The following is a 218,110-nucleotide window of genomic DNA, read 5'->3' as shown; positions in this document are numbered from 1 at the left end:
CCGTCGACGGTGGCCGCGAGCGATCCGGTCAGCTGGGGCACGCGGTTGCGCAGGCGGTGCAGTTCGTCCAGGACGTCGCTCTCGACGGCCATGATGAGCAGTCTCCTTTCGGCACGCTGGCGACGCGCGCGGATCACAGGGCCTCCAGGGCGTCTCGAAGCCGTCGCAGCAGTGCCGTGTCCGGGTCGTCCCAGGCGGCCGGGTACGCCTCCTGGCCCGTCGCGGCCGGCCGGGGCGTGCTCGGGGCGGCGGTGACGAGTCCGTCGGCGGCCAGGCGGCGCAGTTCGACGAGGGTGTGGTAGGTGCGGCAGGCGAGGGACGCAGCGATGTCGGCGGCGGTGCGCACGCCGTCGACCTGGGTCAGGGTCCGGCCGCGCCGGGCCGGGAGGTCGCCGGTGCCGGCGCCGGGGACACGGGCGAGCGGCACGACGTCGATGTCGGGATCCGGCCAGATGCGTTCCAGCAGGTCGCGGCGGCGTCGCGACTCCCGCACGACGGTGTCCACGGGCACGGACCGCACCGCGCCGAGCCAGTGCAGGGCACCCGGCCGGAAGCGGTGCGCGCGCGTGTCGTGGGCGAGCACGAAGTACGCGGCGTCGAAGAGCGCGCCCAGGTGGCAGACCTCCAGGGCGCCGGCGGCGAGCCGGCCGCTGTCCACCAGCCGGTGTCCGACCCGGTGGTGGGCGCCGCCCCGGTCGACCGCCTCCCACCAGCCGTCCGACGGGACGGCGCCGCTGCGGGTGAGCAGCGCGCCGAGGTCCGGGGTGAGGGCCGACTCCACGTGTACGACGCGGCCCGCGGAGAGGTAGACGATGCCGCGCTCGCCCGACAGGGCGCCGGTCGCTCCTTCGGCCGCCAGGGTGCCGAGCGCCTCGGACGTCGTCCCGTGCTCGGTCCACGCCGTCGCCGCCGCGGTCATCCGAGCACCAGCCGGTCCGCCATCTCGGCCAGCCGGATGCGGGCCAGGGCGAGGTTTCCGTCGTTGCGGTCCAGCCAGAGGTGGAGGAAGACGGTGCTGTCGAAGGGGGTGCTGACGAACCTGAGCAGGTGGTAGGAGTCCCCCGTCGTGACGATCATGTCCTCGACCGGCGGATCCTGCTCCGGCACGGCGGACTCGCCGGCCGGTGCCAGGGAGCCGCTCTCCGCGACGTGCCGGGCGAGTTCGGCCGTCTCCGCGGCCGTCGCCTCCGGGTCGCCGCCGGGCGCTTCACCCACCGCGCCGAGGGCGAGTCCGCTGATCCAGTCGACCAGCGAAGCGCCCCGGGCGCCGGGCAGTCGCATGGCTTCCAGCAGACTCTCGTCGATTCCGGGCACGCCGGATCCCCTCCCCCTGCACGGCTGTACCGCGAACGTGACGCCGAGACTACGGAAGGTGCACGCATCCGGTGAGGGCTTTGGCATTTTCCAGAGGAACGTGCCCCCGGTGCGGCATACTGCGACGTTTCGGCCCGGGAAGGAGGGGCGCGGGCAGGCCCGCGCCCCGGTGCGGATGGTGGGCGGGACCTGTCCGCGCGGACCATGGTGCGGGCGGCCCGGAGCCCTCCGCCACGAGTGAGCGGCGCCACCTCGGGTGCGCGCCGCACACCCGGTGCGGGCACCGGCGCACCGGCGCGAACGCGGGCGCACAGGCGTGGACACGCCGGGACTGGCAACCCGGCGGACATGGCAGAACAGCCCTCTCCCCACGACGGGAAGCACACACCGGAGCAGGACCGCACGGCTGACGGCAAGGCGCCCGAGGACTACGGTCCGGGCGCCTCCACCGAGCAGGCCGCTCCCGACTCCCCCACCCAGCTGCCGAGGCGCTCGTGGTCGGCGCTGCTGCGGCGCGTCCTGTCCGAGTTCAAGGACGACGAGCTCACCGACCGCGCCGCCGCCCTGACCTACTACGGGATCCTCTCGCTGTTCCCCGCTCTGCTGGTGCTGGTCTCGCTGCTCGGGATCGCCGGGCAGTCCGCCACCCAGGAGGTCCTGGACAACATCCAGAAACTCGCCCCCGGGTCCGCGCGGGACGTCATTACCAACGCCGTGAAGCAGCTGCAGTCCAAGGCCGGCCTGGGTTCCGTACTGGCGGTGGTCGGTCTGCTCGGTGCCGTCTGGTCGGCGTCCGGCTACGTGGCCGCGTTCATCCGCGCGGCCAACGCGGTCTACGACGTGCCGGAGGGACGGCCGGTGTGGAAGGTGCTGCCGCTGCGGGTGGCCCTGACCGTGGTGCTGCTGGTGCTCGCCGTGGTCAGCGCGCTCATCGTGGTGTTCACCGGCAGTCTGGCCCGGCAGGCGGGCACCGCGCTCGGCGTCGGCGACACCGCGCTGACCGTGTGGTCCATCGCCAAGTGGCCCGTCCTGGTGCTGCTCGTCACGATCATGATCGCGATCCTGTACTGGGCCACCCCGAACGCCCGCCCGCAGGGCTTCAAGTGGATCACGCCGGGCAGCGTCATCGCCCTGCTGGTCTGGCTGGTGGCATCCGCCGGGTTCGCCTTCTACGTGGCGAACTTCGGCTCGTACAACAAGACGTACGGCACGCTGGCGGGCGTCATCGTCTTCCTGATCTGGCTGTGGGTGACGAACCTGGCGATCCTCCTCGGCCTGGAGTTCGACGCCGAACTGGCCCGGCAGCGCGTCATCGACGGCGGCCATCCGCCCGAGGACGAGCCGTACGTCGAGCCCCGCGACACGCGGGCCTGGGACGCCGGGGACCGGCGGCGCGCGGCGTCACCGGACGAGTGACGCCACATGGCCCCGTGCCTCAGGGGTACGCGGACGCCATGACTGACGGCAGGACTCCAGAACCCCAGGAACGCCGAGAACCGCAGGACACGGGCCGGGCCGAGCGGACCGAGGAGGAGCGCGCCGCGGCCCGGCCCTTCGCGTATCCGTATCCGGAGCGGCACGCCAATGTGCGGGCCACCCGGCGCATCAGCCGTGAGCAGGCCGACGCCGACAGCGTGCCCGGCGTGCCGGGCGGCTACGGCGCCACGGGCGGCGGGCAGCCCGGCGGCCGGAGCACGCCGCGCCCCGGTGACGACACGGCCGAGGAGGCCGGCGTCACGGACGTGGTCGGCGGACGCGAGACCCGGGCGCCCCGGAGGAACGAGAGGCGGTGACCAGGTCGGCCCCCGGGGCGCCGCCTACGGGAGGATCGAGTCGACGTATCCCCCGTCGACGCGCACCGCCGCGCCGGTCGTGGCGGACGCCTGCTCCGAGCTGAGGTAGACCACGAGGTTGGCGATCTCCTCCGGCTCGATCAGCCGCTGGAGCAGCGACTGCGGACGGTGTTCGCGCATGAAGACGCGCTGCGCCTCCTCCCAGGGCAGGTCGCGGTCGACCAGCTGGTACACGAAGTCCTCGACGCCTTCGGTACGGGTGGGTCCGGCGATGACGGAGTTCACCGTGACACCGCTGCCGGCCGCCTCCTTGGCGAAGCCGCGGCCCACCGCCAGCAGGGCCGTCTTGGAGACCCCGTAGTGGATCATCTCGGCCGGGATGACCACGGCCGAGTCACTCGCGATGTACAGCACCCGGCCCCAGCCCCGTTCCCTCATTCGGGGGAGATGGGCGCGCGTCAGCCTGACGCCCGCGAGGACGTTGATCTCGAAGTAGCGGCGCCACTCGTCGTCGCTGATATCCAGCGCGGGTACGGCGCCGAAGATGCCGAGGTTGTTGACCAGGATGTCTACGTCGGGCAGCGTCCGGACGGCCCGGTCCGCGCCCTCCTCGGTGCCGAGGTCGGCGTCGACGGGGACGAACTCGCCGTCGGGCACGGCGGCCCTCAGCTCGCCGACGCTCTCCGCCAGTCGGGCGGCGTCGCGTCCGTTGACGCCCACCGTGGCGCCGGCCCGGGCCAGCTGGGCGGCGATCGCCGCTCCGATGCCCTGCGAAGAGCCGGTCACCAGCGCGGTCCGCCCGCCGAGGTCGATGTTCATCGGGTCGCTCCCTGTCGTGTCGTGAGGTCTTCCGCCGTCTCGCCCAGCCTCGCCCACGACCCGCCTCCTGCCCCGGCGGACCGGGCCGGGCGCGAGGCGCGGCACGCCCGGTCGGCGGACCCCGGGTGATCTCCGGCGGCCTGCGGCGAGATACTGGCCTTTCGCCCGTATCCCCGCCACACAGATGGACTCATGCCGACCTCTCCCAGCGCCCGCCCCACGACTCCCCCCACGGTGTGGCCGGCTCGCGGCCGCCACGTCGGATCCGCCGCGGAGGACACCGTCCGGCGCACCCTGCGACGGCTCAAGGACAGCCACGTCCTCGACGACTTCCAGGAGCTGCCCGACGACCCGGCCGAGGACGGCGCGCCCGGCGTGCACGTCTTCGAAGCGCGCTGGAAGGCCGGCGGCACCGTCACCGTGCGTGCCCGGCTGACGCTGGAGCCCGGCTCGGCGGGCGGGCAGGAGTGGACCCTGCTCGCGGAGGCGGAGGAGGCCTGGGACCCCGCATGGCCGTCGCCCGCCGCCATGTTCTGGCCCGACGACCCGGATGTCACCTGGGACCGCGACATCGCCACCGGTCTGCGGCTGCGGGGGATCAACACCCTGCCGGACGACGACAAGGCCGTACGGCGGCTGATCAAGGAGGCCGGGCGCGGGGCGTGGAACATCCACGTCGTCGTGCACGAGGCGATGACGCCCGATCACCGCGGCCGGGTGCCGCTGGCGGAGCGGCTGCCCGCGAGTCTGCGCCACCGCGTGGTCGAGCACCGCGCGGCGCCGCAGCAGCTGCGGGTCGTCAACTGGGCGCTGGAGGACTTCGGCGTCCAGGTGCCGCGCGGAGGCGCGGTGATCCTGCCCGGCACACCGGCCCCGGCCGGCTACGACGCCCAGGACTTCTCCGTCCGCAGCGTCTTCCTCGACGGCACCGAGCCCGTCGACCTCATCGCGGCGGTGACGGCCTTCGCGGCGCTGCCCCGGCCGCTCGTGGACGGCGCCGAGGAGGCACTCAGGGCGCTGCGGGAGGACTGGCGGCTGCTGACCCTGGAGGAGGAACTGGCCCGCGAGCGCAAGCTGGTGGCCATGTACGCCGAGGCGCTGGAGGCCATGACGCAGTCCCGCGACCTGTACCGGGAGGCGGCCGAACGCGCCGCCGAGGCGCTGGCCGCGTACCGGGAGACCGCCGGTCCGGCCCCGGCCGTGGCTCTGCCGTCCGAGGCGCCGGCGCCCTCCCCGCTGCGCGGGCTGACCCGCACGCTGGAACGGTTCAGGAGCGCGGGCCGGGCATCGCGCTCCGAGGCCGGTGGCCGGGAGACCCCGCCGTCGGCCGGGAGCGGCGCCTGACGACCGCCGGTGGCCGGCGCGGCTCAGCTGAACAGCGGGAAGCGCTTCGCGTCGGCTCCCAGGGCCTGCCGTTCGTCCTCGGTGAGTCCGGCGCGTCCGGTGGCGGCGCGGGCGTAGTGTTCGTCGCTCCAGTCCAGCGGGACCGGGCGGCCCAGGAGACCGTCGAGGGTGGCGCGGACCGCGGTCAGCCCCGCCGGTGACGGCCCGGGCGCGGCGGCCAGTGCGACGGTCAGGTCGAGGTGGTGGACGGTCGCCTCGACGCCGAGGGTCGTCAGCAGGTCTCCGGCGGTCAGCACGTGCCCCTGGGTGCGCACCCGGCGGTCGGGCTCGGCCGTCGCCGCGGCCGTCACGGTGGCCGCCGCCGTCTCCAGGTACGACTCCTTCATCTGCCCGAAGCCGAGGAACATGCTCGCCGCGACCCGGTTCCAGCGCCGTCCGTGGGCCGCGCCGACGGGGTCGGGCGCCCAGTCCCGCCAGTAGGTGACGGCGTCCCGGTCGGGCTGTTCCCCGGCGGGGGTGTGCAGCGCCACCAGGGCCCGCTGGGCGTCCCCGAGCAGGTGGAACACCAGATCGCGTACCGCCCATCCGGCACAGTCGGTCGGCAGCCACGACTCCTCGTCCCCGAGGGGGCGGACGACCTCCGCCAACGCCCCGTACGCCTCGCGCACGACGCGGGCCGGGTCCGGTTCCGTACGGTCCTCGTGTTCCGTGGTCATGGCGCCACCCTAGGCCGTGTCCGGCGGCGGGCCGCCACCGACTGAGGAGACCCTCACGTGTCAGTCGGCGTGACGTGGATACGCGGTCTGCACAGCAGCACGGCCCGTCCCGGAAGGTCAGCGACGCCATGGACAGCCAGCACCGGAGCGCCTCCCCCGCTTCCCGCACGTCCGGGTCATCCCACTCGGACACCACCCTGCGGGTCAACGGCAAACCCCACACCCTCACCGTCGACCACCGTCGCGTCCTGCTGGACCTCCTGCGGGAGGACCTCGGGCTCGCGGGCGCCAAGAAGGGCTGCGACCACGGGCAGTGCGGCGCCTGCACGGTCCTGGTGGACGGCCGGCGCGTCAACAGCTGCCTGCAGCTGGCCGTCGCCCTGGACGGCTGTGAGGTCACCACCGTCGAGGGCCTCGCCGGGGACGGCGAGGAGCTGCACCCGCTGCAGCGCGCGTTCCTGGAGCGCGACGCCTTCCAGTGCGGTTACTGCACCCCGGGCCAGATCTGCTCCGCGGTCGGCGCGCTCGCCGAGGCCGAGGCGGGTCACCCCTCCCACGTCACGGACCCGGCGACGCCCTCCGGCGAGCCCGTGCCGCTGGACCGGGACGAGATCCGGGAGCGGCTCAGCGGCAACCTGTGCCGGTGCGGGGCGTATCCGCGCATCGCCGACGCGGTCGAGGACGTGATCCCGTGAAGCCCTTCGCCTACGTACGGGCGGGCAGCGTCGAGGAGGCCACCGACGCGTTCGCCACCCACCCCGGCGCCCGCTACCTCGGCGGGGGCACCAACCTGGTCGACCTGATGAAGCTCGGCGTCGAGACGCCCGCCGCGCTCGTCGACGTCACCCGGCTGCCGCTGGACGCGGTGGAGGAGCTGCCCGACGGTTCGCTGCGCGTCGGCGCGATGGTGCGCAACAGCGACCTCGCCGCCCATCCGGCCGTCCGCGACCGCTACCCCGCGCTGTCCCAGGCCCTGCTGGCGGGTGCCTCGGGGCAGCTGCGCAACGCGGCGACGACCGGCGGCAACCTGCTGCAACGCACCCGCTGCCCCTACTTCCAGGACCTGTCCAAGCCCTGCAACAAGCGCGAACCCGGCACCGGCTGCGGCGCGCTGGAGGGGGTGCACCGCGACCACGCGGTGCTCGGGCAGTCCGCGCTGTGCATCGCCACCCATCCCTCGGACATGGCGGTGGCGCTGGCCGCCCTCGACGCCCGCGTGGAGCTGTACGGCACGGAGGGCGCCCGGAGCGTGCCCGCCGCCGAGTTCCACCGGCTGCCCGGCGAGCACCCCGAGCGGGACACCGAGATCCGCCCCGGCGAGCTGATCACCGGTGTGGTCCTGCCGGCCGCCACGGCCGGGCTGCCGTCGGCGTACCGCAAGGCCCGGGACCGGGCGTCGTACGCCTTCGCGCTGGCCTCCGTCGCCGTCGTGCTGCACCTGGCGGACGGCGTGGTGGACCGGGCCGGCATCGCCTTCGGCGCGCTCGCGCACCGTCCCTGGCGGGCCCGGCGGGCCGAGGAGGCGCTGCTCGGCGCGGCGCCCACGACGGCCGCGTTCGAGCACGCCGTCGACCTGGAGCTGGAGGCGGCCGAGCCGCTGCGGGACAACGCCTACAAGGTGCCGCTGACCCGCCGGCTCGCCCTGGACGTACTGGGCCGGCTGGCGCCGCCGGCCACCACCTGACACCGGCGTCGACGAGGAGGACTCCATGACCGGCACCGAGACCGTCCTGGGCGCTCCCGCCGAGCGCCGGGAGGGGCGGGAGAAGGTCACCGGCACCGCCCGGTACGCCGCCGAGTACGACTTCCCCGGCCGCGTCCAGGCGTGGCCCGTGCCGGCGGCGGTCGCGCGCGGCCGGGTGACCGGTGTGGACGTCGCGCCCGCGCTCGCGCTGCCCGGCGTGCTCGCGGTGCTCACGCACGAGAACGCACCCCGGCTGGGAGAGCCCGACGACCCGACGCTAGCCCTGCTGCAGAGCCCGCGCGTGCCGCACCGGGGCTGGTTCGTGGGCCTGGTGGTGGGCGAGACGCTGGAGGCGGCCCGGGCGGGTGCCGCCGCCGTCCGCGTCACCTACGAGGCGGAGAGCCATGACGTGACGCTCACCGCGGACCACCCCGATGCCTACGTCCCCGAGACGGCCAACGGAGGCTTCCCGGCCGTCACCGAGCACGGCGACGCCGAGGGCGCCTTCGCGTCCTCGCCGGTCCGGGTCGACGTCGCGTACGAGGTACCGCCGCTGCACAACCACCCCATGGAGCCGCACAGCAGCACCGCGGTGTGGGACGGCGAGCGGCTGACCGTGCACTCCTCCAGCCAGGGCAGCACCGCCGTGCGGAAGGAACTCGCCCGGCTGTTCGGGCTGACCGAGGACCGGGTCACGGTCCTCGCCGAGCACGTGGGCGGAGGTTTCGGGTCCAAGGGCACCCCGCGCCCCGACGTGGTCCTGGCCGTGATGGCGGCGATGCACACCGGCCGGCCGGTCACCGTCGCGCTGCCGCGCCGCTACCTGCCCGCCGTCGTAGGCCACCGCGCGCCGACCCTGCACCGGCTGCGCCTCGGCGCCGAGGCCGACGGGCGGCTGACGTCGCTCTCCCACGAGGTGACCACGCACACCTCGCGGGTGAAGGAGTTCGTGGAGCAGGCGGCGGTCCCCGCGCGCGTCATGTACGGCACTCCCGCCCTGCACACGCTCCACCGCGTGGTGCCCCTGGACGTGCCCACGCCGTCCTGGATGCGCGCCCCGGGCGAGTGCCCCGGCATGTACGCGCTGGAGTCCGCGATGGACGAGCTCGCCGTCCGGATCGGCGTCGACCCGGTGGAGCTGCGGATCCGCAACGAGCCGGAGACCGAGCCCGACAGCGGCAGGCCCTTCAGCAGCCGGCACCTCGTGGAGTGTCTGCGCGAGGGCGCGCGCCGGTTCGGCTGGGCGGAGCGTGATCCGCGACCGGGATCGCGTGCCGAGGGGCCTCTGCTGGTGGGCAGCGGGGTGGCCGCCGCCACGTATCCGGTGATGGCCTCGCCCTGCCGCGCGTCGGCCCGGGCGCTGCCCGACGGCGGCTTCCTGGTGCGGGTCAACGCCACGGACATCGGCACCGGAGCCCGGACGGTGTGCGCGCAGATCGCGGCCGACGCGCTCGGTGTGCCCCTGGAGCGGATCCGCATCGAGGTGGCGAACAGCGACTTCGGCTTCGCGCCGATGGCGGGCGGCTCGTCCGGAACCGCCTCCTGGGGCTGGGCCGTGCACGAGGCGTGCGCACGGCTGGCCGAACGTCTGGCCGGTCCCGTCGGTCCGCTGCCCGACGAGGGCATCGTGGCCGAGGCCGACACCACCGGCACCGCCGACGCCGAGACCCCGTACGCGCGGCACGCGTTCGGGGCGCACTTCGCCGAGGTCACCGTCGACACGGTCACCGGGGAGGTGCGGGTGCGGCGGATGCTGGGCGTCTTCGCCGCCGGGCACATCCTCAACGCCCGTACGGCGCGGTCGCAGTTCATCGGCGGGATGACGATGGGCCTGGGCATGGCGCTCACCGAGGACAGCACGGTGGACCCGGCGTTCGGCGACTTCACCGAGTCCGACCTCGCGTCGTACCACGTGCCCGCGCACGCCGACGTCGCGTCCCTGGAGGCGTACTGGGTGGACGAGGACGACGCCCACCTCAACCCGATGGGCAGCAAGGGGATCGGCGAGATCGGCATCGTCGGTTCGGCCGCGGCGGTCGGCAACGCGGTCCACCACGCCACCGGCATCCGCTTCCGCGAACTCCCGCTCACCCCGGACCGGGTGCTCTCCGGACTGCTCGAGCACGAGCACCCCGCGGGCATGCTGGGGGTATGACGGCGGCCCACCGTGGTCCCGCCGGGCGTCCGGCGGGACCACGGTGGGCCGGGTCGGCGATCAGTCCGCGACGCGGCGTGCCCGGGCGACCGGGCGGGCCGGCCTGCTCCTGGCGGGTGCCTGCGAGGCGACCCGTGCGCACAGTGCCGTCAGTGCGACCAGTGACGCCAGTACGGCGACCCCCACGGCGACCCAGACGGGCGCGAGGGTGAGGTCGACGGTGCGGGACATCTCCACCGAGGGGGCGGTGGTGCCGTACAGCTTGGCCGCGGCGAGCGCCGCGGGCAGCACGACCGCCACGGCGAGCACCGGCACGGCCGCGCGCACGGTCAGGACCAGCGCGACGACCAGGCAGAGCGCCGAGAAGCCGAGGGCGAAGGCGTAGCCGCGGACGGTCGCGTCGTTCTGGTGCAGCGGGAAGTAGGCCACGCCGCAGCCGGCGAGTGCGAGGACGGTGAGCCACGTCGGCCACAGCGCCCGCCGGGCGGCCCGCCGTGCCGCGGGACCGCGGTCTCGGCCGCGGTCACGCGGCGCGTGGTCCCGGGTCCGGGTCCGGTCCCGCCGGGCCGGGCGCAGCCCGCGGCGTCGTTCGCGGCCGCGGGGACCGGCTCCTGCGGGCGCCGGCGCTTCGGCGGGCGCCGCCGCCTCATGCGCGTACGGGTCCTCCTGGACGGGCTGCGCGAGCCGGGGGTCCGGCCGGTCGGCGTGCACCCGCTGTTCCTCGGCGAGCCGGCCGATCAGTTCGACCAGTTCCTCCACCGGACGGCCGGTGGCGGCGGCCCGTACGGCCTCCTGACCGCAGTGCGGCTCCAGGGGGGTGCGGTGCAGCAGGGCCATCAGCCGGGTCACGTCCTCCACCGAGCGGTGCGCCGCCGCGGCGCGGATCGCCTCGTCCGCGCTGTCCGGACGGCGGGGCGGCCGGGTCAGCAGGCCCGCCAGCCGGGTGACGTCCTCCACGGACCGGTTGACGCCCACCGCGCGGAGCGCGTCGCCCGTGGCCTGCGCGTACTGGGGGGACTGCTCCAGCATCGCGATCAGGTCGACGACCTCTTCCAGCGGCCGGTCGGCAACGGCGGCGCGCACCAGGTCCCCGACGGGGTCGCCGTACGACCGCGACGCGTCGTCGGGGGCGACGGGTTCACGGGCGAAGGGTTCACCGGCGAACGGTTCGTGGACGGCGGGCTCGTGTTCACGGCGGGCGGGTTCGTCGCCGACCGGTTCGTCGCCGAAGAGGTCCTCGTCCGTGAAGAGGTCCTCGTCGTCCGGTTCGGGGACCGGTTCGTAGGGGGCCGCCCGGTGGGCGTCGGCCGCCTGGAACGTCCGCTCCCGCGGGGTGGGTTCCCTCGGGACGGGTCCCCGTGGGACGGGCGAGCGGGCGGCCGAGGGCCGGACGGTGGCGGCCTCCGCGGCGGCCTGCGCGATTCCGGGCCGGATCGTGTGCGTGCCCGTGGCCGTGGTCGTCTCCGCGGCCGGCAGGTCCACGGCGGATATGGCGTATTCGGTCGTACGGGATGATGAGGAGCCGGTGGTCATGATCTTCTCCGTGGGATGGGGGGTGCGGCCGCCCTGCGTCCCCGACGTGCGACACGCGATGTGGTGCCCATTACTAAGCGCCTCCACCGCACGGTGCCACTCGGGCGGGCCACGGGGATGAGAGACCCGGCGCACAGACTTATCGCCGCCCCGAGCGGGAATCCGACAGGCAAGGCATGTGCCGCGCACCAGGAGGAGGGGCGGGGTGGATACGACCACAGTGGTGATCGTCGCGGCGGTGTCGCTCGCGGCGGTCGCCCTCTGCGTGGCCGTCGGGGTCCTGGTACGGCTGGTCCGTACCCGACGGGACCTCAGAAGGGCCGGGCTGCCCAGCGGGCCCCGGTGGGTCTTCTGGGGCGCCGTCCTCTATTTCGTGCTGCCGGCGGACCTCGTGCCCGATCCGGTGTATCTGGACGACATCGGCGTACTGCTCCTCGCCCTGCGCTCCGTGCGCGGCTCCCTCGGCGAGCGGGGACGGGGCACGCGCCCGCCCCGTGACTACGCTGCGTAAGGAAACCAATCACCCGTTCGATTCGTATAAGTCTCTGGAAGCCGAAGGAAGTCGGCGGACCAGGCGACGGCGCACAGGGACCATCGCTTGATCGGCGCAGCACCGACTAGGGAGAGACGATGCAACCGTTCGCGCTCAACTACGCACGGCCCGCAGTGGAGTTGGAAGCCACGACTCCGTACGTCTACGACTCCGGGCTGCAGTTGAACGTGCTCCTCGACGGGCGTGTGGCCGCCTGCGACCACGCGCTGCTGAGAGAACTGGGGACCACGACCTCCACGGCGGGGTCGAAGACTCACTTCGACGACTGAACACGGGCCGCCGAGAATGACCGTGCTGATCCTGACCTGTGAAGAGGACGTCACCGCGGACATGGTGGTCGTGCACCTGAACGCGTCGGGAGTGCCGGTGGTCCGTCTGGACCCCGCCGATCTGACCCATTCCGTCGCGCTCTCCGGCGAGTTCGTGCACGGCTCCTTCCGCGGTCATCTGTCCTCGGGGGGCCGCCTGGTGAGCATCGGGGGGCTGCGGTCCGTCTGGGTGCGCAGGCCGGGCGGTGCGGCCGCGCGGGCCGCCGAGCCCTCGGCGTGGCTGACCGAGGAGTCCTCGCAGGCGCTCTACGGCATGCTCCGCGGCTGCGGGGCGCGGTGGATGAACCAGCCCGACGCGGCCCACCGGGCCCGGTACAAGCCCTGGCAGCTGCGTCACGCCCAGGAGTGCGGGCTGCCCGTGCCGGCCACGCTGATCACGACGTTCCCGCGGGCGGCACGCGAGTTCGCCGAGCGGTACCCGGATCTCGTGGTCAAGCCCGTCTCCGGCGCGCACCCGCAGGATCCGCCGCTGGCGGTGCCGACCAGCCGGGTCCCGCCCGAGGCGGACTTCTCCGCCGTCGCCCACGGCCCGACGCTGCTGCAACGCCGGGTCGCCAAGCGTGCCGACGTCCGTCTCACCGTGGTCGGCGACCGGCTGCTCGCCGCCCGCAGGGCGACCCTCGCCGGCCGGGACCCGGAGGTGGACGTCCGTTTCTCCTCTTCCGGTGAGCCGTGGCGGCCGGCCGAGGTGCCGCAGCGCGTCGCCGAGGCCGTCCTCGCCTACATGCGCGGGGCGCACCTGGCGTACGGGGCCTTCGACTTCGCCGAGGACGGGGACGGCACCTGGTGGTTCCTGGAGTGCAACCAGTCGGGGCAGTTCGGTTTTGTCGAGGTGGACACGGGTCAGCCGATCGCCCGCACCATCGCCGAGTGGCTGGCCCGTCCCGGCGGCGCGGAGCCGACGGCGGCGGACGGCGCGGACCCGGCGATCGTCGGGTGAGCCTCGTCAGTGCGGGCGCGGTCCGGGCAGCAGCGCGGTGCGCTGCCAGCCGGCTCCGGGCGACGGGGTGCGCTCGGCGCCGGGCAGGTGGCCGGGCGAATGCAGGGGACGCATGACGACCTCCAGTTCCCTGCTCACTCGCTCGGCCTCCCGGCGCACCTGCGTGGGGACGTCACCGCATTCGGCGACGAGTCGGTCGTAGATGGGGGAATCCTGGAACACCCGTCAACGCGCCTTTCCTGTCGTCCGCCCCCGTACGGAGGCGCGACTGAGCAGTCTAGGCGTCCGGCCGTCCGGTGGTGCCCTTTCCCCCGAGTAGGTGACGGGGACTCAGCACGGTCCGGTCGTGCGCGGGGCCCGTTCCGCGGGCCGGGCCGGACGGTCCCGGCCGGATCCGCAGGACGGGCCCCGGGTACGGCGGTGTCACACGGCCAGGGACAGGCCGCTCTCCCCGTCCGGGTCCGCCGCCCGGGCGGCGTCCGGTGTCCGCCCCTTGGCCAGCAGCAGCGCGTCAGCCTTGGCCACCGCGTCATGGATGCTGGTCGTCGCCGTCATCACGCACAGCGTGTAGCTGACGTCCGCCAGCTCGCGCGCCGCCGCCGGCCGCTCCCTCTCCGCCTGAGCGATCCGCAGTGACGCGTACCGTGTCAGCAACTCCCTGACGACCTTCGGGTCCGGTTCGAGCACGAAGCGCCCCTCTCTCGATTTTCGCTGCGTATGCCCGAACCCTGACGAAACATTCACCCCATGAGCGCCCTCGCTCGCAATTGACGGAATTCCTTCGTTTTGTGTCCGACCGACGCCTTGATGGGTCGACAACAAGGGAGAAAAGGGACGGAACGCCGAGATGGCGGTCAGGCGACCTGACCGCTGTGCAGGGCCGTGTACGCCCCTTGCCTGCGCAGGAGTTCCTCGTGCGTGCCGGTCTCCAGGACGCGGCCCTCCCCCATCACCACGATCCGGTCCGCGCCGCGCACGGTGGACAGCCGGTGCGCCACGACGAAGGTGGTGCGTCCGCGCAGCAGCCGGGCGAGGGCCTGCTGGACGAGCGCCTCCGACCGGGTGTCCAGGGCCGAGGTGGCCTCGTCCAGGATGAGCACCTTGGGGTCGCGGATCAGGGCCCGGGCGATGGCCAGGCGCTGTCGCTGCCCGCCGGACAGCCGGGCGCCGTGCTCCCCGACCAGGGTGTCCAGTCCCTGCGGCAACCGCTCGACGAACTCCAGCGCATTGGCGTCGCGCAGCGCCGCGCGCACCGCCTCCTCGTCGGCGTCGTCCATGCCGTAGGCGACGTTCTCCCGGATCGTGCCGTCGAAGAGGATCGACTCCTGCGGCACCACCGAGACGAAGCGCCGGTAGGTGCGCAGGTCGAGGGTGTTCATGTCGATCCCGTCGAGCAGCAGCCGGCCACTGGTGGGACGCAGGAAGCCGATCACCAGGTTGAGCACGGTGGACTTGCCCGCGCCGGAGGCGCCGACCAGCGCGACGGTCTCGCCGGGGTCGACCGCGAGGGTGAAGTCGCTCACGGCGGGCCGCCCGTCGCTCTCGTAGACGTGTCCGACGTTCTCGAAGGTGACGGCCCCGCGCAGGGAGCCGAGCTCCGCCTTGCCCTCGTTGTCCTCCAGTTCGGGCGCCTGGAGCACCTCGCCGACCGAACGGACGGACTCCAGGCCCTTGGTGATGACCGGGGCCAGGCCCGCCAGCGTTGTCGTGGAGTTGGTCAGCGTGGTCAGGAAGGCGCTGAGCATGACGACGTCGCCGGCGCTGACGCCCCACACGTCGTAGTACGAGACGAGCGCCGCGCCCGCGAGGACCGCGACGCCGACGACGTTGAGCACGACCCAGGACAGCGAGCCGAAGCGGCCGTTGACCAGGTCGAGGCGCATCCCGGAGGTGAGCAGCCGGTCCAGGGTTCCGTCCATGCGACGCAGCGCCTTGCCCTCCAGCCCGTGGGCGCGGGTGACCGGGATGAGCCGGGTCATCTCGGTGACGCGGGAGGAGAGGGTCTCCACCTCGTGCCGGAAGTGTTCGTTGTGGGCGCGCAGCCGGGCGCGCAGGCGGGCGACGAGGAGGGAGGCGGCGGGCACGACGACGAGGAAGACGGGCAGGAACTCCGGTGTGCGGACGGCGATGATGACGAGGCCGCCGGTGAGGACGGTGAGCGCGCCGAGGCCGGTCTCGGCGGTCTGCTGCACCATCTGTTCCACGGTTTCCACGTCCCGCACGACCTTGGCCTGCAGGACGCCGGCGCTGACCCGCGAGTGGTAGCCGATGGAGAGCTGCTGCATGCGCGTGCACAGGGCGGACCGCAGGGCGGTGCCCATGCGGCGGACGCTGCCGTACAGGAGGCGGACGTACAGCAGGTGCAGCGGGTAGTTGACCACCAGGATGAACATGATGATCCCGGTGCTGGTCCACAGCGTGCCGATCGGCCGGTGCTGGACGACGGTGTCGATGATGGACGCGGTGATGAGGGGCAGCAGCCAGACCGGGCTGTGCTTGACGGTGAACACCGCGACCGCTCCGGCCAGCCGGCGACGGTCGGCGCGGAGCAGGTAGACGAGCGTGCGTATCGGGTGCTCGCCCCGGTAGCGGTGGTCGAGCGGCTTTTCCAACGACGACGCCATCGGCGTGGTCCTCCTGATGACCGAGGGGCAGGGCAAGCGCTTTCTCGCCTCGCGCCTTCCTACCTCTTCGGCCAGGACCGCGCCACACCGTCCCGCGGGCCGGGAACGTGTGCCGGGGCTTGCGTACGTCGGGATTGCGTACGTCGGGGAGTGCGTACGGGGGAATCGCGTACGTCGGGAGGGAGACCCGCGCCTTCTCCCCCGTGGAGGGCGCGGGCCTCAGTCTCCGAGTGTGCGGGCCAGTTCGGTCGTGGCCCGCTTGATCTCGCTGTCGCCCTCGGCCAGCAGCCGCTTCAGCTCGCCCCGCCGGGCGCGGACGGCCTGACGGGCGGCGCGCTCCCACACCACCGGGTTCTCCCGGTGGTTGAGGAGCTTGGGGTAGGCGGTGGCGGTGGTCTCCCACTGCCGGGCGTCGGCGATGTTCTTGAGCAACTGGATGATCTGCGCCCGGCAGTTCACCTGGGGCCGCTGGGCCAGCTCCCAGAGGAAGGGCACGGTCGCGGCGGTGGCCTGTTCCACGACGAAGCCGAACTGGCAGATCCGTTTCCGCAGATCGCCGAGGGCGGCCCGGGCCGTCTCGGCGTCGCCCCGGGCGACCTTGTCGAGGAGCCGGGGGATGGCCGCGGCGGAGCCACTGGAGTCCTGGATCTCGTCCCAGGGCACCCGGTCCAGACCTGCGAGGGGCGCGGTACGGAGCGAACCGGCAGACGACGCATGACGGTCGGTGCGCCCGGTGCTCGGCTGTGGTGTCGGAGCGCTGCGCATGGTGTGGGGCCCTTCCGCGGCAGTCGGGTCAGGTGAGGGGGCGGGTCGACAACGTGGCCCAGACGGTCTTGCCCGCCGGCGGTCTCGGGGTCCAGCCCCACTCCTCCGCCAGGGCGTCGACGATGGACAGACCGCGCCCGTGCTCACGCAGGTCGCGGTCGTCGGACGAGGTGCGCACGGGCGCGTTGTCCCCCGGGTCGCAGACGCTCAGCATCAGACGGCCGGGGTGGAGGCTGAGTGCCAGCCGGATCTCCGGCTGGTCCGCCGCGGCCGAGGGCACCGCGTGCGCCACGGCGTTGGCGGCGAGTTCGGTGATCACGAGGACCGCGTCGTCACCGCAGTGGTCCAGGGACCACCGGCGCAGCGTGTCCCGGGTGAACAACCGGGCCCGGGCGAAGCCCTCCCCGCTGCAGACGATGCGCAGCACCGCGGGCGCGGGAGGAGCGGGCGGTGTGCACGGTGTCGCGTGGGTGTCGAGGAACGGCCACTCTGCGGGGCGGGCGGCCGCTCGTGCCGTGCGCGGGAGCTCCTCGAACCGGCTCACCGCGTCCGTCTCCGGCACGGGCTCGCCGGGCGACCGGAGCATTGGATGCGCAGGTGACGGCACGGCATCTCCCTGATGCGACGTCAGTACGGGGCGCGAACCGAGGGGTTGACGCCACGGCTATTATCCACGCAGACAGCGCTCGCGTGCAATTGCACGAGAAATTGCGCAGAAAAAATCGGGCGGGAGCGCGTGAGGGCCGACGTGACGCGGTCCGCTCCCCCGGACAGCAAGGAGACTGCGGTGCCACCAGTGCGGAACGGAGTGCAGGCCAGTTCCCTGGACGCCTGCTGGAAGAAGAGCCGGCACAGCAACGCCGAGGGCAACTGCGTCGAGGTCGCCCTCGTGGACGGGGGCATAGCGATGCGCAATTCCCGCGATCCGGACGGCCCCGCGCTCGTCTACACCTCCTCGGAGGTCGCCGCCTTCCTGGCCGGCGCCAAGGACGGCGAGTTCGACCACTTGCTGTGACCGGAGCGGGAGTGGCCGCCGTAGCGCACGCCGACAGCGAAGCGGAGGCCAACTACCCGATTTCCACCGGCCTATGCGGTGGAGACCGGCAGGGTGAGATAGTGTATTCATCAAGTCTGCCGGTCTGCTGGGAGCCAGGATGTCCGCCGCGTCGCCCCGCATCTCCCGTCTCGAACCCTATCTGGACCGGACCGAGCCGGCTCCCACCCTGCTGAAGATGCTCGTCGGCGTGCAGCTGGCGGGTTTCCGCGAGGACGCCGGCCTGTCCCAGGACCAGGCGGCGCGGGAGCTGGGGTTCAGCCCGGCGAAGCTGTCGCGCATAGAGTCGGGCAAGGGCCGCAGGCCCCCGACGGAGAACGACGTCCGTGCGCTGCTGAAGCTCTACGGCACCGACGACTACGAGGCCTCGGTGCTGCTGAAGCTGTTGCAGCGCGCCGGCGAGCCGGGCTGGTGGCAGCGGTACGACAAGCGCCTGATGCCCGAGTGGTTCGACCGCCTGGTCGGCCTCCAGGAGGCCGCGTCGACCATCCGGACCTTCGAGATCCAGTACGTTCCCGGCCTGCTCCAGACGGCGGCCTACACCCGTGCCGTGGTCGAGCGCGGCCTGCCGAACGCGCCGGCCGCGGAGGTCGAGCGGCGGATCGAGCTGCGCATGCGCCGGGCCGAGCTGCTGCTCCGCGCGGACGCGCCGCAGCTGTGGGCGATCATCGACGAGTCGGTGCTGCTGCGCGTGCTGGGCAGCCGAGAGGTCATGCGGGAACAGCTCGAGCACCTCGTCGAGATGGCACGGCTCCCCCACGTCACGTTGCAGATCGTGCCGCTCGACGTGACCAACGCGTCGGCGCCCGCGATCCCGGTGACCTATCTGCGCTTCGGCGGCAGCCACCTGCCCGACGTGGTCTACCTGGAGCACATCAAGAGCGCCAACTTCCTCGAGGACCTCGACGAGACCGAGGAGTACCGGGTCGCCCTGGACCGGCTGGCCGACGAGGCGCTGACGCCGCGCGAGACGCTGAAGATGCTGTCCGAGACGGTGTCGGGGCGGTACGCCGCGAAGTGAGCGGGCGAGAGCGCGTGGAGTGAAGGAGCACGGAGGGCCCGGCAGCGGGCGGGCCGTGCGCCGCGTCTCCGACGTCGCGCACGGCCCGTTGTTCTGTGCCGGCTAGCGGATGCGGCCCAGGCCGCCGAACTCGATCCACTCGTCGGTGAGCTGACGGGGAGCCACCTCGTTGTCCGGCCGCCAGGTGGAGACCTCCACCAGGCCCGGCTCCAGGATGTCCATGCCCTCGAAGAACGACTCGACGTCCTTGGGCTCGCGGACGCGGCCCCAGTGCCCCTGCGTCGCCTGGTTCATGAAGTCGGTGACGAACTTCCGCACCTCGGCGTCCTCGCTGACCAGTTGGCAGATCACGGCGTAGCTGCCGGGCACGAGCCGCTCGGTCACGCGCCGGATCACGGCCTTCGGCCCGTCGGTCTCGCTGTCCGGGATGCAGTGGAAGACCGAGTTGAACAGCACCGCCACCGGCTGCGAGAAGTCGATCAGGCGCTGCGTCTCCGGGTGGGAGAAGATCTCCTCGGTCGAGCGCATGTCGGCGTGTATGACGGCGGTCCGGTCGTTCTGGTCGAGCAGCGCACGGCCGTGGACCAGCACCATCGGGTCGTTGTCGACGTAGACGACGCGGGACTCCGGGTCGACGCGCTGGGCGACGGTGTGCACGTTGTCCTGCGTGGGCAGGCCGGACCCGTGGTCGAGGAACTGGCGGATGCCGTAGTCCTCGGCGAGGGTCCTGACGACGCGCTGCAGGAAGCGCCGGTTGTTCAGGGCCAGCCGACGGGTGCTGGGGACGACCTTGTCGAGCTCCCCGACCGCCGCCCGGTCGGCCGCGTAGTTGTCCTTGCCGCCCAGGTAGTAGTCGTACATACGTGCGGCCGTTGGCACGTTGGCGTCGATCTCCGTGGACAGCTGCTTGTCGGCTTGCATCTTTCCCCCAGCTCCGTACCGCGCCAACTGCACTGGCATGACAGAGAGTACATCCTAGGGACCCGGTGGTCAGGCGAACCAGGGGTCGGAGCGAGGGACCGCCAAGGAGACTTCGTGCAGGCCTACTTGACGGTCCCTCACCTCTGTCAGCCGCGTTCGGCCAGGTACGCGTCGACCCCGGGTGCCTGGTGGGCCTCCTCGACGCCGACCAGGCCGCCGGCGGCCTTGGCGTCGGGCTTCAGCACATAGGTGGAGCGGCTCGCGGGCGCGGAGACGTCGGTGAAGTTCTGCGGTGTGCCGAGGCCGGTGTCGGCGTTGTGCTGCGAACGGTGCGCCTTGACCACGTCCTCGCGGGTGAGGCTGCCACCCTCGCAGGCCTTCTTCAGGTCGGCCCCGATCAGCTGGGCGGCGTTGTACCCGGAGAGCACGCCCGAGTCCACCGGTGAGCCGGGGTACTTCTTGCCGTAGGAGGCGACCATCTTCTGGACGCCCGGCAGGTCCGAACTGACGGCCGGTGCCGCGCTGACCACGTGCACCATGGCCTCCAGTGCCTTCGCCGCGGGCGTCTTCATCAGCTGCGGGGCGTAACCCGGCGCACTGCTGACGATCGGCACGGTCAGGCCCTTGGAGGCGGCCACGCCGGCGAGGGAGGCGGTCTGGGCGGGGCCGGCGCTGATCAGGACGGCCTTCACACCGGCCTTGCTCAGCGCCGACACCTGCGCGGAGAGATCGGTGTCGGTGGCCTTGATCTTCTGGCCGACCACCTTCATCCCAGCCTTCTCGGCGGCCCACGTCGAGCCCTCCAGCGCGTTGGCGCCGTAGTCGCCCTCGAAGTAGACGTGGCCGATGGTGTCGCCCTTGGCGACCTTCTTGGTGCGGGTCAGGAAGTCGACGGCGGCGATCATGTCGATGTCGTAGGTGGTGCCGAGGACCTGGACGGAGTCCTTGCCGAGCAGGGAGGCCGCCCAGGCCTGCGGGAAGGTCAGCACGTGGTCGCGTTCGATGTCGTCGAGCAGGGCGGCGACCACCGGTGAGCCGATGACCTGGGGCAGGGCGACGACGTCCGGGGAGATGTCGGCGTACGCGGTCACCGCCTTCTGCACGTCGTAGCCGTGGTCCTTGACGACGATCTCCACCTTGCGTCCGCAGATGCCGCCCGCGGCGTTGGTCTCGTCGGCCCACATCTGCTGGGCCTGCACGATGCTCTTGCCGAGGGTGGCGTAGGGGCCGGTGAGGTCGGTCAGGGCGCCCAGCTTGATGGCCTTGTCGCTGACTCCGGGGCCGGCCTTGACGCCGTCGGCGCCGTCGTCGGTGCTCCCGCCGTCCGCCTTGGAGCTGCAGGCGGTGCCCGCGAGCAGCACGGCGGCCAGGGCCGCGGCCAGGGCGGCGGTCCGGGTGGTGCGGGGCCTGGGGTGCGTGACGTTCACGGGGTGTGCTCCTTGGCTCGTGCGGTGGTGGCAGGGGTGGTCCGGGGCGTGGGCCCGGCGTCGGGAGGGTCGGTGACCGGGGGCCGGCGGCGCAGCCGGGCGCGGGTGCGGCGGGCCAGGCCGTGGAGGCCGTCGGGGGCGTAGAGGAGGATCACGACGATCGCCGCGCCGTAGAGGTAGCGGGCGGCCTCGGTGGGGCCGATCGAACCGTCGCCGGAGCCGGGGGTCGCGACCAGGGGCAACTGGTCGGCGTAGCGCGTCATCAGCAGGGGCAGCGCGGTGACGAAGACGGCCCCGGCGGTGGCCCCGGCGACGGAGCCCAGGCCGCCGATGACGATCATGGCGAGGTAGTCGACGGAGAGGGCGAGAGAGAAGTAGTCGGGCACGACGCGGCGGAAGGAGAGCGCCAGCAGCACGCCGGCGAGGCCCGCGTACATCGAGGAGACGACGAACGCCGCCGAGCGGTACTTCGCCACGTGGACGCCCATCACGGACGCCGCCGTCTCGCTGTCGCGCAGGGCCACCAGGGCGCGCCCGGGGCGTCCGCGCAGCAGCCCGCGCGCGGTGTACCAGGTGGCGGCGAACAGGACGAGGCCCAGGTACCAGAGCCGTTCCTCCGCGCCGAACGGCACGCCCAGGACCGTCAGTTCGGGGTCGGACCCGGCGAACGTGAACCCGCCGAGCTCCAGCGGCGGCACCGAGCGGCCGTTGAAGCCGCCGGTGACGGAGTCCGCGGTGAGCAGGACGTGGTGGCCGAGGAAGACGAGGGCGAGGGTGGCCACGCCCAGGTAGATGCCCTTCACCCGGGCGGCGACGGGGCTGAACAGTCCGCCCGCGGCCCCGGCCAGCAGGACCGCGAGGACCGCGGCGAACGCCGGCGGCAGCCCCGGTCCCGGCTCCCCCGCCAGCCATACGTAGCCGTAGGCGCCGACGGCGAGGAAGAAGGCGTGGCCGAGCGAGAGCTGTCCCGCGGTGCCGCTGAGCAGGCCGAGGCCCACGGCGCCGATGGCCGCGGCGATCGAGAACAGGCCGATGCGCAGCCAGAACGCGTCCAGGTAGAAGGGCAGGGCGCACAGGAGGAGGGCGGTCAGGAGCATGGGACCGCGCTTGAGGAGACCGTTCGCCTTGAGGAGGTCAGACACGGGCCGCTCCCTTCGCCGCGAACAGTCCGGCGGGGCGGACCAGGAGGACCAGCACCATCACGGCGTACGGGGCGACGTCGCCGAAACCCTCGCCGAGGACGTGCAGATCGGACTGGTAGCCGGCGACGAACGCCTCGGTGAGGCCGATCAGCATGCTGCCGACCAGGGCGCCGACCGGGGAGGCCATGCCGCCGAGGATGGCGGCCGGGAATGCCTTGAGGGCGATCTGCCCGGTGGTGCGCTCCAGGCCCGGCGCCGGGAAGGCGACGAGGAAGACGGCGGCGAGCGCGGCGAGGCCGCCGGCCAGGCACCAGGCGACGGTGCGTATCCGGGTCAGCCGTACGCCCATGAGGGCGGCGGCCTCGGCGTCCTCGGCCGCCGCGCGCAGGGACAGGCCCCAGGGGGTGAACCGGAAGAGGGCGAAGGCGCCTGCGATGGCCACGCCGGACACCAGGATCGCGGCGACGCGGCTGTCGGCGACGGTCACCGGTCCCAGGTCGGTCACCGCGTCGCCCCAGGGGTCGCCGAGGGGCAGCAGGTCGCCGCCGATGCGCCGGGCCAGGTCGGTGACCAGGACGATGTCGATGCCGATGGTCACGATGGTCTGCACATGGGCGCCGTGGGCGTCCTGCTCCCCGCGCTGGAGGAGCAGGCGGTCGAGCGCGCCGGCCACGGCGGCCGTGACGACGACGGCGAGGGCCAGCGCGCCGGCGAAGCCGAGGTCGTCGTGGAGGACGGCGACGAGGTAGCCGCCGAGCAGCAGCAGGGAGCCGTGGGCGAAGTTGAGGACGCCGGAGGCCTTGAAGATGGTGACGAAGCCGAGCGCGATCAGGGCGTAGACCGAGCCGAGGGCGAGGCCGTTCAGGAGGTTGTCGAGGAAGCCGCTCATGCCGCGTCCTCCCCGGTGGTGCCGGTACCCAGGTAGGCGCGGAGCACCTCGGGGTCGCGCCGGACCTCGTCCGGGGTGCCGTGGGCGATGGCCTTGCCGAAGTCGAGGACGGTGACGTCGTCGGCGAGGCGCATGACCAGGCCCATGTCGTGCTCCACCAGGACGACGGACAGGCCGAGTTCGGCGCGGACCTCCCGGACGACCTCGGTCATGCGGACGCGTTCGGCGGCGTTCATGCCGGCCACGGGTTCGTCGAGCAGCAGCACACGGGGCTCCAGGCAGAGGGCGCGGGCGAGTTCGACCCGCTTGCGGTCGCCGTAGGAGAGCAGGGCGACGGGTGAGTCGAAGTGGGCTCCGAGCCCGGTGAGTTCGGCGATCTCCCGGGCCTTCGCGAGGTGTTCGCGCTGCTCGCGCACGGCGCGCGGCAGACGCAGGGCGCTGGCGGCGAAGCCGGCGCGGGACAGGGCGTGCCGGCCGAGCATCAGGTTGTCGGCGACGGTGCCCTGGGTGGTGACGATGTTCTGGAAGGTGCGGGCCACGCCGAGGGCGGCGATCCGGTGCGGGGCGAGCCGGGTCAGCTCGGCGTCGCCGAGCCGCACGGTGCCGGTGGCGGGCCGGTACAGGCCCGACAGGACGTTGAAGCAGGTGGACTTGCCGGCGCCGTTGGGTCCGATGACGGCGTGCACGGTGCCGGGGACGACCGTGAACGAGACGTCGTCGAGAGCGGTGAGACCGGCGAAGCGCACGGTCACGTCGCGGACCTCGAGCGCGGGGGGTGCGGTGGTACCGGTGGTCACGCCGCCCCCTGGTCGTCGGCGGTCTCGCCCAGGTAGAGGCGGCGTACGGCGTCGGTCCGCGCGAGTTCGCCGGCGGGGCCGGACAGGCGGATCTCGCCGACCTCCAGCACGTGGGCGCGGCCGGCCAGGGAGAGCGCCATGCCGGCGTTCTGCTCGACCAGGAGGACGGCGGTGCCCTGGGTGTTGATCTCGCGGACCACCTCGGCGATCCGGTCCACCATGAGCGGGGCGAGCCCGAGGGAGGGTTCGTCGAGGAGGAGCAGGCGGGGCGCCGCCATCAGGGCGCGTCCGATGGCCAGCATCTGCTGCTCGCCGCCGGACAGCAGGCCCGCGGCCTGGCGGGTGCGTTCGGCGAGCCGGGGGAAGAGGGCGAAGACCCGGTCCCGGGCCTCGCGGACCTGGGCCGGGGCGCGCCGGGAGAGACCGAGGCCGCCGGCCCGCAGGTTCTCGTCGACGGTGAGCCCGGCGAACACCCGCCTGCCCTCGGGCACCTGAACGACTCCGGCGCGTACGGCGGCGACCGGGTCGCGGCCGTCGAGGGCCGTGTCGCCGTAGCGGACCCGGCCGGCCGTGATCGCGCCGCGGTGCAGGCGCAGTGTGCCCGACACCGCGCGCAGCAGGGTCGTCTTGCCGGCGCCGTTGGCACCGAGCAGCGCGACGACGCCGCCGTGCGGGACGGTCAGGGACACGGAACGGAGAGCGGACAGTGCGCGCCCGTACGTCACGTCGAGGCTCTCGACGTGCAGTGCGGGCTCACCGTCCGGTGGTGCTGCGGGCATCGCGGCTCCTGAGGACCGTGCCGGGAGGGGCACGGTGACGGGGGAAGGGGCGCTCACCACAGCACGGGGGGCGGGGTGCGTACAGGGGGTTCGGGGTGGGTCGCTGCGGTGTCCCAGTCCGGGGGCGGGGAGTCTGTGCGGATGCCCACTCTCCGCCGAGGGGGCGGGGTGGGGGTGGGTGCGCTGTCCGGCGGTGCGGGGTGACCGGCGTCGGTGCGGGGCGGGGGTGCTGCCCGGGGATATGGGGTGACCGGCGTGGGTGCGGGCCGGGGCGGGTTCGCGCGCCCGGCGCTACGGGGTGCCGCTGCGCCCACCCGTGCCGCCCCCGGGGGTACCCCCAGGCCGTTCAGGCACCGGGGGAGGCACGACTGCCCGCAGCTGAGCGCGGCCGACGGCAGCTGGGGCCACAGGACGGGACGACCGCCCGCAGCCGGGGCGGCAGAACGGCGCGGCCGACCGCAGCTGAGCAGGACAGAGGGCGCGGCCAACGGTAGCTGGGGCGATCAGGCACGGCGGCGCGGCCGCTCGCGGCTATGGCGGCATGGCGGGTCAGCCGCCCGCGGCAGGGGCGGCTCGGGCTCGCGGTCGGTCAGGAGGGGAGGACTCGGTGGGCGGTCAGGGACAGGGTGATTTCCACGAGGTCGGCCGGGCGGGCCAGGGAGCGGCCGGTCAGCTGTTCGCAGCGGCGCAGCCGGTTGAGGACGGTGTTGCGGTGGCAGTAGAGACGTTCGCCGGCCCGCTGCGCCGAGCCGTCGCAGTCGAGCCACGTCGTCAGGGTGTCCAGCAGGACGTCCCGGTCGGCGGGCTCCAGCCGCAGCAGCGGACCGAGCACCCGGTCGGCGAGGGCCCGGCCGAGTTCGGGGCCGGCCACGATCAGGGCGGCGGGGAGGTGGTCGGCCAGCCGGACGGTGCCGCCGGCCTCGGGGCAGATGCCGAGGGCCGTGTCGGCGAGCCCGCGCGCTTCGCCGACGGCGGCCAGTCCCTCGACTGGGCTGCCCACGCCGATCCGCAGGCCGGGGACGCCGTCGGCCGGCACCGGCAGCTCGTCGTCCCCGGGACCGAGCAGGACGATGCCGTAGTCCACCTCCGCCCCGGCGTGCCAGTGGACGCGCGTCCCGTCCGGCACGACGGCGGCGCGGGCGACGGCGGAACGCGCGGGGTTCACCCCGGACACGGCGACGACGACGTACCGGCCCTGCTCCGGCAGCTCCAGCGCCTGCGCGGCCTCGGGCAGGTCGGCGATGCGGCTGGTGCCGTCGAGCAGACCGGCCGCCAGCATCCGGGCCCGGTTCTCCCGGCGCCGGCTCAGCTGCCACTCGGTCTGCCGGTAGGCGTCCGCGACGAGCGTGCAGTGCTCGTCGACGAAGTTCCACACGTCGGCCGCCACGTGCACCAGCAGCCGGACGTCCTCGGGTGCGGTGCGGGAGGTCTCCTCGATCAGCCGCTGCCACACCAGGGAGCCGCCGAGGCGGAAGGCGTGCAGCAGGGCGTCCAGCGGCAGCCCCTGTTCGGCGCGGGTGGTACCGATCCGCCAGGAGCAGCGGCGGGCCGCGTCCCGGGCGCCCCGCGGATCGAGCAGCGAGGTCACGCTGTGCCGCAGCGAGCGGTGCGCCTCCTGCCAGGTCGCGGTGGGGTCCTTCGCCAGGGCGGCGCGGTACGCCGGTTCCTGCTCCCGCAGCAGCGCCACCAGCCGGTCGGTCAGCCCCGGCAGGTCGTCGAGCAGCCCGCGGGCCGCCCGGTGCAGGACGCGCAGGGCGTCGGCGTCCATGAGCGAGGCGACGCTCGGTGTCCGCGGGCGCGGAACGGGCGTCAGTCCGGCGGTGCGGATCGCTGCTCGTGACCGTACGGCGTGTTGCATCGCGGTCCTCCCCAGGCCAGGGCTTACGGAGGAGACCCGCCGCGGGCCGTCCGCCCGCGCCCGGCCTGCCCCCTGACTCGTCCTGCCCCGAAGGATGGCATACCGTCTGGTCGGTCCCTAGGGTTGTGCACCGGTCTTTTCGGCCCGTTCCCCCTGTTCCGCCTGTTCGACCACGCGCGCCAGCTCCAGCCGGGACCGCACGCCGAGGGCCGCGAAGACCTTGCGGAGGTGGTAGTCGACGGTGCGGGTGCTCACCGCGAGCGTCAGCGCGACCTCCCGGTTGGTCGCGCCCTCGGCGACGTGCCGGGCGATGCGCAGTTGCTGCGGGGTCAGCCGGGTGAGGGTGCCGGCGGGCGCGGAGCCGCGCGAGGCGGCTCCGAGCGCCCGCAGCTCGCCGCGCGCCTGCTCGGCCCAGACACCGGCGCCGCACCGTTCGAATGCGGCCAGCGCGGTGCCGAGACGGTCGCGGGCCACGCGCGGCCGGCGCCGCCGGCGCAGCCACTTCCCGTACAGCAGGGCGGTGCGGGCCCGTTCGAAGTCGCCGCCCGCCTCGTCGTGCCGGGCGAGCGCGCGCACGTACAGCTCGTCGGCGTCCTCCGGCAGAGCCAGCAGGGCGTGACAGCGGGCCAGTTGGGCCGCGGCCTGCGGATCGGCACCGAAGGCCGCCCAGCCGGCGAAGTCCGTCAGGAGCGTCCGGGCCTCCTCGTGCCGGCCGGCGAGGACGGCGGCTTCCACGAAGCAGGGCACCGCGAGCCGCCACACCGCGAAGTGCCCGCGCCGGGGCCCGGGCAGGACCAGGAGGCCGAGCCGGTCGGCGGCGTCGAAGGGACGGCCGCGCCCGAGGTCGGCGCGGGCCGTCGCCCACTCCGCCAGGGTGGCCGCCTGGGCCAGTCCGTGCCGGCGGGCGGTGGCCAGGGCGGCTGCTACATGCCGGGCGACGACGTCCGGCTCGTCCTCGATCGACGCGGCGAGGGCCAGTACCGCCCGGTGGTGGGCCGCCGTGTTGCGCTGCCCGGCCCGCAGCGCGGTGCGCAGGCCCTCCTCGGCGTGGGCACGGGCCTGCGGGTGCCGGCCGGCCCGCAGCTCGGCGTAGGCGAGGTACTCCAGTGCCTGCGGAACCAGCGTGTCCGAACCGAGGTGCCGGGCGGCGGCGAGGGCCCGTGCCCCGGCCCGGCGGGCGGCGTCCACCTCGCCCAGGAGCAGCGCTGCCGCGGCCGCCCGCAGCAGGACCTCGGGACGCTCCTCGGTCCCGGCGCGTTCCACGACGTGGCCGAGCGGAACGGCCGCGCGGTCCAGTCGTCCTTCGAGCAGCGCCCGCATGCCGACGCGGTGGTCGCGCACCGGGTCGGGGGGCGGGGCCGGCTGTCCGGGGCGCCGGTCGGGCAGGGGTGGTTCCGGGCCGAGGGTCGCCAGGCAGGACGGCAGGTCGCCGGCCGCCCAGGCGGCGTCGGCGGCGGCAAGGGCGGCGGCCGCGGCCCGGTCGGGGGCCTCGGCGGCGAGCAGGGACGCGGCCAGCAGCAGGGACTGGTGCGCGTCGCCGACGGGGCCGTCCCGGAGTTCCGTCAGCCCGCGCACCAGCTCGGCCCGCCCCCGCACCACGGCGGGGGCGGCACAGCCCCCGGCAGTGGTGAGCAGTGGACGCGCGCGGTCCGGCCGGCCGGCGAGCAGCTCCTGCTCGGCCGCGGCCGTGTACCGCTCCGCCCGGGCCGGGCCGTCGGCCGACAGCTCGGCGGCGCGGGCGTACGCGGTCGCGCGCAGCCGGTGCGGCGCGCTGGTCCCGTCGGCCGCCCGGGCCGCGAGCCGGTCGGCGAGCGCGGGCGCGGGACCGGCGCCGGTAAGGGACCAAGCGTGGTGCAGCAGCGCGGGGAGCCGCTGCCCGGCGGCCTCCAGGACGTCGGCCAGCGCGCGGTGGGCCGCGCGCCGGCGGTCCGGCGCGGCCGTGGCGTGGACGGTGCGGCCGACCAGCGGGCTGCGGAAACGGAGCCGGCCCTCGGCGAGCTCGAGGAGCGCGGGCACCGGCTCCAGGCACGGCGCGGGCGCGGGCCCGGTGGCGGGCGCGGCGGCGGGCCGCAGGTGCCGTACGGCGTCCAGGACGAGGTCCGCGTCGACGTCCGGGGCGTCCGACGCCCGGGCGGCCGCCGCCACCGTCAGCAGCAGGTCCCGTGCCTCCGGCGGCAGCCCGGACAGGGCCCCGCCCGCCACGCCCTCCAGGGTGGCGGCGTCGGCCAGGGGTCTGGGCGGTGTCCGGTGTCCGCGCAGTTCGGCCGGCGACAGGCGGCGGACCAGGGCGAGCAGCAGGGCCGGGTTGCCCTCCGCCTCGGCCAGCAGGTGGGCGCGGACGGCCGGGTCGGCGGTGCCGTCGGTCGCCTCGTCCAGCAGGGCGTCGGCCTGCGGCGGCGTCAGCGGGTCCAGGCGTACGGCGGGCAGGTGGGCGAACTCCGGGTCCACTGCCCGGTGTCCGGCCACGGAGAGGAGCAGGCCGATCCGGCTCGCCGGGTGCAGGCGCCCGGCGGCGCGGCCCAGGGCGGCCCGGTCCGGCGGGTCCCACAGGTGTGCGTCGTCCACGCACACGAGCAGCGGGCCGTCGCCGGCCGCCGTTCGCACAGTGGCGAGCAGTTCCTCGGCCGGCCGCGGTGCGCACCGGTCCGTCCGGGCGCCGAGGCGCAGTACGGGACCGGCCGTGAAGGAGTGGGCGGCCCACTGGAGGAGGGTGGTGCGGCCGAGCCCGGGTTCCCCGGTCACCACCAGGTGGCCGGCGCGGGTGCGCAGTCCGTCCAGCAGCGCCTCCACCGCGCGCCGTTGCGCGCCGCGGCCGTGGATCCGCACGGCCGTACGTACGGTCGTCTCTCCGGTCATTCACGGGAGGTTACGCGCGCGTAACCTGAGGCGGAAGCCATCGGTCCACGCCCGCTGCGCACCGGTCCGGCCGGGTGTCGGCCGTCCCACCAGCGGTTCTCTCGCGGGGCGGGTGGGACAGGGCTGTGCGGTCGCCCAGTGCGCGCGGCCCGCGGCCGTGCGGGGGCACAGCGCGCCGGCGGCGGTCGCGCCGTGCGCGCGACCGCCGCCGGACCGTGCGGTGGAGGGTCAGGAGGTGTGCGGGCAGTTGCCCCGGTACTCCTCGATGGTCAGGCTGGGCCGCGGCAGCGGGCACAGGAACTGCTCGTAGCGGGTGTCGTTGTCGATGAACCGCTTTAGCCAGGAAATGCTGTACTTCGCGATCGTCGTGTTCGACGTGTTCGGCGAGAAGTGGGTCGCGCCGTTCAGCTCCAGGTAGGCGCGGTCCGTGGTGGCGGGCAGGCCGGAGTAGAAGGGCTCGGAGTGGGAGGCGACCGGGGCGACGGTGTCGCCGTCGGCCCCCACGATCAGGGTCGGGGTGCTGACCTCGGGCCAGGTCTTGTCGAGGTTCCAGGGGGTGAGGGGGATGGCGGCCTGGAGCGAGGGCCGGGATTTGGCGGCCTCGAGCGTGCCGCCGCCGCCCATCGAGTGGCCCATCACGCCGAGCCGGCTGCTGTCGATCCGGCCGCGCACGGAGCTGCGCTCGGTGAGGTAGTCCAGCGCGGCGAGCAGCTGCCGTCCCCGGGAGTCGGGCTGGTCGAGGGTGGTCAGGGTGTCGATGGTGAAGACGACGAAGCCCTGCGAGGCCAGACGCGGACCGAGCCAGGCGATGGACGACTCGTACGCGGTGAAGCCGGGCGCGATCACGACGGCGCCGAACGTGCCGTCGCTGGTGCTGGTCGGGTAGTAGATCGTGCCGCCACCGAAGCCGGTGACGGCGAGTGAGGAGACGCTCGTGTCCGACACGGCGTAGGGGCCGCGCAGTGCCTCGATGCTGGAGGTGGTGGGCGCCGGGCCGCGCTCGTACGGGTTGTCGGCGGCGTGGGCGCCCGGGCCGGTGAGGGTGCTGAGCGCGACGACGGCGGCGAGTGCCGCCGTGAGACCGGCCAGCCGCCGCCGGGTGGCGCGGGGGGCGGCGGGGGTGTGGGGGTTCTGCTGCACGACGAGTCGTCCTCTCTGTCGTGGCGAGTCGCCCGGCCGGTGGTCGCACACGGCCCGGGACACGTGGGGTCGCGTCCCGGGACATCCGCCGGAGGGGCTTCGCCGATGAGCTGGCGGTGCCACTGTCGACGGGCGGGGCGGCGGAGGGGATCGGCAGAATCACCGGTCTCGTGAGGCTTCTTGCCGGTCGGAGGGTTGGCCTGCTGGTTCTCTCGCAGGTAAGTGACCCAGGTTGATCGTGGGTGACCCCGGTTGACCCTGGTGGGCAAGATCTGTCTCCCATGCGTCTCCCATGGGAAATGACGAGCGGCCCCCGGCGACTGCTACGCCGGGGGCCGCTCCTTGCTGACCAGAGTGGGGCCTGCCACCCGGGGAGGCGACTGATACCCCACCCTGGCCACCCTGTTCTAACGCGTGCATCATGCAATAGTCACGCGTTATTCGTTCACTCGTTCGAGTGAGATTGCTTTCCCTTTACCCGGGGACCGGGGTGGACCGCCCGCTCGCCGACGAGGGGGTACTCACGACGAGCGGACGGCCACGTCGACGCGGACCGGCTCAGGGCCCGCGTCGAGCTGTGTGCGAGGGGGTCTGCCACCCTCGCCAGATTCGGATCCCGAGGCAACCGTGTGCAGGCGGCACGCGCCTGCTGACACTTCACACGGGGTGCGGGATGTTCACGCTCTGTTCAGCTATGGCGAGGGGTTGCCCCTCTGACCTGCGGGTCGAGTGCCCACCGTAGATCACAAAATGTACGGTCGGCTATACAGACTCAAGATCGATTCGGCGGAAACGTTGCCCGAGTGCCTCCTGCTCCGCCGCCCGACTGGGTCCTCGACCACCGTCGGCTCGTCGGTGCCCGAATCCGGGCAGCACGCTTACACGCCAGCCTCACCCAGGAGAAACTCGCCGAGCTCGCGGGCCTCGACCGGCAGGCCATCAACCGCATCGAGAACGGGCACGCATCACCCCTCCTCGACAACCTGCTCCGCATCGCCCGGGCCATCGGCGAAGACCCGGGCGACATCATCAGATGGCCCGCCACCGGCACGACGGGGAACGACCAGTGACGGACCACGTCCCGCTACCGGCTCGGCCGGCGGGATGCGAGCCGGGAACGGAACGTCTCGGGGCCGCTGCCGTAGGGCGTTGAGTGCTCGCCCCCGTGCCCGGGCGGACGGCAGCAGTGCAGCTTGCGCGGACCGAACTGGACCCAGCAGTATCCGGCCGCGCGGCCAGCCTCCAGTCCCATCAGCGGTCCGCCTTCGTGAGGCGGTACAGGGCACGGCCCGTCTCGCAGAGCTCGCGGTCATCGATGCACTGCTCACAGCATGAGCCGTGGACGATGACGGCGGAGCGGGCGCGCGCGGCGAGGTGCTGGCGGCAGGTGCGCGCGAACCAGCGGCCGGCCGGTCCGACCGGCTCGCCGAGGTCGACGACCGTCTCCGTCTTCAGCTGATCGGTGCCCCAGACGCAGACGGCGCCGCGGACCTGGTCCGAGGTCAGCGCGTCGAAGTCGGGCACCGCGAGGCTCTCAAGGACGTCGGACACTGTGAGGAGGCTGTCCAGTACGTCGGGCGGTATGGCGTGCGCGCTGGTTGCTGCGTCACTCGTCATGGCGAGGGCCTCCACAGTCACGGTGTTCCGTCTCACACACGGAAGGTAGGACGCGGTACAACAGAGGTGGGCACGCAAAGTGCGTGCCTTCGCTCGGGGGCTCGTAATGGACACTGGCATCGGCCGCCGCATCGCCTACTGGCGGGACCGGCGCGGCTTCACTCAGACCGACTTCGGCCAGCTCATGGGGCAGACGAAGCGCTGGGTGCAGGACATCGAGGGCGGGAAGCGGCAGCAAGACCCGCGGCTGTCGGTGCTGGTGCGCGCGGCTGAAGTCCTACGCATCCCCTTGGAGCAGCTCTTGACGGACAGTCCGCCCACACCCCCCGTGGGCAGCGGGCCCCCCGCCGAGGCGCTCGGCGTCATCGACGCCCTGTACCACCCTGCCGCCGACACCGACCCTCCCCCGCTACCTGCGCTGCAGCGGCGGCTCGTCTACTGCTGCGAAGCGTTCCAGGCATGCCACTACAAGACGCTCGCCCGAGAGCTGCCAGCCCTGATCGTCGGCGCCGGCCAGGCAGCCCACGCCGCCCCGGTCGGCGCGCAGTCCGAAGCGCAGGCGGTGCTGTCCCGGGTGTACCAGCTCGTGACGTCGTACCTCCACAAGTACGGGGAGGGCGCCGCCATTCAGGCTGCGCTCGCCGCGGACCGGGCGCTCGTCGCCGCCGAACGGTCCGGGAACCCCGTGCAGATAGGGGCCGCCGCCCGCCGCGTCGCGAAGTCCCTCGTCTACCAGCAGCGGCCCGAGACCGCGGTGGAGTTCGCGACCGCCGCCGCTCGCCGGCTCGAAGGCGGCCTCGTCGAGCAGGGCCCGCTCGGCCTGTCCACGCTCGGCATGCTGTACCTGTCCGCCGCGCTGGCCGCGTCCTCGCAGGACCGCACCAGCTCCCGGGTCCGTGCGGCCACCGACTACGTCGACGAGGCAGGCGAAGTCGCGGACCGGCAGGGCGGGGACCGGGACGAGGACTACACGATGTTCGGGCCGACGAACGTCGGGCTGCACCGGGTGGACATGCTGATCCGGTTCGAAGATGGCTGGTCAGCGCTCGAAGCCGCCGACGACCTGGACGCGGAGGCGCTGGCCGGGCTGAGCCGGGAGCGGCAGGCCGGGCACCAGGTTGCGATGGCACGCGCTTCGCTCTTGACACGGCGGAAGGACGCCGCCGCGAGCGCGCTGCTGAAGGCCGACAAGCTGGCGCCCGAGGAGGTACGCGGTACGCCGGCCACGGTGAACTTGGTGAAGGACGTGGTCGGTGCGACCGCGGCCCCGTCAGGGGAGTTGCGTGCGCTGGCCGAGCGTTGTGGACTGCGCGCATGACTCGTGTGCTCTACCTCATCGCCTGCGCTGCCGGGCCCGCCCAGTACGTCGACGACGGTGTCCGTGCCGCCCAGGCCGACGGCTGGGACGTCTGCCTGATCCTCACGCCGTCCGCCGCGGCGTGGTGGGAGCCGCGGATGCAGGAACTCGTTGATCTGACCGGGCATCCGGTGCGGTCGCGGTACAAGCTGCCGTGGGAGAGGGACGCGTTGCCGAAGGCGGACGCGATGCTGGTCGCGCCGATGTCGTGCACCACGCTGAACAAGTGGGGTGCTGGGATCAGTGACACGCTGGCGATCGGGTTGCCGTCGGAGGGCGTGCATATGGGTGTGCCGGTGGTGGCGATGCCGTACTTCAACCGGGCTCAGGGCGCGCAGCCTGCGGTCGCGCGGTCTGTTGCGGCGCTGCGGGAGCAGGGCGTTCTGGTGCTGGACGGGCCGGACGGGTACGAGTCGCATCCGCCGAAGCAGGGTGATCCGAAGGGGTTCCCGTGGGAGAGGGCGCTCGCTGGGGTGCGGCGGCTGGTCGGTCAGCCGTAGGCTTGGATCATGTCCCCCTCCCCCGCTGCCGCTGGCGTGCGCTCGGCCGATGAGCTGAACGCGGCGATCCGTGCGTTGTGGTCGCATCCGCAGGTGCCGCTCACGCGGGAGCAGCGGGAGGAGTACGCGCGGCTGTGCGCCGAGCTCGCTGCGGTTCAGCGCGGGGACGTCGTCGAGGCAGCATGAGGAAGGGCCCCGTCCGCTGCTGCGGTACGGGGCCCTCACGTGCGTCCGGTCAGTTCAGGATGTGGTCGAGGTACCAGATCCCGAACCCGGTCCACGCCACGGCGAACACGACCGCGCCCGCCTTCGTCTGGACGCGGAACCAGCGGCGGGTCGCCGCCGAGAATGTGGCCTCCTGCCGGGCCGTGCGCAGCGCGTAAGTCTCCACCGCCGCGCCCGCCAGGATCAGGCCGCCCCAGACCGCGTCGCCGGTGTTCACCGGCCCGCCGCCTGCCACAGCGCCATCCCGAGCCCGGCCACACCGCACACCGCCGCGATCGACGGCAGCGGCCACCGGCCCCGTTCCAGCGTGTCGAGACGCCGCTCGTGGTCGTCGAGTGTCTTGTCGACCTGTCCGCCCCGCTGCACCAACAGGGCGAGCTGCCCCCGCTGCTCAGTGAACCCCACCTCCACCGATCGTCGGATCTCTGCCAGTTCGAGCGCCACCGTGGTCTGCTCGGGAGGCGTCACTCACGCACCGCCTCGGCCTGCCCCCCGTCGGTCCGCAGCCACGACGGCAGCAGTTCCTGCACGGACGGCAGGGCCATGACCCGGGCGAAGCCGCCCGCGACCGCGAGCGCCCCGGCCACCCACGGCAGGGACTCCGGCACCCCCGACGCGGCCACGATCCCCGGCAGCGCCACCGCCGTACCCACCGCCGTCTGCAGCACCGTGCGCGCGGTCCTCTTCGTCTCGTCCGTCGGCATGATCAGACCTCCTGGTTTCCGTCGGTGACCTCGACCGACACCTTCACCACCGCGTCCGCGATGGCCTTCTCGACCGCGGCCACAACCGTGGCCGTGTCGACGCCTGCGCCCGCCATCGCGGCGAGCTTCTCGATAGCCGCGGCCTGCGCCCGGACGGTCGCGTTGGCCTGAGCGGCGTCGGCCCCCGTCCACCAGGCCAGCTCCTTGAACTTCAGGTACTGCGTGCCCTGCGTGCGGGGATCGTCGATCTGGTACTCCATGACCGCCGCAGCGATCTCAGCCGCACTCGGCATGTCGTCCTCCGGGGGGGTGTTGGTGACGGGCTTCGCCGGCGCCGGGGCGCCGGGGTTCCAGCTCGCCGGGTGCCTGAGCCGCTCCGCCACGTCGCGGCGGAACTGGTCCATGGGAATCCGGGGGTCCACGGGCTTCCTGCGGGTGGCCTCCTTGTGGGCCCACACGCTGTTCGCGCCCCAGCCGTGGAACCGGCAGCGCGCGGCCTGCACACGCACAGCCACGTCGTACTGGACGGCAGGCCACGACCGGCCCTCGGCCCCGGAGTTCTCGACCTCCAGGCCGTAGGACACGGCGTTGCCGTCCAGGGGCTCGGCGGAGTCCGGGTAGGGGTGGGTGCTGCTCTCGTTCAGGACGGCGTTGTACGCGTTCCGGGCGACGGTCCCGGCGTGGTTCGCGCGGCCGTTGCCGACGAGGTAGAGACGCCCGGAGCGGGCGAGGAAGTCGTGGCAGAGCGGGCCGGGCAGGGCCGCGGTGCCGTTGAAGACCAGGCTCGGAAGCCCGGGGCCTTCACCTGCGGTGTGGTGCACCATCGTGGCGTGCACCGGGCCCCAGGCGCCCTTGTGGTTCCGGTTGTGGGTGCGCCAGCCCGGCATCTCCACGATGTCCGTGACGCCCTCCGCGCGCAGGGCCTTCAGCCACTGGTCCGCGGTCATCGGTGTAGCCATGCGGGCCCCTCCTACAGGGTGACGGTCGTGGTGTCGGTGCGGACCAGCGCGGTGCGCACGAGCGGGTCCTCGCCCTGCAGCAGTTCGCGCAACTTGGCCAGCAGCAGGTCCGTGGTCCAGCCCTCCAGCGGGCCGCCGGCGCCTTCCTCGATCCGCATCGTCATGACGATGCCGGTCTCCGCGGGGCCCTGGGCTTGGAGTTTGTAGTAGGGGGTGAGGAGTTCAGCCATGACAGCCTCCTAGGCCAGTCGTCGGACGTGCAGGGATGATCCGGCGCCGAGCCGGGTGAACGAGGCGCTGGAGGTGGCTTGGGCCCACTGGACGGCGAGGGTTCCGGCGCTGGATGTGGTGACGACGGCCTCCTCGATCCCGGCGCAGAGCAGGGTGTTGTCGTCGCGGGTGCCGTAGGTGCAGGCCGTCGTGAAGTTGTGGACGCCGTAGCGGCCTTGGCCGCCGCTGGAGGTGATGGAGAGGATGGCGCCCTGGTCCGGGCCGATCACCGACCGGGTGCCGGACGCTCCGGAGGGCACGGTCCACACGGTCTTGAACCTGGCGGCGTTGAGTGCGGCGAAGTGGAGGTAGAAGATCACGTGATAGGTGGCGTTCGCTGCGAGTGTCGTCGTCAGGTCCGGGTCGTCAACGAACGTGGTCGTCGCCGCGCGGTCGGTGTTGCTCGCCTTCCAGGTGATGTCGGCCTGTAGCGAGGCGAGCAGCCCGGAGGTGATGCGCTGCCCCGCGTACAGCGTGGGATAGGCGGACATGCGTGCCTCCTACAGGGCTTGGACGGTGGGGGTCGCGAGCGCCACCGCGGCGCCCGCGTTCTGGTTCTTGATCGCGCCGTTCGCCGAGCGGGTCACGGTGTACGTCTGCGGGTTGACGACGTCGAGATCGTCGTAGCGGACCTCGGGGTTCGTGTTGGTGTTCGTGCTGGCGGAGATCGACCGGACGCCGATGTACGACGACGTGGAGATCGCCGAATCGGTGGCGGTGACGTGCCAGACGTTCGGCTCCGGAGCGCCCGCCAGATAGGCCTTCGCCCGGAGCGTCGTTCCCGACGCCTGGAACCGCACTCGCACCCACGTGCCGGGCGCGTAGGCCCGCTCGATGGTCGCGGATCCGAGGCTGGTCTCCACCCCGCCCACCATCCGGATGATGGCCAGCGTGAGGGTATTCGTCGTCGAGAACGCGACCCGGCAGTGGTACAGGTTCGACGAGTCGATGTACCGACCGGTCGGCCCCCCGAAGATCGATCCGCCCGTTGCGGTCGCGCTGGTCGTGAGACTGGCGTAGTAGTCGAAGTCCGGGTACGGGCAGTCCACGAACGTGCGGCGCGACGAGTTGGCGACGGACAGCCGGTGCGCACCGTACCCGCCTGTCACGTTGTAGTCCGCCGCGGTGCCGCCGCCGGTCTGCCAGGTCTGCCCCGACTCGGCCAGGTCCCACGTCGAGGACGCCGTCCGACCGAACGTGTCGTACAACCACGACGACCGGGCCCGGGTCCCCCGCACCGCCCACGCGTACAGCACGTCCGACGCCGCCGGTGTCGCACCGATCCGGGCCCGCACTCGCATCCGCGACACGCCTGCCGGCGCCGCATACGTGGACTCCAGGTAAGTCCAGGTGCTCGCAGGGACGGTGTACGCCGAGCCTACGGACGTGGAGATGAAGGTGCCCGCGGCGTTGTGCCAGTCGATGGTGGGGCGGACGTCGGACCAGCCGTTCACGGAGAACACCCACATCGACGCGGTGTACGTGGCGCCCGGCGTGACGGTGCCCGCGGCGGTGATCGCGCTGTTCGGTGACCCGGAGGCGCTGACCCCGTCCGGGACGATCCGCATGGACGACCGGGCGCGGGGGTGGGGGCAGACGTAGGTGGTGGACCGGTCGATCACCACGTTCGATGTGCTCCAGCCGGACAAGTCCGTGTCGAAGAACGGGTTGTCGGTGGTCAGGGACCCGGGCGCGGTGACGGTCATGACCTCGCCGGCCACCCGCCAGTCGAACGGGGTGTCCGCCACGTTCGGGGTCCACAGGGGGCCGCTGGTGGTGGTGACGTCCACGTCAGTCTCGGTCGTCGTCAGGGCCTCGGCGAGCTGGGAGCCTGCCGTGTCCTGCCACTGGAACTCCCGGGCGGCGGTGGCCGCCGACGCGTTCCCGGACCAGGCCACATCCCACGGCGTGGCTGGCGTGCAGTTGAAGCTGATCGTCCATTCGAACTGGTCGAGATCCTCGCTGTAGCCCTGGACCATCAGGTCGATGGTGTCCGGGGGCAGCCAGGACGGGGGGTTGGTGATCTGGATGCGGTCGCCGATGTCCACGGCCGCGGCCTGGGCGACCTTGCTGGGGGCGGCGGCGAGCATCATGCGGACGACGGGGTAGCGGGTCTCGTCGACGGTGCCGAGGTGGAGGAGCCATCCGGCCTGGTCGCTGGTCTGCGCGTCCGAGAAGAGGTTGAGGCTGGTGCTGTCGTCGTAGGTGCCGACGCCGTTCGGTGGGGCCTGGATGGACAGGGGCCCTGCGTCGAGGGTGCGGCGCGTGCTGGAGCCGCCTGTGCGCTGCACGGTGCGGTCGTTGCGGACGGACTGGTCGTCGTCGGTCGGTTCCAGCGGCGTGACCAGCCCGTCGCCACCCCGGTAGTTGAGGACCATGGCCGGGGCCTGGTTGTAGAGGCTGACGTGGTCCCGGAACCGGAACACGGGGTAGGCGTCCCTGCTCTCGAAGAGCACGCCCTGATCGACAGCCTCGCACTCCCGCATCACATCCAGCAGCGTCGCCTGCCCCTGCACGCCCATCCGCTCCTCCGAGACAGACGCCGGGTAGCAGTAGGCCTTCTCCTCCGCGCCGAGCCGCCACACGCGGGCCGTCGTGGTCTCCCCGTTCCAGCCGACCATCGCGCCAGCCGTACCCGCATACGCGGTCGTCGCCGACGCCACGACCAGGTGCCCGAGCGCGGTCCCGTTCAGCAGACCGTCCTGCCCGATCTCCATCTCCGTCGCCGCGCCGAACGTCTGGCCGAGGATCGTGCCGGACGACGAGGTGGCTGACACGGACGTGTCCGCCATCGTGAACGAGGCCAGGTTCCAGTCGATGTTGGCGCCGTTCTGTACGAGCTCCAGCTGCAGCATCCGGGGCACGCCGTTGATGCCGAAGACGAAGAACCCGGTGCCGAGGATCTGTACGCCGTCCGCGTCGTGGACCCGCAGTTCGAGGTTCCCGGACGTGTTGATGAAGACACGCCACGTCCTGGCGGAACCCGTGGCCGTGAACCCGAACAGCTCGTCCGTACCGGACACGCCACCCGCCGGGACCTGCACGAACACGCGGACCGACACCGCGCCCGACGCCGTGTACGCAGGCACCCGCGCCCGCATCGCCCCCCACGTCACCGTCGGCAGCGGAGCCGACGCCGCCCACCCCGAGAACGCAGCCGGCTGCACCCCGCCCGCCGTGGACAGAGTGAGAGGCGGCTGCCCGTCGAGAGCCGACGCGAACCTCGTGGCCGCCTCGTCGTCCTCCATGGGCCAGTAGGCGACGATCGCCGTGCGGGCCGGGTTGGTGAACTCGCGGTACATCGGGGAGCGGACGGGGCTGACACCCTGCGACATGCGGCGGGAGATCCCAGACGCCTCGACGTTGACGACGACGTCCTGCTTCGTCTGCCAGCGGACCGGCCACGACGTGACCTCACCCACGAACCTCGTCTGCCTGTTCGTGATCGACGTGTTCCCGTTGAGTGTCCACGTGCGGCCCGCCGAGTCGACGAACGACGTCGCGCCGATCGCCTGCTGGTTGAACCGCGGCTGGGCGACGACAGTGCCCCAGGCGCCCGAGCGGATCTCGGCGGCGTGCGCGCGGCCCAGCGGCATGGAGAACCCGATCGGCGTCGCGTTGCCGATCCGAACCCCGGCCGTACTGTTGAAGATGCTGGTCACGCCACTGCCAGTGACGGGGTCGCCGAGCTGGGTCCACGGCGCGTCGAGGTGGGCGGCCGTGTAGAAACGCACCGTCCAGCCGCCGCTGCCGTTGTCGACGTCGAGCCAGGCCCGGATCGCCAGACGCCCGGAGCCGGGGATGACGGGTGGGATCGTCGAGGAGGCGCCGATCGTGTTGGTGCCGTCGGCCGACCACTCGAAGTAGAGCCGCCCGCCCCGGCCCCCGAGGAACCAGGACCGCTGCCCGGCCTGGCCGAACTTGCCCATCATCTCCGTGGTGGCCGGGCTGTCGGTGGCCGGCGGCAGCCAGTTCGCCAGCGTCAGGTCCGCCCGGACGTCGATGTCCCCCGTGATGTCGAGGGCCGCCGTGTCGGGGGTTTCGGCGTAGTCGAGGGTACTGATGCTGGGCAGGTCGAGGTACGCCTCCCCCGCCATGACCGATACCCGGCAGGGCGTGTTCCGTCCGATCTGCCCGAAGTACGGGCCGGTCGGGTTCTTCGGCGTGTACCGGCCGTCCGAGTTGTCCAGGGTGAACAGGCAGCGGGCCGTGTCCGTCTGGGAGCCCTCGTCCCGCCGCCCGCGCGTGATGCGAATCCGGTCCTGGTAGCGGACGTCCGAGGAGACGTCCGTCCACGTCGTGCCGTTGAAGCCCAGCTCTACCTTGATCGGGAACGTTGCCATCTAGTCCACCGTCCCGAAAGTCGCCTTCAACCCACCCAAGCCGCGGACCTCGCGGCGTGCGGTGTCCACCCACAGCTGGCCGAACTCCCGGCCACCGATCGCCACGTTGAGCACCATCGGCTGGCTGCTCGCCGGCGCGCTCGCCGTCGGCCGGTACTGCCGGCCTCCGCCCTGCGGCCGGTTCAGCATCGAAGCCCAGTGGTCCCGGACCATGCGGCGGGAGTCCGGCGCCGACCACACCCGCGCGCCAGCGGGGAGGTCCAGGAGCTCGGGCCCGTGCTCGCCCACCCACGTCAGGTTCGAGCGGATCCCGCCCGACGCGGCGCCGATGATGCCGCCCGACGCCTTGTAGCCGTAGCCCTTCTCGATGGCCTTCTCCATCGCCGCCGCGAGCTTGTCCATCGACCCGCTGAGCTTGGACGTGGTGGTCTGCCACGCCTTCACCAGCGCCTCCTGCCCCTTGATCTGCGAGGCGTACACCGCGTCCGCCGTCGTCTTCCCGGCCGCCGCCGCCGCGCCGACGACCTGCGACTGCAGACCGTTCAGCGACTTGATCTCCGAGCCCGACGCGTTCAGCAGCGCGCCCGCCGTCTCCAGCCCGCCGCCGTCGATGCCGGCCTGACCGATCTGCTCGATGAGCGCGCCGGACAAGCCCTTCTTCTTCAGGTCCGCGAGGGCCTTCGAGAAGGCGGTCGCCTTGTCCCTCGACGCGGTGAGGCCGCCCATGATGGACGCCACGGTGACCGGCCCGTCGGACCGGTTCTTCGTGATGTTCGCCGAGTTGAGGACGCCACTCTTGATGCTCTCGCTGAGCTGCGAGGACGCCTGCCGCAGGTCGTCGAGCCGATCCTTCGACTTCTCCAGCGAGGCGTTCGCCTTGCCGAGCTGCTGCTGGTAGGTGAACAGCTTCTTCCCGGTGGCGTCGAGCTGCCGCAGCAGGTTCGATTCGGTCTTGCCGTGCGTCGCCTTCTGGATGGAGGAACGCCACTCGTTCAGCGTCCCCACCAGCGCCGACACGGACTGCGGCTTGCCGAGTTCGTTACGGATCTCCGAGTTCCGCCAGCCCGACATGTACCCGAAGTGCGACAGGGTGAGATCGCCGAGCGCCGCCCGCCGGGCCTCCCTCTCCGACTTGGAGACTGACCCGCCCTTGGCGTACCGGCCGAGCTTGTCCTTGTTGATGGCCTCCAGCAGCGGCAGGTACTTCTTTGTCGACTTGGCGTTGACCACGAACTCGGTGTCCGACACCGCGCCGACGGCGCCGCTCGCGAACAGCGCGAGGATGGAGTCGCTGGTGCCGGTACCGGGCCCGCTGAGCAGCCCGTTCGGCGCCATCTGCACGTCGCCGCCCTCCGCGTACCCCCGGACCTTGCCGCCCAGCGCGTAGTCGCGGTGCGCCGGGGCGACCTTGTTGGGCGTGCCCTGGGTGGTGAAGACGGTCTGCCGGACGGTGGTGACGGTGGTGCGAGCGGTCTTGCCGTCGATCGCGTTCAGCGCGGCGTTGACGGCGCCGATGTTGCCGAGAGCCGACCCATTCGCCGTGTACACGGCGGTCCGGCCATCGGGTAGCCGTTTCGTCTTCAGCCCCACTGCTTCCAGGGCTGCGATGGCCGCGCCGTTCAGTGTGGAGACGTGCACCTGGTGCGCGTTCGGGGTCGCGTCGATCGCGGCCTGGACCTCGCCCAGACCGCGGATGGCCTCTTCGCGCTCCAGCTTGACCATGGTCTTGATCTCGCCGGGAGCGCCCAGCAGCGTGTTGACGTACTCGGTGGCCTTCTGCCGGTTCCCGTCGAATGCGTCGACGGCCAGTTTCATCATCGACTCGCGGAGCTGGTCGCTCTTCTGCTGCATCGACCCGAGGGACTCGCCGGCCGCCAGCCCAGCCGCCAGCATCTCGTCCTGGGCTTTCGCCGCCTGCGACATGGCCTGACCGTTGGCGCGGCCGGCTTCCGTGTTCAAGTCCAGCGTGGCGCCGTTCTTCGCGAACGCCTCGCTGAGGCCGTCGAGGGCTGCTTCGAATCCGATCTGCGCGTCGTAGGCGCTGCGGTTGGCGTCGTTCAGGGCGAGGATGCTCTGCCTCAGCCCATCGGCCGCCTGCTGCTGCGCGGAGAGCTTGGCCTGCGTGTCCATCGCGGCCTGACCGAAGACGCCCATGCTGTCGGCCGTGGCGTCCTGCTCGAACGCCAGGTCGGCGAGCGCGGAGTCGTAACCCTCCAGCCCCTCGCGGAACTTCTTCGCGTTCTCCGGGTCCAGTCCCGCCAGCACCTGCTTGAGGGCGGCGCCGGCGAGTTCGGCGTTCCCGTTCCTGACCAGGTTGGTCAGGGCCTCGTCGGTCGCGTCGACCTTCTTCGTGAAGTCCTCGGTCGCGTCACCGCCGTCGAGGATTCCGTTGCTCCACTTGGCGCCCCAGTTGTTGACGGACTCCACCACGGAGGGGTCGACGACCTTGCCAATCACGTCGTTCAGCTTGGAGAAGTCCTCGCCGAACGCCTTCGCGAGCTCGCCGGTGGCCTTCCCGGTACGCCCGAGTTGGCCGAGACTGGTCGTCAGACGGTCGACGTTGGGCGGGGCCTCTTCCCCGAGCGACGACAGCTTGTCGATCGCGACCGCCGCGAGCCCGATACCAGCGACGATCACGCTGGCCTTCGCGACCTTCGACAGCGACCCGAACGCCGCCGCCAGACCAGCCATGCCGCCGCCCGCCGCCGCGGATGTGGCACTCAGCGCCAGGATCGCCGTCCGGATCTTGGTGATCCCGCCCGCCGCAGCCGCGGCCCCCGCGCCGGCCAGGGTGACCAGCTTCAGGCCGACGGCGGTCTGCATCAGCACGGTGACCAGCTCGGGCGGCAGGGCCGTCACGAGCTTCGCCGCGGCGTTGACCAACGTCAGCATGCCCGGCCCGGCGTCCGCCGCAGCCTCAACCAGAGTGGACACCGCGTCGCCGACGCTGGACAGCGTCTCCTTTAGCGCTGGCCCGTTCCGCTCGGCGTACTCCATGAACGAGGCGAGCGCCCCGTCCCCGCCGCCACCCTCCGAGAGGACCCGGGCGAAGTGGATGACACCGTCCACGGCCGCCTGCAGCGACTCGTTCGCGAAGCGGGAGAACTTGTCCGCCAGCGCGTCGAACCCGGGGGACATGACCATGCCGCCGGCCACGTCGACGAGCCGCTCCAACTGGGTGGATGATCCCTGCACCATCGGCGTCAGCTTCGGGATCATCTGCCCGAGGACGACGAACGACTTCTCGACCGGCGCCATGGTGAACTTCGCCGTCGAGTCCGACCAGTCCTGCCACGTGCCCTTCAGTGTCTGCAGCTGCACCGCGGCGCGGGCGGTCGCCTCGGGCATCGAGGACATCGTCGCGGCGAGGTTCCGCTGCGCCTCGGCGGCCTGCTTCGATCCGCTGCCGTACTTACCGACGGCGGCCGTGTACGCCTCCTGCGCCTTCGCGGCGTCGTCGAGGTGCGCTTTCTGCCCGGCCACCGCCGCACCGAAGGCAGCCACCGCCACGCTGGCCGCCCCGGCCTTCAGGGCGACCGGAGCGAGAGCAGAGGCCAGCGGCACCGCAGCCGCGGCGAGGGGGATGATCGAGCCGCGGACACCGCCGATGGCACCGGAGAGCCGACCCATCGAGGCGGTCATGATGGAGCCCTCGGACACGAACCGGCCGCGCATGTCGCGCAGGCGGCCGTCGACGTCACGGAACGCGCGGACTGCGTCACCCGAGTCGGCCCGGATGGTGATCGTTACGTCGTCTCCGGCCATGCGTCGTCACCTCCTTCGTCGGGGTTCGTGCCGAGGGCTTCGATGTGGAGCAGGCGCAGGAGCCGCACGTCCTCCTGCAGCAGGGTGGAGAGGGTGTAGCCCGGGAACTTCCGGAGGATCCGGAGGAGCCACCGGGCTTCGATCAGCTCGCCTGGTTCTCCGACAGTGGTGCCATCGGAATTGCGGGCGCCGGGGAGGGTTCGCCAGAGGTGGAGCTCTCGGGCAAAGGGTCGCTGTCGGGCACCCCCATCAGCGACGTGACGTACTGGTTGTTCAGCGCGCGGATCAGCTTCTGATCCGCCAGCTGCATGGCCTCGGGGGTGGGCGGCAGGGGTTGGCCGTCGATGGTGAGGTTCCAGGACACGAGCGACTTGAAGAACCGCTCCATGGTCTTCGCGGTGTCTTCGCCCTCGCCGCCGTCCATGCCGGTGGCCTGCATGTACTCGCCGATGCTCATGCCGCGCAGGCGTGCCTCGGCGCCGTGGTACTTGTGGCCCGGCTGGAACCGGACGGTCACCGGCGCGGGCGTTGCGTCGAAGGTCATCATCAGCTCCAGGTGGGGACGGTGCCGTCGGCGAGGGAGAACGGCGCGGACCAGGTGAACTCACCGCTGGCCGCGCGGGTGAGGGCGTAGTCGGTGATCAGGCATTCGTTCGCGAGGGTCTGCCCGGAGACGCCGATGCTGATCGTCCGGTTGACCGAGGTCGACGACACCGTCTTCAGCACGCTGTGGCTGGCGTTCGCGGCGTCGTTGAAGACCCCGTTGGCGGTGCCGCTGAAGTCGGCGAGGAGCAGCAGCCTTTCGATGGCGCTCTTGTCCAGGCCGGTGACGTCCTGCACGCCCCTCGGCATGGACCAGTCCACGTTGGTGCAGTCGTTGCGGATGTCCCGCGCGGTGCCGGCGGAGTCGTCCACGCTGAACGTGGTCCAGCCGAGGCCCGTTTCCTTCGCCATGGTGGTGTCCCTTCTGTGATGGTCGGGGGTCAGCCCCGGCGGCGGTCCTCGTTGAACCGGCCGAACTCTTCCTGCATGTGCTCCACCCAGTCGGCTGCTCGCGTGTGCACGCGCTGCCTGCCGGTGGGGTTACCGCGGGAGTCCCCGTCGCGGACGAGGTACAGCTCCGGGCGGGTCTGATGCTCGGCGAAGCACCTCTGGCCGGACTCGAACCGGAAGACGGTCAGCCCGGCGGCGGTCTTCATCTCGCGGAACGTGCGGCCCGACTGCGTGCGGATGTACGCGGCCTGCTGCGCGCCGAGGTCGGTGCGCTCGTCGACGGTGGAGTCCCAGCCCTGCCGCCACGCCGCGCACCCGACGCGCTCGCACACGGTGCGCACGGCCTGGTCGGGGCGGGAGCGGACGCTGAACGTCTGGTATGCCTGCACGGGGCCGGCGGCTGGGAGACGGAACGGTTCGGTCATCGTGGTCTCCTCAGAAGGTGGTCAGGACGTCGGGGCGGGCTACGGCCACCAGGAACCGCAGGTTGGTGAAAGTGCCGATCGTGGCCACGCGCAGGTACCGCTCGACGGTCTGGGTCCGCGCGGTCTGGATGCGCTCCGCCGTCGGCCCGGTCGTCACCGCGGTGAAGCCGCCGCCGACCACGTCCGTCCAGGTGTCGGCCGCACCGTTGTCCGAGGACTCCTGCAGCTTGATCGTGGCGCTGGTCCCGGTGAACGCGGTCACCTGGAGGTACGCCTGCAGACCGAAGGCCAGCGGGCCGGTGCCGAGGTCGAGGCTGGCGCCGTTCGTCGCGGTCGTGTCCGTGCGCACGCCGGCCGTCGCGAGGGTCGCCCACTCCAGGCCGTAGCCGTTGGCCTGCGCCGACACCGAGATGGTGAGCGCGCCGTCGGCGCCCCTGCTGGGGTCGTAGCCGATCTGTTTGCCGACCATGCAGGCGGCGGCCGAGCCGATCGACCGGCCGGTGATCCACATCAGGTGCCGGTCGGTGGTGGGGATTGTGGACAGGACCGCGTGCGCGTGGTCGGTGGTGGTGCCGGGGACGTCCGACGCTTTCTCGGGGTTGAAGAAGCTGGTCCAGGACAGGCGGCCGTCGCGCAGCAGGCCCTTCCGCTCGTAGGCACTCTTGTCGATGCCGGTCACGTCCTGCGTGCCCGTCAGCCCGCCGCCGATCTCGTTGCCCGCGCCGGTGTCCCCGGACAGGTCGTAGCCGCCCAGGTAGAACCCCTGCGCGAGCCCGCTCTGCTTGGCCACCTAAGCCACCTCGTTCCATGCGTCGTTGATGATCAGCGGGATGGTGAGCGTGGCCACCCGGTACGTCGTCGAGCCCAGCCGCGCGTACCCGAACTGCGCGCCCAGCGGCGCCCCGTGCATCCCGAGCAGGTCGACGGCCGCAACGCTTCCGCTCAGTTCGAAGTCGCCGCAGTACGCGCCCATCAGCGCGGACACCGCGCCCGTCACGGCGATATCGACGTCGCCCTGCGGCTCGGTGTCCGCTGGCATGAAGACCCTGCCCGACAGCTCCAGACGGGCGGAGACAGTGTTCAGACCGGACCGGGCCGGGATGGAGGTGACGCGGTTGACCCACAGGGCGTAGGTCAGTCCGGAGCCCGGTGCGGACACAGGCTCGTGGTCGAGCACGTCTCCGAACAGGCCAAGGGCCTGGGCGTGGGACATCGCTGCCGCGCGGTAGGTGACGAGATCCAGAGGCACGGCGATCACATCCGTCCCGTGTAGCGGCGGAGCAGCCGCTCGCCGATGCCGCGCTTCCGGGCGTTGAGCTTGTCCCTGGTCACGGGCCAGTGGTCGTAGCCCTTGAACTTCGTGGCCGGGTAGTTCCTGCTGCCGACGCCCGCGAGCCACGGGCCGTAGACGACTCGGTTGTCCCAGATCGTCGTGCCGTCGATGACGTCGATGCGGGTCGTGTAGTACGGCGTCTGCGTCTGGAGGACGCGGTCGAGTTCGTCGAGGAGGATTCCGCGGCCGGTGTCGGCGAGGTCCCTCTCCAGGTGGTCGACGTAGGAGTTGAGGGCGCGGCGGGCGCGGCCGTCGAACATGGGGCCGTCGGCACGGGTGGAGACGTTGAAGCGCATGGTCACACCCCCCGCATCCGTGCGTGACGGCCGTGGGAGGCGTACACGCGGTCCCGGAGTTCGCGGAGTCCGCGGCCGGTGACCTCGCGTTGGTACTCCCCCGCGCCCGCCGTCCGCGCGTAACCGGCGCGGCCCTGCAGCAGATCGTTCAGGGCCTCGGCCACGACGAACTGCCGGACCGGGCCCGGCGGGACGAACAGGTGGACCGGCGCGCCCAGGGCGTGCGTGGCTGCGGTGGTGCCGAGCGCGGCTCGCTGCGCGGTCAGGGTCCGCGGCGCGTAGATCGTGGTCCCGGCCGGGTGGGCGGCGATCGTCGACCCGTCCCACGCCCGCGTCACCACCAGCGTGTTGCCGGCGACGTCGTCGATCCGCATCCGCTCGCCGTCGACGAGGACCACCTCGCCAGCCGCGAAGGCGGCACCGTCTTGCACGGTGAGGGTCACGTTGTTGTTGATCGCGGTCAGTCCGGCGCCGCCGACGGTCTGTCCGGTGTCGAGCTGCGTCCGGCCGGTGACGAGGAGCCGCTCACTGTCGACCCTCAGCACGCTGCCGACGCCGACGGCCGCCGACGCCTCGGCGTCCACGTCGACGCTGGTCTCGGTGTCGTCCAGGGCCTCGGCCAGCACGCCGGCCGGGGTCTCGTCGTTGCGGTAGCCCCAGAGTCCGGTGATGGCGATGTCCCGCTGGTGGGTGTCGCCGCCACCGTAGGTGGCGTTGCTCCCGAGGTTGATCTCGATCCGATTGAACGGAGGGCCCGACCGGTTCGGTTCGAGGAGGACGTCGGCCGGGTCGATCGTCACACCGCCGCTGACGAGGGAGGTGAGGGAGATCAGCTCAGAGTCGTCCAGCCACAGCCGCCACGACGGCCGGTACTGGGAGTCCGGCCAGTCGAAGAAGCGGGTGTCCTGCTCCGGGTAGAACTTCCGGTGGCACAGGGCCTCGACGGCGCGGGATGCGTCGTCCAGGGCGCGGTCGATCCGCGCGTTGGAGCGGGCGGTTTCCCGCACGTCCAACTCCGTCTTGATCTCCTCGCGGGTGGCGTACACCGGCTGCATCTCTCTCACCTCCTCTCGTGTGCTGGTTGGGTCGGGTCAGGCGTCAGCGGAGCCGGTCTCCGACGTACCCGCCTCCCGGTCGCCACCCGTCCCACGGGCAGTAGAGGTCGCCGTCCGGGCCCGCTTCGAGCGGCTCCCCGTCGTTCGGGCAGGCGACGGGGTCTCGGTCTCGCTCTTCTCGGGCGAGGTCGACGGCTTCTCGGACGATGTCGAGGAGCTGCTCCCAGGCCACGGCTCCTCCTTGGCAGCGGCGTTCGTGGCGCCGCCGTGAACGGTGATCTTCGGCACTGCTGCTCCCTGCTCGACGTACTCGGACTCGCCGCACTGCGGGCACCGGGCCGCACCGACCGCGTAGGCGGTGGTGCAGCCGGTGCACACCCACAGCGCCACGATCAGGCGCCCGTGGCCGGGAGGTTCGCGGGGGCCCGGCCGGCCATCAGGTCGCGGGTGATCGCGTTGACGGTGCCGTTGCCGGTGGAGGTGATCTTCACGTACTTGTAGCCGTCGGACAGCGAGGTGCCCTCGACCTCGACCACGGCAGCGTTCTGCGTGGCCGACGCCGCGGTGACGACGGTCGCGGCTGCGGCCTGGGTGCGTCGGGTCCACGTGTCCGAGCCGTTGCCGGTGGACGTGTGGTACTCGGTGACGACCGCGAGGTTCTGCGCACCGGTGCCCGAGGCGTCGCGTGCCTCCTGCAGCGTGTAGGTGTCGCCGACCCCGCCCGCAAGGTAGCAGGCGAACGTGACGCCCGCGGCGCCCTTGAGGGCGATCCACACGCCGTCCGCGGCGGGGGTGGTGTTGAAGATCCTGCCAAGTGCCTTCTGAGACATCGGGCTTCCTTTCGTCTGAGGTTCGGGTCCGGGGCGACACTGCCGGCCCGGTGCAAGCCGCCGCCGGGGTGTGAATGCCGGCGGCGGCCGGGGGTGCTGCCGCTTAGGCGGCGAGCTCGATGAACGGGGACAGCGTGTTGGCGCTGCCGTTCGCGGGGGTGATGGCGGACTGCAGCCACGGGCGGCCGTCCACGCGCTGGATGATGCGGAAGGTGGTCTTGTCCGCGCCGAACTGGTAATCCGTCGAGGAGTCGGCGGTCATGGTCTGCCGGTCACCGACGAGGTAGTACGACAGGTCGCTGAACGCGATGTCGCCGCGGGCGCCGAGGGTGCCCGCCTTCTCGGTGATGATGAGCGGCCGTCCGAAGATGGTCATCGGGTGCGCGGCGGCGGCGTTGACGACGAACACGCTGTTGCCGCCGGTGCCGACGTCGAGGGCCATGGTGAGGAGCTCGGGCAGGGCGTCCGGGGAGCAGGTCCACACGGCGCGCGGCAGGGAGCTGGGGAGCATGCGGGAGTACATCTTGACGATGTCCGCGTACTTGATCTTGTTGGCGGTGGTGCGGGCCACCGGGACCGCCGACGGGTTCCCGGCGCCGCGGAAGCCGAGCGGCTCGCCTACACCGGAACCAGCCATGAAGCTGTTGTCCTCGGAGAAGGCGAGGGCCTGCGGCCACAGCCGCTCCAGCAGCGCCGCGAACGAGGTGATGGAGTCCTGCAGCAGCTCGTTCGGGACCGCGCTGAGGCCGGTCAGCTTCTTCGCGTCCAGGGTGACCCTGCCGAACTTCGGCGAGGCGTCGTTGAGGGGCGCGCCCTCCTCACCCCAGTAGGCGACCATGCCGCCGAACACAGACCCGGCGTTCGTCGTGGAGTCGATCATCGGGAACGGAACCCGGGCCGACTCCATCGGGACGACGGTGGCGAGCGGCCGGACCACCGACATCTCCAGCGCGATCTCCATCAGGTTGGAGCGCAGCGTCTCCGGGACGAGGAACCCACCGTCGGCCGGCGACACGGACGACGCCGCGTTCCGGAGGGCGGACAGCTTCTCGGCGTTGGCCTGGGGGTTCTTGTGCCAGATGTTCTGGACGTAGTCGATGCCCGACGCGAAGTGCTGGTCGAGCTGCGCGCCGGGGGCCGCCGCGTTGTGGGCGGTGCCCTGCCGGTGCGAGGTCAGCATGTTGGCGCGGGAGCCGCGCCCGTTATGCGGGTTCAGGTCGAGACGCTTGATCGCGTCCCCGGCCTGCCGGTCCTTGATCTCGGCGCCGTTGGAGCGGAGGAAGTCAGCGAGGCCCTTCTGCACGCCCTCGTCGACGAGGCGCTGCACGTCGGTGCCGTCGCCCTGCTGCTTCTCGGCGTAGGCCGTGATGAAGTTCTTCAGGTCGTCGGGGGACGCAACAACGTCCTTGGCCTTGGCCGGGTCCGCGAGCATCTCCGCCAGTTCGTCGGCGTTGCGCGGGATGGTGGGAGTAGCCACTGGTGCCTCCTTCAGGCTTCCGTCGCCGCGCTGGACGACGCCGTGGTGGTGAGGGTGGAGACCAGCACCGACCACGCGTCGGGCTCGTCCTTGGTGAGGTGAGCGGTCATCGCCGCCCACTGGTCTACGGCGGCGGGCGCCTCCGGTTCCGGCTCGGGCGCCAGCTCCTCGGGGGCGGGTTCGACGGGCGTGGTCTCGGCGACCAGCTCGGCCGGGGCCGCGTCCTCGACGGACGGGGTCACGGCGGCGGCGAGCTGCGCGGCGACCTCGTCGCCGATCAGGGTCCGGATGTCCTCGGTCAGCCCGGCCTCGGCCTTCGGCTGCTCGGAGCGCGGGCCGTGGTAGCCGTAGGCCGCGAGGTCCCAGGCGCGGGCCATGTCCGGCTCCGGGTCCTCGGCCGGCTCGACCGGCGTGCCGGTCTTCGGCACGGACAGGGCTTCGTCGGCGAGGCCGTTGGCGACGGCGTCCTCGGGGAGGTACCAGGTCTCGGCCTGCATGCGGGCCCGCCACTGTTCGCGGGTGCCGCCAGCACGCGCTGCGTAGGCGTCGGCGATGTTGTCGCTGATCAGGTCGAGGAGCTCGCTCATCTCGTCCATGTCGGCGGCGTTGCCCATGCAGACACCGGACGCGTCGTGGATCATCAGCATCGAGTTGGGGGCCATCTCGATGCGGTCCCCGGCCATGGCGATGACGGACGCGATGGACGCGGCGACGCTGTCCACCTGGACCGTCACGCTGGCCGGGTGCGCGCGGAGGGCGTTGGCGATGGCGATGCCCTCGAACACCGACCCGCCCGGCGAGTTGATCCGGACCCGCATCCGCGGCGCCGTGATGCCCTTCAGCTCGGCGATCAGCTCGTCGGCCGTGGAGCCGAACCATCCGCCGATCTCGTCGTACAGCATGACCTCGGCCTCGTCCGGGTCCGCCGCGTTGTTGATCCGGTACCAGGAGCGGGCCTCGATACCCAGCCGGGTCCGCTCGCGGGCGGCGTGCTCCCGCTGTCGGGCCTGGAAGACGCCCGCCTTGCCGGGCAGCGCGATGTTCATGAGCCCTCTCCCTTACGTCCCCGCTTCACCACGCGGCAGCGGCAGTCGTTGCCGTAGGTCACGCCTTCACAGCGGACGTAGCCCTCGCCGCCGGGGTAGTCCTTGTACGCCTCGGCGCGGTTCTTGTACGTGCGTCCCTGCTGTTCGCGGCAGTTGTGGCAGGTGTCGCCGTCGTCGGTGATCTCCACGACCCACCGCTGCGCGGCCTCGATGTCCTCCCCGAGGAGCCCGGCGACCGCGTCCGTCCACGCGTTCGTCGGCACGGGCGTCGCGGCCTCCGGGTTGGCGCCGGGCACGAGGCTCTGCCAGCCCTCGGGGAGTTGGAAGCCGAGCATCGGCAGGATGAGCGGCCCGAGCGACGGAGCGCCACGCACGATCCGGGACAGCAGGTCACGGTCGGCGTCGAACGGCAGATCTGGCAGGCCGACCGCGAGCGCGGCGGCCTGTGCGTCGTACCCGGCGGCGACCAAGGATTGCGCGGCATTCGACCGGGCGGTGAGCTCCTTCGTCTCCTGCTCCGGGTCCGGGGGCACCGGGTTGCAGTAGTCGAACTCCAGGCCCGCGGCGGTGGCGCCGAACATCGGCAGCAGCTCGTGGTTGAGCGCGGCCTTGATGCGCTCCAGGCGCGGGATGGTCTGCTGCTCCGCGAACCAGCTCTTGGCCGCCAGCGCCGAGGCCCGGTTGATGTCCTCGAAGTCACCGATGGCGGTCTTGCTGATGCCGTAGGCCTCGCGGACCCGGTCGGCGGTGGCGCCGCGCAGCTCGACGAACTGCATGTCCTTCTGCGAGATGGTGCGGTCGACCCACTTGCCGTGCTCCAGGATCGCCACCCGGTGGGCGTTGCCGACGCCGCGGTGCTGCTCGTTCCAGCGCTCGCGGAGCTCGTCGAACTGGTCGTCGCTTAGCGCCTGCGGGACCTCGATGATCCCGCCCGGCTGCGCGCTGTTGATGAAGAACGCGCGTGACCATTCGGCGGCGTACCGGCTGGTGTCCAGGTCCGGGAGGATCGACAGCACCGGCGACAGGCCACGGTACGGGTCGAGCGGGTTCGGCCGGCGAAGCTGAATGACCTCGTCGAGGCCGAGGGGGATTTGCTCCCCGTCGGGCGAGGTGTAGATGTAGCCGGCGAGGAAAGTCTCGCGGGACGGCACGGGGGTCATGCGGTCGGGGCGGACCGGCCAGATCTCGAGCGGGATGTTCACGCCGGGACGGCGGGCGATGACCCACCATGCCTCGCCGGTGAGGTCGAAGTGCTGCTGCTGCGCCTCGACGAACTCCTGCCGCGGCATGAACTTGTTCGGGGCGTTCCAAAGGTCGAGGGCGGCGTGGCTGGTGACCTCTTCGCGGTCTTCGTCCCGGCCACTCTTCGCCTTGCGATAGAGCCGCCAGTCGACGAGCGCGGTCGCGTTGCTGGTGCGGTCAACGATCGCGAACAGCGTGCCCACGGCGGTCATCGCGCGCATCTGCGCTTCGGCGCTGCGGTTGCTGCCGAAGACGGCGCGGGCCTGGGCGCGGCCAGTGAACGGGACGGGAGTGGTGGCCGCGGCGGTGCGCGCTGCGTTGGACAGCGCACCGAGGAGGGTTCTGGCCACTCACCCTCCCTCGCTACTTGCCGCCGTAGACCCGCCAGTTCAGGAGCCAGCAGCCGAGACCGGCAGCGACGAGACCAGCGATCAGATGCCACAGCATGGCCGCACCCGACAACAGAATGATCCCTGTCATGTCAAGCAGGACCGGCATGGACTTATTCAATTGCTGCGCCCACCTGCGGAGATGAGTCTTCATGCTGGTCACGTGAGTCCCTCAATCGTCGGCGGCAGGTTGTAGGTACTGGACAGTCTCACAGCCAACGGACTCGCGGCCGGCTACCCATGTCCCGGGCGGCGACCATGTACCGGGCGGCGTCCATGCTGTGGTCGTTCTCCTTCACGGGCTCCTCTTTCAGGCCACCGGCGTTGCCGGGCTTCACGGCCCAGACGTAGCCGAGGACTTCCTCGGCGAGGCCGATGGGGAGGGCGGCAGTGTCCATCTCCGGGTCGCGTTCGAGGAGCGCGTCGCGGAAGACGTACAGCCGGGCCCGGCCGTCGGGCTGCGCCTTGAGGCGGGCGCCGAGGGCTTGGATGCCGTCGGACACGGTCTTGTGCGCGGCCTGCGTGCCCATGCCCAGCTTCCGTTCGAGGGTGGCGCGGTCTTCGGCGTCGTGGTCGGTGATGATGGCGCGCGGCCGGGGATGTCCGGCGAGGAGCCGGTCGCGGATCACCTCGGCGTGGTCCTCGACGAGCATGCGGGTGCGGACCCACTCGCGGACCAGGTACAGGCGGCCGTCGGGGTCCTCGACCCACAGCTGCGCCACGAACGGGTTGGTGAAGCCGAAGTCGACGGTGACCCACCGGGTCCACGACTCGGGGATCTCGAAGGGGTCGATGACGTGCAGCGCGTCGGACCAGCCCTCGTAGACGAGGCCCTCGGCGGCGGCCCAGATCCCGTCGCGGAACCGGAGCCGGCGGACACCGGTGAGTGCGTCGAGCTTGGCCATGTAGTCCACGCCGCGCTCGGTCAGCGTCCCGTCGGCGTTGACGTACAGGGGGTTGTCGCGGTGCAGGGAGTGCAGCATCCGCATCGTGCCGTCGTCGCAGCGCTGCTTGATCCAGTGCTTCGGGTGGTCCGGGTTGCACGCGAGGATGATCTGCCGGTACGTGTCGGCGTTCCCGCGCAGGCGGGTGATCAGGGTCTCCAGTGCCTTCAGGCTGATCTGCGTGGCCTCGTCCACGTAGATCCGGGAGAACTCCGTGGACAGGAACTTCTCTGGGCGGTCGAGGCCGCCGACGAGAATCTCGCTGCCGTTCGCGAACTGGTACGCGGCCGGCTTCCTCGGGCTGCCGCCGAACCAGCGGACGACGCCTTCCGCGAGCGCAGCCGTCGCGACCTGCTGCTCGAAGGTGACCAGCGTCGACCCGGTGAGGGATGCGTGGGTCTGGCGGACGATCAGGCTGCGACAGTTCGGGACCATCAGCGACGTGTAGAAAGCCTTCTGCAGCATCGCCAGGGACTTCCCGGTACCGGCGGGCCCGGCGATGCAGATCTCCTGATCGCGGGCGGAGAGCAGGGTCTTCGCTCCGCCGCGCGGCTCGTACCGGACGACCGTCGTCACACCAGGTCCGTCGGGTCGACGCCCACGATCTCGAACTTCACTCCCCCGGAGTGCTCGACCTTCGCCGGCTGCTTCAGACCGTGCAGGGCCTGGTACTGCTCGCGGATACGGAGCGCGGTCTGGATGGCCTGGAGGCGGGGCCCGTCGTCGAGGAGGGGCTTGCCGTCGCCGCCGCAGACGACGCGGCCGTGCGAGACCATGACGTGGTTCCGCTCGATGATCTCCATGGCCATGACGTACAGGGTGTCGAGTTCCTCCGCCTCTACCTGCCGCAGCTTCGTGACCGCGGGGAGCGCGACGTCACGCTTCGCCGATTGGATGCCGCGCCACGCCTGGGAGCGGTCGTAGTAGCCGAAGCGGTCGGCGATCTCCTGGTACGTGCAGCGGTGTTCGGCCCAGTAGGCGGCGGCTTCAGCGTCACGCTGCACGTTGTCCATGCTGCGGACGTAACGGCCGTTCCCGTTGCGGGGGCGTTCCAGGTACTCGTGCTCGTTGGGCTCGGGCTGCTCGTCGTTGGCCACCGTCGCCCCCTTCCCTGGTGGTCGTGTTACTGGATGACGTGCTTTGATGGTAACGATGCGTGCAACCGGGGTGGCGGCCATACGGCGGCGCGCAGCACGAAGGCCCGGCTCCCCCTACGGGCGTGAGGGGTAGAGCCGGGCCTTCGACGTGAGCGGGGGTCAGGCGGTGCGGGCGTAGGCGGTGGCCTTGGCCAGCATGGCGGGCACCTCGTCCGGGCTGTCGCCGCTCCAGCCGGCGAGCGGGCACCAGATCTTCGGGGCCTCGCCGGGCTCGTAGTCGCGGTCGGTGTCGTCGGGGGTGGGGATGCGGAAGGTCTCCACGTAGTAGGTGGCCCAGCGGTTGGTGGGCTCCTCGGTGGCAACGACGAAGACGGTGCCAACGCGGCGAACGTTGAGGATGCGGGCGTCGTCCGGGACGCCGGCGGCGGTGAGGGCGCGGCGGGCGATGGACTCGCGGAGCTGGGCGATGCGGGCGGCGCGGCCGGTGGTGGTCATGGTGGGCTCCGTTCTCGGGGTGCTGCGCAGGTGGTTGGTCAGGCGGCGAGGGCGTCGGCGAGCAGGTCGATGCGGGCGGTGATGGGCAGGTCGACCGGGTACAGCACGGTGACGGTGGCGAGGCCGCGGGCGGGGCGGGTCTTGGGCTCGTCGGTGGCCGGCCGGGCGACGGCGTAGGCGCTGCGGTGGGTGGTGTACGAGACGAGCCGGTCGAGGCGGAAGGTGCGGGACTCCCCCGTCTCCCGGTCCATGGCCTTCAGGAGGATGTCACCGGCGGCGGAGACGACCACGTCGTACAGCTCGACGGTGCGGACGGTCTCGACGAGGCGGCCGGTCTTGCGGCCGGTGTCGTCCTTCTCCTCCTTCAGGTAGGTGATGGTGACGGGCTGCTGCTTGTCGAGGGCGGTGATGAGGCGTGTGAGGGTCTGGGTGCTGGTCTCGCGTGCGGTGTGCCTCATCGTGTCCCCCTCGTTCGCTCCCTTGTGACACCCATGTTGGCCTACTCGGTAGGCCATGTCAATAGGCTTGGCCTAGTCGGTTGGCCAATCGTGTGGGAGACTGGACGACATGGACACCGCCAAGCTCGAACTCGCAGCCCAGCGCTACCGAGAAGCCGAGACCGCCCTCGAAGCGGCCCGCACCGACCTGCAGTCAGAAGCCGTCCGCTTCCTCCGCGAGACCGACGAACGCGGCGCACAGGCCACCGTCGTCCGCATCACCGGCTGGACCCGCGAGTACCTCCGCCGACTGGTCAAGAGCAGCGAGGAGAAGAGCGCGTGAGCGAGGCGCAGCGCCGAGAGGAACTCTGCCCGGCCTGCCTCGCGTTCCCCGGCGAGCACGACCAGCGGGTCATCGTCGGCCGACTGGACGGCACGACGCTGGAGACGTGGCACAAGGACGACTGCCCGCTCGCCGACCAGCCGCCCTCGATCGACGAGGAACCCTCGGCATGATGAAGGCCCCGCCCGGAACTCCGGTGCGGGGCCTCGCTGCACGGGCGCGGCGGTTGTGCCGGTCGAAGCTCGCAGCTCACTTCCCGCACAACCGCCGCTCCCCGCGACGCTACGCCCACCCGGCCGCGCCTGCCAAGATCCGTGACCAGCGAATCTGCCTCAACCCCTCCTCGCCGCGCCGCGCGTGATCTACCCTCACCGCACCACGCAAGGGGGGTACCACCATGCACAGAACCAGAACGATCACCGTTCTCGCCGCGCTCATCCTCGCCGGGGCCACCGCCTGCTCCAGCAGCAGCGACAGCAGCGACTCGAAGCCGAGCGCCAGCGCGACAGCGGCGGCGGGGACTCTGTCCGTCGAACTCGCGCCGAAGCTGGAGACGGCCACCAAGGCAGACCCAGCGGTCTGCAACCAGGTCGGGGATCAGGCGTGCGCCGAGCACCTGACCGACATCGCCCTGGCAGTCACCGACCTGGAGCAGTCCCTTCCCGGGGCCGGCGGCGCGGACGCGTACCCGAGGACGTCGGCCGAGGTTGTGAAGATCAATGCGGCGGTCGACGCATACACAGAGCACGAGTGCCTGGGCGACGAGAACGCGGCCATCACAGGGTCGCCGTGCCCGGACGACGCGCAGGCCATCATGACGGGCGCGGCCAAGCTGCCGTCGCTGATGGAAGTCGACGAGGCGAAGAACGGATAGCCCGTCCGGAGAGAACCGGTACCGCGCCCGTTCCGGTAACGGCACACTGTGGCCATGGCGATCAGGGCGAGTATCCAGGCGGACAGTGAGGACGAGTGCGTCGAGGGCCTGGCGCGGCTGGTGGATGCCGGGTTCCTGCCGGTGATGACGCCGCGGTTCATGACGGACGGCCGGTGGATGGCCCGCGCCGTCCCCTCCCCCGCGGTCGCGCGGAGGCCTGAGCCGGTCGAGGGATAGGCGAAGGCCCCGCCTCGGGGGGGTGCGGCGGGGCCTTCTGGGGGTGCAACTCGGCGCTCGAAACCCAGGTGCACTCTCACTATCGCAGGGCTGTCAACCAGGTTCAGGCGGGAACTTCCTGGCTGATCTGCCGGTGGATGATCCGACCGATCTCCTCCCACTCTCCCTCGGTGATCAGCCGTCCCGGCTCGCCTGTGGGCATGCCACTCGCCTGGTCCACGGGAAGCAGCAGCGGTACCTCGGCCGTCCGGTCCACGCAGGCCCAGACCGTGGACCGCGGGTCGTAGGTGGACCCGGCCGGGAGGAACCGGTCGCGGAGGTCGAACTCCTCGCCGGTCTCCGGGTGGACCCACCGGTTCTCCTCGTCGGCCTTGGCCGCGCACGGCTCACACTGGTTGGCGCCGGTCAGATGCTTCTCGCAGAAGTAGCCGCCGCAGCCGTGGTCGTCGCCGCGCGGGTCCTTCCCGCACAGGTAGGCGAGACCGCGGTCGATCCGGGCGTCACAGCCGTCCTTCTCGCACTGGGCTTCGACGGCGTAGCCGGCTTCGATGCGGTCGCCGTTCGGGCGGGTGATCTCGTAGCGGGCGTATCCCATGACGTTCTCCTCGGGTGGTTGGAGGGGTCGGATTCAGGGTCGGATGGGCGTCAAGCGGGGCCGGTCCGGTCGACCGTTGGACTTCCGGTTTCCGACCCCCTATCCGACCCCGCGAACTGGCCTCTGACCTGCGGTGTTACTGGTGGGCTACGGCCTGCGCTTCCCACGCTGCGATAGGTACCAGCCGCCAGGTTCCGGTGTCGTCACAGCGCTCGACGTCGGGGCGCAGCGCGCGGGCAGCGTCGAGAACCTGCTTCTCCTCCAGCCCGGTCGCCTGCTCCAGCTCCCGCCGGGTGGCGTTCCCGTACTTGGTGAGCGCGGCCATCACCTTGTCCTGGTTCGTGGCGCCGGCCACCGGCAGGACCAGTCGCTTCCCGACGGGCGCGCGCACCGTCGTCGCGCCGATCCTGGCGACCTCGGCCCGGAACTCGTCCCCCGTCAGCCACATGCCCTTGTACGGGGCGGCGACCTGGTGGACCGGGGACTGCAGCAGGAACTTGCCGGGCTGGTCCAGCTTCCCGGGCTCCCAACCAGGGGTGTTGCCGAAGATGAACCGCCGGTGGTCCGCGTCGTTCATGCGGGTGGACAGCCGGTTCGCGTAGTTGCCGCGCGCGTCCGTCGTCCCGCCGAACACCTTCCGCGACGGCTGCTGGGTAGCGGACAGGAAGTGCATGCCGGCGAACCGCATCAGCGCGAGCAGGCTCTCCTGCTTCTTCGACGCCGGGGTCTTCTTCCACGGGCCGTCGTCGCCCTGCCGGACCAGCTCGGCGAGCTCGTCCTCGATGACCCAGATCGCGGGCCGGCCATGCTTCTGCGGATCCCACTCCTGGTCACCGGCCTGGGCGAGGATCTCGCCACGCTCGCCGAGTTCCTGCTTCAGCCAGTCGAGGAGAGCGTGCGCCTGCTCAGGCGTGGTGGCGACGTCCTGGAGGATCGGCAGCATCGGCGTGAGCTCCGGGGCGCCGGGCTTGAGGTCCATGCCGTACAGGACGGTGTCGGGCCGGTCCGCGAGCTGGACCGCGATGGACCGGACCAACGTGCTCTTACCGAACTTGGACGAGCCGGCGACGAGAGTGTGGTTGTAGGCCAGGTCCAGCCAGACCGGGTTCAGGAACCGGTCCACGCCGAGGAGGACGGGGTCAGTGAACCGGGCGCCGCTGGTCCGCGTGTAGGGGACCACGGCCTGGAGCGGGTCGCCGTCGATGAACCGGGCGATGAGCTGGTTCGTCAGCGCGCCGTCTTCCAGCATGAACTCCCCGGCCACGCCCATGCCGGACGCGACGCGGTCCCATGCGGACTTGAGCTTGGCCCGGTCCAGGTTCACGGGCAGGTCAAGGACCGCGGTCCATCCGGTCCTGGTCCGTTCCACGGTGCAGCCCGGCAGTTCAGCGGCGAACAGTTCGTGGACCACGGTCCTGATCCGGGTCTCCTCCACGGTCCGGCCGGTCAGGTGCGGACCGTCCACGATGGGTTCGGGCATGGTCTTCTGGACCAGGGCGTGGTGGGCCATCTGCTGCCGGATCAGCGCGGTGTCCAGACGGGTCTGGTCCATGCTGAGCTTGATCTCGTCGTGCCGGGTGTGGTGCTTGTACACCAGCCGCGCCGCGACCGCAGCGGCGGAGGCGACGAGCCACGCGTAGGCGGTGGGGCCTATCCCGCCGACGGTGGTGACGCCGGCCTGGGTGAAGAGTCCGGTGGATGCGAGGGCGCTCCAGGACAGGGCCGGGCTCCACTTCTTGGCGAAGCTGACGAAGGCGAGCTTGCCCGCGGCCAGGGCGGTCGCGAACTCGACGGCGGCGGCCGTGGTGCCGTACTGCCATTCGGCGAGGAGGGCGGCGCCGGTGACGATGCTGGGGACGATGGTGCTGGTGGCGATGTCAGCGGGCGTGATCTTCACTGGCGGGCTCCGACGAGACGAGACGGCCCCCGAGATGCCGGGGGCCGGACGGGCGGTCAGCGGTACTGGTGGAGCTTCGACTCGGCGTCCTTCAGCCGGCGGTACGCGGTCGACTCGGATACGCCGAGGATCTCGGCGGCGTTCTTCTTGGTGATGTGGTCGCCGTTCCGGAGCCGGTTCAGGAGGACGTCGACCTGGTCCTCGGGCTGGACCAGTCGGCTGGCGGGGCGGTTCGTGGCCTGGACCGTGACGGGTTCGGGGGCCGGTTCGATCTGGTCCACGGGCTGGTCAGCGGCCTGGACCGGTTCCGGTTCGGTCTGGGCCGGGGCCGGTTCGGAGGGCCGGTCCATCGGTTCGACGACGGGCGGCGCGGCGGGACGGCGGGCTTCGAGGGCGAGGCGCAGCTCGACGGTGCGGTCCTCGGTGAGGAGCCGGTCCCGCTCCCCCAGCGCGAGCGCGAGCTCGGTACCGGTCTGCTGCTGCAGCGTGCGGAGGTACGCCTCGTACCGCGGTTCCAAATTGATCCGGATGGTGTGCATGCCGATCGCCCACACGCCCTTCGCGGCGGCGGAGACGAGCGCGCCGACGATGCCGACGATCCACCCCCACGATCCGGAGAGCGCGCCGTGGGTGACGATCGCGGCCATGGAGATGACAAGGAGCGCGACGCCCGCATGGCGGGGTGTCTTCGCGCGGTCGCTGTCATAGCGGAGCAGCCACTCGGCGATGAGGCAGGCGGCCCAGCCGGCGTCGAACACGCCAGCGACGAGGTAGGCGGCCCAGGCGGGGGCGAGGAGGTCGAGCATGCTGCCGATGGCGACGGTGCCCCAGACGATGGCGCCGATGGTCATGAGGATGGCGGCGGCGAACAGCGCCTTGCGGAGGGTGGCGTCGAGGTTGAACGGCAGCCGCCGGACGGGGGTGGTGTCGGGGACGTCGTACTGGACGGCCACGCCGTTGACGTTCTCGTTGATGGTGCGCATGCGCTGGCGGAAGCGGGGCTTGCCGTTCATCACGATCTCCGGGTTCAGGCGTGGGCTCGGGCCCGCGGGCGGTGGGTGCGGATCTGCACGGCGAGGTAGATGGCGCCGGCGAGGAGGAGGGCGGCTTCGGGCTGTGCGGCGGCGGCCTGGGCGATGCCGTCGACGATGCCGAGGACCATGGCCGCGGCGGTCTCGGCGAGGCGGGCGGTGGTCTCGGGGTGCATCAGGGCGAGGATGACGAGGGTGGCGGCGAGGAGTTGGCGGAGGATGCGGTCGGGGCGGCGACGCATGGCGGGTCCTCTCGGGGTGGCGGTCGGGCGGGGTGTGGTGCTGGCCGGATCTCCAGGGCCCGCGTGCGAGACGCGGACCGTGGGCTACCGGTCAGCGGTTGTTCTCGACCATGCGGGTGAGCGACGGGGTGTGGGTGTTGCCGTTGATGGTCACGGTCTCGGCCTCGCCGCGGTTGGTGTCGGCCATGGCCTTCTCGACCTTGAGTACGGCGTCGTTCTCCGAGGTGGCGGTGATCTCGCCGGTGACGATCTGGTCGCGGTTGTTGCGGGCGGTGAACGAGAACTTCGACATGGGCTGGTCCTCTCTGGTGGCGGGGCGGAAGCACTGACGCGGTTCCCCTCGCCCGGAACGACGAGGCGGGCGACGCGGGCAGCCGGTCAGCGGCGGCCGTAGTTGGCTTCGATCTCGGACGGGGTTTCGGCGGGGGTCTCGGGGCCGGTGGTCGGGTAGTAGACGGGTTCGCCGTTGCGGCCGGGTCCGGCGGCGGGCTCCCAGGTGTCGCCGTTGCCGTCGGTGATCTGTGCGGGGAAGGTGCGGCCCATGGCGGGCTCCTCTCGTGGGGGTGCTGCCGCGCGGGACGGGGGGATGGTCGTACCGCGCGGCAGCGGTCTGCGGGGTAGGGGTTCAGCCTTGGGGGTGGGGGCGCGGCGGCCTCGGCGGGAGCGGGTCTTTCACGCGCTCGTGTTCGGCGCTCATTGGACGGCGGCCGGGCGGGGCAGGGCGCGGCACTTCTCCGCGTGGGCTTGGGCCCAGCGGTGAGCGTTGTCGACGATGCGGGAGGTGTCCGTGTGGGGGCAGCCCGTGCACTTCACGTTGTACTGGTAGAACTCACCGTCCTTGGTCTCGGTGACGTCGGCGGTGGCGCCGGCGACGGTCCAGTACCGGGCGATGGTGCCGGCGGGCCACGGGACTTGCCACGGCGTGCTCGCGGGGCTGGGTTGTTGTTGCGTGGGGGCCGTAGGATTCGGCACGGTCTCTCCTGGTCACGTCAGGGGATGGCTGGCCCCCAGTCGGTGTGTGGTAGCCCGACCGGGGGCCGTTCTGTTGGTGCTGTTCCACTGTGCACGTTCTGCTTTACAACGTCAAGCAGAACAGGGAGGATGTTGCCGTGCCCAAGAGCCCTGAACCCGAGGGGAGTCCGCGCTTGATGACCACCACCGAGATCGCGGCGGAGCACGGGGTCAGCCGTCAGACGATCCACACATATCGGCGGACCGGCATCTTCCCTTCCCCTGTCGAGGGCGAGGGCAGTACGCGACCGCGCTTCCGCGAGGACGAGGTGGTCGCGTTCTTCAAGGCGAACCCCAAGCAGCCGCGCAAGAAGCGCAGGCCCCAGCCCGAGCAGCAAGGAGAGCACGTGACCAGCACGACGACCGATCCCCGGATCGCGATCCTGTCCGCCCTGAACGACCCGCCGTACAACGAGACGGCGGAGAAGCGCTGCGTCCCGTGGGACAAGGCGGAGGAACTGCTCGACGCTTACCGGGGGACCGTCGTCAACGAGGTGGTGGAGGCGCTCCGGGCGAAGGCCGGCGAGCTGTCGACGCTGGCCGACGAGGAGATGCGCAGCGACCTGGAGGAGAAGGCGCAGATCTGGCACGAGGCGGCCGAGGTCGCGCGGAAGCTGAAGCGCCAGAAGACGGAGGAATGACCCCCGGACACTGCTGCGCCCCCGGCCGTCGTGACACGGTCCGAGGGCGCAGTCGTGTAGCAGGCCGGGGCGTCGGCAGCAGCATTGCGGCGGCCCGGCTCTCCCATCATGCGGACGGCGTCAAGCAGGGGTCCGCGTCGACAGTCGGTACTCGCCGGCCGGGGCCTGCGGTGTGCGCGGCGCGGGCAGGTATGGGGGCCGGTCGTAGCGGTGACGGCGCATGATCTGCCGCCACGCTTTGGCGACGACCGGGTACGGACGGTGAGCCATGGCGGCCAGCATGGCAGACGATCACCCGGGGTCTGGCCACTCCGTCAGCACGGTGCCCGTCCCCTCGTCCGTGAGGGTGACGCGGGCACCGGGCCGGTCGCCGTGCTCGCCGACCCACCGCGTGAACTTGCTGCGGGCGATCACCTCACTTCCCCACCAGCCCTGGATCATGGGCCGGCCGTCGACGGTCACGGTCACCCGGTAGCGGCCGGCGGTCATGCGAGCCGGATTCCGCGCGCCGTGCCGGGCTCGCGAACGATGGCACCCTTCGCCTCCAGCTCGCGCAGCTGGTAGTGGACGCTTGACGGACGCAGCCCGACCTGGTCGGCGATCTCGGCGACGGTGGGGGCGTCACCTTCGTCGGTGATGGCCAGCCGGATGACACGGAGGATCTCCTCCTGTCGGGCGGTGAGATAGTCGACGCGATGGTTGGCCATACCCCGATGGGAGCACGTGTTCGAATTTTGGCGCAAACTGGCCGTGTGACCGACCTGCCGCCCGACCTGCCGCGACTCCGCACCTTGGAGACGTGGCTCGCCTACACCCTGAACGAGGTACGGCAGGCCATCGCCGCGGCAGAGCAGCGCGAGGCCGAGCGGCAGCGCGGCATCCAGAACCGGCCCGCGCCACCCGACTGGCTGCTGGAGCAGGGGCTGAATCGAGACACCCCACCGGTGCAGGTGCACGTCGGCGACTGCTGGAACGCGGGCAAGCGGGTCCGGGGCATCAGCCGGGACGAGGCGCGCCGCGCCCTCGTCGAGGGCGTGAAGGCATGCGGTGCCTGCCGGCCGGACAGCGCCCTCGGACTGTTCGACTAGGCACTCTTCCGCGGCTTCCGGGCCGTCTTCTTCGCAGCCGTCTTCTTGGCCGGTGCCTTCTCCGCCGCCCGCTTGATCGGCATCTCGTGAACGTCCGCGTGTCCGCCGTCGGCCCGGGCTTCCTTCGCCTTGGCCACGGACTCGTTGAGCGCGGCCATGAGGTCGACCAGCTGGCCCGACTCTTCGGCCGGCTCCGCCACGGGTGCCGGTTCACGGTGCTCCCGCTTGGCTTCGATCAGCTTGGCGACCGCCTCGGTGTACGTGTCGCGGAACTCGTCGCCTTCAAGGCCGTCGCGGGTCATGGTCTCCATGAGGGCGAGGGCCCCATCGATTTCCTCGTCGGTGAGCTCCACCGGCGGCGGGGTCAGGGACGAGGGGTCGCGGATCTCGTCGGGCCAGCGCATCGCGTGCAGGACGATCGCCTCGTCGCGGACCCGGAGCAGGCCGAGGCGCTCGCGGCCGGACCAGGCGTACCGGGCGATCGCGACTCGACTGCTGCGCCCCAGTGCCTGGCGGAGCAGCTTGTACGGCTTCGCCGCGACCTGCCCGTCGGGTTGGAGGTAGTAGCCCTCGCCGATCCGGATCGGGTCGATCGAGGACAGCGGCATGAACGCCACGATCTCGATGGCCTTCGCGGTAGGCAGGGGCAGGTCCCGCAGTTCCTGGTCGGTGACGGGGATGACGTTGTCGCGGGAGATTTCGTAGCCCTTGCCGATCTCGGAGGTGGAGACCTCGCGGTCTTCCAGCTCGCACACCTTGCGGGTCCGGACGCGGGCCATGTCGGGCAGGTGCACGCGGTGGAAGTGGATCGAGTGATCCTCGGTGGCGCTGACCACGTGGATAGGCACGGTGACCAGGCCGAACGAGATGGCGCCGCTCCAGATGGTTCGGGGCATGAGTGACCTCCGCAGTGACCCCGAGCACCACCAGCCTATGAAGGGCACCTCTGTCACGCATCCGCCACGGGCTGATCGAGTGGCGGGGCGGCGGACCCGACGTCTGGACGCACTGAGCCGTGTCCCTTTCGAGACCGCCGCGTTGCCTTGATCATGCAGACATTCGAAGAGGCTGCCGCCGAACTGGCTGGGCAGGAAGGCATCTACTCCCTGCTGCTCACCGGGGACCAGGCCCGTGCGACGCTGCGCGCTCTGGAGCAGGCGCCCGACGATGACGTGGATGCGGCGACGGCGCGGGGCCGGCTGGCCCGGCTGTTGGGCGTCCCGCCATCTGAGTGATGCTGTCGCGCGCCCGTGCGCGCTGGGGGGCTCCGCTCGTTGACCTGGCATGGACGCAGAGGTCGAGGAGATGTCGGAGCTGTCGAAGCTGCTGGACGAGTCCGGCGAGATGCTGCGGCTGCTCACACTCGGCGAGGCACGGATCCTTCTGTACTCGGCGCACATCGCGGGTATCGGGGACTCGCCGGCGGCGGAGGCGGCACGGGAGATGGAGAAGCGGTTGGAGCGTCGGCTGACCGTGATGTTCCCGGGGCAGGACATCCGGCTGAAGACGGTCTACTACGACTACTGAGCGCACGACCGCCCCGTCCTCCACGGGGAGGCGGGGCGGTGGGCGGCGTCTCGATCGGATCAGTTCTCGAACTGCGAGCCGTTGACGCTCACGTGCTTCACGAGCCAATCTGTGACGCCTTCAAGCAGGCGGGCGAGGGTGTGCGTGAGGTCGCTGAGATCTTCCTTGGACATGGGGTCGAAGCGGGGGGAGGTGTTGCCCTTCGTGAAGCGCATCGCCTGATAGGTCTCAGCCAGAGGATCGACGAGCCACGCGCCATGGACGTAACCGTGCCGGCGGGTGAGGGCCGCGTCGATCTCCTTCATCAGGTCAGTGATCTCCGCCTGGCTGGCTTCGGTGACAACCGGGTTGGCCTTGGCGAGTTCCCGAATGAGCTTCGTGGCCTGACCGCCGCTGGCCCCGTGTATCCAGAGGTGGGCGTAGTGGCTCTCGGAGAGGTTGATCGCGATCAGTTGGAGCCGCAGTTCCAGCTCGGCTGCCGAGCGAACCATGAGGCCGAGGAGCGTGTAGAGCTCCATGTCGTCGCGGCTCTTCTGTACTTCGTCGTCCATGGCGGGGAGTGTGCCAGGCAGGGTGGCCTGGCACATCGGGTTTCTCGCGGGTCAGGCTTGGCTGCCGCGGGCAGCCGTCTTGCTCCGGGTGGCGCGCCGCATCGCTCGCCTGGTCTCGCGGTTGGGTCGGGGGTCGGGTGCGTCGTCGTCGACGAGCTGCTCGACGCGGACGAGTTCGGTGTGCCAGGTGCTGCCCGGGGCGGGCGTGTGCTCGCCCCGGGGGCTGGACGTCGGGCCGGTCATGCGGCGCTGCTCCTCCGCTCGTCCTCGGCGATGGCGGCCTGGTCCTGTTGGGCGGTGGCGCCGATCGGGACGTGGCGGATGCGGGCTGTGGAGTGGCCCCAGCACCAGCCGATGGCCAGGCAGAGGGTTGCGATGAGGAGGTAGGTCATGGTTGTCTCCGGTTCCGGATGGTGTGGGCGCCGGCCCAGACGAGGCCGGCGAGTGCGGCGCAGAGTGCGAGGCCGGGGAGGATCAGGCCGGGCAGGCGGCTCACGGGGTGGTGCCGTTGATCTGCCGGGCGACGGCGAGGGCGTGCTCGGAGGGCGCGCCGGGGCCCGTGGTGAGGAACGCCTCGTGTTCGGCGGGGTCGTCGCGGAAGACGTCGTCGGCGGCCTGGACGCCCGCCTCGTAGTAGCGCGCGGCCTGGTCCAGCCAGTCGGCGAGGGCGAGGCCAACGACAGGACCCATCGCGGCGGCGTAGGCGGCGTGCTGGACGTGCATGTATGTGGGCCGCTGGGCTGATCCTCCGCGCAGGAGGTGCGGCCAGGAGATGCAGCGGCCGTCGTCGCGGGTGAGGTGGTCGCCGTAGAGGTGGCCGCGGTTGCGACCTCGGTCTTCGTGGTGCCAGTTGGCGGTCGGGACACCGTCGCTGTCGATGCTGGCGGCGGTGGCGAGGGTGCGCAGCTGCTCGGCTGCTGCGCGGAGTTCGTCGGCGGGAGTCACTGGTGCTCCTGGTAGGTGATGGGTTGGGTGTAGGCCCAGATGGCTGTGCGCCCGTGTGCGGGGCTGGGGTGGGTGTGTGTGGCGCGAGAGTCGGGGGAGCGGGTGCGGGGCCGGGAGGCGGGGGCCTGCGCCTTGCGGCGGGGCCATGCGGTGGCGCCCTGGTGGCCGCACATCCATGCGGTGCACGCGGCCACCAGGAGCACGAACGCGACGGGCTCGGTCACTGCGCCCCGTCCTGCCGCGCCCCGGCGGCGGGGTCTCCCCCCGGGCAGCGGCCGTGCACCACAACCCCCTTGCGCAGTCCAGAGTGCGAGTGCGCGGGGTGCGGCTCCGAGCGCATGCACGGGACGGTCTCGGCGGGCTGTGTCTCGTCGGCCATGCGGCGCAGGTGCTCGGCAACGGCGAGCTGAACGAGGGCGATCAGCGCGAACGACCCACCGTTCTTCAGCGCGGCCTGCACAGCCTCAGTGTTGAACTCGACTGCTCCGCTACATGCGGAGGACGCGGCTTCGCGGAGGGCGGCGGCGCGGATCTCGGTGTCGCCGCGTAGCTCGAACTCGGCGGTCTGGTCGGTGGTCGCGGGCAGCACCGCGGCGATCCCGGCGAGCGCCTGTTCACGCGCGGCGGGCACCAGCGTGTCTCCCAGAGCGACCTCGACGGCACTGAGGGCTGCCTCGGCGATGCGGTCGCGGAGCGGGGTCTGGTCGGTGGTCACGGTTTCCTCCGGGCTGGGTACGGTGGGCGGGCCGTGCCGGGGCGCGGTAGCACCGCACCCGACACGGGATGAGTCGTCACAACCGGTGAGAGGGGTCGCTGGTCAATGCGCCGGCTGCTGCCGCCGCCATCCACATCTGCGTCCTCTGCGTGACGCGCTCTCGTGTGATGCGGTCCTGCTCGTCAGAGCCGATCTGCTTCCACGTTGTCGTGTGGTGCCCGTGCTTCACGGCCGTGGAGATGCCGGTGATGACTCCGGTCACAGGGGACTGCACGATCGCCTGGTACTCGGGCGCTTCACCGGCCGACGTGTACACCACGGCAGTCATGCGCTCGCGGACCTGACGCCCCGTGACGATCACTGGGCTGCTGGTGCGGCCGTTCTCGAACTCGGTGATCTCGGCGTAGGTGGCGTAGTCGTCGATGTCGATTCTTTCGGTGCCCATCGGGGTTCTCCTTGTCGGGGCCGGCGGGTTGACCCCGTCGGGTAGGGGGTCAGGCGGCGGCCGGTTGCTGCTGGTCGCCGGGCCGGGGCGTGGGGCCCGGGGCGGGGGTTCCGCTGCCGGGGCAGGGGTGGCCGTGGGGTCCGTGCCTGCGGAGGACACCGGCGGCGGTGATGAGGTGGCGGACGGTGCAGTGCGGGCATCGGGCCCGCTGCTGGGTCTGTCGGCTGCCGGGGACGTACAGGCCCCAGCCGCTGGACAGCAGGTACTCGGCGGCCTTCTCGGCGGCGGCGCGCGGGTTCTGCTGGGAGGGGGGTGTGGTCTGCCGGTAGTCGTCGAGGGCGGCGGCGATCACAGCGACCGCGGCCGGGGGCATGGCGTTCACGGGCGGGCCTCCTCGTTGGCGAGCTGGAGCAGGACGGCGGCGTGGCAGTGGTCGGGCTCGCCGTCGGCGGGGAGCGGGCAGTAGCAGGCGAGGTTCCTGCCGCGCAGTTCGGGTAGGCCGTCGAGGAGGCGCCTGCGGGTGGCGGCGGCTTCGGGGCCCATCCACCACTGGTCGGAGCCGCGCACCCAGGAGCGGAACGCCATGTGGCAGGCCTCGCGCGCCTGCTCCGGGGTCTCGGCGCCGAGCCATTCGACGGCACCGGCGAGGGTGAACGGGTTCCCGAACCGGGACGGCCGGGTGACGATCACGGTGTTGTCCGGCTTCCGCCAGCCCTTGACGCGGCGGCGCTGGATGCGGGTCGGGGTGCTCATCGCTGGGTGTCCTCGGCTTCCTGGTAGCGGCGGGCGTGGACGCTGCGGCGGGGCCGGCCTGCGTCGTGGCAGGGGGTCTTCGGCTCGACCTGGCAGGTGGGGCAGCAGGCGACGGCTTGGGCGTGGGCGCTGCTGCGGGCGGGGTGGACGTCGGGGAGCCGGTGTCCGGTGCGAGTGGTGCAGGGCTGTCCGGGGTGGGCGTGGCAGTGAGGGCAGCGGATCGCGCGGGCGGGCTGCTGGGTGCCGGTGCGGAGGCTGGCGGGGCGCGGGGCGCCGAGCGGACGGGTGGTCACGGCTGCTCCTCGATGGCGAGTTGGCCGGTGGCTTCGATGGCGGCGCGTCGGGTGGCTGCTGCGGTTTCGCGGTGGTGGTCGCGGTCGTAGTGGAGGTGGCAGCCCTGGCACATGGCGCGGAGGTTCTCGTCGCGGCAGTCCTCGGGGGTGTGGTTGAGGTGGGCGACGGTGAGGACGACGCGGGAGCCGGTGCTGTAGGCGGTGCCTCCGTTGCGGTTGGGGCAACGGCCGGTGTGGGTGCCGCGTCCGCATTCGCCGTGGCATTCGCAGCGGCCGGCGGCGCGGATGGTGCGGATGCGGAGGCTGATCTCTCGCCAGTCGCTCGGGTACCGGTGCCGGTTCTCGGGGCGGATCGGCATCAGGCGGCCCTCCCCCGTCGTGCGGCGCGGGTGCCGCGCCAAGTTCGGACTCCGCTGCCGTCGCGGGTGGTGGTCCAGGAGGCGGGCTCTATGAGTCCCTCGTCGTGGAGGCGGTGGAGGAGTTGGCCCCACATCGCCTTGGGGTTGGGGGGCTCGGGCAGCTTCTCGGCGACCTTGATGTGCCAGGAGGCGAACTCCCGGCCGGAGGCTGCGGCGGCGGTGAAGGCGGGGCGGACGCGGTCGACCCACGTCTCGAAGTCCTCGGCGCGCTCGGGGTCGGGGATGGTGCCGTCGAGGGCGGGCTGTACGGTCATTGGCCGGCCTCCGCGGTGACGGGCTGGCCGGAGCGGCAGGACCACGGGGAGCAGCCGTCCGGGTCGCCCTGCTCCAGCAGCGCGTCGGCCACTTGGTCGAAGACCGTGGTCTGCCGGAGCTTCTGCTCGTGCGAGCTGACCCGATCAATGGGTGCCTGATCGAGCGGCAGTCGGGACACGTGCAGGTACTCGCGGATGCCGTCCTCGCGCGGCACGGCGCGCAGCGCGTAGTCGAAGGCGACGGCATCCGCCCACTCGGCCGGCTGGTTGTCGCGCATCTCCCGCCACTGCTTGTTGCCATGGAAGGGGCAACCGATGCAGGCACTCTTGGGGGTGGACTTGAAGCCGCGGGAGCGGAGGTAGCGCATGCAGTCGGTGCGGGTCCAGCCGGGGCGGCCGTCGGCTGCGCTGTCCAGGTCGAGGAGCGGGAAGATGCTCTTGAGGTACTGGATGCCGGAGTCCTTGGCGCGGCCGATCTCGTCGCGGCTGATGCCGATCCACTGTTCGGCGTAGACGCCGCGCGGGACGGGCGTGGGGTGCGGGTAGCCGAGGATGCGGCGGACCTTCCGCTTGATCTCGACCAGCTTGTACTCCTTGGTGCACTGTCGGCGGCCCATACCCCAGGAGCCGTCGGCGTTGATGGTGAACGTCGGAAGGGACACGAACTTGTGCTTGGGGTCGAGGGCGTCGTTGCGGATGTTGCCGGCGGAGACGCGGTAGATCGGGATGCCGGCAGGCTCGGCGACTTCGCGCTCCAGTCGGTCGAGGTGGGTGTACACGGCGGCGGGTTCCCAGCCGGTGTCGGCGAAGATTGCGCCGTCCAGGTCGGGGAGGCGCCCCTCCGCGGCGAGGAGCAGCAGGGTGGAGGACTGGACACCCGCGCCGAGAGACAGGAGGCGGCGGAAGGCGGGCTGGCTGGTCATGCGGTGGTCTCCTGGGTGGTGTGGTGGGCGGCGGCGGGCTGGACGAGGGCGCCTCGGAGTCCGGCGGCGAGTTGCTCGTCTGTGCCGCGGTCGAAGAGGTCGTTGAAGTCGATGAAGCCAGTGGCCTCTTCGGTCTCGCGGGCGCGGGACCAGTCGCGGACGCAGAGCCAGATGACGGGCGGCTCCTGCTCGTCCCAGGGCTGCTGTTCGCGCTGGTAGCGGAAGACCATGCGGGTGTGGCCGCAGCCGGCGCACGGGGCACGGTGGGCGGTGCCGAGGCGGAGGGCGTTGGCCTGTCGGTCGAGTTCGGCCTGGACGTCGGCCCACGTCGCACCGCAGCGGGTGCAGTCGCCGGGGTGGAAGAGCGATCCGCCGGGGGCGATGAGCGGGAAGCGGTGCTTGCAGAGCGAGATCTTCACGAGGCGGTCTCCTGGGTGCGGGTGGCGGCGGCCTGGCGGCGGCGCTGCTCTTCGGTGTCGGGGTCGTGGTGGCGGCCGTGGGCGGCGGCTTCGCGGGCTTCGTGCGGGGCCCGCTCCTTGCCGGTGCCGCCGATGCGGCACGGCCGGCCGATCGCGGCGCGGCAGGTGGGGCACTCGTGTCCGAGCGGGCCGGGCCGGCGGACCTTGGCCACGTCGGTCGCGGGGACTTCCGGGAGGGAGTCGGCGAGGCTGGCCACCAGGGCGGCGACCGGGCGGCGCGGCAGTTCCTTCGCGAGGACCGGGGGGCGCTGGCCGTCGCCGGTGGCGGCGAGCTGGCCGCGGAGCCGGGCGAGGTAGTCGGGGTCGGAGTCGCCGGGCGGGGGTTCGTACACGAAGTCGTGGGTGCGGCTGGCCCGGATCTTGCTGATCTCGTCGGCGATCTCGGCGGGGGCGACGAACGGCTGGCGGCGGGCGACTTGGGCGGCGGCCTGGCGGGCGTCGGCGAGTTGGTAGTCGCAGAGGATGTCGTGCCAGGCGTCGGGGGTGTACTCGTCGAACTTCTGCTGGGGGCAGAGGGCGCGGACGTAGCGGGCGAGGATCACGGTTTCGTCGGGGGTCATGAGGTCTCCTGCTGCATGCGGGCCTGTGCGCGGGCCATGGCGCGGTCGAAGAGGTCGTCGGTTGCCTGTTGTTGGCGGGCGGCGAAGGGGATGACGTCGGCGCCGGTCGGCTTGCGGAGTTCGGCGAAGGCGAACTGGAGGGTGCCGCCGGTGACGGGCTTGCTGTTCTCGCCAAGGCGGGCCAGGGCGGCGCGCAGTTCGGTGGGGTCGATGCCGTTGGTGAGGGCGTCGGCGATGGCCTGGCGGATGGTGCGCTTCGCCTGGGCGGTGCGTCGGCCGTACTGCTCCCACCACTCGTCGAGGAGTTCGTCGGCGGGGCCGCGGTTGGTGCGGCGTGCGGGGAGGTTCTCCTGACGGTTCTCTGTTGGTTCTATGACAGGTTCGGGTGAACTTTGGACGGGGTTTCCGGTCTCAAAGTTCGGGGTTTCTGCTTCAAAGTTCGGGGTTTCGGGCGCAAAGTGCGGGGTTTCTTCGGTCGATACCCCGTCGTTTGTGCGGGGTTCCTGGTCAGTAACCCCGTCAGATGTGCGGGGTTTCGGAACGATGCGGTACCGGTTCGAGCGGTGCCGGCCGCCGCCGTTCTCGACGTCCAGCTCCCCCAGCTCGGCGAGTACAGCGATGGCCTTCTGGACGGCGCGGGGGCTGAGCTTCGTGCGCTCGGCGAGGTCATCGATGGACGGCCAGCAGAAGCCGTTGTCGTCGGCCCGGTCAGCCAGCGCGAGCATGACGAGCCGGGCCCCGTTGCGGGACTCGGACCGGGCCCACACCCAGTTGGTGACCTTGAAGCTCACGGAGGTCTCATTTCGTGTTCGTGCTGGTCAGGACATGCCGAGTAACGCCCCTGTTCAGGGCGGCTGTTCGAGCGCCTTACCTGTCCGTGATTCTACCCCAGGGTGTATAGTCACCCGCAATACATTCGACATACAGGCTGGCCGGTGGGGGTGTGTTGCGGGTGAGAGGTCAGCTACCCTGTCGGCATGACGACGAAGGGAACCCCCGGCCGCATGGTCCGTATCGACGACGCGACCTGGGCTGCATACGGGGAGCTGTGCGAGGCCGAGGGCACGTCGCGGGCCGACGACCTGCGTCGGCATGCGCACGCCCGCGTCAACGCTTGGCGCAAGAAGCAGGCCGTGGAGCGCCGGCTGAAGCACCTCAGCGACGAACCTGCTGACGGCGACATCCTCTGATCGCATACCCTCCTCCTCTCTTCTCCGGGCCCCGCACCGTGTGGTGCGGGGCTTCGTCGTGCGGTCAGTCGGGCGGGTCCGATACGACGGCGAGGTGCCGCCGATCCCGGTCCGTGGCCTCGCGGTAGGCCGGCTCGGGGGCCCAGTCCCGTGGGGCGCCCGGCCCGGCCGGTGGTTCGGGCAACCCCTTCGCCCGCCACGGGGAGTGCGTCGAGCAGCGGGGCCCGCAGGGGTAAGGGCGGACGGGCCCGTCGTGCGGTGCGGGGATGTCGCAGACGAGCCCGTCGCCGGCGGTCATGCCGCGGCCACTGACGTGCCGGTGCGGCGAAGGCGGGCGTCGGCGTCCGCGTGCGCCTGGCGGCACGGTGCGCAGATCTCCGTCTTCTCGCGCAGGTGGCGGCCGTAGCCGGAGTTCGTGCCGCACTTGGCCGGCTCGCGCTTCACCGCGGCCTGCGCGACGTGCCGTTCGGTCGCCCGCTCCGCAGCGGCCTGCTGCTCGGCCTCCCGCTTCGCGGCGCGCTTCCGGGCGTCCCGGCCTTTCGCGTCCTCCATGTGCGCGGGCTGCACGCACTCCGCGAACCCGCACGTCGGGTGGACCTGGCCGTGCGCGGGCCGGTCGTAGCCGATGAGGAACGCTGTCCGGCGCGGCGTGTAGTAGACGCCCGCGAAGAACAGCTGCTTCGGCCCGGTCCACCGCCGGTGCCCGTCGCCGTAGAGTTCGGCGTTCCTCTCGAACGCCTCCTCCAACGTGGCCGGGCGGCGGACCTCGTTGACGTCCGCAGCCGTCAGCGTGGTCGTGGCGCGCCGCTTCAGCTTGCGGCGCTCGTTGTCGGTGAGGCCGCCGAAGATGCCGTAGTCGATGTTCTCGTTGAGGGCGAACGTCAGGCAGTCCGAGGCGACGGGGCAGCGGGCGCAGATGGCCTTGGCGTCGTGGGTGACGGTCTTCCAGCCGCCCTCGGTGCCGTTCGGGAAGAACAGTTCGGGGTCCTGGTCGGTGCAGGCTGCCGAGTCGCGCCAGTCCTCGGCGCGCGGGGTTCCGCCGGTGTAGGTGTTCATGCTGCTGCTCCGGTTCCGAAGATCGCGTCGTACAGGGAGTTGGTGCGCTGCCGGATGGTCCGGTCCTCGAGGTGCTCCGGCCGTACACACGGCCCGTAGCCACACCCCGGCGTCGCCGGGCCCACCGGCGGGCGCCCGTGCAGCCGCTCGAACGCGGCACGGCGGACGCTGATCGTGCGGCCGTCGTCGGTCACGGCCGGCGCGTCGTCTCGGAAGCGGCCCGTCCAGCGCAGATGCCCGCCGTCGACCGGCTCCGTGTACATCGCCCACCGCTCCGCGAACGTCAGCGGCACAGCGACGACAGCGGGCACCTGCTCCTCGGCGCGGATCGTCGCGATCCGCTTCGGGTTGGTGCGCAGGCGCTTCGCGATCTGTTTATCGGACAGGCCCTCCTTGAGGAGGGCGACGATCTCTTCGCGGGTGCCGTTCGGCTTCCGGCCGACGGCGCTCCGGTGGTGGGCGGGGCGGGCGGTTACGGCGGAGTCCCCGATGTGGCCCGGGGCGACGCACCCGTTGTGATCGCAGGTGACGAAGGCGTAGCCCTCGGGTTCGTGGCCGTGCCGGATGCGGAACGCGAGCCGGTAGGCGCTGTAGTTGTCGCGTTTCCAGTGGACGATCGGGGTGCCCTTGCCGTTGCGGTGACCGTCCCATTCGAGGTGGCCGCCGTCGACGGGCTTCACGCGCCGCCAGAACAGGTCTTCCGGCGTGCCGGCGCCCTTGATGCCGCCGCGGGCCTTGGGCAGGTTGAGGGTGGCGCGGGCGCGGGTGACGCTGCCGATGCTCACGCCGACCTGGCGGGCTATGGTGCGGTCCCCGTATCCGGCGTGGAGGAGTTCGGCGACGTCAGCGCGGACGGTCATTGGGCCACCGCCTCGAGCAGTCGCCACACTCGGATCACGGCGCCCGGGGTCTCGAGCGCGTCGAGCCCCTCCCCCGGGTGGACCTTCCGCGCGGACACCTCGACGATCCTCGAGTCGTCGGCGATCGCGCCGGCGGTGGTGAGGGCGTCGAAGGTGGAGCGGAGCAGCTTGTCGAGGTCCCCGCTGTCCCTGGTCGTCGGCCAGGTGATCCGGGTCTTCGGTGCGGAGGCGGGCTTGCGGACGGTGAACACGACCTCGAGCGACAGGGGTCCGTCGAGGCTCTCTTCACCGCGGCCCTCGAGCCAGCGCGCGTTCATCGCTGCTCGAGCGGCGGCGTCCACCGCATCGCGCCAGGGCTTAACGCGCTTGGACTGCTCGAGCAGTCGGCCGCCGCCCACGTGCCGCTTGCTGCCCTGGGGGGCCGGCCGATGCTGAACGGTGAACTCGAGGTCGGGCCGGGGCCCGGCCGCCGTGGTGGCGGCCGGGGCGGGCTGAGTAGGGGCGCTCACGCTGCGCCTCCCTTCGCGAGGGCGCGGCGCTCACGCTGCTCGCGGAGCCGCTGCGAGTTCGCGACCTTGCACGCGTCGCACCGGCAGGCGTAGTTGATGTACGTGCTGGCGCGGCCGTGTCCGGCACGGTCGGCGAGCGACGGGTCTGCGGCACGCCGCTTGTTCCCGGCGGCCTGGTACAGGCGGTTCGCTTCCCGGCATGCGCCGCAGCGGCAGCCGCTCTTGTACGTGTTGACGTGGCCGTGACGCTGGTTGCTGCTGGTCACTGGTTCCCCCCGGTGACGTGGTGGCCCTCGGCGCAGCGGACGAGGGTGCCGTGGATGGTGGCGGTGGTGGTGGCCGCGCAGGCCGGGCAGTGCACGAACCGCTGCCGGGCAAGCTGGCCCGGGATCCGGGCGGCGCGGTGGCGGCCGAGGCCGCGGAACAGGTGCCGGGCGGTGAACCTCACGCCGCCCTCCCCGTGGCCAGGGCTTGGTCGGCGGCCTCGCGGAGCATGACGTCCTGCGCCTCGTTGACCTGCTGCAGGCGCAGGCACGTGGCCTCCATCGCGCCGAGCGCTTCCCGGGTGCGGCGCAGGTCGCCGTGCAACGCGGCCTCGGCCGGCGTGTACTGGCGGCGGGCGGGGCGGGCGCCGGGCGTCCGGTTTCCGATCTCCGTGGTCAGGTCCAGGCCCGCGTCGAGGAGTTGCCGGCGCAGCGCGGTTGCGTCCTCGTACCGGCCCGACCCCTCGAAGCCGAGGACCAGGGCGGCGACGATCCCGCGGAGCGCGGCGGCCTCGTCGGACAGGCGGGTGATCGTGTCCGCGGTCAGCCGGTCAGCGGCCGTCTCGCGGGCGGTCTTCCCGGCCAGGGCCTCCTCGGCGTCGAGACGCAGACGCCGCTCGGCGAGGGCCGCGCTCACGGCCTCGTTGTACTTCGCTCGGGACACACGACGCTGCATCACTGGCTGGCCTTTCGCTGGTGCGGGATGAGTGGCCAGTCGCCGCGTACCGTGGCGGCGCGCTGCTCCTTGCCGGGGGTGTTGCGGAAGTAGTCCGCCAAGCTCTCTGCCTGTTCGCGGGCCCAGCCGATCTGCTGGGCGTGCAGGTCATCGATCGACGCGGTACCGATCTCGGCGTGCGTGGACGCGATCCGCCACGCCACCCGGCACGCGGCGAGCGCGTCCGCAGCGGCGTCGTGCGCACCGTCGAGGGGGACCTGGTAGTGGCGGCACAGGTCGGTCAGCGTCCGCTTCCCGCGCCGGTACTGGTCCACGTGCTTGTCGATGACGAACGGGTCGACGACCCGCAGGTCTCCGCCGACGGTCTCGGCGAGGGGCTGCACGCCGTGGCGGCGGGCCTCCCGGTCGAGCATCGTGAGGTCGAAGGCGGCGTTCATCGCGACGACCGGGATGCCGGACAGGACGACCGCGGTCAGCGCGGTGACGATCTGCTCGACGACCTCGCCGGCCGGGCGGCCTTCCTTCCGGGCCCGCTCGGTGGTGATGCCGTGGACCGCGGCGGCGCCTTCGGGGATCTCCACGCCGGGGTCGGCCATCCACGTGGCGGAGGCGACGGGCTGGCTGGCGCCGCACTGGACGACGCAGGCGGTGACGATCCGGTCCCGCTCGGGGCTGACTCCGGTCGTCTCCAGGTCGAAGCCGGCGAGGCGGCCGAGGTACCAGGGCGGGGCCTGCTGGTCGGTGTGCTGGTTCATGTGTTCTCCTGGGCGGTGGCCGCCCCGCATTGCCCGCGGGGCGGCCGTTCGTGTGCGGGCTGGTCAGAAGGGCGGGTCGTCGTTCCAGGCGGGGGTGTCGTAGCTGAAGGGCTGGCCGCCGTTGAGCTCCTCGACGCGGGCTTCGACGGCACCGCGGAGGTCGAGGCCGGCCCGCTTGAGTTCGTTGATGAGGCTGCGGGCCCAGTTGCGGACGGGCGCTCCCTGTCCGTCGACGATCGCTTCGGCGACGTGCCCGGCGATGACCGGGATGGCGGCGGCCACGGTGTCGGCCGGGGTGATGTGCCCGGCGAGGTTGAGATTCCGCAGGGCCGTTTCCACCGGCGGCGAGTACGGCTGGCCGGGGACGCAGGGCTTCGGCGTGGGAGCCCAGGGGTCTTCGGTGGGCGCCTGCCCGGTGTCACCGATCGCGTTGCGCCAGTCGTTGATGTGGGGTCCGTCGCCGACGTACCGGTCCGCGAGCCGGGCGGCTGCGGCGGCGGCCTGGGCGGCGGCGAAGTGCGCCTGCGCGGCCTGGAGGTGGTAGATGGAGGCGCTCGGGTCGACCGGCTTGCCGCCCTGCTTGTCCAGGTGGGAGGCGGCGCTCAGGTGACGCTCGCCCTCGCGGTAGTGCTGCGGCCCGTTCACGCGGCACCCCCGGGCTGTGCAGCCTCGGGCCAGTCGACGGAGTCGGTGGCAGCGTCCTCGTCCCACCGGCCGTCACCCGCGGTGTCCGTGCCGTCGACGGTGCTGGCCTGCGGCGCCGGGTCCGGGTCCAGGGTGGGCGTCGTCGCTGCGGGCGGAGCGGTGAGCGCGGCAACCGACAGCGGCGCCGTCGCTGGGCGCACCTCGTAGGTGGTGTGGTCCGCGTCGCGGAGTTCCTCCGACGTGTACGGCACCGCGTGCAGGACGTCGGAGGCGATCAGTCGGCAGATCTCGCCTGTCGCGCGGGCGACGAGCATGGTCTGCGGCTGCTTCTTCCACTCGTTCTTGTTGACGAGCCCCATCAGCGCGGCACGCGGGATGGTCCACGTGACCTCCTGCCAGTCCTCGTCGTCGGACCGCTTGCCGCGCATGACGCAGTGCTTGTCATCGGATTCGATGAGCTGGATCTTGTGGCCCTTGGACTGGACGAGGCCGCGCATGGCGTGCGCTCGGAGAGCCGGGGTGCCTTGGATGATGTCGAACGCCTTGAGCGCGGCCATGGGCTTCAGGCCCAGCTCGTTCCCGGCGAGGATCACCGCAGTGACTTCCTCGGGCTTGCCGCGGAGCTGGCCGGCGAACGGCGTCTTGGCGATGGAGACGGCGATGTTGGCGACGACGCGGGCTTCCTCGGCCCAGATGACGAGGGCGCTCTTCGTGGTGATCTGCTGCGACGTCTGCTGCTGTTGGGCGACGGCGGTGGACTCGTCGCGGGTGGCGATTTCGGTGGTCACTTCAGGTACTCCTCGGCTTGGCGGAGCGTGTCGTAGGAGGGCATGGAGATGGTCGGGATGGCGTCGACGGGGCCGGTCCAGTCGGGCCAGATACCGGTGGCCTCGCAGTCGGCGTAGATCCGGAGGGCGCGTTCGTTGCGGGCGCGGCCGATATCCCGGTCCTGCTGGGCGAGCTCCCGCACGGTGACCAGGTACGGGGCCCGCTTCGACTGGAAGACGAAGACGAACCGCACGTCCTCGGGCTGGAGCGCGGCCCAGATCCCGTCGGTGTAGAGGGCGTCCTGCTGGTGGTACGAGTGGTCGCGGATCGCGCGCGACACGGCGTCCGGGCTGGCGTCCCGGCACGTCTTGTAGTCCACGGCGAGCGCGAGACCGGGGAGTTCCTTCAGCCAGTCCGGGCGGACGCGGCAGCGGACTCCGGTGGCCGGGTCGGTCCAGAAGATCGACAGTTCCGCGCGGCCCGACCCCGGGGTGAACAGCGGGCCGGCGATCGGATGCCGGCGGATCGCGTCGGCCATCGCCTGGACCTGTTCCCACTCGTGGGTCAGGAGCGGAACGGCGCCCATGGAGTGGGCCTCGTCGCGGGCCTCGCGCGCGGCCTTCGTCGTGTAGTTGTCGAAGGGCAGCGGGTCGAGGTCGGGGCCCTCGCCGAGGACCAGGAGGTGCGCGGCGTGCCCGAGGTCGAACTCCCGCTTGGGCGGCTGCGGGTGGTCGCGGTCGTACTTGAACTGCGCGGGACAGCCCGGGGCGAGGAGCGCGCGGAGTCCGGACGACGAGACCGAGGTGCGGTCCGCGTGGTACTCCTCGGCCGTGAGGTCGTCCCGGACGATCGGGCCGGCGGCCGGGGCCGTGGTGGCCCCGGTGTCGGTGGTGACGGTCACTGGTCGCCTCCGATGTAGCGGACTTGCAGGCGGGTGCCGTCGTCGACCAGTTCGGTGCGGGCCTCGAAGGCGCCGGTCGGCTGGTACGGGGTGCCGTAGGCGTGCGCGCCGATCGGGTAGCCGTTGCGGATCCGGCGGGCCACGTCCTCGGCGACGGGGGTGGAGCGGTAGTCGACGACGTGGAGCCAGACGCCGGGTTGGCGGCGGGCTTCCTCGACGGTGCGCCGGTGGTCGGCGCGCGGACGGTGCGAGAGTCGGCTCACGGCTGGCCTCCGTCGCAGGTGCACTTCTCGGGGTGGTCGCAGGCCATCTGCGCGAACTCGACCTCGAACGGCTCGGGCTGGTGCAGGTAGGCGTCGGCCAGGGCCTGCCGGTCGGTGTCGGTCTGGGCGGCGCGCTGCCGGGCGACGAGCGCGGCCACCTGCTGGGCGAGGGCGCTCACGACTCCTCACCGCCTGCCGGGGGCTCGACGCCGTCGTACTCGTGGCGCCACTGGTTGATGCCGACAGCGGCGGGGCAGTGCCCCCACTGGTCGACGTGCCAGCCCATTGCGAGCTGCTGACCGGTCACGGGGTGGGAGGTGACGGCGACGCACAGGAAGTCGTGACCGTTCCGGTGCGTGTAGCCGTGGCCGGGCTGGAAGAAGTCGGTGCGGAGGTTGTTCGGACGGACCGCGCCCCGCGCCACCTTCGAGGCGAGGCGGGCGATCGCGTCCGCCGCCTTCTCCTGGCGGGCCGGGTCGGTCGGGTACTCGCTGGCCTTCTTCAGCAGCCAGGCGACGAACTGCGTGTCGCGCTCGGCCACAACCTCGGCGCGATGGGCGTCGAACTTCTCGGCGAGGAGCTGTCCGTAGCCGTCCGCGCTCAGGTGCGACGGGCAGATACGGCGGATCATCTCCACGGCCTCGTCGCGGGCACTCACGACGCCCTCCGCTGCTGCTGCGCGGGGACCGGGCGGGGGGCGGCGATCTCGGCCGTCGCGTCCCGCATCTGACCGAGGCCAGTGCCGTACACGCGGATCCGGCCGCCGTCCGCGACCCGGTCGAGGAGCTTCTCCATCCGAGCGTCGAACTCGTGTCGGGCGTGCGAGTCCGCGCCCTGGTGCTGCGCCGACAGGGCGAGCTGGTGCATGTCGGCCATCTCCTCCGCGAACGTCATCGGGTCCTCAGCGGCCTCGGCGAACAGGTCCAGGAACAGGGCCCGGGTCAGCCACAGGGAGACGTCCAGGTCCACACCGTCCGGCGTGGGGCGGAGGGTCACGGGGATCGGGGCGTCGATCTTGTAGTGCTTCACGAGGTGCCTCCTCGGCGGTGGCGGCCACGGGCCGCAGAAGAAGAAGGAGAGAGGTGACCGGTCCGGGCCCAGTGCGGAAGCCGAGGCGGGGCCGACTGGCGGCGAACCATCCGGGCCAGCGCACGGACGGCGCGGCGCGGGGACAGGTCGGCGTGGATCAGCAGGAAGAACGGGACCAGCGAGGCAGCGAACAGAGCGACCGCGAGGAGCACGGCGGCCAGCACGTCAGCGCCCGACTGTTGGCCGCTCATTGCAGGGAGCCCGCGTAGGCGCAGCCCTGGTCGTGCTTCGGCTCGCAGGAGCACTTCGCGCACCCGGCGCACCACTTGCTCGGGCCGTCACCGCACTCGGTGCAGGCGCCCGGCTCGGGAACGCTCAGGGACTGCGTCGGCGCGATCCGCCGGGTGATCCCGTCCGCAGGCTGCTCGGCCTCCAACTCGGCGACACGAGCCCGCAGCTTGGCGATCAAGCTCAGACACCAGGCGAGATCCTGGTGAGCGTGCAGGACCAGCTCCAGGTCGCCGGGCAGGACGTTCGTGAACCGGCCGACGGTGCGGGTGTAGCCGTCATGCTGCGTGCACACCGTGTCCGGAGCCTCGGCCGTCGGCGAGGCGAACCAGTTGCCGGGCTGCGCCTGGTCGACGCGCCCCTGGATGTTGGCGACCTTCCGGTCCACCAGCTCGGGGACGTCGGTCCAGTGGGCGCCCATCGGAAGGAGCGGGCGGCCGTCCTCGCCCCGCCCCCAAGGGGCTTGCGCGCAATCCACAGCGGCGATTCGCTCGCGGAGCCGGGCGTTCTCGGCGTGCTCCCGCTTCAGCTCCGCCACCGACTCCTCGGCGACCCGCACCGCCTCGGCCGACAGCGACGCCATGTCCGCCGCGGTCTCCGGGGTCATCAGCAGGCCCGCCGACTCCAGCGCCAGCGCGATCCCCGCCGGCGTCCGGTTCTGCTCCAACGCCGCCAGGATCACGCCGGCCGCGCTGTTCACGCGCTTCGTGTTCACGCGGCCACCGCCGCAGTGCGGGCGATCAGCGGGCCGAACGCGGCCTGAACCTCGTGCAGCGTCCACGGGTACGACTCGCCCTCCCCCGCGTCCTCCGGGTTCACCGGGGCCGGGCAGGCGAGGACCAGCTCGCCGCGGTCGTTGTGGCGGTCCGCCACCCACACGTTGCCGTTGACGTCGACGAACTCCGCCGACGGCAGCGGGGCCTTGTGCAGCGACACCACCTTCGGCGTCTGCTTGATCCTCGGAATCTGGAATGATGTGGCCATCGGTGGCCTCTCCTTCTCGTGTTCGGGTTGATAGGGGCGCCGAGTCGTGGGCTCGCCGGGCCGGGAAGTCGGGCGGGCCTTCGGCATTTCTGAGATCAGGCCTTGGCGAGAGCCGGCCTGCGGGCGGGCGCCGTGCGGCGGCGGGGCCGCGGGATCGTCCGGCCGGTGCGCGGGTCGCCGGCGGAGCGGACGGCGTGGATCGCGGCGCGCTGCTCCCGGTCGGTGACGATCCGGCCGCGCTCCCCGTTCCGGCCGCAGAGGTGGGGGTTCTTCCGGAGGAGTTCGCGCAGCCACTTCATCCCGACGCGCAGGACGTAAGCCGTCTCCTGGACGGTCATGTACTCCTGCTCCGGGTCAGCCGGCGGCTGCGGCTGGTGGTACTGCCTCTTGTCCGTGGACACGGGGGTCACTGCCTTTCGTGGGGTGGGTCCTCGGTGGGGCGAGGAGGCGTGCGCCGTATGCGTGAGTCGGGCGCGTTCAGGGCGTCGCGGAGACGGCGGTACGTCGGGGGCCGCATGCGGTCGCGGGTGCCGTTCTCCAGGTGGCTGACGTAGCGGGGGCTGATTCCCGCCTGTCTGGCCAGCTCCTCCTGGGTGAGCCCCGCTTCCATGCGCTCCTTGCGGATCGCGTCCCCGTTGACCTCGAAGGTCGGGGGTTGGTGCATGCCTAGAAACTAACCCTAGTTGACCCTGGTTGTCTACCCCGTGGTGGATGTTACTGACCCGTGTTGACCTTCGATTGGCATATGCGCTGGTCAGGGATGGTTGCCGTTCCGTTAATTCCGGCCGTTTACCTAACTGGAACTGGTTGGAACTGCATGGCCCTGCGAAGATGTCGACATGACGACCACGCCCCCCGGCCTCGATCGCCTCGCGCAGACCGTGAAGCGACATCGCATGCAGCAGTACTCGTCGCGCGACGCAGCGGCAGAAGCGGCCGGCATCACCAGGAACACCTGGAAGCGGGTCGAGGAGGGCGCGGAGGTCCGCGAGTCGACTTACGCGAAGATCGACAAGGCACTCGGGTGGGCCATCGGCAGTTGCGTCGCCGTCAAAGAGGGCGGCAGCCCCGTCCTGGCGGCCGATGACATCGCTGCCAACGAGTCGCCGGCCGTGAGGCTCACCGAAGAGGAGGCGCAGCAGGCGGCGTTCGAGGCGGCGCGGGCCAAACTGCCTGCGTCTACCCCGATCGGCGACATCAACGCGTTCAGTGTCGAGTTTGTGGAGATCTTGCGAAGGCTGGGCCAGATTCAAGAACGCGACTGAACTGCAGCAATCTTCAGTACAACCTTTTTGTCGTTACCTGATCGTGACCAATAAAGACTGATGAAACCTCAACAACCCCCTGCCGATCACGTGTTCGCCATGTAACGCTGTGCTCAACCACCCGGGGAGGTTCCCGACGGCACCTAGGGGGACCGGTGAGTAATGTCATCTATCTGGATCTCGGACCGGGCATCCTCGGATACCCCACTGAGATCTCAGGAGTGACGGTGTGTGTCCTGTCCTCCAGGGCCGCTACAGACCGCGCCATCGCGGCGCGCACGAGGCGGTTCATGAAGGCCGAGGGCCGTGACTGCGAATCCTGCGGCGGCTGCCCCATAGCGCGGGCATCGTAGGAGGATCAGTCACAGAGGGAGCGGTCGGCGGTAGGGGTACCCGCCGGCACACTCCCGCACCAACTCGCTCGAATCTCCGGGGAAATGGCCTCATGCCCTACGTCGAAGCCCGTGGCAACTCCATCCGCGTGAAGTGGTGGTCCGGTGAGTACCGCCTCGACGCCGACGGCAAGCCGACGAAGAAGAAGATCTACGACAGCGCGTCCGGACCCGAGCCCGGCGTGCCCTTCCGCGACGAAGACGAGGCCTACAACTTCGGCCTCGACCGCGAGTCGGACGTGCGGAACCGGCGGAACCGGCGCAAGAGCACCGACCGCGTCACCATGGGCGACTACTGCGACACCTGGCTCGCCGAGGTCAGCCTGCGCCCTCAGTCCAACGGCACGTACCTGAAGCGGATCCGGTCGGTCATCAAGCCGTACTGGTCCACCTGGATGGTGGACGAGATCACGCCCATCGAATGCGCCGCCTTCGAACGGCACATCCGCGGCAAGTACTCCGACAACTACGCCAAGGCCGTGCTCGGCCAGTTCAAGATGCTCATGGACGACGCCGTCGTGAAGTACCGACTCCGCGACGAATCGCCCATCATCCAGCAGCGGCGCCGCGGCAAGTACCAGAAGAAGAAGCCCCGCCGGCCGAAGCGCGCACTGCCCATCACCGCCGTCCACCAACTCGCCGTCAACGCGCACACGGTGTGGGGGTTCCCCGGCTGGGTGTACATCTGGACCATCGCGTTCACCGGCGCCCGGCCGCCGGGAGAGATGTACGGGCTGCAGCGCGGCTACTCCTCGGTGCACTGGCCGCAGTCGGAGCCCGACCCCGACGTGCGGGAAGAGGCCGTTGCCCGGTACGAGCACATGAAGGCTCTCCGTATCCAGTACCAGGCGTACAACTTGGGCGGTGAGTCGTTCCTCGCGTCCCCGAAGTACGACTCCCACCGAACGCTGGTGATCCCGCCCTTCTTGCACGACATGCACGCTGCGCTGCTGGCCTCCCACGATCAGCCGTGGGTGTTCCTGTCCATCGCCGGGAAGCCCATGCTGGGCACCAACTTCGACGACACGTACTGGTACCCCATCCGCGACGGCGCGGACGCCCGGCCGGCCAGCCCGCAGACACGGCGCCCCGCCCGGCCGAAGATTCCCGCTGTCCCCGAGATGGCCGGCGAGGCCATCTACCGCCTGCGGCACTGGCACAAGGCGAAGCTGGACGAGCCGGGCGACATCCCGCGGGTGGCGGTCGAGGCACGGATGGGGCACGAGCTGCCCGGTGTCGAGGGGGTGTACAGCGAGGTGACGGTTCCGATGGAGGAGAGGATCGTGAGCTATCTACAGGGGGTGTGGGAGAAGGAGGTTGTCGGCGGGGGTCTGTGGACCCCGTCATTTCCCATGCCTCTCCCAGAGGATCGCGGTGAAGAGGCGTTGTCCCTGTTCAGCGGCTTGCCGGTGCTGGAGTAGAGGGGATCGGCAGAATCACCGGTCTCGTGGGGCGGGGGGAGCCGGGGGGTGTGCCGCCGGGGCGAGCCGGTGCCCGCCCGGGGCGAGCGTTGCGTGTTCCTCGGCCGAGGGCTTGCGCGGACACCCGGTTCGTGTGCCACGCTCGGCGTCGGCCGGCGGCGGTGTCGCGCCGGCCGGCGTCGGGTCGGGCACCTCGGAAAGGCGGCGGCATGCGTATCGGACTGCTCGGTACCGGTCCCTGGGCGGACATGGCGCACGCGCCGGCCCTGGACGGGCACGACGACGTGGACTTCGTGGGCGTGTGGGGGCGCCGGCCACAGGCCGCCAAGGAGCTGGCGGAGCGGCACGGCACGCGCGCCTACGACGACGTCGACGCCCTGCTCGCCGACGTGGAGGCCGTCGCCGTGGCGCTGCCGCCGGCGGTGCAGGCCGAGCTCGCGGTGCGCGCGGCGCGTGCCGGGTGCCACCTGCTGCTGGACAAGCCGCTCGCGACGACGGTGGCGCAGGGGCGGGCGGTGGTCGAGGCGGTGCGGGAGGCCCGTGTCGCCTCCGTCGTCTTCTTCACGACCCGGTTCCAGCCCGAGACCGAGGCGTGGATCGCCGAACAGGCCGAGGCCGGCGACTGGTTCACGGCGCGGGCCCAGTGGCTCGGCGCGGTGTTCGGCGGCGACAGCCCGTTCGCGCGCTCGCCGTGGCGCCGCGAGAAGGGCGCCCTGTGGGACGTCGGCCCGCACGCCCTGTCCGTCCTGCTGCCGGTCCTGGGGGACGTGCGGCAGGTGGCGGCGGCCGTGCCCGGTCCCGGCGACACCGTCCATCTGGTCCTCGACCACGCCGGCGGGACGTCCAGCACGCTCACGCTCAGCCTGACGGCACCGCCCGCGGCGGCGGGCGCCGCGGTGGAGCTGCGGGGCGGTACCGGGGTGGCGCTGATGCCGGAGAGTTCGCAGGGTCCGGTGCCCGCTCTCCGACGGGCCGTGGACGCCCTCCTGGCCGCCGCGCGCACCGGGCGCCCGCATCCGTGCGACGCCGTGTTCGGTCTCCGGGTCACCGAGATCCTCGCCGGGGCCGAAGCGCTGCTCGGCGACGCACGGTGACGCCGGTCAGCCGTCGGCGTCCTTCGTCCCCAACGGTGTCTCGCTCCACCGGAACCAGGCCCGTTCCCCCTCGATGTGCAGGAGGAACCCGGCGACCGGGCCGTCGGGCGAGGCCAGGGAGATGCGCGCTTCGATCCGGGCGTACACGGCCTCCCACTCCTCCCAGTGGCCGGTGTCGTCCCGCTCGGCCAGGGCGAGTTCGCGGGCGAACAGGTCCCGGACGGCGCCGTACGCCGGGCCGGGACTGAACCGGCCCGAGAGCCAGGGGAAGTCCGCGTCCTCGACGACGATCTCCCCGACGTCCGCCCCCGTCGTCCGGTCGCGCACGCGCCAGACGTCGCCCTCGAACCCCATGTCGCCTCCGCCGTCCGTGCCGTCGACCGCCCTGCCGGCCAGCATGCCACCCGGCACCGACACCGGGCGGGAGCCCGCCGGCCCGGCGCGGGAAGGGCCCCCGGGGTGCGGGTCACCGTGTCCGTGGACACCGCGCCCACCGGGATCCGGCTGACGCTCACCGCGTTCCAGGCGGCGGTGCGCTTCCCGGCGTGCGCCGGGCGGCGCGCCGTAGGAGCGTGGTGGTGTGCGAAAGGTGTCCGCCGTGCCGCCGCGCCGGAGCGAGGACCGGCGCGGCTGGCTGCGGGGGGCGCCGCCGCCCCGCTGGGTACGGGCGCTGCCGCTCGCCCTGGTCGTGGCGATCTGCGCGGCGACGCTCATCAGCCACGACCCGCTCGACGTCGGCTTCCTGCTGGGTGCCATCCCGCCGCTGGCCGTGCTGTCGTACAGCCCGCTGGCGACCGCGGTGCTGGGCGGCGCGGTGGTCGCGCTGCTGAACATCCCGGCCTTCCAGCTCGACCGGCCGGGCAACACCGACCTGCTGACCATCGTCTTCGTCTCTGTGCTCAGCGTGTTCGTGTCCTTCGTCCGCAGCCGTCGTGACGCCCAGCTGGATCTGGAGCGCACGGTCGCCGAGGCCGCCCAGCGCGCTGTCGCACCCCCGCTGCCCGAGCAGGTGGGGGCGGTGCGCTGCGTGGGGCTGTACCGGGCGGCGCAGCGCGGGACGCTGGTCGGCGGCGACTTCTTCGACGTACGGGACGGCCCCTTCGGCATCCGGGCCGTGATGGGCGACGTGCAGGGGCACGGACTGGCGGCGGTCGCGACGGTCGCCTCGCTGCTGGGGGCGTTCCGGGAGGCGGTGCTCGACGAGCCCGACCTGGTGTCGGTCGCCGCGCGGCTCGACCGCAGGCTGCTCGTGGACTCGGCGGACGCGCGGCACGCCGAGCTGTTCGCGACGGCCGCGCTGCTGGAGTTCTCCGCCGACGCCCGGGAGGTGCGCGTCGTCGTCTGCGGCAACCCGCCGCCGCTGCTGCTGCGCGGCACCGGGGCCGCGGAGGTGGAGGTCTCACCGTGGACACCGCTCGGGCTGGGGCTGGCGGACGCCGGCACGATCGAGGCGTGCACGGTCCCGCTGCGCCCCGGTGACCGGCTCTTCCTCGCGTCCGACGGGGTGGTCGAGGCCAGGGACGACAGCGGCGCGTTCTATCCGCTGGCCGACCGGCTGGCCGATCTGGCCGCCGGGGAGCCGGCCGCGCTCGCCGAACGCGTCTGGGCGGATCTCGTGGGCTTCTGTCCCGACGTGGACGACGACGTCACGATGCTCGTCCTGGCTCCTTCGCCCCCGCCCGCGCGCTGAGGTCGCCGGCCGGCGAGGCCGAACAGGGCGGGCACGAGGGTCGGCCCGCCGGCCCCTCCGGATGCGGGCGCCGCTCCGGCATTGAATGGTGTTATCGGGATAGTCGGGACCGATAGCAGAGCACCGGGACCGAAGCAGCGATCCGGACCGAGGAGCAGCCCTATGTCCACGTCAGAGTCCGATGCCTCACGGCCGTCCGAAGTCCGCGCGAACGAGGACCGCGCCACTCCGGACGACCGGCTCCACATCCGTACCGGCACGGAGGTGTCCCCCGAGGACATCGTCCTCGCCGCCGGCCGGGACCTCACCCCGAAGAACCTCGAATGGGCCAGGAACAAGCTGGCCGAGGAGGGCGATGCCGCCCTCGACAAGCTGCTGCCCTGACCGAACCGCCGTGAGGGGATCGCCCGGCCGTCCGGCCGGGCGATCCCCTCACGGCGGTCGGTACCGCTACCGCTCCTCGTCGTCGGGCAGCACCGTCTCGTCCTCCACGACGTGCATGGCGGCCTCCTCGGCACCGGCGGCTCCTCCGTCGATGCCGACGTCCTCGGCGACCGTCTCCTTGGTCGTGTCGGTGCGTACGCCCTCGTCGGGGGCGACCAGGCGGCCGGAGCGTTCGGTGCCGGCCTCCGGGTCGACCGGTTCGCCCTCGCCTCCGGGCTTGTCGCCCACACCGTCCCCGTCGGGCGCGGACACGTCGGGCACCTCCTGGGCCAGCCGTTCGTCCAGGGTCTCGCCGTCGTGCTGCTCGGCGGCCGTGGTGCCGTGCTTGGTCACCCCGAGGGGCTTCTCCGGTGGTGAGTAGCCCTCGTCGAGCGTGTCGTCGTAGTCCCGCTCGTCGACGGCGTCCTGGAGGTCGAGGGGCGCGGCGTCCTCCTGCTCCTCGTTGCTCCCGGTGGGCTGGTAGACGTCGTCGGCCATCGGGTCCGTGCCCATCGCTGCCTCCCTTGCGCTGCGTCGGCTCGGTCGTTCGGTGTCCGGTTCGCGTTTCCCGATTCGCGATCTTTAACCCGGGGGTGCGACGCGGATGTTCAGGTCACCGATGCGGTGCGGGGTCCAGGAGCGGGCGTAGGCGGGCGGAGTGCCGCCCGGTGCGGTGATGGCGGCGACGGGGATCCGGCGGGCCGTGTCCAGGATCTCGGCGACCGTGGTGTTCTCGTTGTTGCCGCTGGTCGCGCCGGAGGAGCAGCCGGTGTAGTAGCCGATCGGGATGGCTTCGTGGCCGGTGAGCAGGCAGGGCGGGCGGACACCGAGACGGTGCAGTGCGCCGGCGGTGCGGGCCCAGTCCTCGCGGCTGTCCGCGGTGCGGTCCACGGTGTACACGAGGACGACCAGCTGCACCGCCAGGTGCCCGGCCAGCGCGAGGGCGACCAGCGGCGCGCCCACCGGCCGCCAGTGGCCGCGGGGTGTGCGGGCCAGGTGCCGGAGCGCGTCGGCGACGGGGACGGCCAGCAGGGCGTAGGCGGGCTGGAGGAAGCGGGGCGCCGCGTATCCGATCATGAAGAGGTACGGCACGGCGGCCGTGGCGGCGCAGGCGAGCGGGACCAGCGTGCGCACGGTGCGCCGGGCCCGCACGGCGACGGCGAGCCCGGCGAGGGCGACGACCGGCAGCAGGAACCACCACAGGGTGACCACGAGGGGCGGCATCGACCCGGTGCAAGGGCGGCACAGTGCGCGTCCGCCCAGGCTGCGCAGCTGGTCGTCGACGGCGATCTGGAGGCCGAGCCCGCCCTGGATGCGGGAGGCCTCCTCCAGCCGCTCCCCGAGCCCTCCGTACCAGGCGTAGGCCTCGATCACCCACTCCGCTCCCCCGGCCGCGAGGCCCCCCACGAGGGCGAGCAGCAGCAGCCCGTGCCGGCGGACCAGGGCGAGGACCAGCAGGGGCAGGATCACCCAGACGGCGTCGGTGGGCCGCATCCACGCCATGAGCGCGGCGCCGGCCACCACTCCCCACAGGGGCCCGGGCGCGGGCCGTTCACGCCGGGCCCGCAGGAAGCAGCCGACGCAGATCAGGGCGCCGATCGCGACCCAGTAGTTGGGCATGGCCTGCGGACCGTAGAAGAGGGTCACCCACAGGGTGGCGAAGAACGCGCCGGCGGTGGCCAGGACGCTCACCGGGAACAGGCCCCGCCAGGCACGCAGCCCCAGGTACAGGCCGGCCCCGGAGAGCACGGCGAGGTAGACGCGCAGCAGCTCGGTGGACGACGACCAGGATGCGACGGGCGCCACCAGCAGGGAGACGCCGCGGGAGCGCGGGGCGCTGAAGAAGGCGGCCGGGTGGTGTGCGGTGACCTGGCTGACGTAGACCGTCTCGTCCCAGCCGAGGCCAAGGCCGGGTCGTACGAGCAGGAGTTGGGACAGGGTGAAGACGGCGGCCACCGCGGCGAGCGGGGCATTACCGCCCAGGCGCCGGGAGGTGCGGGACGTCGTCCCCTCGGGTCGCCGTCCGCCGGTGAGCAGGGCGCTCGCGCCGTCGGCCATCGTGCACCCCTCACCCCCGCCGCCCGCGGGGCCGCTCGGACCTCACCTCGTGCCGCCGATGGCGGGATCCCGGCGATCCGGAGATCAGGGTCAAACTAACCCGCACGCCACGGAAGCGCAGGGCGGGATACGGACGGTCGCCCGGCCCGTCCCGCCCGCGCGTCCGGCCGGTCAGTGGGCGTTCGGGCGGCGGTGCGGGGGCTGCTCGGGGGTCGGGCGCCGTTTGGGGGCGGGGACGGGGAGGGTGACGGGGCCGTCGCCGTTCATGAGCACCGGCCTCCCGTGGTGATGGATCGTCAGGGGATCGCCCATCAGCAGCTTGTACGTCGCCTTGTCGGCCTCGATCTCCACGCTCACGCAGCGGCCGCGGAACTGGAGCCGGAAGGCCAGCCGGCTGAACTTCTCGGGCAGCCGCGGCGAGAAGCGGAGGCTGTCGCCCTCGCGGCGGGTGCCGCCGAAGCCGGCGACCAGCGCCATCCACGTCCCGGCCAGGGAGGCGATGTGCAGTCCGTCGCGGGTGTTGTGCTCCAGGTCCGCCAGGTCCATCAGGGCCGCCTCGGCGGCGTAGTCGTAGGCCAGGCGCAGATGACCCGTCTGGGCGGCGACGACGGCCTGGCAGCACGCGGACAGGGACGAGTCCCGCACGGTCAGCGGCTCGTAGTAGGCGAAGTTGCGGGCGATCTGGTCCTCGTCGCAGTGCGCGTCGAACCAGCTGCCGCAGGTGTACATCGCCAGGACGAGGTCGGACTGCTTGACGACCTGCTTGCGGTAGATGTCGAAGTAGGGGAAGTGCAGCATCAGCGGGTACTGGTCCGCGCCGGTGTTGGCGAAGTCCCAGCGCTGGTGACGGGTGTAGCCGGCGGCCTGCTCGTGGACGCGCAGTTCGTCGTTGTACGGGATGTGCACGCTCTCGGCGGCGTCCCGCCAGGCCGCGCTCTCCTCGTCGTCGACGCCGAGCCGGGACGCGTGGTCGGGGTGGCGTTCGCAGGCGTCGGCGGCGGTGAGGAGGTTCGACCGCGCCATGAGGTTGGTGTAGACGTTGTCGTCGGCGATGGCGCTGTACTCGTCGGGGCCGGTGACGCCGTCGATGTGGAAGACGCCGTGGTGGTCGTGATGGCCCAGGGAGCGCCACAGCCGGGCGGTCTCCACCAGCAGCTCCAGGCCCGTGTCCCGCTCGAAGTCGGTGTCGCCGGTCGCCGCCACGTACCGCACCACCGCGTGCGCGATGTCGGCGCCCACGTGGAAGGCGGCCGTGCCGGCCGGCCAGTACGCGGAACCCTCGGAGCCGTCGATGGTCCGCCACGGGAACGCGGCTCCGCGCAGTCCCAGCTGGGCGGCGCGGTCCCGGGCGGCGGGCAGGGTGTCCTGGCGCCAGCGCAGCGCCTCGGCGACGGCCTTGGGCTCGGTGTAGGTCAGCACGGGCAGGACGAACATCTCGGTGTCCCAGAAAGCGTGTCCGTCGTATCCGGAACCGGTCAGCCCCTTGGCCGGGATCGCCCGCTGCTCGGCGCGGGCGCCGGCCTGGAGCACGTGGAACAGGGCGAAGCGGACGGCCTGCTGGATCTCCTCGTCGCCGTGCACCTCGACGTCCGCCCGGGCCCAGAAGTCGTCGAGGTAGGCACGCTGTTCGGCGACCAGTCCGTCCCAGCCGCGCTGCGCGGCGGCGGCCAGCGCCGCCTCGACCTGGTCGCTCATCGCGGGCCGGGAGCGGGCGCTGGACCAGCCGTGGGCGACCGTCTTCTGCACGCGCAGCCGCTGACCCGGCTCCAGGACGGAGGTGATGGTCAGGCGGGCCACGTCCACGTTGCTCTCGCTGCTGGTGGTGGTCTCCTCCGGGCCCTCGACGACGTGGTCGGCGGCCACGGCGACCCTCAGGCCGCTGCGCCGGGTGCGGTGGACCAGGCGCAGCCGGGGGCCGAGCGCCAGGTCCTCCTCGGGTTCGAGCGGGGACTTCAGCGCCTTGGCCGTGCGCGGGTCGCCGTCCGGGCCGGGCAGGCTCTCGTTGGTGACGAGCTCGGACTGGATGACCACCCGGGTGCGGCTGTCGACGGGTTCCACCTCGTACTCGACTGCGGCGATGGCCCGCTGGGTGAGGGACACCAGCCGGGTGGAGCGCACCCGGATGGTCGAGCCGGCCGGTGAGGTCCACTCGCAGAGCCGCTCCAGTACGCCGCGCCGCAGGTCCAGGGTGCGTTCGTGCTTGACGAGCCGTCCGTAGCGCAGGTCGAACGGCTCGTCGTCGACCAGCAGGCGCAGCAGTTTGCCGTTGGTGACGTTGATGACGGTCTGCCCGGACTCGGGATAGCCGTAGCCGGCCTCGGCGTAGGGCAGCGGGTGCAGTTCGTACACGCCGTTGAGGTAGCTGCCGGGCAGGCCGTGCGGTTCGCCCTCGTCGAGGTTGCCGCGCCAGCCGACGTGCCCGTTGGAGAGGGCGAAGACGGACTCGCTCTGGGCGAGGAGGTCGAGGTTGAGCTCCGTCTCGCGCACCGACCAGGGCTCGACCGCGTAGGTCCGGTTGGTGATCACGCGTGGCCTCCCAGCTCGGCGAGGTCCTTGACGACGCGGTCGGCGCCGTGGGCGTACAGGGCGTCGGTCTGGCCGACGCGGTCGACGCCGACGACGTAGCCGAAGTGGCCGGAGCGGCCGGCGTCCATGCCGGCGAGGGCGTCCTCGAAGACGGCGGCGCGGGACGGCTCGACGCCTAGGTCGCGTGCGGCGGCCAGGAAGGTGTCGGGACGTGGTTTGCCCGGCAGTTTCCGCTCGCGCGCCACCACGCCGTCGATCCGTACGTCGAACAGGTGCTCGGCGTCGATGGAGCGCAGCACGTCCACGGTGTTGGCGCTGGAGGAGACGATCCCGGTGACGAGCCCGGCCGAGCGGACCGCGTCGATGTAGCGCAGGGTGCCGTCGTACGCCTCGACGCCCTCGGTGCGGATCTTCTCCAGGACCAGCTCGTTCTTGCGGTTGCCGACCCCGTTGACCGTCTGCGCGTCCGGCGGGTCGTCGGGACCGCCCTCGGGCAGTTCGATGCCGCGGGAGGCGAGGAAGGTGCGCACGCCGTCCGCGCGGGGGCGGCCGTCGACGTACTCGTCGTAGTCGGAGTCGGTGAACGGGCGGAAGTCCGCGCCGTCCCGCTCGCGCAGAAAGGCGTCGAACGTCTCCTTCCAGGCAGCGGCATGCACCACCGCCGTCCGGGTGACGACCCCGTCGAGGTCGAAGAGGCATGCCTGGATGTCGTCGGGAAGTCCGAGCTGCGTCGTCATACCCGACACAGTTCCCCGCCGGGGCGCGTCCCATCGGGTGGTACCTGCCACAAGGTGAGGGGGCCGCCGCGGGGCGGGGGTCGGCGGTCTCTCCCACCGCATCCGAGATGCCGCCCCGGGCGTCCTCGCCGAAGGCCCCGAGCGGATCACCGAGCAGCAGCCGAACCGGGGGCAGCTCGACGCGACCGGCCCTGCAGTTGATGTTGGTTCCCGGGAGCGGAGTCAGGTGGACGACGACGAGATACGCACACGCTTCGACGGGCGTGCCCGCGTCGAGCTGTTGCCCGGCGGATTCACCGCCTCGAAGCAGCGCCGGGCTGACGAGACAGCCCACGCGCTCGGCTACCGGCTGCTCGCCACCCAGCAGCTCTGGCCCAGCGGTGTCCGACTCGTCTACGAACGCGACGACGCCCCGCAAGCGCAGCGCCGCAGAGAGCTGACGATTGCCCGGCTGCGTGCGGGGGGCCCGCTGCTGTCGGAGATCGAGCCGCCTCCCCCGCCGCCACCGGGCCCGCCGCCTCCAGCCCCGACACGGCCTCCCCAGCAGCCGACCCGGCCTCCTGCGGAGCCCCCACCGCCTCCCACCGCGGCACCCGCTGGACCCTCCGGACCACGGATCCCGCCACCGCCGCCCTTTCCCCCTCCCCCGCCATCGCCGCCCACCGTCCCGACCACGTGACCAGCCCCGCGTGGTCGGCAAGGAGCGCTGCGGCTGCTCGGGCGCGGCCTCCGCACGTGGGGAGGATCCCGCGTACCCGGGCACGGCGACTGGTCGATGCTCGGTGCCGGTGGGATGCGGCGTCGTTCCGGTGCACGCGAACCCGACACCCCTACGCTTCGATGTGCCGGCTGGTGTCGGAACATGGCTCCGGGCGACCACCGCAGGCATCCCACGATGGAGTGAGCACCGAGGCCACCCGCGGCCGTCGCCGGCCGGCCACCCGACCCGGGATCGCTGCAGACGGCCGGTCCGTCCGGTCCGTTTAGGCTTCTGTCCGGATCGGCCCCTCGGCCGGTCGGGGATCAGGGGGACGGCAGTTCGATGAGCAGCGGCAGCACCGAGGTGTTCCAGCCTCTCCAGGCGGGCGACCCTTCCGTCGTGGCCGGCTACCGGCTCGTGGCCCGGCTCGGCGCGGGGGGCATGGGCCGGGTGTACCTGTCGCACACCCGGGGCGGCCGCCCGGTGGCGATCAAGGTGGTGCGGCCGGAGCTGGCCGACGATCCGGCCTTCCGGCGGCGGTTCCGCAGGGAGGTGGAGGCCGCCCGCCGGGTCAGGGGCGCCTACACCGCGGAACTCGTCGATGCCGATACCGACGGCGTACCCCCCTGGCTCGCCACGCTGTACGTGCCGGGACCGTCCCTCACGGCGGCCGTCGCCCGGCGTGGCCCGCTGCCGGTGTCCGCCGTACTGTGGTTGACGGCCGGCGTGGCCGAGGCGCTTCAGGCGATCCACAGCGTGGGGGTCGTGCACCGGGACCTCAAGCCCTCCAACGTGCTGCTGGCCGCTGACGGGCCACGGGTGATCGACTTCGGTATCTCGGTCACCGCCGGCCTCTCCTCGCACACCGCCACCGGCTCCACTGTCGGCACGCCTCACTTCATGGCCCCTGAGCAGGCGACCGCCGGTGAGGTCTCCCCGGCGACCGACGTCTTCGCACTGGCCCAGACGGCGGCCTTCGCGGCACTGGGCGAACCGCTGTACGGGGACGGCATAGCGCCGGTCGTGCTGTACCGGATCGTGCACGAGGAACCCGACCTGTCCCGGCTGCCGGAGCCGTTGCGCCCGCTGTTCGCCCGGTGCCTGGCGTCCGATCCGCGGGAGCGGGCCACGCCGGCGGAGGTCGTCCAGTGGTGCCGGGGGCAGCTGGGAGGGGACGCCGGCGCAGGCGCGGGACCGGCCGTCTGGAACGAGGTGACGGGACCCGGTGCGACCGTCCCGGGCCCGGCGCGCACTCCCGTGGCTCCGTCGACCGCAGCCGCGACGCTGTCACTGACGCCCGCCCGGCGCCGGGCGCCCGGTAGGCGAACCGCGCTGGTCACAGCAGTGACCGTGACGGCGGGCGCGCTGATGTGGACGGGGCTGACGTGGTTCGGCGGCGACCGGTCCGGCGCCGGCGAGCGGGCCGCGGAACCCACCTCGACGCCCGCACCGGCGAGGCCCGCGCGGTCGACGGCGTCGCCGTCACGCACCTCGCCGGCCGCCGGTGACTCCCGCCGGGCCTCGCAACCCGCCCCGAACGCCTCTCCGGCGGCGGGAGCCCAAACGCTGTCTCCCGTGTGGCTGTACCGGACGAACTCCCTGAGCCTCAGCGAACCGCTGCTCCGCACCGATCGCCGGGGCGACATCCGCCTCGACTGCGAGGACGACATCGACTGCGCGCTGCACAGCGGTACCAGCCGGTTCATGCAGCTGTTCAACGGAAAGGCCGCCACGCCCGACGTCTGCCGTCACCTTCTCGTCGGCGCCACCGGCTCCGCGTACCGCACGTGGTCGCTCGCAGCGGCCGACGCCGGCACCCAGCTCTGCGTCGGGAACGACTCGGGCGACGTCGCGGCACTCACGATCCAGGTCAAGCAGACGGCCCTGCAACAGGAGGCGTTCCTGCAACTGGGCATGATCGTCTGGAGGAAGGCGGCCTGAGGAGTGCGGGGGGCGGAGGACCCTCCGCAACAGCGCGGGCGAGCGCACTGGACCCCTCGCCGTCGCCGCCGGTCGGAGAGGGACAGTTCCCGGGGTCCTTCTGGTCGAGCAGCGACCTGGCCATGTCGAGAGAGTCGAAGTGAACCACGCTCTACACACGCTCCAGCGGACGGTGCGGGCCGGCGGGGAGCTCGACGTTGATCGCGTCACCAGGGTGAACCCTTCCCCCTTGCCGGACCACGCTCATGATTCCGGACTTGAAAGTGAAGTCTCCCGTCCGGACGTCGAGTTCGAAGATTTCCTTCAGCAGGCCCTTCTGGAACGTGTCGATCTTTGAACATGGGTTACGCAGGCCGGTGACCTCCACGATCGCCTGATCGCCAAGGTGCAGCAGAGCACCGGTGGGCAGGCCGAGCAGGTCGATCCCGCGTGTGGAGATGTTCTCGCCGAGTTCGCCTGCGACGACGGTGAAGCCCTTCGTGGCAAGTTCATCGAAGAGTTCCTCGTGTATGAGGTGCACCTGGCGCAGGTTGGGCAGATCCGGCTCGTACGTCATACGGAACTGGTGCTTGATGGTTTCCCCCGCGTGGACATCCCCCTCGACGCCGAGGCCGGTGAGCAGCATGATGCTCGAACGGTTCGGCTTGGTGAAGGTGTACGTCCCGTTCATGCTGACAGCCGTGACCCGCGCCATCCTGGAGCCCGCCTCTCCTTGACCGTGTGTCATCCGACCCGGCAAGCGTAGGGGGCTGTTCGTCCGACAAACTCGCTACCCGTCGGCCGGAGGGCCGTGATACACAACCGACGTGCGAAACAACCTGGAGTTCCCCGAGGTCCTGCGGCTGATCGAAGACCGCTCGGCCGCGTTCCGCGCCGCGATCGCGTCCGCCCCCGACCTTGACGTCCAGGTCCCGACCTGCCCGGACTGGACGCTGCGCGAACTGGCGCAGCACCTCGGCGACGGCCGCCGCCGCCAGGCCGCCATCGTCGCGGCGGGCCCGGGCGCTGAGCCCCCGGCGAGGACGGACCCGAAGGGCGCTCCGACCGCCCCCCGCGACCGCGAAGCCCTGGACGCCTGGCTGGCCGAGTCGACCGAGCTCATGCTCGACGCGATGCGCGAGGCCGGCCCGGACCGCGGCTGCTGGACCTGGTGGGGCCGCTCGCAGGCCCCGGAGACCAGCGGAGCCGTGGCCCGGCACCAGATCCAGGAGCTCGCCGTCCACACGTACGACGCCCAGCTCGTCCAGGGGGCCGCACAGCCGCTGCCGACGGACGTCGCGGTCGAGGGCGTCGACGAGTTCCTGACGACCGTCGCGGCGACGACCGTCCCCTGGCCGTTCAAGCCGGCGACCATCGACCTGCACACGACCGAGGGCCGCTCCTGGCGCCTGACCCTCGACGCCGGCGGCGTCCGCTGCGACGACCTCGCGGCCGACGCGGAGCCGGGCGACATGGCGATGCGAGGCGCGGCGAGCGAACTGGTCCTCTACTTCTACGAGCGCCTCCCGCTCGACGGCGTGGAGACCACCGGTGACACCGAGCCGATGGAGCAGCTCGCAGACTGGGACCCGAACGCGTAAGGCGTGCACCGGTGACGCACCTGCGGGCGGCTCGCGCTGGACTGGCCACAGTGCGCGGCGGGTGCAGATCATCGAGGCGGAAGGTCCAGGAGCGGTCAAGTCGCTCGGCGAGCACGGCGCGGAGTCTCATGGCGGCTTCGGCGCCGGCCAGTGACCACCGGGGTCGTCACCAAGACTCCGGCATCCGGGCCCCTCACCGAAACGGCTTGAACCGCTCGGCACCGGATCGCCCACCGGGGCGGAACCGCGGAGAACACCGACCACACGACTGCGGAGACCGCGCGGCGACCGCTGCGCCCACCGGGGCCGCGCGGCACCACCACAACCGGCGCCCCCACCCGGCGAGTACGCCGGTTCCGGCCCGCGTGCGCCGCCGCTTCCGTAGCATGGCGCCATGATCCTCAGCCGACGCCGCACCACCGCCCCGCGGTCCCGTGTGCTCGTCCTCCACGGCTGTTGTTGATCCCCACCGTGTGATCCGCACCGCGCGGTCCCCGTTCACCCGCCGGGTGGGCGCACCGCGCCGGTGCCGAGCGCCGCCCCAGGGCACCTCCCCGCCCCGGGGGCCTTCCCCCTCGATCTCCGCGTCCCTGACGCACCGTCCTTCCTCCGGCAAGGGCCGTGCTCCGGGCGAAAGGCAGGCCGCCATGCGTATCTCCGAAACCGCTCACGACCGCCGCAGACTCCGCCAGTGGCTGGCCGGCGAGGCCCGCGCCGACGGCGTCGCCCGCCGCGACATGCTCCGGCTCCTCGCGGCCGCCGGGCTGGCCGGCGCCGCCACCGCGGCGCCGGGCCCCCTCGCGCGGGCCGCCGACCGAACCGTCACCGCGGCCGGGATCGTCAAGCCCCTGCCCGAAGCGTGGTTCACCGTCCGCGGCACCAACGCCGAGACCCGGTTCGCCGCCCTCGCCGGAACCGGCTACCACACCCCCAACGAGCGCTTCTTCGTCCGTAACCACACCACGACGCCGGTCCTGGACGCCGCCGACTGGTCGCTCACCGTCTGGGGCGGCGGCCTCCGCCACCGCCGCCCGGTCGAGTTCTCCCTCGACGACCTGAAGACGTTCCCGGCCGTCTCGCACAGCGCGTTCGTGGAGTGCGCGGGCAACGGACGCAGCCTGTTCACCACCCAGCAGGGCCAGTCCGTGAGCGGCACCGCCTGGACGCTCGGCGCGATCGGCGTCGCCCGGTGGCGCGGTGTCCGCCTCGCCGACGTCCTCAGGCGGGCGGGCCTGGACCGGCGCGCCGTGGACGTCATGCCACGCGGTCTCGACGCCCCCTACGTCACCGCCGACGGCACCGACCTCGGCCGGGTCCGCCGTCCGTTGCCGCTGTCCAAGGCCCTCGACGACGTGCTGCTCGTCCACGAGATGAACGGCGAACCGCTGCCGCCCGACCACGGGCACCCCGTACGGCTCCTGGTGCCGTCCTGGATCGGTATCGCCTCCATCAAGTGGATCGGCGACATCGAGGTGGCGGCGCAGCCCCTCTACTCGCCCTGGAACACCGACTTCTACCGGCTCTTCGGGGACGCCCACCCGGCCGGCGGCAGCGCCCCGCTGACCCGGCAGACCGTCAAGAGCGCCTTCGAGCTGGACCGGGAGGCGAACCTGGCCGCGGGCACCGTGCACCGGCTCACCGGGCGTTCCTGGTCCGGGGCCGGGGGCGTCGTCCGGGTCGAGGTCAGTACCGACGGCGGTACCACCTGGGGCGAGGCCCGGCTGCACGACAGGCCGCGTTGGGACGGCTGGGTCCGCTGGTCCACCCGGTGGCGGCCGTCGGCCCCCGGCCCCCACACCCTGTTGGCCCGGGCCACCGACAGCACCGGACGGACCCAGCCGGACGCCACCGCCGCCAACACGCAGGGCTACCTCTTCGACGCAGTCGTCCGCCACCCGGTGCACGTCGTCTGAGAGCGGGCGGGGCGAGGCGGTACCGGCGGAGGCGGCATCCGGGTCCTGCGGAGCCACGGGCCGCAGGACCAGGCTGCGTGACCGTCCGCGCCGGCCATCAGGCTGCCACGACGTGGCGCCCGCCGTCGGTGCGCGCCCGGACGGTGTGCCGGTCCCGGCCGACCTCGGCGACGCGGGTGTGGTGCTGCATCACGAGCACGGGTTCGCTCTTCTTCGGTTCACGAGGACGAGGCCGCGCGGCGCCCCGTCGAACGTCTCGCCGAGTTCGCTCCGGTACCAGTCACCGGTCGGCCAGTCGTGCACGGTGACCGTGCCGCTGCCCGGCTCGCTCTCCGGTGTCTTCAGGGTGAGCGTCACGCCCTCCGCGTCGCCCTCGCCCCGGTAGGTACCGGCGAGTTGCCCAGCGGTCGCGCCGACCGCCTGCTTCCCCATGCAGGCCTCGACGGCGGTGGGCGCCGACGAACAGCCCGGCAGGCAGGTCAGCAGGGCCAGCACGGCGGCCGCCGCCGGCAGTCGTACTCGAGACACCGACTCACTTCTCCTTCGCCGGAATGCGCTCGGTCCAGATGATCTTCTGGTCCACGGACGAGAAGACGCCCTCCTCGCGGTTGGCCTTCTCCAGCCAGTCGTAGTAGCCGACGTGGTGCAGGAACGACTCGTTGCTGGTGTTGTTCTTCAGGGTGTACTCGACCACCAGCCGGGAAGGACGTTGTGCCGCTCGATCTCGTCCGGGGACAGCGGGAGCTTCGCCCCGTCCGGCTCCGGAAGCGCCCTGGGCTGGTCCCCAGGAGGGCGACGGGCTACGTCATCACGTGTTCCGTGTCGCCTCGCGTGCTTCGCTGAGGGCTCGCTGTCTGAGGGTGCCGCCGAACAACTGGATCGTGGTGGCGGCCAGGATGTCCTCCCTGCCGATGGTCCGCCCGTCCCCCCTGCGGATGGACAGGGCGTCCGGGAGCGGATCCTGGAGGGGCGGGGCTGGGGCCGGTTCGCCCGGCATCACCAGGGTGACCGTGCCGAAACGTTGGACCCCGCCCTCGCGGACGACCATCGCTGCGTCCCGGGCGAGGTCCGTCAGGAACACGCTCGCGATTCCGTCCAGGTCGCGGACCATCGCTGGTACGGCCGTCGCCCCCTGGCTCCGCAGCAGCTTCCTGACCCCGGCCTCGAACCTGTGGGCGCCGACCACAGCGCTCGGTCTGCGCGACCTGCTGCGTTCACGAGGAGGCACGAGGACGCCCTCGGCGTCGTACAGGTCACCGGTCAGGCCTCGGAACGTCGGGCTGTGGTCGTACCACTTGGTCCCCACCTCGAGCTCGACGTTCCGGTCGATCGCCGAGAGAAGGTCACCGGGAATCAGCCTCTTCCGGCCCTCTTCCGCCGCCGCTCTCCTCGCGCCGTCGATGATCTCCGTCAGCACTGTCCGCGTCACCGACGCGGCGGCCCACGTGGCCGACCGAGAGACATGCATCGGGGTCACGTCCCTGAACACCGCTTTGACGAGAGAAGGCTTGAACGGCGAGACCTCCATGACCGGGGCCGTCTCGGGACCGCTGCGCTCGAGGCGTGCGGGGTGTGCGGTCATCGGGAAGCGCTCCCTGCTGTCGGAGTTGTCGAAGGCCCGCACTTCACCACGCAGACCCGCTCTCTTCCCCCCATCCTCCGTCGAAGCAACGCCCGGTCAAGGGTCTGACGGGCATGCGTTCCGACGGCCGGGCGATGATCGGCCACCTCCCGCACGCCCTCGCGCCGTGGCATCTGCGCTCCCCGAGGGTGCCATCGTCAACGGCTCTTCAGGGAGGCCTCGTTCGAGGTGGTGACCGCACCTGGATCAGTGGAACGCTGCGGCGCCGCGGAGCCTTCCGCGGGCTCGGACCTCGTCAGCCACAGGCCGGTGAACACGGCGGTGGCCAACGTGATGGCGCCGGCGGCGAGGAAGGCGCTGTCGAGGCCGGTCTCGAAGGAGGCGCGGCCGGACTGCCGGGTGCGGACGATGGCTCCGAGCACCGCCACGCCGAGCACCGCACCGAGCTGCCGGGTCGTGCTGCTGATGCCCGAGGCGAGGCCACCTTCCTGCGGGCTGACTGCCTGGATGGCGGCTCCTGTCAGCGGGGACAGGGCCAGTGCGAAGCCGATGCCGACGAGTCCCAGCCGCCACCACACGTTCCCGTAGCCGGTATCGGCGTGCACCGTGCCGAGCGCCAGCAGTCCCAGGCCGGCCAGGGCCAGGCCGGTGGTGACCACGACGCGGAAGCCGTACCGGGCGGCAAGTCGGCCCGCGTACGGGCTGACGATCACCATGGCGAGGGACACCGGCAGGGTCTGCAGGCCGGCGCGCAGGATGCTGCTGCCCTGGACGTACACGAAGAACTGGGAGAAGAAGAACGACGAGCCCATGAGCGCGAACCCCACCACGGTCATGGCGGTGTTGGACACGGTGAACAGCCGCTGCCGGAACAGCCGCAGCGGCAGCATCGGAGCAGAACGACGGGCTTCGACGGCGACGAAGGCGCCGAGGAGGACCGCTGCGGCGGCGAAGCTTCCCAGGATGACCGGTGAGGTCCAGCCGCGGGCACCACCCTCGATCAGCCCGTAGGTCAGTACCCCTACCGCCAGAACAGACAGCGCCGTGCCCGGGATGTCGATCGCGGAGGCGCTCGGATTGCGGGACTCGTCGAGGTGACGCAGGCCGACCAGCAGCAGGACCAGGCCGATGGGCAGATTGACCAGGAAGATGGCGGGCCAACCGAAGGCTTCCGTCAGCACGCCGCCGGCCACGGGGCCTGCGGCCAGACCGATTCCGCTGAATCCGGCCCACAGCCCGATCGCCTTGACGCGTTCTTGCGGCACGGGACAGGCGGCGGCGAGCAGGGCGAGTGAGGCAGGGCTCAGCGCCGCGGCCCCGATGCCCTGCAGCACCCGGCCGACGAGCAGCCAGCCGACCGAGGGCGCGAGGCTGCACAGCAGCGACGCGGCGGTGAACACCGCCACGCCGGTCAGGTACACCCGCTTGCGGCCGAACCGGTCGGCGAAGACCCCGCCGGTCAGCAGCAGCATGGCGACCAGCAGTACGTACGCGTCGACGATCCATTGCAGACCGGTCAACTGCGTGTGCAGCCGGTGCTGCATATCGGGCAGCGCCGCTCCGACGATCGTGTTGTCGAGCAGGACCATGAACTGGCCCAGGCAGGTCACCGCGAGCAGCACGGCCCGGTTCGATCGACTGCCTACGGTCGCATGCGATGCGGCCACGGGATCCCCCTCAATCGTCAGTTCGCCCGGTCGAGGCCGACGCGGGTGGCGATACAGCTGAGCGCACTAAAGCAGTCCTCGACTGCGTTAGGTGACTATAAGGAGGGCCGCCACACAAACGCAAGTCGTGGCTGCGTTAAGGTGAGGGTGTGAATGAGCGACAGCGAACCCGGCGGCCTGGCGGGCGCAGCGCCCGCGTCGGCGCGCAGGTGCACCAGGCCGTCACCGACCTGATCAGTGAGCGCGGCTACGGCAACTTCACCGTGGGCGAGGTCGCAGCCCGCGCGGGTGTAGCCGACAGCAGCATCTACCGCCGGTGGGGGAGCCTGGAAGCCCTGCTCACCGACGTGGCGCTCACCCGCCTCAATGCGCAGTCGCCGATGCCGGACACCGGGAGCCTCGCCGGCGATCTGCGCACTTACGCGGCCCAGGTGGCCCGCGAGATCACCGGACCCGACGGTCCGGCGGTACTGCACCTGGCCGTCGCCCTGTCGAGCAGCGGTCAGCAGGGCATGCAGGCCGGTGCCGACCTCCGCGCCGAACGCACCCGGCAACTGCAGGCCATGCTCGACCGCGCCCGCGACCGTGGCGAGCACCCACCCGACGCGTTCGACGTGCTGGACCACATCCTGGCCCCGATGTACATCCGCGTCCTGTTCGGCATGGTCCCGCTCACCCCGGACTACGTCGACGGGCTGGTCGACCGATTGCTGTGAGCGCGACCCGGTTCCCGCGATCAGCTCTCGGGCGTGCTGCCGAGGCTCCGCGAGGTGCTCGCCGGTACGCGGCCCGGTTCTCCGGCGTACCCCGCATTCACTCCACCCTGGCTGCCGCCGTCTCCGGCAGCCCCAGGTGCTCGCCCCGGAACCGCGCCCGCAGCGCGCGGTCGTGGGTGACCAGCACGATCGCCCCCGGGTATCCGGTCAATGCCTCCTCCAGTTCCTCGACCAGCGCCGGTGACAGGTGGTTCGTCGGCTCGTCGAGCAGCAGGAGGTCGGCGGGGTCCGAGACCAGTCGGGCCAGATCCACGCGGCGACGCTGACCGTACGACAGCTCGCCCATGCGCAGCCGCAGTTCCGCGGGGCGGAAGAGGCCGAGGGCGAGCAGGGCGTCGGCGTGCTCGCCGGCGGAGCCCACGCGGCCCAGCCCGAACGCCTCCGCCACCGTCAGGTCCGGCGGCCACGGCGTCTCGTCCTGGCGCAGATGGCCCACCCGGCCGGGCACCCGCACCGAGCCCTCGTCCGGCCGCAGCTCACCGGCGAGCAGCTTCAGCAGCGTCGTCTTGCCGGCTCCGTTCGGGCCGGTGACCAGAAGCCTGCCGTTGCGGCCGAGGGTGAGGGAGCGCAGGCGCAGACGGTTTCCCGCCCGTACGTCCGACAGCTGGGCGACGGGAAGCTCCCCGGAGTCGGCTTCGGTGCCTCCTCCCCCGCCGGCCCTCGTCGTCGCCATGCGCGCCGTGAAGGCCAGCGGGTCCGGCGGCGGTGCCACCGGGCTCGCGGTCAGCCGCTCGACCCGCTCACGGGCGTTGCGGATGCGGGCCATCGCGCCGTGCGCCCGGCCGCGGGCCCGGAAGCCGCCGTGTCCGAAGTTGGCCAGCGGCGCCTTGCGGGGGATGGTGCCGAGGCGGGCGGCGTGGCCGGCGGCCAGCCGCTCGTTGCGCGCCAGTTCGGACCGCCACACCTCGTGCTCCTGGAGCCGGCGGCGGCGCTCCGCCGCCTTCGCCGTACGGTAGCCGGTGTAGCCGTCGCCGTAGCGGGTGACCTTTCCCCCTTCGGCCTCCAGGACCGTGGTGGTCAGGCGTTCCAGGAAGACGCGGTCGTGGGTGACCGCGAGCACCGTGCCGTGGTGCGCCCGCAGCTGCGTCTCCAGCCACTCCACGGCCTGATCGTCCAGGTCGTTGGTCGGCTCGTCCAGAAGGAGCAGCTCGGGGCGGCCGGCGAGGACGCCGGCCAGGGCGAGACGGGAGCGCTCGCCGCCGGAGAGGGTGCCGAGTCGTCGCTCACGGGAAAGAGCCGGCAGGCCGAGGTGGTGCAGCGCGATGTCCACCCGGTGGTCGGCGTCGTAGCCGCCCCGGGCCTCGTAGCGTCCGAGGAGCAGGCCGTACGCGGCGAGCGCAGCCGGGTCCTGACCGTCACCGAGCGCCCGCTCGGCCCGGCGCAGCTCGGCCTCCAGAGCACGCAGGTCCGCAAGGGCCAGGTCGACGGCGTCCTGGACGGTGGCGGTCGGGGGCAGGGGGATGGTCTGGGGCAGGTGACCGACGCCGCCGGCGGCGGTCACGGTCACCTCGCCGCTGTCCGGGCGCTCCTGACCTGCGACCAGCCGGAGGAGCGTGGATTTGCCTGCGCCGTTGTCACCGATCAGCCCGGCTTTCTCACCCGGCTTCAGCGTGAAGGAGACCTGGTCCAGAACAGTGCGGCCGGGGTAGCGCTTGGTGACGTGGCTGAGCGTGAGTTGTGAGGTGTGCAAGATCAGTTCCCTCCTGGCCGCGCGGGGTCGAGCCCGGGCCGGATCGGGGTGGACGGCTGCACGGCGGGGCGCGGCGACGGCGGAGCGCTGCTCTACGCGGTCGGCACCGGTGATCTCACAGGGAACCCATGAGCAGGACGGTACGCCGCGACGCACGGATTGGCAAGACGAAACGTCTCGCTTCGTTGGCCGCGTGGCGCGGGCTCCCATGACGGCGACTCCCCCACCTGGTCACCCCGGGCCGTCCGAGCGACTCCGCGCACCAGGCGTCGTCAGTCGCCGTCCTGGACGACTCCGCGCGTCGAGAGCGTGACGGGGTCGCCGGTGGTGAAGTCGCCCGGAGGGATACCCGGGTGGTGGCCGCCGGTCGGGGGCGGGGACTGGTCGCGCGCGGCGAGGGTGAGCCGGGAGACGATGCGGTAGCGGTCGCCGCGGTAGAGGGAGTGGACGTACTCGACGGGGCGCCCCTGCGTGTCGCTGGTCAGGCGCTCGAAGAGCAGGGCCGGGGAGAGTTCGGGCACGTCGAGCAGGTCGGCCTCGGCACGGGTGACCACGGTGGGCTCGATGGACTGCACGGCTTCGCTGACCCGGACGGCGTGCCGCTCGGCGAAGTGCTCGTACAGGTCGCCCTGCTCCAGTTCCTCACTGGTCAGGTCGGAGACGAGGCCGGCCGGGACGTGCAGGTACTCGATGGCCATCGGCGAGCCGTCGACCAGCCGCAGCCGCGCCACGTAGTGGATCGGCGCCGCCGGTGACATGCGCAGCTTGCGGCCCACCCGGGCGCCGGCGGGGAGGGTGCGGACCTCCAGGAGCCGGCTGGTCCAGGCGCCGGCGGGCCGCGGGAGGCTGAACGCCCGCCGGTCCGAGACCAGTTCCTGGGTGATCTTCTCGGCAGCGACGAACATGCCACGTCCGTGCTCGCGCACCAGGAGTCCGGCGACCACCAGTTCGTCCACGGCGGCGCGCAGCGTGGGGCGGGACACGCCCAGTTCGGCGCAGAGAGCGCGCTCCGAGGGGATCGCGTCCCCCGGGCTCCGCTCCTCGATCAGCTCCAGGATCGCGTCGCGGACGCGCTCGCGCTTGAGCACCGCACCGGAGGCGGCGGCGTCGATCTCCATGCGGTACTCCCGTGACAGGTCTGCTGGTCAGCCGACCTTACCTGTCCACCTCGTCGTGATCCAGCCATCCGAGACGGGCAAGGGCGGCCAAAACCCGTTCACGCACGAGGGGTTGACGCCCCCATTGGTCTATGCCACCTTCAACCAACGCTCACTGGTAAGTCCAGTGCTCCTTACTGGTCAAGTTGGATGCTTCGCCCTCGCTCCTGCTCCGCTCGCAGGCTCGCCAGAACCCAGCTCTGCCGGATCTCAGCTCCTGACGGCTTTCGAGATCTCCCAGATTCCAGCTCTCCCAGAGGTGAACCGTGAAGTACCGCTCGCTCGCCGTGCTCTCCACGCTGGTGCTCTGCGCCGGCCTCGCCGGCTGTTCGTCGCCCGGCGATTCCTCCGACGACGCCGGGGGCGGCAGGACCGCCCTGGACGTGTGGCTCATGCGCGACAGCGTCTCGGCCGGCTTTCAGCAGGAGTTCGAGACGGGCTTCGAGAAGGCCCACCCGGACATCGACGTCAAGATCCAGGTCCAGGAGTGGGAGGGCATCGGCGAGAAGGTCACCGCCGCCCTGGCCAGCAACGACGCCCCCGACGTCATCGAGGTCGGCAACACCCAGGTCGCCCAGTACGCCCAGAGCGGCGGCCTCACCGACTTCTCCGACCGCGTGGCCGAACTCGGCGGCGGCGACTGGATCAAGGGCCTCGCGGAACCCGGCCGCTACGACGGCAAGCAGTACGGCATCCCCTACTACGCCGCCAACCGGGTCGTCATCTACCGCACCGACCTGTTCGAGAAGGCCGGGGTGAACGCCGCCGAGATCAAGACCCGCGACCAGTGGCTGGAGGCCGGTCGCAAGCTCGACAAGGGCGGCGCCCAGGGCATCTACCTGCCGGGACAGAACTGGTACGTCTTCTCCGGCTTCGTCTGGGACGAGGGCGGCGACCTGGCCGTCGAGTCGGGCGGGAAGTGGAAGGGCGGCCTGGACAGCCCCGAGGCCCTGCGGGCGATGGACTTCTACCAGCGCCTCCAGTCCCTCGGCAAGGGCCCCAAGGACTCGGACGAGGCACAGCCGCCGCAGGCGGAGGTGATGGCGAAGGAGCGGATCGCGCAGATCATCGCCGTCCCCGGCGGCGCGAAGGTGATCGAGGAGAAGAACCCCGGACTGAAGGGAAAGCTGGGCTTCTTCCCGATCCCCGGCAAGACCGCCGACCGGCCGGGTGCCGTCTTCACCGGCGGTTCCGACCTGATCGTTCCGGCTGCCGCGAAGCACCAGGAGGAGGCGTTCACCTTCCTGCGGGAACTGGCCGGGGACGCCTGGCAGAAGAAGCTCGCGGTCTCCATGAGCTACGTGCCGAACAAGACCACGTTGGCGAGCGCCGTCTCCGGAGATCCGGGCACCGCGGCGATGGCGGCGGGCGCCGCGAACGGACACGCCACGCCCAACACCCCCGAGTGGGCGGCGGTCGAGGCCAAGAACCCGATCAAGGAGTACATGACGGCCGTCCTCACCGGCAAGGACGCCTCGGCCGAGGCGTCGAAGGCGTCCGCGACGATCACCGACACCCTCAACAGCGGCTCCTGACCGGCCCCGAACCGTGCGAGGAACGACATCCCGAGGACCAGGAGGCGCCGTGTCGACCGTCCGTGAGCGGAGCGCGCCGCGCAGAGCCGGCCACCGCCCTTCACCGCCGGCCTCGCATCATCCGGGCGGCCGGCGGGTCGGGGCGGACCGGGCAGCACTCTGGCCGTACCTGCTGATCGCGCCCGCGGTGCTGGGCATGCTCTACCTGCTGCTCTATCCGCTCGCCCGCGCCGTGCTCATCTCCTTCCAGGACTTCAGGCTGCGCCAACTGATCCTCGGCGACGCCGAGTTCGTGGGACTGAGCAACTACCGGACGCTGCTCGGCGACCCGCAGTTCTGGGAGGTGGTGCGCCGCACCTTCGTGTTCATGGCCGTCAGCGTGGTCACGATCATGGTGCTGTCCACGCTGGTCGCACTGATGACGGAGCGGCTGGGCAGGGTGGCCAGAACGGTGGTCCTCAGCTCGCTCGTGCTGGTGTGGGCCGTGCCCGTGGTCGCGGCCACCACCGTGTTCCAGTGGTTGTTCCATTCCGAGTTCGGCATCGTCAACGAGACCCTCACCCGGCTCGGTCTCGACTCCTACGAGAGCTACCCCTGGTTCGCGAACGGTACGGCCGCGTTCGCCATCGTGGTGGTCCTGATCGTCTGGCAGTCGGTGCCGTTCGCCGCCATCACGCTGTACTCGGCACTGATCACGGTGCCGGCCGAGCTGTACGAGTCGGCGCGGATGGACGGCGCGGGGGTCACCCGCCTCTTCCGTTCCGTCACCTTCCCGCTGATCCGGCCGATCTTCATGCTCGTCCTGTCCCTCGAAGTGATCTGGACGTTCAAGGCGTTCGTGCAGATCTGGGTGATGACCCGGGGCGGGCCGGGCGGGGCCACCACCATCCTGCCGGTGTACGCCGTACAGACCGCGCTGGCCGGCCAGCGCTACGACCTGGGCTCGGCCGCGTCGATGATCACGCTCCTGCTGATGAGCGGCGTCCTCGTCCTCTACTTCCGTCAGCTCTTCCGTCAGGAGGGTGAGCAGCTGTGAGCGTCTCGCACCCCCCGGTACGCCGCAGGCCGGGACGCCGCGCGCTGCGCCGCCTCCCGCTCAACACGGCCGCCGCGTTCACCGTCGTCGTCTGTCTGTTCCCCGTGTACTGGATGGTCACGACCGCGTTCAAGCCGTCCACGGACATCCAGTCGTACGACCCGCAAGTCGTCCCCCGCACCTGGACGTTGGCCCACTTCGAGAAGGCGGTCGGTGCGGACGGTTTCGCGCTGTTCTGGCGCAACAGCGTCCTGGTGACCCTCAGTGCGGTGCTGCTGGCCCTGGTGGTCGCCCTCGGTGCCGCCTACGCGGTGGCCCGTATGCGCTGGCGCGGACGCAGGCAGTTCATGCTGGCGGTGTTCATCGCGCAGATGGCGCCCTGGGAGTCGTTGATCATCCCGATCTACATCATCTCCCGGGACACCGGCATGCTCGACCGGCTGCCCACGCTGACGCTGATCTACTTCATGATCACACTGCCGTTCACGGTGGTGGTGCTGCGCGGCTTCATCGCGGGCATCCCGCCGGAGCTCGAGGAGGCGGCGCAGGTCGACGGGTGCACCCGGGCGGGCGCCTTCCGCAAGGTCGCGTTCCCGCTGCTGGCCCCGGGGCTGATGGCGACCTCGTTGTTCGGCTTCATCACGGCCTGGAACGAGTTCACCTACGCCAACTTCCTCATCATCAAGCAGCAGGACAGCCGCACCCTGCCGGTCTGGCTCTCCTCGTTCCAGTCGACCTTCGGCACCGACTGGGGGGCCACGATGGCGGCCTCCACCCTGTTCGCTCTGCCTGCGCTGATCATCTTCCTCGTCCTGCAACGGCACGTGACCGCCGGACTGGCCTCGGGAGGCGTCAAAGGCTGACCGCGCACATCCGCGATCCGACCCGCCGCCCCTCGTCGCCCGCCCGCCGTGCACCGCCGATCACCGGAGCCGCCCCGTGGAAGTGCCACGCCCCGAACTGGCCCTCGTCCCCCGCCCCCGCCGCCTGTCCACCCGCTCGGGCCGCTTCCGCCTCGACGCCACGACCCGGCTGCGGGTCACCCCGGGAGCCGGACCGGCCGCGGCCCTGCTGCGCACCCTGCTCGCCCCGGCCACCGGACTGCGCCTGGAGACCTCCCCCGACGGCACGTTCGTCCTCGCCCTCGACGCCGCGCTGAGCGGCCTGGGCGACGAGGGGTACGGCCTGACGGTGAGCCCGCAGGGGGTCCTGCTGCGCGCCGCCCGCCCCGCCGGGCTGCTCCGCGGTGTGCAGACGGTACGGCAGCTGCTGCCGTACGAGGCCCTGTCCGGGCGGCCGATACGCGGGGTGGTGTGGGACCTGCCCGCCGTGGAGATCACCGACGTGCCCCGCCACTCCTGGCGCGGTTCCCATCTCGACGTGGCCCGGCACTTCCAGCCTGTGTCCTATCTGCGGCGCCACATCGACCTGATGGCCCTGCACAAACTGAACGTCTTCCACCTCCACCTCACCGACGACCAGGGCTGGCGGATGCCGGTGGCCGCCCACCCGAAACTCACCGAGGTCGGCGGCCGGCGGGCGGAGTCGATGGTCGGCCCGGCCGGCGGCGACCGCTTCGACGGGGTGCCGCACGGCGGCGCGTACACCAGACAGGAGCTGCGGGGGCTGGTCGCCTACGCGGCCGAGCGCGGCGTGACGGTGATGCCGGAGACCGGGGTTCCGGGACATGTCCGTGCCGCTCTGGCCGCCTACCCCGAGCTGGGCACCGACCCGGGCCGCAGGCTCGACGTGTGGACCGAGTGGGGGGTGTGCGAGAACGTCCTCGGCACCGGCGACCACGTCCTGGACTTCTTCCGCACCGTCCTGGACGAGGTGATGGACGTCTTCGACTCGCCGTACGTGCACATCGGTGGCGACGAGTGCCCCACCACCGAGTGGGAGCGCAGCCCGGCGGCGCGGGCGCGGGCCGCGCGCGAGGGGCTGCCGGGGCCGCGGTCGCTGCACTCCTGGTTCATCGGCCGCATGTCCGAACACCTGGTGCGCGCGGGCCGCCGACCGGTGGTCTGGGCCGAGACCGGCGTCCCGCTGCCCCTGGAATGCACGGTGATGAGCTGGCGGGACCCGGGAGGCGCCCGCGCGGCGGCCCGGCGCGGCCACCAGGCCGTGCAGGCCGACCACCGCGCCACCTACTTCGACTACGCGCGCGGCCCCGGGCCCGGCGAACCGCGCGCGCAGCCCGGCGTGATCGTCGACCTGCGCGCGGCGTACGACGTCGACCTCGCGCCGCCGGCGCCGGAACCGGAAGTCGCCTCTCGACTCCTGGGCGCCCAGGGCCAGTTGTGGACGGAGTTCGTGTCGACGCCCGAACACATCGAGTACCTCCTCTACCCCCGGCTGTGCGCGCTCGCCGAGCGGGTCTGGGGCGGAACGTCGGGCCGAGGGGACTTCACCGCCCGGCTCGCGGGGCACCGGGCCCGCCTGGACGCCCTGAACGTCCCGCACGACGTGCCACCGGCCCGCCTGCCGGTGCCGCCGCACGTGGGTGGTGTCCGCTGAGCGCGCCTCTCCCGCTGTCGTTTCCCCCACGCCCCGCACCACCCGCCGACGCTTCCGCGCCCGCGGAAGTCCTGCCGAAAGGAAACCGGATGAGAACCCGATCCACCGCCGGCCGCGCCCGTCCGGCGCTCGCCCTGGCCGCCCTCCTGGGCTGCGGCGCCCTGACCGCGCTCCCCGCCCAGGCAGCGCAGGCCGCCGACGGCCTCAGCGTGCAGTACCGCACCAGCGCGAGCGGGGCCACCGCGGACCAGACGGAGCCCTGGCTCAAGGTCCGCAACACCGGCTCCTCCGCCGTGCAGCTCAGCCAGGTGAAGATCCGCTACTACTTCAAGGCGGACTCGCCGAGCGCCTCGTACCGCTTCGCCTGCTCCTGGGCGGTCAAGGGGTGCTCGGTCATCACCGGCACGTTCGGCACCCTCAGCAACCCGACCGCGACGGCCGACCGCTACCTGGAGATCGGCTTCACCACGGCAGCCGGTTCCCTGGCGCCCGGCGCGGACACCGGGGACATGCAGCTGCGCTTCTACCAGAGCAACTGGCAGACCCTGCGCCAGAGCGACGACTACTCCTTCAACGGCGCCCAGACCTCGTACGCGAACTGGGCCAAGGTCACCGCACAGCTGGGCGGCACCACCGTCTGGGGTACGGCGCCGGAGGGCAACGACCCCACGGACCCGACCGATCCGACCGACCCGCCCGGCGACGGGAAGACCCTGTTCGACGACTTCGACTACAGCTCGCACAGCGACCCCGCGATCTCCGCGCACGGCTGGAGCGTGCGCTCCAACCCCGGCGGCCCCGGAGTGCCGGGTGCCACCTGGGACCCGTCCAAGGTCACCTTCGCGTCCTCGAACGGCAACTCGGTGATGAACATGGAGACCTCCACGGCGGGCACCGGCGCGTCCACCACGCACACCGAGGTCCTCACCAAGGACATGAAGTTCAAGAACGGCACCTATGCGGCCCGAGTGAAGTTCTCGGACACCCCCAGGTCGGGGCCGGACGGGGACCATCTGGTGCAGACGTTCTTCACCATCAACGACCTCAAGGCCCCGATGGCCGACGACTACGCCGAGTACGACTTCGAGTACCTGCCGAACGGCGGGTGGGGTGAGCCGTCGAACATCCTGTACACGACGTCCTGGGAGACCTACAACCCCGAGCCCTGGCAGGCCGTCAACCAGCACTCGGAGGCTCGCACCAGCTACGCCGGCTGGCACGACCTGGTGGTCACCATCGACGACAGCGCCATCACGTACTACGTGGACGGGCAGCTCTTCGGCACGCATGACGCGCAGTACCTGCCCGAGCGGCCGATGTCGATCAACTTCAACCAGTGGCTCATCGACCTGAACGGCCAGACGTCGACGACCCCGCGCGCCTACGACCAGCAGGTCGACTACGTCCTGCACGTCAAGGACCAGGTACTGACCCCGGCCCAGGTGGCGGCGAAGGTCGCCGGGTACCGCAGTGCCGGTACGTCGTTCGTGGACGAGGTCCCCGCCTCCTGATCCACCCCGGCGGGGACGGCCGGAACAGCCGCTCCTCCCGAGCGGACGCGGGCCGTCCCCGCCGGCTTCAGCCGCCCACCCCAGGATTCACCGACCGCGTCAGCGACATCGTCCCGCTCAGAGGCCACCAGTGGGCGTCGGCTGTCGGTCACCGATGTCCGGGCCCCGCCGAGCGCAGTTGATCCAGTTCGCCGCTGATCGCATCCCGCAGCTCGCCGTGTTGCGGACCGAGCCTGAACTGCTCGTCACTCCAGCGTTCACGCGGATGGAGCCACACCGGTTTGCTCACCACATCGGCCGGCTCCCATTCGTACCGCGGCCAGACATGCGCATGCAGGAACGGGTCCGTATTGCCGAGGATCTCCAGATTGACCCGGCGGAAGGCCGGGTCCAGCCGCCGACAGGCACGCTCGACCGCCTCGCCGAGCTGGTCCATGTCAGACAGGAACGACAGCCGCTTCGCCCTCGGCAGGTCCGACAACCGCGGTACATCCGGCTCGTCCACGAGCAGAACCGAGTAGCCAGGCAGGAACTGAACGTCCCCGATCACGGCGAACCCCGCTGTCAGCCGTCGCAACACCGTCGGGTTGTCGCCCCTCAGCGCAGTCCCGATCCGGTCCGTCCGCCAGTCACCAGTCACGGTCGGAACCTACCTTCCGGGGATCCACGTTCCGTGGCGGCTGCTAGGTTCAGCCGTCATGCATCCACAGGTGTTCGACATGCGCTTCCGTGAACGAGGGCGACGCGCCCGGGCCTTGGGGCTCGGTCTGCTGGCCGTGGCGACTGTGCTGTGGGTGTGGTGCGGCGTGCTGCTCGCCACCTCCTACGAGGTGGAACCCGAGCACGCGCGCCGTCCCGTCGAGTGCGAGTCCCGTCTCTTCACCGACGAGGGGACCGCCAACAACGGACGGACCGAGGATCCCTGCGGCGACGAACGGGACTGGCCCGAGGCGCTGGCCGTGCTCGGTCTGTCGGTGCCCCTGTCCGTAGCGGGCGCGGTGCTTGTCACCTACGGGCTCCTGGGTGTGCGGGTGAGCGAGCACGCGGCCGAACTGGCCCGTCTGCAGGAACTCGCCGCACGCGAGAAGGGGGAAGCGGACGCGTAATCGGGGGCCAGGAACCTTCGGCACGCCGACCGGCGCTCTTCCTCGTCCGGGCCGGCTCCTGGAGCAAGGCGGCCCCGGGCTGCCGTGACACCACATGCACCCCAGGGCCGCCGGCACTACGGCTTCACGTACTGCCAGACGAGCCAGCCGAGCGCCTTCTGCCCGGTGGCGTTGGGGTGGAACGACTCGACCTGCCGGGAGAGAGGGCGGATGCCGTTGACCCACGCCGGGTCGCCGCAACTCTCATGGTTGGTGAACGAGGCCGCAGGGTCGACGAAGTCGTAGCCGTGTGCCCTCGCCTTGGAGGCGAGCACCGCATTGAGGGTGTCGGCGGCACGGCGCAGTGCCTGGTGGGTGCTGTCCGGCCAGGCCCCGTCGGCGAAGCACAGGGGGGTCGACTCTGCCTGGACGACGTGCGGGTAGCCCACCACGACCACCTGGGTGCCGGCGCCCTTGCGCTTGTCGATCCTGTCGAAGAGCTTCTCGATCCTGTCGGGAAGGATGTCCCGGTACTTCCTGGTGACCGTGTTGATCCGCTCGTTGCACGCACCGGTCCGCGGCGGGTTCCAGAGATAGCAGAACCTCAGGGGATCGGAGAAGCCGAAGTCGTTCGAACCGGCCTGCACGGTCACGAGATCGGTGGCCCTGGTGACCGCCGTCGCCTGCGCCTTCACCGCGGTGCTGCTCGCCCCGCAGAAGGACCTGTCGACCAGGGTCGCGCCGAGTGCCTTCGCGACACGGTTCGGGTAGGAGAGCGTCGAGTTCGGAACCCTGATCCCGGCCTCTTCGTCGAGATAGCAGTTGGAGGATTCCGCGTCCGGTGAACCGGCCCCGATGCCGGCTGCCACCGAGTCACCCAGCGCCACGTACCTGAGGGCCTCGGCCTCCGTCCCTGCCGCCGCAGCCGGAGCCGTCAGAGCGGCCGACACCAAGAGGGCCACGAGGCCGAGGACGGCCCGCCCGCCGATAGCTGATCTCGCCACTACTGATCCTTTCCTTGTGACCAATTCGCCAGTGACGACACAGGTTTGCCAGCCGCCGCAGCAGAGGGGCAACAGCCTGTTCCTGTCCCGGACAGTCCTGATGCTGTCCGGCCTGGTCAGTGCTGCTTGTCCGGACTCGTCGTCCGGCGCCTTGGCCGCTGCCGGTTCCGCCGCTTCGGGAAGCCGGACCGTCGCGAAGTGAGACCGGGTCGGCGACTGCCGGGCCGCCTCTCCCACGGGAATTCGGGACGCCGCTGTCGAGGTTCCGTGGTCGGCTCCCCGCGGTGAACCCTTCCACCGCGAGAAGTACGATCGGCACGGCAGCCGGGTACGCGACGGGCCGGCGGCGCGGCATTCGGTCACCGCTCCGGGCAGCGGACGGCCGCTGGACGGCGGCTCAGAGGTCCTTCCGCAGGAGAACGCACATCGTCTCGTGGCGGCGGATCGACCCGTCGGGAGCTTCCTCGTTCCAGGCGTCCGGGGCGCGGCCGTATGCGACGTAGCCCAGTCGCTCGTACAGCGAGCGCGCTCGGGGGTTGTCCTCCTCAACGGCGAGTTCGGCCCTGCGCAGTCCACGGTGCCGGATCCGCTGTTCGGCAGCACGGACGAGCAGCGTTCCCAAGCCGCGGGACTGCAGCGCCGGCAGCACGGCGAGCTGCCACAAGGTCCCGGCTCCCTCGGAGACCTGGTAGTCGATGCCGCCGATCGCCACCGGCAGATCCACCGGAGTGCATACCGCCAGGTAGTCCACCTCGCCCGACGCAGTGCGCGCCAGCTCTCGCTCCACGTGGCGTAGGTGGGTGGCCGAGCCGGACCAGGTGCACGCCGGCAGATCCTGGGGCAGCAGATCGCGCACGGTGACAGGCAGGGTGACGGTGGTGGCGTCGGCGGAGTCGTCTTCAGTGGTCACGCCCTGAAGCATGGGACCGCGGCGAGGGGACCACAACGGATTTCTCCGCCTGGTGCCGTGCGTCGGCGCCGACCGGGCTCGCCGCCGTCGCTGTCGTTTCGCGCGTTACAGTCCGGCCGCCTGGACCAGTGACGCCCGATCGTCCTCGCCCAGGTGAAGGCCGGTCAGCAATGCGTCGTCGGCCAGTAGACGCCGCACCCATGCCGCGTCGGCAACGAACGCGGCTCGGCAGAGCGCCCGTTCAGGGTGGTCCTTTTCAAGACCGCCGACCGCCATGTCCCACGCGTTGTCGGGGTCGGTCGGTGCGGACAGGGCGGCGGCTATGAGCACGAGCCCGAACAACTCGTTCCGGCGTGGGGTCGATGGATCGGCAGTCAGTCGCAGCAAGTACGGGAGGACCGAGGGCATCACGGCGCTGATGGACATCGGTCCTGACATCACGAGCCAGTCCAGGGCTCGTTCGGCCGTCTCAGCCGCGTCGGGATCGAGCAGTCCGCGCAGGACGACCGGGACATCGACGGGGCACCCAGGAACGGCCGACCACTCCACGTCCTCGCAACCTGCCAGTGCCGGATGCGAGGAAGCCTCGTCCGTCAGGTGAGGATGGGCCGCTGTCAGAACTGCTGTTGCGGCCACCGCTGCGGCCTCGTGATCCACCTTGCACACCGGCATGCCTCCCAACCGCCGATGGTTCTCGCCCGGCGGACATGGACCACATCGACGCCAGGAGTCTGCCAGAGCCCCGGCAGAGGGCGGTCAGGCGTCAGGGTCGACTTCGGGGTGCGTGAACCGCACGGGCTTGCCCAGCGAGCGGGCGTACGCGATTTCGGCTCGGGTGCTGTCTCCGATGTAGTCGCCGACTACGAGCACCTCATCAGCGAGCCGGATCTTCGCCCGGTGCAGATCGTCGAGTCGCGCCTTCAGCTCCTCGGCCTCTCCAGGAGAGGACCAGAGTTCGTGCGGCGACTTCATGTCACAGCCCGGTTTGACGACAATCCTTCCGGCTTTGGTCTCCCGCACTTCGGCCTCGGTCATCTCGGTCATGAAGCGGGTGGAGCCGCAGATCACGACGATACGCGGGAGGCTCAGCTGCTTCTTCGCGTCGGCGAGCTTCTCCTCCGGCGTGAGCAGTTGCGGGTACGACACCGGTTCCTCCTGGTGGTGTGGTCCAAGGGGTGCCTGCGGAGACGAGAACGAGGGTTTCCGGAATCGTTTTGTGGCGCACGACGCGGACACCCTCGCGACGGCACTCTATGCGACGACCGACGGCATCCTGGAGGAGCACCGTCCCACGCTCGCTGATCGCCTACGGGGTGGTCCACGTGAGATCACCGTTCGAGGGGTGGTGGCATGGTCATGAAGGAACAAGTACGGGAGACGTTGCCGGAAAGCTGACCCCCCACGCCACGAACCGGCCTCCTTCATCCGGCCGGCCCCCGCTCAGCGGGTCCGGTAGCGCGCGTAGATCAGACCGCTGTCGAAGGCACGCTCCTCAACCAGCTCGAGGTCGAGGCGGACGCCGTCGGGGAAGAACCGCTTGCCGCCGCCGACCACGCTCGTGGTGATGAACAGGTGGTACTCGTCCACCAGGCCGGCCGCGATCGCCTGGGCCGCGAGGTTCGGGCCGTCGACGGTGAGGTCGCGATCGGCCTCGGCCTTGAGCCTGCGCACCGCGTCCGGGTCGAAGGTCCGCTCGATCCTGGTCTTCGCACTGGACACCGACTCGAGCGTCGTGGAGTACACGATCTTCTCCGCGGCCTGCCAGTCGCGGGCGTACTGCAGGATGTGCGGCGGCTGCCCGGGCTCGGTGTGCGCGGTCTCCCAGTAGACCATCGTCTCGTACATCCGCCGGCCGTAGAGGTACGTGCCCACGGGGCGGAAGAGGTCGTTGACGAAGGTGTGCACCTCCGGGTCCTCGGCCCCGGTGCCGAGGCCGCCCTCCGCCGCCTCGGCGTAGCCGTCGAGCGAAGTGATCATCGAGTAGATGAGCTGTGCCATGCGTCTCCTCCGGGGCGAGCGCGTCACGCGGTCGGCGGTCCTGCGGATTGTGACTCCCGCACGACCCGGAACTCATCGATCGGCCGGCCCTGCCGCGCACCTTCCAACGATGGCCAGTGCTCCGCGACTCCCGTCAGCGTTCCGCAGCCGTCGCCTCGGCCGTCGTCTCCTCGGCCGTCGTCTCCTCGGCCGTCGTCTCCTGTGCCTTTTTCGTGGCCCTTTCCGCCTTCTCCGCCTTCTTGGCATGGCCCGGGGGGCGGCGCTGGGTCTGGGGTGCCCCGCTGTCCTTGGGTGCCGCGGTGGGTGAGTCCGTGGCGGGCGGCGTGGGCGGCGCCGTCGTGGCCGGGGAACCGTGTGTGGCCGCCGCGTCGACGGCGGATTGCCGGTGCGGTCCGTGTGAAGCGGGGGGAATTTCGTCGCCGGGGGTGTCGTCGGGGGACGTGCCGACAGAGGCGCCGCGGTCGGACGGCTGCGCCGGGGCGGGCGTGGTGGCCGTCTCCGACGGTCCTGCGCCGCGAGGAGCGCCCGCTTCCGCCGTGGGACCGCTCGTGACCTTGGGTGCGCTCCGGTCCTCGCCCTGGGGCGCGGAGTCGTCGGTGACGGCGAAGGCGGTTGCCATGACGGCGGCGAGTGCAACGGTCGCGCCGGCCACGAGGGGGCGCCTTCGCGCGGGCGTGGGGCGCGGAGCGGTCTGCTCCCTGCCGGGCAGCACATTCCTGTGGGTGCGGTCGGCCGTCTGCGAGGGTCCGTGGTCGGCGACCAGGCTCGTGGAGTGCGCTACCGGGCCCGTTGCCGCCGGGAGGGACGTCTCGGCCACCCCCGCCAGTATGCGGGCGCAGTCGTGGGCTGTCGGGCGGTTCAGCTCGTCCAGGTCCGTCATGTTCCGCAGTACGTCTGCCAGTCGTACCGGCAAGTGCTGAGGCAGGGCGGGCCGGCGGTGCAGTCGTGCGATCGCGGCCTCCAGGGGGCCGCCGTCGTACTCGAGCCTGCCCGTGAGGCACTCCAGGAGCACGAGGCCGAGGGCGTAGATGTCGGCGGGTCGGCCGACGGGCCGGCCGAGGACCTGCTCAGGCGAGAGGTAGGCGGCCGTGCCGGTGAGGGTGCCGGTGGCGGTGCGGGTGGTGGCGTCCAGGAGTCGGGAGATGCCGAAGTCGGTCAGGTAGGGGCGGTGGGAGGCGTCCAGGAGGATGTTGGACGGTTTGACGTCCCGGTGGACGATCCCCTCGTCGTGTGCGTGAGCCAGCGCCTCGGCGAGGCCGGCGCCGAGTTCGGCGGTCTCCGCGGGAGACAAGGGGGCCATGGCGATGCGGTTCTTCAGCGTGCTGCCCTCGATCAGTTGCATGACCAGGAAGACACGTCCGTTGTGCCGGCCCGCGTCGTAGGCGGTGACGAGTCCGGGATGGTGCAGCCGGGCCAGGATCACTGCTTCGCTGTGCACGTCGTCCCCGAGGTCGGCACCGGTGTCGGGCCGGAAGACCTTGACCGCCACCGGTCGCCGCAGCCGCAGGTCGAAACCGCGATGGACGTCCGCGGCTCCGCCGGAACCGAGGAGACCGTCGAGACGGTACCGGCCGCTCAAGACCTCGGCGGAGCATCGGGAAACCATGACCCGGGCCGACTCGCGAATCCTCATTCCCTCTCCCACCGCATCGGGGTCGCACACCCGTGGTGAGCCGTGGCCGGCGCACCGCTGGGCTCAGGTACCCAGAGAGAGGCGGCATATCCCGCGTCGCCTCGAAGAGCGGGGGGGCACCTCAACGGCTCCCGGTGAGGGCGGCCTTGCCACGAGACCCCGCGGGTACCTGCTCCGCCCGGCGCGCCACGCCCATGCCGAACAGGGAGCCCACCGCGATGAGGCGCGGCCCCTGCGGCAGGATGGGCCCCATGACCGAGATCCGCACCCCCCGCCTCCTTCTCCGCCGCTGGCACGACGACGACCTCGCGCCGATGGCGGACATCAACGCGGACCCGCGGGTCATGCACTGGATCGACGACGGCTCGGTGCACGACCTGGACCACACGGCGGAGTCCATCGAGAGGTGGGAGGAGGAGTGGGACGAGGAGGGCTTCGGGCTCTTCGCCGTCGAGCTGCTGGCCTCGGGAGAGCTGGCCGGCTTCACAGGTCTGTCCGTGCCCGAATTCCTGCCGGAGGTGCTGCCCGCCGTGGCGATCAGCTGGCGGCTCGGCTCACCGTTCTGGGGCCAGGGATACGCGTCCGAAGCGGCCCAGGCCACGCTGGAGTTCGCACTCCAGGACCGTGGCCTCGACCGCGTCATCAGCATCAACCAGGTGGGTGACGACGCCTCCGAGAACGTCATCCGCAAGCTCGGCATGGTGCCGGAACGCGAGACGGCCCACCCGGTGTACGGCTATCCGCTGCGCGTTCACGCCATCGATCTCACCGAGTTCCAGGCCTGAACCGGCTCGGCCGTCAACGGGCCGTGAGATGACGGAAACCGTCGTCGGGCCCGGGTACCGAAGTCCGGGCGGCCCCCCTCTGCCGCTCACCCCGTTCCGATGTCGTAGGCGGTGCCGTCCGTGACGGCGCGCTCAGCTCGGCGAGCCGCTGCCCGGTCGCCGTCATGTGCAGCCGCATGCGCTCGGTGAAGCGCTCCTGCGCGTTCACCACGGTCACCCGCACGTCCTCGCGCCGCTTCACCCGGGCCGCCAGCGGAACGGCCGCGGCCATGCCCGCGTATCCCGCTCCCAGAATCACCACTCGGTGCGCGGTCGCCGTGCCGGTCTCCTGCCGTGCGCTCACTTCGGTCCTCCTCGGCTCGCTTGCTGACACCCCGGATGGGAGCAGGCGGCCCGGACGTGACATGACCCGAAGGTGACGTGCACCACACACCAGCCTGCCGACTGGATCTTCCGGAGCAGCGGTCTCCACTTGCCCCCACCATCGACTACACAGCTTCTTCACTGTCACCATGTGCCTCATGACGCACATCACCAAGGGCGCCAACACCCCTGTCCCCGCAGCTCTCCTGCGGGTCGCGGTCTGTCGGCACAACGTTCCGGGCGCGCCGGCCGTGGACGCCTCCGCCCTGCTGCTCGACGCCGCCGGCAAGGTGCGCGGCGATGCCGACCTCGTCTTCTACAACCAGCCCGCGCATCCGTCGGGGGCCGTACGCCACGCGGGTACGGCCGAAGGGGGCGGGCAGCTCGCCGAGTGGCTGGAGGTGGACCTGCCGCGCGTGGAGCCCGCCGTGCAGCGGGTGCTCATCGCCGGATCCTGCGACGGCGGGGTCTTCGGCCAGGTACCCGGGCTGCACGTACAGGCCCTGACGGCCGACGGCGCGGTGGTGGCTCACTACGCGGTGAACGACGCGCAGAACGAGACGGCGTTCGTGCTCGGGGAGTTCTACCGCAGGAACGGGCAGTGGAAGTTCCGGGCGGTGGGCCAGGGTTACGCGTCCGGACTGGCGGGTCTGGCCACGGACTTCGGCATAGCCGTGGCGGAACCGGCTCCGCCGGTCCAGCAGACCCCAGCACCCGTCCCGCCGCCTCAGGCCCCGAGCCCGGCCCCGGCGTATGTCGCGCCCGCCCCGTCCCCGACGCTCGCCGCCCCGATGGCGCACCCCGCACCGGCCGCACCGCACGTCGCACCGCCGTTCACGGCCGCAGCCCCCGCCCCCGCCCCCGCCCCGGCGGACGCCGTGCCCCACTCCTTCGGCCCCGAATTCCCCCCGTACACCCAGCGCGGGCAGGGCAACGGCGTGGTCTCCGTGGACGCGCCCCTGCCGCCGGGGCCGGTCGTCGTCGAGGCCTGGCACCAGGGCGAGGGCTACTTCGGCCTGCACACCCTCAACCGTCGCAACAAGGACGACGACCTGCTGTTCAACTCCACTCTGCGCGACTTCCGCGGCCGGGTCCTGGTCCAGCCCCCGAAGGACCGCCCCCTGCGGCTGCGCGTGGAGGCGGACAACGACTGGACGGTGCTCGTGCAGCCCCTGTCGGTGCTCCGTCGCCTGGGCCCCGGCCCCCTCCAGGGGTACGGCCCCGAGGTCGTCGCCTACACCGGGCCCGTGGCCGACCTGGACGTGGACTTCGCCGGCGACGAGGACGGCGGCGGCTACTTCGGCCTGTGGAGCCTGGAGGCGTCCCGCCTGCACGACCTCGACGACCGCGACCTGCTGGTCAACGACACCGACCCGCTGCGGCAGACGGTCCCGATCGCCGACGGCCCGCTCCTGCTGCTCCTCGAGGCCGACGGCGCCTGGCAGCTCGGCGCCCGCCCCCTGCACGTGCCCGACCAGGCCGCCGCACAGGCCGCCGGCGCCTACACCGGCAGCGGCGAGAAGACGCTCACGCTGGTCAACCCGACCCCGGGGCGGCCGGCCCTGCTGGAGTACGCCTGCCCGGGCAGCAGCGGCGGCCTCGGCCACCGGCTGCTGCTGGTCGACGAGTACGACGACGAAGAGGAACTGGTGCAGGGCTACCGCCACGGGGAGCACGGCCGCACCCTGCTGTTCACCAAGGGCGAGTCCCAGGTGCGGCTGCGGCTGGCGGACGTGGCCGGCTGGAGCCTGCGCCTGCTGCCGGTGGAACAGGCGCCCCTGCTCACCGGACCGGCCGAGGGCCGGGGCAGCACGGTCTTCCGCTACGAGGGGCCGCCCGCCCTGCTCGGCCTGTGCCGGACCGTCTCCGGCGACCAGGTGGTGACCACGCGTACGGTCCAGGCCGACGGCCGGTCGAAGATCTCCGCCGACACCACGCGCCGCCGACCGGTCACCGGGCCGCTGTGGGTGACGCAGGCGGGCTACTGCTACGTCCAGGTCTGGGCCACCGACGAGAGCGGCTGGCGGATCGAGCCGGCCGCCCTCGCCACCGTGCCGGTGCTGGACCGGGCGCCCGTCGAGGGCCAGGGCTACGGAGTCGTACGCCACGTCGGACCCGGGACCGAGGTCATGATCCAGCACGACGCGCTCGGCGGGGCCACCCTGCCGGTGCTGTGGGAACTGGACGAACGCCTGGAACCGGTACGCCGGATCAGTACGGCTTCCGGTCTGCAGCGCATTCCGAGCGGGTATCTCCAGATCCGGACGTCCGGCCGCTGGGCCATGGAGCCCCGGGTGTGAGCCGGCGGACGACGAAGGAGCGCCGAGTGGCACACTCTGCGGTGTGCCGCTGACCTTCGACGACCTGCTCACCCGGGCCCGTGCCCTCCCGCGCGGCGGACGGCGCGCGATCCTCGGCATCGCCGGGAGTCCCGGCGCCGGGAAGTCGACGCTCGCCGAGGCCCTGGTGCGGGAGCTGAACGGGACGGACGGGACGTGGGCCGCGCACGTCCCCATGGACGGCTTCCACCTCGCCGACGCCGAACTGGACCGGCTCGGCCGCCGGGACCGCAAGGGCGCACCGGACACCTTCGACGCGGCCGGGTACGCGGCACTGCTGCGCCGCCTGCGCGAGCAGGGGACCGACGGCGGAGGGGACGCGGGGGACACCGTCTACGCGCCCGGCTTCGAGCGGGAACTGGAGCAGCCGCTCGCCGGGGCCGTCCCGGTGCCGCCGACGGCCCGGCTGGTCGTGACGGAGGGCAACTACCTTCTGCTGGGCACCGGTGCGTGGAGGCGGGTGCGGTCCTGGCTCGACGAGGTGTGGTTCTGCGAGGTGCCCGAGGAGGAGCGGGTCCGCCGACTGGTGGCCCGGCACGAGGAGTTCGGCAAGTCCCCCGAGGACGCGGTGGCCTGGGTGCTCGGCACCGACCAGCGCAACGCCGACCTGGTGACCGCGACCCGCGACCGCGCCGACCTCGTCGTACCGGAAACGGCACTGACCCGCCTCGCCCCGCCGCGCTGAACTCCGCCGCCTCGCACGACGTACCGGTGGGCATGACGGACGAGGAGCGGTCGGACACCCGGTGGCGCCGGTGCGCGGGGCCGTGGACGGTGCCGGTGCTCGTGGCCGTGCTGCTCGCCCAGATGGCGTTCGCCATGGTGACCACGGCCGTGCGGCAGACGCCGACGATCGACGAACCCGTGTACGTGGGGGCCGCCGCCGACTATGTGCGGGAGCACCGTCTGCGCTACAACCCCGAACACCCGCCGCTGGGAAAGCTGGTCGTCGGCGCGGGCGTCGCGCTCGCCGGTCCGCGCGTCGACCCCTCCTTCGAGGGCGGCCAGAGCGCATGGGGACGGCATCTGCTGTACGAGTCGGGCAACGACCCGTGGCGGCTCATGCTCTGGGCGCGGCTCCCGGTGATCGCGCTGACCCTGCTGTTCGGGCTGGTGGTGTTCGCGTTCGCCCGCGAACTCGCCGGCCGCGCGGGCGGCCTGGCGGCGCTCGCCCTGTACGCCTTCTCCCCCGACGTCGTCGCCCACGGCTCGCTCGCCACCCTCGACGCGCCCGCCGCCGGTTTCGTGCTGACGTCGGTGTGGCTGCTGTGGCGCGCCCGGGACCGCCCACGGCTGTACCTGCCGCTCGCCGGGGCCGCGCTGGGGGCCGCCCTGGCGACCCGGGCCAGCACCCTGCCCGCGGTGCCGGTGCTGCTGGTCCTGGCCGCCCTGTCGACCGGGTCACGGGTGCGCGGGCGCAGGGCGGTTCGGGCGGCGGCGGGCGCCCTCGTCGTGGCGGTGACCGCGATCGCCGTCGTGTGGGCCACGTACCTGGCGGTCGATCCGCGGCTGCGTGGCACACCCGGTCAGGCGCTGCCCGGCGTGCCCGGCCTCAAGGGCGTCGTGGTGGACCTGCTGCCGTTCCCGGAGGCCTACCGGGACGGGATGCGGCTGCAGTTCGGCCTGGAGGGCCACCCGTGGCAGGGCTTCCTGTTCGGCCGGCTGTACACGGGGTCGCTGTGGTACTACCTGCCGGCCGCGCTCCTGGTGAAGACGCCGCTGGGCGCGCTCGCCCTGTGGGCCGCCGGGTCCGTCGCCGTGGTGGCGGTACGCCGGCTGCGGCCGGCCGCGCCGTACCTGCTGCTGCCGGCCGTCGTGCTGCTGGCGTCCGCGATGGCGGGCTCGCGGAACTTCGGCACCCGGTACGCGCTGATCCTGCCGATGCTCCTCGCGGTGGCGGCGGGGTCTGTCCTGGCGGCGCGGGTGCGGTGGGCGCCGGCCGCGACGCTCGCGCTGGTGGCGTTCGTCGCGGTCAGCTCGGTGCGGACGTACCCGTACTACCTGCCGTACGCCAACGAGGCGTTCGGCGGGCCGGCCAGGACCCGGCTGCTGCTGCACGACTCGGCCGTGGACTGGGGCCAGGACCTGGGCCGCCTCGCCGACCGGCTGCGCGAGCGGTACCCGGGCGAGCGGGTCTGGCTGGTCTACAAGGGCAGCGGCGTACCGTCCCACTACGGCATCGAGGCCGCCGACCCGCGGTCGGTGCCCGCGCGTGAGGTGCGCGGGCTGCTGGTCGTCTCCGACTCGGCGGCGGCCAAGGCGACGGGGCGGCTGGCGGCGCTGATCGACAGCAGCCGGCCCGTCGACGACGTCGGCCACTCGATCACGGTCTACCGCCGATGAGCCGCGCGCGACGTGCACGGCGTGCGACGCGCGCGACCGCCGGGCGCGCGCCGCTAGGACGCCGCCTTCGGGAATTCCTCGGCGCTGACGTGGGGCAGCACGCCGCTCGCCACGCGGTAGCGGCCGTTGGGCACATCGGCGGACTTGCCGACGTGCACCGCCAGCGGGCCCGCCCACTCGTAGCCGCGCCGCTCGGCGTGCCGGACCAGGCTGTCGGTGAGCACCTGGCCCACCCGGCCGTCACGACGCGTCAGTTCCTCGTGGACGACCTCGTCGAGCTCGACGTCGTAGGCGTTGGGGACCATGACCCGGCCTTCGGCGCAGACCACGGCGTTGTTGTCGCACTCGGTGCGCAGGGCGTCGAGGATCTCGACGGGTTCCTTGTCGAGTACCCGCGCCCACAGCGCTTCCCAGCGGTTCTCCAGGGCCTTCTCCAGCGCGCTGATGGCGCCCATGCGTGTCACCTGCCGGTGTTCGGGGTCGGATGCTTCTCGGGATCGGATGCCGTGGGGGACGCGCGCTCGGCGCGCGGCCGCGGCGCGGTCACTCCTCGTCGTAGTCGTCGGGGCGCACGTGGGCCTCTTCCAGGGCCTCGCGCATGGTCCGGCCGGTGCCACCGGGCGGGCGCGGGGCGTTCTCGTCGCGCTGGTCGAGAACGTCGTCGGTGGTGTCGGTCTTCGGCCGGTTCTCTTCCGGGACGGTCATGACGGGGGCTCCTCGTCGCTGGTGTCGGGTTCTTCCGTGGCGGCGGGTTCCCGCCCGGCGCGGTGCTATCCCCCGCGGGACGGGATGCCCGTGCGCGCGGGCCCCGATCGCCCTGGACAGGGCCCGTACGGGCGCGGCCGGTGGGCTATGTTGACCTCCGTGGGAGACAAAGGAGGCGCACCCGTGCCATCGCCGCAGCAGGCACGCGCGCAGGCATCGGCGATCACCTCGGGACGGACGGCCCCGGAAACGGAGGTCTCCCCCACGTCCCAGCTGAGGACGTTGTTCGACCGCCCCCGGCTCTCCCCGGGCCAGCGGCGCATCGCCCAGTACCTCATCGAGAACCTCACCGAGGCGGCGTTCCTGTCGATCACGGATCTCGCCGACCGCGTCGGCGTGAGCCAGCCGTCGGTGACGCGGTTCGCGTCGGCGGTCGGCTTCAGCGGCTACCCGGCGCTGCGGGAGCGGCTCCAGTCGATCGCGCTGGGCGGCCGCGGCGGCACCCCGGCCGAGGAGAACGGCGGCAACGAACTGCAGGCGGCCGTCGACGCCGAGATCGAGAACCTGGAGAACCTGCGGCGCGACTTCGCCGACCCCGGGCAGGTCATCGAGACCGGCCGGAAACTGGCCGCGTCGGCGCCGCTGACCGTCCTCGGGCTGCGCATCTCCGTGTCGCTCGCCGAGTACTTCGCCTACGCCGCCCGCCGCGTCCACCCCGACGTCAGGCTGGTCACCCGCGGCGGCAGCGTCGCCTACGACGCCCTGCTGCAGTCCCGGGAGGCGGGCGGGACCTGGGTGCTGGCCTTCTCCCTGCCCCGGCACGCCCAGGAGACCCTCAACGCCGTCCGGGTGGCCCGCGGGGCCGGGCTCAAGGTCGCGTTGATCACCGACCTGGCGCTCGGACCGGTGGTCGACGAGGCCGACATCGCCTTCGCCACCGGCACGGGGTCCCGGCTGGTCTTCGACTCGTACGCGGCGCCGGGCGTGATGTGCGCGGCGCTGCTCCAGGCCATGACCGACGCCGATCCGGAACGGACACAGGCCCGGCTGGAGGAGTACGAGCAGATCGCCGAGCAGCACCACTTCTTCCTGCGGGACTGACTCCCCCTCTCCCGGCCGCCGGGCGCCCGGGCGCCGTCAAAGCAGGCATGAATGTTTTCATACGTCTTGCAAAGCAGATGGCATATATAAATACTGCTCACGGATCGCGACCCGGACGCCCGGATCGCGACCGCACCTGCGCGAACACCTTGGCCGCCGACTCCTACCCGCTCCGGCGCCCCGGGTGTTCGGTCGGGCATCGCCTGCGCGAGCGCCCGCGGCGGTCCCGGTCATCCCCTAGGCCGGGGCCGCCTCACAACGTCGCAGCACCCCGTCGACGCCGCACACCCGGAAGCGATGATCATGCCCCTGACGACCACGCGCATCAGCCCGGACTGGCCGTGCCAGGTCAAGAGCCCCGGCAGCTACGACTGGGAGCGCTCGGCGGCCAAGTGGCTGCGCGAGCTGGTGCCGGCCCGTTACGCCGGTTACCCGGCACTGATCCGGCATCCCGTCCTGCTCGCCCGCCATGCGCAGATCCAGGTCCAGCACGAGCTCCGGGTGGCCCGTACGGCCCTGCAGACCGCCCGGGCCGACCTGCCGCGGCTCGGCCTGCCCGAGTCGGTCATCGAGCACACGATCAAGCTCTACGCGGCGGAACTGCAGCAGTTGCAGCACATCGCGCGCAGCGTGCGCGCGGTCACCGAGGCCCTGGTGGAGCGGGGTGCGGCCGGGCGCTGACCCGCGCCCTCGGTGGCGCGGGACGGTCACTCCGGGAGCATGCCCCGGGGCGGCCGGCAGACGTCCACCCCTCGCCTCGGAGCCGGCGGCGGAATCACCTTCCGACGAGCGGTCATCGAAGCCCGGTCCATGTGCCATGCTCGTCGCGTGACGAGCGAGCACGCCACGCCGACGGATTCCGGCGCCGCGCCCGACCTGGCCACACTGGCCCGGGTCGTCGCCGGACAGCATGCCGAGATCGACCGGCTGCGCGATCGTGCCACGACGGCGGCCGTCGTGGCACGGGCCGAGGGCGCCGTCATGGCGCTCACCGGCGTCTCCGCCGAGGCGGCGCGCGAGACGCTGAACCAGCGCGCGAAGGCCGAGCGGCGCACGCTGCTGGAGGAGTGCTGGATCACGCTCGGCACCCTGCCCCCGCCGCCCGGCGCGCACCCTGCGCCCGGGCCCGCCGGCTCCGGCGTCACGGTCTCACCCCCCACCCCGCGCCTCTCCGACGACGACGTCTCGGACGGCGGTCTCTCGCAGGACGCCTCGGCCGCACTGGCCGGCCTCGCCGAGGCCTTGGTGCGCGTCGGCTCCCCACGAGAACTCGCCCGGTGCCTCAGGGAGCGGCTGGCGCCCGGAGCCGGCGCGGACGCGGTGGTGCTCTACGCCCGGCTGCCCTCGGGCGGCCTCGAACTGGTCGGCCACGCCGGGATCGACGACGCCCTGGCCGCCCGGTGGCAGCAGGTGTCGCCGTGGAGCGGGATCCCCCCGCTGGAGGCCCTGCGCGCCGGTGAGCCGCGTTGGCTGGACGACACGGGGCGGACCGGCGAGGGGTGGCCGCCGGCCGGTGATCCGTCCGGTCAGGGGCGGTCGCAGGCCTGGCTGCCGGTACCGCCGGGCGACGTGTGTCTCGGGGTCCTGCGCCACGACGACGGCCCGTTCGCGCCCGGCGACCGGGACCACCTGCGGGCCGTCGCCCGCCTGTGTGCCGGGTGGCTGCGCACGTTCGGCGGCCGGACGGAGTCCGCCGGGACCGGCGCCGCCGACGCCGTGCGGCGGGTGTTCGACGCCCTGCCGGTCGCGGCGGTGCTGCTCGCTCCGGTGCGCGCACCCTCGGGGCGGGTCCAGGACTTCCGGATCGACGCCGCGACCCCGCACGCCGCGCGGTTCGCCGGCGGCGACGGCACGGACCCGGTCGGCCGGCGGCTCCCCCAGTGGCTGCCGGACGCGGTGGCCGAGCCGCTGCGGCAGGCCTGCCTGCGCACGCTGGCCACCGGGGAGCCGTACGAGAGCGAGCCGTTCGCCCACCGGGACGTGGCGGACGGTGCCGCGGAGCCGGCCACGTACTCGGTGCGGGTGGCGCCACTGGGCGACGGGCTCGTGCTGTCCTGGGTCCGGTTCGACGCCTCCGACCGGCAGGAGCAGCGGCTGGCCGATCTGCAACGGCTGGGCAACCTCGGCTGGGCGAACTGGGACCTGGTCACCCACGAGGCCGCCTGGTCCGACCAGGTCTTCGCCATCTTCGGCCGCGATCCCGCACGCGGCCCGGTCGGCCTCTCCGGCCTGCCGGGCCTCGCGCTGGCGGACGACGTGCCCGCGCTGACCCGGGCCGTGGTGGCGCTGACGCGCGAGGGACGGCCGTGCGACGTCCCGTTCCGGACCAGGACGCCGGCCGGTGTCCGGCACCTGCGGATCGTGGCGGAGGCGGTGACGGACGGCGAGGGCACGCCCGTCGAGGTGCACGGCTTCGTCCAGGACCTGACCGCGCGGCGCCGGGCGGAGCTGGCGCTGGTCGAGAGCGAGCGGGCGATGCTGACCCAGCACGACGTGCTGCTGGCCGAACGGACGCTGGCCGCCCGGTTGCAGGACGCGTTGCTGCCCCTGCCCCGGGGGCCCGTGCGGCCGGCCGGGCTGCGCGTCGAGGTCGCCTATCTGCCCGCGCAGGCAGGTGTGCAGGTCGGCGGCGACTGGTTCAGCGCCATAGAACTCCCGGACGGCGACGCCCTGTTCGTGGTCGGAGACGTCGCCGGTCACGGTGTGGACGCCGTCGCCACGATGGCCCAGCTGCGCTTCACCGCCAAGGGCATGGTCGTCACGGGTTCCTCGCTGACCGGCGCGCTGGCCCGCCTCAACGCGCTGCTGCTGCACTCCCGGGGCGCCCACGGCACCGCCAGCATGGTCCTGGCCCGCTACTCTCCCGGGCGGCGACGGCTCGTGTGGGCGCAGGCCGGTCATCTGCCGCCGCTGCTGCTGCGCGCCGGGAAGGCCAGCTACCTCGAGCGGCCGCGGGGCATCCTGCTGGGGGCGAGCACCACCCCGGTCTTCGCGGAGGCGGAGTGCCTCTTGGAACCGGGCGACCGTCTCCTCCTGTACACGGACGGCCTGGTGGAGCGGCCTCCCGACGGCATCGACCGGGGCCTGGAGCGGCTCGCCGGGGCCGCCGCGGCCCACGAGGCCGACGGGGCGGGCACGCTGGAGCCTCTGCTGGCCGCGCTGCTGCCCGGGGACGAACTGCGGGACGACGTCTGCGTCCTCGACATACAGGTGCCGGACGGTCCGGCGCGACGGGCGTAGCCGGTACGTCAGTCCACCGGGTGGCCCGCCTCGATGGTGAGGGCGTCGCCGAGCCGGAGCAGCGGCCGGCCGGACGTCTCGCGCCCGCCCCACTCGACGGGGTCGAGGACGAAACCGACGTGGTCGCCTCCGGTGACCCGCTCCACGACCCGGCCGACGAACCAGGCTTCGACGTCCTCCAGCACGACCGCCCCGCCGTACTCGTGGCGTCGGCGGACCTGCTGGAACTTGTCCACGTCGTCGCCGGTCTGCCCGCCGAACACCTCGGCCATTCCGTGCTGTTCCCGGGCGAGCAGGTGGACGGCCAGGTACTCGGCGGAGCGGGCCACCCGGAAGGTCCGGTTGACCTCGGACAGCCATACGACGAACCGCACGGGGTTCATGGAGCACTGGGAGGCGAAGCCGACCAGGCAGCCCGCCTCCTCCCCGCCCGCGGCCGCCGTCACCACGCACATGTCCGGGTCGAGCCTGTCGAGAAACACGTCCATGCCCGCCATGCTAGGCGGGCCGCAGCGGACGGGGGCGGATCGGGTCCGTCAGCTCTCGAGAAGCCGGTGCAGGGCCGCCTTGGCCGCGTCGACGAAAGCGTTTCGGCGCGGCTCGTCGAGGGCGTCCAGCGACAGGTACGGGTTGAGGTCCTCCAGTTCGACCAGCAGCAGCGCGCCGCCGGGAGCGCGGCAGGCGTCGACGCGCTGGATGCCGTGCTCGATGCCGTTCCACTCGATGAACCGCCGTGCGAACGCGAGGTCGTCGGGGGTGGCTTCGTAGGGTTCCAGCTGCCAGCGCCGGTCGGGGTGCGGCGCGTACAGGGCGTACTGGAAGTCGTGGTCGACGAAGTAGAAGGAGACCTCGTAGGCGAAGTGGACGCGCGGCTGGACGAGGACGTCACCGGCTTCTGCGCGCACCGCCTCCCGGACCCGGTCCGCCGGCACGAACCGCAGCCCGAGCGAGTCGGCACCCAGCTTCGGCTTCACGACGTACTCCTCCGCCGCGGGCAGCCGGTCCAGGTGCTCCGGCCGGTCGGCGGTGGGGATGACGGGGTAGCCGGCGGCCGTCAGGTCGAGCAGATACTGCTTGCCTGCCATGTCCGCCCGGCCGGTGAGCTGGTTGTAGACGCGGGCACCGCACTCGGCCGCGCGCTCGCGGAAGGCGTCGTACGCGGCCCGGTGGCCCAGCACCGGACCGCTGTTGCGGACGACGACGGCGTCGAAACCGTCCAGCAGCGCGGCGGCGTCGCGCGGGTCGCACAGGGCCAGGTCGAAGTCCTCGCGCAGCCGGGAGGTGAGGAAGATGTCCTCGTCGCAGTAGCGCCGTCCCTGGGCCTGATAGGCGAGGTCGGTGACGTAGAGGACGCGGGGGCGGGCGGACGGCATACGGAACTCCGGAACTCCTCGGGATGACCGCATGTGATCGTATGCGATCACTCGGGAGGGAATGGCGGGCTCCTCGGTACCTCTGCACCCCTGCACCTCTGCACCCTGCACTCAGTGCCACGTTTCCCTCGTCGACCACCACACCTCCCCCACTCGGGGCGGGAATTCTGCGGCATGCAGTGTCTTTACGAGTGGCACTCAGTGCCATACTCTGTCGTCGTGCACGGTGGCACGGTCTGCCGAGCACACGCGTGCCCGGGCAACCGGCGCACGCCGGATTCCGGCCCGAGTGCAGGGAGTTGACAGCGTGTACCACCCCTCAGGAAGCGTCGCTCAGCAGGCAGCCGGCCCCGCGACGGCCGTACTCGACCCCAAGGCCCCGGATACCGACGCCATCTGGTTCCAGCGCTGCACCTGGTGCGGCACCTCGATGTACCACCGGCTGCTGTGTCCGGTCTGCCGCGGCAGCGACCTGCGCACGGAGCGCAGCGAGGGCACCGGGACGGTGCGCCACGCCACGGTGGTGCACCGCAACACCCCCGCCGCGCGCAATGTGTCCCTGATCGAGATGGCCGAGGGATTCGTCCTGCGGGGCCGGGTCACCGGCCCGCTCATCGGCATCCACAGCGGGGACCGGGTGCGGCTGTCCACGGCCAAGGACCCGGTACGGGGCGAGCCGGTCTTCCAGTTGGTCGACGAGCCGTACCGCGCCTGGACCTGACCCGGGCCGTCACGGCGTGAGCGTGATCGTGATCCCCACGGTGCCGTCCAGCCCCCGGCGCAGCCGGCTCCCGAACAGGGTGAGCCGCCCGACGATGCCGTACTTGCGGGCGATGAGCCCGCGGTAGCGGCCGGCCGTGGCCGCGTCACCGATCTCGGCGGTCGCGGGGATCTGGTCGCCGGTCGGATTGCCCCGCACGTCGCAGGGGCCGACCAGGACGTCGGCACGCCTGCGGATGCGCTTGACCTTCCACGAGTCGGCGGCCGTCCACACGCCGAGCACGTCCCCGTCCCGCACCACCCACACCGGGGTGGCGACCGGGGTGCCGTTCTTGCGGTAGCTGGTGACCAACAGGTACTTGCCGGCACCGAGCCGGGCCAGTGACGCCTCGTCCATGGTCCGGAAGTCTAGGCCCGCTCGTACCGGCGCGTTACCTGTACGCGACAAGTGCGCGCGCCGGGGCTCAGGTCAGGGCCGACGCCATCCTCCGCACCGCCTCGGTGATCACCTCCGGAGAGGTGGCGAGGTTGAGCCGGACGTGTCCCGCCCCGCCGGTGCCGAAGTCCGGGCCCGGGCTGAGCGCCACCCGGCCGCGGTGGAGGAAGGCCTGGGCCGGGTCGTCGCCGAGGCCGAGCGCGCGGCAGTCGAGCCAGGCCAGGTAGGTGGCCTCCCCCGGATGGTGGACGACGCCGGGCAGGTGCGCGGCCAGCAGGTCGGTGAGCAGCCGCCGGTTCTCGTCGAGCCCCGCGAGCACGGCGTCCAGCCAGGCGGTGCCGTCGCGCAGGGCGGCGGTGTGGGCGATGACGCCGACATGGCTCGGACCGTGTCCGACCTCCTCGGGCATCCGGGCCAGGTCGTCGGCGGCGCCGGGCCCGGCGAGGGCGAGCGCCGCCTTGAGCCCGGGCAGGTTCCACCCCTTGGACGCCGACATCAGCGACAGGCCGCGTTCGGCGCCGGGGACGCTCAGGTACGGCACGAACCGCACGCCTTCGGCGACGACGGGCGCGTGGATCTCGTCGGCCACGACCCGGACGCCGTACCGCTCGGCGAGCGCGGCGACGGCGGCCAGTTCCCCGTCGGTGTGCACGGTGCCGGTCGGGTTGTGCGGGCTGCACAGCAGGTAGGCGGCCCGCCCGCCGCCGGCGACCGCCCGCCGGAAGGCGTCCTCCAGCACCTGCGGATCGATCCGCAGGTCCGCACCGAGCGGCGCCTCGACGACGCGCCGGTCCAGGTGCGTCACGAACTGGTAGAACGGCGGGTACACCGGCGGGTTGACGATCACCGGGTCGCCGGGACCGGTGACCAGCTTGAGCATCTCGACGACGCCCAGCATCACGTCGGGCACGATCGCGGTGCGTTCCACGGCGAGGCCGTCCCAGCCCCAGCGTTTGCCCGCGAAGGCGGCCAGCGCCTCCGCGTAGGCGGTTCCGGCGGGGTAGCCGGTGTCGCCGAGTTCCATGGCTTCGGTGACGGCGCGCACGACGGGCCGGGCGAGCGGCACGTCCATCTCGGCCACCCACAGCGGCAGCACGTCCGAGGGGTGGGTGCGCCACTTCATGCTCGTACGGCGGCGCAGCCGGTCGAGGGTGAGGGCGCGCAGGGGGTCGGGTTCACCGGGCGGGTCCTGCGGGATCCTGGTCATGGGGCTCAAGATAGGTGGCCGTGGTGTGACCGGGAAACGGGACGACGGGGTGCCGGGGGCGCCGGCCGGGGCGTTCCTGGAGGTCGCGTGCGACGAGTCGGGGTCGGACGGGGAGAACCTCACCGGCGGGAACACCGACGTGTTCGCGCACGCCAGTGTGTGCCTGCCCGCGGCCTCGGCCGCCGAGGCCGTGTCGGCGGTACGCGACCGGATCCGGTCGCCCGCGGAGGAGTACAAGGCGAACCATCTGCTGCGGGAGAAGCACCGGCCCGTGCTGGAGTGGCTGCTCGGCCCGTCGGGACCGATCCACGGACACGCGCACGTCCACCTCACCGAGAAGGCGTACTTCGTGGTGGACCGGACCGTCGCCCTGCTGCTCGGCGATCCGGCCGGGGCGCTCCCCCTGTTCCGGGCGGGGCGGCGGGTCTTCGGGGACGAGAGCTGGCGGGAGTTCCTGACGTCGGCGAACCGGCTCCTGTGGGTGCGCGGCAACGGCGACGGCGACGGCACAGACGCCGAGGACCGGGCGGCGCCCGTCGACGCCTTCTTCCGGGCGGTCGGCGTGCTGCGCGGGGCGCGGCCGCCGTCCGGTCCGGCCGCGACCCTGGAGCGGCTCGCGGCGGCCCGGTCCCGCGCGGACGCCCACCGGGCCCACCTCACGGCCGGACCCGCGCCGATCCCGGTCCTCGAGCCGCTGCTGCCGGCCGTCGTCGCCACCGCCGCGCACTGGAGCGCGGCCGGACGGCCGGTCCGCCTGGTGCACGACCGGCAGAACACCCTGACGCCCGAGCGCATCGCCTGGATCGAGGAGCGGGCCCGGCTCGGCGGCGTCCGCCTCGACGGGCTGCGGCTGGTCCACGCCCGCCTCGACGCGCGGGTCCAACTCGCCGACTTCCTGGCCGGGATCGCCCGCACGATCGCCTCCGACGCGCTGGGCGGACGGGGTGACGCCGTGCTCGCCGGGCTGTTGCGCCCCTATCTCGACGCCGCCTCCGTGTGGGGCGACGAGGGCAGTTGGCGGCGGCTCGCCGGGGGCGGGGCGGGATCACCCGAGTGGTGAACGCGACCGTCCCCGGGCCCGTATGGAGGGAGGGCGCTCGACGTCCGCAGGCCCCCGCGGTGGTGACGCCGCGTATCCGGGTTCGGGAGCGCACGCATGAGGCACGCACGACGACGCATCGTCCGGCGAGTGGCACGGCTGGCCGCCGTCGGCGGACTCCTCCTGGGCGGCACGATGGTCACCCGGGCCGTGGCGAGCGAGCCTCCCGGCGCCCCGGCCGCCCCGCACACGCTGGCCCTGCCGGCGTCCGACACCGGCAGGGCTCTCGTGGCACGCCTCGGCACCTCCCGTACGGCGGGCCACTGGGTCGGCTCCGACGGGCGGCCCGTCGTCGCGGTCACCGACGACGAGGCGGCCGACGAGGTGCGGCGTGCGGGCGCCGGGGCGAAGGTCGTCCCGCACAGCATGGCGGAGCTGAAGTCGGCGGCGTCCGCGCTGCGTTCGGCGCCCCGGGTGGCGGGGACGGCGTGGGCCCTGGACTACCGGTCGAACGAGGTGGTCGTACGGGGTGACAGCACGGTCTCCGGGCCCGACTGGTCACGGCTGACCCGGGTCGCGAAGGACATCGGGGGCTTCGTCCGCATGGAACGCACCGAGGGCGCGTTCACGACGCGGCTGAACGGAGCGCGGCCGATCCTGTCGACGGCCGGCCGCTGCTCGGCGGGCTTCAACGTGACCGACGGCCGGAGCGACTACATCCTCACCGCCGGACACTGCGGGCCGACGGGGTCGGTCTGGTTCGGGGACGGCGGGGGCGACCGCCAGCTCGGGAGGACAGTCGCCGGGAGCTTCCCCGGGGACGACTTCTCCCTGGTGGAGTACGCGAACGGCAGGGCGGGCGACGGCGCCGACGTGGTGGCGGTCGGCGACGGCAAGGGGGTGCGGATCACGGGCACGGGTGAAGCGGCCGTCGGGCAGCGGGTGTTCCGCAGCGGCAGTACGAGCGGCCTGCGCGACGGTCAGGTCACCGCGCTCGACGCGACGGTGAACTACCCGGAGGGCACGGTCACCGGTCTCATCCAGACGAATGTGTGCGCCGAGCCCGGGGACAGCGGGGGCCCGATGTTCTCCGAGGGGATCGCGCTCGGTGTGACCTCGGGGGGCAGCGGCGACTGCGCCAAGGGCGGTACGACGTTCTTCCAGCCGGTGACGGAGGCGCTGACGTCGCTCGGCATGCGGATGATCGTCTCGTCGCCGGACGGGTCCGGGCAGCGGACCGCGCCGCCGCCGTCGGCCTCCGGTGGCGCCGCTCCGGGTGCGGCGTCGCCGGGAGCGCCGGCGCCGGTGACGGGTGTCGACGGCTCCACGCTGCTGTCCCGGCTCACCGACCGCCGCAATGTCGGCCCAGGGCTGCTGGTGATCGCGGGCAGCCTGATCGCTCTGGCGGCGACCCGGTGGCTGCGCGCGGAGCAGGACCGCAAGGCGTACCGGCGGTACTACTCGGCGACGTGGGGCTGAGCCGTGGTGGGCGCCGACGGACGAAGCCGGCGGCGCCGTGGCGGACGGCCGGGGCCGGTACGAGAAGAGCACCCCTGCATGGGGGTGCCGGGGGCCGGGGCTGCGATGCGCCGAGGAGCCCGGGCGGTCAGGCGGCTTTCGCGGGCTCGGGGGCCGCGGAGGCCCACTCCAGGACGAGCCGCTGGTACTCCTCGCGCTGTTCGACGCTGAGTGTCCCGCCCGACCGGAGCCACAAGGCCCGGATCTCCTCGTTGACCTCGGCAGCCGATCGCTCGGAGGAGGGTTCAACAGTGGTGGACATGCTGTGAAGCATACGGCGCCGGGCGTGAAGACGATGTGAGTAATCGCGAGTCAAACGGACATACCGGACCGTGTTGCTGATCACGTCGATCTTCCCATCTGTCAAGACCCACCGGCGAGTTCGTTCACCGTGGCTGTGTCCTGGCGCACATGACCCGTCTTCACCGATGTCGTGCGCATCACGGCGGTGAAGGGTCGGCGAGGGGTGCCGGTGCACCGGGGATGGGTACGGCATCGACGTGACGGCCGTCACCCGGGCGGCCGGCCCCCACCCGCCACCAGCGAAGGGCACGCCCTCCATGACGTTCTCCCTCGGCATCGTCGGTGCCGGTCAGTTCTCCGGCCAGTTCGCCAGGCTGTTCCTGGCCCATCCCGGTGTGAGCGACGTGTACGTCACCGACCTGCTCCCGGAGCGGGCCGAGCGGCTCGCCGCCACCGAAGGGCTCACCGGTACGTTCCCCACCTACGAGGCGATGCTGGAGTCGAGGGCGGTCGACGCCGTCGCGATCTTCACGCAGCGCTGGACCCACGGCCCGCTGGTGCTCCAGGGCCTGCGCGCGGGCAAGCATGTGTACTCGACGGTCCCGATGGCGATCAGCGCAGAGGAGATCGCGGAGATCATCGAGGCGGTCGAGGTGACCGGTCTCACCTACATGATGGGTGAGACCAGCCACTACCACCCGGCCACCGTGCACGCCCGCGACCGGATCGCCGAAGGCGCCTTCGGGCGGCTCTTCTACGCCGAGGGCGACTACGTCCACGACATGGATCTGGGCTTCTACGACGCCTACCGGTACAGCGGGGGCGAGGAGTGGAAGGCCACCGCCAGCTATCCGCCGCTGCTCTACCCGACGCACTCGGTGGGCGGGGTGCTGGGCGCCTGGCGGACGCACGCGGTGAGCGTCTCGGCGATCGGCGTGGTGGACGAGCGCGGGGACGGTGTCTTCGACCGGTCGGTCAGCCGGTTCGACAACGACGTCTCCAACGCGACCGCGCTGTTCGAGGTGGCCGGCGGCGGGTCGTTCCGTACGAACGAGTTCCGACGGGTCGGCTACCCGTCGTTCATCCGGGAGTCCCGTTTCCGCTTCTTCGGCACCGAGGCGAGCATGGAGCAGCTCGCCACGGTGGCGCTGTGGCAGGACAAGAACGGGGTGGAGGACATCAGCGAGCTGCTCGAGCCCAAGCCCACCACGGACCCCGACGATCCGTCCCTCCGGCATGTCGCGCCGGAGCTGCGGGCCGCCTTCACCTCGGGTTCGGCACCGGTGCACGACCGGACGCGGCTGCCTCGGTCCTTCGACCGTCTGCACAACGGGCACGAGGGCAGCCACCACTTCCTGGCGGACGACTTCGTGACCGCGGTCGGCACCCGCACCCTGCCGCCCGTCAACGCGTGGGTCGCGGCCCGCTACACCCTGCCGGGCATCGTCGCGCACGAGTCCGCGCGGCAGGGCGGGGTCAGGCTGGAGATCCCGGACTTCGGGGACGCGCCACGGGGGTGACGGGGCCGTGCTCGCCGGGTACCCGGGTCCGTCAGGTGCCCGGCTTGCGGCCGTACACGTAGACGTCGTCGCCGTTCTTCAGCAGCGACCAGTACTTCTTGGCGTCGGTCTTCGTCATGTTGACGCAGCCGTGGGACCCCGGCGGGTTCCACATGCTGACGCCGACCGAGTGGAAGGCCTGGCCGCCGTCGAAGAACTGGCTGTAGGGCATCGGCACGTCGTAGATCGTGGAGACGTGGTCGATGTTCCGCCAGTAGATCTTCTTCAGGCCGGTGCGGGTCTCGTAGCCGTTGCGGCCCGTACGGACCGGCACCGGGCCGTAGACGAGCTTCTTGCCGTCCTGGATCCAGCTCAGCTGGAGGGTCAGGTCCACGCAGGCGATGCGCCCCTTGTTGACCGGGCATTTGCCCGACTTGTTCGGGTTCTTGCCGACGGCCTTCTGCTTCTGCATCAGATCCATCACGCCCCAGGTGACGGGGCCCGCGTAACCGATGTTCGGTGTGATGCCGTGCTTGGTCTGGAAGGCCCGGGTCGCCTTGCAGTCGGCGGCGGACTGCTTGCCGTCGACCGGGCGGCCGAGGAACTTCTCGACCTTCTTCTGGTACGGGCCCGTCTGCGTGGTGCAGCTCGCGGCCTGCGCCGGTGCGGCACCGAGCGCGAGTGTGAGCGGTGCCACCAGTGCGGTGAGCCCGAGTGCGACGGCACCCCGTCTGCGTATGTCCCCCATGGCCGGTCAGCCTTTCGCGTCGAAGCGGTGGAGTGGGCGGAAGGTCGCCCGTGGTGCGATCCCCGACTGCTAGACAGCCGACCGGCGGCCTTGGTTGCCCGTCGCGCCGCGTCGCGACGAAACAGTGACAAACGACACCGGGCGGCCCGTCCCGGCGGTTCTGGTCAGTCCGTGTCGCCCCACTCCTTCAGGGCCTGCCGGAAACCGGTGTTCCCCGCGGTCAGACCGCCGTCGACGGCCAGGGTGGTCCCGGTGATCCAGGACGCGTCGCGCGAGGCGAGGAAGGCGACGGCCGCCGCGACGTCCCCGGGCTCCCCGACCCGCCCCAGCGGATACAGCCCCCGGACCGCCGCCAGCTCGTCGTCCCGGCCCTGCCAGGCCGTGGTGCGCACGGTGCCCGGCGCCACCAGGTTGACGCGGACACCTCGCGCGGCGGCGTGTCCGGCGAGGGTGCGGGTCAGGGAGGCCAGTCCCGCCTTGGCGGCGCTGTAGGCGTGGTTGCCGAAGTCCTGGAGGCCGTTGACCGAGCCGATGCTCACGATCGCGCCGCGCCCGGAGGCCGCCAGGTGGGGCAGCGCGGCGCGGCAGCAGCGGTAGGCGCCGGTGAGGGTGATGTCCAGGTCGCGGGCCCACGCCTCGTCCGGTTCGTCCTCGAAGAGCGGGGCGTCGGGGGTGCACGCGTAGGCGTTGTTGACCAGCACGTCGAGGGAGCCGAAGGCGTCGACGACACGGGCGACGGCCGCCTCGACGGACGCCCGGTCGGCGACGTCGCAGGTGAACGCCTCGGCGGTGAGCCCCCGCTCACGCAGCGCCGCCGCGGTCTTCTCCGCCGCGGGCCGGTCCACGTCGGTCACCAGCACCCCGGCGCCCTCCTCGGCGAGCCGTGCGGCGGTGGCGGCGCCGATGCCGCGCGCGGCGCCGGTGACGAGAATGCCGTGTCCCTCGAAGCGCTCGGTGTCGGTCATGGCGCCGACGGTAGTGCGTGGGCGCCCGCCCGTCAGCGGTAACCGGTCACGTCCGCCGGTTTGTCCGCGTCCTGGACCTCGACGAGGTAGCGCCAGGCGTCGGGGCGGCTGCCGTCGAGGTCGGTGAAGCCGTACTCCCGCGCGAGCCCGCCGCTGGAGAGGGAGCGGCCGTTGAAGCGTGCCACGCCCGGGTCGGCGGCCAGTGCGGCCACGGCGCGGCCGACGTAGCGGGGCGTCTCGGAGATGGCGAAGTGGGGGACGCGGTCGAGGGCGTCGCGCCAGTTCTCCTCCTGCACGCCGAAGTGGTCGAGCATGATCTCCGAGCGCAGCCAGCCCGGCGTCAGCGCGACGGCGGTCGCGCCGCGCGGTCCGAGTTCGTGGCCGAGGGCGAAGGCCATCCGCAGCACCGAGGACTTGGCGAGGTCGTAGAAGAAGGAGACCCGGTAGTGGTCGCGGTTGTAGTCGGCGGTGCCGTCGGTGACCTCGACGACGAGCCCGCCGGGGCCGCGCAGCAGCAGGGGCAGGGCGTGGTGGCTGGTGATAGCGTGGGTCTCCACGGCGAGACGCAGGAGCCTCAGCCCCTTGTCGAGGTCGTGCTCCCAGACGGGGCTGTCCCACTCGAAGAGGCTCTCGCCGCCCCAGATGTCGTTGACCAGGACGTCGAGGCGGGCCTGTTCGCGGGCGATGCGGTCGACCAGCGCGGCGACCTCGGCCGGTTCGAGGTGGTCGGTGGGAACGGCGATGCCACGGCCGCCGGCCTCGGTGACCAGGTCGGCGGTGTCCTCGATGGTCTCGGGACGGTCGTACTCCGAGCGCCGGGCGCGGGTGCTGCGGCCGGTGACGTAGACGGTGGCGCCGGCCGCGCCCAGTTCGACGGCGATGCCGCGTCCGGCGCCGCGGGTCGCTCCGGCGACCAGTGCGACCCTGCCCTCGAGTGACTTTGCCATGTCCGGCTCCCGTTCCCTCTCGCCACGAACCCATCCCGGCTGCGGATGGGCGATGTCGTGATCGAGACTGCCCGGGAAGCCGGACATCTTCTGTCACCTTTTCCGCGTGTCTCTCAGCTTGGCGCCGAGTGCCGCGCGGTCCGGTGTCAGTGGCCGCGTGCGATCCACTCCTTCAGGTGCGGGGCCTCGGCGCCGATCGTGGTCGGGTCGCCGTGGCCGGTGCGGACCTCCGTCTCGGGCGGCAGCACGAGGAGGCGGTCGCGGATCGAGTCGATGATCGTCGGGAAGTGGGAGTAGGAGCGGCCGGTGGCGCCGGGGCCGCCCTGGAAGAGCGTGTCGCCGGTGAAGACGGTGCCGAGGCCCGGGTCGTACAGGCAGACGGCGCCGGGGGCGTGGCCCGGGGTGTGCAGGACCGTCAGGTCGGCGCCGGCGGCCTCGATGACCTGGCCGTCGGTCAGCCAGGCGTCCGGGTCCCGGTCGGGGTGGGTCTGCTGCCACAGCGGCATGTCGTCGCGGTGCAGCCAGATGGTGGCGCCGGTGCGCTCGGCCAGCGCGGGGGCGGCGTTCACGTGGTCGTTGTGGGCGTGGGTGCACACGATGGCGGTCAGCCGCCGGTCCCCGACGGCCTCGGCGATGGCGTCGGCGTCGTGGGCGGCGTCGATGACGACGACCTCGTGGTCGTCGCCGACGAGCCAGACGTTGTTGTCGACGTCCCAGGTGCCGCCGTCGAGGCTGAACGTGCCGGAGGTGACGAGGCGTTCGATGCGGGCGGTCATCACAGCACCACCACCGAACGCAGCACGTCACCGGCGTGCATCCGCTCGAAGGCCTTCTCGACCTCGTCGAGCCGGATGGTCTCGGTGACGAACTTGCCGAGGTCCAGGCGGCCCTGGAGGTGGAGGTCGATGAGCATCGGGAAGTCGCGCGAGGGCAGGCAGTCGCCGTACCAGGACGACTTCAGCGACCCGCCGCGCCCGAAGACGTCGAGGAGCGGCAGTTCGAGCTTCATCTCGGGCGTCGGTACGCCGACGAGGACGACCGTGCCGGCGAGGTCGCGGGCGTAGAAGGCCTGCCGGTACGTCTCCGGGCGGCCGACCGCCTCGATGACCACGTCGGCGCCGAAGCCGCCGGTCAGTTCGCGGATCGCCTCGACGGGGTCGCTCGCGCGGGAGTTGACGGTGTGGGTGGCGCCCATGGAGCGGGCGGTCTCCAGCTTGCGGTCGTCGATGTCGACGGCGATGATCTTCGCCGCCCCGGCGAGGTGGGAGCCGGCGATCGCCGCGTCACCGACGCCGCCGCAGCCGATGACGGCGACGGTGTCGCCGCGGCCGACGTTGCCGGTGTTGATGGCGGCGCCGATGCCGGCCATCACGCCGCAGCCCAGCAGTCCGGCCACCTCGGCGGAGACGGCCGGGTCGACCTTGGTGCACTGCCCGGCGGCGACCAGGGTCTTCTCGGCGAAGGCGCCGATGCCGAGGGCCGGGGAGAGTTCCTGGCCGGTGGAGGCGAGGGTCATCTTCTGCTCGGCGTTGTGGGTGTCGAAGCAGTACCAGGGGCGCCCGCGCAGACAGGCCCGGCACTTGCCGCACACCGCACGCCAGTTGAGGATCACGAAGTCGCCGGGGGCCACGTCGGTGACTCCGGCGCCGACCGACTCCACGACGCCCGCGGCCTCGTGGCCGAGCAGGAAGGGGAAGTCGTCGCTGATGCCGCCCTGCTTGTAGTGCAGGTCGGTGTGGCACACGCCGCAGGCCTGGATCTTGACCACGGCCTCGCCCGGTCCCGGATCGGGCACGACGATCGTCTCGATCCGCACCGGCTCGTCCTTGCCCGGTGCGATCACGCCGCGTACTTCCTGCGCCATGGTCCTGACTCCTTCTTCGGCCATTCGTGGTTCTTCCCCGACCCTACGCGCAACTGATCGGCAAGGGGCCGGTGACGGGGCATACCGGGCAGCGAAACGGCGGGCCGTGCCGCACGGTGCCGTCGTAGCCCGGGGTGTCCGCACCGGGAGCCGGTGACCGCGGATCCGCCGTACGCGGAGCTGGGCGGCGACGCCGTTCCTGGCCACCGGCGGCCGAGCCCGCGCACACGCGAGGGCCGCCCGGACCCGGGCGGCCCTCCGGAAGGGGTGCGGCTCGGGTGTCAGCTCGGGGCGGGGCCGCCGAGCAGCGGGGACAGCAGACCGGTGACCGGCTTCAGCCGGCCGCCGCCGTCGGGCCCCTGCTCCGGGGCGGTGTTCGTGCTCCGGACCTCGTTGTGCTCGACGGTCCGGCCCTTCGTGGTGAGGGACTCGAGCACCGAACCGCGTCCGCCGGTGTCCGGCGAGTCCGTGCCGGCGGCGTGTGCCGTCGGCACGACGAGACCGGTGACAGCCGCGGCGAGACCGATGGCGGTGGCGATACGTCGTGTAGTGATCATGTCTTCGGCAACGCGGACGGGACGGGGGCGGACACGGGCGGGCGGCCGTCCTCACCCGTCGGGAGCAGCGGTGCGGCAGGGCTTGCCGGAGCCGCCCGGGCGGAGGACGCTCGAAGGAGAGGCCCTCCGCGGCCCGTTCCCGGTCGGGCCGCGACCTTCGAAGGAGGTCGTCATGGGCACCAGCACAGGACCCGGCTTCGACAGCGAAGTACTGCGCCGGGGCATCGAGGATGAGACGGCGGCGACCCTGCTGTCGCTCTACGCGGACGACGCGGAGATCCGCATCGTGGACCGCTACGCACAGCCCAGCAGCCCGAAGGTCCTGCACGGCCGCGACGAGATCGCCGAGATGCTCGACGACGTGTACAGCCGCGACATGACGCACCGGCTCGAGAACTGCGTCGTCCAGGGCGACCAGGCCGCCTTCACGGAGTCCTGCGCCTATCCTGACGGCGCCCGCGTGCTGGCGGAGTCGATGATGTCGCTGCGGGACGGGAAGATCGTCCGCCAGACCATGATCCAGGCCTGGGACGAGTAGCCGGAGCGGCGGGGCCGACCCGCTGCCGGGGCGCGCTCACGTCCCGCGGCCACCGGGGTGCCAGTCCGGTGGCCGGAGGATGGACAGCAACTGGCGGACCAGTTCGTCGACGACCTCGTCCAGCGTCGCGTCCACCCGGCCGGCACTGAAGTCGTGGAGCAGGCCGTTGACGCTGCCGATGAACGCCGTGGCGGCGATCCGGTAGTCGCGCCTCGCCGCCTCGCCGCGTGCGGCGGCCGCTGCGGCCTCGGCGCAGATGAGGTCGATCCAGCGGGCGCGGCGGGAGAGCCGCTGTTCCTCGAGGCGCGGGCTGACGCCGATGATCTCGACGAAGGTGATGCGGATGCGGCGCGGGTCGGCGGTGACGTTCGCGGCGTAGGCACGGAAGAGGGCGGCGGCACGTGCGGCGAGCGGCAGATCGCGCGCCTGCGCCGCCGCGGCGCGGACGGCTTCCTCGGCCCAGGCGTTGACCTGGAGGTGGAGCGCGGCGAGGACGTCCTCCAGGCTGCGGAACTCCTCGTAGAACTGGCGGGTGGAGAGGCCGGCGGCCTCGCTGAGGGCGGCGACGGTGGTGGCGCGGTAGCCGGGGGTGTCGCCGAACAGCCGGAGCGCGGCGTCCAGGAAGCGGCTGCGCCGTTCGGCCTGCCGCTGTGCGGCGGACTTGCCGCCGTAGCGGCCCGTGGGCGCCCTGAGCCTGCCCGCCACCCGCGTCCCCCTTCGTGCCGGTCCCGGCGCCGACTCCTCGCGCCGGGGTCGATTTTGTCGTGTACGCGGTCTTGTGGAGAAGGCCACTCTCTCCTTACTTTTCAGTAAGTTCACTCTGAAAGCGGCTCTGTTCAGATTCTCCGCGCCCTCGCGCCCCCATCACCCGCATGTCCCCCCACCTTCAGAGGAGAGAGCAGCATGCCTGTCTCCAGATCCAGGCACCTTTGCTCCGTGGCCGCCGCCCTCGCACTCACCGTCGCCGCTCCCGCGACGGCGACCGCCGCCACCACGTCCCCCGACGCCCCCGCCGCGCTGCGCGAGGTGATGTTCGTCGGCAACAACTGGGACGGCACCGCCGACGTCATCAGGTCCACCGGCGACTTCGCGAGGATCGGCCGGATCGGCGTCGTCCCGGACAAGGAGCAGCGGATGGCCGAGATCAACGCCGATCCGATCCGCTGGATCTACTTCCAGGCCATCCGGGGCAGCGTCGGCGAGGGGCACGACCAGTTCGTCGACGACATGTACTCGACGCCGGACGGGAGGTCGATCGTCGTCTCCCGGCCGAGCTTCGCGGACGTCGTGTCCATCGACCTCGCCACCGGGCGCCTCAACTGGCGCTTCCCCGTGTCGGGTTACCGCGCCGACCACATGGCGGTCTCGCCGGACGGCACCCGCGTCGCGGTGTCCGCCTCCACGTCCAACACCGTGCACGTGCTGGACATCGGCACGGGCCGGCAGCTCGGGTCCTTCGGCACCGGGGACAAGCCGCACGAGAACATCTTCACCAAGGACGGCAAGTACATCTGGAACATGTCCATCGGCGAGGTCAACACGGCGCTCGACGCCCCCTGGCTGGACTGGACGAAGGGCAACCGGCGCATCACCGTCGTGGACGCGGCGACGTTCCGGCAGGTCAGGGTGATCGACATGCGCGAGCGTCTCGACGCGATCGGTCTCGGCGACTACTCCGACGCCGTGCGGCCCGCCGTGTTCTCGCCCGACGAGTCCAAGCTGTACTTCCAGGTCTCCTTCTTCAACGGCTTCTTCGAGTACGACCTGGCCACCGACCGGATCACCCGGACCAAGACCCTGCCGAAGAACCCCGCCACCAGCGAGGACCGCACCACCTGGGTCAACGACTCGCGGCACCACGGCCTGTCCATGAGTCCGGACGGCGCCAAGATCTGCGTCGCGGGCACGATGGACGACTACGCGACGGTCGTCGACCGTACGACGCTGAAGGAGGGCCCGCTGGTCCCCGCCGCCAAGCCGTACTGGGCCACGGTCAGCGGCGACGGCACCCACTGCGTGATCTCCGAGAGCGGCGCCGACCAGGTCACCGCGATCGACTTCGCGACCGGCGAGAAGACGGTCTCCGTCCCGGTCGGCGACCATCCGCAGCGCGTCCGGCTGGGCCATGTGACCGCCGGCTGGACCGGGCCGTCGGGCGGCTGACCCGCGCGCGGCCGGCGACCGGAAATGTCAGCTCCCCTTTTGTGTGTGGGCCGTGCGGAGAAGGGTAGTCGCCCCGCATCGGATGAGGCATGCATGTCCTCGCAGTACTCCTGACGGAAGGAGGTCCGTGACAGCGCACACTCGTAGCGCCCGGGCCGCTTCCTCCGACACGGAGCGACCCGGCACGTAGCGGGCAGCGCCCTCGCGGCGCTGCCCGTCCCTGTTCGTGTGCCCCGCGACGCCGGCTAGCGCCGCGGCAGGCGGTGCAGCTCGACGTCCCCAAGACGGCCGTCGGCGACCGTGGCGGTCATGTACGTGCAGTACGGCTGGCGGCGCCGGTCGGTCGGCGACCCGGGATTGAGCAGCCGCAGGCCGGTGTCGGCCGTGGTGTCCCACGGGATGTGGCTGTGTCCGAAGACCAGCACGTCGAGGTCGGGGAAGCGGGCGGCACAGCGTGCCTCCCGGCCCTTGGCGGCACCCGTCTCGTGGACGACGCCGAAGCGCAGACCGCCGAGGTCGGCGTACGCCACCTCCGGCAGCCGTGCGCGCAGGCCGGGCCCGTCGTTGTTGCCGTACACCGCGACGAGCCGCCGACTGTGCTCCTCCAGCAGGTCGAGCGTGTCCGTGTCGACCCAGTCCCCCGCGTGCACCACGACGTCGGCGCGCGGAATCTCCGCCAGCAAGGGCGCGGGCAGTTCCCTGGCCCGCTTCGGCAGGTGCGTGTCGGACATGAGCAGGAGGCGCACGGACCCAGCCTAGCGGCAGGGCCTCCTCAATGAGCAGGTAAAACTGTTCAGCCGTAACTGGACAGTCTGCCCTGTCGAAATTACGGTGGCGGTATGGAAGCCGACGCCGCGGAGCCCGCCGAGGGCGTCTCCGACTCCGCCGCCCGTGCCGCGCGCGAGCTGCACGTGGTCTTCAGCCGGCTGCGGCGGCGGATCCGGGAGGTCGCCCGGGACGAGGACCTCACGCCCTCGCAGGTGTCGGCACTCACGCTGGTCGGCAAGCACGGTGCGGCGACGGCCAGCGCACTGGCGTCCGCCGAGGGCGTCCGGCCGCAGTCGATGGCGGCCACGCTGGTCGCCCTCGACCAGCACGGACTGATCCGCCGCAGCCCCGACCCTGAGGACGGCCGCCGGCAGCTCGTCACCCTCACCGAGGCCGGCCGCGCCCGCATCGAGGACAACCGGCAGGTCCGCGAGGAGTGGCTGGCCCGCGCCTTCCAGGACCGGTGCACCGCCGAGGAACGGGACACGGTCCTCGAGGCACTCGCCCTGCTGGAACGGCTGACCCGGCCGTGACACCGAGGCTCGACGGGCGGACCGGCGCACCGTCAGCCACCCGAACCACCCGAAAGGCGCCCCCCATGGCAGTCACCGCCCTCGACCCCCGCACGGCCCTCGTCGTGATCGACCTCCAGGCCGGCATCGTCGCCGCGCCGACCCGGCCCCACACCTCCGCCGACGTCGTCGCCCGCAGCGCCGAGCTGGCGGACGCCTTCCGCGCGCGGGACCTGCCCGTGGTGCTGGTCCGGGTCTCCTTCGCCGCCGACGGCGCAGACGCCGTGCCCGGCCGGACCGATGCCGGCGGCGCCGGTGGGACCCGGCCGGAGGGCTGGGACGTCGTGGTCGACGAACTGGCCGGTCATGCCGGCGACATCACCGTCACCAAGCGCAACTGGGGTGCCTTCCACGGCACCGGACTCGACGTTCAGCTGCGCCGCCGGGGCGTCACCCAGATCGTGCTGACCGGCATCGCCACCAGCATCGGCGTCGAATCCACCGCCCGGGCCGCGCACGAGCACGGCTACCACGTCACGCTCGCCACCGACGCCATGAGCGACATGGACGCCGACGCGCACCGGAACAGTGTCGAGCGGATCTTCCCGCGGCTGGGCGAGACCGGGACCACGGCCGAGATCCTGGACCTGCTCGCCAAGACCCACTGCTGACCCCCCGGGCCCGGACACGGGCCGCGCCGGCACGGTGGCCGGCGCTCGACGATCTCGGTCCCGGGGTGCGGTCAGTCCTCGCCCCGGACGATGTTCGATTCCTGGCCCGCCTGCGACGCGCGCGGGAGGTGACCGTCCTCGACGGCCGGTACCCAGGTGCGCATGGCGCCCTTGCTGCGCAGGCGGCGGGCTTGGGACCAGCCCGTCTCCAGGCGGCGGACTACGGGTTTCTCGCTGGTGTCCGCGATCACGAGGCATCATCTTCCTTCTGTGTCCGGTGCCGTTGCCCGACCGGGTCCCCGGGCGCACGCCGGTGAAACGGGCGCGCCCGTTCTCACGGGTTGGGCCGGGCCACGCTGATGTCACCCAGCGCCGAGCCCGGGTCACGCTCCATGGCCAGGTCGCCCAGGGCGACGATGCCCACGGGATGTCCTTCGTCGACGACCGGGACACGGCGTACGGCGTGTTCGCGCATCAGCCGGATCGCACGGTCGAGTTCGTCGTCGGGGCGGACGGTCACCAGGTCGTCGCTGCACGCGCCGGCCACGGTGGTCTCCTCCGGGTCGCCGCCCTCCGCGACGGAGCGGATCACCAGGTCGCGGTCGGTGACCAGTCCGCGCAGCCGGTCGCCGTCCGTCACCAGGACGGCTCCGAGGTCCTGGTCGCGCATGATGCGGGCCACCGCGGTGACCGAGGTCTGCGGCTCGACGGTCACCGGGTCGGCGGTCATGATGTCGCGGACGTACTGGGTCATGACGTACCCCCTCGTGGGATCGCTGTGTGCTTCGCGTGCCGGGTACCCGGCGGGCAGGCGGCGATCCGTGAGGTTCCGGCCGGGCGCGGGGCGGCGCCCCGCGGACGGGCCCGGCGGCCTCACCGGCCCAGCGCGATCTCGCTCCACACCTGCTTGCCGCCGCTGACCGGCAGCGTCCCCCACGTCGCCGACACCGCCTCGACCAGCAGGATGCCGCGCCCGCCCGTGGCCTCCCAGCCGATACTGGTCGGCTTGACGGGCGTGCGCGGCGACGCGTCCGCGACCGCGACGCGCAACCGGGAGCCGACCAGGGTGATGTCGAGCCGGACCTTGCCGTCGGTGTGCACCAGGGCGTTGGTGACCAACTCGGAGACGACCAGGAGTACGGCGTCGATGTCGGCCGCCGGCACGCCCCAGGAGCGCAGGGTGCGGTTGGTGAAGCGGCGGGCGTGCCGGACGGCCTCGGGCAGCCGCCACACCGTCCAGGTCTCGCGCAGCGGACGCGTCTCCATCCCGTCGTAGCGCACCAGCAACAGGGCGACGTCGTCGCTGCGGCGGGCGTTGCCGAGCAGGGCGTCGGCGACGAGACCGAGGTGGGCGGGGTCGGAGACGGACAGCGCGTGCGCGAAGCGGTCCATGCCCTCGTCGATGTCGGCGTCGGCGGACTCCACGAGCCCGTCCGTGGTGAGGGCGATCAGGGTGCCGGGCCGCAGCCGGAGCGGGCTCATCGGGAAGTCGGCCTGTGTCACCACGCCGAGCGGCGGGCCGCCCTCCGCCTCCGCGATCTCCGTGGTGCCGTCGGGGTGGCGCAGCACCGGCGGCAGGTGTCCCGCGCGGACGCACCAGGCGGAGCCCTCCTCCATGTCGAGGTCGACGTAGGCGCAGGTGGCGAAGAGGTCGGTGCCCATGTCGGTCAGCAGTCGGTTGGCCCGGGAGACGACCACGTCCGGCGGGTGGCCCTCGACGGCGTAGGCGCGCAGGGCGGTGCGCATCTGGCCCATGAGGGTGGCGGCGCCGGCGCTGTGGCCCTGGACGTCGCCGATGACGAGGGCGACGTGGTGGTCGGGCAGCGGGATCACGTCGTACCAGTCGCCGCCGAGCTCCAGGCCGGCCGTGCTGGGCAGGTAGCGGGCGACGGCGACCGCGCCGGGCAGCTCCGGCAGGCGGCGCGGGAGCAGCTGGCGCTGGAGCATGCCGACGAGTTCGTGCTCGGCGTCGAAGGCGTGGGCGCGCATCAGCGCCTGCCCGGCGAGGCCGGCGGAGGCGGTGAGCAGGGCGCGCTCGTCGGGGCCGAAGTCGTGCGGGGAGTCCCAGCCGATCAGGCAGACGCCGGCCGTGCGGCCCGCGGCGGGCAGCGGCAGCACGGCCAGGCCGCCGGGGCCGACGTCGGCGAGCGCGGGTTCCAGCGCGGTGCCGGCGGGCCAGATCTGGGCGCGGCCCTCGCGCAGCGCCGAAGCGAGGGTGGGCATGGCACGGACGGGTGCGTCGGGCCACTCGGTGCGCCACTCCAGCCGCCACAGCTCCGGCCACGACTCCGGTTCGGGCGGGTCGAGGACGGTGACGACGAGCCGGTCACCCTCCAGCTCGGCCAGGGCGATCCGGTCGGCGCGCAGCGGCCTGCGCAGGGCGGCGACCACGGCCTGGCTGACGTCCCGGACGGTGCCCGCCGTGGCCAGCGCGGCGGCCAGGCGCTGGACGCGGGCGACGTCGGTCACGTCGGGGCGCAGGGTGGAGGCGTCGGCGACGGTGCCGACGAGGCGGGCGGGCCGGCCGTCGCCGCCCGGCAGCAGGCGCCCGCGCAGTTGCAGCCACTTCGGCGGGCCGGTGGGCTGCAGCACCCGGAACTCCAGCTCCCGGTCGCCGATGGACATGTGGTCGGCCTCCACCACCGACATCAGGGAGGGCAGGTCCTCGGGCACGGTCAGGCCGAGCAGCGTCTCGACCTTGCCGTCGAAGTCGTCCGGGGCGAGGGCGAACAACCGCAGGATGTCGTCGCCGACCTCGACCCGGCCGGTGTCCATGGCCAGGGAGAACGCGTCCGGCCGCAGTTCCTGGCTCTCGGCGGCCGCGGGCGGGACGGGGCCGACGGCGGCCGCGGCGACCAGCTCCAGACAGACCCGGTCCTCGGGGCCGAAGCCTCCCGGGCATTCGGTCAGGGCGAGGAGACAGCCGCCGTCACCGGGTACGGGCAGGGCGGCGAGGGAGAAGCCGCTGGAGGGTACGTGCCGCGACTCGGCGGACCCGGCGAACTCCTCGGGGCCGACCCACACCGGTGCCCTGCCCCGATGGGCGTCGGCGACCGGGGAGCCGCCGGCCGCGGGATAGCTGTCGCGCACGCCGTACAGCGTCCGCGGCACGCCGACCGACTCGGCGAGGCAGAGCAGCTCGCGGTCCTCGCCGGGCGTGTACACGGCGGCGAAGGCGGCCCCGCCGAACACGAGGGCCTGTTCGAGGACTCGGCGCAGTCGTTCGCGGCGGTCCGGGAGGGCCGCGATCGCCTTCAGGGCGCCCTCGGCACGCAGCGTTCTCGTCCCGCGTTCCGCGGCGCCCTCACTGACCACGTCGCCATTACAGCGCGTATGGGACGGCCGCGCAGCCCCTGTGAGCGGGGGAACCCGCGATCCGGGCACGGGAGCTCCTACGGGTGCCGTGCCCGCCGGTGAGCGTCGGCCGGGTTCGCGGGCCCGGCCGCACCGCGGCGCGGCCGGGCCCGCGTCTGCCCGCCGGCGGGCCGCGTTCGGCGAGTCACACGGTCGAGGAGACGGTGCGCGTCCTGCGCCGGAGACCCCGGCCTGCGGTGGTCCGGCCCTCCCGCCGGAGGGCCGGACCGGTCCGGGGGCCGGCGCGGAGCGGGCGGGGAGTGGGGTCAGCGTGCCCGCGCGGGGAGGCCGGGCAGCGGGGTCAGCGGGTGTGTGTCAGGCCGGAGCCGTCCGCGCTGCCGGTGCCCGGCCCGTCGCCGGCGTCCCCGGCCCCTGCTCCGTCACCGGCGTCCCCCGTACCGTCACCGGCCTCCGCGCCACCGGCCTGGTCGCCGGCACCGGAGCCCTCACCGCCCGCCTGCTCGCCCGCGCCGCCGTCGCCGAGTGTCGCGCCGACCGCCTGCAGGGCCGTGGTGACCGGCTGGAAGAAGGTCTCGCCGCCCACCGTGCAGTCGCCGCTGCCGCCGGACGTGAGGCCGATCGCCAGGCCGTCCTGGGTGAAGAGGGAGCCTCCGCTGTCCCCGGGTTCGGCGCACACGTCGGTCTGGATGAGGCCGGTGACGGTGCCCTCGGGGTAGTTCACGGTGGCGTCCAGGCCGAGGACCTGCCCGTCGGCCAGTCCGGTGGTGCTGCCCATCCGGAAGACCTGCTGTCCGACCGTCGCCTCCGCCGCCTCGCTGATCGGGACGGTCTGGTTCCCGACGTTCACCTCGCTCGGTGCCTGGGTCGCGGGGTCGTCATAGGTGACGAGCGCGAAGTCGCCCTGGCCGGGGAACACGGCCTGGTCGACGGTGGCGATCGGCTGCCCGCCCTGCGCGTCGGACCACTGCTCGGCCGCCACCCCGCAGTGACCGGCCGTCAGGAAGGCGGGCGAGCCGTCCGCCGCGGTGACGTTGAAGCCGAGCGAGCAGCGGGCACCGCCACCGAAGATGGCGTCCCCGCCGGACACGAAGGTCTTGAAGGCTCCGCCGGACTTCTTGAGGGTGGCCATGCCCGGGCCGAGGCCCTCGACGGTGGACTCCAGCCGGTCCCACGCCGCGCCGGTGACGGTGCTGTCGGCGGTGACGAGGATCTTGTTGGTCCGGGGGTCGACGGCCCACGCGGTGCCGGGGATGGTCGCCTCGGACTTCAGGGTCTGCGCGCCGCGCCTGAGTTCGGTGATGCTGTTGTCCACCTCGCGGACGGCCGCGCCCGCCTTCTTCGCCTGCACGACGACGTCGTTGTTGTCGCCGGGTACGACGTTGACGACGAGCTGCTGTGTGCCGGCGTCGTAGTAGGAGCCTGCGAAGGCGTCGCCGAGCAGTCCGGAGAGCTGTGAGGCGAGATCCGAGGCGTCCGCCGCCTTGAGTGTCCTCGGCGCGGCGGCGGTGTCGTCCGAACCGCCGCCGTCCTGCGAGGCGTTGGCGTTGGGCAGCAGGACGGCGGCGGCGCCGAGCGCGACCACCGAGCCTGCCACCATCGCGGCCTTGCGCTTCGGGATTCGCTTGTGACTCAACCTTCTCGACCTCCTGGGACGGGGTCCGTGCCGCCGGTCGGCGGCTGTCGGGGGGGCGCCTGGATGGCTGTTGGTACGCACGGGCCGGACGGGTCGTTCAATCCCGCCCGGTCGGCACACTCCGTGATCGGACGGATGCGCCCTGTTCCGCTCACGGAGCGGAATCCGGGCTTCAGCGAATCTGCACACCGACTGCCCAACCCGGTCACCCCGAACGGCCGTTCTCCACAACCCACGGGTGCCGCCCACGCCTTTAAGGCGGGAGTGCCGGATTCGCGGCGACGCGGGCAAGGGGTCGCGCCGCCCGATGCCGCACCCAGTGTGAAGAAGTCGCCTCGAAGACGTGCGCAGTCCTGCACGGTTGGGCGCCCCGGCGTCGCAAGTGGCCAGGTGAGAGGGGTGATTGATTGGAAGGGCCGACCGGCCGCGTGCTTTGATCCATCGCACCGCGGGGGCCGCGGAGGGCTCCGGAAACGGGCGCCCGGCCGCCCGTGGTCGCGGCCGTCATCTGTCCCCAGAGGGGGCCGCTCCCCCCTTGTGAATTGGCTATACGAAGGGAAGTTCCATCATGAACTCCACCCCCCAGGTTGAGACCGTCGAGATCTCCGACGCCGAGCTCGACAACGTCTCCGGCGGCCTGAACGTGAACGCCGTCGGCACCGTCACCGGCCTGGTGGACGGCATCGCCCCGGTCTCGGGTCTGCTCAACACCGCCGTCGGCACCGTCGAGGGTGTCACCGGTCTGAACACCGCCCCGGTCACCGGCCTGGTCGCCGGTCTCTGATCGGGCCCTTGTGCCGCTGAGTCCCGGAGCCGTACCCCGGCTCCGGGACTTTTCGGCCGTTCCCCGACGGCTTCTTAGCGATCTCCTGGGATACGTCCGACGTGCAGTTCCGCCAACAGGCCCTCGCCAAACTCCAGTCACCGGAGGAGCTCGACCTTCCGGTGCGTTTCGCCCGCCCGCAGGGCTGGCTGGTGCTGTCCGTGACCGTCGTCGCGATGGCCGCCGCGTCCGTGTGGGCGGTGACCGGCTCGGTGACCTCCACGGTCGGCGCACCCGCCGTCCTCACCCACGGGCAGGGCAGTTACGTCCTGCAGAGCCCGGTCTCCGGCCAGGTCACCGCGGTCCTCGCCCGGCAGGGAGAGCGGCTGGCCGCCGGCTCGCCCGTGCTGAAGGTCCGCACCGCCGAGGGTGACACCGTCGTCCGTTCGCTCGACGCGGGCCGGGTCAGCGCGCTCGCCGCCACCGTCGGACAGATCATCCGGACCGGCGCCGACGTCGCGTCGATCGAGAAGGTCGCCCACGCCGGCGACCCGCTCTACGCCACCGTCTACGTCCCCGCCGAGAACGCCGCCGCCATTCCCGCCGACGCCCCGGTCGACCTGACCGTCCAGTCGGTGCCGGCCCAGGAGTACGGCGTGCTGAGGGGCCATGTGAAGGCGGTGGACCGCTCGGCCCAGTCGGCACAGTCGATCGGCGCGTTCCTCGGGGACGGCCAGCTCGGCGAGCAGTTCACCAAGGACGGCAGGCCGGTGGCCGTGACGGTGCGCCTCGACACCTCGAAGTCCACGAAGAGCGGCTACGCGTGGTCGTCCGCGGACGGACCGCCGTACGACCTGACCTCCATGACGCTGGCCACGGGCTCCATCCGGCTGGCCGGGCAGCGTCCCGTCGATTGGCTGCTGCCGTGAGTACCGCGACCGACACCCGGGGCAGACGCCGTGCCGCCCCGCCCAGGCGCAAGGTTCCCAAGGGCCGGGCGAAGACCGTCCGTACGCCCACCGTGCTCCAGATGGAGGCCGTGGAGTGCGGCGCCGCCTCCCTTGCGATGGTGCTGGGCCACTACGGCCGGCACGTCCCGCTGGAGGAGCTGCGCATCGCCTGCGGTGTCTCCCGCGACGGTTCGCGCGCCAGCAACCTGCTCAAGGCGGCGCGCAGTTACGGCTTCACCGCCAAGGGCATGCAGATGGACCTGGCCGCCCTCGCCGAGGTGACGGCGCCGGCCATCCTGTTCTGGGAGTTCAACCACTACGTCGTCTACGACGGCATGGGCCGGCGTTTCGGCCGGCGCGGGGTGTTCATCAACGACCCGGGCAAGGGCCGCCGCTTCGTGTCCCTGGAGGACTTCGACGGCAGCTTCACCGGGGTCGTGCTGACCATGGAGCCCGGTGAGAACTTCGCCCGGGGCGGTCGCAGGCCGGGCGTGCTCGGCGCGATGCCGGCCCGGCTGCGCGGCACCGCGGGCACCCTGCCCGCCGCCGTGCTGGCGAGCCTGCTGCTGGTGGCGGTGGGCGCGGCGGTGCCCGCGCTGAGCCGCACCTACATCGACATGTTCCTGATCGGCGGGCAGACCTCGCTGCTGGGCGTGCTGTTCGCGTCGATGGCGGCGTGCGTCCTGCTCACGGTGGTGCTGACCTGGCTCCAGCAGGCGAACCTGCTGCACGGCCGCATCATCTCCTCCACGCTCTCCAGCGCCCGCTTCCTGCGGCATCTGCTGCGGCTGCCGGTGACGTTCTTCTCCCAGCGCAGCCCGGCCGACCTGGTCCAGCGCCTCCAGTCCAACGACGCCGTCGCCGAGACCCTGGCCCGCGACCTCGCGGCGGCGGGCGTCGACGCGATCGTCGTCGTGCTGTACGCCGTGCTGCTGTACACGTACGACCCCCAGCTCACCTTCGTCGGCATCGGTGTGGCGCTGCTCAACATCGTCGCCATGCGGGTCGTGATCAAGCTGCGCGCGACCCGGACGGCGAAGCTGCGCGCGGACACGGCCCGGTTGACCAACACGGCGTACTCCGGTCTTCAGCTGATCGAGACGATGAAGGCGACCGGCGGTGAGGACGGCTACTTCCGCAAGTGGGCCGGGCAGCACGCCACGACGCTGGAGGAGCAGCAGCGGCTCGGGGTGCCGGGTGCCTGGCTGGGTGTGGTCGCGCCGACGCTCGCCACGTTCAACAGTGCGCTGATCCTGTGGATCGGCGGCATGCGGGCGGTCGAGGGGCACATCTCGATCGGCCTGCTGGTCGCCTTCCAGGCGCTGGTGACCCGCTTCACGGCTCCGCTGACCCGGCTGAACGGCGTCGCGGGCCGCATCCAGGACTTCGCGGCCGACGTGGCCCGTCTGAAGGACGTGGAGAACTTCCGGGCGGACCCGCTGTACGGCCGCCCCGGCGGCGGTGACTCCACGCGCCGGCTGCACGGCCATGTCGAACTGGAGAACATCTCGTTCGGCTACAGCCCCCTCGACAAGCCGTTGCTGACCGGTTTCGACCTGACCGTCGGGCCGGGGCGGCAGGTGGCCCTGGTCGGCGGCTCGGGCAGCGGCAAGTCCACGGTGTCCCGGCTGATCTCCGGCCTGTACACCCCGTGGGAGGGCGTGATCCGCATCGACGGGCAGCGCCTCGAGGACATTCCGCGCGGGGCGCTGGCGTCCTCCGTCTCCTTCGTCGACCAGGACGTGTTCCTCTTCGAGGGCTCGGTGCGCGACAACGTGGCGCTGTGGGATCCCTCGGTCCCGGACGACGCCGTGGTGGAGGCGCTCAGGGACGCCGCGCTGTACGACGTCGTGATGCGCCGTCCGGGCGGCATCCACAGCAGGGTCGAGCAGGACGGCCGCAACTTCTCCGGCGGGCAGCGCCAGCGCCTGGAGATCGCGCGGGCGCTGGTGCGCAGGCCCAGCATCCTGGTCCTGGACGAGGTGACGAGCGCGTTGGACGCGGAGACCGAGCTGGTGGTGATGGACAACCTGCGCCGGCGGGGCTGCGCGTGCGTGGTGATCGCGCACCGGCTGAGCACCGTGCGGGACAGCGACGAGATCGTCGTCCTGGAGCACGGCACGGTCGTGGAGCGCGGGCGGCACGAGGAACTGGTGGCGCGCGGCGGCGCGTACGCGGCGCTCGTCGGGGAGCGGTGAGATGACGACGGTGCACGAAGGGCAGGGCGATCTCGTCCTCGGCGCGCTCGGCTCCCTGGGCACGCGCGTGGACTGCGCCGGGTTCAACCGCCTCGACCTGGAGGGACCCCAGGTGCTCTGGCTGGTCGTGTCCGGCGCGGTGGACCTGTTCGCGGTGGACGCCGGGCAGCAGGGCCACTGGCACCACCTGGGCCGCCTGGAGGCGGGTTCGGTGCTGCTCGGTCCGGTGGCCGGGCCCCAGCACACGCTGGTCGCCCGTCCCCTGCGGGACTGCGTGGTGCACCGCATCGGGCTGCGCGAGCTGTACCAGCCGGCGGCCACGCAGACGTGGTCGTACGACGAGTACGGCAACCCCCAGTACGTGCCGCCGACGACGAGTCCGCTGGAGTACGCCCTCGCCCTGGGCGTCGGGCGCAGTCTGTCCATCCTCTTCCAGGCGCCGATGGCCTCGGAACGGGCGGCGACGCCCACCGACGACGACGTCTTCTGGATGCAGGTGCCGCCCGGCAGCGTGCAGTACGGCGCGGTGTACGGCGACGAGGCGGCCGCCGACCTGCTGATGGACCCCGCGCTGTGGCAGAGCATGGTCGACCAGCAGTACCGGCTGCTGACCACGCTGGACCGCTGGATCGAGCAGCTGGAGCGCACCCACGAGACGCGCACGGCGGCCGGCATCAAGGCCGGTGAGGCGGTTCGCGCCCAGGCCGACCGCACGCTGCTGGCCTCCATCGGCAGGCGGTCGGGGAAGCGGGCCACGGCCGCCGACGCCGACGCCACCTACGCGGCCTGCGAACTGGTCGCCCGCGCGGCCGGGATCACGCTGGCCGAGCCCGCGCAGAACGGCACCGAGAGCGACCGGCTCGACCCGGTGGAGCGGATCGCCCTGGCCTCCCGGGTCCGCACCCGGGCCGTACGGCTGGACGGCCGCTGGTGGCGGGACGACGTCGGGCCGCTGGTCGGTCACCGGGCCCTGTCGGGCGCGCCGGTGGCGCTGCTGTGGCGGCGCGGGGGCTATGTGGCCGTGCATCCGGCGACCGGCCGGGAGACGCCGGTCGAGAAGGCGAACGCCGGGGAGTTCGAGCCGCGCGCGGTGATGTTCTACCGGCCGCTGCCCGAGCGCCGGCTCGGTCCGCTGCGGCTGCTGCGGTTCTGTCTGCGGGGCACGCGCGGTGATCTGGCGAGCCTGCTGCTCGCCGGGCTGGTGACGGTGGCGATCGGCGCGCTGGTGCCGGTCGCCACCGGCAAGGTGCTCGGCGAGTTCGTGCCCAAGGCGCAGACCGGGCTGATCGTGCAGGTGTGTCTCGCGGTGATGCTGAGCAGTGTCGTCGCGGCGGCGTTCATGCTGTTGCAGAACCTCACGATCCTGCGGCTGGAGGGACGTATCGAGGCGACCCTCCAGCCGGCCGTGTGGGACAGGCTGCTGCGGCTGCCGACCCGGTTCTTCACCGAGCGCTCCACGGGTGAGCTGGCGAGCGCGGCCATGGGCATCAGCGCGATCCGCAGGCTGCTGGCCGGGGTCGGGCCGACGGTGGCCCAGTCGGTGACCGTCGGGGCGATGAACCTGGGGCTGCTGCTCTGGTACAGCGTGCCGATGGCGCTCGCGGCGATCGGCATGCTGGTGGTCGTCGCCGCGGTGTTCCTGGCTCTCGGACTGTGGCAGGTGCGCTGGCAGCGACGGCTGGTGCAGCTCACCAACAAGCTGAACAACCAGGCCTTCCAGACCCTGCGCGGACTGCCCAAGCTGCGGGTCGCGGCGGCCGAGAACTACGCCTACGCGGCCTGGGCGGCGCAGTTCGCGCGCAGCCGTGAGCTCCAGCAGCGGGCCGGGCGCATCAAGAACCTCAACGCGGTGCTCGGCGCGGTGTATCTCCCGCTGTGCACGCTGCTGATGTTCATGCTGCTGGCCGGCCCGGCCCGCGGTTCGATGTCGGCGGCGGCGTTCCTCACCTTCAACACCTCGGTGACGATGCTGCTGACCTCGGTCACCCAGCTGACCGGTGCCTTCGTGTCGGCGGTGGCGGCGCTGCCGCTGTTCGAGGAGATCAAGCCGGTGCTGGAGGCGGCGCCCGAGGTGCGCGCCGCGAGCACCCGGCCCGGTCCGCTGTCCGGGGCGATCGAGGCGCGGCGGCTGTCGTTCCGGTACACCGACGACGGGCCGCTGGTCCTGGACGACGTGTCGTTCGCGGTGCGGCCGGGCGAGTTCGTGGCGATCGTGGGGCCCAGCGGCTGCGGCAAGTCGACCCTGCTGCGGCTGCTCATCGGCTTCGACCGTCCGCTGTCGGGCAGCGTCCTGTACGACGGCCAGGACCTGGCCGCGCTCGACCAGTCGGCGGTGCGCCGGCAGTGCGGGGTGGTGCTCCAGCACGCGCAGCCGTTCACCGGCTCGATCCTGGACGTCATCTGCGGCACCGAGCCGTACACGCCGGAGGAGGCGATGGCGGCGGCCGAGATGGCGGGGCTCGCCGAGGACATCAAGCGGATGCCGATGGGCCTGCACACCATCGTGTCGGGCAGCGGGGCGGTCTCCGGGGGCCAGCGGCAGCGGCTGATGATCGCGCAGGCGCTGATCCGCCGGCCGCGCGTCCTCTTCTTCGACGAGGCGACCAGCGCCCTGGACAACGAGACGCAGCGCACGGTGATCGAGTCGACCAAGGCGCTGAACGCCACCCGGATCGTCATCGCGCACCGTCTGACCACGGTGCTGGACGCCGACCGCGTGATCGTGATGGAGGACGGCAAGGTCGCCCAGCAGGGCCCGCCGGCCGAGCTGCTGGCGGACACGGGTGGCCGGCTGCACGAGCTGGTGCGCCGGCAGCTGGCCTGAGACCCGGCCGGTGGTGCCCGGCCGTCCCGGCCCGGGCGCGGGCCGGGGGTGGGTTCGCGCGGGCCGGCGCGGGTACCAGCGCCTTCATGCGAATCAGCGTGGTGGATGTCGGGTCGAACACCGTCCGACTCGTGGTGGCCGACGCGGCGGGCGGTGTTCCGCTGCCGGTCCACACGGCGAAGTGGCGCCTGCGGCTGTCCGAGCAGGTCCGGCACGGTGCTCCGGTCCCCGAGGAGGCCGTGGAGCGGCTGGTGGCGGCGGTCGCCGACGCGAGCCGGACCGCGGCCCGCTGGGGTGCGGCCGACCCGCTGGCGTTCGCGACCGCCGTGGTGCGTGCCGCGCCGAACCGCCAGGAGGTGCTGCGCACGGTCCGGGCCCGCACCGGGGTCGGGCTGTGCACCCTGCCGGGCGAGGTGGAGGCCGAGCTGACGTTCCTCGGGGCCCGGCGCTGGATGGGCTGGCGGTCGGGACCGCTCGCCCTGCTGGACATCGGCGGCGGCTCGCTGGAGGTCGCCTTCGGCCGTGGCCGGCTGCCCGACTTCGTGGCCTCGCTGCCGCTGGGCGCCGGGCGCCTGACCCACGAGTTCCTCGCCGGCGGCCAGGACGCACCGCATCCGGAGCAGTTGCGGGCGCTGCGCCGCGCGGTCCGCCACCAGCTGCGGGACGTCGCGGCGCGGATCCGCTGGGAGGGACCGCGCACGGCGGTGGCGACCTCACGGACGTTCCAGCAGCTCGGGCGGCTGTGCGGGGCCCTGCCCGGTCGGCACGGGCCCTTCGAGGAACGCCGGATGAGCTGCGCGGACCTGAAGCAGGCTGTCGGCCGGCTGGCCGCCCTGTCCGCCGCGGAGCGGGCCCGCCTGCCCGGAATCTCCGCGCCGCGCTCCGCACAGAGCCTGGCGGGCGCGGTGGTCGGGCACACGGCGATGAAGCTGACCGGACTGGAGTCGGTGACGCTGTGCCCCTGGGCGATACGCGAGGGCGTCCTGCTGCGCCACATCGAGGACGGGCCGTCCTGGTGGGCGGAGATCGTCCGCCGCAACGACGAGCCCGCCGTCCCCGGCCCGGTGCCGCTGCGCATCGCGTCCGCGGCGAACTGACACCGACGCGGTCCCCGGACGGGGACGACCGCCACACCGAACCGAACGAGAAGAGGAGCCCCACGTGTCCCACGAAGGCGAACGCGGCCACCGGAAGCCCGAGACGGCCATCGAGGAGGTCATGCGCGAGATCGAGGAGGCCGAGACCCGTGACCCGGAGTCCGCGCGGGAGCGGCGGCACCGGGGCGAGGCGGGCGACGCCACCTCGCCGAACGTCGAGGCGCAGGAGGAGTCCGGCAAGGAGTAGCACGGCGACGCGGGCGCCGGGCGCGACGCGGATGCGATGGCGCCCGGCGGGTACCCGCGTCGCATGGAGAACGTCCGCGAAGAACCACAGCTGCCGACGGCCCGGGGCCCGCTCTCCGCGGCCGTCGGCTCGTATCTGCTCGGCACCGGCCCGCTGCCCCGCCCCGAGGAGGTCGCCGCGGCGTCCCCGTACGGCGACGACCTGCAGCTTGCCCTCTACCAGTGCTACGAGCTGCACTACCGCGGTTTCGCCGGCGTGTCCCCCGGCCTGGAGTGGGACCCCGGCCTGCTGCGCACCCGGGCGGCGCTGGAGGACCGCTTCCTGTCCGCGCTGCGCGCCGACACCCCGGTCCACGACAGTGTGGCGGACGCGGTCGGGGCACTGCTGGTCGAGCCCGTCGACGGCAAGGGCGTGAGCCACTTCCTGCGGGACGAGGGCGAGTTGTGGCACCTGCGGGAGTACGCGGCCCAGCGCTCCCTGTACCACCTCAAGGAGGCCGACCCGCACGCCTGGGTGCTGCCGCGGCTGTGGGGCCGCGCGAAGGCGGCGATGGCGGCGGTGGAGTTCGACGAGTACGGCGGCGGCCGTGCCGACCGCGTGCACGCCCGGCTGTTCGCCGACCTGATGACGGACCTCGGTCTGGACACGACGTACGGGCGTCATCTGGAGGCGGCCTCGGCCGAGTGCCTGGCCACGGTGAACATGATGTCCCTGTTCGGCCTGCACCGGGCGTTGCGCGGCGCCCTGGTCGGTCACTTCGCGGCGGTCGAGATCACCTCGTCGCCCGGTTCCCGGCGGCTCGCCGAGGCGATGCGCCGTACCGGTGCGGGGCCCGCCGCCGAGCACTTCTACGACGAGCACATCGAGGCCGACGCGGTGCACGAGCAGATCGTCCGGCACGAGGTGATCGACGGACTGCTGGAGCAGGAACCGCAGCTGGCGGCGGACGTCGTCTTCGGCATCGACGCCACCGGGTACCTGGAGGACCGCTTCGCCGACCGGCTGCTCGCCGACTGGCGGGCCGGCCGCTCCTCGCTGCGCACTCCCCTGGCGGGCGTGTCCCCCGCACCCTCGGGAACCTCCCATATTTCGTGACGACGGGGGTACGTGGGTTGCGTGAATTTCATGGTGCTACCGGGCGTCTACGCCCCTCAGGAGGACACCGCCCTGCTGGCCGGGGCCCTGTCCGACGAGTCGCTGCCCCCGGGAGCGGCCGTGCTCGACGTGGGGACCGGCTCGGGCGCCCTGGCGCTGGCGGCGGCCCGGCTGGGCGGCCGGGTCACCGCGGTGGACGTGTCACGGCGTGCCGTGTGGGCCGCCCGGCTGAACGCTGCGCGGGCCGGCGTACGCGTCCGGGTCCTGCGCGGCAACCTCTTCACTCCGGTACGGGGTGAGTCGTTCGACCTCGTCCTCGCCAATCCGCCGTACGTTCCGGCGCCGGGCGGCGGCCACCGGCCGCGTGGGGCGGCCCGGGCCTGGGACGCGGGTCACGACGGCCGGCTGGTGCTGGACCGGATCTGCCGGGAGGTGCCCGCCCTGCTGCGGCCCGGTGGTGTGCTGCTGCTCGTGCAGTCCGCGCTCAGCGATCCGGAGCAGACGGTCGGGCATCTGCGGGCGGCCGGTCTGAAGGCCGCGGTGATCAGGCGGCAGCGGATCGCCTTCGGGCCCGTGGTCCGCGGCCGGGAGCGCTGGCTGCGGCAGCGGGGTCTGCTGTCCCTGGCCGACAACGAGGAAGAGCTGGTGGTCGTCCGTGCCGAACTCCCCGTCTGACCCGCCCCGCCGGATCACCGTCCAGCGCCGGGGGCCGATGCTGGTGGAGGGCCCGGTGGAGATCGAGCTGGAGGACGGGACGACGGTGTCCTCCGACCGCTTCCGGGTCGCCCTGTGCACCTGTCGCCGCAGCCGGCGCTACCCCTGGTGCGACACCAGCCACCGCGCCCGGTCGTCCGGCCCGGGCGACGGGCCGGCGGGCGGCGCCGAGGGCCGGGGGCCGGGCGCCGAGTCCTGAACCTCGATACCGGGGAACGGCGGACGGCCCCACTCCGTCCGCCGTCCCCGGTGCGGGACCGTCCCGTCCACGCGGCGGCGCTCGCACTCCCCAGCGACGAGCAGCCGGTCACGTCGCGCGGGCCGCGCGGTCCCGGTCTCTCAGAACGTGAAGACGCTCGTACTGCCCGCGTTCTTCACGCACTCGTTGGCGAAGGCGCGCTCGTAGGAGACGCGCCGGCCCTGCCAGACCCCCTCCACGGTGACCACGACCGGGGCGTACTCCCGGGTGCACAGCACACCGGTGTCGCCCCTCAGGGCGTCGAAGTCGCCGCCCGCGCCGCGCAGTTCCGCGCAGGCCGGGCCGGCGGCCGGGTGGGTGCCGGACGCTCTCGGCGTACAGGTCAGGGTGACGGCGCGCAGCGGCGCGGCGGCGGCAGCGCTCTCTCCTTGCCCCACGGTCAGCACCAGGGCCGAGGGGGCGTAGAGCGACGCGGGGGCGGGGGCCGGGGAGGCGAGGGAGGCTCCCGCGAGGGGCCCGCAGACGGCGGTGGCCGTCAGGCCCAGAGTCGCTGCCCAGCGCGCGGTGTTCCGCATTGTGTGCATCCTTCCGCTCGGTTCGAGGGTGGTGCCGTCCCGGCCCGGTCGGTGCCGGAACGGCGAGCGCGAGTCTGCCGAGTCCGCCGCCGAAAAACACATCGACCCCACGGATTTCAGTAACCTTGCGTATTGAATCAGTGGCGGGAAGTCACGGAATTAGAACGTTCCAAGTCCGGAACGGGGCGGTTGTCGATCACGCGATCTGGCCGGATGGCGTGATCCACGCGTTCGCCAATAGGCCGGAAACACTCCCGAAACAGTCCGGCACCCGCCGGGTCCCCCTCCACCTACTCGCGAGTATGGTTCTGGCGGCGCGTGAGCTCGACGACGAGGGGCGGGACGTACGGATGGCGAAGCACTGGGCGGACTTCCAGTACGAGATCTACCTGAACGGGATGACGGGCGCGGTGCCGCGGCTGCCCACCGACCTGACCCGGCTGGAGGAGCTGACCGAGCGGCGGCTCGGTCCGGGTCCCGTGGGGTACGTCGCGGGCAGCGCGGGCGACGGCTCCACGGCCCGCGCCAACCGCCGGGCCCTGGAGCGGCGCCGGATCGTGCCGCGGATGCTGCGGGACGTGCACGACCGGGACCTCTCCGTCGAGGTGCTGGGGCGTGCCCTGCCGGCTCCGCTGGCGCTGGCGCCCGTGGGCGTGCTGTCGATCATGCACCCGGACGCGGAGCGGGCCGCCGCCCGGGCCGCCGCCGCGCAGGGCGTGCCGTTCGTCCTGTCCTCGGCGTCCAGCACCCCGATGGAGCAGGTCGCGGAGGCGATGGGGGACGCCGAGCGGTGGTTCCAGCTGTACTGGCCGAAGGACCGCGAGGTGGCCCGCAGCTTCCTGGACCGGGCGAAGGCGGCCGGGTTCACGGCCCTCTTCGTCACCCTGGACACCCCGCTGCTGTCGTGGCGCCCGCGCGACCTCGACCAGGCGTACCTGCCGTTCCTGCACGGTGTGGGCACCGCCAACTACTTCTCGGACCCGGCGTTCCTGGCGGGTCTGGCGAAGCCGGTGCACGAGGATCCGAACGCGGCGGTGATGCACTTCGTCGGCCTGTTCTCCGACCCGGGCAAGACCTGGCCGGACCTGGCGTTCCTGCGGGAGAACTGGGACGGCCCGATCGTCCTCAAGGGCGTGCTGCACCCGGACGACGCCCGGCTCGCCGCCGACGCCGGGATGGACGGTGTGGTGGTGTCCAACCACGGCGGGCGTCAGGTGGCCGGTTCGGTCGCGGCCGCCGACGCGCTGCCGGGCGTGGCGCAGGCGGTCGGTGACCGGCTCACCGTGCTCTTCGACAGCGGCGTCCGCACCGGCGACGACGTCTTCAAGGCGCTCGCGCTCGGCGCCCGGGCGGTGCTGCTGGGCCGTCCGTACGTCTACGGCCTCGGCCTGGACGGGCAGGCGGGCGTCGAGCACGTGATCCGCTGCCTGCTCGCCGAACTCGACCTGACGCTCGCCCTGTCCGGACACGCCTCCCCCGCCACGCCCGGCCCCGCCGATCTCGTCGAGGAGCGAGCCTGACCCGCGGTCAGAGGTCCCGTGCGGGCAGGTGGGCCAGGCCGGTGTCGCGCATGATGCGGTCGACGGTCTCGTGCAGGGTGCTGTCGGCGCCGATGACGGTCTCGACGCCGCCGGGCAGCAGGTCGCGCGGCCGGTACCAGTCGCGCAGTTGTCTCTCGCCGACCTCGTCGGCGATCGGCTTGCCGGCGTGCCGGGCAAGGGTTTCGCCGAACGGCACGTCCAGGTAGTAACCGCGGGTCGGGCCACGGTGGTCGGCGCGCAGCCGGGCGAGCATGTCGCCGTAGCGGTCGGCGTACAGGATGCCTTCGACCACGACGTGATACCCGGCGTCCAGTGCGTAGCGGGCCGTCAGGTCGATCAGGCCGATGTTCGCGGCACCTGGCCGGTCGCGTTCGCGCAGCACGGTGCGGCGGAGGTTGTCCTGGCCGACCAGAGCCAGGCCACGGCCGAACGTCTCACGGATGCCCGCCGCGACGGACGACTTGCCCGAGGCGCTGTTGCCCCGCAGGACGACCAGCCGGGTTCCTTCGGTGCCCACCATCACGACGGTCACGTTAGCGGCGGCCGGCCGGTGCGGGGGACCGCCCTCAGCGGCGATGGACGCTGACCGCGTATCCGCCGCCGTCGTACGGGTCGGCGTCCCAGGTGGCGAAGCGGTCGCTGAGGGTGAGGCCGGCCGCGCTGCAGCAGGCGTCGTACTCCGCGAGGGTCAGGCCGGGTGGCACGGGAAGGTGGTCCCGGTCCAGGCCGAAGCCGGCGACGAGCAGGCCGCCCGGGCGCAGGGCCCGGGCCAGCGTGGCGGCGACGGCGGACTCAGTGCCCGGAGCGAGGAGAGGGAAGACATTGCCCGCGGCGACGACGAGGTCGAAGCCGGGGGTGATGCCCGCGGTGGCCGGGTCGAAGTCCGCGAGGTCGGCCTGCACCCAGGTCAGTCGTGGTGCGTTCCGGCGTGCCACGGCCAGCATGGAGGCGTCCTGGTCCACGCCCACGCCGTCGTGGCCGAGGCGGGCGAGCTGGATCAGGACCCGCCCGGTGCCGCAGCCGGCATCCAGCACACGCGCCCCGGGAGGCACCAGCGTGGCGCAGAGTCGCGCCTCGCCGTGCACGTCCTGTCCCTGTTCGGCGAGTTCCGCGAAACGAGCGGCGTACTGCTCACCGGACCTGCCACCGGTCAGCTGCTCCCATCGGTTCATGACGGCAAGCCTAAGTCCGGGACGAAGCCGGACGACGCCGGGTTACTCGTGGAACCGGGCCTCCACCGTGGGATGCGCGGCACCGCCGGCCGCGTCCAGGCCCGCGAGCAGGCGCAGCCCGTCCTCGGCGGGGCTGCCGGGAGCCGCGGACAGCACCAGCAGCTCCATGCCCGATTCGTCGGGCAGCGCGAAGTTCTCCTGGTGCAGTTCCAGCAGTCCGATCAGCGGGTGCCGGTAGGCCTTGCGGCCATGCGTGCGGGCGCTCACGTCCGCGCGGGCCCACAGACGGCGGAAGCGGTCGCTGCCCATCGCCAGCTCGCCGATGAGGGAGGCCAGGCGGGGGTCCTCGGGGTATTTGCCGGCGGCCAGCCGCAGATGTCCGACCGCGTCGAGGGTGCAGGTCTCCCAGTCCGCGTAGAGGCCGCGCTCGGCCTCCTCGAGGAAGAGGTGCCGGGCGGTGTTCAGGCCCGGCACCGGCCGGCCGTAGAGGAGCCCGGCGAGGCGGTTCCCGGCGAGGACGTCCAGACGGTGGTTCATGATCAGCGCCGGTGCGTCGGCGACCAGGTCCAGGACGCGCAGCAGCTCCGGCCGCACCCGCCCGCCCGGCGCCTTCGCGCGGCGGCGGCGCTGCCGGGCGAGCCGGTGGAGGTGCCCGCGTTCGGTCTCGTCGAGGCCAAGGACGCGGGCGAGCGCGTCGAGGACCTGCTCGGAGGGCTGGGTCGCGCGGCCCTGCTCCAGGCGTACGTAGTAGTCGACACTGACTCCGGACAGGTGCGCGACCTCTTCGCGGCGCAGCCCTTCGACCCGGCGGCGGCTGTCGGTGGGGATGCCGACGGCCGCCGGGTCGACCCGGGAACGCCGGGTCCGCAGGAAGCTGGCGAGATCGTCCATGGGCCCAGTATCGCCTCGGCGGTGCCCGCGAAGGTGGTCCTGCCAGTACCAGGAAGTCCCGTCCGACGGAAGAAGCGTCCCTGAACGCCGGGCGCCGCGACGCCCAGGATCGAAGGCATCCGATCCGAAGGAGTTGCCATGAAGACGCTGATCGTCCACGCCCACCCGGAGCCGCGGTCGCTCAACGGCTCGCTGAAGGACCTCGCGGTGTCCACGCTGGAGAACGCCGGGCACGAGGTGCGGGTGAGCGATCTGTACGCGATGAACTGGAAGGCGGTCGTGGACGCCGAGGACTACGGCCCCCACGCCTCGGATCCGCTGGAGGTCGCCCGGGACTCGGGCCGGGCCTTCGACGCCGGGGCGCTCACCCCGGACGTCCGCGCCGAGCAGGAGAAGCTGCTGTGGGCCGACACGGTCATCTTCCAGTTCCCGCTGTGGTGGTACACGATGCCGGCGATCCTCAAGGGCTGGGTGGACCGGGTGTTCACGTCCCACTTCGCGTACGGCGTCGGCGAGCACAGCGACACCCAGTACGGCGAGCGCTTCGGTGAAGGCACCCTCGCGGGCAGGAAGGCTCTGCTGTCGGTGACCGTCGGCGGCCCGGAGGCGCACTACGCGGCGCGCGGGATCAACGGCCCCATCGACGATCTGCTGTTCCCGATCCAGCACGGCATCCTCTACTACCCGGGCATCGAGGTGCTACCGCCGTTCGTGCTGTACGGCACCGACCGGATGACCGGCGAGGACTACCAGGACGCCGCGAAGGCCTGGGAGCAGCGCCTGCTGACCCTGGAGTCGACCGATCCGATCGCGTTCCGGCGGCAGAACCTCGGCGACTACGAGATTCCCTCGCTGCACCTGAAGAAGGGGCTGGAGCCCGCGGGCCGCACGGGTTTCGGGCTGCACGTGCGCGGCTGACCGACGGCGACGAGCGGGACGAGCCGGGGTGTGAACCCGGCAACGGGGAAGACGGCTCCCCCCAGGGGGTGTCGTTCGGATCGGGCCGGCTCCGGGCGACGGTGCCTGGTGGCCGACCTGAGCGGGGTAGGGCGACAGGGCGGAGCCCTGGCAACCGACGACAACGCCGCAGGTGTGCGTGCCAGGCCCCGCGATCCAGGCAAGATCCGAACGGCGCCCCCTAGGTGCCCGAGAGCTCCACGGGTCGCGCGGCAGGAGCGGCGTCGGTCCCGGCGATCGACAGGGACCCGTCCGCCGCCGGCGCCTTCTCGATCCGCCAGCGCTGCGCGGTGGAACCGTCGTGCACCTTGACGACGACGTCGGCGTCCGGCGCGCCGGTGGTGGCGGCGAGGGCGAGCTGGTTCTGCCAGCGCGGCAGCAGCGCGCCCTGCGCGGTGCGGTCGTAGCGCACGTCGTCGCCCCGCTCGTCGACCTCGTCGGCGCATGTGCCGAGGATGACGATTCCGGCGTCCGCCCGCGAGTCCAGGCACAGCCCGGGGTCGGCGACACTGCGCAGCAGGCCGTCGTCCTCCAGGGTCCACTGCTGCGTCCACGCCTCGGAGCACGCCGCCAGCCGGGCGCCCGCCCCGGCCTTCGGCTCGCCCCGGACGTCGAGGCAGAGACCGGCGGCGACGTTGCGCAGCCGGGTGGGGTCCGCGGCCGTGGGCAGTCCGGCGGTGCCGGGCGGCTTCGGGCGGGAGGTCGCGGACGCCGTGCCCCGGCCGTCGACGGCGCTGGTGGACGCGGCCGGATCGGCGCCGCCGCCGTCGTACGACCACACGTTCGCCACGAGGACGATCGCCAGCACTCCCGCCGAGGCGGCGCCGGCTCCTCTGAGCATCGACCGGGCGGAGCGCGGCCGGCCCGGGAGCCGGCGGACGGGCGCGGGGAGCCGGGACAGCAGGCCGGGGCGGCCGCCGCGGTGCCGGGCGGCGGCCCTGGCCTGCGGGCCCCGGTCCGCGCGGCCCGGACGGGAATCGAGATAGCGCCGGGCACCCCAGCCCAGCACGGCCTCCGCGATCAGCGGCCCCAACTCACGTTCGAAGTGGGAGAGTTGTTCGGCCGCGTGCCGGCAGTGCCGGCACTCCGCGAGATGTTTCCGCACGTCCGGCAGCAGATCCCCGCCGCGGCGGATCGGGACGTCGAGGAGACGGTTGTGGAAGCGGCAGTCCTGGCTCGGCGCGAGTTGCCGGTGGGCGTGCAGACAACCGTCACGGAATTGCTCACGCGCCTGTTCGAACGTGGCCGACGCGGTGTCGGTATCCATGCCGAGGAGACCGGCCGGCACGGCAATGGGTTCGCCCTCGACCTCTGTGTGCCACAGCAAACAACGGGCCGGCCCGGGAAGGGACGCGAATGCGCGCGCCGCCAGGGTGCGGTTTTCCGGAATCAGGGATTTCGCCGCCCGCATACCGCGCCCGCCGGCGGGTTTGAGCAGCTGCGGCAGAACTCCGGAGATCGCGTCGTCGGCCGACCACTGGCGGACGGTGTCGCGCACGGCCACCAGCAGTCGCGGGCGCAGGGCCGTGGCCGGTTCACCCTGGGCGAGACGGTCCAGGACCCGGTGCTGGGCGGCGGCGGTGACCATGGCGGTGATCTGCCCCGACGCGGCGAGGCAGATGGCCGCGTAGTCGTGGGCGGGTTGCCAGTGCCGGGCCGTCAGCAGCGCGGTGGCCCGCGAGGCCTCGCTCTCCGGGCCGTCCCGGAGCCGGGCGGCCAGCCACTCGTCGGACTCCCCGGGGTCCCCGCCCAAGGGCGGGTGGACGGGACGAGGGGGGTGGGGGGTGGGCACTGAGCTGTTTCCTTCCCACGCGCGGGTGACGCAGATTTCCGGTCGCCGAAAGGCAAATGGTGTATACCTTTTCGGCGCGGCGTGGGGGCGTGAATTCGCCACGGCGAAATCGGACTCGGTTCTCCACGGTGCGTGCGAGACCCGGCCTTCACCCCCCGCACGAGTGCTTCACTCTCGCACAAACCACTCATGGTCAACAAGGCGTCCGGGTAACGTCGGACCTCTGGGAAAGCAGTCCGGAATCCGCGACAACTGATGCCGTTTACACGGGCTTTCGGATTTCCCGACCCGCCCCGTCGAAAGGACCCGCACACGCCGGGCGGGCTCAGATCTGCCAGGACCGCAGACGGTCGGCCGCCCCGTAGACGTCGGCGTCGCCGGTGAGCAGGTCGCGCGCGAGGTCGACCAGGGCGCCGTAGGGCGGATCGATGCCGACGCCGCTGGCGAACATGTACGCCACGGCCGTCGCGCAGGCGAAGCGGGCGTTGGCCGACGGCAGGGGCCTGAGCACGGCGAGGGTGTGCAGCAGCGCGGCGGCCCGCCAGGCGGGGTCGGAGTTCACCCCGAGGCGGGGTGGGTCGACGCGGTGCCGGGCGACGGCGGCGACGAGCGCGGAGAAGTCGTTGATCGTGGGCTGCTCCGGCAGCACCTCCTCGTGACGCTGGAGCAGCCAGGGCACGTCGATGTGCAGAACGGGTGCCATGGGTCAGGCGGCCCGCCCTTCGCCCCGGGCGGGCGGTGGTTCGTCGTCGGGAAAGGCGGCCGCGAACTCGTCGGCGTGGGCGGTGAAGAACCGGCGGAACGCCTCCGCGCCCTCCTGCAGCGCCCGGTGCCGGGCTATGTCGGCGGCGGCGGCCTCCCGCACGAGCGCCTTCATCGACGTACCGCGTTCCTTGGCGATCTGCCGCAGGTCCTCGAGCTCGCGGTCGCTGAACTCCACGTTCAGAGCTGGCATGCCTCCCACGGTACCGCGCGGGTACTGGCCCGTAAATACCCCCAGGTCAGAGCAGGAGTACGACGGTACCGCGGGAAGCGAACGGGTGAGCGGGCGGTCAGCCCTGGTCCGCCACGAAGGACGCCATGCGGGCCAGCGCCGCGTTCCAGTTGACGGTGTGCTCGTTCGTCGACCAGGACTGGATGTCGTCGATGTAGCAGAACTGGCCGACGCAACCCTGGAGTTTGCTCTGTGCGTAGGGGTCCTGGATGTTCGAGTTCGGTCCGCCGGAGAGGGTGCCGTCCGGGGGGTCCGGCAGGGTGGGGTCGAGCTGGCGGGCGTACCAGCGGCTGTGCTGGTGGTGGGCGTTGACCTCGCCGTAGCCGGTGACGTAGGAGATGTTCAGCGCGTTGCGGCCCAGGATGTAGTCCATGGTCTGGACGGCGCCGTCCCGGTACGCGGACCCGCCGGTGATGTCGTAGGCGGAGGCGAGGACGACCGCGTTGTTGAGGATCTGGGCGCTGGAGCCCCAGTCGTAGACGTTGCCGTCGGGGGCGTACGGCATCCCGTAGGGCTGTGCCTTCAGCGTGGCGAGATAGCGGTCGGCGCCCTTCACGACGGAGCGGCGCACGGCGTCCCGGCCGGGGAGCCGGTTCGGCACGGTGGCCAGGTCGAGGCGGGCCGCCGCCGCGGTGCGCGCCCAGTCGAAGCCGAGCGGCACGAAGATGTCGGCGGTGTGGACGGGGGACGTCAGCACGTACTGCTCGAAGGCCCGCTCCCCCGTCGTCAGATACAGCTCGGCGGCCGCCCAGTAGAACTCGTCGTCGACCCGGCTGTCGGGATAGGCCCCGCCGCCGATGCCGTCGCTCTCGTCGGCGAGCACGTCCGGGTGGGCGAGGGCCGCCGACCAGGCCGTGCGCGCGGCGTCGAGCGCCTTCGCCGCGAAGGCGCGGTCGTAGGGCCGGTAGAGGCGGGCCGCCTGGGCGGCCGTGGCCGCCAGGTTGAGGGTCGCCGCGGTGGTCGGCGGGTGCAGCTCGCGCTTTTGCGGGTCGGCGCTCGGCAGCAGCGGCAGCCCGGTCCACTGCGCGTCGTGGATCTTGTGGTGGGCCATTCCGGCCAGCGGCTGCCCGGTCGGCACCTGCATCTTCAGCAGGAACTCCAGCTCCCAACGGGCCTCGTCGAGGATGTCCGGCACCTTGTTGCCGCTCTCCGGGAGGGCGAGCGTGCCGTCACCGAGCTTCGACGGCTCCCCGGTGCGGGCGTGCAGCGAACGCTCGTAGGTGCTCAGCAACTCCCAGGTGGAGATGCCGCCGTTGACGACGTACTTGCCGTGGTCGCCGGCGTCGTACCAGCCGCCAGAGACGTCGAGGGTGTAGTCGCACACGCCCGGCTGACAGGGCACCCGGGTGTCGCCCTGGTTGGGTGCCGTGCCCACGTGTCCGGCGGGGCGGCCGTAGCCGGGGCGCAGTTCGTCGCTGATGGCGATGCCGCTGCGCTGCGTGTAGTAGTACTTCGCGGAGTCGACGCGCAGCCGCTCGTAGGCGGCCGTGCCGATGTCGAACGGGCGGCTCGTCTCCCCGTCGGCGACCAGGGTGTAGCCGTCGCCGCGGCGCGTGTAGCGGCCGAAGTCGATCGAGTGGACGTTCTGCCCGGAGGAGGCGTCGACACCACGCGGCACGCTCCAGCCGTGGGCGACGACCCGGCCGCCGGCGTTCTTCAGCTGCCAGGGCAGACGCGCGGTCGCGTCGGTGACCAGCGTGGCGTTCTTCGGTCCGGACGGCAGATAGCCGACCTGGTTGACCCGCACCCGCGGCCCGGTGTCGGGCACGTACGGCTCGGGCGCCACGCCGCCCAGCAGGGACACGTCGTCCGCGCAGAACCGCCAGGCGTCGGGGGTGCCGCCGAGCTGGAAGCCGACCTGGCCCTGGGCGGTGTCGACGGGCGAGGTGAAGGTGTACGAGTAGGTGTTGCCGGAGACGCTCAGCTGGGGGCTGACCTCGTAGTAGGTGTCGTACGGGGACACCGACAGGCCCACGATCGCCCGGACCACATGGTCGGCGGGCGCGCCGGTCGCGGTGAAGGAGAACCGGTACGACTCCCCCGCGACCAGGGCGATGTCGTTCTGACCGACGGCGGCGTCCCAGCGGTTGGCGGTGCCGCCGGGGACGTCGGCGCACAGCCGGCCGTCGGACACGGCCGCGGTGACGTTGCCGCTCGCCCACCAGGACTCGGTGCCGTTGTCGAAGGTGCCGTTCCTGACCTGCTCGGTCTCGTCGGCGCCGGCCGGCGCGGCGGGCAGCGCGGTGACGGCCGCCGCGAGCAGGGCTGTCAGGGAGACGAGCGCGGTTCTGCGTCTTTTCACGTCCGGGCTCCTCGGGGGTGAGGGACGGGCAGCGCCACCAAAGGTGTGGGAGCGCTCCCAAAGCGGTCGGGAGCCATGCTTGTGGCAGACATGACAGCCCGTCAACGGTCCGGACGGGACTGGTTCCCGTCCGGACCGATGCCCGGCCGGTCAGACGGCGGGCGTCTCCAGCCGGCTGACCCGGACCGCTCCCCGCGCCTGACCGGGGTGACGGCTCGTCAGTGTGAGCCGGACGCGGGAGCCGCGTACCGGTTCGAAGGTGATCACCGTGGGGGTGTCGGACACGGTGGCCCACTCGACACGGGCACCCTCGGCCGTCCGCCACGCGCGGCCGTCCCAGACGGCGACCTTCACCGCGGCGGGCAGGCTGTGCGCGGCGTCCACGGTGAAGGAGACCTCGACCCGGCCGAAGCGGCGGGTCCGTCCGTGGTCGACCGAGATCCAGTCCTCGGCACGGGCCCCGTCGAAGGCGGGCAGCAGTGCGGTGGCCGCCTTGAGGAACCCGTTGGACCAGCCGGTGGCCGGATCACCGTCGAGCACCGCGGCGGGCAGGGTGTCGGGGCGTCCGGAGTAGCTCGCGTCCGCGTGCGGGTGGGCCACGGGCGCCGGGTGCTCGGGCGCGAACCGGGGAGCCGGTGTGGTCGCCGGTGACGCGGCCCGCCGGGCCTGCACGGTCGCCGTGCCCGCGCGCAGCCCGTCCGCGCGGGCGGTCACCCGCACCGTCCCCGGCCGGGTGCCGGAGCGCACGATGGCGAGGGCCTTGCCGTGGAAGGCGGTGCGGGTGCTCGCCTGGTACCGCTCGGCGCTCTCCTGGCGGCCGTTGTCCACCCCGGCGAGGGAGCCGCCCGCGACCTCGAAGGTGAGCAGGTGCTCGGCGCCGGGCACCACCACTCCGCGCCGGTCGACCACGTCGGCGGTCACGAAGACCAGGGAGCGGCCGTCGGCGTCGACGGTCTCCCGGTCCGGGGTGAGGCGTACGGCGTGGGGCGCTCCGGCGGTGCGCAGGACGTCGGTGGCGACGGTCCTGCCGCCCCGCCGGGCGACGGCCTTCAGCTCGCCCGGCGCGAAGGGCACCTTCCAGGTCAGGTGGAGTTTGCCCGCGCTGCCGTTCGGACTGGTGTAACTGCCCGGGTAGGGGCCGTCGGTGAAGGTCTTGTCGTCTCCGGTGGCCTCGGTGGTCTCCAGGTAGGTCCGGCCGTCCACCGTCTTCTTGGTGTCGAACGAACGGACGCCGAGGGACTTCCCGTTCAGGAACAGCTCGACGGTGTCGACGTTCGCGTACGCCCAGACCTCGACGGTGTCGCCCTCGCGGTGGTTCCAGTTCGCCGGCAGCAGGTGGACCATCGGTGCGTCGGTCCACTGGCTGCGGAACAGGTGGTACATGTCCTTCGGGAAGCCGGCGGTGTCGACGGCGCCGAAGAAGGACGCCTTCACCGGGAAGACGTCGTAGGGCGTGGGCTCCCCGATGTAGTCGATGCCCGACCACAGGAACTGCCCGGCGAACCACTTGCGGTCCCGGTCCTTCTTGTGCCCGTACTCACCGCTCATGGTCCAGGAGGCGAGGTTGTTGTCGTACGACGAGGTCGCCCGCCCGCCGGGAGTGTGGTTCTCACCGGTGTTGAGGTGCTCGGGCTCCTGGTAGGTGCCGCGCGTGGAGGTCTCGGAGGACGACTCGGACTCGAACAGGAACAGGTGCGGATAGGCGGCGTGCAGGGCGTCCACCGACTTGGCGGTGTTGTAGTTGAGGCCGAGTCCGTCGAGCTTGGCCAGCATCAGGTCGGCCGCCGAGCCCTTGGCGGGCAGCCGGCGGTACTTGTCGGAGCCGATGACGAGCGGCCGGGTGGCGTCGGCGGCCCGGATCGCGGCGATGATCCGGTCGGCCATCGCGAGGCCGGCGGTGGAGGTGGAGTCGGGGATCTCGTTGCCGATGGACCACATGACGACGGCGGGCGAGTTGCGGGCCGCGAGCACCATCTCGGTGGCGTCCCGCTCGCACCACTCGTCGAAGAACCGGCCGTAGTCGTACCGGTTCTTGCCGGTGCGCCAGCAGTCGAAGGCCTCGACCAGCATCACGATGCCCAGTTCCTCGCAGACCTCGATCATCTCGGGCGAGGGCGGGTTGTGGGAGGTGCGGAAGGCGTTGGCGCCCATCGACTTCATCAGGGTCATCTGGCGGCGGACCGCGTCCATGCTGACGGCCGCCCCGAGCGCGCCGAGGTCGTGGTGCAGGTCGACGCCCCTGATCTTGGCGTGGGCTCCGTTGAGGTGGAAGCCCTCGTCGGGGTCGATGCGGAACGTGCGGACGCCGAAGGGGGTGCGGTAGGTGTCGACGGTGCGTCCGCCGACGCGCAGTTCGGTGCGCAGGGTATAGCGGTGCGGGTCGGCGAAGTCCCACAACCGGGGGCGCCGGACGGTGAGTTCGTGGATCTCGCTGCGGTCGTCCGCCACGGTGACCGTGGAGGCGGCACGGGCCACCGTACGCCCCTCGGCGTCCTCGACCGCCGACCTGATCTCGACCTCGCGCGCGGCGCCCGAGGCGTTGACGACGGACGTCTCCACCCGGACGAGGGCGCGCTCACCGCTCACCTCGGGTGTGGTGACGTACGTGCCCCAGCGGCGCACGTGCACCGGTTCGGTGACGACGAGCCGGGCCTCCCGGTAGATGCCGCTGCCCGAGTACCAACGGCTGCTGGGCAGCTGGTTCCGCACCTGAACCGCGAGGACGTTCGCGGTGCGGCCGTCGGTGTGCACCAGGCCGGTGAGGTCGAGGGCGAAACCGGTGTACCCGTAGGGGTGGCGGCCGGCCTCCTGACCGTTGCAGTAGACGTGGGAGTCCATGTAGACGCCGTCGAACTCGACCGAGATCCGCTTCCCGGCCGTCGCGGGCGGCAGGGTGAAGGCGAGGCGGTACCAGCCGAGACCGCCCGGCAGGAAGCCGGTGCCGCTGGTCGTGCCGTGGTCGGTGGTGGGCGTCTGCTCGATGCTCCAGTCGTGCGGGACGGCCACCTCGCGCCACGCCGAGTCGTCGTAGTCCGGTTCGGCGGCCCGTGCGTACGCCCCGGTCGGGTCGGTGGTCCCGCCCGGATCGACCAGGGCGAAGCGCCAGCCGTCCCGCAGGGCGACCGTGCGGCGGCCCGTGTCCTCTCCCGCCGCGTCCGCGGCCCACGCCGACGGGGCGCCCAGCAGCGCGCCCGCCGTGGGCGCCGCCGCGGAGGCGATCAGGACCGATCTGCGCGTGACCGTCATGCCGGATCTCCCTCACCAGGAATCAGAAGTACTCACAACTGATCGTGAACAAACAGATTCTGACGTCGGTCTCCCTGCGGCCGTCAAGGGCACGGAAAGCTCTTTCTGTCCCGGGCGCCCCAGCCGTTGTGTGACCCCTGCGCCGAGGGGGTCTCGCGAGCCCGCTGGTTCGGGTCCGCGCGAGGCCCGGACGCACTAGGCTGGGGCCAGGTGACGCGCTGTTCACTGTGGGTGTGCGCAATGGAGTGGCGACGATGAGTCCGGTCAACCCGCACGACGATGCCGCCGCGGCCCGCGTCGTCGTCGACGAATCCGGCACACTACGGGAGTGGAGCGAGGGCGCGCGTCTGCTGCTGGGCCACCCGGCCGCGGACGTCGTGGGGCGCCCCGCCGCCGAGCTGCTGGCCGACGAGGCCGACGGCCCGGCCCTCGAGCCCGGTGCCGAGCGCTGGAACGGGACGCTGGCGCTGCGGCACCGCGACGGCCACACGGTGTCCGTGTGGGTGCTCGCCCGCCACCGGCCCGCCGAGGAGGACGGGCCCGGCACCTGGCTGGCCGTCACTCCGCTGGACCGTGGCCCCGAACAGCCGGACGACCCGCTGGTGAGAGCCGCCCTGACCCAGTCGCCCTGCGCCACGATGATCTTCGACGACCAGCTCCGCATCCGCGGCGTCAACGACGCCATGGCACGGCTCTTCGAGCTCCCTCCGGACCGCATCCGCGGCCTGCGGGCCACCGACCTCGGCGGCCGGACCCAGGCCGCGGAGCTGGAGGAGCACATGCGGCGCGTGCTCGCCACCGGCCAGGGCCACGACATGCACACGTATCTCAAGGCTCCCGGGGAGAGCCGCGCCCACGCCTGGCTCGCCCGTGTAGCCCCGCTCACCGGCTCCGACGGCGAGGTGCGCGGTGTCTGCGTGAGCGCCCACGACTTCACCGAGCAGCACCTCGCCCGGGAACGACTCCAGCTGGTCAACGAGGCCAGCGTGCGCATCGGCACCACTCTCGACGTCACCCGCACCGCCCAGGAGCTGGCCGACGTGTGCGTCCCCACGCTCGCCGACTTCGTCAGCGTCGACCTGCTGGACCCGCCGGAGCACGGTGGCGATCCCGTCGCCACGCCGACGCCGCCCGTCGCCCTGCGCCGGACGGCCCACCAGTCGGTCAACCCGGGATGCCCGGAGGCGGTGGCCGAGCCGGGCCGCCTCGACGTCTATCCGGCGGCGTCACCGCAGGCCCAGTGCCTGGTCGCGGGGCACGCGGTCGTCGCCGCGGTGCCCTCAGGCGACCTCGAACGGTGGCGGGAGTGGGACCCCGTCCGGGTCGGGCGGATCGAGGAGTACGGCATCCACTCCACGATGTCCGTCCCGCTGCAGGCCCGCGGCACCACCCTGGGGATCGCGGTCTTCACCCGGTTCCGCCACCCGTACGCGTTCACGCACGACGACGTGCTGCTGGCCGAGGAGGTCAGCGCCCGCGCCGCCGTCTGCATCGACAACGCCCGCCGCTACTCCCGCGAGCGCGAGACGACCCTGATGCTGCAGCGCAGCCTGCTCCCCCGGTGGCTGCCGCCCACCGCCGCGCTGGAGGCGGCCTCCCGCTATCTCCCGGCGGCCCGCTCCGGGGTGGGCGGCGACTGGTTCGACATCATCCCCCTGTCCGGGATGCGGGTCGCGCTGGTCGTCGGGGACGTCGTCGGCCACGGCATCCAGGCCTCGGCCACCATGGGCCGGCTGCGTACCGCCGTGCGCACCCTCGCCGACATCGACCTGACCCCCGAGGAGCTGCTCACCCACCTCGACGACCTGGTCGTCCGGCTGTCGGAGGAGTCCGGCGGCGACGGCACGGGCGAGGTCGGCGCCACCTGCCTGTACGCGGTCTACGACCCGGTGTCCCGGCAGTGCTCCCTGGCCCGGGCCGGGCATCCGCAGCCCGTGCTCGTCCCGCCGGACGGCCCGCCCCGGCAGCTCGAACTGCCCTCCGGTCCGCCGCTCGGGGTGGGCGGCCTGCCCTTCGAGTCGGCCGAGCTGGAACTGCGCGAGGGCAGCGTGCTCGCGTTCTACACCGACGGCCTGGTCACGAGCCGTGACCGCAGCGCCGACGACGGCCAGGTGCTGCTGCGGGACGCCCTGGCCGTCCCCGCCGGCTCGCTGGACGCCGCCTGCGACCGCGTGCTGCACGCGCTGCTGCCGACCGGCGGCGCCGCCGACGACGTGGCGCTGCTGCTGGCCCGCACCCGGGGGCTGCCCGCCGGCCAGGTCGCCACCTGGGACATTCCTGCCGACCCGTCGCTGGTCGCCCCCATCCGCAAGCAGGTCGTCGAGCAGTTGTCCGCCTGGGAACTGCTGGAGGCCTCCTTCACCGCCGAACTGGTGGTGAGCGAGCTGGTCACCAACGCCATCCGGTACGGCTCGCCGCCCATCCGGCTGCGGCTGATCCACGACGCGACCACGCTGATCTGCGAGGTCTCCGACACCAGCCACACCGCGCCGCACCTGCGCCGGGCCAAGACGTGGGACGAGGGCGGGCGCGGTCTGCTGCTGGTGGCCCAGCTCACCCAGCGCTGGGGCAGCCGGCACACCGCCGAGGGCAAGACCATCTGGGCGGAGCTGGCCCTGCTCGAGGAGGAGTGACCCCGCGGTTTCCGCGCCCCTGCCGGGGGACACTCGAAGGCAGGGCGTGCCGTCCGGCACCCGTGCCGGACCGTGCGCGACGACCTCACGGGAGTGTGGAGAAGCGATGGCGAAGACGTCCCAGCCCGGGGGCCGGACGGCCCTGCTGGCGAGCGCGGTCGCGGTGCTCGGCATGCTGACCGCCTGCGGCACCGACAGCGGCACGGCGAGCACGACGCAGTCCGGCCGCGCCGAGCACTCGGCCGGTGCGAGCACCAGCCCGCTTCCGGACCGGAGCCCCGGCGGCGCACCGACGGCGGGCACCGCGCCCACCGACACCGCCGGTTCCGCGTCCGCCTCCGCCCGCACCGACGGCCGCTGCCACACCTCCGAGCTGCGCGCCTCGGTCGGCCGCGTCGACCCCGGCGCCGGGCAGCGCAACTTCCCGGTCGTGCTGACCAACACCTCGGAGCGCACCTGCACCCTGTACGGCTATCCGGGCGCCGCCTTCGTGGACGCGTCCGGCAAGCAGCTGGGCCCGGACCCGGAGCGCGCACCGGAATCGCCGCGGACGGTCACGCTGGTGCCGGGCGGCAGCGCGTGGGCCGGCCTGTCGTTCTCCAGCCCGCAGATCAGCGGCGCCCGCACCGCGGCCCCGGCGGAGCTGCTCGTCACCCCGCCGGACGAGCGGGATCCGCTCGAGGTGACGTGGACGGCCGGTGAGGTCCCGGTGGGCGGCAACGAGTCGTCGGTGTCCGTCACCGCCCTGGCCCCCGGAACGGGCCCCTGAACGCCCGGTCGCCCCGCGGTCAGTGACCGGCGATCGGGTGCGGCGCGTACGGCCGCTCCAGCTCCTCGATCTCCTTGTCGGAGAGGGTGAGTCCGACCGCCGCCACGGCGTCCTCGAGGTGCCGCGGCTCGGCGGCGCCGATGATCGGCGCGGTCACCGTGTCCTGGTGCAGCAGCCAGGCGAGGGCCACCTGGGCGCGCGGTACGCCGCGGTCCGCCGCGATGCGGGTCACGGCCTCGACGACGGCGCGGTCGCCCTCCTGGTAGAGCGTGCTGCCGAAGGCGTCGGTGGCGCTGCGCCCGGTCGCCGCTCCCCAGTCCCGGGTGAGGCGGCCGCGGGCCAGCGGGCTCCAGGGCAGCACACCGACGCCCTGGTCGGCGCAGAGCGGCAGCATCTCGCGCTCCTCCTCGCGGTAGAGGAGGTTGTAGTGGTTCTGCATGGACACGAACTTCGTCCAGCCGTGCCGCTCGGCGGTGTACTGCATCTTGGAGAACTGCCAGGCGTACATCGAACTGGCCCCGATGTAGCGCACCTTGCCCGCCTTCACCAGGTCGTGCAGCGCCTCCATCGTCTCCTCGACCGGCGTGTGGGGGTCGAAGCGGTGGATCTGGTACAGGTCCACGTAGTCGGTGCCCAGGCGGCGCAGGCTGTGGTCGATCTCGGTCATGACGGCCTTGCGGGACAGTCCGGCGCCGTTGGGCCCGGGCCGCATCCGGCCGTTCACCTTGGTCGCGAGCACGATCTCGTCCCGGCGGGCGAAGTCCGCGAGCGCCTTGCCGACGATCTCCTCGCTGGTGCCGTCCGAGTAGACGTTGGCGGTGTCGAAGAAGGTGACACCGGCCTCCAGCGCCTGCCGGATCAGCGGGCGCGAGGCCTCCTCGTCGAGGGTCCACTCGTGCGTGCCGCGCTCGGGAACGCCGTAGGTCATGCACCCCAGACAGATCCGCGACACGTCCAGTCCCGTCGAACCGAGCTTCACGTACTGCATCGTTGCTGCTCCTGCCTTCCGGATCGGTACCAGGCGAGCGTACGTCCTCGTGCGGGCCCGGGTCCGGCGCGGGTCAGTGCTCCCGGAGCAGGTCGAGGGCCCGTTCCCAGCCGAACTCCGGGCGGCCGCCGTCCGTTTCGTCCTGTCCCTGGTACGGGTCGCCGAAGCGCACCCCCATCCCGCGCAGCCGTTCCAGGCTCTCCCGGTAGGCGGGATGGGTGGCCAGCGCGTCGGCCACGCAGGGCAGGACGGCGACGGGGACGCCGAGGCCGCACGCCTCGCACAGGGTGGCCACGGCGAGGGTGTCGGCCAGTCCCGCGGCCCACTTGTTGACCGTGTTGAAGGTGGCGGGCGCGACCACGACGGCGTCGGGCGCCGGGAAGGGCCGTGCGTCGCCCGGCCGGCGCCAGGCCGAGCGGATCGGGCGGCCGGTCTGCGCCTCGACGGCGGCGGCGTCGAAGAAGCCGTCCATGGCGAGAGGGGTCGCGAAGACGCCGACCTCCCAGCCGCGTTCCTGTGCGGCGGTGATCAGCCTGCCGACGCCGGAGGCCACCCCGGCGGCGCAGACGACGACGTAGAGGAAGGGCTTCTCGGTGCTTCGGGCCGGTCGGGTCACGCCGGAACCCTACTCAACCGGCCGGCAGGGCCTACCGCAGGGGGAAGGACAGCCCTCGCTCCGCCTCGGGCCGCGGGCCGTGGATGCGGCGGTCCGCCTCGGCGATGGGGACGTCGTCGATGCTCGCCTCCCGCCGGGTCATCAGGCCGTGCTCGTCGAACTCCCACAGCTCGTTGCCGTAGGAGCGCCACCACTGCCCGTCGGTGTCGCGGGACTCGTACTGGAAGCGGACGGCGATGCGGTTGCCGTCGAAGGCCCACAGGTCCTTGCGCAGCGCGTACTCGCGCTCGCGCGCCCACTTGGCGGTCAGGAACTCGACGATGGCGGCGCGGCCCGTGAGGAAGGTGTCGCGGTTGCGCCAGACCGAGTCCTCGGAGTAGGCGAGCGCGACCTTGTGCGGGTCGCGGGTGTTCCAGGCGTCCTCGGCCGCCTGCACCTTCCGGGCGGCGGTCTCACGGCTGAACGGTGGCAGGGGCGGGCGGTCGGTGGTCATGGCGAACCCTCCGTCGACAGGCTGGAGAACGATCGTTCTCCACCGTGGCTGTTACGGTAGGAGAACGATCGTTCTCACGTCAAGGAAGAGGCCCTTCATGGACAGCGAGGCCGCCCGGGAACGGGCGCTGGACGCCGCGGAGGCGCTCTTCTACGGGCGGGGCGTCCGGGCCGTCGGCATGGACGACGTCCGCGCCACCTCGGGCGTCTCGCTCAAGCGCCTCTACCAGCTGTTCCCGGCGAAGGAGCAGCTGGTGCTGGCGTACCTGGAGCGGCGCGACGTGCGCTGGCGGGGCCGGCTGGCGCGGTACGTCGACGGGCACGAGGGGGCCGGCCCCCGGATCCTGGCCGTCTTCGACTGGCTCGGGCAGTGGTTCGCCGAGCCGGACTTCCGCGGCTGCGCGTGGCTCAACGCGTACGGCGAGCTGGGTGCCGGTTCGCCCCGGATCGCGGAGCACGTGCGTGCGCACAAGCAGGCGTTCCGGGAGTTCCTCGACGCTCTGGCGGCCGAGGCGGGGCTGCCCGCCGCGGTGGGCGGGCAGTTGTTCCTGCTGGCCGAGGGCGCCATGACGACGGCGGGCCTGACGGGCGGCCCGGAGCCCGCACGGGAGGCGCGGGAAGCCGCCCGGGTGCTGCTAACGGCCGCCGGGGCGGACGCACCGGCGCCGTGACGGCACGGCGTCCGGCTCCCGGCCGGGCGGTCCGGACGGTGCCGAACCCGCCGTCGCGCACCTCGCCTCGCGCGGTCGGCGGCGGTCCACCGCCGGGATGGGGTATGGATGGATCGTGCACCGGCCGGTGTCGGACCGCGGTGCCGAGCAACCGTACGACGTGACGATGGGACGGAAACCATGCCTCTTGAGGGCGAGTACGAACCCAGCCCGACGCAGTGGGTGCGCGAGCAGGTGGAGCTGTACGAGAGTTCCGGCGGCACGCAGGGGACGACCCTCCTGGACACGGGCCTGCCCGTGATCGTGCTGACCACGCGGGGCGCCCGCAGCGGGAAGATCCGCAAGACGCCGCTGATGCGCGTCGAGCACGAGGGCCGCTACGCGGTGGTCGCCTCCCTGGGCGGGGCGCCCGAGCACCCCGTCTGGTACCACAACGTCAAGGCCGATCCCCATGTGGAGCTCCAGGACGGCCCGGTGAAGCAGGACATGACGGCCCGTGAGGTCACCGGCGCCGAGAAGGCCGAGTGGTGGGAGCGTGCCGTCGCGGCGTTCCCGACGTACGCCGACTACCAGAAGAAGACGGACCGGGAGATCCCGGTCTTCGTGCTGGAGCCGGCCGGCGGGAACTGATCCCGGGCCGGACGAGAAAGTTCCGGATCCGCGTGCATGGCCCGGCCGGCGCCGGGCACACGAGGGTCAGGCCCCGCCGCGTTCCCCCGTCGCGGCGGGGCTTTCCGCTGCCTCGCGCGCGGGCCGGTCGGTGACGTCGAGGAAGATCTGCTGGGCCTCGGGGACGGTTCGCGCGATGGACCTCTTGATGCGCACGGACACCTCCTCCACCCGCTCGCTGTCCAGGCCGGGCACCAGGTCGATGCGGGCGGCCACCAGCGTGGAATCGAGGCCCGTCTTCATGGTGAACAGCGCCTCGACGCTGTCGATCTCCGGCTGCGCCCGCAGCAGCGCGCGGATGCGGCCGCTGGCCTCCGGATCCGCGGCCTCGCCGATCAGCTGGTCGCGGGCCTCGCGGCCCAGCCGGTAGGCCACGTACACGAGCAGCGTGCCGATGGCGAGCGAGGCGCCGGCCTCCCACACGACCTGTCCGGTGACCATGTGCAGGACCATGCCGATCATGGCGAGGGTGACGCCGAGCACCGCGGTGCCGTCCTCGGCGACGACCGTGCGCAGGGCCGGGTCGCGCATCCCGGCGGCGACCCCGCCCTGCCCGCGCACCTGGTGCAGCGCCCGCAGCAGCGAGGCGCCCTCGGCGATCAGGGCGACGCCGAGCACGATCAGTCCGGCCACGTAGCCGCCGAGTTCCTCCTCCGCGCCCGTCCGGAGGGCCTCGATGCCCTGGAAGAACGAGAAGCAGCCGCCCATGACGAAGATGCCGACGGCCGCCAGCAGGGACCAGAAGAAGCGTTCCTTGCCGTATCCGAAGGGGTGGCGGCGGTCGGCGGGGCGGCGGCTGCGGCGCAGCGCGGCGAGGAGGAAGACCTCGTTCAGGCTGTCGGCCACCGAGTGCGCCGCCTCCGACAGCAGCGCGGGGGAACCCGCGAGGAAGCCGCCGACCGCCTTGGCGACCGCGATCACCAGGTTGGCCGCCAGGGCCACCAGCACCGTGATCCGCGTCCTGCGGTCCGCCTTGCCGGCGGACCCTCCCGCGGTCTCGCCGCCGGCCCCGTCGTCCTTTCCGTCGCTGGTCTGTTCGTTCGCTGTGGTGTTCGAGGTAGTCCGGCTCACGATTCGCCGACTGCCCCCGGCCCGCCGGGCTCACACCCGCCTTGTGGGTGGCCCACCAGTGCCGACGGCCGAAAACGGGGAACGCGTTACCAGGGCCCACCGACGACAGGGAGGTACGTCCCATGAGCGGCGACGACGGGACGCCCGGCAACAGCGGCTACGGCAGGAAGGCGTTCAAACGGTCCAAGAGCCACTTCGCCGACCGGATCACCGCGGACGGGCGCGACGGCTGGCCGGTGGAGGCCGGGCGTTACCGGCTGGTGGCCAGCCGCGCCTGTCCGTGGGCGAGCCGGGCCCTGGTGTCCCGGCGGCTGCTCGGCCTGGAGGACGCCCTGTCCCTGGCGATCACCGACCCGATCCAGGACGACCGCAGCTGGCGGTTCACCCTGGACCCGGACGACCGCGACCCGGTCCTCGGCATCCGTTTCCTCAGCGAGGCCTACGACAAGCGGGAGACCGGCTATCCGGGCGGGGTGAGCGTGCCGGCGGTCGTGGACGTGCCCAGCGGGAGGCTGGTGACCAACGACTACCAGCAGATCACCCTGGATCTCGCGACCGAGTGGACGTCCCTGCACCGGCCCGGTGCGCCCGACCTGTATCCGCACGCCCTGCGCGACGAGATCGACGAGGTCATGGCCGGCGTCTACAGGGACGTCAACAACGGTGTGTACCGGGCGGGCTTCGCCACCGGGCAGGAGGAGTACGAGGCCGCCTGCGCGGGCGTGTTCCGCCGGCTGGAGCAGCTGACGCCCCGGCTGGAACGGCAGCGCTATCTGGTCGGCGACACGATCACGGAGGCGGACATCCGGCTGTTCACCACGCTGGTGCGCTTCGACGCCGTCTATCACGGCCACTTCAAGTGCAACCGCTGGAAGCTGGCGGAGAATCCGGTGCTGTGGGCCTACGTCCGCGACCTGTTCCAGACGCCCGGCTTCGGCGACACCGTCGACTTCGACCACATCAAGCGCCACTACTACCAGGTCCACACCGGCATCAATCCGACCGGCATCGTGCCGCTGGGCCCGGACCCGTCCGGCTGGCTCACGCCGCACCACCGGCAGGAGCTGGGCGGCCGCCCCTTCGGCGACGGCACGCCGCCCGGGCCGGTACCCGCCGGCGAGGAGGTACCGGCGGCCGGCAGGCCCTGAACCCGCGGGCCGTGCCCGTCACGTCCCGACGCACACAACGAACCCGACATCACTCGGCGAACCCCAAGGAGACCCAGTGGGCAAGAAGAAGAAGCAGAAGCTCCCCCTCGCGTACAAGCCCGTCGGCTTCGTCCTGGGCTGGGCGGGCGGCGCGCTGGCCGGAATGGCCTTCCAGAAGACGTGGAAGCTGATCCGGCACGAGGACGACGCGCCCGACGCCCTGGACCCGGACCGCGGCTGGGGTGAGATCCTCCTGGCCGCTGCGGTCCAGGGCGCCATCTTCGCCGCGGTGCGCAGTGCCGTGGACCGGACGGGCGCCAAGGCGATCGAGCGCTCGACGGGGGTCTGGCCGGTCGGCGACAAGGGCGGACGGGACTGACCGGACCGGAGTCCGGCCCTTCCGCCGCACTCACCGCGCCGACGGCACCCGGGCCGTGGGGCCTCAGCCCTGCTTGGGTGCCGTCGGCGGCGTGCTGCGGCGCAGGGTGAAGGAGTGGCCCGCCGGGTCGGAGAAGCCGCGCTCCTCGTGGGGGCCCGCCGCGTCCTTGGCCTCCAGCGGACGTCCGCCGAGCCCCACGACCCCGCGCTCGGCCTCGTCCAGGTCCTCCACCACGAAGTCCAGGTGGGCCTGGAGGGAGTTCTCCGGGCGGGGCCAGCTCGGCGGGGTCGCGTTGACGTCCCGCCGGAACGCCATGCGGAAGCCCCCGGGGGCCTTGATCTCGATCCGGTTGGCGGACACGTCGGTCTCTTCCGCGCCCAGCAGCGCCTTGTAGAACTCGGCGAGCTTCTCGGGTTCCGCGCAGTCGAGCACCACGACGCCCGCGTTGACCAGTGCCATGTCTCCTCCGAGGGATTCCGGGCACGGGGCGTCGGGCCCCGCGGCCCACTACCTTGCGCATATCCCGGCCCGGCGGATTCAGTCGGGCACCGGTCAACGGCCTTGCGCGGCAGGCCTCCTGACCGCCTCTCACGAGTGAGGGCGAGAGGCCGGTCCGCCGCGCCCGGCTCAGCCCGCCGACTGGAACGTCCGCCGGTACACCTGGGGCGAGACACCGATCGACGCGTGCAGGTGCTGACGCAGCGAGGCGCCGGTGGCGAAGCCGACCTGGCCGGCGATCCGGTCGACCGGCAGGTCGCTGGACTCCAGCAGATGCCGGGCCCGGGCGACGCGCTGCTGGGTCAGCCAGCGGCCCGGGCTCATGCCGACCTCGTCGTGGAAGCGCCGGGCGAAGGTGCGCAGGCTCATCCGCGCGTGCGCGGCGAGGCGGGCCAGCGTCAGGGACTCGCCGAGGTGGTCCAGGGCCCAGGCCCGGGTCGCCGCCGTGCTCGCGGCGCCCTGTTCGGGCACCGGCTGCTCGATGTACTGCGCCTGTCCGCCGTCCCGGAAGGGCGGGACCACACAGCGGCGGGCGACCTTGTTGGCCAGTTCGCTGCCGTGGTCCTCACGCACGAGGTGGAGGCAGACGTCGACGCCGGAGGCCGCGCCCGCCGAGGTGATGATGCGGCCGTCGGCCACGAAGAGCACGTCCGGGTCGAGGGGGATGCGCGGGAACATGCGGCGGAACAGGTCGGCGAGCTGCCAGTGGGTGGTCGCCCGGCGGCCGTCCAGGAGCCCGGCGGCGGCCAGCACGAAGGCGCCGGTGCAGATGGAGACGATGCGGGCGTCGGGGCGGACCCGCGCGAGGGCGGCGATGACCTCGGGAGCCGGTTCGTCGGTGACCAGGGAGGGCGAGACGGCGGGCACGACCACCGTGTCGGCCGAGTCCAGGATCTCGGGTCCGTGGTCCGCGGTGAGGGTGAAGTCCGCGGCGGTGCGCACCGGCCGGCCGTCGACGGTGCAGGTGAGCACCTCGTACCGGCCGTCGGCGGCGCCGAGGATCCGGCTGGGGATGCCCAGCTCGAAGGGATAGGCGCCGTCGAGTGCCAGCACCACGACCCGTTCGGTCCGCCCCGCGGGGCGCTTCGTCTGCCGCATGGCACGATTCTATCGGAGCGTGGCAATCATGCCATTTCCCTGAGGGGCGGCGAACGGCAGGCTGGGTCAGCATGAGCGGTGTGAAAACGATGCGAGCCATCAGCCAGGACACCCTCGGCGGTCCCGAGGTGCTGCGTGAGGTACGGCTGGAACGTCCCGAGCCGCGCCCGAACGAGGTGCTGGTACGGGTGCGTGCCGCCGGAGTGAACCCGACCGACTGGAAGCACCGGGCGAACGGCGGCTTCCTCGGCGAGCCGCCCTTCGTCCTGGGCTGGGACGTCTCGGGCGTGGTGGAGGCGGTGGGGATCGGCGTCGCCGCGTTCCGGCCGGGCGACGAGGTCTTCGGCATGCTGTCGTACCCGTTCGGCCACGGCTCCCACGCGGAGTACGTCACGGCCCCGGCCCGTACCTTCACCCACAAGCCCGCCGGGATCGACCACGTCCAGGCCGGCGCGCTCCCGCTGGTGTCGCTGACGGCGTGGCAGGCGCTGGTGGAGCGGGCGGACCTGCGGGAGGGGCAGCGGGTGCTGATCCACGCCGCCGCGGGCGGCGTGGGACATGTGGCGGTGCAGATCGCCAAGGCCCGGGGCGCGCACGTGATCGGCACGGCGAGCGCGGGCAAGCACGAGTTCCTGCGTTCCCTCGGCGCGGACGAGACGGTGGACTACCGCGAGACGGACATCACCGAGGCCGTGAAGGACGTCGACGTCGTGCTGGACACGATCGGCGGCGAGACCTCGCTGCGGTCCCTGCGCGTGCTGCGGCCGGGCGGGATCGTGGTGTCGATCCTGCCGGTCGGTTCGGACGAGTTCTTCCAGGAGGCCGAGCGGCTCGGCGTGCGAGCGGTGCGGATGCTGGTCGACGCGGACCGGGCCGACATGCGGGAGATCGCCGGCCTGGTCGAGTCCGGCAGGCTGCGGGCCACGATCGAGAAGACGTTCCCGCTGGCCGACGCGGCCCAGGCCCACGAGCTCGGTGAGACGGGCCGCACGACGGGGAAGCTGGTCCTCGTGGTCGACTGACGGACCTCGCTGTGAGAGTTCGATGACATATGTCAATCGAACATGCTCAAACGCGCTCGTTCGGGGTAACTTTCGAGTGAGGTTGGGCAGTTGGGCCCCCGGAGCAGACTGGAGGCGTTGTCGTCGTGCGACAGGAATCCGCGCCGCTCACCAGGCATCTGCGCGTCCGCCGCGACCGGGGGCACACGGTGCTGGAGTTCCTCGGCGAGATCGACATCGCGTCGGCCGACGAGATCGTCCCGCACCTGGACCGGGAGACGGGGCGTCCCGGCGCTCTGGTCGTGCTCGATCTCGGCGGGGTCGAGTTCTTCGACTGCTCGGGACTGCGGCTGCTGTACCGGGCACGGCGCCGGGTGCTCGACGGCGGCGGCCAGGTGCACCTGGTGTGCACCCATCCGCTGACGCTGCGCATGCTGCGGATCACCGGACTCGCACGGCTGCTGCCCCCGCGGCCGACCCTGGCGGAGGTGCTCGGCGTCAGTCCGCCGCAGGGGCGTCGAACAGGGCGCTGACCGACTCGCCGTTGTGGATGCGGCGCACCGCCTCGGCGAGCGCGGGGGCGATGGACAGCACCCGCAGCTTCTGCGTGTGGTCGCCGGCCGGCACGGGCACGGTGTTGGTGCACACGATCTCCAGCACGTCGGGCTGTTCGCCGAGCCGGCCGAACGCGCCGGCCGCGAACAGCCCGTGCGTGCAGGCGAGCCGGATCGTGCGCGGGCCCTGCTCCCGCAGCCGGTCGAGGAGTTCCAGCACGGTGCTGCCGCCCGCGATCTCGTCGTCGAGCACGATGACGTCGCGCCCGGTGACGTCCCCGATCACGGCGCTGATGCTGACCCGGTCGTCGGCGTACCGCTGCTTGGCGCCCGCCGCCACCTGGGCGCCGAGCAGCCGGGCGAACGCGGCGGCCTCCTTCGCGTTGCCGAGGTCGGGCGAGACGACCGTGGTGCGGGACAGGTCGTACTGCCGGAAGTGCGCGGCCAGTTCACGCAGCGCGTGCAGGTGGTCGACCGGGAACGGGAAGAAGCCGTGCACCTGGGGCGAGTGCAGGGTCATGGCGAGGACCCGGCCGGCGCCCGCCGCCACCAGCAGGTCGGCGACCAGCCGCCCGCCGAGCGAGATGCGCGGCGCGTCCTTCTTGTCGGAGCGGGCGTAGGAGTAGTGCGGCAGGACGACGGTGATGCGCCCGGCCGACGCCCCGCGGGCCGCGTCGCACATCAGCAGCAACTCGACCAGGTGCTCCTGCACCGGCTTGACCAGCGGCTGGACCAGGAAGACGTCCCTCTCCCGGCAGTTGGCCCGAAGCTGCACCTCGAGGCAGTCGTTGGCGAACCGGCTGACCCGGACGGGGCTGAGGGGCACGCCCAGCTGCGCGCAGACCTCCTCGGCCAGCTCGGGGTGGGCACTACCGCTGAACACGGCGATGTCTCGCACGGACCGCTCCTCGCGTGATCCTGTCCGGCCGGAACCTCAGCTTACGGAAATCCGGTTGCGGCGGGCCCGGGGGAAGGCGTCATGATGACGCCGTCCGTGTTCCCTCAGGTCAGGATCCCTCGCATGCGCCGACTCCTCGACATCGCCCAGTGCCCCTTCCGGCCCACGGTTCTCGAGGACTCATCCCCGCATGCACACCCTGAACATCGGAATTCTGGCCCACGTCGACGCCGGTAAGACCAGCCTCACCGAACGGCTGCTGTTCGACCACGGGGCCGTCGACCGGCTCGGCAGCGTCGACGCCGGGGACACCCGTACGGACGACGGCGAGATCGAACGCCGGCGCGGCATCACCGTCCGCTCCGCGGTCGCCGCGTTCACCGTCGGCGACACCCAGGTCAACCTGATCGACACCCCCGGGCACTCCGACTTCACCGCCGAGGTCGAGCGCGCCCTGGAGGTCCTGGACGGCGCGGTGCTGCTGCTGTCCGCCGTGGAGGGCGTCCAGGCGCGGACACGGGTCCTGATGCGCGCCCTGCGGCGGCTGCGGCTGCCCACGCTCGTCTTCGTCAACAAGATCGACCGGGCCGGTGCCCGCAGCGAGGGCCTGCTCGCCGACATCCGGCACCGGCTGACCCCGCACGTCGTACCCCTGACGGAGGTCACCGCCGGGCTCGGCGGTGCCGGTGCCCGCGTGCGGCCCTGCCGTCCGACGGACCCGCTGGTCCGCGCCCGTACGGCCGAGGCGCTCGCCGAGGTGGACACGGGCATCCTGGCGGCGGTCGTGGACGGCCCGGAACCGACCGCCGACGAGGTGCGCGCCGCGCTCGCCGCCCGTACCGCCGACGGCTCGTTCCACCCGCTGTACTTCGGCTCGGCGCTCGGCGGCCAGGGCGTCGCGGAGCTGGCGCGGGGCCTGGTCCGGCTGGTCCCCGCCCGCTCGCCGGCGGCCGGTCCCGCGGCACCGCGCGGCACGGTGTTCGCCGTACGCCCGGGACCCGGCGGTGAGCGGACCGCGTATCTGCGGCTGTACGAGGGTGAGGTGCGCCCGCGTCAGCGGCTGACCTTCCTGCGGCGCGAGTCCGACGGCCGGACCGGCGAGGTCCGCGGCCGGGTGACGCGCCTGGAGGTGATCGGCGGGGCCGGAACGCTCACCGCGGGCAACATCGCCGCCCTGTCGGGTCCGGCCGTCCTGCGCGTCGGCGACCGGCTCGGCGGCGTCACCGACCGGGCGCCGCAGTTCGCGCCGCCGACCCTGGAGACCCTCGTGCGGGCCCGGCGTCCCGAGCAGGCGGCGCCGCTGCGGTTGGCGCTGCTCGCCCTCGCCGACCAGGACCCGCTGCTGCACGCCCGGCCGGCCGAGTCCGGCGCCACCGCCCTGCTCCTGTACGGCGAGGTGCAGATGGAGGTGCTCGCGGCGACCCTGGCCGGGGACTTCGGCATCGAGGCGGAGTTCTCACCGGGGCGCGTCCGGTTCCTGGAGCGCCCGGCCGGCACCGGTGAGGCCGTCGACGAGATGCCGTGGCACGACCACACCCGCTACTGGGCGACGATCGGGCTGCGGGTGGAGCCGGGGCCGCGCGGCTCGGGCGGCGTGTTCGCCCACGAGACGGAGCTCGGCGCGCTCCCCCGCGCCTTCCACCAGGCCGTGGAGGAGACGGTCCACGCCACGCTGCGGACCGGCCTGGCCGGCGCCGCGGTGACCGATTACCGGGTGACGCTGATCCGCTCCGGTTTCAGCTCCCCGGTCAGCACGGCCGCGGACTTCCGCGGGCTGACCCCGATCGTGCTGCGCCGCGCCCTGCGGCGGGCGGGGACCCGCCTCTACGAGCCGTACCACGCGTTCGAGGCGGAGGTGTCGCCGGACGCCCTGGCGTCCGTGACCGCCCATCTCGCGGCACTGGGCGCGGACTTCACCGGGACGACGGGTGGCGACCCCGCCTGGCTGATCACCGGTGACCTGCCGGCCCGGCGGGTGCGGGAGGCCGAACTGCGCCTGCCGGGGCTCACGCGCGGGGAGGGGGTGTGGTCCTCCCGGCCGTCGCGGGACCGGCCGCTGAGGCCACCGCACTGATCACCGCCTCCGGTCCCCCGCCCGCCTCGGCACTCCTGTCCGATCGCCAACTGCCGAGCCTGGCCCGGGAGATGAGGGGCATGCGGTCAGTAGGAAGGAGGGCCGTCCCCATGACGACTCCCATCAGGCGCCTCCCCGGGCGGATGCCCGGCTGGGCCAAGGCGCTGAGCGCGTTCGTGCTGGTGCTCGTCGTCCTGTTCGCCGGACTGCGGCTCAGCGTGCTGCCGGGCCTGAAGGACCTGTTCGGCTCCGAGACCCACGACCGTTCCGGGCCCGCGCTGCTGAAGTCCATCCAGGACATCAGCCGCTACGAGGCCGCCTCCGGCTCCTTCCAGGTCGTCGTGGATCTGGAGAAGGACGCCAAGTTCCTGCCCGACGCGATACGCGGCACCCGCACCCTGTACGTCGGTGCCGGGACCGTCGACGCCTACGTCGACCTCGGCAAGGTGGGCGAGGACGACGTGACGGTCGACGGCGACCGCACGTCGGCCACGCTGCGGCTGCCGCACGCCGCGCTGGGCGAACCGGCCCTCGACCCGGAGCACTCGTACGCCGTCTCCAAGCAGCGGGGCCTCCTCGACCGGCTCGGCGATCTGTTCTCGGACAACCCGAACGGCGAGCAGGCGGTGCAGAAGCTCGCGGCCCGGCACATCGGCGACGCCGCGAAGGAGAGCGAGCTGACCGAGCGCGCCGAGGGCAACACCACGGCGATGCTCCAGGGCCTGCTGCACTCGCTCGGCTTCGAGGAGGTGCGGGTGGCCTACGGCTCCTGAACAGCAGCGCCCGGGCCGGGAGAACGCCCCGGCATCCTCGACGGCTTCGCGGGTAACCGCCCAGGGGACGCGGGGAAGTTGACGACTGGAGGACCGAATGGCTCGTGCCGCTTCACGACCGAGTTCCCTGTGGCGCCCCCGCGCCGCCAAGGCGCGGGACGCCGAACGGCGCGAACGGCGCCCGCTCGCCCTCCCGCTGCGCCTGCTGGCGATGGCGTGCGCGTTCGTGTTCATGGTGGCGTTCGCGGCGGTGCTGGCCCGGCTGACCCTGAACCCCTCCCCCGCCTCGGAGGCGCTGACGCACACCAACATGCATCCCGGACGGTCGCTGCGGGCCTATCTGGACCAGCCCGCGCTGCGCGACGCCGTGAAGCAGATCGGCGGCAACCTGCTGCTGGGCGTTCCCTTCGGCGTCCTGGTCCCGGTGGTCGCGCCGCGCACGCGCGGGGTGCTGCGGGTGCTGCTGCTGACCGCCGTGGTGATGCTGCTGGTGGAGTTCGCGCAGGGCGCCCTGGTCACCGGGCGGGCCTTCGACATCGACGACGTGATCCTCAACAGCACGGGAGCACTGATCGGTTACCTGCTCCTGGGCCGACGGACCAGCCGCGCGGTGCACGCGCGCCGGCCCCGCGACTGAGCGGGGCCGGGCTCCGGCCCGAGAAGGGATCAAGTGGTCCGTACCAAAGTATTGACGGCCCCTTATCTCACTTCTTAAATCAAGAGGCGACACCCTTACCCCCCACCTCTGCCGGCGCTCCCCCACGGGACGCCGTACGGAAGGGAGAGCCGTGGCCCGCCCACTCCTGCTCCGCAGATGTCTCCTCGCCGCCGCCCTGTCCGCCGGACTGGCCGCGTCACTCGTGACCGGCCCCGCCCAGGCCGGCCCCGAAGCCGCCGGGACCGCCGGCACCGCGGCCGCCGCCGTGACGTTCTCCGACACCTTCGACGGCCCGGCCGGTGCGGCCGTCGACTCCTCGAAGTGGCAGATCGAGACCGGCGACAACGTCAACAACCACGAACGGCAGTACTACACGTCCGGCAACAAGAACGCGGCTCTGGACGGGCAGGGCCACCTGGTCATCACGGCCCGCCGCGAGAACCCGGCCAACTACCAGTGCTGGTACGGCACCTGCCAGTACACCTCGGCCCGGCTCAACACCTCCGGGAAGTTCACCGCGCAGTACGGGCACGTGGAGGCACGGATGAAGCTGCCGCGCGGGCAGGGTATGTGGCCGGCCTTCTGGATGCTCGGCACACCGGTCAACTGGCCGGACTCGGGCGAGATCGACATCATGGAGAACGTCGGCTTCGAGCCCTCCACCGTCCACGGCACCCTCCACGGCCCCGGCTACTCCGGCTCGGGCGGCATCGGCGCCGGCTACACCCTGCCGGGCGGCCAGGCCTTCGCGGACGGCTTCCACACCTTCGCCGTCGACTGGGCGCCCGACTCGATCACCTGGTCCGTGGACGGCAACGTCTACCAGACACGCACGCCGGCCGACCTCGGCGGCCGGCAGTGGGTGTTCAACAAGCCGTTCTTCCTGATCCTCAACCTGGCGGTCGGCGGCTACTGGCCCGGCGACCCGGACGGCTCCACGGTCTTCCCGCAGACGCTGGTGGTGGACCACGTGTCGGTGACGACGAGCGACTCGGCGAACGGCGGCGCGATCCGGGGCCTGGCCGGGAAGTGCGTGGACGTCGCCGCCGCGAACACCGCCAACGGCACCCCGGTGCAGCTCTACGACTGCAACGGCACCGCCGCCCAGCGGTGGACGGTGGGCTCCGACGGCACGGTCCGGGCGCTCGGCAAGTGCCTGGACGTCAACGGCGGCGGCACCGCGGACGGCACGGTCGTCCAGCTGTGGGACTGCAACGGCAGCGCCGCCCAGCGCTGGGTCGTCACCGCCGCGCACGACATCGTCAATCCGCAGGCCGACAAGTGCCTCGACGCCACCGGCAACAGCTCGGCCAACGGCACCCGGCTGCAGATCTGGACCTGCACGGGCGGCGCCAACCAGAAGTGGACGGTCGGCTGACGCGACGCCGGGAACCGGGGGTCCGTACGCGGGCCCCCGGTGCTCTCAGCCGGTGCGGAGGATCCGGAAGCGACCGGGCTGCGCGGGATCCCGGTCGACGACCTGGACGGGAGGCCACGTCCACTGCCAGACGCTGATGCCCGGCGTGCGGGAGAACCGGATCCGTCCACGGGTGCCTTCGACCGCGGCCCGCGGCCAGGACGCGGCGATGCGCGCCCGGTCCGTGCCGCCGGCACGCAGCACCTCGGCGAGGACGAGGACGGCGTCGTACCCCTCGAAGGCGACGAAGGAGGGCGCTTCGGCCAGCCGCTCGCGCAGGGCCGACTCGACGCGGGCGCCGAGGGGGCCGAACCGCTCGGGCAGGTAGCGCAGGAACGGGACGGCGGCGCCGTCGTCGCCCAGCGACGCCGCCCACTCGGCGAACTCCGGTTGTCCGGCCGGCGCACCGATCAGGACCTGGGCGAGGCGCGGGTCGCGGCGGACGGCCCTGACGAGCGACACCGCGGGCTCCGGGTGGCCGGCCAGCAGCAGGAGGGCCGTCGCGCGACGGGCGGCGAGTTCGTCGCACACGGCCGTCGGATCCAGCGTGCTCGCGTCGAGCTCGACGACGCTGCCGCCGTGCGGGGCGAGACGGTCCCGCAGGATGCGGGTCCCGGACGCCCAGTAGACGCTGGGCTGGGCCGCGACGGCGATCCGGCTGTGCCCCGCCTCGAGGAGGTGGTCCGCGTAGAGCTGCCAGCCGCGGGACTGCGCCGGGGCAAGGCGGGCGACCCAGTCCGTGGGCCGGTCGGTGAGCGCGTCCAGAACCGCCGACGTGCACAGGAACGGCAGACCGAGGGCGTCGGCCCTGGTGGCGGCGGCGCGGGCGACGACGCTGTGATACTCCCCCGTCAGGGCGGCCACACCCAGGGCGGCCAGTTCCTCGACGGCCGCCGTGGCCCTGTCCGGGTCGGCCGCGGTGTCCCGGACGACCAGCTCGAGCGGCCTGTCGAGGATCCCGCCGCCGTCGTTGACCTCGCGCACGGCCAGTTCGAGTCCGGCGAGCAGGTGCCGGCCCGCCTCGGCCCAGCCGGGCGGGGTGAGCGGAACGAGAGCTCCGATCCGGATGTTCGTCCCGTCCCGCCGGGACGGGCGCACCTGGGTGACCATGCCGGACATTGCATCCGCCGCCGGCGCCGGCGGGCAACCGATTATCCGTTCGCCGAACTGCCGGGCCGCGCGCCCGGCGGGACCGCCCGGACGGGACTAGTGCGGCGTCCAGGTGAACTTGTCCCCGCCCACCCAGCGGACCACGTCGGGGTCGTCGAGGTCGTGGACCTTGATGCCGAAGGCGGCGGCGGCCTCCAGGACGTCGATGACGGTCGTCGCCTCTCCGACCACCTGTCCGTCGATCTCCACGATCCGGAACGGCGGCGTGCCCGGCTGAACCCCGAGCACGAGGATCCGCGGACTGCCGATGTGCGGGCTCGCGATTTCGGTCATGACTAGAGGGTAGGCCGCAAACCCCGGGGGCGGCCTCCAGGACTCCCCGTTCAGGGGCGTCGCCAGTCGTCGCTCGTCAGATGCGAGCCGGCCATCGGGCCCATGCGGAGCATGCCGCCGTCCACGCTCCAGGACGCGCCGGTGACGTACGAGGCCTCGGGCCCGGCGAGGAAGGCGATGACGGCGGCGACCTCGCGGGCGTCGCCGGGACGGCCGAGCGGCACGCCGGGGCGGCGCTCGGTGTGCGGGTCGGTGTCCTCCTGGCCGGTCATCGGGGTGGCGATCTCGCCCGGGGCCACGGAGTTCACGGTGATGCCGTGCTCGGCCAGCTCGATCGCCATGACCTGGGTGAGCAGGCCGAGGCCGCCCTTGGCCGCGCAGTACGGCGCGGCGCCCACCCGCGGCTGGTGCTCGTGCACGGACGTCACGTTGACGATCCGGCCGCCGTCACCCTGGCGGATCATGCGCCGGGCCGCGTTCTGCCCGCACAGGAAGGGCCCGGCCAGGTCGACGTCCAGGACGTGGCGCAGGTCGTCGAGGCCGAGGTCGAGGAAGGGCGTGGCGGTGCCGGTGCCGGCGTTGTTGACCAGGACGTCGATCCGGCCGAGCCGTTCGCACAGCGCGTCCACCGTGTCGGCGGCCCCGGGCAGCCGGGTCAGGTCCACGTGGGCGACCTCGGCCCGGCGTCCGAGGGCGCGGACCTCCTCGGCGGTCCGTTCGGCGCCCTTCTCGTCGGCGTGCCAGGTGATGCCGATGTCCATGCCCGCCTCGGCCAGGCGTACGGCGGTGGCGCGGCCGATCCCCGAGTCGGAACCGGTGACGACGGCCACCTTGGTGTCGGTCGGCGTGGGACTGGGCACGACGGGCCTCCTCGTCGGTGCGGACGGTGTGACGGGGCATCGCAGTACCCAGGGCCCGCGCGGACAAACCGCCGGGGCCGTCGTGCGGTCCCCGGCCCGCTGGGGAACCCTGGAGGTGCCGAAGGAGGAGGTGGCGATGGATCCCGTTCAGGCGCTGGACCGGATCGCCTTCCTGCTGGAGCGGTCGCAGGAGCCGACGTACCGGGTCCGCGCCTTCCGTACCGCGGCCCGGGTGCTCGGCGAGTTGTCCGACGCCGAGCTGCGCGAGCGGGCGAAGGCCGGTTCGCTGGAGTCCCTCAAGGGGGTCGGCCCGAAGACGGCGCAGGTCGCGAGGGAGGCGCTGGCCGGGCAGGTGCCCGGCTACCTGGAGAAGCTGGAGGGCGAGGCCGGGGCACCGCTCGCCCACGGCGGCGAGGAACTGCGGGCCCGGCTGCGCGGGGACTGCCATCTGCACTCCGACTGGTCGGACGGCGGCAGCCCGATCGAGGAGATGGGCCGGGCCGCGGCGGCGCTCGGACACGCGTGGGCGGCGCTGACCGACCACTCGCCCCGGCTGACGGTGGCCCGCGGGCTGTCCCCGGAGCGGCTGCGCGAACAGCTGGACGTGGTGGCGGAGCTGAACGAGACGTGGGCGCCGTTCCGGCTGTTGACCGGCATCGAGTGCGACATCCTCGAGGACGGCTCGCTGGACCAGGAACCGGAGCTGCTGGAGCGGCTCGACGTCGTGGTGGTGTCCGTGCACTCCAAGCTGCGGATGGACGCCCGCTCGATGACCCGCCGCATGGTGGCCGCCGTCCGCGATCCGCACGCGGACGTCCTCGGGCACTGCACCGGGCGGCTGCTGACCGGACGGGGCCGGCCGGAGTCGGAGTTCGACGCGGACGCCGTGTTCGCCGCCTGCGCGGAGTCCGGCACCGCGGTGGAGATCAACAGCCGGCCGGAGCGGCTCGATCCGCCGCGGCGGCTGCTGCGCCGGGCGGTGGAGGCGGGCGTGCTGTTCTCGGTGGACACGGACGCGCACGCGCCCGGGCAGCTGGACTGGCAGATCCACGGATGCGCGCGGGCCGAGGAGTGCGGGGTGCCCGCCGAGCGGGTGGTGACCACCTGGTCGCTCGACGAGCTGCTGGCCTGGACCCGGGAGGGCCGGGTACCGGCCGGAGTGGCGGGCGGCTGACGTGGTACCCGCCGGGCTCACACAGCGAGAAGGAAGGAACGGTGCATGGAACGGGCGGCCGTGTTCGACGTCGACGGAACCCTCGTCGACACCAATCATCTGCACGTGGTGACCTGGTGGGAGGCGTTCCGGCAGGCGGGCCACCGGGTGCCGATGCACGCCGTCCACCGGGCGGTGGGGCTGGCCTCCACCGACCTCATCGGCCATCTGCTGGGCGAGGACCGGGACAGGGACCAGGACGCGCAGCTGAGCGCCGCCCACAAGGCGCTGTACGGGCAGTACTTCGACCGGCTGCCGGCGCTGCCGGAGGCGGGGGAACTGCTGCGGCGCCTGGCCGGCGACGGCTGGAAGGTCGTCCTCGCGACCTCGGCGGGCGGTGCGGAGCTGGGCGCGCTGCGGCGGGCGATCGACGCGGACGACGCGATCACCGCGACCGCGAGCGCCGACGACGTCGACGCGGGCAAGCCCTCGCCGGAGCCGGTGGAGCACGCCCTGGAACTCGCCGGGGTGCCGGCCGAGCGGGCGGTGTTCGTCGGCGACACGGTGTGGGACATGCGCGCGGGAAGCCGCGCCGGGGTGCGCTGCGTGGGCGTGCTGTGCGGCGGCCTGCCGCGCGCCGATCTGGAGGGGGCGGGCGCGGACGCGGTGTACGCGGACCCGGCCGACCTGCTGGCCTCCCTCGCGAACAGCCCGCTGTCATGAGCCGCCCGGTCATGGGGACGCACGGCACCGCACGGCACGTATGACGGACGTGGAACGCGACACCAGGCGAACGGCCGGGGACGACGGCGGGACGGGGCGCCGGGGGCGGTGGCGGACGGCCGGGGCGCAGGCGCTCCGCGGAGCGCGGCCGGTGGACCGGGTACGGCGGGAGGCCGCTGCCGTCGGGCAGGCCGTCCTGGCCGCCTGGCGGGGTCCCGGCCGGGAACGCGATCTGGTCGTCCAGTCGCTGAAGGCGGCGGGGGCGGGGCTGCTCGCCTGGGCCGTGGCGGGTGTCTGGCTCGACGATCCGATGGCGCTGATGGCTCCCTGGGTGGCGGTGGTCCTCGTCCAGGCCACCGTCTACAGCTCCGTACGCCAGGCCGGACAGCAGTTCGGGGCGATCTGCCTCGGATCGCTGGTGGCCTCCGCGGCCCAGGCGATCACCGACGACAACACGGGGGCGCTGGCCCTGTCCCTGCCGTTGCTGATGCTGCTCGGCAACTGGGCGCGCTTCGGTCAGCAGGGCGTCTACGCGGCCACCACGGCGGTGTTCGTCCTGGCCTCGGGGACACCGGTCTCCGCGTCCGCGGTCGGGCACCGGGTGGGGCAGGCGGCGCTCGGCGCGGTCATCGGCATCGCCGTGAACGCGTTCGTGCTGCCGCCGATCCATCTGCGGGACGTCCGGGAGAACCTCGCGGCGCTGGCCCGGGAGGCGGGCGACGTCCTGCACACCATCGCGGGCGACCTGCGGGAGAACGAGTGGGACGCGCAGACCGCGGCCGGGTGGGCCGGCGAGTCCGCGCGGTTGCAGCGGCGTCTGGAGGCGCTGACGTCGGCCCGGTCCTGGAGTCAGGAGAGCCTGCGGCTGACGTCCGGCCCGCTGCGGGTGCTGCACCGGGCGCCGCCGCCCGCGCCGCCCGAGGAGGAGGACCAGCGGTGGACCCGGGTCACCGGCAACATCACGGCGCTCACCCGGACGCTGTCGGTGGCGGCCGACGAGAACCGCACCCCGGCCACGCCCGAGGGCCCGGTCCTCGGCCTGTACGCGCGTCTGCTGAAGCAGATCGGCGACTCCTGCCACACGGAAGCCGGTCGCCTGCTGGGCGAGACCGCGGGTGCTCACCCCCAGGACGCCGAGGACGCCAAGGACGCCCAGGACGCGACCGAGGCGACGGAGGAGACGATGGAGGAGCTGCACCGGCGGTTGCAGGACGGGCTGCGGGAGCACGCCGGGCAGGGCGCCGCACAGGCGTCGGTGCTGGGCGCGCTGCTGCTCCAGGCCGAGAACCTGTGGGCCGAGATCGTTCCCGAGCCCCGGGAGCAGTGACGCGGATCACCCCAAAACGCGACAGACGGTGGAACACCGGCAGGGTGTGCGCCGTTGAAGAGGGCGTGGGTACGGATGGGACAGTGTCCCCGGGCCTCATCTCTCGCCCACAGGGACGATCGTTCGGCTGAAGCCCTGTGGAGCACTTCGCCGAGAGGCGACCGCCATCCGTACCCACCACAGACCGCCCCGACCGTGATCCCCCCGTCCGGTCGGGGCTCTTCTTTGCCCGCGGCAGGGCGGGGTACCCGTGGCCTCCGACCTGACAGGCGGACGGGAGGAGCGGAACGTGAGCAGCACAGCGGGCAGCAGGATCGTGGTGACGGGCGCCACCGGCAACGTGGGCACCAGCGTGGTGAGACTCCTCTCACAGGACCCGGAGGTCGGTTCGGTCCTGGGGCTGGCCCGGCGGATCCCCGAGTGGTCGCCCCCGAAGACGGAGTGGGCCGCCGTCGACCTGGCCTCCGAGCAGGCCGACGCGGCCGGTCACTTCGCGGGCGCCGACGCGGTGATCCATCTGGCGTGGGCGTTCCAGCCGACGCACGATCCCGCGACGACCTGGCGCACGAACGTCCTCGGCTCCCTGCGGGTCTTCGAGGCGGTGGCCGCGGCCGGAGTGCCGACGCTGGTGCACGCCTCGTCGGTCGGCGCGTACTCGCCGGGGCCGAAGGAGCGCGCGGTGGACGAGTCGTGGCCGACGCACGGCTGGCCGGACGCGGCGTACTGCCGGGAGAAGGCGTATCTGGAGCGGGTCCTGGACACGTTCGAACGCGACCATCCGGGCATCCGGGTGGTGCGGATGCGGCCCGCCTTCCTGTTCAAGCGGGAGTCGGCGAGCGAGCAGCGCAGGATCTTCGGCGGCAAGTTCCTGCCCGGGCCGCTGGCCCGTCCGGAGCTGCTGCCGTTCCTGCCGGACATCCCCGGGCTGCGGGTGCAGGCGCTGCACACCGACGACGCGGCGGGCGCCTACCGGCTGGCGGTGCGTACGGAGGACGCCCGGGGCCCGTACAACCTGGCGGCCGACCCGCCGGTCGACGCGGAGCTGCTGGGCGAGATGACCGGCGCGCGTCCGGTGCGGCTGCCGCGCACGGCCGCGCGGTCGGCGATCGCCGCCGCGTGGGGGCTGCATCTGCTGCCGGCGTCCCCGCATCTGTTCGACGCGGTGCTGCGGCTTCCGCTCATGGACTGCACACGGGCGCGCGCGGAGCTCGGCTGGCGCCCGGTGCACACGGCGACGGAGGTGCTGGAGGAGTTCCTCCAGGGCTTCCGGCAGGGCGCGGGCGCGGCGACGGAACCGCTGCGGGGGCGCAAGGTCGGCTGACGGCCGGGCGCGAGACGGCCGGCCGGGAGGATCGGATCCCTCCCGGCCGGCCGTCTCGCGTCGGGGCGCGCGGTGTCCCTCGGCGCCCTGTGCCGTCGGCGTGCCGTCAGCCGGACGACTCGTCGGGTACGGGGTGCTCGGGGTGCACGTTGCCCGAGCGCGGTGCGCCCTGGGGTCCCGTCCCGGCCTCGTCCGTGTCGGGAACGTCGGTGTCGCCGGAGTCCGCCGGCTCGTCGCGGCCGGCTTCCTTGTCGTCGTCCGTGCCGTCGGCAGGATCCTGCTTCGCGCGGGCGGGCGCGGCCTCCCAGGGGTCCTCGCCTGCGCCGGCCTGCTGGTCCGGCAGGTCCCGCGGCACGGGGACACCGTTCTCGCCCGGTCCTTCGAGGCGGTGGTCGGTCACGGCGCTCTCCCTTCCGGTGGTTCGCCGGGTCGTACGAGCGACGTCGGGTACCTCCGCGGCGGGCGGCGAAACCTCAGTGCGGCGCCCGTTCGTCCAGTGCCGTGCGCCAGGCGGGGAGGGGGTTCTCGGGCGCCGGCTCGGGGCGCCGGCCGCCGCGGGCGAAGAAGTCGGCCAGCGGCAGGATCGCGGCGCCTACGGTGACCGCGTCGGGGCCGAGCCGCCCCAGGTCGACGGTCACCTTCTGGGCGGGGTGACGCAGCGCGTACGACACCGCGTGGCGGCGTACGGCGGGCAGGAAACGGGTGCCGAGCTGGAGGCCGGCCCAGCCGCCGATGAGGATGCGCTCGGGCTGGAAGAGGTTGATCAGGTCGGAGAGGCCGGCGCCCAGGTACTCGGCGGTCTCCTCCAAGACGGCGAGCGCGACCGGGTCGGCGGCGCGGCCGTCGGGCGGGTAGGCGGCGGCCAGCATGGAGGTCAGCGCCGTCTCCTCGTCGGTGCCCTCGGGCACCCGGCCGCCCTCCTCGCGCCAGCGGGCCAGCAGGGACTCGGCACCCGCGTAGGCCTCCAGGCAGCCGAGCGCGCCGCAGCGGCAGCGGCGCCCCCGGACCCGGACCGTCAGGTGTCCCCATTCGACCGCGCGGCCGTGTTCCACCTCGGGGGTCACGAGGCAGGCGCCGACGCCGGAGCCGAAGAGCACCACGATCGCGTTGCGGGCACCGCGTCCGGCCCCGAACCACATCTCGGCCTGGCCGAGGGTCTTGGCGCCGTTGTCGATGAAGTACGGGACCGTGTCGGGCAGCGGGGAGCCGGCACGGAGCAGGTCCTCCAGCGGTACGGCGTCCCAGCCGATGGTCTGGCCGTGGACGACGGCTCCGCGCTCCGGTGCGTGCTCGACGATGCCGGGGACGCCGATCCCGACGCCGAGCAGCCGTTCGGGCGCGAGGCGGGCGGCGGCCAGCACCTCGGCGATGCCCTCGCGGATGTGGTCGACGATGACCTCGACCTCGTAGCGCTGCTGGGTCAGCGGGCGTTCGGCGCGGGCGAGCTCGGTCAGGGTCAGGTCGAACAGTTCGACGCGCACCCGGGTCTCGCCGACGTCCACACCGATCATGTGGCCGCTGCCGGGCGCCACGCGCAGCAGGGTGCGGGGCCTGCCGCCGTCGGAGTCGACGCTGCCGGCCTCCTCCACCAGACCGTCGCCGACCAGGTCGGCCACGACGTTGCTGACCGAGCCGGAGCTCAGCCCGGTCGCGGGGCCCAGCTCGAAGCGGCTGAGCGGCCCGTCGAAGTAGAGCCGCTGCAGTACGGCCGTACGGTTGGCCCGCCTGAGGTCGCGCACCGTGCGCCCGTTCCGCCCCGCCATGTGGCTCCTCCCACCGTGCCCGACCAGCAACATACCCCTGCCGGCCCGCCGCCCGCGACTTTCCTCTCCCCTTAATTCAGGATGTGAACTCTCCGGTCCGGCTCGCGCTCGGGGCGCCGTACCCGAAATCCGTTGGCCCACCCGCCGCCCGGCTATTTACCCTAGGTAGAAACCTAGGCCCCCTAGGTTCGCTTCCGAGGACCGACGAACACACCCGAGGCTTCCCATGAAAACACTCACCGAGCGGGACATCCGCGACTCCTTCGTCAACTGCTCGAAGGGCGAGGCGAAGCGTCTGGCCGTCCCCCGGGACCTCGACGAGCGCCCGTGGGAGGATCTCGACTTCCTGGGCTGGCGGGATCCGGGAGCGCCCGACCGCAGCTATCTGGTCACCGAACACGGTGGGCGCCTCGTCGGTGTCGCGCTGCGCTTCCAGCCGGCCCGGCCCGGCTTCTTCCACCGCAGCATGTGCTCGCTGTGCCTGACCACCCACCCCCGGGGCGGCGTGTCGCTGATGACCGCGCGCAAGGCGGGCCCGGCCGGCCGCGAGGGCAACTCGGTCGGCCTCTACATGTGCACCGACCTCGCCTGTTCCCTGTATCTGCGCGGCAAGAAGCTGACGGAGACCGGCGCCCGTTTCGAGGAGAGCCTCACCCTGGAGGAACAGATCGCCCGGACCACGGGCAATCTGTCGGCCTTCCTCGCCAAGATCACCGACTGATCCGTCCGCCCTCGGCACATCGGGCGGCATCCGGCGCGTGAGAGGCGTTTTGACCGCCTGCGTCCGGTTACCGTCTGTCCGGATACGTTCGATGCGCCTGGGGAAGGGGAACAGCCCGTAGATGCTGGATCTACGTGAGACGGTGGCGTCCGCCGCGCGCGAGGCGAAGCGCCTGGCGAAGTGGCACCGGGATCCGGTGGTCGTGCAGGCGGTGCGCTCGGCCGCGGCGGCGTCGATCGCCTACGTGATCGCTGTGCGGCTGTCCCCCGACAAGTCGGCGGCGCCGCTCACCGCGCCCCTGACCGCGCTGCTGGTCGTCCAGGTCACCCTGTACGCCACGCTGAAGATGAGCGTCCGACGGGTGAACGCGGTGGTGGCCGGTGTCCTGGTCGCGATCGTCTTCAGCGCGGTGGTGGGGCTGAGCTGGTGGAGCCTCGCGCTGGTGATCGTCGCGGCCCTGGGCGTCGGGCATCTGGTGCGGGCGCACGAGTTCGTGGCCGAGGTGGCGATCAGCGCGATGCTGGTCCTCGGGGTGACCTCGCACGGGACCCTGGCCTGGGCCCGGGTGGTGGAGACGCTGATCGGGGCGGTCGTCGGGCTGGTCTTCAACCTGCTCTTCGCTCCCCCGGTGTGGGTGGAGCAGGCCGGGGAGTCGATCGAGGGCCTGGCCCGGCGGGTGCGGCAGCTGATGCTGCGCATGGGCGAGGAGGCGGCGGGCAGCACAGCGTTCCACGAGGCGGCGGCCCGGCTGCATGAGGCCCGCCGCCTCGACCACGACATCGCCGAGGTGGACGAGGACCTCCGGCAGGCGGAGGACAGCCTGCGGCTCAACCCACGGGTCCGAGAGGGGCTGCTGCACCGGGTGGTGCTGCGCACCGGTCTGGACACCCTGGAGATCTGCACGGTGGTCCTGCGGGTCCTGGCGCGCACCTTCACCGACCTCGCGAAGGAACGCGAGCCGGATCCCCTGTTCCCGGCGGAGACGGGCGCGACCATCCAGCAGTTGCTGTCCGAGATCGCCGACGCCGTGGTCAGCTTCTCGGTGCTGGTGACCACCAGCACCAGTGAGAACGCCGAGTCGGCGGAGGAACGGCTGAGCGCCGAGCTGCACCAGGCGGCGGTCACCCGGGACAAGCTCGCCCAGCTGCTGCTGGGCGAGATCCAGCGCGACGCCCGGCAGTGGCAGTTGCAGGGGGCGGTGCTGACCGAGGTCAACCGCATCATCGACGAGATGGACACCGAGCACCGCTCGCGCAGGCTGCTGGAGGAACTGGACCGCCACACGCGCGAGCAGCGCGAGCGCCGCCCCCGGCTGATGCGGATGTGGGACCGGTTGCGCAAGGTGACGCGGCTGCGCCGGAACCGGGGCGCCTCCGGGCATCGTTCTAAGTGACGGACACGGACTCACCGGGACGAGTACGTGCGGACGGGCGAAGGGGGCGTACGGATGACCGGAACCAGCGTGCGGATCGACGGGAACACGCTGCGGCTGCCGGGCGGGGCGGCGGTGCGGTTCATCCGCACCCTGCGGCTGCCCGAGACGGGCACGCATCCGCTGCCGCCGGGGCTCGGCGAGTTCCCGGTCCGCCGGATCGCCGACTACGCCGGAACCGTGCCCGAGGCGTGGCGGGCGCGCGGTGGCGTGATGCTGCCGGTGTATCTGCGCGAGGCCATGTGGCTGAGCTTCGCCGGCACCCGGGAGCCCGCGGCCCTCCAGGTCGGCGTGGGCAAGGTGTGCGCGGTGTCGGGCAGGCCGTGGAGCGACCGGCTGTCCCGCGACCCCCAGAACTACGTGGTGCTTCCCCGGCAGCCCTGGCTGGACGGCATCAACTCCGGGACGGGGACGGTCCGCCAGTTCGTGGCGGTCCCGCTGGGCCTGGGCGCGACCGTGGAGGGCCAGGTGACCGGCGAGGAGGTGTGGGGCGGCGTGCAGTTGCAGGCCTTCTCCCTCAACGACCGGGAGCTGGCCCGCTGGCGCGAGGAGGAGCGGCGCCGGGCCGAGGCGCTGCGCGCCCGGGGGCCCCGGCCGCCCGCGGCCTACGGGGCCGCGATGCCGATGTCGGCGCCGCCCGCCCCCGGCGCGGCCCCGGCGCCCGCCGGAGCGGCCCGCGCGCGGTCGGCCCCCGCCATGGGACTGGGCGTGGGCGGGTCCATGCGGCAGGAGGTCTACCGGGACGAACGGCCCCTGGCGGACTGGGCCGAGCGGCCGGCGGGCCGGGTCTTCGTGCACCTGGTGACGCCTCCGGAGTGGCGGCGCATCACCGGCGAGGCGCCGCCGCCGTCCCCCGTGGACCGGGAGGCGTACACCAAGGCGGGTCTGCCCTGGTACGACTACTACGACCAGGACGCCCACGACCTGGCGCCGACCGAGCCGCTCCAGGACGTCAAGCCGGTCGGGGACTGGATCGGCGACGACCACGAACCCTGGCAGCCGCCCGCCGCGCAGCAGATCCAGCCCCTCGGGGACGCCCCGGGGGCGCCGGTGCAGGACGGCGACTGGTAGACAAGGGGTGGAGCGGACGGACGGACGGGCTGGAGCGCGCATGAGCGGTGGTGGCTTGAGCAGGCGCCGGTTCGCCGGTGTCCTGGCCCGGACGGCCGCGGCGGCGGTACTCCCGGCGGTGACGGCCTGCGACGACACGCCGGCGCCCGGGTCCGCGGCCACCCCCGCGGCACCCGAGGCGAGCGGCGGCGCCGCGGGCCGGGAACACGCCCCGTCCGGTCCGCGCCCCCTCCACATCGGGACGTACACCTCGGCCGAGGGCGGCGGCCGGGGCATCGGCCTGGCCGAGTACGACGCCCGCACGGGCCGGATCACCGGCCTGGGCACCGTCACCGGCGTGGCCGATCCGTCGTATCTGGCGGTGCACCCCGCCGGGCACACCCTGTACGCGGTGAACGAGCGGGAGGACGGCGCCGTGACCGCCGTACGCCTGTCCGACCGCAAGGTCCTGGGCAGCCGGAGCACCGGCGGCTCCGCGCCCTGCCATCTGTCGGTGCATCCGAGCGGGCGCTGGCTGCTCAGCGCGAACTACGGCTCGGGCAGCGTCGCCGTGCACCCCGTCGACGCCTCGGGCGCGCTCGGGGAGCCGACCGCCGTGGTCACGCACTCCGCTCCCCCGCCCGGCCCCGGTCAGCAGGGCCCGCACGCCCACCAGGTGGTCACCGGCCCGGACGGAGGCCACGTGCTCGCCGTGGACCTGGGCACGGACACCGTCTACACCTACCGCCTGGACGAGAGCGCGGGCACGCTCCGGGAGGTCTCCCGGGCGCGCACCCGGCCGGGCGCCGGACCGCGCCACCTGACCTTCCATCCCGGCGGGCGGTACGCCTATCTCGCCAACGAGGTCGACAACACGGTCGCCGTCTGCGCCTACGACCCGGACACCGGGCGCCTCACCATCGGCGAGGCCCGGTCCACCGGCACGGGGCGGGGCACCAACTACCCGGCGCAGCTCCTCGTCACGGCGGACGGCTCCTACGCCTATCTCGCCAACCGGGGCCACAACAGCCTGACCCGCTACGCCGTGGCGGCGGACGGCGCGCAGCTGCGGCTGCTGGACACGGTGCCGGTGGGCGGGGACTTCCCCCGCCAGATCGCCTTCTCCCCGGACGGCGGGCTGCTGTTCGCGGCGAACCAACGGTCCGGGACGGTGAGCGTGTTCCGCGTGTCCGCGGACACGGGCGAACTGAGGCTCACCGGTGAGCCGTTCGCCTCACCCGTCGCCGTCTGTGCGCTGCCGCTGTAGCGCGCGGGGACAGGCGGCCGCGCTCGCCTGGGCGAGCAGCACGTGCATGCGTTCCGTGAGCTGCGCGACGTCGTCGGCGGGCGCGTGGAACGGCAGTCGTACGTCGCCGTGGGTGCGGGCGCGCTCGACGCGCAGCGTCAGTCCGTGCCGGTCGACGGCGAGCGGGCGGACCCGGACCGCGCCGTGCAGGCTGCCGGCGTCGACGAGCCGGGTGAGGCGTTCCACCGCGTCGGCGTGGCAGTCGGCGAGGTGGGTCAGCAGCCGGGCCTCGGCACAGGCCAGCGGGTCGGGCGCGGCGGCGGCGAACTCGTCGAGGCCGACCACCACGGCACCGGACGGCTGTCGCAGCACCACGCGCGTGGGCCGGAAGGCCAGGTGGCCGTCGTCCGCGGCGAACCAGCCCGCCAGCCAGAGCCGGGCGCGGATCCGGCTCCGCACCGGGACGGGCGCCACGTCGGCGAACTCCAGCACGGCGGACGGCTCGCCGCGGGGCGCGCAGACCGCCGCGGCCGACAGGGCGCTGTCCTCGGGCACGTGCAGCAGCACCCGGCCGTCGTCGGCCACGGTGTGCGCGCCGACGAACTCCTCGCGGCCGCCCTCCGCGGTCACCGCGCAGGACCATGCGGCGGCGAGCACGGAGCGGGCCTGCTCCGCCGCGGCGGGCGCGGCCGTCCAGGTGTGGTCACCCATCCCAACCTCCGTCATCTTCATTAGGTAAGGCTTGCCTAACCTATCGGAGATCGGAGTGCGCGCCAACCACGACGTGTGATCCCTGCGTGATCTGTGCGCGCACGAGGGGCGCGTATCGGCGCAGCGAGCGCCCGTGCCGCGGCGGAACGCGCGGCGCCCTACGGTGCGATCGCGCCCAGCAGAGCCCGCGCGCACAGGTCGCGCACCTGCTCCCGGGCCGGCCGCGGGTCCCGCAGCCACTCCAGGCAGACCGCGGTGGTGAACGCCAGCCAGCCGCGCACCGCCAGCCGCACGTCGGCCCGCTCCTCGAAGGCCGGGCCGAACTCCGGGTCGGCGGCCAGGGCGGCGAGGATCTGCCGTTCCTGCGCGGCCAGTGCCTTCTGGTACACCCGGCGCACGGCCTGGTCCCCCGTCGCGTCGGCACGGTGGAAGGCGCGATAGCCGTGCGCGTGCTCCCGGACGTACTCCAGGTACGCGTCGAGGCCCGCGGTGAGCTGCTCACGCACCGGGACGCCGGGCACGGCCGCCGTCATCCGCAGCATGCGCTCGCTCTCCCGCTCGACCACCGCCGCGAAGAAGTCCCGTTTGGCCGGGAAGTAGTGGTACAGCAGACCTCGCGAGACCCCGGCGATCTCGGCGACGCGCTCGATCCACACGTCGTCGTAGGGGCTCTCGGAGAACAGCCGCGCCCCCACCGACAGCAGCTGCTCCCGGCGCTCCTCGGTGCTGAGCCGGCGGCGCGTGCGCTCACCCTGGTTCGCGGCCATGCCCGCACTTTACTTGACGCCGGTTCAACAACGGGCCGAGACTGGGGCCGCTATTGAATCCACGTACAACACGCTTGAACACGGCGCCGCGTCAAGGGAGATGCGTCATGGATCGGACGAGGACGGAAGCGGCCGCGGACGGGCTGCCGAAGGGGTTCCGCAGCGCCGAGCTGGGGTGGCCCGAACTGGACCGCATCCCGCGCCCGCCCTACCGGCTCCCGCTGCTCGGGGACGTCGTCGGGGCCAGCCGGAGCACGCCGATGCAGGACTCGCTGCGCTACGCACGGCAGCTGGGGCCGATCTTCCGCCGGCGGGCCTTCGGCAAGGAGTTCGTGTTCGTGTGGGGTGCCCGGCTCGCCGCCGACCTGGCGGACGAGTCGCGCTTCGGCAAGCACGTGGGCCTCGGCGTGGCCAACCTGCGGCCCGTCGCCGGAGACGGACTGTTCACGGCGTACAACCACGAGCCCAACTGGCAGCTCGCGCACGACGTCCTGGCGCCCGGGTTCAGCCGTGAGGCCATGGCCGGCTACCACCTCATGATGCTGGACGTGGCCGGACGGCTGACCGCCCACTGGGACCGCGCCGAGGCCGCCGGGCGCACGGTGGACGTGCCCGGCGACATGACGAAGCTGACGCTGGAGACGATCGCGCGCACCGGGTTCGGGCACGACTTCGGATCGTTCGAGCGCCCCCGCCTCCACCCCTTCGTGGAGGCGATGGTGGGCACCCTCAGCTACGCGCAGCGCCTCAACACCGTGCCCGCGCCGCTCGCGCCGTGGCTGCTGCGCGGCGCGAGCCGCCGCAACGCCGCCGACATCGCCTGTCTGAACCGCACGGTCGACGACCTGGTCCGGGCCCGCCGCGCCTCGGGCGGCGGCGACGGCGACCTCCTCGACCGGATGCTGGAGACGGCCCACCCGGACACCGGTGAGCGCCTGTCGGCGGAGAACGTCCGCCGACAGGTCATCACCTTCCTGGTGGCCGGCCACGAGACCACCTCGGGCGCGCTCTCCTTCGCCCTGCACTACCTCGCCCGGCACCCCGAGGTCGCGGCCCGCGCCCGGGCCGAGGTGGACCGGGTCTGGGGCGACACCGAGGCGCCCGGCTACGAGCAGGTGGCCAAGCTGCGGTACGTGCGCCGGGTGCTGGACGAGTCACTGCGGCTGTGGCCGACCGCGCCCGCCTTCGCGCGGGAGGCGCTCCGGGACACGGTGCTGGACGGCACGTACCCCATGCGGCGGGGCGCCTGGGCGCTGGTCCTCACCGGGATGCTGCACCGCGATCCCGACGTGTGGGGGCCGGACGCCGAGCGGTTCGACCCGGACCGCTTCGACGCAAAGGCCGTACGGGCCCGTGCCCCGCACACGTTCAAGCCGTTCGGGACGGGCGCGCGGGCGTGCATCGGACGGCAGTTCGCGCTGCACGAGGCCACGCTGGTGCTCGGGCTGCTGCTGCGCCGCTACGAGTTGCGGCCCGAGCCCGACTACCGGCTGCGGGTGACCGAGCGGCTGACGCTGATGCCGGAGGGGCTGCGGCTGCGGCTGGACCGGCGGGCCGCGGTGCCGGTCCCCGTCGCCGAGGAGGCGGAGCAGGCAGGTGCGGAGGCCGGCCCGTCAGAGGCCCGTTGTCCAGTGCACCGGGCGGCTCAGTGACCCCGGCAGCTTCGTGCCGGCGCTGCCGCGGGCCGCGGTGAGCTGCGGCTGGGTGAGGAAGAAGGCCCCCGTGAGGTCCGCGTCCGTCAGGTCGGCGTCGCGGAGATCGGCGCCGATCAGGTCCGCGCCCCGCAGATCGGCGCCGGTGAGGTCGGCGGCGATGAGGTAGGCGCCGCGCAGATCGGCTCCGCGCAGGTCGGCGCCTCTGAGGCGGGCGCCCATCAGGTCGGCGTTGCGGCGGTTCTTCTTCTTGCCGCGTGTCCCGGCGCGCATCAGTTCGCTGGTGCGCAGCAGAAGCACGTTGGCCCGCTGCCGGTGCGCTGCCAGATCCAGCGCGGCCAGCTCCTCGGGGGTCCCGGCGGTGAGCCGTTCCGTCTCGGCCAGCAGCCGGCGCACGTCGGCGTGGACGGGCCGGGCGGCGGGCAGGGTCAGCGCCTCGGTCAGGTACCAGAGCAGCTCGTGCAGATGGCGGACCACCGGGAACACCTCGAACATGCGGCGGGCCCGCCCGGGCGGGGCGGTACGCCAGTCCTGTCCGCCGAAGGTGACCTGGGAGACCTGCTGTCCGGCGCCGAAGCAGTCGTAGACCGTGCAGCCGGTGAAGCCCTTCGTGCGCAGCCGCGCGTGGATCCCGCACCGGCTGTCCTCGCGCAGGTTGGCGCAGGGGGTGCCGGCGTCCTTGTTCACCGCGAAGTCGGCCGACCGCGTGAACGGCAGCGCCACGCAGCACAGCCCGAAGCACCGTTCGCAGTCCCCGCGCAGTTCCGCCCGGCCGGTCTCTCGTTCTCCCATGGCGTTCAGCATACGGAACGGGGGCCGGCACCCCGTCGGGTGCGGGCCCGGCCCCCGCCGGGGTCATCCCCGCTCGTCCGGCACCTCCATGCGGGTGAGCCGGTCCGGGTCGGCCAGGATGTACAGGCCGGTGATGCGGCCGTCGGCGACGGTGACGGTCAGCACCGACTGAGGACGGCCGTCGACCACGCTCACCAGGCCGAGCGAGTCGTTGACCCGGACCATGCGCGCCTCCGCGTTGAACCGCGCGAACATGAGCGCCGACTCGGCCACGGCCTCCGCGCCCCGGAGCGACTTCGACCCGGCTATGCCGCGCACCAGGGTGCCCGCGTCGGCCCGCAGGGTCACCTGCGGGTGGAGGACGGCGACCAGCGCCTCGAAGTCGCCGCCGCGCGCGGCGGCCTGGAAGGCGTCCAGCGCCTCCCGCTGCCGGCCGAGGTCCGGCTCGGCGGGCGGTCCGGCGTCCCGGACGCGGCGGCGGGCACGGGAGGCCAGCTGCCGGGTGGCGGCCGGGCTGCGCTCCACGACCGGGGCGAGGTCGTCGAAGGGCACGGCGAACATGTCGTGCAGGACGAACGCGAGCCGCTCGTCGGGCTCGAGTCGCTCCAGCACCACGAGCAGGGCCACGCCCACCGAGTCGTTGTGCAGCGCCTCCTGCTCCGGGTCGTCCGCCGTCAGGGGGCCGATCACCAGGTCCGGGACGAAGGTCTCGTCCATCGGCTGCTCGCGGCGCGCGGTGCGCGAGCGCAGCAGGTCCAGGCAGATCCGGCCGGTCACGGTGGTCAGCCAGCCGCCCAGGTTGTCGATGGCGCCCGCGTCGGTGCGGCCCAGGCGCAGCCAGGCCTCCTGAACGGCGTCCTCCGCCTCGGCCAGTGAACCGAGCATGCGGTACGCGACCGCCTTGAGCTGTCCGCGGTGCTCCTCGAAGCGCTCCGCCAGCGCAGTGTCGTCGGCCATCCGCGTCACCGCGGGAACAGCTCGAAGGCGACCGCCGGCCGGTTCCCGAACCGCCGGCCCGTCTGCTCCGCGGTGCGGGTGAGGAACCCGCGGGCGTACGCCTCCGGGTCCTCGTCGGTCAGCACCTCGATGTAGGTGCGGTGTTCGAGCAGCGAGCGGACCGCGCGCTCCAGCCCGGCCGTCGCGTCCACGGCGTGCGTGGGCGTGGCGGAGCCCGCGACGGCGACCCAGCGGACGCCGTCCCACGGTTCGAGACCCTGCTCGGTCAGCTCCGGGAAGATCCACCGGTTGCCGGCGTCGCCCGCCGCGTCGAGCGTGGCCCGGCCGACGGCGACGTGGTCCGGGGTGTTCCAGGCGACGCCGCCCCAGGTGTCCCGGTGGTTGAGGGTGATGACCAGCTCGGGCCGGTGCCGGCGGATCGCGGCGGCGATGTCCCGGCGCAGGGCGAGTCCGTACTCGACGACGCCGTCCCGGTGGTCGAGGAACTCCACCTCGCTCACCCCGACCACGGCCGCGCTCGCCCGCTGCTCCCGCTCGCGCAGCGGGCCGCACCCGGCGGGCGCCAGGGTGTCGATGCCGGCCTCGCCGCGGGTCGCGAGGACGTAGGCGACCTCGCGGCCCTCGTCGGTCCAGGCGGCGATCGCGGCCGAGCAGCCGTACTCCAGGTCGTCCGGGTGGGCGACGACGGCGAGGGCGCGCCGCCAGTCGCCGGGCATGGGCTCCAGTTGCGTGATCGTCGGCTCCGTCATGCCCGCACCCTAGCCCGTGGCACTGACATCACACTCGGTGTCCACGCGCCGCCGCGGACACGTGGCGCGGGCCCGCCGTCAGGCCTCGTCGCGGGCCAGCGCCAGCAGCCGGTCCAGGACCCGGGGGCCGCCGGCCCGTACGCCGTCGTGCTCGAACTCGTCGGTGACCCAGGTGCGCAGACCGCGGATGCTCCGGGCGGTGGTGAGCGCGTGGGCGGTGTCGACGTACATGTCGTCGTGGTAGACGGCCGCGGCGGCCGGCACCTCGTTGGCGGCGAGGCGCGCGGGGTCGTACAGGGGCGTCCAGTCGGTGCGGGCGGCGAGCGCCTCGGCCGTCTCGCGCAGCGGGCGCAGCGCCGGGTCGCAGTCGAACATCCAAGGGTGGACCGACTCGCCGGTGAACAGCAGCGGTTCGTCGCCCGCGAGGGTCTTGGCGGCGTCGAAGCGCGGGAACTCGGCGCGGACCCGCTCGGCGGACCAGTTCGTCGGGCGCGCGTCCTGTCCGTAGATGGCCTCGTGGACGAGGGCGTACAGCGGGTGCCCGGCGTACGACAGCAGGCCCTGGACCTCCTCCTGGAAGGCGTCGGAGAGCTCCACGCCGTGCGCGGTGCGCACGAAGGCGTCCTCCAGCAGGAAGTGCAGGCGGTGGCTGCCCTCGCTGCCGCCGAGGAGGATGCCGAGGGACTGGAAGGCCTCCACGGTGAGGCGGTAGCCGTTCGGCAGGACCACGTCGTGGGTGAGCAGGTGGTCGGCGATGCGCCGGGCGCGTTCGACGTCCTGCGGGTAACGGTCGTAGTGCGCGGCGACCTTGCGCTCGATGCGGGGGAAGGCGGCCCGGTAGACGTCGTCGGCGTGGGCGTCGAGGGAGGGCAGGCCGCCGGTGATCAGGGCGGTGTGCAGGCCCTCGGGGGCCAGGGAGAGGTAGGCGACGGTGCAGAAGCCGCCGAAGCTCTGGCCGAGGACGGTCCAGGGGGCGCCGCCGGTGACCTGCGGACGGATGGCCTCGCAGTCGCGGACGATGGCGTCGGCGCGGAAGTGGGTGAGGTAGTCGGCCTGCTCGGCGGAGCCGCCGCGCAGCGGGAGCGTCTGGCGGTTGGCGGGCGTTGAGGCGCCGGTGCCGCGCTGGTCGAGGAGGAGGACGCGGAACTCCTTGAGGGCGCGGCCGAACCAGGCGGGCCGGCCGATGAAACGGTTCGCTCCGAAGCCGGGGCCGCCCTGGAGGTACACCAGCCACGGCAGGTCGTCCCGGTGCGCCCTGTCGCTCGCGACGGCCTCGCGGGCGTACAGCTCGATCGTCTCCCCCGAGGGGTCGGCGTGGTCGAGGGGCACGGTGAATCGGCGGTCGGTGAGGACGACGCCGGGCTGGCGGTAACTGGCGCTCAACGGGGCTCCCGGGACGGATGGGGCGTACGGCCGGATCTTTCGGCCGTGTCCCAGTTCAGCACACGGTCCTCCGGCCCCCGACCCCTGGGACCGGAACATCCTGCTGAACGGCGGGTCAGCGGGCCGCCAGGCTGGAGCGGCGCACCACCAGTTCGGGCTGGAGCACGACCCGCCGGTGGGCGTGGGTCCGGTCGGTGCCGTCCAGTTCCGTCTCCTCCAGGAGCAGCTCGGCGGCCATGGCGCCCATGGTGACGGCGGGCTGGCGCACCGAGGTGAGCGGGACGGCCGCGGCGGCGGCGAACTCGATGTCGTCGTAGCCGACGATGGCCAGGTCGTCGGGGACGCCGACCCCGGCGGCGTACATGGCCTGCAGCACACCGAGGGCGAGCAGGTCGTTGGCGCAGAAGACGGCGGTGGGCCGGTCGGCGAGGCCGAGCAGGCGGGCGCCGGCGTCGCGGCCCGCGGCGACGTCGAGGCGTTCGGTGGGCAGCTCGCGCAGGGTGCTCGGGGAGAGTCCGGCCTCGGCGAGCGCGTTCAGGGCGCCGGTGCGGCGGTCGCGGACCTGGGTGAGGCCGGGCGGACCGCTGACGTAGGCGATGGAGCGGTGCCCGGCGTCGACGAGGTGGCGCACCGCCAGCGCGCCGCCCGCGATGTCGTCGACGGAGACCGAGCACTCGGTGGTGCCCTCGGCGACCCGGTCGACCAGCACGAAGGGGATGTGGTGGCGCCGGAAGCCCTCGATGTTGCGGCCGGTGGCGTCGGCCGGGGTCAGCAGCACGCCCCGGACCCGCTGCTCGGCGAAGAGCGACAGGTACTCGGCCTCCTCGGCCGGACTCTGCGCGCTGTTGCAGACCATCACGCCGAGGCCCGCCTCGCGCGCGGCCCGCTCGGCGCCGCGCGCGACGTCCACGAAGAAGGGGTTGCCCATGTCGAGGACGAGGAGCCCCATGATCCGGCTGCGGCCGGCGCGCAGCTGGCGCGCGGACTCGCTGCGGACGTAGCCGAGCCGGTCGATGGCGGACAGGACCCGTGCGCGGGTCTCGGCCGCGACCGTGTCCGGACGGTTGATGACGTTGGAGACCGTGCCCACGGATACTCCGGCGGCGCGGGCGACGTCCTTGATACCCACCGAATGGGCCATCGGGCAGGGACCTCCAGGGTCGGTCTGGGGAGGGGCGGCGGGAAAGACCTTCACATTACCCGCGCCGCGGCGGGCCGGTCCCCGCCCGGCGGGGGCGGGAAGCCGGCGCCGCGCACGGTGGGCCACGCACTCTGCCGTCGGCCCGGGACCGGCGACTACGCTGCCGTTCGTCCGATGATCACCACGATCGCCCCGAGGAGCCGCGATGCGTGTCGCCCTGTTCCTGACCTGCGTCAACGACACGCTGTATCCGGACACCGGCCGTGCCGTGGTGACTCTGCTGACCCGGCTGGGCGTCGAGGTCGACTTCCCGGCGGGCCAGACCTGCTGCGGACAGGCCCACTACAACACGGGGTACCGGCACGAGGCCGAGCCCCTGGCCCGGCGCTTCTCCGAGGTCTTCGCGGACTACGAGGCGATCGTGACGCCCTCGGGGTCGTGCGGGGCGATGGTGCGGGAGCTGTATCCGCGCATGGGTGAGCGGGCCCGGGCCGAGGGCCGCGGGGACACCCTCGCCGCCGCGCTGGCGCCGGTGGTGCCGAAGACGTACGAGCTGACCGAGTTCCTGGTGGACGTCCTGGGGGTGACGGACGTGGGGGCGTACTACCCGCACACGGTGACGTACCACCCGACCTGCCACGGGCTGCGCGGCCTCGGTCTCGGGGACCGGCCGCTCAGGCTGTTGCGGGCCGTGAAGGGGCTGGAGCTGGTGGAGCTGCCGGGCGCGGAGGAGTGCTGCGGCTTCGGCGGCACCTTCGCCGTGAAGAACGCCGACGTGTCCGCGGCGATGGGCGCGGACAAGGTGCGCAACGCCGAGTCGACGGGCGCGGAGGTGCTGTGCGCCGCCGACAACTCCTGTCTCATGCACATCGGCGGGACCATGGCGCGGCTGCGGACGGGCATGCGGCCGGTGCACATCGCGGAGATCATGGCGAGCACGGAGGAGGACACGACGGTATGAGCGGGACGTTCGTGGGGATGCCGTCCTTCCCGAGGGCGGCCCGGGACGCCGTGCGCGACACGACGCTGCGCGGCAATCTGCGGCACGCGACGCGCACGATCCGGGACAAGCGGGCGCGGGCGGTGGCGGAGCTGGACGACTGGGCGGCGCTGCGGGAGGCCGGGAAGCGGATCAAGGACCACACGCTGCGTCACCTCGACCACTATCTGGTGCGGGTCGAGGAGGCGGTGACGGCGGCGGGCGGCACCGTCCACTGGGCCGCCGACGCGGCCGAGGCCAACGACATCGTGGCCCGGCTG

General features: G+C 72.5%; 245 protein-coding genes and 3 pseudogenes (1 of these 248 cut by a window edge). 88 read left to right on the top strand and 160 right to left on the bottom strand.

Annotated elements, in window-relative coordinates:
• The 3 genes in view from IEZ05_RS26185 to IEZ05_RS26175 are tightly spaced (at most 41 nt apart) and all read right to left on the bottom strand, a layout consistent with a single transcriptional unit that may run on beyond the window.
• On the bottom strand, positions 1-92 hold the beginning of the coding sequence (locus IEZ05_RS26185; RefSeq protein ID WP_189232712.1) for a roadblock/LC7 domain-containing protein. The gene continues 445 nt to the left of window position 1, outside the view; 92 of the gene's 537 nt are visible here — the first part of the coding sequence; its start codon is at positions 90-92; the stop codon falls past the left edge of the window.
• Between the two features lie 41 nt (positions 93-133).
• Positions 134-919, bottom strand: a complete 786-nt coding sequence (locus IEZ05_RS26180) for a hypothetical protein (protein ID WP_189232711.1) — start codon at positions 917-919, stop codon at positions 134-136.
• Positions 916-1,314: a hypothetical protein gene (locus IEZ05_RS26175; RefSeq protein ID WP_189232710.1), complete on the bottom strand. Its 399-nt coding sequence runs from the start codon at positions 1,312-1,314 to the stop codon at positions 916-918. The genes IEZ05_RS26180 and IEZ05_RS26175 overlap by 4 nt, the downstream gene beginning before the upstream one ends.
• Positions 1,315-1,662: 348 nt before the next feature.
• Here IEZ05_RS26175 and IEZ05_RS26170 point away from each other — a divergent pair, with 348 nt between their 5' ends.
• Entirely contained in the window at positions 1,663-2,730 is a 1,068-nt protein-coding gene (locus IEZ05_RS26170) for a YihY/virulence factor BrkB family protein (RefSeq protein ID WP_189232709.1), read from the top strand.
• A gap of 38 nt (positions 2,731-2,768) precedes the next feature.
• On the top strand, positions 2,769-3,107 hold the full coding sequence (locus IEZ05_RS26165; RefSeq protein ID WP_189232708.1) for a hypothetical protein: 339 nt from the start codon (positions 2,769-2,771) through the stop codon (positions 3,105-3,107).
• Between the two features lie 24 nt (positions 3,108-3,131).
• Here IEZ05_RS26165 and IEZ05_RS26160 read toward each other — a convergent pair whose 3' ends face one another.
• Positions 3,132-3,926: an SDR family NAD(P)-dependent oxidoreductase gene (locus tag IEZ05_RS26160; protein WP_189232707.1), complete on the bottom strand. Its 795-nt coding sequence runs from the start codon at positions 3,924-3,926 to the stop codon at positions 3,132-3,134.
• A 192-nt stretch (positions 3,927-4,118) separates the two neighbouring features.
• On the opposite strand from IEZ05_RS26160, the gene IEZ05_RS26155 reads away from it, so the two are divergent.
• A complete protein-coding gene (locus IEZ05_RS26155; protein WP_189232706.1) occupies positions 4,119-5,270 on the top strand; it encodes a hypothetical protein in 1,152 nt (383 codons plus the stop codon).
• Between the two features lie 23 nt (positions 5,271-5,293).
• Here IEZ05_RS26155 and IEZ05_RS26150 read toward each other — a convergent pair whose 3' ends face one another.
• Entirely contained in the window at positions 5,294-5,986 is a 693-nt protein-coding gene (locus IEZ05_RS26150; protein WP_189232705.1) for a maleylpyruvate isomerase N-terminal domain-containing protein, read from the bottom strand.
• Between the two features lie 128 nt (positions 5,987-6,114).
• Here IEZ05_RS26150 and IEZ05_RS26145 point away from each other — a divergent pair, with 128 nt between their 5' ends.
• Genes IEZ05_RS26145 through IEZ05_RS26135 form a run of 3 tightly spaced genes read left to right on the top strand, consistent with a single transcriptional unit; the run spans position 6,115 to position 9,825 of the window.
• Complete coding sequence (locus IEZ05_RS26145; RefSeq protein ID WP_189232704.1) at positions 6,115-6,681, top strand: (2Fe-2S)-binding protein; 567 nt, start codon at positions 6,115-6,117, stop codon at positions 6,679-6,681.
• The gene (locus tag IEZ05_RS26140; RefSeq protein ID WP_189232703.1) at positions 6,678-7,670 is read left to right on the top strand and encodes an FAD binding domain-containing protein; all 993 of its coding nucleotides are present in this window, start codon (positions 6,678-6,680) and stop codon (positions 7,668-7,670) included. Before IEZ05_RS26145 ends, IEZ05_RS26140 begins: the two co-directional genes overlap by 4 nt.
• Before the next feature lie 25 nt (positions 7,671-7,695).
• Complete coding sequence (locus IEZ05_RS26135) at positions 7,696-9,825, top strand: xanthine dehydrogenase family protein molybdopterin-binding subunit (protein WP_189232702.1); 2,130 nt, start codon at positions 7,696-7,698, stop codon at positions 9,823-9,825.
• A 60-nt stretch (positions 9,826-9,885) separates the two neighbouring features.
• Here the strand turns inward: IEZ05_RS26135 and IEZ05_RS26130 are convergent, their stop codons facing one another.
• Positions 9,886-11,358 (bottom strand): hypothetical protein, encoded by a 1,473-nt coding sequence (locus IEZ05_RS26130; RefSeq protein ID WP_189232701.1) that lies wholly within the window; start codon positions 11,356-11,358, stop codon positions 9,886-9,888.
• A 205-nt stretch (positions 11,359-11,563) separates the two neighbouring features.
• On the opposite strand from IEZ05_RS26130, the gene IEZ05_RS26125 reads away from it, so the two are divergent.
• The 3 genes from IEZ05_RS26125 (at position 11,564) to tgmB (ending at position 13,180) form a co-directional block, all read left to right on the top strand.
• A complete protein-coding gene (locus IEZ05_RS26125; RefSeq protein ID WP_189232700.1) occupies positions 11,564-11,869 on the top strand; it encodes a YkvA family protein in 306 nt (101 codons plus the stop codon).
• Positions 11,870-11,988: 119 nt separating this feature from the next.
• Positions 11,989-12,180 carry a putative ATP-grasp-modified RiPP gene (gene tgmA / locus IEZ05_RS26120; protein WP_003978169.1) on the top strand — a complete coding sequence of 64 codons (192 nt, stop codon included), beginning with the start codon at positions 11,989-11,991 and terminating at the stop codon, positions 12,178-12,180.
• Positions 12,181-12,196: 16 nt separating this feature from the next.
• On the top strand, positions 12,197-13,180 hold the full coding sequence (gene tgmB / locus IEZ05_RS26115; protein WP_189232699.1) for an ATP-grasp ribosomal peptide maturase: 984 nt from the start codon (positions 12,197-12,199) through the stop codon (positions 13,178-13,180).
• Positions 13,181-13,186: 6 nt separating this feature from the next.
• On the opposite strand, the gene IEZ05_RS26110 is transcribed toward tgmB, so the two are convergent.
• The 5 genes from IEZ05_RS26110 to IEZ05_RS26090 form a co-directional block, all read right to left on the bottom strand.
• A complete protein-coding gene (locus IEZ05_RS26110) occupies positions 13,187-13,402 on the bottom strand; it encodes a hypothetical protein (protein WP_189232698.1) in 216 nt (71 codons plus the stop codon).
• A gap of 201 nt (positions 13,403-13,603) precedes the next feature.
• Positions 13,604-13,867 carry a DUF5133 domain-containing protein gene (locus tag IEZ05_RS26105; RefSeq protein WP_189232697.1) on the bottom strand — a complete coding sequence of 88 codons (264 nt, stop codon included), beginning with the start codon at positions 13,865-13,867 and terminating at the stop codon, positions 13,604-13,606.
• Between the two features lie 167 nt (positions 13,868-14,034).
• Positions 14,035-15,804: an ABC transporter ATP-binding protein gene (locus tag IEZ05_RS26100; protein ID WP_189232696.1), complete on the bottom strand. Its 1,770-nt coding sequence runs from the start codon at positions 15,802-15,804 to the stop codon at positions 14,035-14,037.
• A 219-nt stretch (positions 15,805-16,023) separates the two neighbouring features.
• The gene (locus IEZ05_RS26095; protein ID WP_189232695.1) at positions 16,024-16,569 is read right to left on the bottom strand and encodes a hypothetical protein; all 546 of its coding nucleotides are present in this window, start codon (positions 16,567-16,569) and stop codon (positions 16,024-16,026) included.
• Positions 16,570-16,597: 28 nt separating this feature from the next.
• Entirely contained in the window at positions 16,598-17,155 is a 558-nt protein-coding gene (locus IEZ05_RS26090) for an ATP-binding protein (protein ID WP_189232694.1), read from the bottom strand.
• A gap of 201 nt (positions 17,156-17,356) precedes the next feature.
• Between IEZ05_RS26090 and IEZ05_RS26085 the strand changes: the two genes are divergently transcribed.
• Both IEZ05_RS26085 and IEZ05_RS26080 read left to right on the top strand, forming a co-directional pair.
• Positions 17,357-17,584 (top strand): DUF397 domain-containing protein, encoded by a 228-nt coding sequence (locus IEZ05_RS26085; protein WP_189232693.1) that lies wholly within the window; start codon positions 17,357-17,359, stop codon positions 17,582-17,584.
• 139 nt (positions 17,585-17,723) lie between these two features.
• Positions 17,724-18,644 carry a helix-turn-helix domain-containing protein gene (locus tag IEZ05_RS26080; protein WP_189232692.1) on the top strand — a complete coding sequence of 307 codons (921 nt, stop codon included), beginning with the start codon at positions 17,724-17,726 and terminating at the stop codon, positions 18,642-18,644.
• 102 nt (positions 18,645-18,746) lie between these two features.
• Here the strand turns inward: IEZ05_RS26080 and IEZ05_RS26075 are convergent, their stop codons facing one another.
• The 9 genes from IEZ05_RS26075 to bdeA form a co-directional block, all read right to left on the bottom strand.
• Positions 18,747-19,565 (bottom strand): SAM-dependent methyltransferase, encoded by an 819-nt coding sequence (locus IEZ05_RS26075; protein WP_189232691.1) that lies wholly within the window; start codon positions 19,563-19,565, stop codon positions 18,747-18,749.
• Positions 19,566-19,711: 146 nt separating this feature from the next.
• The gene (locus IEZ05_RS26070; RefSeq protein WP_189232690.1) at positions 19,712-20,992 is read right to left on the bottom strand and encodes an ABC transporter substrate-binding protein; all 1,281 of its coding nucleotides are present in this window, start codon (positions 20,990-20,992) and stop codon (positions 19,712-19,714) included.
• Positions 20,989-22,089 (bottom strand): branched-chain amino acid ABC transporter permease, encoded by a 1,101-nt coding sequence (locus IEZ05_RS26065; RefSeq protein WP_189232786.1) that lies wholly within the window; start codon positions 22,087-22,089, stop codon positions 20,989-20,991. Before IEZ05_RS26065 ends, IEZ05_RS26070 begins: the two co-directional genes overlap by 4 nt.
• A gap of 37 nt (positions 22,090-22,126) precedes the next feature.
• On the bottom strand, positions 22,127-23,023 hold the full coding sequence (locus tag IEZ05_RS26060; protein ID WP_189232689.1) for a branched-chain amino acid ABC transporter permease: 897 nt from the start codon (positions 23,021-23,023) through the stop codon (positions 22,127-22,129).
• Positions 23,020-23,820 (bottom strand): ABC transporter ATP-binding protein, encoded by an 801-nt coding sequence (locus IEZ05_RS26055; RefSeq protein ID WP_189232688.1) that lies wholly within the window; start codon positions 23,818-23,820, stop codon positions 23,020-23,022. The genes IEZ05_RS26060 and IEZ05_RS26055 overlap by 4 nt, the downstream gene beginning before the upstream one ends.
• Positions 23,817-24,599: an ABC transporter ATP-binding protein gene (locus IEZ05_RS26050; RefSeq protein WP_189232687.1), complete on the bottom strand. Its 783-nt coding sequence runs from the start codon at positions 24,597-24,599 to the stop codon at positions 23,817-23,819. The genes IEZ05_RS26055 and IEZ05_RS26050 overlap by 4 nt, the downstream gene beginning before the upstream one ends.
• 589 nt (positions 24,600-25,188) lie before the next feature.
• Complete coding sequence (locus tag IEZ05_RS26045) at positions 25,189-26,457, bottom strand: helix-turn-helix domain-containing protein (RefSeq protein WP_189232686.1); 1,269 nt, start codon at positions 26,455-26,457, stop codon at positions 25,189-25,191.
• Positions 26,458-26,574: 117 nt separating this feature from the next.
• Positions 26,575-29,313: a LuxR family transcriptional regulator gene (locus IEZ05_RS26040; protein WP_189232685.1), complete on the bottom strand. Its 2,739-nt coding sequence runs from the start codon at positions 29,311-29,313 to the stop codon at positions 26,575-26,577.
• A gap of 228 nt (positions 29,314-29,541) precedes the next feature.
• Positions 29,542-30,453 carry a bis(hydroxyethyl) terephthalate hydrolase gene (gene bdeA, locus IEZ05_RS26035; protein ID WP_189232684.1) on the bottom strand — a complete coding sequence of 304 codons (912 nt, stop codon included), beginning with the start codon at positions 30,451-30,453 and terminating at the stop codon, positions 29,542-29,544.
• Positions 30,454-31,256: 803 nt separating this feature from the next.
• On the opposite strand from bdeA, the gene IEZ05_RS26030 reads away from it, so the two are divergent.
• Positions 31,257-31,523, top strand: a complete 267-nt coding sequence (locus IEZ05_RS26030; RefSeq protein WP_189232683.1) for a helix-turn-helix transcriptional regulator — start codon at positions 31,257-31,259, stop codon at positions 31,521-31,523.
• 181 nt (positions 31,524-31,704) lie between these two features.
• On the opposite strand, the gene IEZ05_RS26025 is transcribed toward IEZ05_RS26030, so the two are convergent.
• Positions 31,705-32,070, bottom strand: a complete 366-nt coding sequence (locus IEZ05_RS26025) for a hypothetical protein (RefSeq protein WP_229869858.1) — start codon at positions 32,068-32,070, stop codon at positions 31,705-31,707.
• A gap of 106 nt (positions 32,071-32,176) precedes the next feature.
• Between IEZ05_RS26025 and IEZ05_RS26020 the strand changes: the two genes are divergently transcribed.
• From IEZ05_RS26020 to IEZ05_RS26010, 3 genes are read left to right on the top strand one after another with little or no spacing between them, the layout of a single operon-like run.
• The gene (locus IEZ05_RS26020) at positions 32,177-33,388 is read left to right on the top strand and encodes a helix-turn-helix domain-containing protein (protein ID WP_189232682.1); all 1,212 of its coding nucleotides are present in this window, start codon (positions 32,177-32,179) and stop codon (positions 33,386-33,388) included.
• Positions 33,385-33,927 carry a flavoprotein gene (locus IEZ05_RS26015; RefSeq protein WP_189232681.1) on the top strand — a complete coding sequence of 181 codons (543 nt, stop codon included), beginning with the start codon at positions 33,385-33,387 and terminating at the stop codon, positions 33,925-33,927. Before IEZ05_RS26020 ends, IEZ05_RS26015 begins: the two co-directional genes overlap by 4 nt.
• A 9-nt stretch (positions 33,928-33,936) precedes the next feature.
• Positions 33,937-34,113: a hypothetical protein gene (locus IEZ05_RS26010; protein WP_189232680.1), complete on the top strand. Its 177-nt coding sequence runs from the start codon at positions 33,937-33,939 to the stop codon at positions 34,111-34,113.
• Positions 34,114-34,162: 49 nt separating this feature from the next.
• Here the strand turns inward: IEZ05_RS26010 and IEZ05_RS26005 are convergent, their stop codons facing one another.
• The 25 genes from IEZ05_RS26005 to IEZ05_RS25885 form a co-directional block, all read right to left on the bottom strand.
• Positions 34,163-34,369, bottom strand: a complete 207-nt coding sequence (locus IEZ05_RS26005; protein WP_189232679.1) for a hypothetical protein — start codon at positions 34,367-34,369, stop codon at positions 34,163-34,165.
• Positions 34,366-34,620 carry a hypothetical protein gene (locus IEZ05_RS26000; protein WP_189232678.1) on the bottom strand — a complete coding sequence of 85 codons (255 nt, stop codon included), beginning with the start codon at positions 34,618-34,620 and terminating at the stop codon, positions 34,366-34,368. Before IEZ05_RS26000 ends, IEZ05_RS26005 begins: the two co-directional genes overlap by 4 nt.
• Entirely contained in the window at positions 34,617-34,856 is a 240-nt protein-coding gene (locus IEZ05_RS25995) for a hypothetical protein (protein WP_189232677.1), read from the bottom strand. The genes IEZ05_RS26000 and IEZ05_RS25995 overlap by 4 nt, the downstream gene beginning before the upstream one ends.
• A 2-nt stretch (positions 34,857-34,858) precedes the next feature.
• The gene (locus IEZ05_RS25990; RefSeq protein WP_189232676.1) at positions 34,859-35,815 is read right to left on the bottom strand and encodes a peptidoglycan recognition protein family protein; all 957 of its coding nucleotides are present in this window, start codon (positions 35,813-35,815) and stop codon (positions 34,859-34,861) included.
• 11 nt (positions 35,816-35,826) lie between these two features.
• Positions 35,827-36,045 carry a hypothetical protein gene (locus IEZ05_RS25985; protein ID WP_189232675.1) on the bottom strand — a complete coding sequence of 73 codons (219 nt, stop codon included), beginning with the start codon at positions 36,043-36,045 and terminating at the stop codon, positions 35,827-35,829.
• Positions 36,046-36,054: 9 nt separating this feature from the next.
• Positions 36,055-36,576, bottom strand: coding sequence for a hypothetical protein (locus IEZ05_RS25980; protein ID WP_189232674.1), 522 nt, complete (start codon positions 36,574-36,576; stop codon positions 36,055-36,057).
• A 9-nt stretch (positions 36,577-36,585) separates the two neighbouring features.
• Positions 36,586-40,428, bottom strand: coding sequence for a hypothetical protein (locus tag IEZ05_RS25975; protein WP_189232673.1), 3,843 nt, complete (start codon positions 40,426-40,428; stop codon positions 36,586-36,588).
• Entirely contained in the window at positions 40,429-44,193 is a 3,765-nt protein-coding gene (locus IEZ05_RS25970; protein WP_189232672.1) for a phage tail protein, read from the bottom strand. It lies immediately after the preceding gene.
• Between the two features lie 142 nt (positions 44,194-44,335).
• Complete coding sequence (locus IEZ05_RS25965) at positions 44,336-44,740, bottom strand: hypothetical protein (RefSeq protein ID WP_189232671.1); 405 nt, start codon at positions 44,738-44,740, stop codon at positions 44,336-44,338.
• Positions 44,740-45,147: a hypothetical protein gene (locus IEZ05_RS25960; protein WP_229869857.1), complete on the bottom strand. Its 408-nt coding sequence runs from the start codon at positions 45,145-45,147 to the stop codon at positions 44,740-44,742. Before IEZ05_RS25960 ends, IEZ05_RS25965 begins: the two co-directional genes overlap by 1 nt.
• 29 nt (positions 45,148-45,176) lie before the next feature.
• Complete coding sequence (locus tag IEZ05_RS25955; RefSeq protein WP_189232670.1) at positions 45,177-45,611, bottom strand: hypothetical protein; 435 nt, start codon at positions 45,609-45,611, stop codon at positions 45,177-45,179.
• Positions 45,612-45,621: 10 nt separating this feature from the next.
• On the bottom strand, positions 45,622-46,401 hold the full coding sequence (locus tag IEZ05_RS25950) for a hypothetical protein (protein ID WP_189232669.1): 780 nt from the start codon (positions 46,399-46,401) through the stop codon (positions 45,622-45,624).
• The gene (locus IEZ05_RS25945) at positions 46,402-46,860 is read right to left on the bottom strand and encodes a hypothetical protein (protein WP_189232668.1); all 459 of its coding nucleotides are present in this window, start codon (positions 46,858-46,860) and stop codon (positions 46,402-46,404) included.
• 5 nt (positions 46,861-46,865) lie between these two features.
• Positions 46,866-47,240: a hypothetical protein gene (locus IEZ05_RS25940; protein WP_189232667.1), complete on the bottom strand. Its 375-nt coding sequence runs from the start codon at positions 47,238-47,240 to the stop codon at positions 46,866-46,868.
• 2 nt (positions 47,241-47,242) lie between these two features.
• On the bottom strand, positions 47,243-48,295 hold the full coding sequence (locus IEZ05_RS25935; protein WP_189232666.1) for a hypothetical protein: 1,053 nt from the start codon (positions 48,293-48,295) through the stop codon (positions 47,243-47,245).
• 43 nt (positions 48,296-48,338) lie between these two features.
• Positions 48,339-48,527, bottom strand: a complete 189-nt coding sequence (locus IEZ05_RS25930; RefSeq protein ID WP_189232665.1) for a hypothetical protein — start codon at positions 48,525-48,527, stop codon at positions 48,339-48,341.
• A gap of 160 nt (positions 48,528-48,687) precedes the next feature.
• Positions 48,688-49,125, bottom strand: a complete 438-nt coding sequence (locus tag IEZ05_RS25925; protein ID WP_189232664.1) for a hypothetical protein — start codon at positions 49,123-49,125, stop codon at positions 48,688-48,690.
• Between the two features lie 103 nt (positions 49,126-49,228).
• Entirely contained in the window at positions 49,229-50,602 is a 1,374-nt protein-coding gene (locus IEZ05_RS25920; RefSeq protein WP_189232663.1) for a phage major capsid protein, read from the bottom strand.
• Between the two features lie 11 nt (positions 50,603-50,613).
• Positions 50,614-51,648 (bottom strand): head maturation protease, ClpP-related, encoded by a 1,035-nt coding sequence (locus tag IEZ05_RS25915; RefSeq protein ID WP_189232662.1) that lies wholly within the window; start codon positions 51,646-51,648, stop codon positions 50,614-50,616.
• A complete protein-coding gene (locus tag IEZ05_RS25910) occupies positions 51,645-53,240 on the bottom strand; it encodes a phage portal protein (RefSeq protein ID WP_189232661.1) in 1,596 nt (531 codons plus the stop codon). The genes IEZ05_RS25915 and IEZ05_RS25910 overlap by 4 nt, the downstream gene beginning before the upstream one ends.
• 13 nt (positions 53,241-53,253) lie before the next feature.
• The gene (locus tag IEZ05_RS25905; RefSeq protein ID WP_189232660.1) at positions 53,254-53,442 is read right to left on the bottom strand and encodes a hypothetical protein; all 189 of its coding nucleotides are present in this window, start codon (positions 53,440-53,442) and stop codon (positions 53,254-53,256) included.
• 46 nt (positions 53,443-53,488) lie between these two features.
• Positions 53,489-54,799, bottom strand: a complete 1,311-nt coding sequence (locus tag IEZ05_RS25900; protein ID WP_189232659.1) for a phage terminase large subunit — start codon at positions 54,797-54,799, stop codon at positions 53,489-53,491.
• Positions 54,796-55,320 carry a hypothetical protein gene (locus IEZ05_RS25895; RefSeq protein ID WP_189232658.1) on the bottom strand — a complete coding sequence of 175 codons (525 nt, stop codon included), beginning with the start codon at positions 55,318-55,320 and terminating at the stop codon, positions 54,796-54,798. Before IEZ05_RS25895 ends, IEZ05_RS25900 begins: the two co-directional genes overlap by 4 nt.
• A gap of 159 nt (positions 55,321-55,479) precedes the next feature.
• Positions 55,480-55,815, bottom strand: coding sequence for a hypothetical protein (locus IEZ05_RS25890; protein WP_030204419.1), 336 nt, complete (start codon positions 55,813-55,815; stop codon positions 55,480-55,482).
• Between the two features lie 38 nt (positions 55,816-55,853).
• A complete protein-coding gene (locus IEZ05_RS25885) occupies positions 55,854-56,273 on the bottom strand; it encodes a WYL domain-containing protein (RefSeq protein WP_189232657.1) in 420 nt (139 codons plus the stop codon).
• A 109-nt stretch (positions 56,274-56,382) separates the two neighbouring features.
• Between IEZ05_RS25885 and IEZ05_RS25880 the strand changes: the two genes are divergently transcribed.
• From IEZ05_RS25880 to IEZ05_RS25865, 4 genes are all read left to right on the top strand, one after another.
• The gene (locus tag IEZ05_RS25880) at positions 56,383-56,595 is read left to right on the top strand and encodes a hypothetical protein (protein ID WP_189232656.1); all 213 of its coding nucleotides are present in this window, start codon (positions 56,383-56,385) and stop codon (positions 56,593-56,595) included.
• Positions 56,592-56,768 carry a hypothetical protein gene (locus tag IEZ05_RS25875; protein WP_189232655.1) on the top strand — a complete coding sequence of 59 codons (177 nt, stop codon included), beginning with the start codon at positions 56,592-56,594 and terminating at the stop codon, positions 56,766-56,768. The genes IEZ05_RS25880 and IEZ05_RS25875 overlap by 4 nt, the downstream gene beginning before the upstream one ends.
• Positions 56,769-56,992: 224 nt before the next feature.
• On the top strand, positions 56,993-57,469 hold the full coding sequence (locus IEZ05_RS25870) for a hypothetical protein (protein WP_189232654.1): 477 nt from the start codon (positions 56,993-56,995) through the stop codon (positions 57,467-57,469).
• A 54-nt stretch (positions 57,470-57,523) separates the two neighbouring features.
• The gene (locus tag IEZ05_RS25865; RefSeq protein ID WP_189232653.1) at positions 57,524-57,706 is read left to right on the top strand and encodes a hypothetical protein; all 183 of its coding nucleotides are present in this window, start codon (positions 57,524-57,526) and stop codon (positions 57,704-57,706) included.
• Positions 57,707-57,809: 103 nt separating this feature from the next.
• On the opposite strand, the gene IEZ05_RS25860 is transcribed toward IEZ05_RS25865, so the two are convergent.
• The 7 genes from IEZ05_RS25860 to IEZ05_RS25830 all read right to left on the bottom strand — a co-directional run bounded on the left by IEZ05_RS25860 (position 57,810) and on the right by IEZ05_RS25830 (position 62,443).
• The gene (locus tag IEZ05_RS25860) at positions 57,810-58,301 is read right to left on the bottom strand and encodes a hypothetical protein (protein ID WP_189232652.1); all 492 of its coding nucleotides are present in this window, start codon (positions 58,299-58,301) and stop codon (positions 57,810-57,812) included.
• A gap of 136 nt (positions 58,302-58,437) precedes the next feature.
• Positions 58,438-60,198 carry an FtsK/SpoIIIE domain-containing protein gene (locus IEZ05_RS25855; RefSeq protein ID WP_189232651.1) on the bottom strand — a complete coding sequence of 587 codons (1,761 nt, stop codon included), beginning with the start codon at positions 60,196-60,198 and terminating at the stop codon, positions 58,438-58,440.
• 56 nt (positions 60,199-60,254) lie between these two features.
• Positions 60,255-61,211: a hypothetical protein gene (locus tag IEZ05_RS25850; protein ID WP_189232650.1), complete on the bottom strand. Its 957-nt coding sequence runs from the start codon at positions 61,209-61,211 to the stop codon at positions 60,255-60,257.
• Positions 61,212-61,225: 14 nt separating this feature from the next.
• Positions 61,226-61,471: a hypothetical protein gene (locus IEZ05_RS25845; RefSeq protein WP_189232649.1), complete on the bottom strand. Its 246-nt coding sequence runs from the start codon at positions 61,469-61,471 to the stop codon at positions 61,226-61,228.
• Positions 61,472-61,562: 91 nt separating this feature from the next.
• A complete protein-coding gene (locus IEZ05_RS25840; RefSeq protein ID WP_189232648.1) occupies positions 61,563-61,763 on the bottom strand; it encodes a hypothetical protein in 201 nt (66 codons plus the stop codon).
• 86 nt (positions 61,764-61,849) lie between these two features.
• The gene (locus tag IEZ05_RS25835; RefSeq protein ID WP_189232647.1) at positions 61,850-62,014 is read right to left on the bottom strand and encodes a hypothetical protein; all 165 of its coding nucleotides are present in this window, start codon (positions 62,012-62,014) and stop codon (positions 61,850-61,852) included.
• Positions 62,015-62,164: 150 nt separating this feature from the next.
• Positions 62,165-62,443 carry a hypothetical protein gene (locus tag IEZ05_RS25830; protein ID WP_229869856.1) on the bottom strand — a complete coding sequence of 93 codons (279 nt, stop codon included), beginning with the start codon at positions 62,441-62,443 and terminating at the stop codon, positions 62,165-62,167.
• 176 nt (positions 62,444-62,619) lie between these two features.
• Between IEZ05_RS25830 and IEZ05_RS25825 the strand changes: the two genes are divergently transcribed.
• Positions 62,620-63,123: a helix-turn-helix transcriptional regulator gene (locus IEZ05_RS25825; RefSeq protein ID WP_229869855.1), complete on the top strand. Its 504-nt coding sequence runs from the start codon at positions 62,620-62,622 to the stop codon at positions 63,121-63,123.
• A 120-nt stretch (positions 63,124-63,243) separates the two neighbouring features.
• Here the strand turns inward: IEZ05_RS25825 and IEZ05_RS25820 are convergent, their stop codons facing one another.
• From IEZ05_RS25820 to IEZ05_RS25810, 3 genes are read right to left on the bottom strand one after another with little or no spacing between them, the layout of a single operon-like run.
• Positions 63,244-63,393: a hypothetical protein gene (locus IEZ05_RS25820; RefSeq protein ID WP_157028736.1), complete on the bottom strand. Its 150-nt coding sequence runs from the start codon at positions 63,391-63,393 to the stop codon at positions 63,244-63,246.
• Between the two features lie 21 nt (positions 63,394-63,414).
• The gene (locus tag IEZ05_RS25815; RefSeq protein WP_030204413.1) at positions 63,415-63,612 is read right to left on the bottom strand and encodes a hypothetical protein; all 198 of its coding nucleotides are present in this window, start codon (positions 63,610-63,612) and stop codon (positions 63,415-63,417) included.
• A complete protein-coding gene (locus IEZ05_RS25810; protein ID WP_030204411.1) occupies positions 63,609-63,830 on the bottom strand; it encodes a LexA family protein in 222 nt (73 codons plus the stop codon). Before IEZ05_RS25810 ends, IEZ05_RS25815 begins: the two co-directional genes overlap by 4 nt.
• A gap of 45 nt (positions 63,831-63,875) precedes the next feature.
• Here IEZ05_RS25810 and IEZ05_RS25805 point away from each other — a divergent pair, with 45 nt between their 5' ends.
• The gene (locus IEZ05_RS25805; protein WP_189232646.1) at positions 63,876-64,211 is read left to right on the top strand and encodes a DUF6233 domain-containing protein; all 336 of its coding nucleotides are present in this window, start codon (positions 63,876-63,878) and stop codon (positions 64,209-64,211) included.
• Here the strand turns inward: IEZ05_RS25805 and ku are convergent.
• The gene (ku, locus tag IEZ05_RS25800) at positions 64,208-65,107 is read right to left on the bottom strand and encodes a non-homologous end joining protein Ku (protein WP_189232645.1); all 900 of its coding nucleotides are present in this window, start codon (positions 65,105-65,107) and stop codon (positions 64,208-64,210) included. The genes IEZ05_RS25805 and ku overlap by 4 nt on opposite strands.
• Positions 65,108-65,260: 153 nt before the next feature.
• On the opposite strand from ku, the gene IEZ05_RS25795 reads away from it, so the two are divergent.
• On the top strand, positions 65,261-65,446 hold the full coding sequence (locus IEZ05_RS25795; RefSeq protein WP_189232644.1) for a hypothetical protein: 186 nt from the start codon (positions 65,261-65,263) through the stop codon (positions 65,444-65,446).
• A gap of 49 nt (positions 65,447-65,495) precedes the next feature.
• Positions 65,496-65,738: a hypothetical protein gene (locus tag IEZ05_RS25790; RefSeq protein ID WP_189232643.1), complete on the top strand. Its 243-nt coding sequence runs from the start codon at positions 65,496-65,498 to the stop codon at positions 65,736-65,738.
• Positions 65,739-65,797: 59 nt separating this feature from the next.
• Here the strand turns inward: IEZ05_RS25790 and IEZ05_RS25785 are convergent, their stop codons facing one another.
• The 16 genes from IEZ05_RS25785 to IEZ05_RS25710 form a co-directional block, all read right to left on the bottom strand.
• Positions 65,798-66,289: a hypothetical protein gene (locus tag IEZ05_RS25785; protein ID WP_189232642.1), complete on the bottom strand. Its 492-nt coding sequence runs from the start codon at positions 66,287-66,289 to the stop codon at positions 65,798-65,800.
• A gap of 51 nt (positions 66,290-66,340) precedes the next feature.
• A complete protein-coding gene (locus IEZ05_RS25780; protein ID WP_189232641.1) occupies positions 66,341-66,532 on the bottom strand; it encodes a hypothetical protein in 192 nt (63 codons plus the stop codon).
• Positions 66,529-66,681, bottom strand: coding sequence for a hypothetical protein (locus IEZ05_RS25775; RefSeq protein ID WP_189232640.1), 153 nt, complete (start codon positions 66,679-66,681; stop codon positions 66,529-66,531). The genes IEZ05_RS25780 and IEZ05_RS25775 overlap by 4 nt, the downstream gene beginning before the upstream one ends.
• Positions 66,682-66,781: 100 nt before the next feature.
• A complete protein-coding gene (locus IEZ05_RS25770; protein WP_189232639.1) occupies positions 66,782-67,234 on the bottom strand; it encodes a hypothetical protein in 453 nt (150 codons plus the stop codon).
• Positions 67,231-67,458, bottom strand: a complete 228-nt coding sequence (locus tag IEZ05_RS25765) for a hypothetical protein (RefSeq protein ID WP_189232638.1) — start codon at positions 67,456-67,458, stop codon at positions 67,231-67,233. Before IEZ05_RS25765 ends, IEZ05_RS25770 begins: the two co-directional genes overlap by 4 nt.
• Entirely contained in the window at positions 67,455-67,949 is a 495-nt protein-coding gene (locus tag IEZ05_RS25760) for a hypothetical protein (protein WP_189232637.1), read from the bottom strand. The genes IEZ05_RS25765 and IEZ05_RS25760 overlap by 4 nt, the downstream gene beginning before the upstream one ends.
• Before the next feature lie 76 nt (positions 67,950-68,025).
• Positions 68,026-68,394: a hypothetical protein gene (locus tag IEZ05_RS25755; RefSeq protein ID WP_189232636.1), complete on the bottom strand. Its 369-nt coding sequence runs from the start codon at positions 68,392-68,394 to the stop codon at positions 68,026-68,028.
• 49 nt (positions 68,395-68,443) lie between these two features.
• Entirely contained in the window at positions 68,444-68,776 is a 333-nt protein-coding gene (locus IEZ05_RS25750; protein WP_189232635.1) for a hypothetical protein, read from the bottom strand.
• The gene (locus IEZ05_RS25745; protein WP_189232634.1) at positions 68,773-69,147 is read right to left on the bottom strand and encodes a DUF4326 domain-containing protein; all 375 of its coding nucleotides are present in this window, start codon (positions 69,145-69,147) and stop codon (positions 68,773-68,775) included. The genes IEZ05_RS25750 and IEZ05_RS25745 overlap by 4 nt, the downstream gene beginning before the upstream one ends.
• A complete protein-coding gene (locus tag IEZ05_RS25740; protein WP_189232633.1) occupies positions 69,144-69,440 on the bottom strand; it encodes a zinc finger domain-containing protein in 297 nt (98 codons plus the stop codon). Before IEZ05_RS25740 ends, IEZ05_RS25745 begins: the two co-directional genes overlap by 4 nt.
• Positions 69,437-69,799, bottom strand: coding sequence for a hypothetical protein (locus tag IEZ05_RS25735; protein ID WP_189232632.1), 363 nt, complete (start codon positions 69,797-69,799; stop codon positions 69,437-69,439). Before IEZ05_RS25735 ends, IEZ05_RS25740 begins: the two co-directional genes overlap by 4 nt.
• Positions 69,799-70,113, bottom strand: coding sequence for a hypothetical protein (locus IEZ05_RS25730; RefSeq protein ID WP_189232631.1), 315 nt, complete (start codon positions 70,111-70,113; stop codon positions 69,799-69,801). Before IEZ05_RS25730 ends, IEZ05_RS25735 begins: the two co-directional genes overlap by 1 nt.
• Positions 70,110-71,036: an adenine nucleotide alpha hydrolase family protein gene (locus IEZ05_RS25725; protein ID WP_229869854.1), complete on the bottom strand. Its 927-nt coding sequence runs from the start codon at positions 71,034-71,036 to the stop codon at positions 70,110-70,112. Before IEZ05_RS25725 ends, IEZ05_RS25730 begins: the two co-directional genes overlap by 4 nt.
• A complete protein-coding gene (locus IEZ05_RS25720) occupies positions 71,033-71,455 on the bottom strand; it encodes a hypothetical protein (protein WP_189232630.1) in 423 nt (140 codons plus the stop codon). Before IEZ05_RS25720 ends, IEZ05_RS25725 begins: the two co-directional genes overlap by 4 nt.
• Entirely contained in the window at positions 71,452-72,075 is a 624-nt protein-coding gene (locus tag IEZ05_RS25715) for a zinc finger domain-containing protein (protein ID WP_189232629.1), read from the bottom strand. The genes IEZ05_RS25720 and IEZ05_RS25715 overlap by 4 nt, the downstream gene beginning before the upstream one ends.
• Positions 72,072-72,866: a helix-turn-helix domain-containing protein gene (locus IEZ05_RS25710; RefSeq protein ID WP_189232628.1), complete on the bottom strand. Its 795-nt coding sequence runs from the start codon at positions 72,864-72,866 to the stop codon at positions 72,072-72,074. The genes IEZ05_RS25715 and IEZ05_RS25710 overlap by 4 nt, the downstream gene beginning before the upstream one ends.
• A 186-nt stretch (positions 72,867-73,052) precedes the next feature.
• Here IEZ05_RS25710 and IEZ05_RS25705 point away from each other — a divergent pair, with 186 nt between their 5' ends.
• The gene (locus IEZ05_RS25705) at positions 73,053-73,265 is read left to right on the top strand and encodes a hypothetical protein (protein ID WP_189232627.1); all 213 of its coding nucleotides are present in this window, start codon (positions 73,053-73,055) and stop codon (positions 73,263-73,265) included.
• A gap of 294 nt (positions 73,266-73,559) precedes the next feature.
• On the opposite strand, the gene IEZ05_RS37220 is transcribed toward IEZ05_RS25705, so the two are convergent.
• The 19 genes from IEZ05_RS37220 to IEZ05_RS25610 all read right to left on the bottom strand — a co-directional run bounded on the left by IEZ05_RS37220 (position 73,560) and on the right by IEZ05_RS25610 (position 82,926).
• Complete coding sequence (locus IEZ05_RS37220; RefSeq protein WP_189232626.1) at positions 73,560-74,321, bottom strand: WhiB family transcriptional regulator; 762 nt, start codon at positions 74,319-74,321, stop codon at positions 73,560-73,562.
• A complete protein-coding gene (locus IEZ05_RS25695; protein ID WP_189232625.1) occupies positions 74,318-75,181 on the bottom strand; it encodes a hypothetical protein in 864 nt (287 codons plus the stop codon). The genes IEZ05_RS37220 and IEZ05_RS25695 overlap by 4 nt, the downstream gene beginning before the upstream one ends.
• Positions 75,178-75,690, bottom strand: a complete 513-nt coding sequence (locus IEZ05_RS25690; RefSeq protein ID WP_189232624.1) for a RusA family crossover junction endodeoxyribonuclease — start codon at positions 75,688-75,690, stop codon at positions 75,178-75,180. The genes IEZ05_RS25695 and IEZ05_RS25690 overlap by 4 nt, the downstream gene beginning before the upstream one ends.
• Positions 75,687-75,956, bottom strand: a complete 270-nt coding sequence (locus IEZ05_RS25685) for a hypothetical protein (RefSeq protein WP_189232623.1) — start codon at positions 75,954-75,956, stop codon at positions 75,687-75,689. The genes IEZ05_RS25690 and IEZ05_RS25685 overlap by 4 nt, the downstream gene beginning before the upstream one ends.
• Entirely contained in the window at positions 75,953-76,138 is a 186-nt protein-coding gene (locus IEZ05_RS25680) for a hypothetical protein (RefSeq protein ID WP_189232622.1), read from the bottom strand. The genes IEZ05_RS25685 and IEZ05_RS25680 overlap by 4 nt, the downstream gene beginning before the upstream one ends.
• Positions 76,135-76,617, bottom strand: a complete 483-nt coding sequence (locus IEZ05_RS25675) for a hypothetical protein (protein WP_189232621.1) — start codon at positions 76,615-76,617, stop codon at positions 76,135-76,137. The genes IEZ05_RS25680 and IEZ05_RS25675 overlap by 4 nt, the downstream gene beginning before the upstream one ends.
• An 11-nt stretch (positions 76,618-76,628) precedes the next feature.
• The gene (locus tag IEZ05_RS25670; RefSeq protein WP_189232620.1) at positions 76,629-77,384 is read right to left on the bottom strand and encodes an exonuclease domain-containing protein; all 756 of its coding nucleotides are present in this window, start codon (positions 77,382-77,384) and stop codon (positions 76,629-76,631) included.
• A 63-nt stretch (positions 77,385-77,447) separates the two neighbouring features.
• Positions 77,448-78,029, bottom strand: a complete 582-nt coding sequence (locus tag IEZ05_RS25665; protein ID WP_189232619.1) for a hypothetical protein — start codon at positions 78,027-78,029, stop codon at positions 77,448-77,450.
• Positions 78,026-78,817, bottom strand: a complete 792-nt coding sequence (locus IEZ05_RS25660; protein ID WP_189232618.1) for a hypothetical protein — start codon at positions 78,815-78,817, stop codon at positions 78,026-78,028. The genes IEZ05_RS25665 and IEZ05_RS25660 overlap by 4 nt, the downstream gene beginning before the upstream one ends.
• Positions 78,814-79,698 carry a PD-(D/E)XK nuclease-like domain-containing protein gene (locus IEZ05_RS25655; RefSeq protein WP_189232617.1) on the bottom strand — a complete coding sequence of 295 codons (885 nt, stop codon included), beginning with the start codon at positions 79,696-79,698 and terminating at the stop codon, positions 78,814-78,816. Before IEZ05_RS25655 ends, IEZ05_RS25660 begins: the two co-directional genes overlap by 4 nt.
• Positions 79,695-79,961 (bottom strand): hypothetical protein, encoded by a 267-nt coding sequence (locus IEZ05_RS25650; RefSeq protein ID WP_189232616.1) that lies wholly within the window; start codon positions 79,959-79,961, stop codon positions 79,695-79,697. Before IEZ05_RS25650 ends, IEZ05_RS25655 begins: the two co-directional genes overlap by 4 nt.
• On the bottom strand, positions 79,958-80,140 hold the full coding sequence (locus IEZ05_RS25645; RefSeq protein WP_189232615.1) for a hypothetical protein: 183 nt from the start codon (positions 80,138-80,140) through the stop codon (positions 79,958-79,960). The genes IEZ05_RS25650 and IEZ05_RS25645 overlap by 4 nt, the downstream gene beginning before the upstream one ends.
• Positions 80,137-80,619, bottom strand: a complete 483-nt coding sequence (locus IEZ05_RS25640) for a hypothetical protein (RefSeq protein ID WP_189232614.1) — start codon at positions 80,617-80,619, stop codon at positions 80,137-80,139. Before IEZ05_RS25640 ends, IEZ05_RS25645 begins: the two co-directional genes overlap by 4 nt.
• Positions 80,616-80,990 (bottom strand): hypothetical protein, encoded by a 375-nt coding sequence (locus tag IEZ05_RS25635; RefSeq protein ID WP_189232613.1) that lies wholly within the window; start codon positions 80,988-80,990, stop codon positions 80,616-80,618. Before IEZ05_RS25635 ends, IEZ05_RS25640 begins: the two co-directional genes overlap by 4 nt.
• Positions 80,987-81,241, bottom strand: coding sequence for a hypothetical protein (locus tag IEZ05_RS25630; RefSeq protein ID WP_157028739.1), 255 nt, complete (start codon positions 81,239-81,241; stop codon positions 80,987-80,989). Before IEZ05_RS25630 ends, IEZ05_RS25635 begins: the two co-directional genes overlap by 4 nt.
• Positions 81,238-81,993, bottom strand: coding sequence for a hypothetical protein (locus tag IEZ05_RS25625; RefSeq protein ID WP_189232612.1), 756 nt, complete (start codon positions 81,991-81,993; stop codon positions 81,238-81,240). The genes IEZ05_RS25630 and IEZ05_RS25625 overlap by 4 nt, the downstream gene beginning before the upstream one ends.
• Entirely contained in the window at positions 81,990-82,262 is a 273-nt protein-coding gene (locus tag IEZ05_RS25620; protein WP_157028738.1) for a hypothetical protein, read from the bottom strand. Before IEZ05_RS25620 ends, IEZ05_RS25625 begins: the two co-directional genes overlap by 4 nt.
• A 95-nt stretch (positions 82,263-82,357) precedes the next feature.
• Positions 82,358-82,663: a DNA-binding protein gene (locus IEZ05_RS25615; protein WP_189232611.1), complete on the bottom strand. Its 306-nt coding sequence runs from the start codon at positions 82,661-82,663 to the stop codon at positions 82,358-82,360.
• A 5-nt stretch (positions 82,664-82,668) separates the two neighbouring features.
• The gene (locus tag IEZ05_RS25610; protein ID WP_189232610.1) at positions 82,669-82,926 is read right to left on the bottom strand and encodes a helix-turn-helix domain-containing protein; all 258 of its coding nucleotides are present in this window, start codon (positions 82,924-82,926) and stop codon (positions 82,669-82,671) included.
• Between the two features lie 175 nt (positions 82,927-83,101).
• On the opposite strand from IEZ05_RS25610, the gene IEZ05_RS25605 reads away from it, so the two are divergent.
• The 3 genes from IEZ05_RS25605 to IEZ05_RS25595 all read left to right on the top strand — a co-directional run bounded on the left by IEZ05_RS25605 (position 83,102) and on the right by IEZ05_RS25595 (position 86,434).
• Positions 83,102-83,527 carry a helix-turn-helix domain-containing protein gene (locus IEZ05_RS25605; RefSeq protein WP_189232609.1) on the top strand — a complete coding sequence of 142 codons (426 nt, stop codon included), beginning with the start codon at positions 83,102-83,104 and terminating at the stop codon, positions 83,525-83,527.
• 445 nt (positions 83,528-83,972) lie between these two features.
• Positions 83,973-85,340, top strand: a complete 1,368-nt coding sequence (locus IEZ05_RS25600; protein WP_189232608.1) for an integrase — start codon at positions 83,973-83,975, stop codon at positions 85,338-85,340.
• Between the two features lie 209 nt (positions 85,341-85,549).
• Entirely contained in the window at positions 85,550-86,434 is an 885-nt protein-coding gene (locus tag IEZ05_RS25595) for a Gfo/Idh/MocA family protein (protein ID WP_189232607.1), read from the top strand.
• Between the two features lie 6 nt (positions 86,435-86,440).
• Here the strand turns inward: IEZ05_RS25595 and IEZ05_RS25590 are convergent, their stop codons facing one another.
• Positions 86,441-86,788: a hypothetical protein gene (locus IEZ05_RS25590; protein ID WP_189232781.1), complete on the bottom strand. Its 348-nt coding sequence runs from the start codon at positions 86,786-86,788 to the stop codon at positions 86,441-86,443.
• Between the two features lie 226 nt (positions 86,789-87,014).
• Here IEZ05_RS25590 and IEZ05_RS25585 point away from each other — a divergent pair, with 226 nt between their 5' ends.
• Positions 87,015-88,124, top strand: coding sequence for a PP2C family protein-serine/threonine phosphatase (locus tag IEZ05_RS25585; RefSeq protein ID WP_189232606.1), 1,110 nt, complete (start codon positions 87,015-87,017; stop codon positions 88,122-88,124).
• 162 nt (positions 88,125-88,286) lie between these two features.
• Positions 88,287-88,508, top strand: coding sequence for a hypothetical protein (locus tag IEZ05_RS25580; RefSeq protein ID WP_189232605.1), 222 nt, complete (start codon positions 88,287-88,289; stop codon positions 88,506-88,508).
• 66 nt (positions 88,509-88,574) lie between these two features.
• Here the strand turns inward: IEZ05_RS25580 and IEZ05_RS25575 are convergent, their stop codons facing one another.
• The 4 genes from IEZ05_RS25575 to IEZ05_RS25560 form a co-directional block, all read right to left on the bottom strand.
• Entirely contained in the window at positions 88,575-89,060 is a 486-nt protein-coding gene (locus tag IEZ05_RS25575) for a DUF5709 domain-containing protein (RefSeq protein WP_189232604.1), read from the bottom strand.
• 69 nt (positions 89,061-89,129) lie between these two features.
• Complete coding sequence (locus IEZ05_RS25570; protein WP_189232603.1) at positions 89,130-90,605, bottom strand: hypothetical protein; 1,476 nt, start codon at positions 90,603-90,605, stop codon at positions 89,130-89,132.
• 171 nt (positions 90,606-90,776) lie between these two features.
• A complete protein-coding gene (locus IEZ05_RS25565; protein WP_189232602.1) occupies positions 90,777-93,131 on the bottom strand; it encodes a glycoside hydrolase family 65 protein in 2,355 nt (784 codons plus the stop codon).
• Positions 93,128-93,868, bottom strand: coding sequence for a beta-phosphoglucomutase family hydrolase (locus tag IEZ05_RS25560; protein ID WP_189232601.1), 741 nt, complete (start codon positions 93,866-93,868; stop codon positions 93,128-93,130). Before IEZ05_RS25560 ends, IEZ05_RS25565 begins: the two co-directional genes overlap by 4 nt.
• A gap of 1,042 nt (positions 93,869-94,910) precedes the next feature.
• Between IEZ05_RS25560 and IEZ05_RS25555 the strand changes: the two genes are divergently transcribed.
• Positions 94,911-96,509, top strand: a complete 1,599-nt coding sequence (locus tag IEZ05_RS25555) for a serine/threonine-protein kinase (RefSeq protein WP_189232600.1) — start codon at positions 94,911-94,913, stop codon at positions 96,507-96,509.
• 151 nt (positions 96,510-96,660) lie between these two features.
• Here IEZ05_RS25555 and IEZ05_RS25550 read toward each other — a convergent pair whose 3' ends face one another.
• Positions 96,661-97,203 (bottom strand): MOSC domain-containing protein, encoded by a 543-nt coding sequence (locus tag IEZ05_RS25550; RefSeq protein ID WP_229869853.1) that lies wholly within the window; start codon positions 97,201-97,203, stop codon positions 96,661-96,663.
• A 112-nt stretch (positions 97,204-97,315) separates the two neighbouring features.
• Here IEZ05_RS25550 and IEZ05_RS25545 point away from each other — a divergent pair, with 112 nt between their 5' ends.
• Positions 97,316-98,089 carry a maleylpyruvate isomerase family mycothiol-dependent enzyme gene (locus tag IEZ05_RS25545; RefSeq protein ID WP_189232598.1) on the top strand — a complete coding sequence of 258 codons (774 nt, stop codon included), beginning with the start codon at positions 97,316-97,318 and terminating at the stop codon, positions 98,087-98,089.
• 647 nt (positions 98,090-98,736) lie between these two features.
• A complete protein-coding gene (locus IEZ05_RS25540) occupies positions 98,737-100,002 on the top strand; it encodes a sulfite oxidase (RefSeq protein WP_189232597.1) in 1,266 nt (421 codons plus the stop codon).
• A gap of 189 nt (positions 100,003-100,191) precedes the next feature.
• On the opposite strand, the gene IEZ05_RS25535 is transcribed toward IEZ05_RS25540, so the two are convergent.
• The 4 genes from IEZ05_RS25535 to IEZ05_RS25520 form a co-directional block, all read right to left on the bottom strand.
• Entirely contained in the window at positions 100,192-100,530 is a 339-nt protein-coding gene (locus tag IEZ05_RS25535; protein ID WP_189232596.1) for a hypothetical protein, read from the bottom strand.
• Positions 100,531-100,534: 4 nt separating this feature from the next.
• Complete coding sequence (locus IEZ05_RS25530) at positions 100,535-100,696, bottom strand: hypothetical protein (RefSeq protein ID WP_189232595.1); 162 nt, start codon at positions 100,694-100,696, stop codon at positions 100,535-100,537.
• A 114-nt stretch (positions 100,697-100,810) separates the two neighbouring features.
• Positions 100,811-101,584, bottom strand: coding sequence for a hypothetical protein (locus IEZ05_RS25525; RefSeq protein ID WP_189232594.1), 774 nt, complete (start codon positions 101,582-101,584; stop codon positions 100,811-100,813).
• A gap of 197 nt (positions 101,585-101,781) precedes the next feature.
• The gene (locus tag IEZ05_RS25520; RefSeq protein ID WP_229869852.1) at positions 101,782-103,251 is read right to left on the bottom strand and encodes an MFS transporter; all 1,470 of its coding nucleotides are present in this window, start codon (positions 103,249-103,251) and stop codon (positions 101,782-101,784) included.
• 149 nt (positions 103,252-103,400) lie between these two features.
• Here IEZ05_RS25520 and IEZ05_RS25515 point away from each other — a divergent pair, with 149 nt between their 5' ends.
• Entirely contained in the window at positions 103,401-103,967 is a 567-nt protein-coding gene (locus IEZ05_RS25515; RefSeq protein WP_189232593.1) for a TetR/AcrR family transcriptional regulator, read from the top strand.
• Between the two features lie 97 nt (positions 103,968-104,064).
• Here IEZ05_RS25515 and IEZ05_RS25510 read toward each other — a convergent pair whose 3' ends face one another.
• Together IEZ05_RS25510 and IEZ05_RS25505 are read right to left on the bottom strand one after the other, a co-directional pair.
• Positions 104,065-105,717, bottom strand: a complete 1,653-nt coding sequence (locus tag IEZ05_RS25510; RefSeq protein ID WP_189232592.1) for a TlrC/CarA/OleB/SrmB family ABC-F type ribosomal protection protein — start codon at positions 105,715-105,717, stop codon at positions 104,065-104,067.
• 272 nt (positions 105,718-105,989) lie between these two features.
• The gene (locus IEZ05_RS25505; protein WP_189232591.1) at positions 105,990-106,835 is read right to left on the bottom strand and encodes a GntR family transcriptional regulator; all 846 of its coding nucleotides are present in this window, start codon (positions 106,833-106,835) and stop codon (positions 105,990-105,992) included.
• A 305-nt stretch (positions 106,836-107,140) separates the two neighbouring features.
• Here IEZ05_RS25505 and IEZ05_RS25500 point away from each other — a divergent pair, with 305 nt between their 5' ends.
• From IEZ05_RS25500 to IEZ05_RS25480, 5 genes and pseudogenes are all read left to right on the top strand, one after another.
• Positions 107,141-108,409, top strand: a complete 1,269-nt coding sequence (locus IEZ05_RS25500) for an extracellular solute-binding protein (protein ID WP_189232590.1) — start codon at positions 107,141-107,143, stop codon at positions 108,407-108,409.
• 49 nt (positions 108,410-108,458) lie between these two features.
• Positions 108,459-109,445 carry a carbohydrate ABC transporter permease gene (locus IEZ05_RS25495; protein WP_189232589.1) on the top strand — a complete coding sequence of 329 codons (987 nt, stop codon included), beginning with the start codon at positions 108,459-108,461 and terminating at the stop codon, positions 109,443-109,445.
• The gene (locus IEZ05_RS25490; RefSeq protein WP_189232588.1) at positions 109,442-110,308 is read left to right on the top strand and encodes a carbohydrate ABC transporter permease; all 867 of its coding nucleotides are present in this window, start codon (positions 109,442-109,444) and stop codon (positions 110,306-110,308) included. Before IEZ05_RS25495 ends, IEZ05_RS25490 begins: the two co-directional genes overlap by 4 nt.
• Before the next feature lie 76 nt (positions 110,309-110,384).
• Positions 110,385-112,055: pseudogene (locus tag IEZ05_RS25485) on the top strand (beta-N-acetylhexosaminidase).
• Positions 112,052-113,473: a cellulose binding domain-containing protein gene (locus IEZ05_RS25480; RefSeq protein WP_189232586.1), complete on the top strand. Its 1,422-nt coding sequence runs from the start codon at positions 112,052-112,054 to the stop codon at positions 113,471-113,473. The pseudogene IEZ05_RS25485 and the gene IEZ05_RS25480 overlap by 4 nt, the downstream one beginning before the upstream one ends.
• A gap of 148 nt (positions 113,474-113,621) precedes the next feature.
• Here IEZ05_RS25480 and IEZ05_RS25475 read toward each other — a convergent pair whose 3' ends face one another.
• Complete coding sequence (locus IEZ05_RS25475) at positions 113,622-114,113, bottom strand: HIT family protein (protein WP_189232585.1); 492 nt, start codon at positions 114,111-114,113, stop codon at positions 113,622-113,624.
• Positions 114,114-114,171: 58 nt separating this feature from the next.
• Here IEZ05_RS25475 and IEZ05_RS25470 point away from each other — a divergent pair, with 58 nt between their 5' ends.
• Positions 114,172-114,579, top strand: coding sequence for a hypothetical protein (locus tag IEZ05_RS25470; RefSeq protein WP_189232584.1), 408 nt, complete (start codon positions 114,172-114,174; stop codon positions 114,577-114,579).
• Between the two features lie 116 nt (positions 114,580-114,695).
• Here the strand turns inward: IEZ05_RS25470 and IEZ05_RS25465 are convergent, their stop codons facing one another.
• The 7 genes from IEZ05_RS25465 to IEZ05_RS36845 all read right to left on the bottom strand — a co-directional run bounded on the left by IEZ05_RS25465 (position 114,696) and on the right by IEZ05_RS36845 (position 120,356).
• Positions 114,696-115,562, bottom strand: a complete 867-nt coding sequence (locus tag IEZ05_RS25465) for an SGNH/GDSL hydrolase family protein (RefSeq protein ID WP_189232583.1) — start codon at positions 115,560-115,562, stop codon at positions 114,696-114,698.
• A gap of 397 nt (positions 115,563-115,959) precedes the next feature.
• Positions 115,960-116,484: a GNAT family N-acetyltransferase gene (locus IEZ05_RS25460; RefSeq protein WP_189232582.1), complete on the bottom strand. Its 525-nt coding sequence runs from the start codon at positions 116,482-116,484 to the stop codon at positions 115,960-115,962.
• Positions 116,485-116,577: 93 nt separating this feature from the next.
• Positions 116,578-117,144, bottom strand: a complete 567-nt coding sequence (locus tag IEZ05_RS25455; protein ID WP_229869851.1) for a hypothetical protein — start codon at positions 117,142-117,144, stop codon at positions 116,578-116,580.
• Between the two features lie 84 nt (positions 117,145-117,228).
• Positions 117,229-117,618, bottom strand: coding sequence for a hypothetical protein (locus tag IEZ05_RS25450; protein WP_189232581.1), 390 nt, complete (start codon positions 117,616-117,618; stop codon positions 117,229-117,231).
• A 294-nt stretch (positions 117,619-117,912) separates the two neighbouring features.
• Positions 117,913-118,470, bottom strand: coding sequence for a dihydrofolate reductase family protein (locus IEZ05_RS25445; RefSeq protein ID WP_189232580.1), 558 nt, complete (start codon positions 118,468-118,470; stop codon positions 117,913-117,915).
• 133 nt (positions 118,471-118,603) lie between these two features.
• Positions 118,604-120,103: a serine/threonine-protein kinase gene (locus IEZ05_RS25440; RefSeq protein ID WP_229869850.1), complete on the bottom strand. Its 1,500-nt coding sequence runs from the start codon at positions 120,101-120,103 to the stop codon at positions 118,604-118,606.
• Positions 120,104-120,224: 121 nt separating this feature from the next.
• Positions 120,225-120,356 (bottom strand): hypothetical protein, encoded by a 132-nt coding sequence (locus tag IEZ05_RS36845; protein ID WP_268255234.1) that lies wholly within the window; start codon positions 120,354-120,356, stop codon positions 120,225-120,227.
• Here IEZ05_RS36845 and IEZ05_RS25435 point away from each other — a divergent pair.
• Positions 120,355-120,888: a GNAT family N-acetyltransferase gene (locus IEZ05_RS25435; RefSeq protein WP_189232579.1), complete on the top strand. Its 534-nt coding sequence runs from the start codon at positions 120,355-120,357 to the stop codon at positions 120,886-120,888. The genes IEZ05_RS36845 and IEZ05_RS25435 overlap by 2 nt on opposite strands.
• A 124-nt stretch (positions 120,889-121,012) precedes the next feature.
• Here the strand turns inward: IEZ05_RS25435 and IEZ05_RS25430 are convergent.
• Positions 121,013-121,159: pseudogene (locus IEZ05_RS25430) on the bottom strand (FAD-dependent oxidoreductase); the annotation flags it as partial.
• A gap of 250 nt (positions 121,160-121,409) precedes the next feature.
• Between IEZ05_RS25430 and IEZ05_RS36840 the strand changes: the two are divergent.
• Genes IEZ05_RS36840 through IEZ05_RS25415 form a run of 3 tightly spaced genes read left to right on the top strand, consistent with a single transcriptional unit; the run spans position 121,410 to position 125,933 of the window.
• The gene (locus tag IEZ05_RS36840; protein ID WP_268255233.1) at positions 121,410-123,551 is read left to right on the top strand and encodes a TerD family protein; all 2,142 of its coding nucleotides are present in this window, start codon (positions 121,410-121,412) and stop codon (positions 123,549-123,551) included.
• A 43-nt stretch (positions 123,552-123,594) separates the two neighbouring features.
• A complete protein-coding gene (locus IEZ05_RS25420) occupies positions 123,595-124,275 on the top strand; it encodes a nucleoside/nucleotide kinase family protein (RefSeq protein ID WP_189232578.1) in 681 nt (226 codons plus the stop codon).
• Between the two features lie 32 nt (positions 124,276-124,307).
• A complete protein-coding gene (locus IEZ05_RS25415) occupies positions 124,308-125,933 on the top strand; it encodes a glycosyltransferase family 39 protein (RefSeq protein ID WP_189232777.1) in 1,626 nt (541 codons plus the stop codon).
• A gap of 53 nt (positions 125,934-125,986) precedes the next feature.
• On the opposite strand, the gene IEZ05_RS25410 is transcribed toward IEZ05_RS25415, so the two are convergent.
• Positions 125,987-126,388, bottom strand: coding sequence for a DUF3662 domain-containing protein (locus IEZ05_RS25410; protein ID WP_189232577.1), 402 nt, complete (start codon positions 126,386-126,388; stop codon positions 125,987-125,989).
• Positions 126,389-126,476: 88 nt separating this feature from the next.
• Positions 126,477-126,638, bottom strand: coding sequence for a hypothetical protein (locus IEZ05_RS25405; RefSeq protein WP_189232576.1), 162 nt, complete (start codon positions 126,636-126,638; stop codon positions 126,477-126,479).
• A gap of 183 nt (positions 126,639-126,821) precedes the next feature.
• Here IEZ05_RS25405 and IEZ05_RS25400 point away from each other — a divergent pair, with 183 nt between their 5' ends.
• The 3 genes from IEZ05_RS25400 (at position 126,822) to IEZ05_RS25390 (ending at position 130,979) form a co-directional block, all read left to right on the top strand.
• A complete protein-coding gene (locus tag IEZ05_RS25400; protein ID WP_189232575.1) occupies positions 126,822-127,739 on the top strand; it encodes a MurR/RpiR family transcriptional regulator in 918 nt (305 codons plus the stop codon).
• Positions 127,740-128,036: 297 nt separating this feature from the next.
• Positions 128,037-128,420, top strand: a complete 384-nt coding sequence (locus IEZ05_RS25395; RefSeq protein ID WP_189232574.1) for a hypothetical protein — start codon at positions 128,037-128,039, stop codon at positions 128,418-128,420.
• A 129-nt stretch (positions 128,421-128,549) separates the two neighbouring features.
• On the top strand, positions 128,550-130,979 hold the full coding sequence (locus IEZ05_RS25390) for a SpoIIE family protein phosphatase (protein ID WP_189232573.1): 2,430 nt from the start codon (positions 128,550-128,552) through the stop codon (positions 130,977-130,979).
• Between the two features lie 8 nt (positions 130,980-130,987).
• Here IEZ05_RS25390 and IEZ05_RS25385 read toward each other — a convergent pair whose 3' ends face one another.
• Complete coding sequence (locus tag IEZ05_RS25385; RefSeq protein ID WP_189232572.1) at positions 130,988-131,476, bottom strand: flavin reductase family protein; 489 nt, start codon at positions 131,474-131,476, stop codon at positions 130,988-130,990.
• Positions 131,477-131,515: 39 nt separating this feature from the next.
• Positions 131,516-132,352 carry an ATP-grasp domain-containing protein gene (locus IEZ05_RS25380; protein WP_189232571.1) on the bottom strand — a complete coding sequence of 279 codons (837 nt, stop codon included), beginning with the start codon at positions 132,350-132,352 and terminating at the stop codon, positions 131,516-131,518.
• 307 nt (positions 132,353-132,659) lie between these two features.
• Here IEZ05_RS25380 and IEZ05_RS25375 point away from each other — a divergent pair, with 307 nt between their 5' ends.
• Positions 132,660-133,073: a Zn-ribbon domain-containing OB-fold protein gene (locus IEZ05_RS25375; protein ID WP_189232570.1), complete on the top strand. Its 414-nt coding sequence runs from the start codon at positions 132,660-132,662 to the stop codon at positions 133,071-133,073.
• A gap of 9 nt (positions 133,074-133,082) precedes the next feature.
• Here IEZ05_RS25375 and IEZ05_RS25370 read toward each other — a convergent pair whose 3' ends face one another.
• Complete coding sequence (locus IEZ05_RS25370; RefSeq protein ID WP_189232569.1) at positions 133,083-133,469, bottom strand: PPOX class F420-dependent oxidoreductase; 387 nt, start codon at positions 133,467-133,469, stop codon at positions 133,083-133,085.
• A gap of 67 nt (positions 133,470-133,536) precedes the next feature.
• Positions 133,537-134,715, bottom strand: a complete 1,179-nt coding sequence (locus IEZ05_RS25365) for a MalY/PatB family protein (RefSeq protein ID WP_189232568.1) — start codon at positions 134,713-134,715, stop codon at positions 133,537-133,539.
• Positions 134,716-134,740: 25 nt separating this feature from the next.
• Here IEZ05_RS25365 and IEZ05_RS25360 point away from each other — a divergent pair, with 25 nt between their 5' ends.
• The gene (locus IEZ05_RS25360; RefSeq protein WP_189232567.1) at positions 134,741-135,775 is read left to right on the top strand and encodes a hypothetical protein; all 1,035 of its coding nucleotides are present in this window, start codon (positions 134,741-134,743) and stop codon (positions 135,773-135,775) included.
• A 96-nt stretch (positions 135,776-135,871) separates the two neighbouring features.
• Entirely contained in the window at positions 135,872-137,233 is a 1,362-nt protein-coding gene (locus tag IEZ05_RS25355; RefSeq protein WP_189232566.1) for a S1 family peptidase, read from the top strand.
• A gap of 127 nt (positions 137,234-137,360) precedes the next feature.
• On the opposite strand, the gene IEZ05_RS25350 is transcribed toward IEZ05_RS25355, so the two are convergent.
• A complete protein-coding gene (locus IEZ05_RS25350) occupies positions 137,361-137,546 on the bottom strand; it encodes a hypothetical protein (RefSeq protein WP_189232565.1) in 186 nt (61 codons plus the stop codon).
• 286 nt (positions 137,547-137,832) lie between these two features.
• On the opposite strand from IEZ05_RS25350, the gene IEZ05_RS25345 reads away from it, so the two are divergent.
• On the top strand, positions 137,833-139,035 hold the full coding sequence (locus tag IEZ05_RS25345) for a Gfo/Idh/MocA family protein (RefSeq protein ID WP_189232776.1): 1,203 nt from the start codon (positions 137,833-137,835) through the stop codon (positions 139,033-139,035).
• A gap of 31 nt (positions 139,036-139,066) precedes the next feature.
• On the opposite strand, the gene IEZ05_RS25340 is transcribed toward IEZ05_RS25345, so the two are convergent.
• The 6 genes from IEZ05_RS25340 to IEZ05_RS25315 all read right to left on the bottom strand — a co-directional run bounded on the left by IEZ05_RS25340 (position 139,067) and on the right by IEZ05_RS25315 (position 144,095).
• Positions 139,067-139,762: a L,D-transpeptidase family protein gene (locus tag IEZ05_RS25340; RefSeq protein ID WP_189232564.1), complete on the bottom strand. Its 696-nt coding sequence runs from the start codon at positions 139,760-139,762 to the stop codon at positions 139,067-139,069.
• 164 nt (positions 139,763-139,926) lie between these two features.
• Positions 139,927-140,727 carry an SDR family NAD(P)-dependent oxidoreductase gene (locus IEZ05_RS25335; protein WP_189232563.1) on the bottom strand — a complete coding sequence of 267 codons (801 nt, stop codon included), beginning with the start codon at positions 140,725-140,727 and terminating at the stop codon, positions 139,927-139,929.
• A gap of 32 nt (positions 140,728-140,759) precedes the next feature.
• Entirely contained in the window at positions 140,760-141,674 is a 915-nt protein-coding gene (locus IEZ05_RS25330; protein ID WP_189232562.1) for an SDR family oxidoreductase, read from the bottom strand.
• Positions 141,675-141,820: 146 nt separating this feature from the next.
• On the bottom strand, positions 141,821-142,450 hold the full coding sequence (locus tag IEZ05_RS25325) for an MBL fold metallo-hydrolase (protein ID WP_189232561.1): 630 nt from the start codon (positions 142,448-142,450) through the stop codon (positions 141,821-141,823).
• Positions 142,450-143,538 carry an S-(hydroxymethyl)mycothiol dehydrogenase gene (locus tag IEZ05_RS25320; RefSeq protein WP_189232560.1) on the bottom strand — a complete coding sequence of 363 codons (1,089 nt, stop codon included), beginning with the start codon at positions 143,536-143,538 and terminating at the stop codon, positions 142,450-142,452. Before IEZ05_RS25320 ends, IEZ05_RS25325 begins: the two co-directional genes overlap by 1 nt.
• 281 nt (positions 143,539-143,819) lie before the next feature.
• Positions 143,820-144,095: a hypothetical protein gene (locus IEZ05_RS25315; RefSeq protein ID WP_189232559.1), complete on the bottom strand. Its 276-nt coding sequence runs from the start codon at positions 144,093-144,095 to the stop codon at positions 143,820-143,822.
• Between the two features lie 172 nt (positions 144,096-144,267).
• Between IEZ05_RS25315 and IEZ05_RS25310 the strand changes: the two genes are divergently transcribed.
• Positions 144,268-144,633, top strand: coding sequence for a nuclear transport factor 2 family protein (locus IEZ05_RS25310; protein ID WP_189232558.1), 366 nt, complete (start codon positions 144,268-144,270; stop codon positions 144,631-144,633).
• Positions 144,634-144,669: 36 nt separating this feature from the next.
• On the opposite strand, the gene IEZ05_RS25305 is transcribed toward IEZ05_RS25310, so the two are convergent.
• Positions 144,670-145,338 (bottom strand): TetR/AcrR family transcriptional regulator, encoded by a 669-nt coding sequence (locus IEZ05_RS25305; protein ID WP_189232557.1) that lies wholly within the window; start codon positions 145,336-145,338, stop codon positions 144,670-144,672.
• Positions 145,339-145,536: 198 nt separating this feature from the next.
• Here IEZ05_RS25305 and IEZ05_RS25300 point away from each other — a divergent pair, with 198 nt between their 5' ends.
• The gene (locus IEZ05_RS25300; RefSeq protein WP_189232556.1) at positions 145,537-146,796 is read left to right on the top strand and encodes a YncE family protein; all 1,260 of its coding nucleotides are present in this window, start codon (positions 145,537-145,539) and stop codon (positions 146,794-146,796) included.
• A 245-nt stretch (positions 146,797-147,041) separates the two neighbouring features.
• Here the strand turns inward: IEZ05_RS25300 and IEZ05_RS25295 are convergent, their stop codons facing one another.
• The gene (locus IEZ05_RS25295; protein ID WP_189232555.1) at positions 147,042-147,542 is read right to left on the bottom strand and encodes a metallophosphoesterase family protein; all 501 of its coding nucleotides are present in this window, start codon (positions 147,540-147,542) and stop codon (positions 147,042-147,044) included.
• Between the two features lie 93 nt (positions 147,543-147,635).
• Between IEZ05_RS25295 and IEZ05_RS25290 the strand changes: the two genes are divergently transcribed.
• Together IEZ05_RS25290 and IEZ05_RS25285 are read left to right on the top strand one after the other, a co-directional pair.
• Positions 147,636-148,097 carry a MarR family winged helix-turn-helix transcriptional regulator gene (locus tag IEZ05_RS25290; RefSeq protein ID WP_189232554.1) on the top strand — a complete coding sequence of 154 codons (462 nt, stop codon included), beginning with the start codon at positions 147,636-147,638 and terminating at the stop codon, positions 148,095-148,097.
• Between the two features lie 65 nt (positions 148,098-148,162).
• On the top strand, positions 148,163-148,747 hold the full coding sequence (locus IEZ05_RS25285; RefSeq protein ID WP_189232553.1) for a hydrolase: 585 nt from the start codon (positions 148,163-148,165) through the stop codon (positions 148,745-148,747).
• 71 nt (positions 148,748-148,818) lie between these two features.
• Here the strand turns inward: IEZ05_RS25285 and IEZ05_RS25280 are convergent, their stop codons facing one another.
• The 4 genes from IEZ05_RS25280 to IEZ05_RS25265 form a co-directional block, all read right to left on the bottom strand.
• Positions 148,819-148,998 carry a hypothetical protein gene (locus IEZ05_RS25280; protein WP_189232552.1) on the bottom strand — a complete coding sequence of 60 codons (180 nt, stop codon included), beginning with the start codon at positions 148,996-148,998 and terminating at the stop codon, positions 148,819-148,821.
• Positions 148,999-149,081: 83 nt separating this feature from the next.
• The gene (locus tag IEZ05_RS25275) at positions 149,082-149,501 is read right to left on the bottom strand and encodes a CBS domain-containing protein (protein ID WP_189232551.1); all 420 of its coding nucleotides are present in this window, start codon (positions 149,499-149,501) and stop codon (positions 149,082-149,084) included.
• A gap of 119 nt (positions 149,502-149,620) precedes the next feature.
• On the bottom strand, positions 149,621-152,062 hold the full coding sequence (locus IEZ05_RS25270; RefSeq protein ID WP_189232550.1) for a SpoIIE family protein phosphatase: 2,442 nt from the start codon (positions 152,060-152,062) through the stop codon (positions 149,621-149,623).
• Positions 152,063-152,402: 340 nt separating this feature from the next.
• Entirely contained in the window at positions 152,403-153,695 is a 1,293-nt protein-coding gene (locus IEZ05_RS25265) for a S1 family peptidase (protein ID WP_189232549.1), read from the bottom strand.
• A 568-nt stretch (positions 153,696-154,263) separates the two neighbouring features.
• On the opposite strand from IEZ05_RS25265, the gene IEZ05_RS25260 reads away from it, so the two are divergent.
• The 9 genes from IEZ05_RS25260 to IEZ05_RS25220 all read left to right on the top strand — a co-directional run bounded on the left by IEZ05_RS25260 (position 154,264) and on the right by IEZ05_RS25220 (position 163,782).
• Positions 154,264-154,479, top strand: coding sequence for a type A2 lantipeptide (locus IEZ05_RS25260; RefSeq protein WP_161163347.1), 216 nt, complete (start codon positions 154,264-154,266; stop codon positions 154,477-154,479).
• Positions 154,480-154,580: 101 nt separating this feature from the next.
• Positions 154,581-155,387, top strand: coding sequence for an HlyD family efflux transporter periplasmic adaptor subunit (locus IEZ05_RS25255; RefSeq protein ID WP_189232548.1), 807 nt, complete (start codon positions 154,581-154,583; stop codon positions 155,385-155,387).
• The gene (locus IEZ05_RS25250; protein WP_189232547.1) at positions 155,384-157,606 is read left to right on the top strand and encodes an NHLP family bacteriocin export ABC transporter peptidase/permease/ATPase subunit; all 2,223 of its coding nucleotides are present in this window, start codon (positions 155,384-155,386) and stop codon (positions 157,604-157,606) included. The genes IEZ05_RS25255 and IEZ05_RS25250 overlap by 4 nt, the downstream gene beginning before the upstream one ends.
• 1 nt (position 157,607) lies before the next feature.
• Positions 157,608-160,430: an NHLP bacteriocin export ABC transporter permease/ATPase subunit gene (locus tag IEZ05_RS25245; protein WP_189232546.1), complete on the top strand. Its 2,823-nt coding sequence runs from the start codon at positions 157,608-157,610 to the stop codon at positions 160,428-160,430.
• 86 nt (positions 160,431-160,516) lie between these two features.
• Complete coding sequence (locus tag IEZ05_RS25240) at positions 160,517-161,527, top strand: Ppx/GppA family phosphatase (protein WP_189232545.1); 1,011 nt, start codon at positions 160,517-160,519, stop codon at positions 161,525-161,527.
• Positions 161,528-161,591: 64 nt separating this feature from the next.
• Positions 161,592-161,774, top strand: a complete 183-nt coding sequence (locus IEZ05_RS25235) for a hypothetical protein (protein WP_189232544.1) — start codon at positions 161,592-161,594, stop codon at positions 161,772-161,774.
• A gap of 63 nt (positions 161,775-161,837) precedes the next feature.
• Complete coding sequence (locus tag IEZ05_RS25230) at positions 161,838-162,869, top strand: iron-containing redox enzyme family protein (protein ID WP_189232543.1); 1,032 nt, start codon at positions 161,838-161,840, stop codon at positions 162,867-162,869.
• A 30-nt stretch (positions 162,870-162,899) separates the two neighbouring features.
• Positions 162,900-163,544 (top strand): HemK2/MTQ2 family protein methyltransferase, encoded by a 645-nt coding sequence (locus tag IEZ05_RS25225; protein WP_189232542.1) that lies wholly within the window; start codon positions 162,900-162,902, stop codon positions 163,542-163,544.
• Positions 163,525-163,782, top strand: coding sequence for a CDGSH iron-sulfur domain-containing protein (locus tag IEZ05_RS25220; RefSeq protein WP_189232541.1), 258 nt, complete (start codon positions 163,525-163,527; stop codon positions 163,780-163,782). The genes IEZ05_RS25225 and IEZ05_RS25220 overlap by 20 nt, the downstream gene beginning before the upstream one ends.
• Positions 163,783-163,922: 140 nt before the next feature.
• On the opposite strand, the gene IEZ05_RS25215 is transcribed toward IEZ05_RS25220, so the two are convergent.
• Positions 163,923-164,357: a protease inhibitor gene (locus tag IEZ05_RS25215; RefSeq protein ID WP_189232540.1), complete on the bottom strand. Its 435-nt coding sequence runs from the start codon at positions 164,355-164,357 to the stop codon at positions 163,923-163,925.
• A gap of 350 nt (positions 164,358-164,707) precedes the next feature.
• Here IEZ05_RS25215 and IEZ05_RS25210 point away from each other — a divergent pair, with 350 nt between their 5' ends.
• The gene (locus IEZ05_RS25210; protein ID WP_189232775.1) at positions 164,708-165,877 is read left to right on the top strand and encodes a lactate 2-monooxygenase; all 1,170 of its coding nucleotides are present in this window, start codon (positions 164,708-164,710) and stop codon (positions 165,875-165,877) included.
• 7 nt (positions 165,878-165,884) lie between these two features.
• On the opposite strand, the gene IEZ05_RS25205 is transcribed toward IEZ05_RS25210, so the two are convergent.
• The 3 genes from IEZ05_RS25205 to IEZ05_RS25195 are packed head-to-tail and all read right to left on the bottom strand — an operon-like array spanning position 165,885 to position 167,961.
• Positions 165,885-166,418 carry a kinase gene (locus IEZ05_RS25205; RefSeq protein WP_189232774.1) on the bottom strand — a complete coding sequence of 178 codons (534 nt, stop codon included), beginning with the start codon at positions 166,416-166,418 and terminating at the stop codon, positions 165,885-165,887.
• Positions 166,419-166,464: 46 nt separating this feature from the next.
• Entirely contained in the window at positions 166,465-167,070 is a 606-nt protein-coding gene (locus IEZ05_RS25200) for a class I SAM-dependent methyltransferase (protein WP_189232539.1), read from the bottom strand.
• Positions 167,071-167,112: 42 nt separating this feature from the next.
• Complete coding sequence (locus IEZ05_RS25195; RefSeq protein ID WP_189232538.1) at positions 167,113-167,961, bottom strand: helix-turn-helix transcriptional regulator; 849 nt, start codon at positions 167,959-167,961, stop codon at positions 167,113-167,115.
• Between the two features lie 138 nt (positions 167,962-168,099).
• Here IEZ05_RS25195 and IEZ05_RS25190 point away from each other — a divergent pair, with 138 nt between their 5' ends.
• Entirely contained in the window at positions 168,100-168,879 is a 780-nt protein-coding gene (locus IEZ05_RS25190) for an NAD(P)H-dependent oxidoreductase (protein ID WP_189232537.1), read from the top strand.
• A 220-nt stretch (positions 168,880-169,099) separates the two neighbouring features.
• On the opposite strand, the gene IEZ05_RS25185 is transcribed toward IEZ05_RS25190, so the two are convergent.
• The 5 genes from IEZ05_RS25185 to IEZ05_RS25165 form a co-directional block, all read right to left on the bottom strand.
• Complete coding sequence (locus tag IEZ05_RS25185; protein WP_189232536.1) at positions 169,100-170,710, bottom strand: RICIN domain-containing protein; 1,611 nt, start codon at positions 170,708-170,710, stop codon at positions 169,100-169,102.
• A gap of 325 nt (positions 170,711-171,035) precedes the next feature.
• The gene (locus IEZ05_RS25180) at positions 171,036-171,413 is read right to left on the bottom strand and encodes a toxin Doc (protein ID WP_189232535.1); all 378 of its coding nucleotides are present in this window, start codon (positions 171,411-171,413) and stop codon (positions 171,036-171,038) included.
• 3 nt (positions 171,414-171,416) lie between these two features.
• Positions 171,417-171,665 carry a hypothetical protein gene (locus IEZ05_RS25175; protein WP_077797179.1) on the bottom strand — a complete coding sequence of 83 codons (249 nt, stop codon included), beginning with the start codon at positions 171,663-171,665 and terminating at the stop codon, positions 171,417-171,419.
• Between the two features lie 97 nt (positions 171,666-171,762).
• A complete protein-coding gene (locus tag IEZ05_RS25170; protein ID WP_189232534.1) occupies positions 171,763-174,006 on the bottom strand; it encodes a glycoside hydrolase family 9 protein in 2,244 nt (747 codons plus the stop codon).
• A gap of 150 nt (positions 174,007-174,156) precedes the next feature.
• Entirely contained in the window at positions 174,157-177,252 is a 3,096-nt protein-coding gene (locus IEZ05_RS25165; RefSeq protein ID WP_189232533.1) for a glycoside hydrolase family 2 TIM barrel-domain containing protein, read from the bottom strand.
• Between the two features lie 254 nt (positions 177,253-177,506).
• Between IEZ05_RS25165 and IEZ05_RS25160 the strand changes: the two genes are divergently transcribed.
• Both IEZ05_RS25160 and IEZ05_RS25155 read left to right on the top strand, forming a co-directional pair.
• Positions 177,507-179,885 (top strand): SpoIIE family protein phosphatase, encoded by a 2,379-nt coding sequence (locus tag IEZ05_RS25160; protein WP_189232532.1) that lies wholly within the window; start codon positions 177,507-177,509, stop codon positions 179,883-179,885.
• A 106-nt stretch (positions 179,886-179,991) separates the two neighbouring features.
• Positions 179,992-180,654: a DUF4232 domain-containing protein gene (locus IEZ05_RS25155; protein ID WP_189232531.1), complete on the top strand. Its 663-nt coding sequence runs from the start codon at positions 179,992-179,994 to the stop codon at positions 180,652-180,654.
• Between the two features lie 19 nt (positions 180,655-180,673).
• Here IEZ05_RS25155 and IEZ05_RS25150 read toward each other — a convergent pair whose 3' ends face one another.
• The 3 genes from IEZ05_RS25150 to IEZ05_RS25140 all read right to left on the bottom strand — a co-directional run bounded on the left by IEZ05_RS25150 (position 180,674) and on the right by IEZ05_RS25140 (position 182,751).
• A complete protein-coding gene (locus IEZ05_RS25150) occupies positions 180,674-181,642 on the bottom strand; it encodes an aldo/keto reductase (protein ID WP_189232530.1) in 969 nt (322 codons plus the stop codon).
• Positions 181,643-181,715: 73 nt separating this feature from the next.
• Complete coding sequence (locus tag IEZ05_RS25145) at positions 181,716-182,258, bottom strand: flavoprotein (protein ID WP_189232529.1); 543 nt, start codon at positions 182,256-182,258, stop codon at positions 181,716-181,718.
• Between the two features lie 31 nt (positions 182,259-182,289).
• Positions 182,290-182,751, bottom strand: coding sequence for a nuclear transport factor 2 family protein (locus tag IEZ05_RS25140; RefSeq protein WP_189232528.1), 462 nt, complete (start codon positions 182,749-182,751; stop codon positions 182,290-182,292).
• A gap of 97 nt (positions 182,752-182,848) precedes the next feature.
• On the opposite strand from IEZ05_RS25140, the gene IEZ05_RS25135 reads away from it, so the two are divergent.
• Positions 182,849-183,421, top strand: coding sequence for a TetR/AcrR family transcriptional regulator (locus IEZ05_RS25135; protein ID WP_189232527.1), 573 nt, complete (start codon positions 182,849-182,851; stop codon positions 183,419-183,421).
• 180 nt (positions 183,422-183,601) lie between these two features.
• Positions 183,602-184,051, top strand: a complete 450-nt coding sequence (locus IEZ05_RS25130) for a nitroreductase family deazaflavin-dependent oxidoreductase (protein ID WP_189232526.1) — start codon at positions 183,602-183,604, stop codon at positions 184,049-184,051.
• Between the two features lie 66 nt (positions 184,052-184,117).
• Here the strand turns inward: IEZ05_RS25130 and IEZ05_RS25125 are convergent, their stop codons facing one another.
• Positions 184,118-185,161 carry a cation diffusion facilitator family transporter gene (locus tag IEZ05_RS25125; protein WP_373298848.1) on the bottom strand — a complete coding sequence of 348 codons (1,044 nt, stop codon included), beginning with the start codon at positions 185,159-185,161 and terminating at the stop codon, positions 184,118-184,120.
• A gap of 122 nt (positions 185,162-185,283) precedes the next feature.
• Between IEZ05_RS25125 and IEZ05_RS25120 the strand changes: the two genes are divergently transcribed.
• Complete coding sequence (locus IEZ05_RS25120) at positions 185,284-186,309, top strand: glutathione S-transferase family protein (protein WP_189232525.1); 1,026 nt, start codon at positions 185,284-185,286, stop codon at positions 186,307-186,309.
• A 76-nt stretch (positions 186,310-186,385) separates the two neighbouring features.
• Entirely contained in the window at positions 186,386-186,688 is a 303-nt protein-coding gene (locus IEZ05_RS25115) for a DUF4235 domain-containing protein (protein ID WP_189232524.1), read from the top strand.
• 63 nt (positions 186,689-186,751) lie between these two features.
• Here IEZ05_RS25115 and IEZ05_RS25110 read toward each other — a convergent pair whose 3' ends face one another.
• Both IEZ05_RS25110 and IEZ05_RS25105 read right to left on the bottom strand, forming a co-directional pair.
• Positions 186,752-187,147, bottom strand: coding sequence for a VOC family protein (locus IEZ05_RS25110; RefSeq protein WP_189232523.1), 396 nt, complete (start codon positions 187,145-187,147; stop codon positions 186,752-186,754).
• 168 nt (positions 187,148-187,315) lie between these two features.
• The gene (locus tag IEZ05_RS25105; RefSeq protein ID WP_189232522.1) at positions 187,316-188,284 is read right to left on the bottom strand and encodes a GlxA family transcriptional regulator; all 969 of its coding nucleotides are present in this window, start codon (positions 188,282-188,284) and stop codon (positions 187,316-187,318) included.
• A 71-nt stretch (positions 188,285-188,355) separates the two neighbouring features.
• Between IEZ05_RS25105 and IEZ05_RS25100 the strand changes: the two genes are divergently transcribed.
• Together IEZ05_RS25100 and IEZ05_RS25095 are read left to right on the top strand one after the other, a co-directional pair.
• The gene (locus IEZ05_RS25100; RefSeq protein ID WP_189232521.1) at positions 188,356-189,306 is read left to right on the top strand and encodes an NADP-dependent oxidoreductase; all 951 of its coding nucleotides are present in this window, start codon (positions 188,356-188,358) and stop codon (positions 189,304-189,306) included.
• A gap of 125 nt (positions 189,307-189,431) precedes the next feature.
• A complete protein-coding gene (locus tag IEZ05_RS25095) occupies positions 189,432-189,818 on the top strand; it encodes an anti-sigma factor antagonist (protein ID WP_189232520.1) in 387 nt (128 codons plus the stop codon).
• On the opposite strand, the gene IEZ05_RS25090 is transcribed toward IEZ05_RS25095, so the two are convergent.
• Positions 189,784-190,737, bottom strand: a complete 954-nt coding sequence (locus IEZ05_RS25090; RefSeq protein WP_189232519.1) for a ribose-phosphate diphosphokinase — start codon at positions 190,735-190,737, stop codon at positions 189,784-189,786. The two genes, IEZ05_RS25095 and IEZ05_RS25090, sit on opposite strands and share 35 nt — an antisense overlap.
• A 190-nt stretch (positions 190,738-190,927) precedes the next feature.
• On the opposite strand from IEZ05_RS25090, the gene otr(A) reads away from it, so the two are divergent.
• The 4 genes from otr(A) (at position 190,928) to IEZ05_RS25070 (ending at position 195,620) form a co-directional block, all read left to right on the top strand.
• A complete protein-coding gene (otr(A), locus tag IEZ05_RS25085) occupies positions 190,928-192,811 on the top strand; it encodes a tetracycline resistance ribosomal protection protein Otr(A) (protein ID WP_189232518.1) in 1,884 nt (627 codons plus the stop codon).
• 110 nt (positions 192,812-192,921) lie between these two features.
• The gene (locus IEZ05_RS25080) at positions 192,922-193,584 is read left to right on the top strand and encodes a DUF4230 domain-containing protein (RefSeq protein WP_189232517.1); all 663 of its coding nucleotides are present in this window, start codon (positions 192,922-192,924) and stop codon (positions 193,582-193,584) included.
• A gap of 97 nt (positions 193,585-193,681) precedes the next feature.
• Positions 193,682-194,221 (top strand): VanZ family protein, encoded by a 540-nt coding sequence (locus tag IEZ05_RS25075; protein ID WP_189232516.1) that lies wholly within the window; start codon positions 193,682-193,684, stop codon positions 194,219-194,221.
• Between the two features lie 151 nt (positions 194,222-194,372).
• Positions 194,373-195,620 (top strand): glycoside hydrolase family 16 protein, encoded by a 1,248-nt coding sequence (locus tag IEZ05_RS25070; protein ID WP_189232515.1) that lies wholly within the window; start codon positions 194,373-194,375, stop codon positions 195,618-195,620.
• A 45-nt stretch (positions 195,621-195,665) separates the two neighbouring features.
• Here IEZ05_RS25070 and IEZ05_RS25065 read toward each other — a convergent pair whose 3' ends face one another.
• The 3 genes from IEZ05_RS25065 to IEZ05_RS25055 all read right to left on the bottom strand — a co-directional run bounded on the left by IEZ05_RS25065 (position 195,666) and on the right by IEZ05_RS25055 (position 197,962).
• Positions 195,666-196,778, bottom strand: a complete 1,113-nt coding sequence (locus IEZ05_RS25065) for an ABC transporter substrate-binding protein (RefSeq protein WP_189232514.1) — start codon at positions 196,776-196,778, stop codon at positions 195,666-195,668.
• A gap of 87 nt (positions 196,779-196,865) precedes the next feature.
• The gene (locus tag IEZ05_RS25060) at positions 196,866-197,102 is read right to left on the bottom strand and encodes a hypothetical protein (protein WP_189232513.1); all 237 of its coding nucleotides are present in this window, start codon (positions 197,100-197,102) and stop codon (positions 196,866-196,868) included.
• A gap of 50 nt (positions 197,103-197,152) precedes the next feature.
• Positions 197,153-197,962 carry an SDR family oxidoreductase gene (locus IEZ05_RS25055; protein ID WP_189232512.1) on the bottom strand — a complete coding sequence of 270 codons (810 nt, stop codon included), beginning with the start codon at positions 197,960-197,962 and terminating at the stop codon, positions 197,153-197,155.
• A 136-nt stretch (positions 197,963-198,098) separates the two neighbouring features.
• Here IEZ05_RS25055 and IEZ05_RS25050 point away from each other — a divergent pair, with 136 nt between their 5' ends.
• The 4 genes from IEZ05_RS25050 (at position 198,099) to IEZ05_RS25035 (ending at position 202,486) form a co-directional block, all read left to right on the top strand.
• The gene (locus tag IEZ05_RS25050; RefSeq protein ID WP_189232511.1) at positions 198,099-199,136 is read left to right on the top strand and encodes a PHP domain-containing protein; all 1,038 of its coding nucleotides are present in this window, start codon (positions 198,099-198,101) and stop codon (positions 199,134-199,136) included.
• A 45-nt stretch (positions 199,137-199,181) separates the two neighbouring features.
• Positions 199,182-199,838, top strand: a complete 657-nt coding sequence (locus tag IEZ05_RS25045) for an HAD family hydrolase (protein ID WP_189232510.1) — start codon at positions 199,182-199,184, stop codon at positions 199,836-199,838.
• Between the two features lie 151 nt (positions 199,839-199,989).
• Complete coding sequence (locus IEZ05_RS25040; RefSeq protein WP_229869849.1) at positions 199,990-201,165, top strand: FUSC family protein; 1,176 nt, start codon at positions 199,990-199,992, stop codon at positions 201,163-201,165.
• 289 nt (positions 201,166-201,454) lie between these two features.
• On the top strand, positions 201,455-202,486 hold the full coding sequence (locus tag IEZ05_RS25035; protein ID WP_189232508.1) for an SDR family oxidoreductase: 1,032 nt from the start codon (positions 201,455-201,457) through the stop codon (positions 202,484-202,486).
• Between the two features lie 106 nt (positions 202,487-202,592).
• On the opposite strand, the gene IEZ05_RS25030 is transcribed toward IEZ05_RS25035, so the two are convergent.
• Together IEZ05_RS25030 and IEZ05_RS25025 are read right to left on the bottom strand one after the other, a co-directional pair.
• Positions 202,593-202,886, bottom strand: a complete 294-nt coding sequence (locus IEZ05_RS25030) for a hypothetical protein (protein ID WP_189232507.1) — start codon at positions 202,884-202,886, stop codon at positions 202,593-202,595.
• 73 nt (positions 202,887-202,959) lie between these two features.
• Complete coding sequence (locus tag IEZ05_RS25025) at positions 202,960-204,249, bottom strand: ROK family transcriptional regulator (protein ID WP_189232506.1); 1,290 nt, start codon at positions 204,247-204,249, stop codon at positions 202,960-202,962.
• Between the two features lie 226 nt (positions 204,250-204,475).
• Here IEZ05_RS25025 and IEZ05_RS25020 point away from each other — a divergent pair, with 226 nt between their 5' ends.
• The 4 genes from IEZ05_RS25020 (at position 204,476) to IEZ05_RS25005 (ending at position 208,719) form a co-directional block, all read left to right on the top strand.
• Complete coding sequence (locus IEZ05_RS25020) at positions 204,476-204,970, top strand: FBP domain-containing protein (RefSeq protein ID WP_189232505.1); 495 nt, start codon at positions 204,476-204,478, stop codon at positions 204,968-204,970.
• A 121-nt stretch (positions 204,971-205,091) separates the two neighbouring features.
• Complete coding sequence (locus tag IEZ05_RS25015) at positions 205,092-206,363, top strand: FUSC family protein (RefSeq protein WP_189232504.1); 1,272 nt, start codon at positions 205,092-205,094, stop codon at positions 206,361-206,363.
• A gap of 54 nt (positions 206,364-206,417) precedes the next feature.
• Positions 206,418-207,473, top strand: coding sequence for a hypothetical protein (locus IEZ05_RS25010; protein ID WP_189232503.1), 1,056 nt, complete (start codon positions 206,418-206,420; stop codon positions 207,471-207,473).
• A gap of 40 nt (positions 207,474-207,513) precedes the next feature.
• Positions 207,514-208,719, top strand: a complete 1,206-nt coding sequence (locus tag IEZ05_RS25005) for a lactonase family protein (RefSeq protein ID WP_189232502.1) — start codon at positions 207,514-207,516, stop codon at positions 208,717-208,719.
• On the opposite strand, the gene IEZ05_RS25000 is transcribed toward IEZ05_RS25005, so the two are convergent.
• Positions 208,687-209,409, bottom strand: coding sequence for a DUF2470 domain-containing protein (locus IEZ05_RS25000; RefSeq protein ID WP_189232501.1), 723 nt, complete (start codon positions 209,407-209,409; stop codon positions 208,687-208,689). The two genes, IEZ05_RS25005 and IEZ05_RS25000, sit on opposite strands and share 33 nt — an antisense overlap.
• A gap of 158 nt (positions 209,410-209,567) precedes the next feature.
• The gene (locus tag IEZ05_RS24995; protein ID WP_189232500.1) at positions 209,568-210,176 is read right to left on the bottom strand and encodes a TetR/AcrR family transcriptional regulator; all 609 of its coding nucleotides are present in this window, start codon (positions 210,174-210,176) and stop codon (positions 209,568-209,570) included.
• A 107-nt stretch (positions 210,177-210,283) separates the two neighbouring features.
• Between IEZ05_RS24995 and IEZ05_RS24990 the strand changes: the two genes are divergently transcribed.
• The gene (locus IEZ05_RS24990) at positions 210,284-211,828 is read left to right on the top strand and encodes a cytochrome P450 (RefSeq protein ID WP_189232499.1); all 1,545 of its coding nucleotides are present in this window, start codon (positions 210,284-210,286) and stop codon (positions 211,826-211,828) included.
• On the opposite strand, the gene IEZ05_RS24985 is transcribed toward IEZ05_RS24990, so the two are convergent.
• The 5 genes from IEZ05_RS24985 to IEZ05_RS24965 all read right to left on the bottom strand — a co-directional run bounded on the left by IEZ05_RS24985 (position 211,790) and on the right by IEZ05_RS24965 (position 216,850).
• Positions 211,790-212,632 carry a pentapeptide repeat-containing protein gene (locus IEZ05_RS24985; RefSeq protein ID WP_189232498.1) on the bottom strand — a complete coding sequence of 281 codons (843 nt, stop codon included), beginning with the start codon at positions 212,630-212,632 and terminating at the stop codon, positions 211,790-211,792. The genes IEZ05_RS24990 and IEZ05_RS24985 overlap by 39 nt on opposite strands.
• 51 nt (positions 212,633-212,683) lie before the next feature.
• Positions 212,684-213,577: a sigma-70 family RNA polymerase sigma factor gene (locus IEZ05_RS24980; protein ID WP_189232497.1), complete on the bottom strand. Its 894-nt coding sequence runs from the start codon at positions 213,575-213,577 to the stop codon at positions 212,684-212,686.
• Between the two features lie 5 nt (positions 213,578-213,582).
• Positions 213,583-214,326, bottom strand: coding sequence for a PIG-L deacetylase family protein (locus tag IEZ05_RS24975; RefSeq protein WP_189232496.1), 744 nt, complete (start codon positions 214,324-214,326; stop codon positions 213,583-213,585).
• A gap of 78 nt (positions 214,327-214,404) precedes the next feature.
• Positions 214,405-215,709, bottom strand: a complete 1,305-nt coding sequence (locus IEZ05_RS24970; RefSeq protein ID WP_189232495.1) for an alpha/beta fold hydrolase — start codon at positions 215,707-215,709, stop codon at positions 214,405-214,407.
• A 115-nt stretch (positions 215,710-215,824) separates the two neighbouring features.
• A complete protein-coding gene (locus tag IEZ05_RS24965) occupies positions 215,825-216,850 on the bottom strand; it encodes a LacI family DNA-binding transcriptional regulator (RefSeq protein ID WP_189232494.1) in 1,026 nt (341 codons plus the stop codon).
• Between the two features lie 205 nt (positions 216,851-217,055).
• On the opposite strand from IEZ05_RS24965, the gene IEZ05_RS24960 reads away from it, so the two are divergent.
• Together IEZ05_RS24960 and IEZ05_RS24955 are read left to right on the top strand one after the other, a co-directional pair.
• Positions 217,056-217,811, top strand: a complete 756-nt coding sequence (locus IEZ05_RS24960; protein WP_189232493.1) for a (Fe-S)-binding protein — start codon at positions 217,056-217,058, stop codon at positions 217,809-217,811.
• Positions 217,808-218,110: pseudogene (locus tag IEZ05_RS24955) on the top strand (lactate utilization protein); the annotation flags it as partial. The gene IEZ05_RS24960 and the pseudogene IEZ05_RS24955, both read left to right, overlap by 4 nt.

The sequence above is a fragment of the Streptomyces flaveolus genome, from assembly GCF_014648815.1.
Classification (GTDB): domain Bacteria; phylum Actinomycetota; class Actinomycetes; order Streptomycetales; family Streptomycetaceae; genus Streptomyces; species Streptomyces flaveolus.
This window is presented reverse-complemented; position numbering and strand designations above follow the sequence as displayed.

Bases quoted from the DNA above. Each gene is read 5' to 3' on its own strand.
- IEZ05_RS26180 (WP_189232711.1), bottom strand. From the start codon at position 919: ATGACCGCGGCGGCGACGGCGTGGACCGAGCACGGGACGACGTCCGAG.
- IEZ05_RS26170 (WP_189232709.1), top strand. From the start codon at position 1,663: ATGGCAGAACAGCCCTCTCCCCACGACGGGAAGCACACACCGGAGCAG.
- IEZ05_RS26165 (WP_189232708.1), top strand. From the start codon at position 2,769: ATGACTGACGGCAGGACTCCAGAACCCCAGGAACGCCGAGAACCGCAG.
- IEZ05_RS26160 (WP_189232707.1), bottom strand. From the start codon at position 3,926: ATGAACATCGACCTCGGCGGGCGGACCGCGCTGGTGACCGGCTCTTCG.
- IEZ05_RS26155 (WP_189232706.1), top strand. From the start codon at position 4,119: ATGCCGACCTCTCCCAGCGCCCGCCCCACGACTCCCCCCACGGTGTGG.
- IEZ05_RS26150 (WP_189232705.1), bottom strand. From the start codon at position 5,986: ATGACCACGGAACACGAGGACCGTACGGAACCGGACCCGGCCCGCGTC.
- IEZ05_RS26145 (WP_189232704.1), top strand. From the start codon at position 6,115: ATGGACAGCCAGCACCGGAGCGCCTCCCCCGCTTCCCGCACGTCCGGG.
- IEZ05_RS26135 (WP_189232702.1), top strand. From the start codon at position 7,696: ATGACCGGCACCGAGACCGTCCTGGGCGCTCCCGCCGAGCGCCGGGAG.
- IEZ05_RS26130 (WP_189232701.1), bottom strand. From the start codon at position 11,358: ATGACCACCGGCTCCTCATCATCCCGTACGACCGAATACGCCATATCC.
- tgmA (WP_003978169.1), top strand. From the start codon at position 11,989: ATGCAACCGTTCGCGCTCAACTACGCACGGCCCGCAGTGGAGTTGGAA.
- tgmB (WP_189232699.1), top strand. From the start codon at position 12,197: ATGACCGTGCTGATCCTGACCTGTGAAGAGGACGTCACCGCGGACATG.
- IEZ05_RS26100 (WP_189232696.1), bottom strand. From the start codon at position 15,804: ATGGCGTCGTCGTTGGAAAAGCCGCTCGACCACCGCTACCGGGGCGAG.
- IEZ05_RS26095 (WP_189232695.1), bottom strand. From the start codon at position 16,569: ATGCGCAGCGCTCCGACACCACAGCCGAGCACCGGGCGCACCGACCGT.
- IEZ05_RS26090 (WP_189232694.1), bottom strand. From the start codon at position 17,155: ATGCTCCGGTCGCCCGGCGAGCCCGTGCCGGAGACGGACGCGGTGAGC.
- IEZ05_RS26080 (WP_189232692.1), top strand. From the start codon at position 17,724: ATGTCCGCCGCGTCGCCCCGCATCTCCCGTCTCGAACCCTATCTGGAC.
- IEZ05_RS26075 (WP_189232691.1), bottom strand. From the start codon at position 19,565: ATGCAAGCCGACAAGCAGCTGTCCACGGAGATCGACGCCAACGTGCCA.
- IEZ05_RS26065 (WP_189232786.1), bottom strand. From the start codon at position 22,089: ATGCTCCTGACCGCCCTCCTCCTGTGCGCCCTGCCCTTCTACCTGGAC.
- IEZ05_RS26060 (WP_189232689.1), bottom strand. From the start codon at position 23,023: ATGAGCGGCTTCCTCGACAACCTCCTGAACGGCCTCGCCCTCGGCTCG.
- IEZ05_RS26050 (WP_189232687.1), bottom strand. From the start codon at position 24,599: ATGCCCGCAGCACCACCGGACGGTGAGCCCGCACTGCACGTCGAGAGC.
- IEZ05_RS26045 (WP_189232686.1), bottom strand. From the start codon at position 26,457: ATGCAACACGCCGTACGGTCACGAGCAGCGATCCGCACCGCCGGACTG.
- IEZ05_RS26040 (WP_189232685.1), bottom strand. From the start codon at position 29,313: ATGACCGGAGAGACGACCGTACGTACGGCCGTGCGGATCCACGGCCGC.
- IEZ05_RS26025 (WP_229869858.1), bottom strand. From the start codon at position 32,070: ATGACGAGTGACGCAGCAACCAGCGCGCACGCCATACCGCCCGACGTA.
- IEZ05_RS26020 (WP_189232682.1), top strand. From the start codon at position 32,177: ATGGACACTGGCATCGGCCGCCGCATCGCCTACTGGCGGGACCGGCGC.
- IEZ05_RS26015 (WP_189232681.1), top strand. From the start codon at position 33,385: ATGACTCGTGTGCTCTACCTCATCGCCTGCGCTGCCGGGCCCGCCCAG.
- IEZ05_RS26010 (WP_189232680.1), top strand. From the start codon at position 33,937: ATGTCCCCCTCCCCCGCTGCCGCTGGCGTGCGCTCGGCCGATGAGCTG.
- IEZ05_RS25995 (WP_189232677.1), bottom strand. From the start codon at position 34,856: ATGCCGACGGACGAGACGAAGAGGACCGCGCGCACGGTGCTGCAGACG.
- IEZ05_RS25990 (WP_189232676.1), bottom strand. From the start codon at position 35,815: ATGGCTACACCGATGACCGCGGACCAGTGGCTGAAGGCCCTGCGCGCG.
- IEZ05_RS25985 (WP_189232675.1), bottom strand. From the start codon at position 36,045: ATGGCTGAACTCCTCACCCCCTACTACAAACTCCAAGCCCAGGGCCCC.
- IEZ05_RS25980 (WP_189232674.1), bottom strand. From the start codon at position 36,576: ATGTCCGCCTATCCCACGCTGTACGCGGGGCAGCGCATCACCTCCGGG.
- IEZ05_RS25975 (WP_189232673.1), bottom strand. From the start codon at position 40,428: ATGGCAACGTTCCCGATCAAGGTAGAGCTGGGCTTCAACGGCACGACG.
- IEZ05_RS25970 (WP_189232672.1), bottom strand. From the start codon at position 44,193: ATGGCCGGAGACGACGTAACGATCACCATCCGGGCCGACTCGGGTGAC.
- IEZ05_RS25965 (WP_189232671.1), bottom strand. From the start codon at position 44,740: ATGATGACCTTCGACGCAACGCCCGCGCCGGTGACCGTCCGGTTCCAG.
- IEZ05_RS25960 (WP_229869857.1), bottom strand. From the start codon at position 45,147: ATGGCGAAGGAAACGGGCCTCGGCTGGACCACGTTCAGCGTGGACGAC.
- IEZ05_RS25955 (WP_189232670.1), bottom strand. From the start codon at position 45,611: ATGACCGAACCGTTCCGTCTCCCAGCCGCCGGCCCCGTGCAGGCATAC.
- IEZ05_RS25940 (WP_189232667.1), bottom strand. From the start codon at position 47,240: ATGCGCTTCAACGTCTCCACCCGTGCCGACGGCCCCATGTTCGACGGC.
- IEZ05_RS25935 (WP_189232666.1), bottom strand. From the start codon at position 48,295: ATGCAGCCGGTGTACGCCACCCGCGAGGAGATCAAGACGGAGTTGGAC.
- IEZ05_RS25925 (WP_189232664.1), bottom strand. From the start codon at position 49,125: ATGTCTCAGAAGGCACTTGGCAGGATCTTCAACACCACCCCCGCCGCG.
- IEZ05_RS25915 (WP_189232662.1), bottom strand. From the start codon at position 51,648: ATGAACATCGCGCTGCCCGGCAAGGCGGGCGTCTTCCAGGCCCGACAG.
- IEZ05_RS25890 (WP_030204419.1), bottom strand. From the start codon at position 55,815: ATGACCACCACCGGCCGCGCCGCCCGCATCGCCCAGCTCCGCGAGTCC.
- IEZ05_RS25885 (WP_189232657.1), bottom strand. From the start codon at position 56,273: ATGAGGCACACCGCACGCGAGACCAGCACCCAGACCCTCACACGCCTC.
- IEZ05_RS25880 (WP_189232656.1), top strand. From the start codon at position 56,383: ATGGACACCGCCAAGCTCGAACTCGCAGCCCAGCGCTACCGAGAAGCC.
- IEZ05_RS25870 (WP_189232654.1), top strand. From the start codon at position 56,993: ATGCACAGAACCAGAACGATCACCGTTCTCGCCGCGCTCATCCTCGCC.
- IEZ05_RS25865 (WP_189232653.1), top strand. From the start codon at position 57,524: ATGGCGATCAGGGCGAGTATCCAGGCGGACAGTGAGGACGAGTGCGTC.
- IEZ05_RS25860 (WP_189232652.1), bottom strand. From the start codon at position 58,301: ATGGGATACGCCCGCTACGAGATCACCCGCCCGAACGGCGACCGCATC.
- IEZ05_RS25850 (WP_189232650.1), bottom strand. From the start codon at position 61,211: ATGAACGGCAAGCCCCGCTTCCGCCAGCGCATGCGCACCATCAACGAG.
- IEZ05_RS25845 (WP_189232649.1), bottom strand. From the start codon at position 61,471: ATGCGTCGCCGCCCCGACCGCATCCTCCGCCAACTCCTCGCCGCCACC.
- IEZ05_RS25840 (WP_189232648.1), bottom strand. From the start codon at position 61,763: ATGTCGAAGTTCTCGTTCACCGCCCGCAACAACCGCGACCAGATCGTC.
- IEZ05_RS25835 (WP_189232647.1), bottom strand. From the start codon at position 62,014: ATGGGCCGCACCTTCCCCGCACAGATCACCGACGGCAACGGCGACACC.
- IEZ05_RS25825 (WP_229869855.1), top strand. From the start codon at position 62,620: ATGACCACCACCGAGATCGCGGCGGAGCACGGGGTCAGCCGTCAGACG.
- IEZ05_RS25820 (WP_157028736.1), bottom strand. From the start codon at position 63,393: ATGGCTCACCGTCCGTACCCGGTCGTCGCCAAAGCGTGGCGGCAGATC.
- IEZ05_RS25815 (WP_030204413.1), bottom strand. From the start codon at position 63,612: ATGACCGCCGGCCGCTACCGGGTGACCGTGACCGTCGACGGCCGGCCC.
- IEZ05_RS25810 (WP_030204411.1), bottom strand. From the start codon at position 63,830: ATGGCCAACCATCGCGTCGACTATCTCACCGCCCGACAGGAGGAGATC.
- ku (WP_189232645.1), bottom strand. From the start codon at position 65,107: ATGCCCCGAACCATCTGGAGCGGCGCCATCTCGTTCGGCCTGGTCACC.
- IEZ05_RS25795 (WP_189232644.1), top strand. From the start codon at position 65,261: ATGCAGACATTCGAAGAGGCTGCCGCCGAACTGGCTGGGCAGGAAGGC.
- IEZ05_RS25790 (WP_189232643.1), top strand. From the start codon at position 65,496: ATGGACGCAGAGGTCGAGGAGATGTCGGAGCTGTCGAAGCTGCTGGAC.
- IEZ05_RS25785 (WP_189232642.1), bottom strand. From the start codon at position 66,289: ATGGACGACGAAGTACAGAAGAGCCGCGACGACATGGAGCTCTACACG.
- IEZ05_RS25780 (WP_189232641.1), bottom strand. From the start codon at position 66,532: ATGACCGGCCCGACGTCCAGCCCCCGGGGCGAGCACACGCCCGCCCCG.
- IEZ05_RS25775 (WP_189232640.1), bottom strand. From the start codon at position 66,681: ATGACCTACCTCCTCATCGCAACCCTCTGCCTGGCCATCGGCTGGTGC.
- IEZ05_RS25755 (WP_189232636.1), bottom strand. From the start codon at position 68,394: ATGGGCACCGAAAGAATCGACATCGACGACTACGCCACCTACGCCGAG.
- IEZ05_RS25745 (WP_189232634.1), bottom strand. From the start codon at position 69,147: ATGAGCACCCCGACCCGCATCCAGCGCCGCCGCGTCAAGGGCTGGCGG.
- IEZ05_RS25735 (WP_189232632.1), bottom strand. From the start codon at position 69,799: ATGCCGATCCGCCCCGAGAACCGGCACCGGTACCCGAGCGACTGGCGA.
- IEZ05_RS25730 (WP_189232631.1), bottom strand. From the start codon at position 70,113: ATGACCGTACAGCCCGCCCTCGACGGCACCATCCCCGACCCCGAGCGC.
- IEZ05_RS25725 (WP_229869854.1), bottom strand. From the start codon at position 71,036: ATGACCAGCCAGCCCGCCTTCCGCCGCCTCCTGTCTCTCGGCGCGGGT.
- IEZ05_RS25715 (WP_189232629.1), bottom strand. From the start codon at position 72,075: ATGACCCCCGACGAAACCGTGATCCTCGCCCGCTACGTCCGCGCCCTC.
- IEZ05_RS25705 (WP_189232627.1), top strand. From the start codon at position 73,053: ATGACGACGAAGGGAACCCCCGGCCGCATGGTCCGTATCGACGACGCG.
- IEZ05_RS37220 (WP_189232626.1), bottom strand. From the start codon at position 74,321: ATGAACACCTACACCGGCGGAACCCCGCGCGCCGAGGACTGGCGCGAC.
- IEZ05_RS25695 (WP_189232625.1), bottom strand. From the start codon at position 75,181: ATGACCGTCCGCGCTGACGTCGCCGAACTCCTCCACGCCGGATACGGG.
- IEZ05_RS25670 (WP_189232620.1), bottom strand. From the start codon at position 77,384: ATGAACCAGCACACCGACCAGCAGGCCCCGCCCTGGTACCTCGGCCGC.
- IEZ05_RS25630 (WP_157028739.1), bottom strand. From the start codon at position 81,241: ATGAGCGGCCAACAGTCGGGCGCTGACGTGCTGGCCGCCGTGCTCCTC.
- IEZ05_RS25620 (WP_157028738.1), bottom strand. From the start codon at position 82,262: ATGGCCACATCATTCCAGATTCCGAGGATCAAGCAGACGCCGAAGGTG.
- IEZ05_RS25610 (WP_189232610.1), bottom strand. From the start codon at position 82,926: ATGCACCAACCCCCGACCTTCGAGGTCAACGGGGACGCGATCCGCAAG.
- IEZ05_RS25605 (WP_189232609.1), top strand. From the start codon at position 83,102: ATGACGACCACGCCCCCCGGCCTCGATCGCCTCGCGCAGACCGTGAAG.
- IEZ05_RS25600 (WP_189232608.1), top strand. From the start codon at position 83,973: ATGCCCTACGTCGAAGCCCGTGGCAACTCCATCCGCGTGAAGTGGTGG.
- IEZ05_RS25595 (WP_189232607.1), top strand. From the start codon at position 85,550: ATGCGTATCGGACTGCTCGGTACCGGTCCCTGGGCGGACATGGCGCAC.
- IEZ05_RS25590 (WP_189232781.1), bottom strand. From the start codon at position 86,788: ATGGGGTTCGAGGGCGACGTCTGGCGCGTGCGCGACCGGACGACGGGG.
- IEZ05_RS25580 (WP_189232605.1), top strand. From the start codon at position 88,287: ATGTCCACGTCAGAGTCCGATGCCTCACGGCCGTCCGAAGTCCGCGCG.
- IEZ05_RS25575 (WP_189232604.1), bottom strand. From the start codon at position 89,060: ATGGGCACGGACCCGATGGCCGACGACGTCTACCAGCCCACCGGGAGC.
- IEZ05_RS25570 (WP_189232603.1), bottom strand. From the start codon at position 90,605: ATGGCCGACGGCGCGAGCGCCCTGCTCACCGGCGGACGGCGACCCGAG.
- IEZ05_RS25560 (WP_189232601.1), bottom strand. From the start codon at position 93,868: ATGACGACGCAGCTCGGACTTCCCGACGACATCCAGGCATGCCTCTTC.
- IEZ05_RS25555 (WP_189232600.1), top strand. From the start codon at position 94,911: ATGAGCAGCGGCAGCACCGAGGTGTTCCAGCCTCTCCAGGCGGGCGAC.
- IEZ05_RS25550 (WP_229869853.1), bottom strand. From the start codon at position 97,203: ATGGCGCGGGTCACGGCTGTCAGCATGAACGGGACGTACACCTTCACC.
- IEZ05_RS25540 (WP_189232597.1), top strand. From the start codon at position 98,737: ATGCGTATCTCCGAAACCGCTCACGACCGCCGCAGACTCCGCCAGTGG.
- IEZ05_RS25525 (WP_189232594.1), bottom strand. From the start codon at position 101,584: ATGACCGCACACCCCGCACGCCTCGAGCGCAGCGGTCCCGAGACGGCC.
- IEZ05_RS25505 (WP_189232591.1), bottom strand. From the start codon at position 106,835: ATGGAGATCGACGCCGCCGCCTCCGGTGCGGTGCTCAAGCGCGAGCGC.
- IEZ05_RS25480 (WP_189232586.1), top strand. From the start codon at position 112,052: ATGAGAACCCGATCCACCGCCGGCCGCGCCCGTCCGGCGCTCGCCCTG.
- IEZ05_RS25470 (WP_189232584.1), top strand. From the start codon at position 114,172: ATGCATCCACAGGTGTTCGACATGCGCTTCCGTGAACGAGGGCGACGC.
- IEZ05_RS25460 (WP_189232582.1), bottom strand. From the start codon at position 116,484: ATGCTTCAGGGCGTGACCACTGAAGACGACTCCGCCGACGCCACCACC.
- IEZ05_RS25455 (WP_229869851.1), bottom strand. From the start codon at position 117,144: ATGCCGGTGTGCAAGGTGGATCACGAGGCCGCAGCGGTGGCCGCAACA.
- IEZ05_RS25445 (WP_189232580.1), bottom strand. From the start codon at position 118,470: ATGGCACAGCTCATCTACTCGATGATCACTTCGCTCGACGGCTACGCC.
- IEZ05_RS25440 (WP_229869850.1), bottom strand. From the start codon at position 120,103: ATGAGGATTCGCGAGTCGGCCCGGGTCATGGTTTCCCGATGCTCCGCC.
- IEZ05_RS25435 (WP_189232579.1), top strand. From the start codon at position 120,355: ATGACCGAGATCCGCACCCCCCGCCTCCTTCTCCGCCGCTGGCACGAC.
- IEZ05_RS36845 (WP_268255234.1), bottom strand. From the start codon at position 120,356: ATGGGGCCCATCCTGCCGCAGGGGCCGCGCCTCATCGCGGTGGGCTCC.
- IEZ05_RS36840 (WP_268255233.1), top strand. From the start codon at position 121,410: ATGACGCACATCACCAAGGGCGCCAACACCCCTGTCCCCGCAGCTCTC.
- IEZ05_RS25415 (WP_189232777.1), top strand. From the start codon at position 124,308: ATGACGGACGAGGAGCGGTCGGACACCCGGTGGCGCCGGTGCGCGGGG.
- IEZ05_RS25410 (WP_189232577.1), bottom strand. From the start codon at position 126,388: ATGGGCGCCATCAGCGCGCTGGAGAAGGCCCTGGAGAACCGCTGGGAA.
- IEZ05_RS25405 (WP_189232576.1), bottom strand. From the start codon at position 126,638: ATGACCGTCCCGGAAGAGAACCGGCCGAAGACCGACACCACCGACGAC.
- IEZ05_RS25395 (WP_189232574.1), top strand. From the start codon at position 128,037: ATGATCATGCCCCTGACGACCACGCGCATCAGCCCGGACTGGCCGTGC.
- IEZ05_RS25390 (WP_189232573.1), top strand. From the start codon at position 128,550: ATGTGCCATGCTCGTCGCGTGACGAGCGAGCACGCCACGCCGACGGAT.
- IEZ05_RS25385 (WP_189232572.1), bottom strand. From the start codon at position 131,476: ATGGCGGGCATGGACGTGTTTCTCGACAGGCTCGACCCGGACATGTGC.
- IEZ05_RS25380 (WP_189232571.1), bottom strand. From the start codon at position 132,352: ATGCCGTCCGCCCGCCCCCGCGTCCTCTACGTCACCGACCTCGCCTAT.
- IEZ05_RS25370 (WP_189232569.1), bottom strand. From the start codon at position 133,469: ATGGACGAGGCGTCACTGGCCCGGCTCGGTGCCGGCAAGTACCTGTTG.
- IEZ05_RS25365 (WP_189232568.1), bottom strand. From the start codon at position 134,715: ATGACCAGGATCCCGCAGGACCCGCCCGGTGAACCCGACCCCCTGCGC.
- IEZ05_RS25355 (WP_189232566.1), top strand. From the start codon at position 135,872: ATGAGGCACGCACGACGACGCATCGTCCGGCGAGTGGCACGGCTGGCC.
- IEZ05_RS25350 (WP_189232565.1), bottom strand. From the start codon at position 137,546: ATGCTTCACAGCATGTCCACCACTGTTGAACCCTCCTCCGAGCGATCG.
- IEZ05_RS25345 (WP_189232776.1), top strand. From the start codon at position 137,833: ATGACGTTCTCCCTCGGCATCGTCGGTGCCGGTCAGTTCTCCGGCCAG.
- IEZ05_RS25340 (WP_189232564.1), bottom strand. From the start codon at position 139,762: ATGGGGGACATACGCAGACGGGGTGCCGTCGCACTCGGGCTCACCGCA.
- IEZ05_RS25335 (WP_189232563.1), bottom strand. From the start codon at position 140,727: ATGACCGACACCGAGCGCTTCGAGGGACACGGCATTCTCGTCACCGGC.
- IEZ05_RS25330 (WP_189232562.1), bottom strand. From the start codon at position 141,674: ATGGCAAAGTCACTCGAGGGCAGGGTCGCACTGGTCGCCGGAGCGACC.
- IEZ05_RS25325 (WP_189232561.1), bottom strand. From the start codon at position 142,450: ATGACCGCCCGCATCGAACGCCTCGTCACCTCCGGCACGTTCAGCCTC.
- IEZ05_RS25320 (WP_189232560.1), bottom strand. From the start codon at position 143,538: ATGGCGCAGGAAGTACGCGGCGTGATCGCACCGGGCAAGGACGAGCCG.
- IEZ05_RS25315 (WP_189232559.1), bottom strand. From the start codon at position 144,095: ATGATCACTACACGACGTATCGCCACCGCCATCGGTCTCGCCGCGGCT.
- IEZ05_RS25310 (WP_189232558.1), top strand. From the start codon at position 144,268: ATGGGCACCAGCACAGGACCCGGCTTCGACAGCGAAGTACTGCGCCGG.
- IEZ05_RS25300 (WP_189232556.1), top strand. From the start codon at position 145,537: ATGCCTGTCTCCAGATCCAGGCACCTTTGCTCCGTGGCCGCCGCCCTC.
- IEZ05_RS25290 (WP_189232554.1), top strand. From the start codon at position 147,636: ATGGAAGCCGACGCCGCGGAGCCCGCCGAGGGCGTCTCCGACTCCGCC.
- IEZ05_RS25285 (WP_189232553.1), top strand. From the start codon at position 148,163: ATGGCAGTCACCGCCCTCGACCCCCGCACGGCCCTCGTCGTGATCGAC.
- IEZ05_RS25275 (WP_189232551.1), bottom strand. From the start codon at position 149,501: ATGACCCAGTACGTCCGCGACATCATGACCGCCGACCCGGTGACCGTC.
- IEZ05_RS25260 (WP_161163347.1), top strand. From the start codon at position 154,264: ATGAACTCCACCCCCCAGGTTGAGACCGTCGAGATCTCCGACGCCGAG.
- IEZ05_RS25245 (WP_189232546.1), top strand. From the start codon at position 157,608: ATGACGACGGTGCACGAAGGGCAGGGCGATCTCGTCCTCGGCGCGCTC.
- IEZ05_RS25240 (WP_189232545.1), top strand. From the start codon at position 160,517: ATGCGAATCAGCGTGGTGGATGTCGGGTCGAACACCGTCCGACTCGTG.
- IEZ05_RS25230 (WP_189232543.1), top strand. From the start codon at position 161,838: ATGGAGAACGTCCGCGAAGAACCACAGCTGCCGACGGCCCGGGGCCCG.
- IEZ05_RS25225 (WP_189232542.1), top strand. From the start codon at position 162,900: ATGGTGCTACCGGGCGTCTACGCCCCTCAGGAGGACACCGCCCTGCTG.
- IEZ05_RS25215 (WP_189232540.1), bottom strand. From the start codon at position 164,357: ATGCGGAACACCGCGCGCTGGGCAGCGACTCTGGGCCTGACGGCCACC.
- IEZ05_RS25210 (WP_189232775.1), top strand. From the start codon at position 164,708: ATGGCGAAGCACTGGGCGGACTTCCAGTACGAGATCTACCTGAACGGG.
- IEZ05_RS25205 (WP_189232774.1), bottom strand. From the start codon at position 166,418: ATGGTGGGCACCGAAGGAACCCGGCTGGTCGTCCTGCGGGGCAACAGC.
- IEZ05_RS25200 (WP_189232539.1), bottom strand. From the start codon at position 167,070: ATGAACCGATGGGAGCAGCTGACCGGTGGCAGGTCCGGTGAGCAGTAC.
- IEZ05_RS25195 (WP_189232538.1), bottom strand. From the start codon at position 167,961: ATGGACGATCTCGCCAGCTTCCTGCGGACCCGGCGTTCCCGGGTCGAC.
- IEZ05_RS25190 (WP_189232537.1), top strand. From the start codon at position 168,100: ATGAAGACGCTGATCGTCCACGCCCACCCGGAGCCGCGGTCGCTCAAC.
- IEZ05_RS25180 (WP_189232535.1), bottom strand. From the start codon at position 171,413: ATGGCACCCGTTCTGCACATCGACGTGCCCTGGCTGCTCCAGCGTCAC.
- IEZ05_RS25175 (WP_077797179.1), bottom strand. From the start codon at position 171,665: ATGCCAGCTCTGAACGTGGAGTTCAGCGACCGCGAGCTCGAGGACCTG.
- IEZ05_RS25165 (WP_189232533.1), bottom strand. From the start codon at position 177,252: ATGACGGTCACGCGCAGATCGGTCCTGATCGCCTCCGCGGCGGCGCCC.
- IEZ05_RS25160 (WP_189232532.1), top strand. From the start codon at position 177,507: ATGAGTCCGGTCAACCCGCACGACGATGCCGCCGCGGCCCGCGTCGTC.
- IEZ05_RS25155 (WP_189232531.1), top strand. From the start codon at position 179,992: ATGGCGAAGACGTCCCAGCCCGGGGGCCGGACGGCCCTGCTGGCGAGC.
- IEZ05_RS25150 (WP_189232530.1), bottom strand. From the start codon at position 181,642: ATGCAGTACGTGAAGCTCGGTTCGACGGGACTGGACGTGTCGCGGATC.
- IEZ05_RS25140 (WP_189232528.1), bottom strand. From the start codon at position 182,751: ATGACCACCGACCGCCCGCCCCTGCCACCGTTCAGCCGTGAGACCGCC.
- IEZ05_RS25135 (WP_189232527.1), top strand. From the start codon at position 182,849: ATGGACAGCGAGGCCGCCCGGGAACGGGCGCTGGACGCCGCGGAGGCG.
- IEZ05_RS25130 (WP_189232526.1), top strand. From the start codon at position 183,602: ATGCCTCTTGAGGGCGAGTACGAACCCAGCCCGACGCAGTGGGTGCGC.
- IEZ05_RS25120 (WP_189232525.1), top strand. From the start codon at position 185,284: ATGAGCGGCGACGACGGGACGCCCGGCAACAGCGGCTACGGCAGGAAG.
- IEZ05_RS25110 (WP_189232523.1), bottom strand. From the start codon at position 187,147: ATGGCACTGGTCAACGCGGGCGTCGTGGTGCTCGACTGCGCGGAACCC.
- IEZ05_RS25105 (WP_189232522.1), bottom strand. From the start codon at position 188,284: ATGCGGCAGACGAAGCGCCCCGCGGGGCGGACCGAACGGGTCGTGGTG.
- IEZ05_RS25100 (WP_189232521.1), top strand. From the start codon at position 188,356: ATGAGCGGTGTGAAAACGATGCGAGCCATCAGCCAGGACACCCTCGGC.
- IEZ05_RS25080 (WP_189232517.1), top strand. From the start codon at position 192,922: ATGACGACTCCCATCAGGCGCCTCCCCGGGCGGATGCCCGGCTGGGCC.
- IEZ05_RS25075 (WP_189232516.1), top strand. From the start codon at position 193,682: ATGGCTCGTGCCGCTTCACGACCGAGTTCCCTGTGGCGCCCCCGCGCC.
- IEZ05_RS25065 (WP_189232514.1), bottom strand. From the start codon at position 196,778: ATGTCCGGCATGGTCACCCAGGTGCGCCCGTCCCGGCGGGACGGGACG.
- IEZ05_RS25060 (WP_189232513.1), bottom strand. From the start codon at position 197,102: ATGACCGAAATCGCGAGCCCGCACATCGGCAGTCCGCGGATCCTCGTG.
- IEZ05_RS25050 (WP_189232511.1), top strand. From the start codon at position 198,099: ATGGATCCCGTTCAGGCGCTGGACCGGATCGCCTTCCTGCTGGAGCGG.
- IEZ05_RS25045 (WP_189232510.1), top strand. From the start codon at position 199,182: ATGGAACGGGCGGCCGTGTTCGACGTCGACGGAACCCTCGTCGACACC.
- IEZ05_RS25025 (WP_189232506.1), bottom strand. From the start codon at position 204,249: ATGGCGGGGCGGAACGGGCGCACGGTGCGCGACCTCAGGCGGGCCAAC.
- IEZ05_RS25020 (WP_189232505.1), top strand. From the start codon at position 204,476: ATGAAAACACTCACCGAGCGGGACATCCGCGACTCCTTCGTCAACTGC.
- IEZ05_RS25015 (WP_189232504.1), top strand. From the start codon at position 205,092: ATGCTGGATCTACGTGAGACGGTGGCGTCCGCCGCGCGCGAGGCGAAG.
- IEZ05_RS25010 (WP_189232503.1), top strand. From the start codon at position 206,418: ATGACCGGAACCAGCGTGCGGATCGACGGGAACACGCTGCGGCTGCCG.
- IEZ05_RS25005 (WP_189232502.1), top strand. From the start codon at position 207,514: ATGAGCGGTGGTGGCTTGAGCAGGCGCCGGTTCGCCGGTGTCCTGGCC.
- IEZ05_RS25000 (WP_189232501.1), bottom strand. From the start codon at position 209,409: ATGGGTGACCACACCTGGACGGCCGCGCCCGCCGCGGCGGAGCAGGCC.
- IEZ05_RS24995 (WP_189232500.1), bottom strand. From the start codon at position 210,176: ATGGCCGCGAACCAGGGTGAGCGCACGCGCCGCCGGCTCAGCACCGAG.
- IEZ05_RS24990 (WP_189232499.1), top strand. From the start codon at position 210,284: ATGGATCGGACGAGGACGGAAGCGGCCGCGGACGGGCTGCCGAAGGGG.
- IEZ05_RS24985 (WP_189232498.1), bottom strand. From the start codon at position 212,632: ATGCTGAACGCCATGGGAGAACGAGAGACCGGCCGGGCGGAACTGCGC.
- IEZ05_RS24980 (WP_189232497.1), bottom strand. From the start codon at position 213,577: ATGGCCGACGACACTGCGCTGGCGGAGCGCTTCGAGGAGCACCGCGGA.
- IEZ05_RS24975 (WP_189232496.1), bottom strand. From the start codon at position 214,326: ATGACGGAGCCGACGATCACGCAACTGGAGCCCATGCCCGGCGACTGG.
- IEZ05_RS24965 (WP_189232494.1), bottom strand. From the start codon at position 216,850: ATGGCCCATTCGGTGGGTATCAAGGACGTCGCCCGCGCCGCCGGAGTA.
- IEZ05_RS24960 (WP_189232493.1), top strand. From the start codon at position 217,056: ATGCGTGTCGCCCTGTTCCTGACCTGCGTCAACGACACGCTGTATCCG.